This window comes from Nocardioides sp. S-1144 (genome assembly GCF_005954645.2).
Taxonomy (GTDB): domain Bacteria; phylum Actinomycetota; class Actinomycetes; order Propionibacteriales; family Nocardioidaceae; genus Nocardioides; species Nocardioides dongxiaopingii.
Window position 1 is genome coordinate 740001 of record NZ_CP040695.2, and the last position, 226185, is coordinate 966185.

Below are 226185 nucleotides of genomic sequence, written 5' to 3' on the forward strand. Positions count from 1 at the left end.
GCTGGCCGAGGATCTTGGCGAGCAGCGGCACGCGGAACCGGTAGGCGGCGACGCCGAGGACGACCACGAGCAGCAGGATCCAGAACATGCCCAGACCCTACGCCGCTCAGGTGAGCAGCAGCGGGACGGCGACGAGCGCGGCCCACGCCAGCTCGCCGATGCCGGTCGACTGCAGCACCGGGATCAGCCGCGGTCCGGTGGCACCGCCGAGCACGGTCCGGACGCCGCGGCCGGCCACGGCGAGGAATCCGAGGCCGAGCAGCGCCCACCACGAGGTGAGGGCGGCGACCGCGACGACGGCCACGGCCGCGGCCGCGACGAGCCCGACGTAGAGGCGCCGGGTGGCGGCGTCGCCGAGCCGGACGGCGAGGGTCCGCTTGCCGGCGTCGGTGTCGGTCGGGATGTCGCGCAGGTTGTTGACGACGAGGATCGCGCAGGCCAGCGCGCCGATCCCGCAGGCGGCGGCCAGCGCCGCCCACGACCACGCCTCGGTCTGCACGTACGTCGTGCCGACGACGGCCACGAGGCCGAAGAAGACGAAGACCATCACCTCGCCGAGCCCGAGGTAGCCGTACGGCGTCGAGCCGCCGGTGTAGTACCAGGCGGCCACCACGCTCACCAGCCCGACGGCGACCAGCCACCAGGCCGTCGTCGCGGCGAGCACCAGCCCGGCGGCGCCGGCGACGCCGAAGGCCAGGAACGCCGCCCGCTTCACCGCACCCGGCGTCGCGACCCCGGAGCCGACCAGGCGCATCGGCCCGACCCGGACGTCGTCGGTGCCGCGGATGCCGTCGGAGTAGTCGTTGGCGTAGTTGACGGCGACCTGGAGGGCCAGGCTGACCAGGAGCGCCAGCAGCGCCTTCCACCACACCGCGCCGCCGTCGTACGACGCGACGCCGGTGCCGGCCAGGACCGGGGACACCGCGGCGGGCAGGGTGCGCGGACGAGCGCCCTGCACCCACTCAGCCGCCGTCGCCACCCAGGGATTCAACCAGGACGGGGCCGGGCGGGGATCGGCGGCCCGATCGGCGGCCCGGACGAGGGCCCGGTGGTCGCGCCACTACATTCGGGGGATGGACGTCCCCCGGCTGCGCGCGTGGCTCGCCGCCCCCGGCGAGCCGGAGCCGCTGGTGGTCGAGACGTCCGGCTCCTCCGGCACCCCCAAGCGCGTGGTGCTGTCGCGCCGAGCCGTGCTCGCCTCGGTCGCGGCCAGCGCCGACCGGCTCGGCGGCACCGGCCCGTGGGCCCTCCGGCTGCCCCTCGGCTACGTCGCCGGCCTCCAGGTGGTGTGCCGGTCGCTGGTCGCCGGTCACGAGCCGCTCACCGACCCCACCCGCTGGCCGGACGGCGAGGGCTGGTTCACCAGCCTGGTGCCCACGCAGCTGCACCGCATCCTCGAGGACGCCGACCCCACCGACCGCTCAGCCCTCGCCCGCGCCCACACCGTGCTCCTGGGCGGCGGACCGGTCGACCCCGCGCTCCGGGCCGGTGCCGCGGCGGCCGGCGTCCGCGTCGTGGCGACCTACGGCGCGGCCGAGACCGCGGGCGGCTGCGTCTACGACGGCGTCCCGCTCGACGGCGTGGCCGTCGACGTCGACGTCTCCGGCCGGATCCGGCTGGGCGGGCCCACCCTCTTCGACCGCTACGACGGCGACCCCGACCTCACCGCGCAGACGCTCGTCGACGGCTGGTTCCTCACCGCCGACGCCGGCCGGCTCGGCCCGGACGGGCGGCTGGAGGTGCTGGGTCGCGTGGACGACGTCGTCGTCAGCGGCGGCGTGAACGTGCCCGGCCCGGCGGTGGCGGCCCGGCTGCGGGCCCACCCGGGCGTGGCCGCGGCCGAGGTGCTCGGCGTCCCCGACGAGGAGTGGGGCAACCGGCTCGTGGCCTTCGTCGCCCTCGCGGACGCCGCCCGCGACGTCGACGCGACCGCGCTCCGGGCCTGGGTCGCCGCCGCCCACCCCCGGGCCTGGGCGCCGCGCCAGGTCGTCGTCCTCGACGCGATCCCGCTGCTGGCCAACGGCAAGGCCGACCGGCTGCGGCTGCGGGAGCTGGCCCGGTGAACGCGCCGGGCGGTGACCTGCGGGTGCTCTCCATCCCGATGCGGACCCGGTTCCGCGGCATCACTGTGCGCGAGGTCGCGCTGGTCGAGGGCGCCGGCGGCTGGGGCGAGTGGAGCCCCTTCCTGGAGTACGACGCCGCGACGGCGTGGCCCTGGCTGGCCTGCGCCCGCGAGGCGGCCGCCGGCGACTGGCCCGCGCCGCTGCGGAGCGAGGTCGCGGTCAACGTCACCGTGCCGGCCGTCGACCCCGAGCGCGCCCACCGGATCGTCCTCGACGGCGGCTGCCGCACCGCGAAGGTGAAGGTGGCCGAGCCCGGCCAGTCGCTGGCCGACGACGAGGAGCGGGTCGCGGCCGTCCGTGCCGCGCTCGGGCCCGGCGGCGCGGTCCGGGTCGACGCCAACGGCGGCTGGTCGGTCGAGGCGGCCGTCACCGCGATCCGGCGCCTCGACGCCGCGGCCGGCGGCCTCGAGTACGCCGAGCAGCCGGTCGCGACCGTGGAGGACCTGGCGCTCGTGCGCCGCCGCGTCGACGTGCCGATCGCCGCTGACGAGTCGATCCGCCGCGCGGCCGACCCCTACCGCGTCCGCGACCTGGAGGCCGCCGACATCGCGGTGCTCAAGGTGCAGCCCCTGGGCGGGGTGCGGGCCTGCCTGCGGATCGCCGAGGACATCGGGCTGCCGGTCGTCGTCTCCTCGGCGCTGGAGACCTCGGTCGGGATCGCCGCCGGCCTGGCCCTCGCGGCGGCCCTGCCCGAGCTGCCCCACGCCTGCGGGCTGGCCACCGTCCAGCTCCTCACCGACGACGTGGCGGTGACGCCGCTGCTGCCCGTCGACGGCGTCCTGCCGGTCCCGGTCGCCGGGGCCCCCCTCGTCGACCTCGCCGCGCTCGACCGGCTCGCCGCCCCGCCCGACCGGGTCGCGCACTGGACGGCCCGGCTCGCCGCCGTCACCCGAGGAGGGCGTCCATGACCGCCAGCGCCACCGAGCTCGCCCGCGACGTCGTCCGGCAGCTGCTCGACGCCGGCATCTCGGAGGTCGTGATCGCCCCGGGCAGCCGCAACGCGCCGCTGTCGTTCGCCTTCTTCGACGCAGCGCGCGACGGCCTGGTCCGGCTGCACACCCGCATCGACGAGCGCACCGCCGGCTTCCTGGCCCTCGGCCTGACCCGCAGCCACGCCCGGGCCGCCGTCGTCTGCACCTCCGGCACGGCCGTGGCCAACCTGCACCCGGCCGTGCTCGAGGCCGTGCACGCCGGCGTCCCGGTCGTCGTGGTCACCGCCGACCGGCCGGCCCGGATGCGCGGCACGGACGCCAACCAGACCACCGACCAGGTCGGCGTCTTCGGTCCGCTGGTGCCGACCGTCGACCTGGCGTCGCCGCAGCCCCTCGAGCTGGAGGGCCACGGCCCGGTGCACCTCAACGTGCAGCTCGACGACCCGCTGCTCCCCGGCTCCCGGTGGGAGGCCGCCGCCGACGGCGCCGGTGCCGACCGGACGTCGAGGTCCTGGTCCGACCCGCCGCCGGTCGAGCTGCCGCTCGGCCCGCGCACCGTCGTCGTCGCCGGTGACGACGCCGGACCCCCGGCCCGCCGACTCGCCGAGGCGGCCGGGTGGCCGCTGCTCGCCGAGCCGTCGTCGGGGTCGCGCACCGGCGAGAACGCGCTGCGCTGCTACCGCCTGCTGCTGGGGGAGGGCGGCGACCTGGCCGGACGCGTCGAGCGGGCCGTCGTCCACGGCAGCCCGACGCTCTCTCGCCCGGTGCAGTGGCTGCTGGCCCGGGCCGACGTCGAGGTGCTGTCGGTCCCCGGCCGCGGCGCCTGGGCCGAGCGCCCCTACCCGGTCGCCGGCACCGCCGCCGCCTACGCCGTCGCCGGTCCCGACGACCCGGCGTGGCTCCAGGAGTGGCGCGACGCCGACCGCGACGTCGCCCGCCGGCTCGACGCGCTGCTCGCCGGGCGACCCGGCCTGACGCCGTACGAGGTGGCCGGGGCGGTGCACCGCGCCCTGGGGCCCGGCATGCAGCTGGTCGTCGGGGCGTCCAGCCCGATCCGCGACCTCGACGTGATGGCCCGGCCGACCGGGGTGGGCGAGCGCCGCAAGGTGATCGCGAACCGCGGCCTCGCCGGCATCGACGGCACGATCTCGACCGCCGTCGGCGCCGCGCTCGGCCGCCGGCACGGGTCGACGATCGCCCTGATGGGCGACGTCACGTTCCTCCACGACAGCAACGGCCTGGTGCTCGGGCCGACCGAGCCGCGTCCCGACCTGGTCGTCGTCGTCGTCAACGACGACGGCGGCGCCATCTTCACCACGCTCGAGCAGGGTGCGCCCGAGCACGCCGACCGGTTCGAGGCGCTGTTCGGCACCCCGCACCACGTCGACCTGGCCGCGCTCTGCGCCGCCACCCGCACGCCGCACCTGGAGGTGGGGAGCCTCCCCGAGCTCGAGCAGGCCCTGGCCTCGCCGAACGGCGGCATCGAGGTCGTCGAGGTGCGCGTGCGTCGCGACGACCGTCGCGAGCTCGACCTCGCCATCCGGTCGCTGGCGGCCGCGTCGCCGCACTGAGGCACCCGGGGCGCGTTCGACCTACGATTCGTCCATGGAGCTCCACGACCGGCTGTACGCGCTCGGCCTGCAGAGCGGCCGGCACGTCTTCGACGACCCGGCCGCGTTCCGTGGGGTCCTCGACGACGCCGTCCGTCGCGGCGAGGTCTCGCGCGACGACGTCGACCTCCTGGCCGATGCGATCCGCTCCGGCGCCCTCGGCGCGATGCTCGCGGCGATGGACGCCGGCACCGACGCGCTGCCCGCCGCCGGCGAGGCCGGTGCCCGCGTCGTCGGCGGGCGTCGGAGCAAGACGCCGCCCGGACCCGCCGAGGTCGCGCGCGGGCAGTGGGCCTGCGCCGTCCTCGGCTTCGCGGTCGGCCGGGTCAGCGAGTCCGACGTCGTGCGGTTCCGCACCCTCGCGCAGGCCAGCCCCGGGTCGGGCACCGGGTCGGGCGGCGCGTCGGCGCCGACCTACGCGCCGGGCTACCCCGGGCAGCCCTACCAGCCGACCTACCAGCCCGCCTACCAGCAGGCCCAGGGCTACCCCGGCGGGCCGGTGTCGTGGACGCCGGCACCGGGCCGCCGCTCCCGGACCGGGCTGTACGTCGGGATCGGGGTGACCGCGGCCGCGGTCGTCATCGCCGTGGTGCTCGCCCTGGTGCTCACCGGGGGCGACGACGAGGACCCGGTCGCGAGCGACACCGGCTCGTCCGGCGCACCGAGCAGCGAAGTGACGTCCGACCCGACCAGCGACCCCACGAGCGACCCCACGAGCCCCGCGACCAGCGACCCGACGAGCGACCCGACGAGCCCGGCCACCAGCGCGGCGCCGTCGGGACGGGTCAGCGACGAGGCGGCGGCCGGCTACACGCTGGCGCTGCAGACCTTCTCCACCGACTTCGGCAAGGCCAGCGACGAGCTGAGCAGCGCCACCACCGACGACGACCTCGCGGGGGCGCTCGCGGGGTCGGCCGGCATGCGGGCGGCGGTCTACGACCTCGACCTCGCCGTCCGCGGCCTCGACTTGACCCCGATCCAGCCGACCGTCAACGAGTTCCTGGGCGTCAGCGGCGAGATGATCACCGGTTTCGACGAGACCGCGTCGTCGGCGACCTCCTCGCTCGACGTCAACCTGGGGTTCCTGGGGCTGCCGACGATCGAGTACACCGCGGCCTTCCAGGCCGTGGCCGAGGAGATCGACAAGAGCCGCCGCTGAGCCGGGACGCGAGCCTGGACGCGGTGCGGGCGCCGGCCCCGGGAGCGGGGAGAATGGTGTCGTGGAGATCGCCCTGCTTCTCGTCTCGCTCGCCGTCAGCGTCCTCGCGGTCACCGCGGTCGCCGACCGGATCGACATCCCTGCCCCGCTCGTCCTGATCGTCGCCGGCGTCGCGGTGTCCTACGTGCCCGGGGTGCTGGAGGTCCGCCTCGAGGCGGACGTCGTGCTCTTCGGGCTGCTGCCGCCGCTGCTGTACGCCACCGCGATCCAGACCTCGCTCGTCGACTTCCGGGCCAACCTGCGCACCATCCTCCTGCTCTCGGTCGGTCTGGTGGTCTTCACCGCGGCCGGCATCGCGGTGCTGCTGCACGCCCTCCTGCCCGGGCTCGGGTGGGGACTGGCCTTCGCCATCGGCGCGGTCGTCGCACCCCCGGACGCCGTCGCCGCCACCGCCGTCGGACGCCGGATCGGGCTGCCCCGGCGGATCACCACGATCCTGGAGGGGGAGTCGCTGCTCAACGACGCCACCGCGCTCGTCTCGCTGCGCACCGCGCTCGCCGCCGGCGGGCTGGCCGCGCACGGCCACGGCGGCGGTCACGTCGAGGAGGTCACCGCCCAGGGCGTGGCCCTCGACTTCGTGGTCGCGGCCGGTGGTGGCGTGCTGGTCGGACTGCTCGCCTTCCTCGTGGTGGCCTTCCTGCGCCGCAAGCTCACCGACCCGCTGATGGACACCGCGCTCTCGCTGATCGTGCCCTACGCCGCCTACGTCGGCGCCGAGGAGATCAGCGCCTCCGGCGTCATCGCCGTCGTGGTCGCCGGACTGCTGCTGGGCCACCGGGCCCCGATCCTCCAGACGGCGCAGTCCCGGATCGCCGAGCGCACCAACTGGCGCACGATCGCCTTCGTCCTCGAGAACGTCGTCTTCCTCCTCATCGGCCTCCAGGCGGCCAGCCTCATCGAGGCCGTCGAGGAGAGCGACCTGTCGGGCACCCGCGTCGCGCTGGCCTGCGGCCTGTCGCTGGTCGGCGTCATCGTGCTGCGGCTCGCGTGGGTCTTCCCGGCGCGCTACCTGCTCGCCCGCAACGTCGGCGACCACGAGGCGCGGGCGGTGCCGCCGGCGTCGTACACGTTCCTGCTCGGGTGGGCCGGGATGCGCGGCGTCGTCACCCTGGCCGCGGCGTTCGTGATCCCGGCCGAGGCCGAGTACCGCGAGGTGCTGCTCCTGGTGGCCTTCACCGTGGTGGCCGGCACCCTGCTCGTGCAGGGGCTGAGCCTGCCGTTCCTCGCGCGCCGCCTCGACGTGCCCCCACCGGACCCGATGGACGACGCCCTGGCCCGCGCCACCCTGCTCCAACAGGCCTCAAAGGCGGGCTTCAAGAAGCTCAAGTCGCTCGACGAGGACGACCTGCACGGCGTCGTCAGCCTCATCAAGCAGCGCATCGAGCAGCGCAATTTCGCCGCCTGGGAGCGGCTCGGCACCACCGCCGACGAGGAGACCCCGAGCGAGCTCTACGGCCGGCTGCGGCTCACGATGATCGAGGAGGAGCGCCGTCGCGTGCTCGCGATCCGCTCCGAGGGCACGACGCCGTCGGTCGTGGTGGCCGAGGTGCTGGCCATGCTCGACGTCGAGGAGTCGATGCTCGACCGGGCCACCCAGGCCCGCGCCGAGCTGCGGACCTCGGCCGTGCGGCGTCCGGGGGAGGAGTGCGACCACCTCGCCGAGCACCCCGTCGTGGAGACCGTCAGCGACGGCACCTGCCCGGCCTGCGTCGCCAACGGCAACCGGTGGGTGGCGCTGCGGCAGTGCCTCGACTGCGGCCACGTCGGCTGCTGCGACTCCTCACCCGACCGGCACGCGACCACGCACTTCCAGGAGACCGGCCACACGGTCATGCAGTCCGCCGAGGACGGCGAGGAGTGGCGTTGGTGCTACGTGCACCACATGACCGCCTGACGCCGCGCGGCGCCACGATGGCCGACCCAATCCGCGCGATCGCGCCGTTTGGGTCGGTTCTGGGGGCCGTGGTCGACCCGATCCGCGCGATCGCGCCGTTTGGGTCGGTTCTGGGGCCTGTGGTTGACCCGATCCGCGCGATCGCGCCGTTTGGGTCGGTTCTGGGGGCCGTGGTTGACCCGATCCGCGCGATCGCGCCGTTTGGGTCGGTTCTGGGGGCTGTGGGCGACCCAATCCGCGCGATCGCGCCGTTTGGGTCGGTTCTGGGGGCTGTGGGCGACCCAAACCGAGCGATCGCGCCGTTCGGGTCGGGTGGCCGCGGGCAGGGTCAGCCGGCGAGGGCCTGCTCGAGGGTGCGGGCGGGGTGCCCGGTCAGCCGCCGGACGTCGTCGGTGACTGCCGCGCAGGAGCCGTCGGCGATGGCGACGTAGGTGCTCACCCAGGCGTCGAGCTGCCACTCCCCGGCGTCGGGGTAGGCGGCCCGGCGGGCGGCGTAGGCCTCCTCGACCGACTCCGGCTCGTAGCGCAGCGGGCGTCCCAGGACGGCGCCGGCGCGGTCGGCGACCTCGTCGAGGGTCAGCGCCTCCGGACCGGTCAGGGTGTACGTCGCCCCGAGGTGCGCCCGCGGGTCGCGGAGCACCGCGACGGCGGCGTCGGCGACGTCGGCGCGGGCCACCGCGGCGACGCTGCCGTGCCCGGCCGGGCCGCGGATCGCGCCGGAGGCGTCCGCGAACAGCGGCAGCACGTCGGCGTAGAAGGCGTCGCGCAGGATCGTGAAGTCCATCCCGCTCTCGCGGATGGCGACCTCGGTGTCGTGGTGGTCGCGGCCGAGCGTGAACGTCGCGTCGGCGGCTGCGCCGGAGAACGACGTGTAGACGACGTGCCGCACCCCGGCCCGGGCCGCGGCCTCCACGAACGTGCGGTGCTCGCGGCGCCGGTGCTCCGACTCGGCGGCCGAGACCATGAACAGCAGGTCGACGCCCTCGAGCGCCGCCGTCGCGGCCGCGGCGTCGTCGTAGGGGGTGACGTGGACCCCGCCCGACTGCTCCCCGAGCTGCGGGGCGCGGGCCGGGTCGCGGACCAGCAGCCGGGGACGGAGGTCTGCGAGCGCGTGGGCCACGGGGCCGCCGAGGGCCCCGGTGGAGCCGGTGAGGGCGAGCATGGGCCCGATCCTGCCACCCCCGCCCGTGCCGGGTCGGCGCGATGCTGCGGCGACCAGCGGGGCGCCGACCCGCTCCTCGTCCGTGGCGCGAGCCCGGGACGGCTGGCACCATCGACGGATGACCGCGCCGGTACCCGCGCCCGAGGAGGGGGAGGCCCACGACGGGCGGCCCTACGTGCACCCCGAGACGCTCGAGCAGTGGCGGGCCTGGCTCGCCGCGCACCACGCCCGCGGCTCCGGCGTGTGGGTCTACCAGTGGCGCAGGGCCACGGGACGCCCGGCGCTCGGCTACGAGGAGCAGGTCGTCGAGGCGCTCGCGTGGGGCTGGATCGACAGCACCGCCGGCACGGTCGACGAGCAGCGGGCGCGGATGTGGTTCGCCCCGCGCCGACCGACCAGCGGGTGGTCGCGGCCCAACAAGCAGCGCGTCGAGCGCCTGCACGCCGAGGGCCGGATGCAGCCGGCCGGCCGGGCCGCCCTCGACCTCGCGCACGCCAACGGGTCCTGGACGCTGCTCGACGACGTCGAGGACCTCGTCGTCCCGCCCGACCTCGCGGCCGCCCTCGCCGCGCATCCGGGCGCCCGCGCGCACTGGGACTCGTTCCCGCCGTCGACCCGCAAGCAGATGCTCACCCAGGTGGTCACGGCCAAGAAGCCCGAGACCCGGACGGCCCGGATCGCGAGGTTCGCCGACGCCGCCGCCCGCGGGGAGCGGGGCGCCTGAGCGGCTCCGACGGGCGTCGTCCGCGGGCTAGGTTGGGCCCATGAGGCTCACCAAGTTCGGCCACGCCTGCGTCCGGGTCGAGCACGACGGCGTCGTGGTGGTCATCGACCCCGGCTCGTTCACGCAGCGCGAGGCTGTCGACGGTGCGGACGTCGTCCTGGTCACCCACCAGCACCCCGACCACCTCGACGTCGAGCACCTGCGCGCGGCCGGCTCCGGCGGCGCGGCGATCCACACGATCGGCGCCGTGGCCGACGAGATCCGTGCCCAGGCGCCGGACGTCGCCGAGCGGGTCGCCGTGGTCGCGCCGGGCGACGTCCTCGACGTCGGGGTCCCGGTGCGCGTGGTGGGCGAGAAGCACGCCGTCATCCACGCCGACTACCCGCGCATCGACAACTCCGGCTTCCTGCTCACCCTCGGCGACCAGCGGGTCTACCACCCCGGCGACGCGCTCGTCGGTCCCGGCGAGCCGGTCGACGTGCTGCTCGCGCCGGTCTCCGCGCCGTGGCTCAAGATCGGCGAGGCGATCGACTTCGTGCGCGACGTCGCCGCCCCGCGCACCCTCGCCGTCCACGACCGCGTCTACAGCGAGGTCGGTCTCGGCATGGTCGCCATGCACATGGACAACCTCGCCCTCGGCGGCCCCGACAGCGGCCGCACGTTCGTCCGGCTCGCCGACGGCGCCGACCTGGGCTGAACCTGCCACCAGCGTGCAATTGCCGAGCATGGCTCGGTCGCCGAGCCCGGAACCGAGCCAGGCTCGGCAATTGCACGCCCAGGGACGTCGACGACGGCGCGAGCGCCCCGGACGCCCGGGCGCCGAGCGCAGCGTCAGCTCAGCCCAGGGCGTCGCGGACCGGGACGAGCTTGGCCTGCGACTCGACCAGCTCGGCGGCGGGGTCGGAGTCGGCGACGATGCCGCAGCCGGCGAAGAGCCGGACCGTGGTCCGGGAGGGGCCCTCGATCTCGGCCGAGCGCAGCGCGATGCCCCACTCGCCGTCGCCGGTGGCGTCCATCCAGCCGACCGGCCCGGCGTAGCGGCCGCGTCGCATGCCCTCGATCTCGGCGATCAGGTCGGTCGCGACCCGGGTCGGGGTGCCGCCGACGGCGGCCGAGGGGTGCAGCGCGGCGGCCAGGGCCAGCGAGGAGACCGCCACGGCGTCGCCGACGACCCCGACCACCCCGGCCACGTCGGTGGCCAGGTGCATGACGTTGGGCAGGTGCAGCACGAACGGCGCCTCGGGCACGTTCATCGACGAGCAGTGCGGGCCGAGGGCATCGGCGACCGAGCGGACGGCGTACTCGTGCTCCTCGAGGTCCTTCGACGAGCGGGCCAGGGTGGCGGCCAGGGCCAGGTCGCGCTCGTCGTCGCCGGTGCGGCGGATGGTGCCGGCCAGCACGCGGGAGGTGACCAGGCCGCGCTCGCGGCGCACGAGCAGCTCGGGCGTCGCGCCGAACAGGCCGTCGACGTGGAAGGTCCAGCAGGTGGGGTAGGCCTCGGCCAGCCGGCGCACCGGGTAGCGGACGTCGACCGGCTCGTCGGAGGTGGCGATCAGGTCACGCGCGAGCACCACCTTCTCCAGGTCGCCGGCGCCGATCCGGGCGACGGCGTCGGCGACGACGCCCATCCACTCCTCGCCGCTGCGCGCGCCGTCGGCGAAGCGGAGGTTGACCGGGCCGGGCGGGGCCGGCTGCGGCTCGAGCGGGACGTCGTGCAGGCGCAGCTCGCCGCGGGCGACGGTGGTGACCCAGGTGACGCCGTCGCGGCGGCCGACGACGACCTCCGGGACGACGAGCACCGACTCCTCGGCGACCCCGTCGGTGAAGGCGAAGGAGCCGAAGCAGACCAAACCGCTGCCGGGCAGGTCGACGTCGTCGCGGACGACGGCGTGCGCGGCCTGCTCGGCCCACCAGGCGTCGGCGTCCTCGAAGCGGCGCGGGCCGCCGGTGCGCACGGACGCGGCGACGCCCCACCCCACGACGCCGTCGCCGCGGCGCAGCCAGGCGACCGGGTCGCCGGCGGGGAGCAGGTCGACGAGGGAGGCGACGGCGTCGGCGTCGAGGGCCGCGGTCCGGACGACCAGCGGCAGGGCGTGGGGCGCCGCGCCGCCCGCCGGAGCACCTTGGGTCACCCCGGAAGGGTACTCACCGGCCGACAACCCCTTCGGAGGTGGCTGCCATGATCGGACCCATGTCTGCCTCGTCCCGGTCCACGCTCGTCGCTGCCGTCGTCGGGCTCCTGCTGCTCGGCGGGCTGGTCGTCTTCGCCACCTCCCTGCCCGACGGCGACGCGGCGTCGTCCGAGCAGGACGCCGCCGCCGGGCCGATCGACCTGCCCGACGAGCTGCCCGGCGGCCTGCTGGCGCTCGACGGCGACGACCTCCCCGAGGAGCTGACCGCGCAGCTGACCGACCTCGACCAGCTCCAGGGCCAGGAGGACTCCGCGGGCGCCCGGCTCACCGAGGTCTTCGGCGTCCCGTCGGCCTTCCGCATCTACGCCGCCGTCGACCAGTCCTCGGTCGCGCAGGTCACCGCGGTCGACAAGGCGCCGGGGGTGTTCCTGCCCGACTTCCCGCCGATCGACCCCGAGCTGATCGAGCTCACCCGCCCGGCCGTCGAGCTCGTCGACGCCGGCGACGCCCTGTGCGTCGTCACCTGGGGCCAGGCGGTGCCCGCCGGCCAGGAGGTCGACGAGACGGCGCCCCCGCAGTCCCTGCGCTGCCAGCAGGGCGCCGGCGAGCGCACCTACGAGATCTTCGGCCAGGGCATGACCGTCGACGCGGCCGTCGAGGCGCTCGACGCGCTCGTCAGCGCCTGACCCCGAGGTCGGGCGGCGGCTCGGCGGCCAGCGGCGCGAGCCCGGCCCGGACGTCGTCCAGGCGCGGCCGGGCGGCCGGGTCGACGGCCACGCACGCGACCAGCAGGTCGCGCAGGTCGGCGGGGAGCCCGTCCGGCACCGCGGGGGCCACCGGCAGCCGCCGGTGCACCACCGGCCAGCGCCGCCGGGTGTCCCAGGTGGCCTCGTCGCCGTAGGGGAGCTCGCCGCTGAGGCACTCCAGCAGCGTGATCCCGAGCCCCCAGACGTCGGCCGCCGCGGTCAGGCCGTGGCCGCGGGCCTGCTCGGGCGCGAGGTACCCGCGGGTCCCGGCACCGGGCCGGGCGCTGCCGGGCCGACCGGCCAGGCTCAGGTCGATGAGCACCGCCTTGCCGTGCTCGACGACGACGTTGGCCGGCTTGACGTCGAGGTGCAGCCAGTCGTGGCGGTGGAGGTATCCGAGCACCGAGGCCAGCTGGAGGCCGAGCTCGGCGACGTCCGGCACGCCGAGGGGTCCCTCGTCGACCACGGCGGCCAGGGTCGCCCCGCGCAGCGTCTCCACCACCAGCGCCGGCGGCTCGTCGAAGGCAGCGAGGCCCCGCACCAGGTGCGGGTGCGCGAGGCTGGTGACGATCAGTCCCTCCTGACGGGTGGCGGCGCGCACGCGCTCGTCGTCGCGGCGGTCCGCGCGCAGGACCTTGACCACGCAGCGGGTCCGGCGCTCCTCGTCCCAGGCGTCCCAGGTGTCGAGCCGGCGACCGTGGGCGAGACGGGTGAGGCCGAGGTAGCCCGGCAGCAGCCGGACGGCGTCGTCGAGCCCCGGGCCGGTCACGACGGCACCGCCACGGGCCGGGCGTCGAGCCGGACCACCCGGTCGGCGTACTCGAGGACGACGGGATCGTGGGTCAGCAGCACCAGCGTGCGGCCGCGGCTCGCCGCGGCGACGGCGTCGAGCAGCCGCCGGCTCGACTCGTGGTCGAGGCCCGTCGTGGGCTCGTCGAGGACCAGCACCCGGCTCTCGCGCAGCAGCGCCCGGGCCAGGGCGAGCCGCTGGCGCTGCCCGCCGGACAGGCTGCGGCCGCGCTGGCCGATGCGGGTGTCGTAGCCGGCGGGCAGCCGGGTGACGAACCCGTGGGCGTCGGCCGTCCGGGCCGCCGCCTCGACCTCGGCGCGGGTGGCCCCGGGGCGGGCGAAGGCGATGTTGTCGTGCACGCTGGCGTCGAGCAGCAGCTGCTCCTGCAGCACGGCGGTGACGGCGGCCCGCACCGAGCGGGCGGTGTGCCCGGCGAGGTCGTGACCGTCGACGGCGACCACGCCCGCCTCGGGGTCCAGCTGTCGGGTGAGCAGGCGGGCCAGCGTCGACTTGCCGGAGCCGCTGTCGCCGACCACGGCGACGCGCTCGCCCGCGGCCACGTCGAGGGTGAGGCCGTCGAGGGCCGGGCCGGCCGCGCCGGGGTAGGTGACCCGGACGTCGCGGAGCGCGATCGCGCCCGGCCCGGCGGGCAGCGGTCGCGCGTCCGCGCGGTCCTCGGCGGCCGGCTCGTCGAGGAGCTCCACGATGCGCTCGACGCCGGCGGTGGCGGAGTACAGCGCGGGCACCAGGTTGCTGAGGTCGCGCACCGGGCCGTAGCACTGGAGCAGCAGGGTGAGGAACGCGAGCAGGCCGCCCAGGGTGAGCCGGTCGGTCGAGAGGGCCCAGACGCCGAGCGTGACGACGACCAGGATGCCGACCAGCTCGGCCAGGTCGACCAGGGGGAGGAACACCGCGCGGACGCGGCTGCCGGCCAGCTCGGCGGCGGCGATGCCGCGGTTCTGCTCGTGGTAGGCCTCGACCGCGGCCTCCTCGCGACCGTAGGTCTGCACGAGGGCGGCGTTGGCGAGGCTCTCCTCGGTGAGCGAGCCGAGCGAGCCGCCGCGCCGGCGCCGCTCGCGCGAGACGTCGCGGGTCAGCCGTGCGAAGCGGGTCGAGACCCACCAGAACACCGGGACGACGACCAGCGAGGCGGCGGCGAGCTCCCACTGCAGGAGGAACAGGGCACCCACGAAGAAGACCAGTCGCAGCACCGCGCCGACGCCCAGCGTGAGCTGGCCGACCATGAAGCTCTCGACCGCCGCGACGTCGGAGGTCAGCCGGGTGAGGGTGTCGCCGAGGCGCCGGCGGTCCTGGACGACGGCCGGCTGGGCGAGCACGTGCTCGAAGGAGTCGCGGCGCAGGCCGACGAGGAAGCGCTGGGAGATCCAGGTCGAGAGGTAGTCGTCGGCCCCCGACACGACGGCGCTGAGCAGGTTGAGGCCCACGTAGAGCGCGGCGATCAGCAGCAGCGGCTCGAACGTCGCCGGCACCAGGACGTCGTCGACGAGGCGCTGGAAGAGGAGGATCTCGACGACCGAGATCGCCGGGGCCGCGGCGAGCAGCACGAGCCCGAGGGCCAGCCACCCGCGCAGCGGCCGCAGCCGCGGCCAGAACCGGCGGACGACGTCGGCGACGCCGAGGTGGGCCGCGGCGGCCACGACGGGGGCGGCGTCCGGGGCGGGGCGGAGCGACGCGGCGAGGCGTTGCCAGAGTCTGCGCATGTCAGGATCCTGGGGACCGGACGGGCGGGCGCCTGTGGTGACCAGGCGCCCGCCCGTTCCGTCCGTGGGTCGGCGTCAGCTGCTGCGCGAACGCGAGCGGCTGCGGTTGCGACGACGGCGCCGACGACGCCGGCGGCGCCTCCGGTCGTCGCTGCTGTCGTTGCCTCCGCCGCGGGCGACGGTGGCCGGTCGCAGGGCGCTGAAGATGCCCGAACGTGCCATGGTGCTGCCTCCTCCTCGTGGGTGTCGTGCCCCGGTCGAGGCCACGGGAAGAAGCCTGGCGGCGCCGCGTGATGCGGGCGTGAGCCGCCGATGAGACCGTTCTCATCCGGCCCACCGGCGGCGCCGCGGGAGGTCAGGACCAGTAGACGACGACCTTGTCGCCGACCTGCACCTGGTCGAAGAGCCAGGTGATCGCGCCCAGGTCGCGCACGTTGACGCAGCCGTGGGAGGCGCCGTTGTAGCCGGTCGCGGCGAAGTCGGGCGAGTAGTGGACGGCCTGGCCGCCGGAGAAGAACATCGCGAACGGCATCGGGGTGTCGTAGAGCGACGACACGTGGTCGCGGTTCTTGAAGGCCACCGAGAAGGCGCCCTCGCGGGTCGGCAGCTCGTCGGAGCCGAACCGGACGTCGACCGTCTTGAGCACCTGGCCGTCGACCACCCAGCGCAGCGTGCGGCTCGACTTGTCGACGCACAGGGCGCGCCCGGTGGTGCAGCGGGGGTCCAGCGCCCCAGGCACGTTCGCGCCGAGCTGGTTGGCCAGCTCGGCCGCGGTCGGCTCGCTGGTCATCGCGAGCAGCCGGTCCATGGTGCGCTGGTCGACCTCGCCGGTCACCGGGATCTCGCGCTTGGCCTGGAACCCCTCGACCGCGGCGCGGGTGACGTCGCCGTAGGTGCCGGTCACGTCCTGCTGGAACCAGTCGATCTGGCGCAACCGGGCCTGCAGCTCGCGCACCTCGTCGCTGTCGTCGCCGGGCCCCATCAGGGCCGGGCCGGGCTGCAGCTCGGGTGCCCGCGGCTCCTCGCTGGGCTCCTCGCTCGGGGCCTGGCTCGGGGCCTGGCTCGGGGAGGGAGTCCCGCCCTGGTCGGTGCCCGGGGCGCCGGGCTCCTCGCTCGGGCCGGCCGGGTCGCCCGCGCCGCCGGGCGCCGCGGGAGCGGTCGGGTCGGCGGGGTCGTCGCCCGGGGTCGTGGGGGAGGTGTCCGGGTCGGCGCCGTCGGGGGCCGCCTGGCTGCTCGACGGGTCGCGCGGGGACGTCGACGCGGCTGCGTCGTCGTCCGAGCCGAGCTGCGGGGTCCAGCCGGCCCCGTGGGCGGCGAGCGCGAGGAGGGCGCAGACCAGGGCGGTCAGGACGAGGCGTCGGGCGATCTTCATGGCGGGTGCTCTCTGTGACAGGAGTGACGGATGTGATTATGCGGTGTGGTGCTGCCTGGGAGACGCACCGCAGGGCCGTTTGGTTGCACCTGGTGTGTCGTCCCTAGGCTTCGGACGTGACCCGCGCCGACCTCGACAAGCAGCCCACCGACGTCCGTCGCATGTTCGACGCCGTCGCGAAGCGGTACGACGTCACCAACGACGTCCTCTCGCTCGGGCAGGACCGGCGGTGGCGGCACGAGGTCATCCGGGCCGTCGACCCCCAGCGCGGCGAGCGGGTCCTCGACCTCGCCGCCGGCACCGGCACCTCGAGCCAGCCGTTCGCCGACCGGGGCGCGCACGTCGTCCCGTGCGACTTCAGCCTCGGGATGCTCCAGGTCGGCAAGACCGCCCGCCCGCACCTGCCGTTCACCGCGGGCGACGGCACCCGGCTGCCGTTCGCCGACGCCACCTTCGACGCCGTCACCATCTCGTTCGGGCTGCGCAACATCGTCGACCCGCTCGCGGGCCTGCGCGAGCTGCGCCGCGTCACCCGCCCCGGCGGCCGCCTCGTCGTCTGCGAGTTCAGCCACCCCACCTGGGCGCCGTTCCGCACCGTGTACGTCGAGTACCTGATGAAGGCGCTCCCGCCGGTCGCCCGCGCGGTCTCCTCGGCCCCGGACGCCTACGTCTACCTCGCCGAGTCGATCCGCGCCTGGCCCGACCAGCCCGCCCTCGCCGCCCTGGTCGCGGACGCCGGCTGGCAGGCCCCCGAGTGGCGCAACCTCTCCGGCGGGATCGTCGCGCTGCACCGCGCGACCGCGTAGCCGCGCAGTCGCGCCGGGGTGCGCGACCGGCCGGCGTCACAACCAACCGGGCCCGCCGTGCGTCCAGGGTGTGAGTCGCCGCACCCGCGGCCGCGCGCACCTACCCCCGGGAGTCCCCGTGCCACACGACCGAACCACGCCGTCGCCCCGCTCGCTGCCCCACCTGCTCCTCGCACTCCTCCCGCTGGTCGTCGCGGCCGGGCTCCTCGTCGGGGCCGCGCCGGCGTCGCAGGCCGAGACGTGGCACCACCACGACGAGACCAGCGACCAGCCGCGCTTCGGCGACATCGCCACGGTCGCCGTCGACGCCCGCGAGAGGCGGGTCCACCTGCGGGCCGAGATCAACGGCACCTTCCCCGAGGAGCTGGTGTTCCACCTCGACGTCGACGGCGCGCAGCGGCGCCCCGAGCTCGCGATCTCCTACGGCCCGTACCCCGGCCGCGTCGTCGTCAGCCGGGTCGACTCGTGGCGCGGCGTCGCGCTGCGGGAGCGTTGCCGTCCGCGGACGGCGCGGGTGCGCGGCGACGTCCTGACCGCGCACGTCGCCCTGCGGTGCCTGAGCCTGGCCGGCGTCCGCCCGGAGCGGCTGCGGGTCAGCGTCACGAGCCGTTACGAGCTCGGCTCCGACTACGACCACGCGCCCCGCCGGCACCACTTCGGGCGCTGGTTCGACGTCGGCTGACGGCGCGGACCGCCCCTGGCCGCTACTGCTGCTGGGACCGCATGACCAGCCGCTGCCCGAGCGAGCCGGCCGACTGGGCGTCGAGCAGGTTCGTCTGCGACTCGACCAGCCGCACCAGCGCGCCGTCGGCGCGCATCTGCTCCGACGACTGCATCAGGATCGTGCCGGCGCCGGTGAAGTCGTACTGGCGCTCCTCGCCGGACTCGCGGCCGAACATGCCCTGGATGCCGGCCATGAAGGACTGCGCCATCCAGTTGTGGTCGTAGTGCACCGAGGGCGAGGGGCAGTCGGCCCACCCGAGGAGGGCGTCGGGGTCGGCGCGGAAGGGCGGCTCGACGAAGATCACCGGGCCGGACGACGAGGCGAGGAACTTGCCGGTGCCGATGAGGGTCAGGAACCCGGGCACGATCGACTGCTTGAGCTCGAGCCCGGTCTCGAAGGCCAGCAGGTTCGAGGCCTTGATCGTCAGGTTGCCGGCGTCGAGGTCGTAGGAGTTGATGTCGAAGCCCCGGTCGCCGATCACGAGCTTGCCCTGGCCGGCGGCGATGACCCAGTCCTGGGTGTAGATCGGCGAGGAGAACCGGGAGGCGACCCACGCGGCGCGGGAGGCGAAGGCGGCGACGCCGGCGAAGTCGATGTTGCCGTAGTAGGCGATCATCGCGCCCTTGGACGTGAACCACTCGCCGTTGAGGTCGATGCAGAACGAGTAGGAGTTGATGTTGTCGTTCGAGGGGAGCGACTGGGCGTCGTGGACGGTCGAGCCGCCGGTCATCTGGATCACTGGAACTTCTCCTCGGAGGCCTGGATGTAGACACGTCCGTGTCCGGTGCAGTGCAGCTGGGTCGCCTCGCCCGAGCCGCGGCCGACGACGTCGCGGATGCCGCCGCTGACCTTGAAGTCGATCTGCAGCGCCCCGACGTGCCCGACGTAGGCCTGCGGGTCGACGCCGACCATCTCCCCGTTGACCGGGATCTCGAAGGTGCCGCCGTGGGACAGCAGGGCCACCGACCCGGACCCGCTGACCTTCGTGGTGAACAGGCCCTGGCCCGACACCGCGCCGCGGACCGCCTGGCGGATGCCGCCCTGCCCGATCATCTCCACCGACGTCGACAGGTTGGCGTGGTGGGCCAGCAGCCGGTCGGCCTCGACGGTGAGGGTCTCGTTGTTCAGCTGCACGAGGGTCACGTAGTGCCCGCGGAAGCCGTAGAGCGCGTTGCCCTGGCCCTCGGCGACCATCATCGGGACCGACTCGCCGGCCATCGCGCGCCCGACCATGCCGCCCACGCCCCCGCCGCCGCTGATCGGGCGGAAGGTGACGCCGCCGGAGTAGCCGAGCATCGCGCCGCGGCGGGCGATGACCTCGCCGCCGGGGGAGACGTCGGTCCGGATGACCTTCTTGTTCACCTGCTCGAACGTCATCGGCCGGTCACCTCTCCGCGGGCTGGATGTAGACGGTGCCCTGGCCCTCGAAGCGCAGGCTGAACGGCTCGCCGCCGCCCTCGCCGACGAGGCTGCGCCAGGTGACGCCGGAGACCAGGCTCATCTGGATCTGGCCGGTGCCGGCGACGTAGGCGTCGGGGTCGACGACGAGCGGCATCCCGGGCGCGACGGCCAGCGGGATCATCGGCCCGTCGGAGGTGATCGCGCACTGGCCCGACCCGGTGACCGTGGTCGTGGCCAGGCCCTGCCCGCTGGTCATCCCCCGGAGCCCGGCGAACTGGACGTCGAGCTTGAGGCCCTCGGTGACGGCGAGGATGTGCTCGGACTCGACCGTGAGCCGGTCGTTGTCGAGCACCACGACGGTGACGTCGAGGGCGTCCTTGGCGAGGTAGGCCCGGCCGTGGCCCTGGCACTCCATCAGCGTGATGCTCTCGCCGGCCACGCGCTGGCGGACCGCGGCGCGCAGCCCGCCGCCGCCGCCCATGCCCGCGTGCTTGAAGGTGACGTTGCCGGTGTAGGCGACCATCGCCCCCTGGGCGGCTCGGACGCTGTCGCCGGTGAGGTCGGCGTGCAGCACTTTCTTGTCGGCGGTCAGGGTCGCCATCGGGCCTCCGGTGCAAGGGGGGAGCGGTCGAGCCGCCGATCTGGAGGCACCCTAACGAGGGATGGTGTCCGCGAGGGAGACCCGCGGCGACCAGGGTGTCGCCGTGGCCGACCACGCCCCCAATTACGCAACGCTCGCGTGCGTTAAATGCGCAGGTCAGAACCGGTTTTCCCGAACCCCGCCCCGGTGTGACGTGCGCGACTCGGAGTGGCAGTATGAGCGCGATCGCTCCTCGTGATTCAGTTCACAAAGTCACAAGTGACACCGCAGCGCGAGGAACCTTGTCGTCGTGGAAGGGAAGGCCGGATGGACTTCTACACACCCGTCCTGGTCCTCGCGGCCCTCGCCCTGATCTTCGCGGTCGGCTCCATCGTGACCAGCGCGTTCGTCGTGGGCCCCCGCCGCTACAACCGGGCGAAGCTCGACAGCTACGAGTGCGGCATCGAGCCCACGCCGCAGGCCGTCGGCGGCGGCCGGTTCCCGGTGAAGTACTACATCATCGCGATGCTCTTCATCGTCTTCGACATCGAGATCATCTTCCTCTACCCGTGGGCCGTGCACTTCGACGCGATGGCGCTCTTCGGGCTGGTCGAGATGGTCATCTTCATCGCCACCGTCTTCGTCGCCTACGCCTACGTGTGGCGCCGGGGCGGGCTCGAGTGGGACTGAGGACCGAGATGGCGACGAGCACGGCACCGGCACCGCTAACGGCAATGGCATCGGGAAGGCACTGACACCGTGGGTATCGAGGACAAGCTCCCCAGCGGCGTGCTGCTCAGCACGATCGAGGGTCTCTCGGGCTACATGCGCAAGGCCAGCTTCTGGCCCGCGACGTTCGGGCTGGCCTGCTGCGCCATCGAGATGATGACGTCCGGCGGCCCGAAGTACGACCTGGCGCGCTTCGGCATGGAGGTCTTCCGGGCCAGCCCGCGCCAGGCCGACCTGATGATCGTGGCCGGCCGGGTGAGTCAGAAGATGGCCCCCGTCCTGCGCCAGATCTACGACCAGATGGCCGAGCCCAAGTACGTGCTCGCGATGGGCGTGTGCGCCAGCAGCGGCGGCATGTTCAACAACTACGCCATCGTCCAAGGCGTCGACCACGTCGTCCCGGTCGACATGTACCTGCCGGGCTGCCCGCCGCGCCCGGAGATGCTCATCGACGCCATCCTCAAGCTGCACGACCAGGTGCAGCAGGCCAAGCTCGGCGCCAACCGGATCGCCCAGATCGAGGAGCGCGAGTCCGTGGCCCTCACGGCGCTGCCGACCTCGGAGATGAAGGGGCTGCTGCGCTGATGGCCGCCGAGGACAGGACCACCGGTCCCGACCAGTCGTCGGCCGGCGAGGGCAAGACCCCGGCGACGACCGGGCACGAGGGCGACGAGGTCCGCGCGGTCGGCCAGCGCACCGGCATGTTCGGCGTCCGCGGCACCGGCGACACCAGCGGGTACGGCGGCCTGGTGGCCCCGATCGTGTTCCCGGGCGCCACGCAGCGGCCCTTCGGCGGCTGGTTCGACGAGGTCGCCGACGCGCTCGAGTCGACCACGAGCCTGGGCCGCGTCGTGGTCCACCGCGGCGAGATCACCTTCCACGTCCGTCGCGAGGAGCTCCTCGCGACCGCGCAGCACCTGCGCGACGACCCGCGGCTGCGCTTCGAGTTCTGCGCCGGCGTCAGCGGGGTGCACTACCCCGACGACACCGGTGCCGAGCTGCACGCGGTCTACCACCTGCTGTCGATGTCGTTCAACCGCCGGATCCGGCTCGAGGTCAGCGTCCCCGACAGCGACCCGCACATCCCCTCGATCGTGGCCGTCTACCCGACCAACGACTGGCACGAGCGCGAGACCTGGGACATGTTCGGCATCGTCTTCGACGGCCACCCCGCGCTCACCCGGATCCTCATGCCCGACGACTGGCCGGGCCACCCCCAGCGCAAGGACTACCCCCTCGGCGGCATCCCCGTCGAGTACAAGGGCGGCACGATCCCGCCGCCCGACCAGCGGAGGTCGTACAGCTAATGACTACTCAGGACGACATCTACGCCGGCTCCTCGGAGACGACGGAGGGCAAGGTCTTCACGGTCAGCGGCCGTGACTGGGACGACATCGTGGCCGGGCTGGCCGACAACGAGGGCGTCGAGGAGCGCGTCGTGGTCAACATGGGCCCGCAGCACCCCTCGACCCACGGCGTGCTGCGGCTGATCCTCGAGATCGACGGCGAGACGGTCACCGAGGCCCGCTGCGGCATCGGCTACCTGCACACCGGCATCGAGAAGAACATGGAGTTCCGCTCCTGGGTGCAGGGCACCACCTTCTGCACCCGGATGGACTACCTCTCCCCGTTCTACAACGAGGCGACCTACTGCCTGGGCGTGGAGCGGCTGCTCGACATCGAGGACCAGATCCCCGAGAAGGCCAGCGTCATGCGGGTGCTGATGATGGAGCTGAACCGGCTCTCCTCGCACCTGGTCTGCATCGCCACCGGCGGCATGGAGATCGGCGCGCTGACGGTGATGACCATCGGGTTCCGCGAGCGCGAGCTCGTCCTCGACCTGTTCGAGCTGATCACCGGCCTGCGGATGAACCACGCCTTCATCCGTCCCGGCGGCGTCGCCCAGGACCTGCCCCCGGGTGCGCTGGAGGAGATCCGCGGGTTCATCGCGCTGATGAAGAAGCGCCTGCCCGAGTACGCCGCCCTCTGCAACGCCAACCCCATCTTCAAGGGCCGCCTCGAGGGCGTCGGCCACCTCGAGCTCGACGGCTGCCTGGCCCTCGGCCTCAGCGGCCCGCCGATCCGCGCGGCCGGCTACGCCTGGGACCTGCGCAAGAGCGAGCCGTACTGCGGCTACGAGGACTACGAGTTCGACGTCCAGACCTGGGACACCGCCGACGCCTACGGTCGTTTCCGCGTGCGCCTGAACGAGATGTGGGAGTCGCTCAAGATCATCGAGCAGGCCGCCGACCGGCTCGCCGGCCTCGAGGGCGCCCCCGTCATGGTCGGCGACAAGAAGATCGCCTGGCCCAGCCAGCTCGCGATCGGCAGCGACGGCATGGGCAACTCCCTCGACCACATCCGCCACATCATGGGCGAGTCGATGGAGGCCCTGATCCACCACTTCAAGCTCGTCACCGAGGGCTTCCGGGTGCCGCCCGGCCAGGCCTACGTGCCGATCGAGTCGCCCCGCGGCGAGCTCGGCGCCCACGTCGTCTCCGACGGCGGGACGCGTCCGTTCCGTGCGCACTTCCGCGACCCGTCCTTCACCAACCTGCAGGCAACGAGCGTGATGAGCGAGGGGGGCCAGGTCGCCGACGTCATCGTCGCCATCGCCTCCATCGACCCCGTCATGGGAGGGGTCGACCGCTGATGGCCACCTCCCCTCCCTCCCGCCCGCGCTGCGCCCCCGCGTCGAACAACCCCGAGGTAGCCCCGCGATGACGATCGAGCAGACGACGTACGGCGAGCTCGAGGCGATCGCCGCGCGCTACCCCGAGAAGCGCTCGGGCCTGCTGCCGATGCTGCACCTGGTGCAGTCGGCCGAGGGCCGGATCACGCCCGAGGGCATCGAGGTCTGCGCCGAGATCCTCGGGATCTCCGCGGCCGAGGTCAGCGGCGTGGCGACGTTCTACACGATGTACAAGCGTCGTCCCGTGGGCGACTACCACGTCGGGGTGTGCACCAACACGCTGTGCGCGGTGATGGGCGGCGACGAGATCTTCGCCCGGCTCAAGGACCACCTCGACGTCGGCAACGACGAGACCACCGACGACGGCAAGATCACCCTCGAGCACGTCGAGTGCAACGCGGCCTGCGACTACGCCCCGGTGATGATGGTCAACTGGGAGTTCATGGACAACATGACCCCGCAGAAGGCCACCGACCTGGTCGACGACCTGCGCGCGGGCGCCGAGGTCACCTCCACCCGCGGCCCGCGGCTGTGCACCTGGCGCGAGGCCGAGCGGGTGCTGGCCGGGTTCCCCGACGGCCGCGCCGACGAGGGCCCCTCGGCCGGACCGGCCTCGCTGGTCGGCCTGGGCATCGCCCGCGACCGCGGCTGGAGCGCGCCGGAGTCCGAGGAGTCGGAGCGGCAGCTCGCCGGCGGTGACGACGCGCCCGCCGTGCCGTCGGAGCCGGCGGAGAAGGAGCAGGCGGCCGCCGAGGCCGGCGACCAGGGCGACACGGTCGACGAGGCCGCGACCGTCGAGGAGCAGAGCCCGACCGACGAGACGGCAGCCGAGAAGAAGGAGGCCGACTGACATGGCCATCGACACCCTCACCCCCGTCCTCACCGACGACTGGGACGCCGAGCGCAGCTGGACGCTGGCGACCTACGAGTCGCGGGGCGGCTACGGCGCGCTGCGCAAGGCGCTCGCGATGCCGCAGGACGACATCATCACCGCCGTCAAGGACTCCGGCCTGCGCGGACGCGGCGGCGCCGGCTTCCCGACCGGCATGAAGTGGTCCTTCATCCCGCAGGACAACCCGAAGCCGAAGTACCTCGTCGTCAACGCCGACGAGTCGGAGCCGGGCACCTGCAAGGACATCCCGCTCATGATGGCCACGCCCCACACGCTGGTCGAGGGCGTCATCATCAGCTCCTTCGCCATCCGCGCCAACCACGCCTTCATCTACATCCGCGGCGAGGTCCTGCACGTGATCCGCCGGGTCCAGGCCGCGGTCGCCGAGGCCTACGCCGCCGGCCACCTCGGCAAGGACATCCACGGCAGCGGCTACGACCTCGACATCGTCGTCCACGCCGGCGCCGGCGCCTACATCTGCGGCGAGGAGACCGCCCTCCTCGAGGGCCTCGAGGGCCGTCGCGGCCAGCCCCGCCTGCGCCCGCCGTTCCCGGCCGTCGCCGGTCTCTACGCCAGCCCGACGGTCATCAACAACGTCGAGTCGATCGCCTCGGTGCCCAGCATCATCGGCAACGGCCCGGCCTGGTTCGCCTCGATGGGCACCGAGAAGTCGAAGGGCTTCGGCATCTTCTCCCTCTCGGGCCACGTCACGAACCCCGGTCAGTACGAGGCGCCGCTCGGCATCACCCTGCGCGAGCTGATCGAGCTCGCCGGCGGCATCCGCGAGGGCCACCAGCTGAAGTTCTGGACGCCGGGTGGCTCGAGCACCCCGCTCCTGACCGACCAGCACCTCGACCTGCCCCTCGACTTCGAGGGCATGGCCGGGGCCGGCACCATGCTGGGCACCCGGGCACTGCAGCTCTTCGACGAGACCACGTGCGTCGTGCGGGCCGTGCTGCGCTGGACCGAGTTCTACAAGCACGAGTCGTGCGGCAAGTGCACCCCGTGCCGCGAGGGCACGTGGTGGCTGGTGCAGACGCTGGCCGCGCTCGAGCGGGGCGAGGGCAGCGAGAGCGACCTCGACCTCCTGCTCGACCAGTGCGAGAACATCCTCGGCCGCTCGTTCTGCGCGCTCGGCGACGGCGCCACCAGCCCGATCTCGAGCTCGATCAAGTTCTTCCGCGACGAGTACCTCGCCCACCTCACCCACGGCGGCTGCCCGTTCGACGCCGCCGCCTCCACCGTGTGGGCCGGATCCCTGACGGGAGCAGAAGCATGACCACCACCCCCGAGAAGTCCGCGGGAGCCGCACCGCAGCAGGCCGACCTGGTGTCGGTCACGATCGACGGCATCCAGGTCGACGTGCCCAAGGACACCCTCGTCATCCGCGCCGCCGAGCAGGTCGGCGTCCAGATCCCGCGGTTCTGCGACCACCCACTCCTCGCGCCGGTCGGCGCGTGCCGCCAGTGCCTCGTCGAGGTCCCCGACGCCGGCAACGGCCGCGGGTTCCCAAAGCCCCAGGCCGCGTGCACGCTGCCGGTGGCCCCCGGGATGGTCGTGAGCACGCAGATCACCAGCGAGGTGGCCGACAAGGCGCAGCAGGGCGTCATGGAGTTCCTGCTCATCAACCACCCGCTCGACTGCCCGGTCTGCGACAAGGGCGGCGAGTGCCCCCTGCAGAACCAGGCGATGAGCAACGGCCAGGGGGAGTCGCGCTTCGTCGCGTCGGGCTCCGGCGGGGTCAAGCGGACCTTCCCGAAGCCGATCAACCTCTCGCCCCAGGTGCTGCTCGACCGGGAGCGCTGCATCGTGTGCCAGCGCTGCACCCGCTTCGCCGAGGAGATCCCCGGCGACCCGTTCATCGCGCTGGTCGAGCGCGGCGCCATGCAGCAGATCGGCATCGCCGAGAACGCCCCGTTCCTGTCCTACTTCGCCGGCAACACGATCCAGATCTGCCCCGTCGGGGCGCTGACGTCGGAGTCCTACCGGTTCCGCTCGCGCCCCTTCGACCTCGTCTCCAGCCCCTCGGTCGCCGAGCACGACGCGTGCGGCTCCGCGATCCGCGTCGACCACCGCCGCGGCAAGGTGGTGCGCCGCCTCGCCGGCAACGACCCCGAGGTCAACGAGGAGTGGATCACCGACAAGGACCGCTTCGCCTTCTCCTACGCCGCCCAGGACGACCGGCTCACGTACCCGCAGGTCCGCGACACCGACGGGTCGCTGCGCCCGGCGTCCTGGCCCGAGGCCTTCGCGGTCGCGGCCCGGGGCCTGGCGGCGGCGCGCCAGCAGGGCGGCGTCGGTGTGCTGACCGGTGGCCGGCTCACCGGCGAGGACGCCTACGCCTACAGCAAGTTCGCCCGCGTCTCGCTCGGCACGAACGACATCGACTTCCGGGCCCGGCCGCACTCGGCCGAGGAGGCCTCGTTCCTGGCCGCGCACGTCGTCGCGACCGGACCCGAGGGCGGCGCGGTCACCTTCGGCGACCTCGAGACCGCCTCGACCGTCGTCCTGGTGGGTCTCGAGCCCGAGGACGAGGCCGGCGCCGTCTTCCTGCGCCTGCGCAAGGCGGCGCTGCACCACCGCACCCGCGTGCTCGCCGTCGCGCCGTTCACCACGCGTGGCCTGAGCAAGATGAACGGCACCCTGCTGCCGACCGCGCCCGGCGACGAGCCGGCCACGCTGGCCTCGCTGCTCGGGCACGCCGACCACGGCGTCGACAGCACCGCGGTGATCCTGGTGGGCGAGCGGCTCGCGACCGTCCCGGGGGGTCTCAGCGCCGCCGCCGACCTGGCCGCCAAGAGCGGTGCCCGCCTCGCCTGGGTGCCGCGCCGCGCCGGCGACCGCGGCGCCGTCGAGGCCGGCTGCCTGCCGAACCTGCTGCCCGGTGGCCGACCCGTCGCCGACGCCGCCGCCCGCGTCGACGCCGCCACCGCCTGGGGCGTCGACTCGCTGCCCGAGGCGCCCGGCCGCGACGGCGACGCGATCGTCGCGGCGCTGCTCGCCGGCGACCTCGGGGGCGTGGTCGTCGCCGGTGTGGAGCCGGCCGACACCACCGACCCGGCCGCCACCACCGCCGCCCTCGCCGGGGCCTCGTTCGTCGTGGCCCTGGGGCTGCGGGCCAACGACGTCACCCGCGCCGCCGACGTCGTCCTGCCGGTCGCCCCGGTGACCGACAAGGCCGGCACCTTCGTCAACTGGGAGGGCCGGGTCCGCGGGTTCGACGCCGTCCTGTCCAACCCGGCCTCGCTGCCCGACCTCCGCGTCCTCGCCGGCATCGCCGAGGAGCTCGCCGCGCTGGGCCACGGCGCCCCGCTCGGCTTCCGCACCGTCGAGGAGGTCTGGTCGGAGATGGCGCAGATCGGCCCCTGGGACGGCGCCCGCGCCGCCCTCGAGCCGGTCGCCCCGGCGACGTCCGGTGGCCGGGACGCCCACGGCCTGGTCCTGTCGAGCTGGAAGCTGATGCTCGACCACGGCTCCATGCAGGACGGCGACAAGCACCTGGCCGCCACCGCGCGCCCGCCCGTGGCCCGTGTCGGCCGCGCCGTCCACGATGCCTGTGGCCCCACCATCACCGTCACCGGTGACCGTGGCTCGGTCACCCTGCCGGCCGAGGTCGCCGCCGACGTCGTCGACGGCGTCGTCTGGCTCCCCGCCAGCTCCACCGGTCGTGGCCTGCTCGCAGACCTGGCCTCGCCCGGCACCCGCGTCACCGTCACCGGAGGCACCGCATGAGCGGCCTGACCAGCATGATCGGCTCCGTCACCGGCAGCCTCCCGCTCGTCGTCGACGAGGGCCTGCAGGCCTTCGGCCGCGACACGTGGTGGGTGATCCTGCTCAAGGTCGTCCTGATCTTCGTCGTCCTGGTGCTGCTCACCCTCTTCAACATCTGGCTCGAGCGCCGCGTGGTGGCCCGGATGCAGCACCGCATCGGCCCCAACGTGCACGGCCCCTTCGGCCTCCTGCAGTCGCTCGCCGACGGCGTGAAGCTGATGTTCAAGGAGGACATCCTCCCGACCGCCGCCGACAAGGTCGTCTTCGTCCTGGCGCCGATCCTGGCCGTCGTCCCGGCCTTCGTGACCTTCAGCGTCATCCCGTTCGGCCCCGAGGTGAACTTCTTCGGCCAGCAGACCCCGCTGCAGCTCACCGACATGCCGGTCGCGGTGCTCTTCGTGATGGCCATCGCCTCGATCGGCATCTACGGCATCGTGCTCGGCGGCTGGTCCAGCGGCTCGACCTACTCGCTGCTCGGCGGCCTGCGATCGAGCGCCCAGATGATCTCCTACGAGGTCGCGATGGGCCTCGCGCTCGTCGCGGTGTTCCTCTACGCCGGCTCCATGTCGACCTCGGAGATCGTCGCCGCCCAGGACGACCTCTGGTTCGGGCTGATCCTGGTCCCGTCGTTCGTCATCTACACGATCTCGATGGTCGGCGAGACCAACCGGGCGCCGTTCGACCTCCCCGAGGCCGAGGGCGAGCTGGTCGGCGGGTTCCACACCGAGTACTCCTCGATCAAGTTCGCGCTGTTCTTCCTCGCCGAGTACATCAACATGGCGACGGTCTCGGCGCTCGCGACGACGCTCTTCCTCGGCGGCTGGCACGCGCCGTTCTGGATCGACGAGCTCTACGCCGGCTTCAACGAGGGCTACTGGCCCGTGCTGTGGTTCTTCGGCAAGATGTTCGTCTTCATCTTCATGTTCATCTGGCTGCGCGGCTCGCTGCCCCGGATGCGCTACGACCAGTTCATGGCACTCGGCTGGAAGATCCTCATCCCCGGTGCCCTGGCCTGGATCGTGGCCGTCGCGACGCTCCGCGTCGCCAGGCTCGAGGGGTGGCTCAGCAGCGACCGGCTGCCGATCATCCTCGGCATCGCCCTCGTCGGGCTCCTCGCGCTGTTCTTCATCGGCGGCCGCGACGACGAGGACGTCACCGTGGCCGAGCCCGACGACAAGACCGTCGTCGGCGGCTTCCCGACCCCGCCCATGCCGGTCGGGGGCGCCGTCCGTGGCGCCGCCGCCCCGCTCGTCTTCGACAGCCCCGCCCGGTCCAGCACCGTGGCGGGGGAGGAGGTCTGATGACCGACAAGAGCTCGGAATCGAAGTCCTTCAAGGAGCAGTTCATCGACCCGGTCGCCGGGTTCGGGGTCACGTTCCGCACGATGTTCCGCAAGGTCGTCACGGAGCAGTACCCCTTCGAGAAGCAGCCCACCGCGCCCCGCTTCCACGGCCGTCACCAGCTCAACCGCTGGCCCGACGGGCTGGAGAAGTGCATCGGCTGCGAGCTGTGCGCCTGGGCCTGCCCGGCCGACGCGATCTACGTCGAGGGCGCGTCCAACAGCGACGACGTCGCCAACGGCGGCGAGCGCTTCAGCCCCGGTGAGCGCTACGGCCGCGTCTACCAGATCAACTACCTGCGCTGCATCCTGTGCGGGCTGTGCATCGAGGCCTGCCCGACCCGGGCGCTGACGATGACCAACGAGTACGAGCTGGCCGACGACAACCGCACCGACCTGATCTACGAGAAGTCCGACCTGCTGGCGCCGCTGCTGCCCGGCATGGAGCAGCCGCCGCACCCGATGGCCGACGGCCTCGACGAGGGCGACTACTACCGGGGGATCTTCGCGGGCAACACCACCCCCGCCGGCACCGCAGGGGAGCCGAGGTGATCGCGTTCTGGGTCCTCGCCCCGCTGATGGTGGTCGCCGCGCTCGGGCTGCTGTTCGTGCGCAAGGCCGTGCACGCCGCGCTGCTGCTGGCCGTGGTGATGATCAGCCTCGCCGTTCTGTACGCCGCCCTCGAGGCGCCGTTCCTCTTCGCGGTGCAGATCATCGTCTACACCGGCGCCATCTTGATGCTCTTCCTGTTCGTGCTGATGCTCGTCGGCGTCGACTCCTCCGACTCGGTGGTCGAGACGATCAAGGGCCAGCGGGTGCTGGCCACCGTCGCCGGGCTGCTGCTCGGCTCGATCCTGGTGATCGGCCTGGCGCAGGTCACCCTCGGCTCCGCGATCGGGCTCGGCTCGGCCAACGAGGGCGGCAACGTGCCGGCCCTGGCGAACCTGATCTTCTCGCGCTACGTCTTCGCCTTCGAGGTGACCAGCTCGCTGCTCATCACCGCCGCGGTCGGCGCGATGGTCCTGGCCCACCGCGAGCGGCTGACGCCCAAGCCGGGTCAGGCCGAGCTCGCCGCGCAGCGGATGCGCGACTACGCCGACAAGGGCGCCCACCTCGGTCCGCTGCCCGCGCCCGGCGTCTACGCGCGCCACAACGCGGTCGACACCCCGGCGCTGCTGCCCGACGGCACCGCCGCGGAGTCGTCGGTCTCGCGCGTGCTCGCGGCCCGCGGCACCGTGCGCTCGGCGCCGGCGATGGCCGACGACATCGAGGACCTGAAGCGCCAGCTCGGCATCGACCCGACGACCCGTCCGGGCACGTCGGGTCGCTCCGGGGCCACCGCCTCGAGCGAGGAAGACGTCGCCACCCCGGCGGAGAAGGACGGTCACGATGACTGAGTACGTGATCCTCTCGGCGATCCTCTTCACCATCGGCGCGGTCGGCGTCCTGGTGCGGCGCAACGCCATCGTGGTGTTCATGTGCGTCGAGCTGATGCTCAACGCCTGCAACCTCGCGCTGGTCGCCTTCGCCAAGCAGCACGGCAACCTCGAGGGGCAGGTGGCCGCCTTCTTCGTGATGGTGGTCGCGGCCGCCGAGGTCGTGGTCGGACTGGCCATCATCATGACCATCTTCCGCACTCGTCGCTCGGCCTCGGTCGACGACGCGAGCCTGCTGAAGTTCTGAAAGGTTCGGGCACACGCAGATGTTCGTCACAACTCTGGCCACGTCCCTGGCCGCCGAGACGGGTCACGAGATCCCGGTCGTCGACCCGGGCAGCGCCGACGGCGTCCTCGGGCTGGTCTGGCTGGTCATCGCGCTGCCGCTGCTCGGTGCCGCGATCCTGCTGCTGGGTGGCCGGCGCACCGACCGGTGGGGCCACCTGCTCGGCACCGCGATGCCGATCGGCTCGTTCGTCGTCAGCCTGGTGATGTTCCTGTCGCTGCTGGGACGCGACGAGGAGGACCGCCAGGTCGTCCAGCACCTCTACGACTGGATCCACGTCGGCGGCCTGCAGGTCGGCATGGACCTGCTCTACGACCCGCTGGCCGCGCTGTTCCTGATGCTCATCACCGGCGTCGGCTCGCTGATCCACGTCTACTCCATCGGCTACATGGCCCACGACCCGCGGCGCCGCCGGTTCTTCGGCTACCTCAACCTCTTCGTCGCCGCGATGCTGATGCTGATCCTGGCCGAGAACTACGTCGGGCTCTTCCTCGGCTGGGAGGGCGTCGGCCTGGCGTCGTACCTGCTGATCGGCTTCTGGCAGCACAAGCCCTCGGCGGCCAAGGCCGCGAAGAAGGCCTTCGTCATCAACCGGGTCGGCGACATGGGCATGGCCACCGCCATCTTCCTGGCGTTCGTCACGTTCGGCTCCACGTCGTTCACCGAGATCAGCCACCTCGCCGGCGAGGCGAGCGAGGGCACGATGACCGCGCTCGGGATCCTGCTGCTCGTCGGTGCGTGCGGCAAGTCCGCGCAGGTGCCGCTGCAGGCCTGGCTGCTCGACGCGATGGAGGGCCCGACCCCGGTCTCCGCCCTCATCCACGCCGCGACCATGGTCACCGCCGGCGTCTACCTCGTCGTCCGCTCCAACTTCGTCTTCGAGAACGCCCCCGACGCGCAGACCGCCGTCATCGTCGTGGCCGTCGTCACCATCCTCTGGGGCGCGGTCATCGGGTGCGCCAAGGACGACATCAAGAAGGCGCTGGCCGGCTCCACGATGAGCCAGATCGGCTACATGATGCTGGCCGCCGGGCTCGGCACGGCCGGGTACGCGTTCGCGATCCTGCACCTGCTGACCCACGGCTTCTTCAAGGCCAACATGTTCCTCGGTGCCGGCTCGGTGATGCACGGCATGGACGACGACGTCGACATGCGTCACTACGGCGCGCTCAACAAGGCGATGCCGGTCACCTTCATCACCTTCGCGATGGGCTACCTCGCGATCATCGGCTTCCCCGGGTTCTCCGGCTTCTGGTCGAAGGACAAGATCATCGAGGTCGCGATCGGCGAGAGCTGGATCATCGGCCTCTGCGCGCTGCTCGGTGCCGGCATCACGGCGTTCTACATGACCCGCCTGATGCTGATGACGTTCTTCTCCTCCAAGCGCTGGGAGAAGGACGTGCACCCGCACGAGTCGCCCGCCGTGATGACCGTCCCGCTGGTCGTGCTCGCCGCGCTGTCGGTGCTCGGCGGCGTGCTCCTGCTCGGCGGCTGGATCGTGCACTGGCTCGAGCCGGTCACCGGCCCCGAGGAGCACCACGACCTGCCGATCCCGGTGCTGGCCATCACCGGCCTCACCGTCGCCGTGGTCGCTGTCGGGGTCGCGATCGCCTTCCTGCTCTTCCAGAAGCGCGACGTCCCCCGCACCGCGCCCTCCGACGTCTCCTTCGTCACCACGGCCGCGCGCCACGACCTGTACGGCGACGCCATCAACGAGGGCGTCGTCGTCAACCCCGGACGCCGTCTGGTCGCGGGTCTCTTCGTCCTCGACCGCAGCGGCGTCGACGGCACCTTCACCGGCGGTGGCGCGGCGGTCCGGGCGATCGGCGCCCAGCTGCGCCGGGTCCAGACCGGCTACGTGCGCTCCTATGCCCTCTCGGTCCTCCTCGGCGTCATCATCGTCGCCCTCGCGATGCTGGCGGTTAACCTCTGATGCTCACGATCCTGATCCTGGTGCCGCTCGTCGGCGCCCTCGCGATCCCGTTCCTCCCGGCCGCCAGCGCCAAGTCGATCGCCATCGGCACCGCCGCCGGCACCCTCGGCCTGGCCGTCGCCGTCGCCGTCCTCTTCAAGACCGACGAGGGCATGCAGATGACCGAGCAGGTCGACTGGATCGGTGCCTTCGGCGTGCACTACGCCGTCGGTGTCGACGGACTCGGCCTGCTGATGGTGCTGCTGACCGCCGTCATCGTCCCGGTCGTGCTCGTGGCCGGGTGGCACGAGGGCGACGAGGCCCCGCGCTCCTACTACGCCTGGGTGCTGGCGATGGAGGCGCTCTCGCTGGCGGTCTTCCTGGCCACCGACGTCTTCCTGTTCTACGTCGTCTTCGAGGCCACCCTCATCCCGGCCTACTTCCTCATCGGCGGCTTCGGCCGCGAGGGCCGCAGCGCCGCCGCGGTGAAGTTCCTGATGTTCCAGCTCGCCGGTGGCCTGGTCCTGCTGGCCTCCGTGATCGGCCTGTACGTCGTCTCCGCCGAGCAGGGCCGGGCGTCGTACCTGCTCTCCGACCTCGAGCAGCTCGACATCTCCACCGAGGCCGGCCGCTGGCTCTTCCTCGGGTTCTTCATCGCCTTCGCGATCAAGGCGCCGCTGTTCCCGGTGCACACCTGGCTGGCCGACACCGCCGAGAAGGCGACCCCCGGCACCAGCGTGCTGCTGGTCTGCGTGCTCGACAAGATCGGCACCTTCGGGATGCTCCGGTTCTGTCTCGGGCTGTTCCCGGAGGCCTCGCAGTGGGCGACGCCGGTCGTGGTCACCCTCGCGCTGATCTCGATCGTCTACGGCGCGCTGCTGGCGATCGCCCAGGACGACCTCCTGCGGCTGATCGGCCTGACGTCGCTGAGCCACTTCGGCTTCATCACGCTGGGCATCTTCGTCTTCAGCACGCAGGGCGGTTCCGGCGCGATCCTCTACATGGTCAACCACGGCATCGGCACCGCCGCGCTGTTCCTCGTCGCGGGCTACATCATCCGCCGCCGGGGCACGGCCCTGATCAGCGAGATGGGCGGCCTCGAGAAGGCGACACCGGTCCTGGCCGGCCTGCTGCTGGTCGCCGGCCTCGCGACGCTCGGCCTGCCCGGCCTGAGCCCGTTCATCTCCGAGTTCCTCGTCCTGCTGGCGGCCTTCGACTACGCCTGGTGGGTGGGGGCGGTCGCCGTCCTCGGCATCGTGCTGGCCGCCATCTACGTGCTGTGGATGTACCAGCGCGTGATGACCGGGCCCACGCCGGCGACCGTCGAGGACACCCCCGACGCCCTGCCGCGCGAGATCCTCGCCGTCGCCCCGCTCATGGTCGCGCTGGTCGCCTTCGGGTTCTTCCCGCAGCCGCTGCTCGACATCAGCAACCCCTACGCCGAGGACCTGCTCTCGCACGTCGGCGTCCAGGACGACCCACCCACGGTCGCGCGACTCGGAGCCCATGTGTTCGACCAGGAAGGCGGTGAGTGACGTGGAGTTCGTGAAGCCCACCATCGAGTACGCGGAGCTCTCCCCGCTGCTGATCGTCCTCGGCGTCGCCGCGCTCGGCGTGGTCGTCGAGGCCTTCGTCGCCCGCGAGCGCCGCCACGTCGTCCAGGTCTCGCTGGCCTTCGCCGGCGTCCTCGCGGCGCTGGTCGCGACCGTGCTGGTCGGGCTCGACCTCGCCGACGTCGGCGCGGGCCAGGGTCTCGTCGGTGCCGAGGGGTCGGTCGTCGTCGACGGCCCGACCGTCTACCTGTGGGGCCTCGTGCTCGTCTTCGCCCTCGGCGGCGTCGCGCTGTTCGCCGAGCGCCGGCTCGAGGCCGGGGTCTCGGTCTTCGCCGGCCAGGCCGCCGCGCTCCCCGGCACCGAGGCCGAGCGCCGCTCGTCCGGGCTCGCGCACACCGAGGTCTACCCGCTCGTCATGTTCGCCATCGCGGGCATGATGCTCTTCCCCGCGGCCGGCGACCTGCTCACGATGTTCGTGGCCCTCGAGGTGCTCTCGCTCCCGCTGTACCTGCTCTGCGGGCTGGCCCGGCGCCGGCGCCTGCTGAGCCAGGAGGCCGCGCTCAAGTACTTCCTGCTCGGGGCGTTCTCCTCCGGCTTCTTCCTGTACGGCGTCGCGCTGGTCTACGGCTACGCCGGCTCGATGGACCTCGACGTCATCCACTCCTCGGTGCTCAACCGCACCGACGACCGCACCCTGCTGCTGCTCGGCATCGCGATGCTCTCGGTCGGCCTGCTCTTCAAGGTCGGCGCCGTGCCGTTCCAGGCCTGGACCCCCGACGTCTACCAGGGCGCCCCGACCGCGGTCACCGCGTTCATGTCGGCGGCCACCAAGGTCGCGGCCTTCGGTGCGCTCCTGCGGCTGTACTACGTCGGCTTCGGTGCCAACCGCTGGGACTGGCAGCCGATGCTGTGGGTCGTCGCGATCCTCACCATGCTGGTCGGTGCGGTGCTGGCCGTCGTCCAGAGCGACGTCAAGCGGATGCTCGCCTACTCCTCGGTCGCCCACACCGGGTTCCTGCTGACCGGCGTCCTCGGCCTCCAGGCGAGCGGTGCGCTGGGCGAGGACGAGGTCACCTCGCTGCAGGCCGTGCTGTTCTACCTGACCACCTACGGCTTCGCCACGGTCGGCGCCTTCGCCCTGGTCACCCTGGTGCGCGACGCCAACGGCGAGGCGACGTCGTCGGCGAAGTGGGCCGGGCTCGGGCGGCGCTCGCCGGTGGTGGCCGGGGTCTTCGCCCTGTTCCTGCTGTCGATGGCCGGGATCCCGCTCACGGCCGGCTTCGTCGGCAAGTGGGCGGTCTTCACCGTCGCCATGTCGGCCGGTGCCTGGCCGGTCGTGCTGGTCGCGATCGCGTCGAGCATCATCGCGATCTTCTTCTACATCAAGTTCGTGCGGCTGATGTTCTTCGTCGACGCCGAGGGCGACGTCGCCGAGGTGACCGTGCCCTCGCCGCTGACCAGCGTCACCATCGGTGTGTGCGCCCTCGCGACCATCGGCCTGGGACTCGTGCCGGGCCCGGTGCTCGATCTGGTCGCGCATGCGGGAGACTTCATCAGGTGAGTCCCACCCAGCCCGCCACCGCCGAGCTCGCCCTGCCCATCGGCGACGAGGCGCTGGCCGTCCGGCTGCGCGGCCGGCTGGCCGAGGTCGAGGCCGCCCTGGTCGGGCACGCCACCAGCAGCTTCGCGCCCTACGTCACCGAGGCCGCCCAGCACCTGCTGGCCGCCGGCGGCAAGCGGTTCCGGCCGCTGCTGGTGCTGCTGGCCGCCGAGGCGGGCGAGCACCCCGACGCCCCGGAGGTCCTCACCGCGGCCTGCGTCGTGGAGGTCACCCACCTCGGGTCGCTCTACCACGACGACGTCATGGACGAGGCCGCCCTGCGGCGCGGCGCCGACTCCGCCAACGCGCGGTGGGGCAACCACGTCGCGATCCTCACCGGCGACTTCCTCTTCGCGAAGTCCTCCGAGCTGACCTCGCTGCTGGGGGCCGAGGCGGTCCGGATCCAAGCCGAGACCTTCACCCGGCTCGTCGAGGGCCAGATCATGGAGACCGTCGAGCCCGGCCCCGACGACGACGCGCTGCAGCACTACCTCGAGGTCGTGGCCGGCAAGACCGGCTCGCTGATCGCGACGTCGGCCCGGTACGGCGCCCGCTTCGGCGGCGCCTCGGCCCAGGTCGAGGAGGCGCTGACGGCGTACGGCGAGATCGTCGGCGCGGCCTTCCAGCTCTCCGACGACATCCTCGACGTCGCCTCCGAGTCCGCGGAGTCCGGCAAGACCCCCGGCACCGACTTGCGCGAGGGCGTCCCGACCCTGCCGGTGCTGATGGCGCTCGCCTCCACCGACCCGGCCGACGCCCGCCTGCACGAGCTGCTGCGCGCCGACCTCTCCGACGACGTCCTGCACGCCGAGGCGCTCGACCTGCTCCGCAAGCACCCCGCCATCGACGAGGCCCGCGCCTACGTCGTGGGCCGCGCCCAGGAGGCCAAGGCCCTGCTCCACGTCCTGCCCGAGGGCTCGGTGCGCTCGGCCCTCGAGGCCTTCGCCGACGTCGTCGCGCTCCGCTCGGCGTAACCACCCACCCCCCGCCCCTGGCTGGTGGGTCGTCGCGACGACCGCGCCGACCCGGCGGTGCCGGGTGGTGCCCGGCGGTGTCAGGCGGCGGCGGTGGCCCGGGCGGCGAGGGCCAGCTGGCGGCGTCGGTGCCGCAGCGCCTCGACGGTGAAGACCACCAGCGCGCTCCACACGAGCGTGAAGCCGATCCACCGGACGCCGGTCATGGACTCGTCGAAGACGACGAGGCCGAGCACGAACTGGATCGTCGGCGCGAGGTACTGCAGCAGGCCGAGGGAGACCATCGAGACCCGCGTCGCGGCGGCGCCGAAGCAGATGAGCGGGATCGCGGTGACCACCCCGGTCGTCGTCAGCAGCAGTGCGTGACCGGTGCCCTCGGCGCCGAAGTGGGCGGTGCCCTGGGCCGCGAGCAGGAGCAGGTAGCCGAGCGCGAACGGCGCCAGCACGACGGTCTCGAAGGTGAGGCTCTCGACCGCGCCCACGTCGGCCGACTTCTTGGCCAGGCCGTAGGTGCCGAACGAGAACGCCAGGATCAGCGCGATCCAGGGCGGCCTGCCGTAGTCCCACGCGAGCACGCAGACCGCGGCGAAGCCGACCCCGAGCGCGCACCACTGCAGCGGGCGCAGCCGCTCGCGCAGGATCAGCACCCCCATCAGGACCGTCACCAACGGGTTGATGAAGTAGCCCAACGACGTCTCGACGACGCGGCCGTTCGTGACGCCGTAGATGTAGGTCGCCCAGTTCGAGGTGATCGTCACCGCGGCGACGACGAGCAGCAGGCTCACCCGGCGGTCGGCCAGCAACGCGCGGAACGCCGCCCGCTTGCGGAGCACCACGACCAGCACGCCCATCACCAGTGCCGACCAGACGATCCGGTGGGCGAGGATCTCCACCGCCCCGGCTGGCTCGAGGAGCGGCCAGTAGAGCGGGAACATCCCCCAGAGCACGTACGCCGCGACGCCGAACGCCAGCCCGCGCCGTTGGTCACCCACAGTCCCACCCTAGGGTGGGACTGTGGGTTTGGCTCCGGCGCCACCAGGGCACGGGACGACCGACCCACTGTCTCCGAGGGAGTCCCCCCATGCGCTGTTCCCGTCTCGTCACGGTGTTGCTCGCCCTCGTCCTCGCGGCGCTCCTGCCGACCGCCGCGCCCGCCGGCGCCACGACCGCGGGCGGGCCGGCCGCCGCGCGGGTCGCCGCCGCGGACGACCCCATCACGATCACCTCGAAGGTGGTCTCCCGCGACGGTCGCCGCAAGAAGGGCCTCTTCCTCGTCGGCAAGGTGACGCCGAGTGAGGGGCCGGTCTACATCCAGCGCGCCACGAGGTGCAGCCGGGAGACCAACAGCTGCAACTTCCGGCTCTACCGGAAGAAGTACCTGAAGCAGGGGCGCTACGAGGCGAAGATCGCCGCCCCGCCCACGCGGCGCGGGTGGATGTGGCGCGCCCGTGTCGGCACGAGCTACAGCGACGCGTGGGTCACCTGCACCAAGACCCCGCGCCAGGCGGAGGCCGGGAAGGACTGCAAGATCCCCTTCTAGGGCGCACGAGCACCGGCTCGGCGTCGGTGAGGCCTCAGACGACCGTCCAGGTGTCGCCACCGTTGACGAGGCCCGTGAGCCGGCTCGTCTGGTCGGTGCCCTCGCCGAGGGCGACCTGCTGGGCCGAGGTGATCTGGGCCCGGGACTGGTCGTCGTACGTCGGGCGCGCGACCTGGCGGAAGATGCCGATGGGCGTCTGGTTGAGGTAGCCCATCTCGGTCAGCCGCGAGATCGCGAACGCCGTCGACGGGTCGGCCTGGTGGGCGTCGTGCACGAGCAGCGCGGCGTCGTCGACGTCGGCGACCGACACGATCTCCACCCCGCCGCTGCGGGCGTCGCGGACCAGGCCCCTGGAGCCGAGGCCGTCCTCGAGGGTCGCGCCGAACCGGATCTGCTCGCCGTGCACGAGCGGGATGATCGCGTCCTGCTTGGTGTCGCGGTCCTTGATCGCGTCGAACGCGCCGTCGTTGAAGATCGGGCAGTTCTGGTAGATCTCGACCAGCGACGTCCCCCGGTGCGCGGCCGCGGCGGACAGCACGGCGGTGAGGTGCTTGCGGTCGGAGTCGATGGTGCGGGCGACGAACGTCGCCTCGGCACCGAGGGCGAGGGAGACCGGGTTGAACGGGTGGTCGACCGAGCCCATCGGGGTCGACTTGGTGACCTTGCCGGCCTCCGAGGTGGGGGAGTACTGGCCCTTGGTGAGCCCGTAGATCCGGTTGTTGAACAGCAGGATCGTCATGTTGACGTTGCGGCGCAGGGCGTGGATGAGGTGGTTGCCGCCGATCGAGAGCGCGTCGCCGTCGCCGGTGACGACCCAGACCGACAGGTCCTCGCGCGCGGTGGCGAGCCCGGTGGCGATCGACGGCGCCCGACCGTGGATCGAGTGCATCCCGTAGGTGTCGAGGTAGTAGGGGAACCGCGAGGAGCAGCCGATGCCGGAGATGAACACGATGTTCTCGCGACGCAGCCCCAGGTCGGGCAGGAACGACTGCACCGCCTTGAGGACGGCGTAGTCGCCGCAGCCGGGGCACCAGCGCACCTCCTGGTCGGAGGTGAAGTCCTTGCCGGTCTGGGGCCGTTCGCCCTCGCCCGGCTCGAACCGGGGGACCGACTCGGTGCCGGTGCGCAGGTCGGGCGTGGGCAGGTCGGTGGTCGTCATCAGACCTCCTGGTCGGTCGAGGTGACGGTGGCGGGGGCACCGGACGGGTCGGCGGACAGGTCGACGGTGATGCCCTCGGCCTCGCCCACCAGGGTGCCGATCGCCTCGGCCAGCTCGGCGGCCTTGAGCGGCAGGCCGCGGACGTGGTTGTAGCCGATCGCGTCGACGAGGTAGGTGCCGCGCAGCAGCAGCGAGAGCTGGCCCAGGTTCATCTCGGGCACCAGGACCTTGTCGTAGCGCCGCAGGATGTCGCCGAGGTCGCGAGGGAACGGGTTCAGGTGGCGCAGGTGGACCTGGGCCACGGCGTACCCGGCCTTGCGCACGCGGCGGCAGCCGGCGCCGATCGGGCCGTAGGTGGAGCCCCACCCGATGACCAGGACCTTGGCGCGACCCGAGGGGTCGTCGACCTCCAGCGGCGGCAGCGAGTCGGCGATCCGGTCGATCTTCGCCTGGCGGGTGCGGACCATGAAGTCGTGGTTGGCGGGGTCGTAGGAGATGTTGCCGTGACCCTCGCCCTTCTCGAGCCCGCCGATGCGGTGCTCGAGACCGGGGGTGCCGGGCACGGCCCACGGACGCGCCAGGGTCTCCTCGTCGCGCAGGTAGGGCCAGAAGTCCTTGACCGCCGGCGTGACCGAGCCGTCCTCGGCGGTCCTCTCGGGCTCCACCACGTGGTTGGGCTCGGTGGCGAAGGCCGGGTCGATGAGGGGGAGGTCGTCGACGTCGGGGATCCGCCACGGCTCCGAGCCGTTGGCGAGGTAGCCGTCGGAGAGCAGCATCACCGGCGTCCGGTAGGTGACGGCGATCCGGACCGCCTCGACGGCCGCGGAGAAGCAGTCGCCGGGCGACTGCGGCGCCACGATCGGCACCGGCGCCTCGCCGTTGCGGCCGAACATCGCCTGCAGCAGGTCGGCCTGCTCGGTCTTGGTCGGCAGCCCGGTCGACGGGCCACCGCGCTGGACGTCGACGACGACGAGCGGCAGCTCGGTCATCACCGCGAGGCCGATCGCCTCCGACTTCAGCGCGACGCCGGGGCCCGAGGTGGTCGTGACGCCGAGCGCCCCGCCGAACGACGCCCCGATCGCCATGCCGATGCCGGCGATCTCGTCCTCGGCCTGCAGCGTGGTGACGCCGAACGCCTTGTGCTTCGACAGCTCGTGGAGGATGTCGGAGGCCGGGGTGATCGGGTAGGAGCCGAGCAGCAGCGGGAGCCCGGATCGCACCCCGCCGGCGACCAGGCCGTAGGACAGGGCGAGGTTGCCGGTGATGTTGCGGTACGTGCCGGCAGGCATGGTGGCCGGCTTGATCTCGTACTGGACGACGAAGGTCTCGGTCGTCTCGCCGAAGTTCCAGCCGGTCCTGAACGCCGTGATGTTGGCGTCGCGGATGTCGGGGACCTTGGCGAAGCGGCGGGAGAGGAACTCGATCGTCGACTCGGTCGGGCGCCCGTACATCCACGACAGCAGCCCGAGGGCGAACATGTTCTTGGCGCGGGAGGCGTCCTTGCGCGACAGCCCGTGCTGCTTGACCGCCTCGACGGTCATGCCGGTGAGGTCGACGGTGTGGACGGCGAAGGCGCCGAGCGGGTCGTTGGCATCGCCCAGGGCGTCGAGCGGGTTGCTGGCGTAGCCGGCCTTGTCGAGGTTGCGCTTGGTGAAGTCGTGGGTGTCGACGATGATCGTCGCGCCGGCCGGCAGGTCGCCGAGGTTGGCCTTGAGGGCCGCCGGGTTCATCGCGACGAGGACGTCGGGCGCGTCGCCGGCGGTCAGGATGTCGTGGTCGGCGAAGTGCACCTGGAACGACGAGACCCCGGGCAGCGTGCCCTGGGGCGCGCGGATCTCGGCCGGGAAGTTCGGCAGGGTCACCAGGTCGTTGCCGAAGACGGCCGACTCCTGGGTGAACCGGTCCCCGGTCAGCTGCATGCCGTCACCGGAGTCGCCCGCGAACCGGATCACCACCCGGTCGAGCTGCTTGACCTGCTTCGACACCTGTCCCACTTTCGTCGACCTCGACACCTCCTCCCACGATAGTCCGCCGCGACGGCCAGCCCAGCGGGCGCGTGTCCGTGAGACGTGACCCTCGCCACGTCCGTGGCCGGTACCGAGCGCGCGGCGCGGGTGTGGCGGGGGCGCGGCCCGGACCTGGTCCAGACAAGTCGTCCACCACCAGCGCGCCTGATTCGCGCGAGTTTCATATCTCGCTTAGTCTTGTCGAGTTACATGGACTGCGCCGGTTCGGCGCCTCTGAGAGAGCAGGACACAATGAAGAAGACGTTCAAGGTTGCGGCGGTCGCGGCTGCCGGGGTGCTGACCTTGGCCGGGTGCTCGGGCGATTCGGACAACGAGGACAACGTGACCGTGGTCGGCTACTCCGTGCTGGAGAGCGCGAACGAGAACCTGTTCAAGGCCTTCGAGGGCACCGACGCCGGCGACGGCGTCACCTTCGACGGGCCGTCCTACGGCGCGTCCGGCGAGCAGAGCCGCGGCGTCGCCGACGGTCAGGACGCCGACCTGGTCCACTTCTCCCTCGAGCCCGACATGACCCGGCTGGTCGACGCCGGCATCGTGGCCGAGGACTGGAAGGACAACGACACCAAGGGCATCTGCACGCAGTCGGTCGTGGTGATGGTGGTCCAGAAGGGCAACCCGAAGGGCATCCAGGACTGGAGTGACCTGGTCCGTGACGACGTCTCCGTCGTCACGCCCAACCCGGCGTCCTCCGGCTCGGCGAAGTGGAACCTGCTCGCTGCCTACGGTGACGTGATCGCCGGGGGCGGCTCCGAGGAGGAGGCCGCGGCGTACATGACCGAGCTGTTCGACCACGTCGCCGCGCTGCCCGACTCCGGTCGCGACGCCACCACGGCGTTCACCTCCGGCACCGGGGACGTCCTGCTGTCCTACGAGAACGAGGCGATCCTGGCCCGTCAGAACGGCGAGGACTTCGACTACGTGATCCCGCCGACCACGCTGCTCATCGAGAACCCGTGCGCGGCCACCGAGGACGCACCCGAGGCTGCCTCGGCGTTCCTCGACTTCCAGAAGAGCGCCGAGGGTCAGAAGCTGTACGCCGAGACCGGCTTCCGTCCGCTCGTCGACGAGGGTGACCTCGAGGTCGAGGGTGCCAACGACCCGGCCGACCCGTTCCCCGCGCCCACCACGATGCTGACGATCGACGGCGACTTCGACGGCTGGGGCAGCGCCAACTCGCTGTACTTCGGTGACGGCCAGGACGGCAACCCGCTGGGGATCCTCACCGACATCCAGCAGTCCTCCGGGGCAGGTAGCTGACCCATGACCTCCACCGTCATGAGGCCCGGTCGACCGGCGCGCAAGCGCCGGTCGACCCGGCCGGGTGCCATGACGCCAGGATCCTCGCTCGGTCTCGGCATCGGTCTGCTGTGGTTCAGCCTCCTCGTGATGATCCCGCTCGCGGCGATCGTCGTCGAGGCCTCCGGTGGGGGTCTCGACACCTACAAGGAGACGCTGTCCAACCCCCAGACGTTCAACGCGCTGAAGCTGACCGTCGGGGTCTCCTTCGTGGTGACGCTGGTCAACATGGTGATGGGCACGATCATCGCCTGGGTGCTGGTCCGTGACCGGTTCCGCGGCAAGGCGATCCTCGACCTGATCATCGACATCCCGTTCGCGATGCCGACGATCGTGGCGGGTCTGGTCCTGCTGGCGCTCTACGGCAGCCAGGGTCCGCTCGGCACGTCCTTCGAGAACACCCAGAAGGCCGTGGTGCTCGCCATCGCCTTCGTCACCCTGCCGTTCATCGTCCGCACGGTGCAGCCGGTGCTCGAGGAGATGGAGACCGACGTCGAGGACGCCGCGGCATCGCTCGGTGCGACCCGGTTCACCACCTTCCGCCGCATCGTGCTCCCGACCCTGATCCCCGCGATCTTCGCCGGCGCGGCCCTGTCCTTCGCCCGCGGCATCAGCGAGTACGGCTCGCTGGTGCTGCTCTCGGGCAACCTCCCGAACAAGACCGAGGTGACGTCGTTCCGGGTCGCCTCGATCCTCGAGGGGGGCAACCGTCCGGCGGCCGCCGCTCTCGCCACGGTGATGCTCGCCGTCGCGCTGGTGGCGATCGTCGCCCTCGACGTGACCCAGCGAAGGTTGGCCCGCCGTGGCTAACACGAGCTCAGCCGTCGGCACCCGTTCCGCCGGCCTGACCTGGTTCCTCCGCATCCTGGTCGTGGTCTACCTCTTCATGCTGGTGGCCTGGCCGACCGGTCTGGTCGCCCAGAACACCTTCAGCAACGGGCTGGAGGGCATGCGGACCGCCCTCAGCGACCCCGACGTGACGCACTCGCTGCGGCTCACGGTGCAGGTCGCGATCATCGCCGTCGCCATCAACCTGGTCTTCGGTGTCGGCATGTCGCTGCTCCTGGTCCGCTTCGAGTTCCCCGGCAAGCGGGTCCTGTCGGCCCTGATCGACCTGCCGCTGTCGGTGTCGCCGATCGTGGTGGGCCTGGCGCTGGTGCTGGTCTACAACCCGCGGTACGGATGGTTCGGCGAGACGTTGTCCGACAACGGCATCGACGTCGTCTTCGCCACCCCCGGCATCGTGATGGCCACCTGCTTCGTGGCCCTGCCCCTGATCATCCGCGAGGTCGTCCCGGTCCTCGAGGAGATGGGGGACGAGCAGGAGCAGGCGGCCCGCAGCCTGGGTGCCAACAGCCTCCAGACCTTCCGGCGGATCACCCTGCCGGGCATCAAGTGGGCGATCGTGTACGGAGTCGTGCTGAGCCTGGCGCGCTCCCTGGGTGAGTTCGGCGCGGTCAAGATCGTCGCCGGCAAGTCGATCGGCGACAAGGAGACCGCGACCCTCCTGGTCCAGCGTGAGTACCAGAACTTCCACCAGGACGTCGCCTACTCGGTGTCGTTCCTCCTGGTGGTCGCCGCCGTGCTCTGTCTCGTCGTCGTCGCCCTGCTCCGCCCGAAGCCCGAGTCGCACCGCCAGCTTGCCAAGGAGAAGAAGTGAGTATCGAAGTCAGGAACCTCAGCAAGCGCTTCGGCGACTTCGTCGCCCTCGACGACGTCACCGTGTCGCTGCCGACCGGTCAGCTCACCGCCCTGCTCGGTCCCTCCGGCGGCGGGAAGTCGACGCTGTTGCGCATCATCGCCGGCCTCGACTCGGCCGACGAGGGTTCGGTCAACATCGAGGGGACCGAGGCCACCCACCTACCACCGCAGAAGCGCAACGTCGGCTTCGTGTTCCAGCACTACGCGGTGTTCAAGCACATGACCGTGGCCAAGAACGTCGCCTTCGGGCTCGAGATCCGCAAGCGCCCCAAGGACGAGGTGGCCCAGCGGGTCCAGGAGCTCCTCAAGCTCGTGCACCTCGACCAGTTCGCCCACCGCCTGCCCTCGCAGCTCTCGGGCGGGCAGCGCCAGCGGATGGCCCTCGCCCGGGCGCTCGCCGTCGAGCCCAAGGTGCTGCTGCTCGACGAGCCGTTCGGCGCGCTCGACGCGAAGGTGCGCAAGGAGCTGCGCGAGTGGCTGCGCCGCCTGCACGACGAGGTGCACGTGACGACCGTGTTCGTGACCCACGACCAGGAGGAGGCCCTCGAGGTCGCCGACGAGATCGTCGTGATCAACGAGGGTCGTGTCGAGCAGATCGGCACGCCCGACCAGCTCTACGACGCTCCGGCGAACCCGTTCGTCATGGGCTTCCTGGGCGAGGTCACGCTGCTGGGCGGGCGCGCGCTGCGTCCGCACGACATCGAGATCGCGCTGGACCCGCGCGGCGACGCCGTCGGCGGCCGGATCACGCGGCTGCTGAGGGTGGGCTTCGAGGTGCGGGTCACGGTCACCACCGACGACGGCAGCGACGTGCTCGTCGTCCTGACCCGGACGCACGCCCGCTCGCTCGACCTCGCCGAGGGAGCCACGGTGTGGCTCACCGCGGCCTCCGGCGCCGTCACCGTGGAGTCCGGGCGGCTCGCGAAGGTCTGACCCTCCCCGCCGAGTCGGCGCGGAGGTGAAGTCGAGGTCCGCCGAGTCGGCGTTCGCGCTCAACGCGAGCGCCGACTCGGCGGGGTGGTCAGCGGTAGTTGGTGAACTGCACCGCGAACTCGTAGTCCTGGCCCTTGACGAGCTGCTGGACGGCCTGGAGGTCGTCGCGCTTCTTCGAGGAGACGCGGAGCTCGTCACCCTGGATCTGGGCCTTGACGCCCTTGGGGCCCTCGTCGCGGATCAGCTTCGAGATCTTCTTGGCGTCCTCGGAGGTGATGCCCTCCTTGAGGGCGATGCCGATCTTGCTCTGCTGCCCCGACGGGCGGGGCTCGGAGGCGTCGAGGATCTTCAGGCTCTGCTGGCGCTTGATGAGCTTGTCCTTGAAGACGTCGAGGACGGCGCTGGCCCGGTCGTCGGCGGAGGCGGTGATCTCGATCGCCGCCTCGCCCTGCCACTCGATGGTGGCCCCGGTGCCCTTGAAGTCGAAGCGCGTGGCGATCTCCCGGGCGGTCTGCCCGAGTGCGTTGTCGACCTCCTGGCGGTCGATCTTGCTGACGATGTCGAACGACGAGTCGGCCATGGTGGTCGTGTGCTCCCAGCTGTGGGTTCGTGTGTCGGTCGTGCAGTCCGGTGCGATTCCGTCATCGGGATCGCGCTGCGCTATTCTCTTCCCTCGTCGCCGACCGGCCAAGCCGGAGGTGACTTTCCCGGCAGGTTGCCCGAGCGGCCAAAGGGAGCTGACTGTAAATCAGCCGGCACAGCCTACGCTGGTTCGAATCCAGCACCTGCCACAGCCGAGGGCCCGGACACCACGTCCGGGCCCTCCGTTGATTTGTTCCCGAAACCCCCTCGACGGGCAATCCGATGCGCCCGCCGCACCGGATACCCCACCACAGGTCCCGGCACCGGCCGGCACGCGACGAAGGGTTTCGACACATGCGCAACATCCTGGGCGGCAAGCGCCCGAGCGGTTCGATGGTGGTCTCCGTGGCAGCCCTGGTGGTCGCCCTCGGTGGCACCTCCTACGCGGCCGTCTCGATCGGGACCAAGGACCTCAAGGAGGGGGCCGTCACCTCGCCGAAGATCCGCGACGGCGCCATCCGCATGGTCGACCTCGCGCCGGGCGTGCGCCAGGGCACCCGGGGCCCGGCGGGTGCCGACGGTCAGGACGGCGCGGACGCCGCCGCCCGCTGGCTGCTCGTGGACCGCTCCGGCACGATCGTGGCCCAGTCCGGCGGCTTCGCGATCCGCACGGCCTACGACCTCGTCAACAACTCGGGTGCTCCCGTGCCGGCCGGCGCGCTCGGCAACGTCTACATCGACGCCAACGAGGACCTGTCCGACAACGCGATCACCGTGTCGGTCGCCCTGCAGAACAAGTACGACCAGAACGCCGACGGCACCGTCAACGGCCGCGCGCCGCTCGGGGACGCCAACCCCGAGTTCTCCGGCGAGGTCACCGCCACCGTGTGCGGGATCACCGACATCGTGGCCTGCGCCCCCACCGGTGCCGACACCCGGAAGACCTTCGTCGTCAGCCCCCGGCTCAGCGACGGCACGCTGACGGTCTCCGGCGCCGACGTCGCCGGTGGCTCCGGCCCGAACACCCACAAGCGGTTCTACGTGTCGATCAGCGGCGACTCCTCCGACTACGTCGAGCCGACCCCGGCCGTCCCGGCGGTCGCGCTTCCCTGAGCCGGGCGGGTGCCGAGCCACGGGTGGCCCAGGAATGACGCCGGCCCGGCACCCGCTCGCCCCGACCCGCGCGGAATGCGCGGGTCCGGTCGGGGGTTGAGCACGGTGATGACCACGCTGTCCGTGCTCGACCTCGTCCCCGTCCGCTCCGACCAGACCTCGGCGGACGCCGTCCGCGCCGGGCTGTCACTGGCCCGCGCGGCCGACGCCCTCGGCTACGAGCGCTTCTGGGTCGCCGAGCACCACAACATGCCGGCCGTGGCCGCGACCAACCCTCCGGTGCTGATCGCCATGATCGCCGCCGCCACCGAGCGGATCCGCGTCGGCAGCGGCGGCGTCATGCTGCCCAACCACGCGCCGCTCGTGGTCGCCGAGCAGTTCGCCCTGCTCGAGGCCGCCCACCCGGGTCGCATCGACCTCGGGATCGGCCGGGCCCCCGGCACCGACCCCGTCACCAGCTGGGCGCTGCGGCACGGCGCCGGGGGAGTGAGCGACGACGCGGTCACCCAGTTCCCGCAGTACGTCGACGACATCGTCGCCATGATGGACACCCAGGGCGTCGGCCTGAGCCTGCGCGGCCGCACCCACCTGCTGCGCGCGACGCCGCGCGCGGTCGGCGTCCCCACGCTCTGGCTGCTGGGCAGCAGCGACTACTCGGCCACCCTCGCCGCCGAGAAGGGCCTGCCGTACGTCTTCGCGCACCACTTCTCCGGCCAGGGCACCGCCGAGGCGCTGCGGCTGTACCGCAGCCGCTTCCAGCCCTCGCCCGAGCTGGCCGAGCCCCGGACCTTCCTCACCGTCAACGCCTCCGTCGCCGCGACCGCCGAGGAGGCGCTGCGCCTGGCGCAGCCGCAGCTGCACATGATGCTCGCGCTGCGCACCGGCCAGCCGCTCGAGGCGCAGGTGCTGGTCGAGGAGGCCGAGAAGCGCGAGCTGCGGGTCGACGAGCAGCAGCTGGTCGACTCGATGGCCGAGCGCTGGGTCATCGGCGACGCCGCCACCGGCCGGGCCCGGATCGAGGAGCTCGCCACGACGTACGGCGTCGACGAGGTCATGGTCAATGCCGTCGGCGGCGCCTACCTCGGCACCGACCCGGCCGCCTCGCCGGCCCGCGAGGAGACGCTCCGCCTCCTGGCGGGGTGAGGGCCCAGCAGATTCGTGTTTCGGGGCCGACAGGTCCTAAACTGGTGTGTCGGCCCAACATGGGTCTGTTTCGTGACGCCTCGCGGCTGCTCGAGCCAGTGGTGACCACTCCAGCCAGAACCTTGGCAGAGCTGATCGGCGCTGCGCCCGGGAGTGGCGTCCCGAGACGGCTGCATGAGGTCCACGGCTCCGCCGGAGTCGAGGTTCCCGGGTCGAACGGTAGACACCACGAAGCGATCGGATAGTGAGGACATGCCGAAGAAAGAAGGCGTGATCGAAATGGAGGGCTCCATCACGGAGGCCCTCCCCAACGCGATGTTCCGGGTCGAGCTCAGCAACGGCCACAAGGTGCTCGCACACATCAGCGGCAAGATGCGCCAGCACTACATCCGGATCCTCCCCGAGGACCGCGTCGTGGTGGAGCTCTCGCCGTACGACCTCACGCGAGGTCGCATCGTCTACCGCTACAAGTAGCCAACAGCCGAGATCAGAAGGTCCTGACACATGAAGGTCAACCCGAGCGTCAAGAAGATCTGTGACAAGTGCAAGACGATCCGTCGTCACGGCGTCGTCATGGTCATCTGCGAGAACCCGCGCCACAAGCAGCGTCAGGGCTGATCCAGCCCCCGCTCCTGCGGTGCACCACAACTGAACACACCCACCAACGCGATCGCTAGGCCTCTCCCGGGAGGCTGAAGCACCTCCGGAGCAGAAGGCCGGAGCCGGATCCCTCGAGGACGTCCCGGACGCATCGCGCACGAAACCTCTGCAGGAATCGAAAGGCCATCACATGGCACGCCTCGTCGGCGTCGACCTCCCGCGCGACAAGCGCGTCGAGATCGCGCTCACCTACATCTACGGCATCGGCCGTACCCGTTCCCAGAAGCTCCTCGAGCTCACCGGTGTCGACCCCAACATGCGGGTGCACCAGCTGGGCGACGACGAGCTGGTCAAGCTCCGTGACGAGATCGAGGCCCAGGAGTTCAAGATCGAGGGCGACCTCCGTCGTGAAGTCCAGGCCGACATCCGTCGCAAGATCGAGATCGGCAGCTACCAGGGACGCCGCCACCGCCAGGGCCTCCCGGTCCGCGGTCAGCGCACCAAGACCAACGCGCGTACCCGCAAGGGCCCCAAGCGCACGGTTGCCGGCAAGAAGAAGGCCAAGTGACCGCTCGCTGCCTGCTCACGCAGACGGCGCGCACCCAGCCTTCGACCACAGACCAGCTCACAAGGAGATAACCGATGCCTCCCAAGGCTCGCGCGGCAGCCAAGAAGGTGCGCCGCAAGGAGAAGAAGAACGTCGCTCAGGGCGAGGCCCACATCAAGAGCACGTTCAACAACACGATCGTCACCATCACCGACCCCACCGGGGCCGTGATCTCGTGGGCCTCGGCCGGCACCGTCGGCTTCAAGGGCTCGCGCAAGTCGACCCCGTACGCCGCGCAGATGGCCGCCGAGGCCGCCGGACGCCGGGCGATGGAGCACGGCATGAAGAAGATCGACGTCTTCGTCAAGGGCCCCGGCTCCGGGCGCGAGACCGCGATCCGTTCGCTGGGTGCGATCGGCCTCGAGGTCGGCACCATCCAGGACGTCACCCCCGCCCCCCACAACGGCTGCCGCCCGCCCAAGCGCCGGCGCGTCTGACCCGAGACAGAACAGGAGACTGACCCATGGCCCGTTACACCGGACCCATGACCCGGAAGTCGCGCCGTCTCGGTGTCGACCTCGTCGGTGGAGACGCTGCGTTCGAGAAGCGTCCCTACCCTCCCGGCCAGCACGGCCGCGCCCGCATCAAGGAGAGCGAGTACCGCACCCAGCTGCAGGAGAAGCAGAAGGCCCGCTTCACCTACGGCGTGATGGAGCGCCAGTTCCACAACTACTACGTCGAGGCCTCGCGTCGCACCGGCAAGACCGGTGAGAACATCCTCCAGCTCCTGGAGTGCCGCCTCGACAACGTCGTCTACCGCGCCGGCTTCGCGCGCTCGCGTCGTCACGCCCGGCAGCTGGTCGTCCACGGCCACTTCCTGGTCAACGGCCGCAAGGTCGACATCCCGTCGTTCCAGGTGACCCAGTACGACATCATCGACGTGCGCGAGAAGTCGCTCGAGATGACGCCGTTCATCATCGCCCGCGAGACCCAGGGCGAGCGGGTCGTCCCGGCCTGGCTGCAGGTCGTCCCGGGCCGCATGCGGGCCCTGGTGCACTCCGTGCCGGTGCGCGCGCAGATCGACATGCCGATCCAGGAGCAGCTGATCGTGGAGTACTACTCCAAGAAGTGATCCTCATGTGGTCGGGGGACTTCCGTCCCCCGACCACCGCTCCATCTTCCTTTTCACCTCTGCAGTTCGGGTCCGTCAAATAGCGGGTGGGCCCGGAAAGGAAAACACCAGTGCTCATCGCACAGCGCCCCACCCTCTCGGAAGAGACCGTCGGCGACTTCCGCAGCCGCTTCGTCATCGAGCCCCTCGAGCCCGGCTTCGGCTACACGCTCGGCAACTCGCTGCGTCGCACCCTGCTCTCGTCGATCCCCGGTGCCTCCGTCACCAGCATCAAGGTCGACACCGTGCTCCACGAGTTCTCGACGATCGAGGGCGTCAAGGAGGACGTCACCGAGATCATCCTGAACCTGAAGGGCCTCGTCGTCTCCTCCGAGCACGACGAGCCCGTCACGATGTACCTGCGCAAGTCCGGTGCCGGCGACGTCACCGGTGCCGACATCGCGCCGCCGGCCGGCGTCGAGGTCCACAACCCCGACCTGAAGATCGCCACCCTGTCCGACAAGGGCAAGCTGGAGATGGAGCTGGTCGTCGAGCGCGGTCGCGGCTACGTGTCCGCCGTCCAGAACAAGGGCAACGACAACGAGATCGGCCGGATGCCGGTCGACTCGATCTACAGCCCGGTCCTCAAGGTGACCTACAAGGTCGAGGCCACCCGTGTCGAGCAGCGCACCGACTTCGACAAGCTCGTCATCGACGTCGAGACCAAGCCGTCCATCCTGCCCCGCGACGCCATCGCGTCGGCCGGCAAGACGCTGGTCGAGCTCTTCGGCCTGGCCCGTGAGCTCAACGTCGAGGCCGAGGGCATCGACATCGGCCCCTCGCCCGTCGACGAGCAGCTCGCCGCCGACCTCGCCCTCCCGGTCGAGGACCTGCAGCTGACGGTCCGGTCCTACAACTGCCTCAAGCGCGAGGGCATCCACACCGTGGGTGAGCTCATCAGCCGCTCGGAGCAGGACCTGCTCGACATCCGCAACTTCGGTGCGAAGTCGATCGACGAGGTCAAGGCCAAGCTGGTCGAGATGGGCCTGTCCCTCAAGGACAGCGCGCCCGGCTTCGACCCGCACGCGGCGCTGGCCGCCTACGGCGACGACGACGACGACGCCTTCGTCGAGGACGAGCAGTACTAGAGCACCCGCGCGCGGTGCCGGCCCCGGCCCACCGAACGGCTCGACCTGTGACCAGGTCGGGCCGACGGTGGCCGGGGCCGGCACCCGCACCGGCTCGACCGCACCACCCACCATCACCTCTAACCCGGGTACCTGACACGGCCCGGGAGAATCGAGAAGGACCATGCCCGCACCGAAGAAGGGTGCCCGCCTCGGCGGTAGCCCGGCCCACCAGCGCCTCATCCTGGCGAACCTGTCGACGCAGCTCTTCGAGCACGGCCGGATCACCACCACCGAGGCGAAGGCGCGCACGCTGCGTCCGCACGCCGAGAAGCTGATCACCAAGGCCGTCAAGGCCCACAACGGTCAGAACCCGCTGCACCAGCGTCGCGAGGTCCTCAAGACCATCCGCGACAAGGGTGTCGTGCACCTCCTCTTCACCGAGATCGCGCCGACCTTCGCCGAGCGTCCCGGTGGCTACACCCGGATCACCAAGATCGGTCCCCGCAAGGGCGACAACGCCCCCATGGCCGTGATCGAGCTCGTCACCGAGGCCTACCAGCCGAAGGCGAAGACCTCGAAGGCCAAGGCCGAGCCGGCCGCCCCGGTGCTCGACAAGGCCGAGGAGACCCCGGCCGAGGAGACCGAGGCCGAGGCGACCGAGTCGGAGGCGCCCGAGTCGGAGTCGACCGAGTCCGAGGCCACCGAGATGAAGGCCACCAAGGACGAGGCCGTCGAGGACGCCGACGCCGAGGCGCCGGCCGCGGACGAGAAGGCCTGATCCGCAGCAGAAACCCCGCTCGAGGGCCCCGTCACCGATGGTGACGGGGCCCTCGTCGTTTTCGGTCACGACCGCAGGCAACCATCCGGGCAGGCAGGATGGTCCCTCCTGACATGACCACCGACCAGACGCTCGCGGAGGCGTCCCGGAGCGAGAGGCAGCGGATGGCGCCCGACCGGGTCGACTTCGACCAGTTCGTGGCCGCCCGCTCGACGGCGCTGCTGCGCACCGCCTACCTCCTGACCCGCGACCACGCCCTCGCCGAGGACCTCCTCCAGACCGCGCTCGCCAAGGCGTGGTTCTCCTGGTCCCGGGTGACCGGACACCCCGAGCCCTACGTCCGCAAGATCCTCCTCAACACCTACAACTCGTGGTGGCGGCGCCGGTGGAACGGCGAGCACGCCACCGACGAGCTGCCGGAGTCGGGCGTCCCCGACGGCACCGACGCCGTCGACGCGGGCAACGACCTGTGGGACGCGATGGGCCGGCTGCCGCGCCGGCAGCGGGCGGTCGTCGTCCTGCGCTACTTCGAGGACCTCACCGAGGCCCAGACCGCCGACCTCCTCGGGTGCAGCGTCGGCACCGTCAAGAGCCAGACCAGCAAGGCCCTCGCGAAGCTGCGGATCGACCCCGCGCTCGCCGAGGACACCCACGAGACGACGGAGGAGCGGGCATGAACGGCATCGACGACCTGCGCAGGACGCTGGAGACCCACGCCGACGACGTCCTCGACGTGACCGCGGCCGACCGGGGGGCCGGCATCCAGCGCCGGATCCGGACGACGCGGCGCCGCCGCACCGCGGTCGCCGGGGCCACCGCCGCCGTCGTCGCCGCGACCGCGCTCGTGGCGTTCCTGCCCGGCGACCGCGACTCCGGCCCCGACGCCGCCGGCCCCACCGTCTTCGGGATCGACCTCCCGGCCACCATCGACTCGCTTGGCTTCACCTACGACTACGACGAGCACGTCCGCGGGGAGGAGCGGGCCGTGCTGCGGCTCGAGGCGTCCGACGAGCCGCGCCTGGTGTCGTGGGGCACCTCGACCGACGACGACCGGGTGACGGTCGAGGTCGGTGCCGGCGGCGAGAGGCGGACCTTCGACGGCGCCGACTTCACCGACTGGACCTACGTCGCGCCGGGGGAGGCGGTGCGGGTGTCGGCCCGGGTCGGCACCGGGGACGTCTCGCTCGCGGCGTACACGCTGGGCGAGCCCCGCCCCGAGGGCGTGAGCGCCGACGGCGTGACCTACCGCGACGCCATCGCCGGGGGGACCCTGCTCGGTGCCGCCGTCGGGGAGCCCGGGCAGGCCGAGGTCGTCGTCGAGCCGGTGGCCGCCCTCGACGGCCGCACCGACGTCTTCTACGCCTCCTACTGCGCCGGGGCCCCGGCCGGTGCCTTCCTCCACGTCGCGACCGCCGACGGCGAGGTCGTCTCCGGTGGCGGCTGCGACGACTCGCGCGTGCCGGTCGACCCCGCCGTGGTGGGCGGGATGACCCAGGCGGTGGGCCCGCGCCAGGACCTCGCCACGCGGTTCTACGTCACCGACGGCGAGGACGGACCGCTCGTCGAGGACGACGACCTCCGCGTCGGCCTCGGTCTCTACGCCCAGGACGCGCCCCGCGACCTCGGTGACGGCATCGAGCTGCCCGAGCGGGTCGAGCACGACGGCCACGCCTGGCAGCTGGTCGAGACGGCGTCGCCCGACCTCGGACCCGACGGCGCCGCCGTGGCGGTGCCCGACCTGGACGGGCGGACGCTGGCCCTCATCGCCTACACCCGCGCCGACGACTCGCGGATCACCTACGAGGTCGACGGCGACGACAGCAGCAGCGTGTCCTACGTCGGGGGCGGCACCTTCACCGCCGACCTGCCGGCCGGCGCGGCGGAGGTCGCGCTCGTGAGGCTCGGGGGCGCTCCCGTCCCCGCGGAGGCCGCGGTCGGGTTCGGGTTCTACGTCCTGGCCGACTGAGCGTCCAGCTCGTCGAGGAGCCCCGCCGCAGGAACGGTCTGCGGCGGGGCTCCTCGCCGGACGACGTCGTGCAGGGTGCGGCGGACCAGCTCGTTGGCCGGCGTCGGGACGCCGTGCAGGCGGCCCAGCAGGACGATCTCGCCGTTGAGGTGGTCGACCTCGACGTCGCCGGTGCCGCGACGCACGCTCTGCCAGGTCGAGGAGCCGACGCCGTCGCGGTCGACGAGCGGGCGGAGCAGCTCGCCGCGCCGCTCGGTGTCGGCCGCCTCGCTCACCACCTCGATGCCGGCCGCGGCCAGGACGTCGTCCGCCTCGGCGTGGAGCAGGCCGACCAGCGCGTCGGCGTCCTCCCCGGGCGGGCAGGCCGCGTTGACCGCGTTGCCGAGGTTGGTCAGGAGCTTGCGGTGCTTCCACGCCATGACGTCGGGGCGCGGGAGGCTCTCGAACCCGGCGGCGGTGAGGTCGGCGGCGACCCGGCGGGTGGTGTCGTCGACGCCGGTCGGGTAGCGGCCGACGTCGAGCAGCCCGGGGCGGCCGGCGGAGTGCAGCCGCACCCGCCCCGGCTCGAGGTGGCTCGACGGCATCATCACCGTCACCGCCTGGACGTGCTCGACGTGGCGCAGCAGGGTGCGCTCGTTGGAGACGCCGTTCTGCAGCGAGACCACCGGTGTGGCCGGGAGCAGGTGCGGCACCAGGTCGGCGAGCGCGGCCGCGGTCTGCTGCGACTTCACCGCGAGCAGCACGACGGTGTCGTCGGTGATCGCCGCCTCGGCCGGGGTGCCGACCACGGGCACGGCGAGCACCCGCTCGGCCTCGTGGCCCACCCGCAGCCGGAGGCCGTCGTCGCGGAGCGCGGCGAGGTGCGCGCCGCGCGCCACGAGGGTGACGTCGATCCCGGCGGCGTGGAGCAACCCGCCCACACCACCGCCGATGGCTCCGGCCCCGACCACGAGAAACCTCACGGATGTCTGTCTACCAGGAGCCCGCTCGTAGACTGGCGGCATGACCACCGACGTCGGGATGCCCTCCGTCCTCTCCCCGGACGAGGCCGAGCGCGCCGTGCTGCTGGCCGCGCCGCGCGGCTACTGCGCCGGCGTCGACCGTGCGGTCGTGACCGTCGAGAAGGCGCTCGACCTGTACGGGTCACCGGTCTACGTGCGCAAGCAGATCGTGCACAACAAGCACGTCGTCGCCGACCTGGAGTCGCGGGGCGCGGTGTTCGTCGAGGAGCTGCAGGAGGTGCCGGCCGGTGCCACGGTCGTGTTCTCCGCCCACGGCGTCTCGCCCGAGGTGCACCGCCAGGCCGAGGAGCGCGACCTCAAGACGATCGACGCGACCTGTCCGCTGGTGACCAAGGTCCACCACGAGGCCAAGCGCTTCGCTGCCGACGACTACGACATCCTGCTCATCGGCCACGAGGGGCACGAGGAGGTCGAGGGCACCGCCGGCGAGGCGCCCGACCACATCCAGCTCGTGCAGAGCCCGGCCGACGTGCCCGGCATCGTGGTCCGCGACCCCGCCCGCGTCGCCTGGCTCTCCCAGACCACGCTCTCGGTCGACGAGACGCTCGAGACCGTCGCCGCGATCCGCGAGCGCTTCCCGCTGCTGCTCGACCCGCCCAGCGACGACATCTGCTACGCCACCCAGAACCGGCAGCTCGCGGTCAAGGAGATCTCGCCGGAGGCCGACCTCGTCATCGTCGTGGGCTCGGCGAACTCCTCGAACTCGGTGCGCCTGGTCGAGGTCGCCCTCGAGGCCGGTGCGAAGGCGTCGTACCGGATCGACGACGTCTCCGAGCTCGACGACGCCTGGCTCGACGGCGTCCGCACCGTCTCGGTCACCTCGGGTGCCTCGGTCCCCGAGACCCTGGTCGACGGCGTCCTGGCCCACCTCTCCGAGCGTGGCTACCCCGACGCCCGCGCCGTGCACTCGGCCGAGGAGTCGCTCATCTTCTCGCTCCCCAAGGAGCTCCGCCGCGACCTCAAGGCCGCCGGGCGGTCCTGACCCCACCGCTCAGGGGGTCGCGCCGGCCTCCGTCGTGGGCCACACGACGTAGCGGTAGGCCACGAAGTTGGCCACGAACGAGACGCCGATCGAGAGCACCTTCACCACCGGCAGCGGTTCGACGACGTCGACCAGCAGGTGGATGACGAGGGGCTGGAAGAGCCACATCACCGTGCCGGTCGAGGCGAGGAAGAGCAGCGCGTGCCGCAGGGTCAGGCGGCCGGCGGAGAAGGTGAACAGCCCGTTGACCACGAAGCTGAACGTCATCCCAGCGCTGGTCGAGACGAAGTTGGCCAGCACGATGCCGAACCGGTCGTGCAGCAGCAGGAACAGGCCGAGGTCGAGCGCGGTGTTGACGACGCCGACGCCGGCGAACCGGACCAGGGTCGGCGAGAGGACGGGCTTCAGGAGGCACCGGGCCGGGAGCCGCGGGCGGTCAGGGCCAGGGAGTAGAGCGGGCGGTCCTGGGCCTCGGTGTAGACGCGGCCCAGGTAGGTGCCGATGACGCCCATCATGATCAGCTGCAGGCCGCTGAGCAGGAACATGCCGACACCGAGGAACGCCCAGCCGGGGACCGACTCCTCCGGCACGAGGATCCGGACGCCGGCCACGTAGATCGCCAGCAGCACCGAGAACGCCGAGATGGCGAACCCGAGCCGGGAGATCCAGCGCAGCGGCGCCGTCGAGAAGCCGACCAGGCCGCTCGCGGCGAACCGGATCATCTTGCGCAGCGGGTAGCCGGTCTCGCCGGCGTGGCGCGGGTCGCGGTCGAAGAGCAGCGCCTCCTGCCGGAAGCCGACGTGGGCCACGATGCCCCGCAGGAAGCGGTCCTGCTCGCGGTAGCGCGACACCTCGGCCACGACCTTGCGGTCCATCAACCGGAAGTCGCCGACGTTGCGCGGGATCTCGATGTCGGCCATCCGGTCGAGCACCCAGTAGAAGCCGTACGCAGTGGCCCGCTTGAACGGCGAGTCCTGGCGGCTGCGGCGCTGGGCGAAGACGACGTCGACGCCGCTCTCCCACAGCCCGAGCATCTCGATGCTGACCGCCGGCGGGTCCTGGAGGTCGGTGTCCATGATGATCACCGCGTCGGCGTTCGCACAGGCGTCGATGCCGGCGGTCACCGCCACCTGGTGGCCGCAGTTGCGCGACAGGCCCAGGACGGCGACCCGGTCGTCGTCCGCGCGCAGCTCGAGCAGCCGGTCGAGGGAGTCGTCGCGGCTGCCGTCGTCGACGTAGACGAACTCGAAGTCGAGGTCGGGTCGCGCCGTCGTCGCCTCGACGAGGGCGGCGTGGAACACCGCGACGTTCTCGGACTCGTTGAACACCGGCAGCACGTAGGCGACGCGACGTCGCCCGGCGTCGGCACCCGGGGCGGCGGGCTGCTCGTCGGTCTCGGGCAGGGGCATCGTGGTCGGTCCTTCGTCGGTGCTGCTCGGATCCTCTGTCTACCGGGCCGAACGCCACCAACACTGTGCCTGACCCGGGTGTCCGCCACGAAATCCATCTCCCGTCGTCCCCCACCCCCCGCTGACCCGTCAGTGATCAGCGACGGGTCAGTGGGGAATCCACGCCGACCCGTCGCTGATCAGCGACGGGTCAGCGGGGTGGGGTGGAGAATGGGGAGCATGGCCCGCTTCGTCGACATCCACCCCGACAACCCGCAGCCCCGGCTCGTGCAGCAGGTGGTCGACGCGCTGCTCGACGACCAGCTGATCGCCTACCCGACCGACTCGGGGTACGCGCTCGGGTCGCGGATCGGGAACCGGGCCGGGCGCGACCGGATCCTCCGGATCCGCGGCCTCGACGACCGGCACCACTTCACGCTCGTGTGCAAGGACTTCTCGCAGCTCGGCCAGCTGGTGCACGTGAACAACGCGGCGTTCCGGGCGATCCGGTCGGCGACGCCGGGGCCGTACACGTTCATCCTCCCCGCGATGCCCGAGGTGCCGAAGCGGCTGCTGCACCCGAAGAAGAAGACCGTCGGGGTGCGCATCCCCGACCACCGGTTCGTGCAGCAGCTGCTGGAGGCGCTGGGGGAGCCGCTGCTGAGCAGCTCGCTGATCCTGCCGGGCGAGTCCGGGCCCCGCACCATGGGCTGGGAGATCAAGGAGGACCTCGACCACGAGGTCGACGTCGTCGTGGAGGCCGGGGAGACCCCGGCGGAGTCGACGACGGTGGTCGACTGGTCGAGCGGTGAGCCCGAGGTGATCAGGCGGGGAGCCGGGGACCCGGACCGCTTCGCCTGAGCGGGGCCTCGGCGCCGGCGGGGACGTCGGCGGCGTCGCCGTCGAGGGCGTGGCGGGCCGCCGCGACCCGCTGCCGGACGACGAGGACGACGAGCGCGAGCCCGTAGCCGAGGGCCAGTGCCACGGCGTGGTGCGACAGCCCGGAGATGACGGCCTGGACGACGCCGTCGTCGGCGCGGGCGATCGCCTCGGAACGCGACATCGCGAGCAGCAGGAACGTCGACAGCATCAGCAGCGGTGGCAGGACGCCGACGGTGAAGAAGTCGGGCAGCCGGACCGCGAGCGCGAGCCCGACGCAGAGGACGACGAAGCCGAGGTCGAAGAGCAGCCCGACCTGGGCGGTGAGCAGCAGGTCGACGGCGGCCGCGGTGAGGGCGAGGGCCACCCCGAGCGCGGCCATCTCGCGGCCGGGCTCGTGACCTTCCTCCCACACCGTGCGGGACCCGGGCAGGTTCACAGCTCCAAACTACGGCGCGGCGCGTCCTCCTCGGTGTCGGCGCGCCGGGCGGGCTGCACCGCTCTGAGCGGGACGGCGCGGGGCGTGGGCAGCTCGTCGGAGGTGACGCCGAGGTCCCCGAAGCGGCGCGCCTGCACCAGGACGCGCGAGTCGAGGGAGGCGACGGCACTGTTGTAGTGCTCGACGGCGCCGTTGAGCGAGCGGCCCACCCGGTCGAGGTGCGCGCCGAACGTGCCCAGCCGGCCGTGCAGCTCGCGCCCGAGCCGGTGGATCTCGCCGGCCTGGGTGGTGAGGGCCTCGTGGGTCCAGCCGTGGGCCACCGTGCGCAGCAGCGCGATCAGCGTGGTCGGCGTCGCGAGCACGACGCCGCGACCGGCGGCGTGCTCGAGGAGCGTGCCGTCCTCCTCCAGCGCCGCGGAGAGGAACGACTCCGCCGGCACGAAGAGGACGACGAACTCCGGCGACTCCGCCAGCGACCTCCAGTACCCCTTCGAGCCGAGCTGGTCGACGTGGGTGCGGAGCTGGCGCGCGTGGCGGGCCAGGTGGTGGGCGCGGACGTCGTCGTCGTCGGACCCGGTGGCGTCGAGGAAGGCGTCGAGCGGGACCTTGGAGTCGACGACGACCGACCGGCCGCCGGCCAGGTGGACGACGAGGTCGGGCCGGCGCACGCCGTCGTCGAGGCGGACCTGCTCGGAGAAGTCGCAGCGGTCGACCATGCCGGCGAGCTCGACGGCGCGCCGCAGGTGCAGCTCGCCCCACTGCCCGCGCACCTGCGGCTTGCGCAGCGCGGTGGACAGCGTCTGGGTCTCGCGACGCAACGAGTCGGTGGAGGAGCGCATGTCGCTGACCTGCTGGTGCAGCTGGCTCTGCCAGGAGATCCGGTTGTGCTCGAGGTCGCGCATCTGGTCGTGCAGCCGCTCCAGGCTCTCGCGGACGACGGCCTGCTGGTCGAGCGCCGCGTCGAGCCGGCGCTCGGCCGCGGTGTCGACCGGCGCCGCGGCCGGCTCCACCCGCGCGCGCAGCAGGCCGGTGGCGTACCCCAGCGCCCCACCGGCCACGAGGCCGAGCAGCAGGCCGAGGGCGAGCGTGGCGGCGGTCCCGGTGTCCATGGCGTCAGTGTGGCTGGCACCGCCGACAGTCCGGCTCGCGTCCGGCGCCACGTCCGGCCCCACGTCCGGCCCCTGGCGCGCAATTGCCGAGGTTGGCTCGGTTGCGGCGGTCAGAAGTGAGCCGATCTCGGCAATTGCACCGGGTGGGCCCACGGTGCGGCCTCAGGTGCGCAATTGCCGACTTTCGCTCGGTTGGGGCGGTCAGAATCGAGCGAACCTCGGCAATTGCGCCGGATGGGCACCCTCGCCTCGCCCCGGCCGGACTGCCAGCCCACGCCACCAACCGGCCGCAGCATCGGACGGACGAGGGTCGGGCTACTCCGGGGCTGGCCCGGTGGGCATCTGGAGGCCGAGGGCGGAGACGGAGGCGAGTGCGGCCTCGGCGGGGGCGGGTGGGGCGAAGTAGGTGCCCTGGGCGAGGGTGATGCCGAGCGCGCGGGCGGCGGCGGCCTCGGCGGCGGTCTCGATGCCCTCGGCGACGGCGACCTGGTCGAGCTCGCCGATCATCCGGCTGACGTTGCCGAGCACCGTGCGTCCGCCGCTGCCCTCGGTGTCGGCGATGAGGGCGCGGTCGATCTTGACCCACTCCCAGTCCCAGCTGGTGAGCAGCCCGAGGGCGGAGTAGCCGGCGCCGAAGTCGTCGACGGCGAGGCCGATGCCGCCGGCGGCCAGCTCGGCCGCGATCGCGCGCTGCGACGGCGTCCACCGGGTCACGTGCCGCTCGGAGATCTCCAGCACGAGGTGGACGTCGAGGTCGGCCATCCGCCCGGGCAGCGACCGGAGCAGCCGACTGTCCTCGTGCAGCTGCTCGAACTCGATGTTGACGCCGAGGGTCAGGGGCTGCCCGGCACGCGCGGCGATCGAGCCCATCGTCTCGAGCCCGTGGTCGAGGACGACGGCGGTCAGCTCGTCGAGCATGCGGAGCTGGGCGGCGGCGCCGATCAGCATCATCGGCGAGACCGGGCCGAACTCGAGCTGGCGGGCGCGCACCAGCGCCTCGTAGCCGACGATCTCCTCGGCGCCCAGGTCGACGACGGGCTGGTAGGCCACCTCGACCCGGCCCTGGTCGATCATGTCGCGGAGCACGGTGCGGTCGTCGTACCACCGGGGCGGGAGCATCGCCGGGGTGCGGGCCCGCTTGCGCTGGCGCATCTGCCGCTCGGCGCGGCGCAGCAGCGCGTCGGGGTCGTCGGTGCCCGACAGCGACAGCGCCTCGCCGATGCTGACCTCGACCTGCAGGACGGCCTCGCCGACGAGGATCGGGCCCCGCAGCGTCTCGTGCAGGTGGGCGACCAGGCGCTCGAGGTCGGCGGCGTCCTCGAGGTGCCGGACGACGGCGGCGAACTCGTCGCCCCCCATCCGCGCGGCGAAGGAGCCGGGCGGCAGCACGTCGCTGCGCAGCCGGACGCCGATCTCCTGCAGCACCACGTCGGCGTCGAGGTGCCCGAGGGTCTCGTTGAGCCGCTTCATGCCGTCGATGTCGAGGAACAGCACGGCCAGCGTCTCGTCGCTGCGGGAGCTCATCGTCTGGTCGAGCAGCTCGCGGAAGTGGCCCTGCTGCCACAGCCCGGTGAGCTCGTCGGTGAGCGCCTGGCGGCGCAGCCGGGCGTCGCGGCGGGCGGCGTGCCGCGACGCGGTCGCCATCGTGACCAACGCGTTGAGCAGCCGACGGTCGAGCTCGGAGAACGGCAGGCCGCCGGGGGGCCGACGGGCGACCAGGAACCGCTGCTCGCCGAGGTCCAGGCTGACGTCGGGGGGCGGCGTGGCGAAGTCCTGGAGCAGGACGTCGCCCGGCACCGCCCGTCGCGACCAGCCGAGCAGCCACTCCTCGATCCGCTCCTCGGGCCACGGCATCTCGGTGGCCGCCTCCGCGAGGACGTCGATGAGGACGCGATCGTCCCCGCTCATGCCCACACCATGGGGAGGAGCGTAGAGATGCCCGGGCCTCCGCGGGGCAGATCCCGCGATTGCCGCCGACCCGCGAGACGACCCGGGCCCTCCACGTCAGGTGCGCCGCGTCTCGCGCCGACGCAGCGGCCGGGGCGCGTGGTCGCCGGCTGGAAGGATCACCGGGTGAGGAACCGCCTGGCCGCCGTGCCGTCCGACCGCGTGCACCTGTGGCTGATGCTGCTGCTGACCTTCGGGACGGGGGTCGTCGACGCCGTGGGCTACCTCGGCCTCGACCGGGTGTTCACCGGCAACATGACCGGCAACGTCGTCATCCTCGGCATGGCCCTGGTCGGGGCCGACGACCTCCCGGTGCTCGGCCCGGTGCTCGCGCTGGGTGGGTTCATGGCCGGCGCCGCGCTCGGTGGCCGGGTGCTGAGGCGCGCCGCCGGCGCGTGGACCGGCCTGACGACGGCGCTGTTCGCGGTGGTGGCCGTGCTGGTGCTGGCCCTGGCGGTCGTGCTGTTCGCCGTCGGTGACCACCCCGGTCGCTGGGTCGAGATCACGGTGACCACGGTGCTCGGTGCCGCCATGGGCGTCCAGGCCGCGACCGCGCGGTTCATCGCCGTCAAGGACGTCACCACCGTCGTGGTCACCTCGACCATCACCGGCCTGGCCGCCGACTCCACGCTCGGCTCCGGCAAGGGCGGTGGCTCCGGACGCCGGGTGCTCGCCGTCCTGCTCATCCTCGCCGGCGCCGCCGCTGGCGCCGCGCTCCTGCGCTGGCACCTCGGCGCCGGGCTGGTCCTGTCCGGCGCCGTCGTCGCGGTGGCGACCGTGGTGGGCGCGGTGCACACCACGGTCGCGGCGGCGACCCCCGCGCCGGGCTAGGCCCCCGGCGCCGACCGGGACAGCGGCCGGAATGCTGACCGGGACGTCGGCCGGTCAGTCGGCGAGGTCGACCACGACGGGGGCGTGGTCGCTGGCCCCGGTGCCGGCACGCTCGTCGCGGTCGACGAACGCGCCGGTCACGGCGGAGGCGAACGCCGGCGAGCCGAGCACGAAGTCGATGCGCATGCCGCGGTTGCGCTCGAAGCGCTGCCGGTAGTAGTCCCAGTACGTGTAGCCGCCCGGTCCGGGGCTGTGCGGCCGGACCACGTCGGCGTACCCGTCGTCGAGGAAGGCCTGGAACGCCGCCCGCTCCGGCGCGGTGACGTGGGTGGACCTGGCGAACGCGGCGATGTCGAAGACGTCCTCGTCGAGCGGGGCGATGTTCCAGTCGCCGACCAGCGCGGTCGGGCCGTCGAGCCACGGCTGGGCGGCGGCGCGGAGTCGGGCCAGCCAGTCGAGCTTGTAGACGTAGTGGGGGTCGTCGACCTTGCGCCCGTTGGGCACGTACAGCGACCACACCCGGACGCCGCCGCAGGTGACGCCGATCGCCCGGGCCTCGCCGGCGACGGGGTCGCCCCAGCCGGGCATCCCGGGGAAGCCGACCTCGACGTCGTCGAGGCCGACCCGGCTGATGACCGCGACGCCGTTCCACTGGTTGACGCCGGCGGAGGCGACCTCGTAGCCCATCGACTGCAGGCCCATCAGCGGCAGCTGGTCGTCGCGGGCCTTCGTCTCCTGCAGCGCCAGGACGTCGACGTCGTGGCGCTCGAGGAACGCCTCGACCCGGCCGATGCGCGAGCGCAGGGAGTTGACGTTCCAGGTGGCCAGGCGCACGCCGGTCAGCCTAGGTGTAGGGCGTCAGCAGGTCGGCGAGCGGCGTGATGGGAGCGCCGATCTGCTTCATCCGGGTGCTGTAGCCGCGGTAGGCCCGCCGGGCCTCGCCGTGCCGGCGCGCCTGGTGCAGGGTCGTGATGAGGTGGTGGTGGGACGGCTCGTCGTAGGGGTCGTCGGCGATCAGCCCGACCAGCCACGGGATGGCGCGCTGCTGCTCGCCGCGCCCGAGCAGCGCCAGGGCGAGCTCGCGCTTGACCTCCAGGGCGCTCGACAGCAGCTCGTCGCGGACGTCGACGGTCCAGTCGCTGTAGGGGTCGTCCTCGAGGTAGTGGCCGGTGTACATCGCGGCGGCCCGCTCGAGCTCCTCCACGACGGCGAGGTCGGTGCGCTCGCCGGAGCGCAGCGCCCGGAGGGCACCGGTGGCGGTCTGGGTGAACACCACGGCGTCGATCTCGACGTGCTCGGTGTCGAGGCGGACGGCCTCGCGGTCGGCGCGCAGGTAGTGGTCGGAGGGGTGCTCCTTCCCCGGGTCGAGCACCCCGCGCAGCGTCGACAGGACGACGGAGAGGCGGTTGCCGCTGCCGGGGGAGTCGGGCCACAGGTGCTCCGAGAGCGCCTCGCGGGTGATCGGCCGCCCGCGGCGCCCGGCGAGGATCTTGAGGGCGTCGCGGGACTTGCGCGACTGCCAGGCCGACGCCGGCACCGTCTCGCCGTCGCACAGGACGGCGAACGCGCCGAGCGTGCGGATCGCGACCCGGGCGCGGTCGGCGCCTCCGAGGGCCTGCAGCGGTCCGGCGATCCGGGTGGCGTCGTCGCGGACGCCGAGCGCGCGCAGCCGCCGACGGGCGGCCTGCTCCTCGACGTGGTCGGTGGTCGCCCGGGCCCGCAGGGCCTGGTTGGTCGCCAGGCCGATGGAGTTGGCGGTGCTGCGCCACAGCGTGCCGGCCTCGTCGAGGAGGTCGACGGCGCGCGGACCGGACATCAGCAGCGACTGGAGCTCGAGGGACTCGGCCAGCCCCCGGGAGTCGTGGCGGCGTCCGGCCTCGCGGACGGCGAGGCGGGAGTACTCCCCGGCGGCCGCCTTGTCGCCCGTTGCGAGGCAGACCCACCCGGCGGCGAGCAGCGGCTCGACCTGGCCGACGGCGGCCGGCTGGTCGAGGGCCTGCTTCACCAGGCCCTGGGCCTCGTCGAGGTCGTCGACGACGAGCACGCGGGCCAGGCCGGAGGTCGCCGGCACGATGATCTGGGCGTTGTTGGTGCGCTCGGCGATCGCCAGGGCCTCGCGGTAGGCCAGCGCGGCCTGGGTGGCGTTGCCGCAGAGCCGGTTGGCGTCGCCGATGCCGACCACGGCCAGGCCGAGCAGCGGCGACTCCGACGTCCGCGTGATGGTGCGGGCCAGGTGCAGCTCGGCCAGGCACTCCTCGAGCCGGCCGAGGCCGAGGAGCGAGTCGGAGCGGGTGATGAGGCTGAGCGCGCGGACCGGGCCGGGGGCGGCCACCGACTCGGCGAGGGCGATCGCCCGGTCGAGGTGGGTCAGCGCCTCGGTGTAGCGGCCCTCGGAGTTGCAGCGCGAGCCGAGGTTGTTGTGGATGCGGGCCTGGGTGAGGACGTCGCCCGCGCGCTCGGCGGCCGTGAGGGCCTTCTCGTAGGCCACGAGGTTGGCGTCGAGGTCGCCCTCGAGCACGCACACGAGGGCCTGGCTGATCCAGGCGGCGGCGACCGCGGAGTCGTTGCCGCAGGCCAGCGCCTCCTGCACTGCCTGGTCGGACAGGCGACGGCTGGCGACGGCGTCGCCGGTGGCCCACAGCGTGGAGGCGTGGCTGGCGTGGAGGAACGCGACGTCGACCGGGTCGGTCGGGGTGCCCGGCTGGTCGCCCGCCTCGTCGCCGGCGCGGGCGTAGACGAGGAGCGCCTCGGCGAACCGACCGGCCTGGTGCAGCGCGTAGCCGTGGCGCCAGGCGAGCGCGACCGGCAGGGCGCCGCCGTCGGGGGCGACGACGGCCACGGCGCGCTCGAGCAGCGGGACGCCGGCGAGCAGCAGCGTGTCGTGCGCCGGGCTGCCCACAGCGGCCAGGACCGCCGCGCGGTCCTGGGCGCCGATCGCGCGCTCGAGAGCCTCAGCCGTCATGTCCCCGTCCCTGGGACCCCTCGTGCGTGCAGGTCCGCAGCCCCCAGGATAGGCGCTGGCGGCCGGATCGCCGCCGAGTTGTCCGTGCCGATCCTCGGTTGGGCGACGCCGCCCGTAGACTCGCCGCCCGTGGCACTCACCATCGGGATCGTCGGCCTTCCCAACGCCGGCAAGTCGACCCTCTTCAACGCGCTCACCAAGAACGACGTCCTCGCGGCGAACTACCCGTTCGCGACCATCGAGCCGAACGTCGGCGTCGTCGGCGTCCCCGACGAGCGGCTGCCGAAGCTGGCGGAGGTCTTCGGCAGCGCCAAGATCCTCCCCGCGACGGTCGAGTTCGTCGACATCGCGGGCATCGTCAAGGGCGCCTCGGAGGGGGAGGGGCTGGGCAACAAGTTCCTCGCCCACATCCGGGAGTCGGCCGCGATCTGCCAGGTGACCCGGGTCTTCCGCGACGAGGACGTCACCCACGTCGACGGCGAGGTGAACCCCTCCAGCGACATCTCGACGATCCAGACCGAGCTGATCCTGGCCGACCTGCAGACGGTCGAGAAGGCGATCCCGCGGCTGGAGAAGGAGGCGCGCGGCCGCAAGGAGCTCGCCGCCAACCTCGCCGCCGCCAAGGAGGCGCTGGCCGCGCTCGAGTCCGGCACCCCGATCATCGACACCACGATCGACCGCGACCTGATCCGCGAGCTGTCCCTGCTGACGGCCAAGCCGTTCATCTACGTCTTCAACTGCGACGCCGACGAGCTCTCCGACGAGGCGCTCAAGGACCAGATGCGGGCCCTGGTCGCGCCCGCCGAGGCGATCTTCCTCGACGCCAAGTTCGAGGCCGAGCTCGTCGAGCTCGGCGACGACGACGAGGCCCGCGAGATGCTCGCCGAGATGGGCATCACCGAGCCCGGCCTCGACGGCCTGGCCCGCGTCGGCTTCGACACCCTCGGCCTGCAGACCTACCTCACCGCCGGCCCCAAGGAGTCGCGCGCCTGGACGGTCCGGAAGGGCGCCACCGCCCCCGAGGCCGCCGGCGTCATCCACACCGACTTCCAGCGCGGCTTCATCAAGGCCGAGATCGTCTCCTTCGACGACCTGGTCGAGCTCGGCTCGATGCAGAAGGCCAAGGAGGCCGGCAAGGTCCGCATGGAGGGCAAGGACTACGTGATGGCCGACGGCGACGTGGTGGAATTCCGCTTCAACGTCTGACTATTGACCGTTTGCCCAGGTCAGAGGGGGTGTGCGGGTTCTTCAGGGCCCCTCTGCCCTCACAGCGCCCTCAGTAGAACGGTTGACTTCGGCAACCAGTGCCGCCGCAGCGTCCCTCACGCGGTCCTCTGCGGTGGGCCAGAGGTGGGCGTACGTCGTCAGTGTCGTCGTCGACTTGGCGTGCCCCAGAGCGCGCTGGACGGCCACCACGTCACAACCCGAAGCGATCAGACCTGACGCGAAGAAGTGACGTAGGTCGTGCAGCCGGACGCCCTGGACGCCGGCCCGCTTGAGCGTCGTGCGCCAGCGGTGACCGACGGTGTTCTGGTGAGGCGGGACGTCCTCGACACCGGAGAACAACCACTCGTTGGCGAGGCCGAGCCCGACGTGCTCGGCGAGGATCTCGAGCAGCGCGTCCGGGACGGCGACGGTCCGCTCGGAGTTGTACTTCGGCAGCCGGATCTCTATCTCGCCGTCGCCAAGGCGCTGCACCTGGCGACGGACGTGCACCTGGCGGCGCAAGAAGTCGACGTCGCCGACCTTGAATGCAGCTGCCTCGCCGAGCCGGAGGCCGGCGAAGGCGCACAGGGCGACGAACGCACGGAACCGGAGGTCGGAGGCGTCGAGGATGCGCCGGACCACGTCGGGCGGGGGGATCTCCATCGACGCCTCGCGCCTGCGCTGGCGGGGGAGCCGGACGGTGACGGTCGGGTCTGCGGCGATCATCCCGTCGCGCACGGCGGCGCGGAAGACCGTCCGGACGTTGACGAACCGGGTCTTGATGGTGCCGGGCGCCAACGGTCGCTTGCGGTCCTTGGTCGCCACCGTCATCGACTTCACCCAGGCCTCGACGTGGCTGACCTTGATCTGGCGCAGGTCGATGCCACCGAAGGTGGCCGACCGGGCGGCCAGGTGCATGGCCTTACGGGTGCCGTCGGTCCAGACCTGGTTCTGCTCCCATGCCTGGAAGTAGTGCAGGAACGACACCTTGCCGGCCTGGGGGTCGACCCATCGGCCGCGGTCGAAGGCGTCGAGCTGCTGACGGCGCCACCGGACGGCGTCGGCCTGCTTGGCGAAGGACTGCTCGTGCTGGCGTCCGGTCTCGGGATGGCGGTAGCGAGCCCGCCAGGAGCCGCCCCGACGTGTGATCCCCTCGGCCATGGCCTACTCCTCGTCGCTCGCCGTCGTCGCACCGTCCACGGTAGGCGCTGGCGAGGACACCTGGCCCGGTTGCTCTGCTTGCTTCGCGAGGCCGCGAAGCCGGGCCGCCTCGCGGACACTGATCCCGCAGGCCGCTGCTGCTTCGCGCGCGGGCGCCCACCGCAGCGCCGTTATCTCGGTGAGCAGACGACCGGCGCGGAGGTCGAGGGCGTCGACCGCGGCGTCGCGCTGGGCGAGCGCGTCACGGACGCGGGCGATCAGCACCTCTGCCTGGCGGTTCCGATCGCGCCGGGCTCGCGCCGGTCCGGTCCGGTCCGGCCCTCCCCGTGGTCGCGTCGGGCGCGCTGGAGATCCTGTTGCCGGCTCACCGGTGTCCCCACCTCAGCTGTGGCCGGGGCTTGGGCTGGAGTCGCTCGATCTCCGACTGGACGCTGTTCCACCTCGAGTCCTGGAGCAGCCCGGCCTCGGACCGCTCGCGGATGTCGCGCAGCACCCGCCGGCAGGCGGCGGGGGAGTCCAGGACTGCGCGCACGTGCTCCTCGAGCGTGACCGCCACCGGGACGTGCTCGACCGCGATGGCCCCGTTCGCGGCGGCTCGGCGTTCCTCGGATGCTGCCCGGCGGCACGCCTGCGAGCACCACCGCCGTGGTCGCCCCGGCTTGCGCGGGTGCGGCTCGTGGAACGTCGTGCCGCACCGCGGGCAGGTCTCCTCGAGGATCATGTCTCGTTCGCCAGCCCGAGTGTCCACTGGATGACGGTCGCCGCGTGCCAGCGCAGGTGCTTTCCGACGCGGAACCCACGGGGGCCGTAGCCGGTGGTGCGCCACCCGTAGATGGTCTGCTTGGGCACGCCGAGGTAGGTGGCGACCTGGTCGATGTCCCAGAGCTCCTGGAACTCCATTGGCCGACTCGGCCGATCTGCAGGCAGAGGCGGCGGGGTCCGTCGTGCCTGCTCCCGCTTCGGCGGAGCCGGACGCTGCGGCAGGTCGGGGAACAGGGCCTCTTGGTCGTGTCGTCCGTGCTGGGTCATGTCATCGCATCCTCGGTCGCGTCGTCGTCCCGTGGTCGCCGAAAGCCGGCAACTCAGCGGCCTGGGGATCCAGGGCCGCTGAGCGCCGAGAACCGGTCGCCCAGGACGCTTCTGTTGTGGTCCGTGGGCATGGCCCACTCATTTGGGACAAGGCGCCGACGGGGTTCCTGGCGATCACTGATTGGCAGAAACTTTCGATGCCTCCGGTCACCTAGGTGACGACGTTGCCCGGGAACGATCAGTGCACGGCGAACTCACGAGATCCGAGGGCTCTCCGTTGCGGACGGCGTGGCTGCGGCCGACCGAGGTCCCCCCCCCAGCCGGCGACGAACGACTCCGGTGGGGGACAGGCAGTTACGTCCGACGAATCAGGACCGAGAATGCAAGAGGTGTGTGGGTCATCGGGTTTGTGCGTTCCTGGCCGGCTGGTTTGGGATCGGCAGCAGCGAGCTCGAGTCGGTGGGCAGCTAGCGTGGCGAGGTGATCAAGGACCTAGAGGTCGTGGCTCAGATCCTGATGCGAGACGTCCACGTGACGACTCCGGTACGACTCGCCTTCGCTGCGGCGCCTTGGTTCGCCGACGACGGCGACGGGTCGACGCCCGACGGCGTGATTCACCTGGCTGACATGACGCCGAGCCGAGATCCGGATGCGCCGTTCGGGGCCGCTGCCGACTTCAACCAGACCGTCTTCACCTGGCAGCGCGATCGCGGTGCTTCGCTTGAGGACGCGCTGGTCGAGGCCGCATGGGGCGGACTCGAGGCCGTCGTGCAGGTCGCGCTGTGGAGTCGTGGACTCGACCCGACCTGGCCGCCGTGCCTTGAGCACGCCGGTCATCATCCGCTCCGCGCAGTCGCAGAGGACCTTGAGATCCGCCAATCCGCCGATCATGTGGTCGCGCAGTCAGCGACGTGGCGTTGCCATCAGCCGGTCGAGAATCAAGTCGCTTGGGGCGAGACCGCTATCCCGATTGGCCGACTCGGCCTGCGCAACGGCCTGGCCATCGAGGCGAATGGCGCTCCGTAGCATGCGTGCCGCTGCCTGCCGCTGCCTGGTGGGTTGTCGCGGACGAAATGCCATCGACGATCGGGGTACAGACTCGGTTCGTCTCTGCCGGGTCGCTGTCGGACCGCATCTCGATCGATCCCGAGGTCGTGCACAGTCGTCCCGTGATGCCGGGCAGCCGGATGCAGTTCTCGGAAGTGCTGTCTCTGCTCGTCGCCGCCCGGCGCGCGACGAGGTCGAGAGACCCCTCGCGGCCTACCCGTACCGTTTGACCGCCTGTCCTACTTCGTCGTCACACGAGCTGGGCAGGCCGTCTCGGTAACGCGCCGCGAGCCAACCCGGGCTCCCGGCAGGCGACCCGAGCTCGGTGGCGCCGTACCGGCCCGAGTTGGCGTACCTATGGGGTGCTGCACAGCGCCCAGATAGACGCGCCGATTAGGACGCAGCGTTCGCGTCCCTACCTGCGGCACGTAGGGCGCGCCTAAGCCGTGATCCAAAACGCCTCGATGCTGTGTCGGTTGGCCGCGATCGGTTGATGCCAGCCAGAAGGGTTGTTCGTTGCTGCGGCGAGTCCGTATCCAGAGCAACCACACCCAGCCGTACTCATCTGCCGTTCCATACTTGCTCGGCGCGGTGAGTCAACGAGGCTCATCGCCGAAGAGGCTCTGGATCGGCCGGAGGATTTCTCGACCGCCTTGCTCAGGCACGATTGCGCCTATTGCGATGCCGAATCCGGAACACTGCACCTATGGACACGCGCGACTACGAGAACCAGAGGTTCCGTGACAGCATCCGTCGGCTGCGCGGGACTGTTCGACGCATGCGGTACGACTGGCCGCTCGACGCCGACACAGCGAAGGACTTTGAGGATCTCACTCGTGAGCTAGAGCGTTACTTCCTCCGAGCCGCATCGCGGGTTGACGACCCGTACTTCGACGGCCAGTGGTCAGATTGGCAGGAGCGGTGGCGCTCGGTGGCTCGTGAAGGTGTCCGACCTGACCTCCGTCTGATTGCTGCTGCTGCAGCTGGCTCGGCTCTGGATTTTGAGGTTAGGCCGATCTCGGATTTGCTGGCCGAAATAACGATCTATCTCGATGTCTTCGACAGCAATGCCGTGGTGAGGGTCGAAGGGGCCTGCTTCGCCCTGAGCGGTCTGCTGGGTTACGACGGCTTCGAGTTGATCGAATACCAGCGTGCATCTATCTGGGAGCGACTGCGAGGCAAGACTAACGAAGCTGCAAGCTCTGACGTCGTGAGGCGTCACGCCTCCGAGATCGATCAGGCTCTCTCCAATCTGATTGTGGGGAAGCAGCAGGTCGAGGTCGACGGCAAAGCCGCTGAGGTGATCGCCACTCTGACGGCGAGCGTCAGCGACGTCGCCAATGCCTGCATCCGAGCTGGTTCGGTCATGCTCGTGAAGTTCACGCCGCCGGGTTCAGATCAGGCGAGCTTGTTGATTCGTTCATTGAGTCCGCTCGAGCTTCGAGCGCTGGAACAGAACCCCGGGATTCAGCGTGACCCCGCAAGCGCGATAGAGATGCTCGCGGTCACGGTACAAGCGCTCGAAGGAGGACAGGCGGACTAGCGGCGCCCATTTGAACCGTTGGACGTTGGACCGCTAAGCGGAAGGCTCTGTCTGCGACTTTCGACAGAACTGGCAGGGACCCGGTCCGGCACCATGGCAACCCTGCGATGGTGCGCGTCGGTCGCCGTCTGACTGTGCGATGCCGAGATGGTCCGCCTACGCGCGGACCCGCCGCCGTCGAACCCGTTCCGGCCGCGCGTCCTTTCACCGCCTGACAGCGCGCCTTCTCAATTGCACTCTTCCGCCGAGATCCGGACGTTCGGCAAGGCGGGCACCCCGCCCACAAAGACGCGCCTGAACCCGCTGCAATCCGAGTAATCCGCCCTCGTCGCCATTCGCTCGATAGTGTGCGTGCACTTGAGATACGCAGGCGCCCAGGTCGCGGCGCACAGATGAGGATGAAGATGGCACTCGCTCAGCACTGGCCCATCGAAGAGGTCCCCCTCGACGACCTCGATCTGGACCTTCGCAACGTCCGCATTCCGAGTGGTCACGCCGACGAGATGGCGATCGCGGCCTACTTGGTAGAGGCAGCGGACCTGCTCACCCTGGTGCGCGACATCTTGCGCGACGGCTACCTCGATAACGAGCTACCGCTGATCACCGCCTCCGGTGTCCGTCACGTCGTCCTGGAGGGCAACCGTCGAATCACGGCGTTGAAGGCAATCAAGGACCCGAGCGTGGTTGGTAAGGCAGCACCCCAGGTCGAACGGTTGAAGACCCGATATCCGCACGGCGAGACGCCGACCGTCGTTCGCGTCATGATCGCCCCGTCTCGAGAGGCGGCACTGCCACTTCTTGCGCGGCTGCACACGAGCAACCCGAAGAAGAGTTGGGTACGCGAGCAGCAAGCGATCTTCTATCACTCCCAACTCACGCCGAGCGTGACAGTCGACGACCTGCGCACGACCTACATCGGCGAGACGCAGATGATGGACTACATCCGCATGGGAGAGATGCGCGAGTTGATCCGCGGGCTCCGCTATGCAGATACCGCTCTGCGCGAGTTCGTGTTCTCGGGAAACCTGAAGATGACGGCGTTTGAGTACGTCTACGAGAAGCGCCAGGTACAGGACGCTCTTGGCATCAGCTTCAACAAGGACGGCATGCTCGCCTCGAAGAAGATGAACAAGAAGCAGCAGAACGCCTTCATCTACGTCCTACAGCGGCTTAAGGAAGGCACTCTCAACACCCGCTCGCCGGAACTGAAGGTTCGCGGGCGGGAACACAAGCCGTTCGTTGACCTACTGGCTCAGATTGTGTCCGGCATCGCCCCATCCCCGGGCACCCCGGACACCGGGGCCTCCGATGATGCAGGAACAGGCAATAGTCACGAGGACAATCACACTGACGCCTCGGAGCACGGCGACGGCGGTAACGGCACCGGTGACGTTGGCATCGGCGGGCGGGCTGGTACTGGCAGCACAGGGGCCGGCGGTACAGGTGGCGACGCTGGTGATGTCGACAGTGGATCGGGAACCCGTGGTCCGAACCGTGGTGACACCCTCTCGCGCCTCAATATGGACGGCTTCGCCTACACGGGCACCTCGCCGGCCATGAGGCGGCGCTTCGAGGAGTTGCGACGCATCGACGTCCGCGACTTCGCAAACGCGACTCACGATCTGTTGCGGACTGTCCTGGAGTGCTCGATCAAGGAGTACATGAGAGTCCAGGGGAACCCGATCAAGCCGAACAGCACCATCGGCTACTGCGTTGAAGAGGTGGCGAAGGCGTTCGCCAAGGATCGACGCATGACCGTCCTGATCAACACGATCAACCGCAAGGGCAGGATGAGCACGTCACAGTTCGTAGGCACGACGGAGGCGCTGAACAGCAGCAACCACGAGCCCGACCACTTCGTCGAAGGTCGCGAGGTCCACGAGGCCTGGGACCGCCTCAAGCCGATCCTCAACACGCTCGTCGGTTCCTAACGCACGCTTTTCGCGAGGCAAGGACTACTGGCAACCTCAGGCGCCGTGAGCCTACTCAACGTCGCTCAGCATCGCGGCAATCGGGCGCGACGCGATCAGGAGTTCACTAGCCTTTCCAGTTCGTCGCGCGCTGTAGCTGAGCTCGTACTCACGGACCTCGAACTGGCGGTAGAGACGTCTGATGAAATCGGAAGGATCGTAGGTGAGCACCCAGTTGGCCCCGCTTGCTGCGCTCAGCGTCTCGGCCAGGTCGGCGTGGTCGCGATGCGTGAAGGCGTTCAGATAGAGGCTGCCGCCCATGTCGACGTAGGGCGGGTCTACGTAGATGAACGAGTTTGGCTCGTGAGCATATCGCTCAACGACGGCCTGACCGTCGATGCTTGACACCTCAATGCGATCGCTGAGCCGTCCGATCTCCTCAAGCCGCTCGACGAGTTGCGCCCGGTTGAAGCGAGCGTCGATCTTGTAGTTGCCGTTCTGGTTGACCCCACCGATCGGACCAGCGTTGAGAATTCCGGAGCGGTTGGTCCTATTGAGATAGAAGAACGCGAATCCCAACTCGAGGGGAATCGACTCGTCAGCGGCTTTGTAGAGGGCCTTTTGCTCTCGCCAGTACTCGACCGTGAGGGGAGCCGACTCGACGAGATCGACAAGGTCTGCTGAGTGCTCGGTGACGGCCTTCCAAAAGCAGTAGACCGCCGGGTCGATGTCATTGACGACGAGTCGCTCGACCACGCCCTGGCGCAGGAGCGCGATGCCGGCGCCAACGCCGCCTGCATACGGTTCCACGTACAGTGCACCGGTGAGACCGCGGCGGCTGATGACGTCGGCGAAGAAGCCTGCCAAGGCTGCCTTGCCCCCGGGATAGCGCAGCGGGCTGAACGCGACGCTGCGCCCGGCCGCCCTAATCTGAAGCGGCGCGAGATCTGCGTCGGTCAGAGCCACAGGCTCAGTGTCGACCCTGACTGCTGTGACCGGAGCGGTACTCACTGAGCACGTCTCGCTTCCCCGGCTCGCGAGCCGCCAGTCGTCGACGCCGGACGAGGCGACTCCTCAGTGCGCGTCCGATTGCGGAACGCGGCTACGCGGCACTTACCGGAGCAGTACAGCGCATCGGCACGTGCGAAGAACCCGGAACCGCACAGAACGCACGTGCGCTTGGTGCTGGTACGTCGCAGGTGTTCTTGGCGCAGCGCGAAGCGGCGCTCGTCGAGCTCTCTGTCCGAGAGGGAACGAACTCGCATGTAACTACTCTAATCGTTACACCGCGAGGACGCCGATTCCTCACCAAGTGCGCCGCAACCGGCGAGCCACGGGCGGCTCGTTGGCCGTCAGAACTGGGGCCGTAGCCGGCGACAGCCGTACGGTCGCGGGCAACCGAGACGGGGGCTCGTCGGAATGGCAACGCCAGCTACCGCCGGTGGCTCGCGCACACGTGCGTCACACCACGGCGACGGAACTCGCGATAGCCCGAGGGTGGTGGATGGTCCCCATCGGTCTGGTGCGAGTGTTCGTACATGAGCGAGGCGGAGGAAGCTTGTGTCACTTTCGTTCGGGCCTGGGCGGAGTCAACACTGCGGCAGGTGGAGCGTGTGCGCGAGGTCAGACAGCAAGCCGCGCAGCTGAACCGGCAACTCGACCGAGACTGGGATCGAGATCTGGCGAAAGAGCTCGAGCCGCTGTGGCGTCAGAACTGGACGGAGGAGCACAGCCTCGTTTGGTCCCTCCATCAGTTGGAGCGCTGGGCAAGCCGACTGGCGCGCGAGCGCGGGTTGGAGCCCCTTGAGCCCGATGTTGAACTTCGCGATCTCAGGAACGCGCTGGAGCACCTGGATGACGCGGTGCTTGAGCACGGTCACCTCGCAGAAGCTGGTGAGGACCCCAAGAAGAATCGCTCATTGCGTCGGCTGCCCGGTGAGAACATCGCGATCGCAACAGGCGGGAGGCTGTTCGGCACGTTGGACCTTCGGGACCTTGAGGTGATCGCTCGCGAGCACTTCGAGCGTATGGAAGATGAGGAATTCGAACGTGAAGAGGCTGAAATCGAGGCCGCGATCGACTCCTATTTCGACGACGTAGTCGCAGCACGCCGCGAGCTGCGCTGAGTCATCGCGACCGATCCGACTCCCTAGTCGAAGGTGCGAGCGCGACAGCGTCTTATCGCCGCCTCTGGGACAGCCCATGCGCCACACATGCCAAGGACCGGGCGGCTGACTCAGGTCAGCAGCGGCGCGGTCATTGACCCCGAGTGCGACCATGGGTCATGCGACTCATCGGGCGCATCGCTCTTGTCGGCTGCGGGCTGCTCTTCGGCGCTTCCGCACTTCTTGGGTGCAGTTCCGACGAGACCTCGACGCCCGCTGCTGCACAGGTTGTCGATGCCAAGCCCGTCATCGCCCTGAACTCCGAGAGCAACGGCTGGCCTGCGGCTCTCATCAGTGGCTCCCTGGTGGAGCGCGAGGGGTGCCTGCTTATCGGTAATCAGGTGGCGGTGTTCCCGTTCGGTACGACCCGCGACGCCTCAGGTACCGAGTTCCCGGACGGCACGAGGGTGGCCGTGCCCTCCGAGGTGCGCATGACGGGGGGCCACTACGACGACCTCACCCTTATCCAGAGCGACCTGCCCGTCGTCCCGATGGCTGAGGTTAAGACCTGCGCGGGCGCGACTGGCGCGACTGGCTTCGTGTGGGCAATGCCGTCGTAGGTCCCGCTCGACCATGTCGCGATGAGTGCGCGCTTATGCCGAGAGTCGGGCGTCCGCTCGCGCAGCAAGATTGTGCGTAACGACGCTCGAGACAACTGATCTGGCTTTCAGGCTGACCTGAGCGGGCGTGCTCGGTTCGTCAAGGCACGTTCTGGTGCGAGGACCAGGCCGCCCGGCCTCTGCTGTGAGCCGGCCGGCCGCGCCCGGTTAGTTGTCCGTCCAGCAGCCTGACGGCCAACTTCGCGTTCTCCAGCGCCGAGCGGACCGACGGCCATAGGTTTCCCGCATGATCGTTAGCCGTCGCACCATCGTTTGGCTCGTTGTCCTGGTGGTCAGCGTCTCAACGCTGACTCCGTCGGCGGCCTTTGCCGACCACGAACGCGTTCTCGACGAGACCAGCGACGTCACCCGCACCTGGTGGACGGGATGCGGGCCGACCCAGGACTGCGCCGAACACCATGAGACGGCTCGCCATCGCAAAGTCGCAGACATTGTCTGGTCGCAGCACAAGTACACCGAGAAGCGACTGATCCTCCGCATGAAGCTGCGTGGCACCACAGTTCGTCGACAGGTCGGCACCTACGTGTACTGGGACATCGAAGGGCCTCGTGGGACAGGACTGAGCACCCAGATCCTCTACAGCGAGGGCGACCCCTTCACGAACTTGGGGAGCTACGACACCGACGGGTACAGGTGCCCGGCGGCGCGAACAACGATCCGCTCTCGGCGCGGGGTCTTCGCGCTGACGATCCCTAAGAACTGCCTCGAAGGGATGCCGTGGGTTCGCGTTGCTGCCGGAGTGATGGTTCAGGACTTCCGCCAGGGCGGCGGCGTCTGGCACGACGACGCACGCTTCGGTCCCGGGTTGGAGGTCCGTGACGGGGTCGCCCAGCGACACTTCGGGCCCCGGCTCTACATCGGCTGAGCCCGCGGCCCTCCCAGGGGTTGGACGCGCGAAGGTACAGCGAACGACCATCCGCCCGCTCATGTCGCGCTGCGGGCTCCGCCCGACCATGCCGCGCTGCGGGCTCCGCCCGACCATGCCGCGCTGCGGGCTCCGCCCGACCATGCCGCGCTGCGGGCTCCGCCCGACCATGCCGCGCTGCGGGCTCCGCCCTGCCGCCCGCCGGGCTACGAGGTCGACGAGTCAGGAACCGAGCCGAGCTTCGGTCTCTAGAGCGTGAAGGAGGTCTCGTCGCCGCCGGGTCCATGCATGGCCCTCTCGCTGGGACCCGGAGGACCCCGAGGGGGACGACGCAGTAGCGCTCGCACGCTTCGCGGACGTTGAGCCCGACTCCCTTGGCAGCTTGAGTCCCGACGAGCCGCGGTCACCCGGTCGCTGGTGTGGTCACGCCACCTCGGTGCGCCCGAGGGGGCTCGCGGTGAGGTGGTCTGAGCGGCTCGAAATCGTCGCCGGAGACGCCCCTCTGCCCTCAATCTGCCCTCACCAGGACCGTCAGAGACCACCATCGGCGCCAGACGACGAGTGGCGTCCGAGTCCTGTTTGCGCAGGTCAGAGGCTATTTTCGGTCGACGACGCCCAGCGTCCGAAACCCCCATCAACGTTCCGCTTCAACGTCTGAGGGAACCGGGCGGCCGTCGTCGGCGCCGCCGCCTCAGCGCGAGGGATCGACGATGGTGATGCCGGCGCTCTCGGCCCGGTCGAAGCGTGGCAGCAGGGCCGCGGCCTCCTCCAGGCCGATGGTGCGCCCGACGAGCCGGTGCGGCTGCAGCGTCCCGGCCTCGATGAGCGCCATCATGGCCGGGTAGTCGGCCGCCGCCATGCCGTGGCTGCCCAGGACGTCGATCTCCCACCCGATCACCCGCTCCATGGGCACCCGGGGGTGCCCGCCGACCGGCGGGAGCAGCCCGACCTGCACCAGGCGGCCCTGGCGGCGCAGGCTCAGGACGGCGTCGGCGCAGGTCTGCTCGCTCCCGACGGCATCGATCGCGACGTCGGTGCCGCCGGCCACGAGGTCCCGGACGGCCGCGGGGACGTCGGTCCCGTCGGCCAGGACGGTGTGCTCGGCGCCGAGCTCGGCGGCCAGGGCGAGTGCGCGGGGGTTGCGGTCGACGACGACCACGTGGGCGCCGTGGGCGCGGGCGACCATCACGGCACTGAGGCCGACCCCGCCGGCGCCGACGACCGTGACCCACTGCCCCGGGGTGATCCGTGCTCGCCCGACGAGCGCGCGGTAGGCCGTGGCGAACCGGCAGCCGAGGCTGGCCGCCGTCGCGTAGGTGACCTGGTCCGGTATGGCGACCAGGTTGGTGTCCGCCGCGTGCAGCGCGACGTGCTCGGCGAACGAACCCCAGTGCGTGAACCCGGGCTGTTGCTGGTCGGGGCAGACCTGGGCGTTCCCGCCGCGGCACCACTCGCAGCGCCCGCAGCCGCACACGAACGGGACGGTGACCCGGTCGCCGACCGACCACCGGGCGACGCCGGCGGCGACCTCGGCGACCTCGCCGGCGAGCTCGTGGCCGGGCACGTGCGGAAAGGCGATCTCGTCGTGGCCGGCCCAGGCGTGCCAGTCGCTGCGGCACATGCCCGTCGCGACGACACGGACCACGACGCCACCGGCGGGGGCCGAGGGGCGCGGGACGTCACGGACCCACGGCCGGGAACCGGCCGCGTCGACCACGACGGCGCGCATGCCCCCATCCTCGCGACCGTGCTCGGCTCGCTCGGTGCCGGGGGCCGGTCACCTCACCCGGCTCGTCGGGTCCCGGCCGCCGGGCTGCTCGCCGCGTCCTCGAGGACGACCCGTCCTCGGTCCAGGTGCAGGACGCGGTCGGCGAGGTCGATGACGACGGGATCGTGGCTGACGCACACGACCGCGGCCCCCGCGGCGACCTGGTGGGCGACGGCCTCGCGGATGTGGCGCGAGCTGAGGGCGTCGAGCCCGGTGGTGGGTTCGTCGAGCAGGAGCAGCCCCGCGCCCCGCGCGAGGCCCTGGGCCAGCAGGGCGCGCTGCCGCTCACCCCCGGAGAGGGTGGCGAACGGCCGGCGCGCCAGGGGGGTCATCCCCAGGAGGTCCACGGCCTCGCGGGCGCGCTCCCGGCCGCGGGGTCCGACGCGACGCCAGAGGCCGGCCTCGCCCCAGGTACCCATGGCGACGACCTCCCGCACGGTCACCGGCAGTCGGTCCGGCACGGCGGAGCGCTGGGGGACGAACGCCACCGACCCCGCCTCGACCACCACCTGCCCGGACGTCGGCGGGAGCACCCGGGCCAGCACCTCGACCAGGGTGGACTTGCCGGCGCCGTTCGGTCCCGCGAGCACGGTGAGCTCACCGCGGGCCACGTCGAGGTCGACGTCGAGGAGGGCGTCGTGCCCGCCCCGGGTGACGCGGACGCCCACCAACCGAGCGGCGGGGGTGCCCGGTGGGCGAGCAGGTTCCGGGGCGGTGGGGGCGGTCACGGGGGAGAGGCTAACCCCGTCTCATCTGATTTTGAGAATCACTCTCATTTCGTTTAGCGTCCTGATCCATGCCCGACCTCCTCGAACCGTTCCAGCTGGAGTTCTTCCAGCGTGCCGCCGTGGGCGGTGCCCTCGTGGCGGTGCTGTGCGGCGTCGTCGGCACCTGGGTGGTCATCCGCAGCATGGCCTTCCTGGGCGAGGCGCTCGCGCACGGCATGCTCCCCGGCGTGGCCGTCGCCACCGTCGCGGGCCTGCCGGTCGTGCTGGGCGCGGCGGTGAGCGCGGGCCTGATGAGCCTGGCGGTCAGCCTGCTCCAGCGCCGCGGGCGCCTGTCGTACGACACGAGCATCGCGCTGCTGTTCGTGGCCATGCTCGCGCTCGGGGTGATCGTCATCTCGCACTCGGGCAGCTTCGCCACCGACGCGACCGCGATCCTGTTCGGCGACATCCTGGCCATCTCGGACGCGGACGTCCGGTTCCTCGCCGGCGCCGCGCTCGGCACCGTCCTGGCCGCCGCGCTGGCCCACCGGGCGCTGCTCGCGCTGGCCTTCGACCCCCGGGTCGCCGCCGTCCTCGGCCTGCGACCCGCCCTCGCCCAGGGTCTGCTGGTGGGCCTGGTGACCCTGGCGGTGGTGGTGTCGTACCAGGCCGTCGGCTCGCTGCTCGTCGTCGGCCTGCTGGTCGCGCCCGCGGTGGCGGCGTCGCAGTGGACCCAGCGGATCCCCACCACGATGGTGCTGGCGGCCGTGCTCGGCGTCGTCGCCGTGCTGGTCGGCCTCCTCGTGTCCTGGTTCGGCGCCACCGCCGCCGGATCCTCCATCGCCCTGTCCGCCATCGGTCTCGCCGCCCTGTCCTGGGTGGTGCGGGTGGTCGGCGACGCCGTGCTGTCCGCCGCCCGCACGCGGGCGACCCCCGCCGCATGACCCCGTCCCCCACCCCAGGAGCCCGCGTGTCACCCCGCCTGATCGTCCTGGCTGCGCTCGCAGTCCTCCCGCTCGTCGCGTGCAGCGGCGAGCCGGACCCGTCCCCCCGCGACTCCTCCGCCGGGGGCGACGAGAACCACGGCGAGTTCGCCGGGGCCGTCGAGCTGGCCGAGCCGGCCCTCGGCCTGACCACGGTGGACGCGGCCGGTGTCGTGCGCCACCTCGACCTGCTCGACGAGAGCGTGAGCGAGCTCGCGGGCGTCGGGGACGCCAGCGGGGTGCACACCGATGGCCGGTTCGCCTTCGTGCAGACCTCGGGTGGCGTCGACGTCGTCGACAGCGGGGTGTGGACCTGGGACCACGTGGACCACTTCCACTACTACCGCGCCGAGCCGCGCGAGGTCGGGACCGTGCCGGGGACCGGCCCCGCCACCGTCGCCACGACGAACTCGTCGACGAGCGGGGGCAGCGGCGTGTTCTTCGGCGAGTCCGGCGAGGCGGTGCTGCTCGACACCGAGGCCCTCGCCGACGGCGAGCTGGTCGAGCGGTACCGGGTGTCGACCACCCCGCACGACGGCCTGCTGGTGCCGGTCGGCGACCTCGCGCTGGTCACCGAGCCCGACGCCTCGGGCACCGCGGCCCGGGTGCTCACCCTCGACGGCGACGGTCGCCCCGTGCCGGGCGGGGCGCACCCGTGCCCCGACGCCCAGGGCACCATCACCACCAGGGTGGCGGCCGTGATCGGCTGCGCCGACGGCGCGCTGCTGGCCAGCGTGGTCGACGACGAGCTGCAGGTCGAGCGCATCCCCTACCCGCCCGGCACCTCGGCACCGGCGGCGACGTCGTTCGCGGGGCGGGACGGCCGCCCGACGGTGGCGGCGCTCGCCGGCGAGGACCGGGTCTGGCTGCTGGACACGCGGGCGGAGTCCTGGACGCTGCTGGAATCGCCCGTGCCGCTGGCCCAGGTGACCGCGGTCGACGACGACGACGAGCACGTCGTCGGGCTCTCCACCGACGGCCGGGTCGTCGTCCTCGACGGTGGTTCGGGGGAGCTCCTGGGCACCTCGGGTCGCCTGGTCGCCGCGTCGCTCCGGTCCGGCGTCGGGGTCCCGACGATGGTGGCCGACCAGCAGCGGGTCTACCTCAGCGCGCCGGCGGAGAAGCGCCTCTACGAGGTCGACTTCGCCGACGACGCCCGGGTCGCCCGGACGTTCGAGACGCCGACCCGGCCCCTCTACGTCGCCGGGACCGGCCGGTGAGCGCCGTCCGCGTCGTGGGCGCCGTGCTGGCCGCTGCCCTGCTCGGCCCCGCGCTGGTGGCCTGCTCGACCAGTGACGACGACGACCGTCCGGTGGTCGTGGTGTCGACCAACATCCTGGGCGACGTCGTCGAGGAGGTCGTCGGCGACCAGGCGCAGGTCGTCACCCTCATGCGCCCGAACGCGGACCCGCACTCGTTCGAGATCTCGGCCCAGGAGGCGGGCCGGATGCGCTCGGCCGACCTCGTGGTCTCCAACGGGCTCGGCCTGGAGGAGGGCCTGCAGCAGCACCTGGACGCCGCCGCCGACGACGGCGTGCGCGCGTTCGTGGCCGGCGACGCGATCGAGGTCCTGGACTACGCCGACGGTGACGCGAGCGGGTCCCCCGACCCCCACTTCTGGACCGACCCCGCCCGCATGGTCGACGTCGTCGAGGGGCTCGAGGCCGCCCTCGTCGAGGTCGACGGCGTGGACGCGGAGGTCGTGTCGGCCCAGGCCGACGCCTACCTGGAGGAGCTCGGTGCGGTCGACGCCGAGATGACCGAGACCTTCGCCGCCATCCCCGCCGGACAGCGGGCGCTGGTGACCAACCACCACGTCTTCGGCTACCTCGCCGACCGCTTCGACTTCGAGATCGTGGGGGCCGTCATCCCGGGCGGCACGACCCTGGCCGCGCCCAGCGCCTCCGACCTCGCCGACCTCGTCACCGCGATCGAGGAGACCGGCGTCCGCGCCGTCTTCGCCGAGTCGTCCTCCCCCGACCGGCTGGTGCAGGCCCTCGCCCAGGAGGCCGGCGTCGACGTCGAGGTGCTCGAGCTCTACACCGAGTCGCTCACCGAGCCCGGGGAGGGCGCCGAGGACTACCTCACGATGCTGCGCGCCAACGCCGAGCGCATCGCCGCGGGCCTGGCCTGACCCGCCACGCCCGGCCACGCACCTCAGCTGAACCACCACACACAGAGAAGAGACAACGATGCACACACCCCTGTCCCGGCGAGTCCGCCTCGCGGCGATCTCGTCGACCGCCCTGCTGGTCCTGGCCGGCTGCTCGTCGGAGGACGAGGACGAGTCCGCCGGCGACGGCGAGCCGGGAGGCTCGTCGAGCCAGTCGCCGGGCTCGACGCCCGCGCCCACCTCACCCCGCGTCGCGGTCAGCTACGAGGGCGGCATCGTCGTCCTCGACGGTGCGACGATGGAGGTCGTCGCGGACGTGGACTCCGAGGAGTTCACCCGCCTCAACCCGGCCGGCGACGACCGCCACGTCATGGTGACGGTGGCCGACGGCTTCCAGCTCCTCGACACCGGTGCCGGCACCGAGAGCGGGGAGGCGGAGCTCACCGACGTCGTCTTCGAGGCCGACACTCCCGGTCACGTCGTCACGCACGCGGGCCGGACCGTGCTGTACGCCGACGGCACCAGCGACACCACCGTCATCGACACCGCGAGCCTCGCGACCGCGTCCGAGGAGGCGCCGGAGACCACGACCGTGCCGGGCGTCGAGGCCCACCACGGCGTCTCGATCGTCCTCGAGGACGGCACCCTGCTCACCACCGTCGGTGACGCCGAGTCGCGCTCCGGCGCCGTCGCGCAGGACGAGGACGGCACGGTGATCGCCGAGAACGACCAGTGCCCCGGCATCCACGGCGAGGGCACCGCGGCCGACGAGGCGGTCGTGTTCGGCTGCGACGACGGCGCACTGCTCTACGTCGACGGCGCCTTCCAGAAGCTGGCCGCCCCGGACCAGCCCTACGGCCGGATGGGCAACGCCTACGTCAGCGAGACCAGCCCGCTGGTCGTCGGCGACTACAAGACCGACCCCGACGCGGAGGGCTACCTGCTCGACGAGGTCGCCGTCATCGACACCGCCGCGGCCACCCACGAGGTCGTCGAGCTGCCCGAGGGCGTCGAGTACACCTTCCGCGACGTGGCTCGTGGCCCGGACGACCTGGCCTACATCCTGGCCACCGACGGAGCGATCCACGTGATGGACCCGGAGACCCGCGAGCTGACCGATGCGTTCCCGGTCGTCGACGCCTGGGAGGGCCCGGCCGAGTGGCAGGACCCGCACCCGGCCATCAAGGTGGCCGGCACCGTCGCCTACGTGACCGATCCCGCCGACAGCGAGGTGCACGCGGTCGACCTCACCACCGGTGAGGTGCTCGCGACGGCGACCCTCGACGTCGCCCCCAACGAGATCGCCGTCGCCGGCTAGGCACCACGGCCAACGGCACGACCCGAGTCCCCGACCCGTCCTGGACGGGCCGAAGGCTCGGGTCGTCGTCTCGAGATGGACACCAGCCGGACCACAACAATCGATATCGGTGTTCAATACCGATATCAGTTGGTGCGCGCCAGGCGATCGGGAGGAACACGATGACGAGTCCACCTCAGTCCGAGGTCACCAGACCGCGGTCCTACCTCGGGCAGACCGAGGTGGTGGCGCTGGTGGTCCTCGCGGTCCTCCTCGGCGGACGCTGGCTGGTGCCGCTGCTCGACCACCCCTCGCTCGCGACGTGGAGCACGATCTTCGTCGCGATCGTGATCCAGTCGACGCCGTTCCTGGTGATCGGGGTGATCCTGTCGGCCGTGATCTCCGCGCTGCTCTCGGAGAAGGTGCTCGACCGCGTCGTGCCCAAGAACCCGGCCCTGGGGGTCCCGGTGGCGGGGGTGGCCGGGATCGGGCTGCCCGGCTGCGAGTGCGCGGCCGTGCCGATCGCGGGCAGCCTCATCCGCCGCGGCATCGCGCCCGCCGTCGCCCTGACCTTCCTCCTGGCCGCCCCGGCGATCAACCCGGCGGTGATGGTGTCGACCGCCGTGGCGTTCCCCGGTCAGCCCAGCATGGTCGTCGCCCGGTTCGTCGCCTCGCTGCTGACCGCCGTCCTCGTCGGCTGGTGGGTCCTGTCGCGAGGGGCGAGGCTGCCGATCACCAAGCGCCTCGAGGCGTTCGGTGAGGACATGTCGAAGCGCGAGAAGTTCGTCGAGACGGTGCGCCACGACTTCCTGCACGCGGCGGGGTTCCTCGTCATCGGCGCCATCCTGGCCGCCGGCATCAACACCTTCGTGCCGCGCTCGATCGTCGAGACCGTGGCCGGCCAGGCCGTGCTCGGCGTGCTGACGCTCGCGTTGTTCGCCTTCCTGGTGGCCCTGTGCTCGGAGTCCGACGCGTTCGTCGCGGCCAGCTTCACCGCCTTCTCCGACACCGCGAAGCTCGTCTTCCTCGTGGTCGGGCCGGCCATGGACGTCAAGCTCGCCGCGATGGAGGCCGGCACCTTCGGCGGCCCCTTCGCCCGGCAGTTCGTGCCCGTGGTGGTGGCGACGGCGATCCTCTCGGCCGTCGGGGTGGGATGGTGGCTGCTGTGAGCACGCACCCGACGTCCCCGAGGTCGAGCCTGCGAGCGCGGCTCGCTGCCGGGACGATGTCCCGGCCCACCCAGGGCCTGCTGATGGCGTTCCTCGGCGCCGTCCTGGTCCGCCTCTCGCTCACCGACGCCTACCTGCGCTACGTCACACCGTGGATGAAGTGGCCGATCCTGCTCAGCGGCGTGCTGCTCCTCGGACTCGCGATCGGCCTCGTCGCCTCGGACCGGACCGGCTCGCGGAGCGACGACCACGACCACGACCACGGTGACGACGGCGACGACGGCCACGGGCACGGGCCGATCCCGCTGGTCACCTGGCTCCTCGTCCTGCCCGGCCTGGTGACCTTCGTGATCAGCCCGCCGCAGCTCGGCTCCTACCTCGCGGAACGACGTGCCGGGGAGACCCAGTCGGTCGTCGAGCCGGCCTCCCTGACCACCCTGAGCTCGGACGAGGTGGTGCCGGTCGACGTCACGGAGTTCATCTGGCGGGCCCAGGACGGGGGTACCACCCTCGAGGGCCAGCCGGTCGAGCTCACCGGTTTCGTGTCCTACGACAAGGACGACAACTGGTACGTCACGCGACTGACCATCGGTTGCTGCGCGGCCGACGCGGCGGGTTTCCAGGTCGAGGTCGACGCCGCCGACGACGGGGCCGCACGACCGCCGCGCGACCAGTGGGTCACCGTGACCGGCACCTACGTCCCCGGCTCCGGTACCGACGGCCGCACGCCGCCCGTGCTCACCGCCACCGACGTCGAGCAGATCGCGACGCCGAAGCAGACCTACGAGTGAGCCCGCGCCCACGCCGGCTGGCGGCGCCGGTCGCGGTGCTGGCGGTCGTCGGTGCGGCGTTCGTGGTGGGTGACCGCGAACCCGTGACGAACCCCGACCCGGGAGCCGGCTCCCCGAGCAGCGCCTCGAGCGGCACCCCGGCCCCGCCCATCGTCTCGGGCGAGGAGTTCTGCGCCGGCTTCGGCTCCCTGGTCGCGGCGCGGGAGAAGCACCTGGCGGCTCCTGCGCCCGAGACCGTCCAAGGGATCCGGGCCGCGGTCCGCGAGCTCGACGAGCTCAGCGCGGGTGCCGCCCTGTCCGAGTCCGCGCGCGGCGGCGTCGAGTTCCTGGTCGAGGTCATGGGAGGGCTCCCCGACGACGCGACCGCGCAGGACGTCGTCGAGGCGGACGACATCGTCGACCGCCAGGACGGCGTGGAGGCCGAGGCGCTGGCGATCCACATCGGTGAGACGTGCAACCGGCCCCCGATCTCGAACGCGAGGTGAGGCGCGGGACGGCGCTCACCGCCGGCGACCCTGGCACGATGGACCTCCTCGACGAGGGCCGGGCCGGCGCCGCTGCCCCGGCGGAGAGGGACGGGGACGCCGGGTGACCGACCGCCACGACGATCGGGCCACGGACGTGTCCCGCGCCCGACGACCGCGTCGCAGCTGGGCGTTCTGGCTCGGCCTCGGTCTCGTGCTCAGCGGCCTCTCCCTGCTCGGCTGGGTGGGCTGGCAGCTGTACGGCACCAACATCGTGTCGCAGCAGCGGCACCAGGAGACCGTCGAGCAGCTCCACCGGACCTGGGACGACCCCGCCGGCGGCACCGACGTCGAGACCGACCAGGGCAGGGCCGACGCCGTCCTGCGGGTGCCGGCCCTCGGTGACGACTACGCCGTCCCGATCCTCCAGGGCGTCGAGGACGACGCGCTCGCCTCCGGCCTGGGCCACTTCGAGGACTCCGCGCAGCCCGGGGAGGTCGGCAACTACGCCCTGGCCGGCCACCGGGTCACGCACGGCGAGCCGCTGCGCGACATGCCCGAGCTCGAGGCGGGCGACGAGCTGGTGGTCGAGACCCGGGACGCGGTGTACACCTACGTCCTCGACACCGGCGGCGAGGACCTCCGCGTCCCGTTCACCGCCGGCTGGGTCGTCGCCCCGGCTCCCGTCAACCCGGACGGCGGCGTCGGCCCCGACCCGGGGGCCGAGCGGCTCATCACCCTCACCACCTGCGCCGAGCTGTTCCACACCGACGACCGCCTGGTCGCCTTCGGACACCTCGCCTCCGTCGAGCGGCGCTGACCCGACCCATGGCCCCGCCGTGGGCGGTGCAGGCAGCGTCGCGCCGAGTCGCGCCGGTCGCCGTCGCGGCGCCGGTCAGCGGGCGTTCCAGTGCGCGACGACGCGCTGGGCGCTCAGCGCGGTGGAGTAGATCGCGAGCTGGTCCACGCTGGCCGACCAGGAGGCGGGCGGAGCCCCGACGCCGGTGGGCAGGGACCCGTAGCCGACGCGCCACCACCCGGAGAAGGCGCCCGGCACGCTGGTCGCACCCGAGTCGACGGCGACCCCGTCGAGGTACATGACCGCCCGCGAGGACGAGAACAGGCCGGTCCCGTTGCCGGTCACGGAGACGACCAGGTGGTGCCACTGGTTGTCGTTGTAGGCCGTCGGCGACTCGACGACCGAGCCGCCGAGGAAGCCCCACCGCCCGTAGGTGATCCGGCCGTTGGCGCGCATGTAGACGTGACGGTCGTACTGGCTCGACGTGTTGTCCCGCGTCGACTCGAAGCCGACCATCTTGCCGCCGGCGGTGGTCGCCGTCCTGAACCACAGCTCGATGCTGAAGTTCACCGGACCACCGGTGGCCCCGCCGCCGGTGACCATGCGGTCGGTGCCGCCGTTGATGCTCACCGCGGTGCCGGGGTTGCGGGGGAGCGCGCCGGGGACGCGGTAGGCGCTCAGGCCGGTGTAGGTGCCCGTGCGCGACGCGCCGGAGCGGTCGGCGGCCAGGGCGCCGCCGACCTCGTCGAGGAGGTAGAAGGACTGGGGTGCGTCGGCCATCACCGCGGCGGTGTAGCGCTGGTACAGCGTGCTCGAGGCCTTCCAGCGGTTGGAGGCGGTGCTCGTGGTGTCGGTGAAGGCAGCCGTGGCCACCGTGGTCGACCCGAGGACGACCAGCAGGGCCAGGGGAGCGGTCGCGAGGGAGAGCAGTCGCCGCGTGCCGGGGGAGCGCAGCGACCGGCGCCGAGCCGGGGGCGATGCGGTCGCCCGTGCGTCGGAGCCGTCCTGGTCCTGGTCCTCCTCGTCGCCCTCGTCGTCGGGTGGCGCGTTCCTGGTGCGCGGCACCACCCGCAGCGAGGCCACCGCGAAGGCGAGCATCGTGAGGGCGACCCAGAACACCAGGGGCGCCAGGTCGCGCTCGGCGACCCAGGTGACGGGCAGGCCGACGTAGGGCACGAGCAGGATGGCGCGGTCGTGGAACAGGGAGCGCTCGACCGGGGTGGCGTCGGTGACCTCGTTGGCGTCGCCCGCGGTGATGTAGCGGCCGTCGTCCAGGCGCTCGTTGATGCGGTGGACCAGCTGCTCGTCCGCCCCGGTGGCGGGGTTGGTGAAGATCATCACGCGGCCGACCGGCAGGGGACCGGTCTCGGGCAGGGGCTGGGCGACGACGACGTCGCCGACCTGGATGTTCGGCTCCATGGAGCCGCTGCGGATCACGTGCGAGGACATGCTCAGCACGCACGGGACCACCGCGATGGCGATCAGGGTGAGGACGCCGCCGCGGTAGGCGCGCGCCAGGCAGATGGTGGTCAGCCTGGCCCATCCCCACCAGGGGCTGGGACGGGCGGGAGCGGCGGGTCGGCCCCCGTCGACCCGACCGGGGGCCGCCGCGTTGGCCGACGTCATCGATGACCCCTCGGTCGAGTCGGGTGCATGACCTGGTGCGTCTCGGTCCGGCAGGACCTCAGCTGCTTTGGAGCTCCCACTGGAAGTCGATGCCGGTCAGCGAACCCTGGAGCGCGTCGACCTGGGTCTGGGTCATGCCGGTGGCGTCGAAGTCCCAGGTGACCTTGTAGGTCTTGGACTGGGTGCCCTTGTCGACGTCCCAGCCGCCGACGCCGTCGGCGTAGTCGTCGTAGCCGGCCAGGGTCGACAGCGGCATGCGGGGGATGATGGTGCCCTCGGCCACGAACCCGGTGCAGCTGGCGAAGGTGCCGCCGTTGCCGGACTGGACGGTCACGAAGACGCGGTCCTCCAGGCCCTTGCCGGAGATGATCGGGTTCACGGCGTAGCCGCGCACGGTGCCGGGCACCGTGGCGTTCGCGGTGACCTTGATGCAGGCGTTGTCGGTGTCACCGGGCTGCATGTCGGCGACCTGGAACCGGGCCGAGCCGGCGTCGTCGTCGGTCAGCGCGACCGAGCCGGTGGCCCAGGAGTTCCCCGAGTTGCGGGTGGTGCCGGTGAACGCGGCGTAGGAGGACTGCCAGACCATGAGTCCGACGACGAGCAGGGCGATCGGGGTCGAGATGATCCCGGCGATCTTGGCGATGCGGGTGCTGGGGGTCTTCATGGAGACGTGTTCCTTCGATGGCGCGCCGGTGCGGCGCTGATGTGGGGGGAACAGGGGGCTGCGCTGGTCCTGGCTCGCCGCCGCGGACCGCGCCGCCCGGCGAGCGGACAGCTGGACCTCGGCAGCCATGCGGTGACTCCCTGCTGCGAGAAGTCTGCGTGCCGGCGTGCGTGCCCGCAGGAGAATCCGCGGGAAACTGGTGTGTGGCGCCCGTCACTGGCCCACGACGGCCCGAACGGACTAGTCCACACGGGCGCCGGGGTGGCCGGTCGGCCACCTCGGCGGCCACGTGGACCAGTGCCACCCGGCTCCCGACGGGGCGGGCGAGCCTGGCGCCTGCCGTCACGCCGGGTTGCCGTCCTGGCAGAGCCGGTGACCCCGGGGAGAGGTAGTGCCCGATGACTCGGCTCGGCAAGCTCGTGGTGGCGGCGTGTGCCGCAGCCCTCCTGGTGGCGGGTCTCCCGCTCCTCACCCCCGCGCCCGCGCAGGCCGCGACCGACCGGTGGGCGTCGTGGTCGCCGATCACCGGCACGTCCAACGCCTACGCGACGTCCGTGCAGCAGCGCTCCGCGGGCTTCCCCGCCGCCGCCGTCGCCACCGACTCCCGCGCCAACGTGCAGCTGCCCTCGGGGGCCTCGACGTTCCTGGGGGCCACCACGCCGCCGGGCCAGAAGTACGGCAGCAGCGTCGGCTCGCCGTACCTCGCGCTGCGCCCCAAGGTCGACAACGCCAGCGGTCCGTCGACCACCACATACACCTTCGACCGCCCGACACCCGACACCGGCTGGGCGTTCGTCCTCGGCGACATCGACGCCGACCAGGTGCGCGTCACGGCGCTGGACGCCGCCGGCGAGCCGGTGCCGGCCGCGGAGGTCGACTCGTGGTTCAAGGGCGGGTTCAACTACGCCGGCGGCGCCGACCAGCCGACCTGGAACGCCGGCACCTCGACGCTCGTCGGCAACCCGACCGCCACCGACACCGACGGGGCCACCGGCTGGTTCGAGCCCGACGTCCGCCTGCGCAGCCTGACCCTCGTCTTCACCCGCCGCGCCGGCTTCCCGGTCTACCAGACCTGGTTCGTGAGCCGCGCACGCCCGATCGGCGGCGCCGTCGCCGTGGCTTCCGGCACCTGCGCGGTCGAGGACACCGTGCTGACCCTGGTCTCGCCGTCGGGCGATCCGCTCGGCTCGGTGAGCCCGGACGCTGCCGGCGACTACGACCTGGGAGAGTTCGCCACCCAGAGCGGCTACACGGTGCGCGTGACCGCCCCGCCCGGGTGCGCCGTCGTGGGAGCCTCCGCCAGGGCCGTCGACAACCGCGGCAACGACGGCTCCCCGGCCTCGCGCGCCGACTTCACCGTGCGCCAGGTCGTCCCGCAGCCGATCAGCGGGACCGTCACCGACCCCAGCGGCGCGCCGGTCGCGGGCGTCAGCGTCACGCTCACCCGGCCCGACGCCTCCGTCGTGACGCTGACGACCGGTCCGGACGGCGGCTACCTCTTCGACGACAACCCCGTCGACGCCGGCTACTCGATCGCGATCGCCGTCCCCGACGGCTACGTGCCGGGCCCCGGAGGCACCGTCATCGGCGGCCTGGCCGTCGGCGCAACCCCGATCACCGGCCAGGACTTCACGATCCGGTCCCTTCCGGACGTCTCGGGCCGGGGCACCGGCGGCGGCGACGGGCTCGGCAGCGTCCCGGTCAGGCTCACGCCCACCGGTGGTGGTCCCGTGGTCACGACCGTCACCGACGGCGACGGCCGCTACACGTTCCCGCGCGTCGACGCCGACAGCTACACGATCAGCATCGAACCGCCCGAGGGCTACACCGGCACCACGACCAGGGACGCCGTCGTCGGCTCGGTCGACGTCACCGGCCAGGACTTCGCCCTCGTCCGTCCCGGCGCCGCGTCGGGACAGGTGAGCGACGACGACGGTCCGGTCGCGGGCGTGACGGTGACCGTCGACGGGCCGGGCGCTCCCGTCGCCGTCGACACCGACGCCGCGGGCGGCTACTTCGTCGACGACCTCGACCCGGGCGCCCACACCGCCACCGTCACCGCCCCGACGGCTACGACGTGCGGGGAGCCGCCACCCTGCCCTTCACGACCACCGCGGCCGGGGAGATCCGTGGGGGCCTGGACTTCCTCCTGCAGCCGGCCACGACCGAGCCCACGGCCACCCCGTCGACCACGACCACGGGTTCACCCACGGCCACCACGTCGCCCACGGCCACCGCGTCGCCGACGTCGGACGGGCCCACGCCGACGTCCTCGACCTCACCCTCCGACGGGGGTGCGGGCTCGGGAGACGGCACCGGTCTCCCCGACACCGGGGGCCCCCCGGTGCTGCTGCTGGTCCTGGCCGGCGCGCTGATCGTCGGCGGCGGCGCCGTCGTGCTGGTGCTGTCGCGCCGGCCGCGCCGGCTTCACTGACGGGCCGGACGCCGGTCCCACCACCGGGCGGCCAGGGACAGGGCCGTGACGAGGGCCAGGACGCCCACCAGCACCACGACGACGCCCGGCCAGCCCTCCTCGTCGGGATCGAGGAACGGGTACGGGTACCAGCCGTCGAGCTGGCCGAACGCGAGGGTCCAGGCGGTCCAGCCCAGCAGCAGCGCCAGGGCGGACCAGATGGTCGCCGACGACACGCGGGGGCGCGGTCCGTACCGGAGCCACCCGAGGATCGCGACGGCGGGGACCGCCATGTGGAGCACCTTGTCGGCGACGTAGTCCCAGCCCTCCAGGTCGAGCAGCGGCCGCAGGAGGAGGAAGTGGACCAGCGCGGTGACCGTGATCGCCACGATGCCGGCCAGCCGGACCACCCGCCACCGGGGTCCGTCCCGCAGCGGGTCGCGCGCCAGGGTCAGGGCCGCGTAGGCGACGAGAGCGTTGCTCTCGACCGTGAAGTAGGCAGCGAACCGGTACAGGCGCAGGCCGAGCCCGGGCGGCTCGACCTCGGCCAGGACGGGGTTCCCGATGATCACCAGCACGAGCTGCAGCGTCAGCCCGCCGACGGCCAGCGCCGCGGTGGCGACGTGCCACCTCCGCGCAGCGCCCATGGCGTCACCCTAGGGTCCGGCCGGCCGCTCCGTCAGGACGAGCGCCGCGGCGGCTGGTCAGGACCCGGTGGCGCTGCCGCCGACGGGGGCACCGGCGGCCGCCCAGGTCCAGTAGCGGTCGCGGGGGGCGACCGGGACGTCGACGACGCGGAGTAGCCGGCCCTCGTCCGGTCGCCAGGCCAGGACGCCGTCGTCGGTGCCGACGAGCAGGGTCCGCGGGTCGAGCCAGGACCACTCGCGGACGGTGTAGCCGCGGTTGTCGAGCCGCAGCACGTGCTCGACCCGCTGGCTCTCGGTGTCGACGACGACGATCTCGACCCTGCGGAAGTCGAGCGGCCGCGGCTGGTGGCCCACCGCGAAGCGTCCCTCGGTGGGGACGACGGCCCGGAGCCGGGTGACGCCGCGACCCAGTCCCGGGATCGACAGGCGCCCGCGCACGACCACGTCGCCGCCGACGTGCTCGACCAGCTCGGCGGTGCCGGCCTCGACCCGGCGCAGCGACAGCACGGTGCCGTCGGGCTCGGTGCCGACCTGCCACAGTCGGTAGGGGAGCTCGGTGACCTCGAGGCTCGGCACCGTGACCCGCTGGCTGCGGCCCCGGACGCCGTCGACGACGTCGTACCCGCTGCTGTCGGCCAGCCAGCGCACCTCGGAGACCCAGTCGGTGCCGGTGTCGACGACGCGGTGCTCGCCCGTGCGCAGGTCCAGCAGCACGACGCCGGCGCGCGACCGACCGGCCCACCACCGCCCGTCCGGCGACAGGTTGCCCGCGCCGTAGGTGTCCGGCCCGGGGTGGGCGGCCTCCGCGAGCCCGAGGTCGCCCAGGTCGAGGCGCCGCCAGCGGCGGTCGGCGCCGAGGAGCAGCACGGTCTCGCCCGACCAGCCCGGCGTGTCGCCGCGACCCTCGGGCGGGTGGTGGGCGAACAGCGCCCGACCGGGCGGGTCCGACAGCAGCGAGGGCAGCGCGGCGGGGTCGCTCGGCACGGCTCGTGGGAGCCGGGTGCGCAGCCGTGGGAGGTCGGAGAGGTCGCGCGGCAGGCGCACGACGTCGCCGGGGTAGCCGCTCGGGTCCGGCGACGCCGGTCGAGTGGTGACAGCCGCGTGTGTCGGCGTCGTCGACCCGAGCCCCTCCTGCGGCTCGGCCCTCCCAGGACTGCACGCGCCGAGGATCAGCAGCAGGGCCAGCGCCACCACCGTCCTCATCGCCGAGCCAGCAGGTCGGTGGCGAAGGATGTGGAGTACTCCGTGGGCCAACAGGCCACCCGCGACAGGTCGCCGCTCTCGACGTCCCAGGCGATGAGGTACTCCTTGGCGGCGTCCCTCGGGAGCACGGTGAACAACACGGTGTCGTCGTCGAGCCAGGACGTCGGGACGAGGTGGCCGCCGTCGGCGTAGTAGCCGGCGCGGTCCTCGACGGGGAGCAGCGCCCGGGTCGCGAGGGTGGCCCGGTCGAGGGCGATCAGCCCGTCGACGTCGTGCGCCGCGGGGCGGCCGCCGACGACGGCGCCGTTGGCGCGCGCCGCGGCCAGCGACGAGTCCGACAGCGCGTAGCGCTGGATGCTCTCCAGGGGCCCCGGGAAGGCCTCCGCCGTGCCGCCGTCGCCGTCCTCGCTGACGAGGGCGGCGCCGGCGGTGCTCGGCTCGTCGGCGCGCCGCTGGTAGGTCAGGCGACCCTCGGGGTCCGCGGCCCACGACACGTACTCGGCGAGGTGCGGCAGGAGCCGGGTGGCACCGGTGGCGAGGTCGACCCGGACGCCGGGACCGTAGCCCTGGAGCACCACGACGGCGCTTCCGGGGAGCCAGCCCACGGAGCCCTCGCGGGCGTGGGCGGGAACCTCGACCCGCTCCCAGCCGCCCCCATCGGGGTCGCCGTCGAGGCCGCCGTCGAGGTCGCGCCAGAAGAAGCCGCTCGACCCGACGGCGGCGACCCGGCGCCCGTCGGGCGAGAGCCGCACCGAGCGTCGGGTGCCGAGCCCGTCGGGCAGGTCGAGTGCGGCCTGGGTGCCGTCGGCGCCGACGAGCAGGGTCTCGCCGTCACCGTCGAGCAGCGCGACGGCGGTGCCCACCGCGCCCGTGCCACCGTCGATGACCGGGAGCACCCGCGGGACGCCGAGGTCGAGCACCGGGAGGCTCTCGGCACCGCGGGGGTCCCACCGGTCCTGGATGCGGTCGAGGGGGATGTCGGGGGCGACCAGCGGCTCGGCCGGTGTCGGCGGCGCGGTGGTCGTGGTGGCCGGCGCCGCCGGCGGCTCGGCCGTGGGACCGCCCGCGCCCTGGACGGCGACCACCACGCCGGCCACGGCGGCCGCCGAGGCGAGACCCGCCGCGATGCCGCGGCGCCGGGTGCGGCGACGGCGCGCGTTGCTGAGGGCCCGCGCCGCCATCCCGACCGGCGCGACGGCGTCCGTGGCGCGGTCGAGGACGTCGTGCAGGTCGTCGGCGTCGAGTGTCATCGTGGTCCTCCGATCAGGTCGAGCAGCTCGGGTGCGCCGTCGCGGAGGCGCGCGAGGGCGACCCGGTTCTGGCTCTTGACGGTGCCGACGGCGATGCCGAGGACCTCGGCGGTCTCGTGCTCGGTGAGGTCGTCGAAGTAGCGCAGCACCACGACGGCGCGCTGCCGCGGGGTGAGCCGGGCCAGCGCCCGGCGCACGACGAGGCCGGCCTCGGCGTCGGTGGTGACCGACGGGTGGCCGCTGCCGGCCGCGGTGGCGGGGTCGACGACGACCTCGTGGCGGCGGCGTCGCCACCAGGAGACGTTGTCGCGCGCGACGATCGTGCGGGCGTACGCCGTCGGCTGCTCCTCACGCAGGCGGGGCCACCGCATCGCGACCTTCACCATCGCCTCCTGCACCAGGTCCTGGGCGCGGTGGAGGTCGCCGGTGAGCAGGACGGCCGAGCGGAGCAGCTGGCGCTCGGCGCCTGCTGCCCACGCGGTGAACCCGTCGCTGTCGTCGTCCCTCATCCACACCTCCGTCGCCAGGAGAACGCTCACACGGATGCCTTTGGTGGGGGCGGATTCCCGGCCGTCGGGATTCTCGGGGACGGGGACGATGACGACCGCGGATCTGGGTACCGGTCGTTGCCTCGAACCCCGGGGAGCTGAGTCCCGACCCGGTGAGCGACCCCCGATGACCACCACCACCCCGAGGCCCGCCGGCCCCCAGAGGGCCGAGGCGCCGGCCCGGACGCCGCTCGGCCAGCAGCTGGTCAGGACGCTGACCACCACCGACCACAAGCTCATCGGCAAGCTCTACCTCGTCACCTCCTTCGCCTGGTTCGCCCTCGGCGGGCTGATGGCGATGGTGATCCGCTCCGAGCTGGCGATGCCGGGCCAGCAGGTGGTCAACGAGGAGCTCTACAACCAGCTCTTCACGATGCACGGCACCGTGATGCTGCTGCTCTTCGCGACGCCCCTCTTCTTCGGGTTCGCGAACGCGATCATGCCGCTGCAGATCGGCGCTCCGGACGTCGCGTTCCCCCGGCTGAACATGTTCAGCTACTGGTGCTTCCTGTTCGGTGGACTGATCGTGGCCGCGGGCTTCCTGACGCCGGGGGGTGCCGCCGACTTCGGGTGGACGGCGTACACGCCGCTGTCGGACGACAGCCGGAGCCCGGGGGTGGGCGCGGACCTGTGGGTGATGGGGCTGTGGCTCGCCGGGCTGGGGACGATCCTCGGCGCGGTCAACCTGATCACCACCATCATCTGCATGCGCGCCCCCGGGATGACGATGTTCCGGATGCCGATCTTCACGTGGAACACCTTCGTGACCAGCCTGCTGGTCCTCATCGCCTTCCCCGTGCTCGCCGGTGGCCTGCTGATGCTGGAGGCCGACCGACAGCTCGACGCCCACGTCTTCGACCCCAGCACGGGCGGGGCGATCCTGTGGCAGCACCTGTTCTGGTTCTTCGGGCACCCGGAGGTCTACATCATCGCGCTGCCGTTCTTCGGCATCGTCAGCGAGGTCCTCCCGGTGTTCTCCCGCAAGCCGATCTTCGGCTACGTCGGCCTGGTGGGGGCCACGGTGGCGATCGCGCTCTACAGCATCGCGGTGTGGGCGCACCACATGTTCGTCACCGGCGCCGTCAACGTGCAGTTCTTCTCCGCGATGACCTTCGTGATCGCCGTCCCCACCGGGGTGAAGTTCTTCAACTGGGCCGGCACGATGTGGGGCGGCTCCCTGTCGTTCGACACCCCCATGCTCTGGTCGTGCGGCTTCCTCGTCACGTTCCTGTTCGGAGGCCTCACCGGCGTCATCCTGGCCAGCCCGCCGCTCGACTACCACGTCACCGACAGCTACTTCGTCGTCGCGCACTTCCACTACGTCGTCTTCGGCACCGTCGTCTTCGCGATGTTCGCGGGGTTCTACTTCTGGTGGCCCAAGCTGACCGGTCGGATGCTCGACGAGCGTCTCGGCCGGCTGCACTTCTGGCTGCTCTTCGTCGGGTTCCACACGACGTTCCTGGTGCAGCACTGGCTGGGCGTGGAGGGGATGCCCCGCCGCTACGCCGACTACCTGTCCGAGGACGGGTTCACCCTGCTCAACCAGGTCTCCACGATCGGGTCCTTCCTCCTCGGCGCCTCCACCCTGCCGTTCCTCTGGAACGTCTACGTCAGCAGGCGGGCCCCGCTCGTCGGCGTCGACGACCCCTGGGGCTGGGGCCGCTCCCTGGAGTGGGCCACGTCGTGCCCCCCGCCCCGCCACAACTTCACCGGCATCCCCCGGATCAGGTCTGAGTCGCCGGCCTTCGACGTCCACCACCCCGAGGTGGCGATGACCGAGGTCGAGGAGAACCCGCGGGCCACCGACGGTGACGGCGGCACCCTGGTCGACGCCCCGGACGAGACCGGCCGCGCCGAGCACCTGGGGGCGCAGGTCGGCGCGGGCGGCACCGCGGGTCGCGACGCCGGGGACGGCGAGGACACCGGGCGCAGCGCCGGCGCGGACGACCCGGGCGGCGACGGCCGCGGTCAGCGCCGGCGCTGGCTGACCGCGCTGTTCGTGCTGACCGGCGTGGGGTGCGCCCTGGGCGCCATGCTGCTGATCGCCCTGCTGCGCTGACGCCGGCCGGCGCGGGTCAGGCCGGGTCGTCCAGCTCCGGCTCGGGGGCGAGGACGGCGTCGACGGCCAGCACGTCGTCGAGGGTGAGGACGTCGTCGACCACGGGGCTCACCACGGGGTCCAGGACGTGCATCGCCGCCTCCTCCGCGCCGGCACCGGCCCCGTCGATCCCGACGTCGGCGGCCACCTCGTCCCGGTCGGTGACCTCGTGGACGCCCTCGTCCGGGGCCACGAGCCGGCCGGCCCGTCGCCCACCGGCGGTGCTCAGGGCGTCGGTGTCGTCGTCGACGTCGAGCCGCTCGATGGGGATCGCCTCGGCCTCGACGTACGGGTCGGGCTCGGGCTCCTCCTGGGCGACCCGCTGCGCGAGGTCCTCGCCCTGCGCCTCCTCCCAGGGCGTGTTGCCGAAGCGCTGGGCCGCGGACCACTTCTCCGGCGGCGAGTACCCCTCGTCGAGCGGGTCGGGGCCCACGCGGTCGTCGTCAACCAGGCTGTCACCGGTCGACTGCGCCTGGTCCTCGTCGTCGACGCTGTAGCCGTGGTAGCTCTCGCCGGGGTTGCCGTCGTCGCCCGCACCGTCGATGGCGGGGTCGATCCCCGTCGGGTCGGTCTGGCCTGGGTCCGTCGTCATCGGTCGCTCCGTGTGTCCTCGGGTTCGTCGGGGTGGTTCCGCCCGGTGCCCTGGCGCGCCGCCGGCAAACCACGCCACGGCGCTGCGAGGACGAGGCGCCCGACCTGAGTGCCGGCGGGCTCGGGTGGGCACCGCGGGGTTGCCCGTGGACGCCGGCCGGGAGCCGGCAGCGTGCGGGACCGGACGGGTGGACGCCGGCGCGCGACGCCGTGAGATCGAGGAGAGCACGCGATGGCCGAGGCAGCGCTGGGCATGTGGATCGTGACCGCCCTGGGCGGCACCTACCTGTTCCTGTTCACCACCGACGCGCACCGACCCGAGGCCGGCTCGCCGACGACCGCGCTGTCGCCGTTCCTGCTGTTCGTCCACCCCCTGGTCGCGCTGGTCGGGATCGCGATGTGGATCGCCCACCTGCAGCTGCGCGACGACGTGCTGCCGTGGCTCGGGCTCGCCGACCTGCTCGTGGGCGCGGCCCTGGGCGAGGTGCTCCTGGCCCGCACCCTGAGGGGCGCGCGCCAGGGACCGGTCCGCTCGGAGGACCGCATGCCGCGCCCGGCCATCGCGCTGCACGGGGTGCTGGCCGCCGTCACGATCCTGCTGGTGCTCCTCGTCGCGCTCGGGGTCGACTAGCGCGACCGACGCCGGTGGCGTCGGTCGGCCCGTGCGATCAGGTGCGGGGCTGGGCCGGGTTGGTCGGGTCGCCGTGCGAGGGCGGGTTCACGGCCGGGCCCTCGCGCCGCGACGCGCTCCCCAGGGAGTCGCTGGCCTCCCCGAGCGGGGCCTCCGGCGCGACGGCCGTCGGGTCGCCGCCGCTGGTCGGTGCCCCGTCCTCGAGCTCGGTGAGCCGGTGCTGGAGCACCTGCACGACCGGCAACCGGTCGCCGTGGGCGCGCTCGTAGTCCAGGAGGGCCGTCACGCCGTCGGCGTCGAGGCTGCGGATCCGGTGGCCCAGCGAGCCGACCGGCAGGTGGTCGTAGTCGGGCAGGGGGAGCTCGTCGTGGTGGGGGACGTCGTTCACGGTGGTCTCCTTCGAGGGACGTCGAGCGGTGGGCTGGCTCAGGTGTTGACGGGGTTGCCGCCGGTGACGGCCACGACCTCGCCGGAGATGTAGCTGGCGTCGTCGGAGGCCAGGAAGACGTAGGTCGGCGCGAGCTCGGCCGGCTGGCCGGCGCGGCCCAGCGGGGTGGACTCGCCGAAGACCTCGACCTTCTCCTCCGGCATGGTGGCGGGGATGAGCGGCGTCCAGATCGGTCCCGGGGCGACGGCGTTGACGCGGATGCCGTCGCCACCGAGCTGCCCGGCCAGGCCGCGGGTGAAGTTCACGATGCCGGCCTTGGTGACGGCGTAGTCGAGCAGCTCCGGTGACGGCGAGGAGGACTGCACCGAGGAGGTGTTGATGATGCTCGACCCGGCCGAGAGGTGGGGCAGGGCGAACTTGCTGAGCCAGAACATCGCGTAGAGGTTGGTCCGCACGACCCGGTCGAGCTGCTCGGTGCTGATGTCTGTGAGGCCGCCGGGTTGCGCCATCTGGTGGGCCGCGTTGTTGACCAGGACGTCGAGGCGCCCGAGCTCGTCGACCGTCCGGGCCACCGCGTCGCGGCAGAACTCCTCGTCGCGGACGTCGCCGGGCAGCTGGAGGGCGCGGCGACCGGCATCGACGACCCAGTCGGCGGTGCGCTGCGCGTCCTCCTCCTCCCCGGGCAGGTGCACCAGGGCGACGTCGGCGCCCTCGCGGGCGAACGCGATGGCCACCGCCCGACCGATGCCGGAGTCGCCGCCGGTCACGAGGGCGACCTTGCCGTCGAGCCGGCCGTGACCCACGTAGCTGTTCTCGCCGTGGTCGGGCTGCTCGCCCATCTGGTCGGTGACGGAGTCGGGGTCGCCCGGGGGCGGGAGGTGCTCGTCGTCGCCGGAGGGCTGGTCGTGGCGGGTCCGGGGGTCGGGGGTCGGGTTGGAGTCGTCCATCGGCACCGGTGCCCACGAAGGGCGGCGCCCACTCGTGCGACCCGGTCGGCTCGCGGTCAGCTCGCGGTCGGCTCGCGGTCAGGGTCGCCCGGGCAGGAAGGCGTCGGCGGTGACCGGCAGGTCCCGCACCCGGACGCCGGTCGCGTGCGAGGCGGCGTTCGCGATCGCCGCGGCGGTGCCGACGATCCCGATCTCCCCGATGCCGCGGCCGCCGAACGGCGTCGCGAGCGTGTCGGCCCCGTCGAGCCAGCGCGCGTCGAGGTCCGGTGGGACGTCGGCGTGCGAGGCGACGTGGTAGGTCGCGAGGTCCTGGGTGACGACGTGGCCGAACCGCGGGTCGCGGACGCCGTCCTCGTGCAGCGCGGCCGACAGCCCCATGAGCAGGCCGCCGAGCAGCTGGGACCTCGCGGTGGTCGGGTTCACGACCCGGCCGACCGAGTAGGTGCCGTGCAGGCGGGAGACCCGGACCTCGCCGGTCCAGCGGTCGACGCGGACCTCCGCGAACACCGCCCCGAAGGAGTGCAGCGCGTGCTTCTCCGGCTCGGGGTAGGACTCGGCCTCGGTCCGGCTGTGCAGCCCGGGCAGGGGGTCGTGACCGTGGTCGGCGCGGAACTGCTGCGCGGTCTGCACGATGGCGGTGCCCCACGACGCGGTCCCCGAGGAGCCGCCGGCGACGGTGGCCGTGGGCAGCGAGGTGTCACCGATGGCCAGGTCGATCGCGGCGACGTCGACCTCGAGCGCGTCGGCGGCGATCTGCTGCAGGACGGTGCGGGCCCCGGTGCCGAGGTCGACGGCGCCGATGCCGACGGCGTACCGCCCGCCGGCGCGCGACTCGACGCGGGCGACGTTGCCCGCCATCCACAGGGCCGGGTACGTCGCCGCGGCGACGCCGGTGCCGACGTGCCAGTCACCCTCGGTCCGCGACGCGGCCCGCGGGTCGCGGCCGGTCCAGCCGAACCGCTCCGCCCCCGTCCGCAGGCACTCCACCAGCCGCCGGTCGCTCCACGGGTTGCCGGTCTCGGGATCGGTCGCCGGCTCGTTGCGCACCCGCAGCTCGACCGGGTCGACGTCGCAGGCGACCGCGAGCTCGTCCATCGCGACCTCCAGGGCGAAGGCGCCCGGCATCTCACCGGGCGCCCGCATCCAGGAGGGCACCGCGACGTCGAGGGCCGCCACCCGGTGCGTGGTGCGGCGGGCCGGGGCGGCGTACATCATCCGCGAGATGGTCGCGGTCTGCTCGGCGAACTCCTTGAGCCGCGAGGTCTGGCTGACGGCGTCGTGCTCGACGGCCAGCAGGCGGCCGTCGGGCTCGGCCGAGAGCCGGATCCGCGAGCGGGTCTCGGTGCGGTAGCCGGTCAGGGCGAACATCTGCTGCCGGGTCACCGCGAGCCGGACCCAGCGGCCCGGCACCGACATCGCCGCGAGCGCGGCCGCCATCTCGGGGGAGTGCGGCAGGCCCTTGCTGCCGAACCCGCCGCCGACGTACGGCGCCCGCACCCGCACCCGGTCGACCTCGAGGCCGAGCATCGGGGCCAGGGTCTGCGCGACGCCGTGCACGGACTGGGTGGAGTCCCACAGGGTCAGCCGGTCCTCGTCCCAGAACGCCGACACGGCGTGCGGCTCCAGCGGGCTGTTGTGCTCCTGCGGGGTGGAGTACTCCTGGTCGACGACCACGGAGGCGTCGGCGCGGGCGGCGTCGACGTCGCCGTCGGCCCAGTCGGTCTCGTGGCCGGCGTTGACCTCCTCGGGGGCGTAGAGGTCACCCTCGTCGAGGTCGGCGACGTGCTCCCGGGCCTCGACGTGCACCTCCACGAGGCGGGCGCCCTCGCGCGCCGCCTCGGCGCTCTCGGCGAGGACGACCGCCACGACCTGGCCACGGTGGTGGATGCGGTCGTCCTGCAGGATCGCCAGCTCGCCGTCCTCGGTGTCGGCGAGGCGGCGCGCGCTCGTGTGGTCGAGGACCGACACGACGCCGGCGGTGGACAGCGCCCGCGTCGCGTCGACGCGCAGCACGCGGCCGCGGGCCACCGGTGCGCCGACGATCCAGGCCGTGAGGTGGTCGCGCACGCCCTCGTCGGAGCCGTGCTCGACGGCGTACGGGGCGCGGCCGGTGACCTTGAGCGGACCGTCGACCCGGTCGAGGTGGGCGCCGACGGCACGGACGGCGATCGGGCGCGCCGTCATCGGGTCGCCCCCGCGAGCCGGAGCACGGCGCGAGCGGTGATGCCGGTGAGCATGGGGACCTTGAAGGCGGTGTCGAGGCCGGTCTCGGACGCCCGCAGCTCCTCGGCGACGGCGTCGCGGACCCGTTGCTCGTCGAGGCCACCGCCGCGCAGCAGGCTCTCGGCGGTGCGGGCCCGCCAGGGTTTGTGGGCGACGCCGCCCCAGGCGATCCGCACGTCGGCGACCTCGCCGTCGACGACGTCGAGGGCCACCGCGACCGACACCAGGGCGAAGGCGTACGACGCCCGGTCGCGTGCCTTCTCGTAGGTCGAGGTGCGCGTGGCCGGCGACCGGGTGAGCTCGACGGCGGTGATGAGCTCGCCGTGGGCGAGGGTGGTGTCGCGCTCGGGGTGGGCACCGGGCAGCCGGTGCAGGTCGTCGAGGGCGACCCGCCGCTCGCCGTCGGGACCGAGGACGACGACGTCGGCGTCGAGGGCGCTCATCGCGACGGCCATGTCGGAGGGGTGCGTGGTCACGCAGGACTCGCTCGCGCCGAGCACGGCGTTGTAGCGCCCGTAGCCCTCCAGGGCCGAGCACCCGCTGCCGGGCTCACGCTTGTTGCACGGCGTCGACGCGTCCTGGAAGTAGACGCACCGCGTGCGCTGGAGCAGGTTGCCGGCGGTGGTGGCCTGGTTGCGGATCTGGCCGGAGGCGCCGGACAGCAGGGCCCGGCTGAGGGCCGGGAAGTCGGTGCGGACGAGCGGGTGGGCGGCCAGGTCGCTGTTGCGGACCGCGGCGCCGATGCGCAGCCCGCGCTCGGTCTCCTCCACGGCGTCGAGCGGCAGGCGGCTGACGTCGACCAGCACCTCGGGCGAGGCGATGCCGAGCTTGAGGTGGTCGACGAGGTTGGTGCCGCCCCCGAGGTAGCGGGCGTGCGGGTCGGCGGTGACGGCGGCGACGGCCTCGGCCGCGCTCGTCGCCCGGACGTAGGTGAGCTCCCTCACCGCGCACCCACCGACTGGCGCACGGCGTCGAGGATGCCGGCGTAGGCCCCGCAGCGGCACAGGTTGCCGCTCATCCGCTCACGCACCTCCGCGTCGTCGAGGTCGACGCCGGCGTCGGGATCCAGGTCGGCGGTCACGTGGCTCGGGTGCCCCAGCGCGGCCTCCTCGAGCATGCCGACGACCGAGCAGACCTGGCCCGGCGTGCAGTAGCCGCACTGGTAGCCGTCGTGGTCGAGGAACGCCTGCTGCACCGGGTGCGGCTCGTCGGCGGTGCCCAGCCCGGCCGCGGTCACGACCTCGGCGCCGTCGTGGGCCACCGCGAGGGCGAGGCAGGCCAGGCTGCGCCGTCCGTCGAGCAGCACGGTGCACGACCCGCACTGGCCGTGGTCGCAGCCCTTCTTGGGGGCGGTCACCTCCAGCCGCTCGCGCAGGGCGTCGAGCAGGCTGGTCCGGGTGTCGACGTCGACCTCGCGGGGCGAGCCGTCGACGGTGAGGCGGAGGAGGGGCATGGCACTCACCGTCGCAAGCGATCGCTCCCCGCACATCGTCCCTGCGGGGGAGCCTTCCCCGACCGGGCCGGACCGGTGCCTCCGGATCGAGTCCCTCGGGGTCAGGTCACCGGGGGCTGGTGACCCGGACGCCGTCGACGACGCCGGTGCCGTACATCCGCACGTGGTCGACCGCCATGGTGGCCGGGAACCTCGTCGCACGGCCCGGCCGACCGGGCCAGTCGCCGCCGACGGCGACGTTGAGCAGCAGGTGCATGTCCTGCTCGAAGACCCAGGCGCGCCCGGCCGGGAGGTCCTGGGGGGTGAGGGTGAAGTAGGGCTCGTCGTCGACCAGCCAGGTGATCCGCCGGGGCTCCTTGACCACCGAGTAGAGGTGGAACCTCGCGCTCGCGCGGCCGCCGAGACCGACGGTGCCGCCGAGCCCGTCCTCGTTGGCGTAGCCCGGGCCGTGGGCGGTGCCGTAGGCGGTGCGGGGCTCGCCGCCGACGACCTCGACGACGTCGATCTCGCCCTGCCGCGGCCACGTGCGGCCGTTGTCGCCCAGCATCCAGATCGCCGGGAGCAGGCCCCTGCCGGTGGGGAGCCGGGCACGGACGTCGACGCGGGTGTAGTACTGGAGCTCGTTGTTCCACCAGCCCTGCTGGCGCCGGTTCCCGACCTCGCTGGTCCACACCCGCGCGTCCGGCCGGCGACCCGACCGTCCGGAGAACTCCTCGGCCCAGAACGGCTCGACCGCGGCCTCCCGGGCCGTCGGCGCGGAGGCGGGCGCGGCGGCCGCCACGGGAGCGGGACGCGGGCCCGGTCCGGCAGCGGCACCGACCGCCGTCACGGCGAGGACCGCGCCGACGGCGAGGGCCGCGCCGACCTGGAGGCGGGTGCGGGGGACGAGGCGTCGGGTCGGGTGCTGCACGGCGCCAGGCTAGGGCCGGACGGCGCGATCCCCGTCCTCGTCACCGGGCGCAGGTCGGTCCGCCGGCCTCACAGCACCTCGCCCGAGGGGCCGGGCACGGCCGACGGCGTCGCGTCGGGGCTCCGCCGTTCCCGACGGCCGGGGCCGCGGACCAGGCGCACGGCCCCGCCGCCGAGGAGCAGACCGAGCACGGCGAGCTCGCCGGCGTGGGCCACGCGCTCGGTCCGCATCCGCCCGCACGCGTCGGACACCCGGGTCAGGTCGACGCCCTCGACCCGGTCGAGGGTCCAGCGGTCGTCCTCCGCGACCTCGTCGTCGTCCGAGGCGCCGACGTCGACCGTGGTCCCGGAGTCGCTCAGCCGCGACCCCCCGGTCGCGGAGACGCACTCGACGCGGACCAGGGTGCTCTCGGCCGGGGCGTCCGGGGCGTCGGGTTCGGTCCTGGAACCCGCCAGGGTCTCGTGGCCCGGGGCGTGGAGGAGGACCAGGGCGGTCGCGAGGGACAGCAGGCTGGCGAGCACGAGCAGGACGACGAACCGGCGGCGGGTCACGGCAGCACCGCTACCCGCGCGCGGGTCGGGTCAACCCCGCCAGGTCCTGCCCGGGTCGTGCACGCGCACCGTCGAGGGTGGGTTCGCCGCGACCGCGGACGCCGGACGGACCGGCCGCCGGGTCAGGTCGCCGTCGCAGTTGGGGCAGGCCATCCGCAGCACCGCGCGGGCGCAGTCTCCGCACCACGTGCACTCGAAGGAGCAGATCCAGGCGTCGGTGCTGTCGACGGGGAGGTCGCGGTCGCAGCACTCGCAGCCCGGTCGCATCTCCAGCACGGGAGCGAGGGTAGCGCCGCAGGACCGCGGGCTTCCCGGTCCGGCTGCACGATGAACCACACCCGTGTAATCTCCGTGGTGGTCGGCCGGTCCGTCGACGCACCAGCAACCAGGTCGGAGGTCGTGCCGTGCGAGAGCTCTTCCTGCTCCTCGACGACGCCGACGCGGCGGGTTGGCAGGAGCGTGCGCTGTGCGCGCAGACCGACCCCGAGGCGTTCTTCCCCGAGAAGGGCGGCTCGACGCGGGAGGCCAAGAAGGTCTGCCAGACGTGCGAGGTGCGCACCGAGTGCCTCGAGGCCGCGCTCGAGAACGACGAGCGGTTCGGGATCTGGGGCGGCTACTCCGAGCGCGAGCGCCGCAGGATCAAGAAGGAAGCCGGCTGAGCTCCTCGCCCGAGGAAGTGCTGCTCAGCCGGACGCCCCGGCGTCCAGCTGCTCGAGCAGGATGTCGCCGTGGCCCGCGTGCCGGGCGAGCTCGGCGATCACGTGGCCGTAGATCCACCGCAGGCTGACCGGGCCCTGGTGCCACTCGACCGTCGTGTCCAGGTCGTGACCGGCGGCCACCGCCCGCGAGTGCTCGCAGGCCGCGACGTAGGCGGCCCGCACCGACCCCACGGTGTCGTCGGCCTCCAGCGTGAAGCTCTCCTCGACGGTGTCGGGGAGCCCGACCTCCGCGCGGGTGCGACCCGCGAGGCGCGCGTGGAACCACACCTGCTCGACGAACGTGGCGTGCTTGACCAGACCCAGGACCGTGGTGAGGGAGGGCACCAGCCGCGCGCGGGCGCCGTCCTCGTCGACGTCCGCCAGCAGGCCGGCGATCTCGGTCCGCTGGAGGTCCAACCGTTCCTCGAGCGTGGCCCGCTCCCCGGCGACGAAGGTGTTCACGGTGCCCAACCTAGGGCCGCTCAGCCGATCGGCTGGAAGCCCCCGTCGACGAGGTCGACGGAGTCGAGGACGTCGCGCACGAGGTCGCGGTCCTCGCCGCTGACGCTGACGACGACGTCACCGGTGTGCACGTACCCGGACCAGGCGGGGTCCGCAGCACCGATGCCCGCCGCCACGACGCCGTCCTCGTGCCGGGGGTCGAAGGTTGTCGGCTCGGGGAACGACACGCCCTCGTCGGAGCAGGAGGTCGCCCCGGCCGGACCCCACGTCTCGTCCTCGCCGGCCCGGCAGCCGTCGGTCGGCAGCCGGCGCCAGCTCTCCGGCACGTCGACCCGGACGCCGTCGCGCTCCAGCGTCCTCCACCCCGTGCGGGCCGCGTCGCCGGTCACCCGGGTTCCGGCGTCGGCCTCGCGAGAGGGACCGACGACGCCGCCGAGCCACAGCACCAGGCCGAGGAGCGCCACGACCGCGACGAACACCACCTCGGGTCGCGCGGTGCGCCGGCTGCTGGTCACGTCACCTCGGACGCCCGGCCGGTCAGGTGGGTTCCCGCGGCGCCTGCGGGCGAGGCACCCCCGGGTCAGGACGACGCCGTGAGTGAGCGGGTCACCTCGACCTGGCGCACCAGGAAGACGCCCTCGTCGAGCTTCTTGCGCCGCATCCACGAGGTGACCTCGAGGTTGCACTTGCTGGCGTTGCACGAGCCGCAGGCCGGCACGACGTTCTCGAGCGTGTACCGGCCGCCGCGCGAGATCGGCAGCAGGCAGTCCTTCTGGAGCGCCCGGTCGGTCGCCCCGCAGTAGCCGCACCCGCCCCAGGCGGCCTGGAGCGCGGCCCACTGGGCGTCGGTGAGGTCGTGCTCGACCCTCGCCATCCGCCGTTGGCGGCGCCGGGCGTGGGTGGCGGAGCGGCTGCGGGACGGCACGGCGCGAGGCTACGACGTGCGGCGGGTCCGGCGGGGGACGCCGCGCCCGCGGACGGGGAGCCCAGCGGGGGCGCCGGTCGGTAGCGTCCGGGCCGTGCCTCCCCGTCGCCGCGTCACCACCGAGCCCCCGCGGATCGCCGCCGTCGTCCTCACCGACCTGACCGACGCCCCGGCCGACGAGCTCGGCGCGGGTGCCGACCTCGACGGTCTCGCCTTCGACGACGTCCAGGTGTCGACCCTGATGCTCTCCTCGGCCGTCGTCCGCGAGTGCCGCTTCCGGGGCGTCGTGGCGCGCGAGGCCGACTGGCGCTCGGCCCGCCTCCACGACACCACGTTCGACCGGCTCGACGTCCCCGTCGTGCGGGCCTCGCGCAGCCAGTGGCGCGACGTGCGCGTCGAGGGCTCGCGGCTCGGCTCGGTCGAGGCGTACGAGACGTCGTGGCGCTCGGTGCACCTCGTCGGCTGCAAGCTCGGCTACCTCAACCTGCGCGGCGCGGAGCTGCTCGACGTCGCCCTCACCGACTGCGTCGTCGAGGAGCTCGACCTCGGCCAGGCCGACGTGCGCCGCGTCCGGCTCGACGGCACCCGGGTCGCCACCCTCGACGTGCAGGGGGCGACCCTGCAGCACCTCGACCTCCGCGGCGCCGACCTGGAGGAGCTCCGCGGGCTCGAGGGCCTGCGCGGGGCGACCGTGACCCCGGCCCAGCTGAGCCTGCTCGCGCCGCTGCTGGCCGGCGCCTGGGGCATCAAGGTCGAGGACTGAGTCCCGCCCGGCCACCCGGCCGACGGGGGCTCAGTGCGCGAGCTTCAGCCCGACGATGCAGCCCACCAGGCCGACCAGGAGCAGCACGCGGACCACCGACACCGGCTCGTCGCCGGTCGCCATGCTCACCGCCACCGTCAGGGTGGCGCCGATGCCGACCCAGACGGCGTAGGCCGTGCCGATGGGCAGCGTGCGCATGGCCACGGCGAGCCCGCCCATGCTCGCGGCGAGCGCGACGCCGAAGACGACCGTCGGCCCGACCCGGGTGAAGCCCTCGCTGCGGCCGAGGGCCAGCGCCCAGACCGCCTCGAGCACCCCGGAGACCACCAGCACGATCCACGCCACGACAGATCACTCCTCGTGGCCGTCTTGTCGCGGTCCGGGTACGGCTCCCTCGTCCGGCGGCCGCACGTGGGCCGACGCGGCGAGACTACCCCGCCGGCCGCACGGTGAGGAGCTGGGCGAGCGTGCCGACCGGCCCGTGCTCGTCGTGCAGCACGCTGCTCGTGATCCCGAGGCCGCCGGGGCCGAAGGTCACCGAGGTGTCGAGGCCGACCCACTCGCCGCGGGGCGACCTCGCCAGGTGGGCGGTGAGGTCGACGTTGGGGAAGGCGACCCGGGCCGGGTCGGCCCGCACGGTCAACCCGTTGGCGATGTCGAGGAGCCGCGCCGCCGAGGCGAGGTCGCTGACCGGCTCGCCCGCGAGGAGCGGGAGGTCGCTGCGCACCCAGGACGTCGCCCGGCCCGGCGCGACCTCCACCCGCCGGACCTCGACCGACTCGATGAAGCCGCCGGGCCACACCGCCGTGGCGTCCCACGCGGGGTGCGCGTCGGGCGGCGCGATGGGCGCGAGCGGGGTCGCCGCGAGCTCGTGGGTGTCGCCGGGCTGCAGCAGCCAGGCCCGCAGCCGGACCACGACGCGCCCGCCGTGCGCCAGGGTCGCCTCCACGAGCTCGATCGTCCGACCGGGCCGGACGACGTCCACCGCGACCTCGACCTCGGCCACCGGGACGGTGCCGAGGATGTCGTAGGCCAGCCGGCCGATCACCAGGCCGTCGTCTCGGCGCCGGTCGCGGTCGACCTCGACGGCGTGCGCCAGCAGCCCGAGCGCGGCGGCGACGTGCTGGGCGCCCGGGTCCCAGGCGCCGCCGACGTGCCGGGTCGCGAGGAACGTCGTGGCGCCGGTCCGGCGGAAGTAGGCCATGACCCCAGCCTCACCCAGCCGCCGTCCCGGGCCCGCGGGCGGGGCGGGTTCAGCGCCGCATCGACTCGATCTCGCGCGCCCGGTCGGTGGCGTCGAGGTAGGCGGTGTCGGAGCCGGGGCCGCCGACCAGGATGTCGGCACCCGCGTCGCCCCACAGGGTGTCGTTGCCGAGGAGGCCGCCGAGGCGGTCGTCGCCGTCGCCGCCGTGGATGCGGTCGTCGTGGTCGCCGCCGACGAGCCGGTCGCTGCCGGCGTCGCCGTAGATCTCGTTGGCGCCGGTGCCGACCCGGATCCAGTCGTCACCCGCACCGCCCCAGGCGCGGTCGGCCATGAAGGCGGTGTTGATGAAGTCGTTGCCCGCGCCGCCGCGCACGGTGTCGCTGCCGTCGTCGGTCAGGGCCCACAGCCGGAAGCGGGCCGAGAGGGTGCTGGCGTCGACGGAGTCGTTGCCGAGCTTCGGCCACGTCTCGATGAACATGCCGCCCGCGAACGCCGACGGGATCGGGCACTGCGCGGCAGCCGCGCGCCCGATCTTCAGCCGCGTGCAGGTGCGGGGCAGCTTGGCCCACGAGCGGGCAGCGGTGTCGACGAAGCGCAGCCCGCCGTCGACCTCGGTGATCGTGAGCCGGTTGTTGGCCATGCCGGCCTGGTAGCGGTAGCCCCACCTCGACAGGCTCAGGTGCACCTCGGTCGCCCCGAGCTTCGGGAGCGGGAACTGCCCGACCAGCTCGGTCACCGGGAAGCTCGCCGGGTTCGCGATCGCGACGTCGGACCAGTGCGTCGCGGCGCGCTGGGCCGGTGCCGACGCCTGGCCGGAGGAGGCCGTGAGCGCGAGGGACGACGCGGCGGCCACGACGACCGCGGTGACCGCGGTGACGGCGCCGGCGAGCCGGCGGGCGGGGCGGCGGGCGGGGGAGGGGGTGGTGCTGGAGGTGCGGAGAGGCACGGGGAGCTCCTGGAGGTGCGGCCGGGGGGACGCTCGGGGGACGGGCGACCGGCGACGTCCCCATGTCCGCAACCGGTCTCACTTCGGTTCTCGGCACCTCGGGGGAGCGACTTGAGAGCGCCGGGCAGGCGCCGCACCAACCCGGGAGGCCGGGGCGAGTATGCCCGGTGTCCGCCCGGCCCACACCTCGGCACCGCCTTCCTGGCACTGGTGTAACTTGAGAGACTCGGTTCTGATCGAGGGTCGAGACCCGTCCGGGAGTGCGTCGAGAGGATCCGCCGGTGCGCGCACGAGACCGCACGACAGGCCTGCTGGCCGTGTTGTTCGCCCTGCTGCTCGCCGCCCTGGTGCCCGCGGCGACGCCGGCCCACGCCGACGGCGAAGCCGATCGTCCGGTGGTCCGCGTCGGCACGGAGGGCACCTACCCGCCGTTCTCCTACAAGCCCTCGGGGTCGGGCGACCTCACCGGCTACGACATCGACGTCATCGAGGCGGTCGCCGAGGAGGCCGGCTGGGACCTGCGGTTCGAGGAGGGCACGTTCGACGCGCTCTTCCCGGCCCTGGACTCCAACCGCATCGACGTCATCGCCAACCAGGTGACGATCAACCCCGAGCGCGAGGCGCGCTACCTCTTCACCGAGCCGTACACTTACTCGCGCGGCGTCATCGTCACCGCTGCGGACAACGACGACATCACCTCCCTCGACGACCTCGACGGCCAGGTCGCGGCGCAGTCGGAGACCAGCAACTGGGCGCAGGTCGCGCGCGACGCCGGCGCCGAGGTGCAGTCGGTCGAGGGGTTCGCCCAGGCCGCCGAGCTGCTCGTGCAGGGCCGGGTCGACGTCATCGTCAACGACAACATCGCCGTCCTCGACTACCTCGCGTCCACCGGGTCCGACGACATCAAGATCGTGGGCGAGACCGACGACGAGGTCAGCCGGCAGGCCTTCGTCTTCCGGCAGTCCGACCCCGACCTCCAGCGCGCGGCCGACGAGGCGCTGGCCACCCTCGCCGAGGACGGCACCCTCGCCGAGATCTCCGAGGGCTACTTCACCACCGACGTCTCCGTGGAGGAGCAGGACGGCGAGATCGCCGTCGAGGGCTCCAACAGCGGCCGCAGCACGCGCGAGGTGATCGCCGACGAGGTCGGGCCGATGCTGCTCGAGCTGGTCCGCACCAACATCCCGCTCACCCTCATCAGCTTCGCGGTCGGCCTGCTCATCGCGCTCGCGGTGGCGATGGCGCGGATGTCGTCGCTGCTCGTGCTCAGCCTCCCGGCCCGGATCTACATCTCGATCATCCGCGGGACGCCGCTGCTGGTGCAGCTGTTCATCGTCTTCTACGGGCTGCCCCAGGTGGGGATCAAGCTCCCAGGGTTCCTCGCGGCCTGTCTCGCACTGAGCCTCAACGTCGGAGGCTACGCCGCCGAGATCATCCGCGGCTCGATCCTCTCGGTGCCCCGTGGCCAGTTCGAGGCGGCCACCACGATCGGCATGCGGTACCCGCAGCTGATGCGGCGCATCGTGCTGCCCCAGGCGTCCCGCATCGCGGTCCCGCCGCTGTCGAACACGCTGCTGTCGCTGGTCAAGGACACCTCGCTCGTCTCCGTCGTCCTGGTCACCGACATGTTCCGCGTCGCCCAGAACGCGGCATCGGTGAGCGGGCAGTTCCTGCCGCTCTACGTGATCGCGGCGCTCTACTTCTGGGTGGTCTGCTTCCTGCTGTCGCTCGGCCAGGAACGCCTCGAGAAGAAGCTGGGGAGGTACGTGGCATGAACACCGACGACCAGGGTGGGAACGAGCTGATCGAGGTCCGCGGGCTGCGCAAGGCCTTCGGTGACCGCGAGGTGCTGCGCGACGTCGGGTTCACCGTCGGTGCCGGCACCAGCACCGTGCTGCTCGGTCCGTCGGGATCGGGCAAGACGACGGTGCTGCGCTCGCTCAACGTGCTCGAGACACCCGACGCCGGGCTGGTGCGGATCAGCGACGCCGCGGTCGACTTCGACGTGCTGCCCGCCGACCGGGCCCTGCGGCGCCGCGAGATCCGTGAGCTGCGCGCCCGCAGCGGGATGGTCTTCCAGTCCCACCACCTGTTCCCGCACAAGACCGTGCTCGGCAACCTCGTCGAGGGTCCGGTGCAGGTGCAGGGCCGCTCGCGCGAGGAGGCCGTGGACGCCGCCCGGGCGCTGCTGGAGCAGGTGGGGCTCGCCGGTCGCGAGGACGCCTACCCCGCGCAGCTCTCGGGTGGGCAGCAGCAGCGCGTCGGGATCGCCCGGGCGCTGGCGCTCCGGCCGGAGGTGGTGCTGCTCGACGAGCCGACGTCCGCGCTGGACCCCGAGCTCGTCGGCGAGGTGCTCGCGGTCATCCGCGACCTGGCCGAGCAGGGCTGGACGATGGTCATCGTCACCCACGAGGTGCGCTTCGCCCGCGACGTCGCCGACCAGGTCCTCTTCCTCGACGAGGGCGTGGTCGCCGAGAGCGGTGGCGCCGAGGTGCTCACCGACCCGCAGCACGAGCGGACCCGCCAGTTCCTCGGCCGGGTGCTCGAGGCCGGCTGACCCCGCCGGGCGACCACGAGGGCTCCGCGCGTCAGCGCGGCTCCCTGGCGCCGGCCGCGAGCGCGAGCGCGGCGGCCAGCGCCCGGGGCTGGATCGGCTTGTCGACGACGGCGACCAGCCCGGCGGCCCGGGCCCGCTCGCGGACGGCGTCGTCGACGCCGGTGGCGATGCCGATCGTCGGGGTGTCACCCAGGTCGAGCTCGCCCAGCCGGCCCAGGTCGGCCAGCACGAGGTCGACGTCGGCCGGGTCGGCGTCGGTGACCACGTCGTGGTCGAGGTGGACCAGGATCCCCTCCGCGACGAGACGGTTGACCTCGCCGTCCTCCACGAGCAGGACCCGGCGGTGCGGCGGCGCGAGCCGCAGGGGGAGGGTGAACCAGAACCGGCTGCCGCGTCCCGGCGTGCTCTCGGCCCGGAGGACGCCGCCCATCGCCTCGACCAGGCGCAGGCTGATGCTCAGCCCGAGGCCGGTGCCGCCGAACTCCCGGGTCGTCGAGGCGTCGGCCTGCGCGAACGGCTCGAAGATCCGCTGCAGGTCGCCCGCGGCGACGCCGATGCCGGTGTCGGTGACGTCGAAGCGGACCTCGACCCGGTCCTCGTGCTGCCCGGTGACCTCGGCGCGGATCCGGACCTCGCCGGCCGGGGTGAACTTCACGGCGTTCGCGGCCAGGTTGAGCAGCACCTGGCGCAGCCGCGACGGGTCCCCGACCAGCCGCGGGACGTCGCCCTCGACGACCAGGCGCACGCTGCCCGCGCGCGCCGGGTCGGCCGCGAGGTCGGCGACCTCGTCGAGGAGGCGGCGGGCGTCGAAGCCGACCTCCTCGACCACGACCCGGCCGGCCTCGATCTTCGAGAAGTCGAGGAGGTCGTTGATGATCGTCATCAGCGCCCGACCCGCCCCGGCGACGCCGTCGGCGTAGCGGCGCTGACGGTCGTCGAGGTCGCCGGCCAGCAGCAGGTCGGTCAGCCCGAGGACGCCGTTCATCGGCGTCCGGATCTCGTGGCTCATGGTGGCGAGGAACTCCGACTTCGCCCGTGACGCCGCCAGGGCCTGGTCGCGCGCGACCTCGAGGTCGGCCCGGGCCTGGGCCTCGGAGCGGAGCAGCCGGACCGTCCGCACCACCGCCAGCGCCCCCAGGGCGACCGTGGCGAGGAACAGGGCCACGGGGGAGGTGCCGACCCCGTCGCGGGGCAGGAGCAGCAGCGCCGTGGGGACGACCAGCGGCAGGATCGCGACGAGGACCCGGCCGGCCGGCGGACCGGCGGCCTCGGCCCCGGCGTCGCCGGGCGCCACCCGGCGCGGCGCCCACGGGGCGATCGACATCGCGAGGCCGCCGAGCATCCAGCCGAGGTTGAGCAGCGGGTTGTCGGGGTCGGGGAGCCGCTCCAGGAGCATCAGGATGTCGGAGGCGAGCCAGCACCCGATCCCGGCGATCAGCCAGGCGCCGCCCCACGCGCGGCGGTGCCGGCCCAGCGCGACCCGCACCAGCAGCCCGAACAGGACCGCGTCGGAGACCGGGTAGGCGGTCAGCACGCCGAGCGCCAGGAGCGACCGGTCGTCGTCGACCTCGACGAGACGGGTGCGCAGGTCCCACAGCACGAGGACCGACACCACCACGATCGTGAGCGCGTCGATGACGGCGTCCACCTCGACCCGCCGGCCGCGACCGCCCCACGCGATCGCGACGAGCAGGGCACAGATCAGCAGCGTGATCGCGCCGAGGTAGAGGGCGTCGGCCGGGGCCGGGTTCGACACGCCGCGGTGCGCGTCGTCGATCGCGTACGCGACGTCGCCGGCGGCGTAGACCGCCAGCCCCGCGGCCACGAGCATCGCGACCCGGCGCTGGGCGCCCTGGTGGCGTCGGGCGCCGGCGAGCGCCAGCGCGGCCGCGCCGCCGTTCACCACGATGTAGAGGGCGTTGGTGAGGTCGGGCGGGAGCGCGCCGTGCAGGAGGGTCGTCGCCACCGCGAGGACCACGAGGACGGATGCTGCCCCGAGCACCCGCGGCACCGGGTGCCTGAGCATGGGCTGCCTTCCCCTGGTCAGGGTCGGAGCCGGACCGCGACCGCGTGGTAGACCTCGTCGTCGACGGCACCCGCGATCCGGTCGACCGCGATCCGGCGCGGCACGCCGTTGCGGTAGCGCACCACGACCTCGTCGGCGGTGGCGTAGAACTCGCGGAGCAGCTGGTAGACGGCGTCCATCTCGTAGCCGTGGCGGGCGAGCTCGCGGCTCCGGCCGGCGTGGGTCACCGAGGTGACGCGCCGCCCCCGGACGACGGTCACGACGTCCTTGATCGGGTCGGGCCCGCAGAAGCAGGCGGTCCGGAGGACGGTCGTGTAGCGCTCGTGGTCGTCGCGGGACGCCCAGGTGCGCCAGGCCCGGACCAGTCGCCGGTCGTCGTCGGCGGTCGGGCGGAACGGGGTGATCCGGTACGGCGCGCGCGCCCGCGGGTCCGACCCAGCGGCGGTGGATGTCCCGGCGGTGTCTGCTCCGGCGGGGCCCGCTCCGGTGGGCTCTGCGCCGGCTGGGACGACGAGCGCGAGGGTCGCCACGGCGGTGGTCGCCGCCACGGTCAGGGTCGTGATGACGTGCCTCAGCATGCTGCTGCTTCCTGTCGGGGGGACTGTGGCCCATCGTCCACGACGCGGCGCCGGCGGGCGGGCGCCGCGCCCAACTCGGTACGGTCCGATCGTGAGCGTCTTCGACACCGCGACCGCCGTGACCGCCGCCGGCCCGGGTCGCTGGACCGCCGACCTGAGCGAGGGGTGGGCGATCGGCGGTGGCCTCAACGGCGGCTACCTGCTGGCCACCGTCGGTCGCGCGGTCGCCGCGGCCCTGCCCGCGAAGCCGGACCCGCTCGCGGTCGGCGCGCACTACCTGTCGGCCACCCGGCCCGGCCCGGCCGAGATCGACGTCGCCGTGCTGCGCGACGGCGGCAGCGTGGGCACCGCCCGCGCCGAGCTGCGTCAGGGCGACACCGCACGGATCGCCGTGCTGGCGACGTACGGCGACCTCGACCGCGGCCGCGACGACGTCCGCACCACCGCCACCCCGCCCGCCCTCCCGCCGCCGGAGGACTGCGTCGCGAACGAGCCACCGCCCGCGCTGGGCGACGCGGTGTCGCTGCTCGGCCGGTTCGAGATGCGCTTCCACCCCGACCACGTCGGCTGGGCCCGGGGGAGGCCGGACGGCAGCGGCGTCCTGACCGCCTGGTTCCGCCTCGAGGACGGCCGCGAGCCCGACCCGCTCTCGCTGCTGCTCGTCGTCGACGCGCTGCCGCCGGTGACGTTCACCCACGGCCTGATGGGCTGGGCCCCGACCCTCGAGCTCACCGCCCACGTCCGCGCCCGGCCCGCGCCCGGCTGGCTCCGCGTCACCCACGCCACCCGCAACATCGCCGGCGGCATGTTCGAGGAGGACTGCGAGGTCTGGGACTCCGCCGACCGGCTCGTGGCCCAGTCGCGACAGCTGGCGCGACTGCCCCGCTGAGGCCCGGTGCGGGAGGCTGCCCGGTCGCGGTGCCGCGCCGGCGTCAGTCGAACCAGGACCGTCGCATCGTGAACAGCCACCGCACCGAGGGGTGCTCGGAGACGGAGTAGAGCAGGTCCTCGTCGGGGGAGTAGGCGACGTCCTCGTTGCCCATCGGCGTGGCGTGGCGGTGCTCGCGCAGGCGGGACGGGTCGCCGGCCGGACCGGCGAAGACCGAGCCACGCACGAAGCGGCCCTGCGAGACCGTGACGTAGACGTGGTCGCGGCCCGCGGCGACACCCTGCATCCGGCGGGGACCGCTGCCGAACGGCTCGATGTCGGCGCGGTCGACGGCACCCTCGCCCAGGGAGAGACGGGCCAGCCGGCGGGTGCGGGCCGGGTCGTTCGTGTACTCGCCGGCGAGCAGGTCCGGGCCGGAGGGCCCGCTGCGTCCGGCGTGGTCGAGGGAGAGGAACGAGAAGCGGAACTTCTCCACGCCCTCGTCGGCGTGGGCCCGGTACTGCCAGCGCACCGGCAGCACGTAGCGGTAGCCGTGCGCCGCCGCGCGGTCCGGCACCCGCACGAGGTCGTCGAGCAGGCAGGTGAACAGCCCGCGGCCGGTGCCGGCGACGTGGATCCGCGAGCCCTGCCACACGAGGCCGCCGGCGTGCACGTGCAGCGGCTCCACGGTGCCGTCGTCGCGGGGGCGCACGAGGAGCACGTGCCGGTAGCGGCCGCGGTCGAGGTCCATCACGCTCAGCCGGGAGCCCTGGTTGGCGTCCTCGTGGGGGAGCTTCTTGGCGTACCAGGTGGTCATCGCCAGGCGGCGGCCGTGGTGGGTGCCCGCGTCGGCGTTCGTCGTCACGCCCTGGGGCCACCAGCGCAGGTCCACCTGGTCGCGGACGTCGTACCGGAACGCCTCGTGGACGGCCCGGCCCGGGGCGCGCGTCGTCCGCAGCCGGCGCGGGAGGTCGTCGAGGAGCGCGTCGAACGGCACCCGGCCGCCCGACCTGGCCACCACCGCCGCCACGGCGTCGGTGCGGTCGTCGACCCGGTCGAGGCGCAGTCCGCTCGTCGTCACCCGACTAGTCTCGCCCCCGTGTGGTCGCGATGAGGAAACCGGTGGTCGGCGCAGCGGTCGTCCGCGACGGACGCGTGCTCGCGTGCCGGCGCACCTCGCCGCCGGCCGCGGCCGGTCGGTGGGAGCTGCCGGGCGGCAAGGTCGAGCCCGGTGAGACGCCAGGGGCAGCCCTGGTCCGCGAGCTCCGCGAGGAGCTCGGGGTCGACGTCGTCGTCACCGGCTGGCTCGCGGGCTCGGCCGAGATCGCCGGGACCCACGAGCTGACCGTCGCGCTCGCCACCGTCGCCGTCTGGACGCCGTACCCGCTCGAGCACGACCGGCTCCGGTGGCTGCGCGCCGGCGAGCTGGACGACGTCGACTGGCTCGAGCCCGACCGGCCGTTCCTCGCCGAGCTGCGCGGGGTGCTCGCCCCGTGAGCGCCCGCGGCATCTTCTTCGACGAGGACGACGCGCGCGCCGTCCTCGCCCGTCTCGCCGGCGACGGCTACGACGCCACCCTCGTGCGCGAGCGGCTCGCCGGGGAGGACGACGACGAGGACCACCCGTGGGCGGTCGTGACCGACGCCCCGGACGTCGTCCTCGAGCTGCTGGTCGACCAGCACGACGGCTGGTTCGACGTCGAGGAGCCGGCCCCGCCGGCCCTGCCGCCGCTGGACCTCCCGGCCGCCCCCAAGCGGGTCAAGCGGCCGCCGACGGCCTGATCCGGCCCGGGGTCCGCCCTCGGCGGGGCACCGGCTCGCCCGGCTCACTACGCTCTCCCCATGAGCGAGACCACTGAGCACCGGCTGCTGCTGGTGCACGCCCACCCCGACGACGAGACCATCGGCCAGGGCGCCACCATGGCCCGGTACGTCGCGGAGGGGCGCGGCGTCACGCTCGTCACCTGCACCGCCGGTGAGATGGGCGAGATCCTCGTGCCCGAGCTCGAGCACCTCGCCGCCGACCGCGACGACGGCCTCGGCGAGCACCGCCGCGGCGAGCTCGCCACGGCGATGGCCGCCCTGGGCGTCACCGACCACCGCTTCCTCGGCGGCTTCGGCCGCTACCGCGACTCCGGGATGGCCTGGCACGCCGACGGCTACGCCATCGCCGCCGACCTGCCCGCGGACGAGGGGGGCCACGACAACGCCTTCTCCCGCGCCGACCTCACCGAGGCCGCCAACCACCTCGTCGAGATCATCCGCGAGGTGCGCCCGCAGGTGCTGGTGACCTACGACGAGTTCGGCGGCTACGGCCACCCCGACCACGTGCAGGCCCACCGGGTCGCGACGTACGCCGCGGCGCTGGCCGCCGTGCCCTCGTACCGGATCGGCGACGACGGCCTCGGCGAGCCGTGGGACATCCCGAAGATCTACTGGGGCGCCATGTCGGAGAGCCGGATGCGGCAGGGCCTGCGGATGATGCGCGAGGCCGGCGACACCACGTCGTTCGAGGGCATGGACCCCGACGGGCCGCTGCCGCACTTCGTCACGCCCGACGAGAACCTCTCGGCGGCCGTCGACGCCCAGGACTTCGTCGAGGCCAAGATGACCGCCCTCGCCGCCCATGCCACCCAGATCACCACCGACGGCCCGTTCTTCGCACTGTCCAACAACGTCGGCGCGACCGCCTGGGGCATCGAGTACTACCGCATCGCCAAGGGCGAGCGCGGTCCGGTCGGCGACGACGGCCTCGAGGCCGACCTGTTCGCGGGGATCTGACGCTGAGCGTGCTCCGGGCCGCGGGGCTGGTCCTGCTCGGTGCGGTCGTCGGCGCGGCCTCGGTGCTGGTCCACGGCCGGCCGGTCGGGCTGACCCTGGCCGTCGTCGCGTCGGCGTCCGCGGCGTGGGCGTTGCCCGGCGGCTGGAGCACGCGGTTCGCGTTCGTCGCCGGCTGGGTCGCCGTCCTCGGGGCCGCGCTGGTGCCCCGCTCCGGCGGGGGCTACCTCGTCGGCGCGAACGCCGAGGGCTACGTGCTGCTGGGCCTGGGCCTGGGCCTGCTGCTGCTCGGGATCGTGACCGTGCGCCCGCTGCGCCCGAGCGATCCTTAGGATGGCCCGGTGAAGAGACCTGACGAGCGCGGCCTCGCCGGCGGCAGGGTCACGCTCGTCGTGGTCCTGGTGCTCGCCCTCCTGCTCGGCGGCGGGTACGCCGCGGCGTACGCCGTCGCCGGCGACAAGACCCCCCGCGACACCGTCGTCTCCGGGGTCGACATCGGCGGGATGACGCCCGCCGCCGCGCGCGAGGCGCTGGTCGAGGGTCTCGCCGACCGGACGGCCGCGCCGCTGCGGGTGTCGCTCGGCGACCGCAGCGACGAGATCGACCCCGCCGAGGCGGGCCTGTCGATCGACTACGACGCCACGGTCGCGGCCGCCGGGACCGAGCGGTCCTGGAGCCCGAGCCGGCTGTGGGACTACTTCACCGGCGGTGACGACGTCGAGGCCGTCGTCGCGGTCGACGAGCAGGCCCTGGACGCCGCCCTCACCGAGCTCGAGGCCGGGCTCGGCGAGGACCCCGTCGACGCCCGCGTCGTCTTCGCCGACGGCGAGGTCTCCACCACCCCGGCCGAGCCCGGCCGTGGGCTGGAGCCCGGCTCCACGCGCGCGGCCCTCACGGCCGCCTACCTCTCCGGCGACCCGGTCGACCTCGACATCACCTCGCTCGAGCCCGACGTCACCGACGCCGAGGCCGCCGAGGCCGTCAGGACCTTCGCGGAGCCGGCCCTGGCGGGCCCGGTGAACCTGCGCTTCGGCTCGGCCGGGGTCCGCCTCGCACCGGACGACTTCGCCGACGCCCTCTCCCTCGAGCCGGGCGACGACGGCGCCCTCGTGCCGGCGGTCGACGCCGACCTGCTCGTCCCGCTGGTCGAGGACGCCACCGCCGGCGACGGCGACCCCGTCGACGCCAGCATCCGGCTCGTCGACGGCCGGCCGCGGGTGGTCAAGGCCAAGCCCGGCATCTCCTTCGAGCCCGCCGACGTGGCCGCCGCCTTCCTCGAGGTCGTGGCCCGCCCGAGGGGCGAGCGCAGCGTCGACGTCGAGGGCACCGTCGAGCAGCCCGCGTTCACCACCGCCGACGCCCGCGCCCTCGGCGTGAAGCGCAAGGTCTCCGAGTTCACGACCTACTTCCCGTACGCCGAGTACCGCAACACCAACATCGGCCGGGCCGCCGAGCTCGTCGACGGCACCCTGCTCAAGCCCGGCGAGACGTTCTCGCTCAACGACATCGTCGGCGAGCGCACCCGCGAGAACGGCTTCACCGAGGGCTACATCATCAGCAACGGCATCCTCAAGCTCGACCTCGGGGGCGGCGTCTCCCAGATGGCGACGACGCTGTTCAACGGGATGTTCTTCGCGGGTCTCGAGGACGTCGAGCACAAGCCGCACTCCTTCTACATCGACCGCTACCCGGTCGGCCGCGAGGCCACCGTGGCCTGGGGCTCGGTCGACCTGCGGTTCCGCAACAACACCGAGCACGGCGTCCTGGTCAACGCCGAGGTGAAGCCGAGCACGCCGTCCACCCAGGGCGAGGCGACGGTCCGGATGTTCTCGACGAAGGTCTGGGACATCGACACGACCACCGGCGAGCGCTACGCCTACGTCGGCCCCGCCACCCGCGTCCTCGACACCCCCGACTGCGAGCCCAACACCGGCTACTCGGGCTTCCAGATCGACGTCACGCGGATCTTCCGGGAGCCGGGCTCTGACGAGGTCGTGCGGACCGAGAAGTTCCACACCGACTACACCCCCAGCGACACCGTCGTCTGCCGGCCGCCCGGGTCCATCAAGAACCCCTGAGCGGTCGCCCTCCCACACGCCGGCCGGGGATGCCCCCGGCGAGGGGACCCCGACCGGCATGGGTACCTACGGCGCGAGCCGGTGCAGGTCGCGCGGGAAGAGCGTGACCTCGCGGACGTTGGCCGCGCCGACCAGCCGCGACACCCAGCGCTCCAGCCCGATCGCGAACCCGCCGTGCGGTGGGATGCCGTGGCGGAACGCCTCGACGTAGGACGCGAACGGCTCGGCCGGGTAGCCGCGCTCGGCGAGCACCCGCACGTAGTCGGCGTGCCGGTGCAGCCGCTGGGCCCCGCTGACCAGCTCGACGCCGCGGAAGAGCAGGTCGAAGGAGCGCGACCAGCGCGGGTCCTCGGGGTCGGGGTGGCTGTAGAAGGCCCGCGAGGCGGTGGGGTAGCCCTCGACGACGAGGAAGTCCGAGCCGTGGGTCTCGCGCGCCCACGCGCCCAGCGCCCGCTCGTGGGCCGGAGCGAGGTCCGGCTCGTCGTCCGGGGCGCCGACGAGGCGGAGGGCGTCGCGGAAGTGCAGCACCGGCACCTCCTCCGGCACGACCGGGACGTCGACCTCGAGCCGCTCCACGGCCGCCGCGGCCCGCTCGTGCACCGCCGCGACCATCCCGGCGACGACGTCGCGCAGGCACGCGACGACCTCGCGGTGGGACTCGACGAAGCCGAGCTCGACGTCGAGCGAGACGTACTGCGCCAAGTGCCGCACCGTGTCGTGCGGCTCGGCGCGGAAGACCGGCCCGACCTCGTAGACCCGCTCGAAGACCCCGACCAGCACCTGCTTGTAGAGCTGCGGGCTCTGCGCGAGGAAGGCCGGGCGGCCGAAGTAGTCGACCTCGAAGACGCTCGCCCCGGACTCCGTGGCCGACTCCACCAGCTTCGGCGAGTGCACCTCGGTGAACCCCGAGGCGTCGAGGGTCGCCCGGAAGCCGTGCAGGCTGGCGGCGGCGACCTCCCAGCGGGCCCGCTGGCGCGGGTGGCGCCAGGTGGTCGCCGCGTGGTCGAGCAGGGTCGGCAGCGCGGCGTCCAGCGTCGGGCGCCACAGCTCGACGACGGGGGTGGCGGCGGGCTCGCCGAGTGCGGTCACCGAGGCCGCGGTGACCTCCACGCCCCCGGGGGCCCGGGCGCTGGTGGTGGCGGTGCCGACCACCTCGACCGGGGTCTCCTCCGGCGGCACGGCACCCCACGCGGGGTCGTCCTCACGGACGACGACCTGCGCGAGGCCGGTGCGGTCGCGCACGACCAGGAAGGTCAGCGCCGCGAGCTCGCGGCGCCGGTGCACCCAGCCCTGCAGTCGCACGGTCTCGCCCGGGACGGCGTGGGTCAGGTCGGTCGTGTGGGTACGTCTCATGGTCACCTCCAGCAGGGGAAACCCTGGAGGTGTGGGCGGGGGTCAGGTCGCGGTGCCACCACACCTTCGCCGCTGTCTCCGCACCCACGGGGGAGGGAGGGCGGCCTCTCGTCGGTGACGCCGCACGCGCGGCCCGGGCCGTGTGCGGGGATCGTCACTCCCCACCCGGGCAGCACCAGGCTAGGTCGTAGCCTGCGTGCGTGCTCGCCCATTTCCGGCTGACCGTGCCGGCGTCCCTCGCCGACGACGTCCGCGACCTCCTCGTCGCGCACGACCACGTCACCAACGTGACCGTGCAGCCGGGCGCCGTCGTCCAGCCGGCCGGCGACCTGGTCGAGGCCGACGTGGCGCAGGAGTCCTCCGGCGCGCTGATGGGCGAGCTGCGCCGCCTCGGGGTGCACCGGAGCGGCGGGATCGTCATCACCACCCCGACCGGGACGCCGTTCGCCGCCGCCGACGCCCTCGAGGACCTCGCGCCGGGGCATCCGGACGACGCGGTGATCTGGGACGCCGTCGAGGACGGCGCCGAGGCGGGCGCGGCGCCGACGCTGTCGTACCACCTGTTCCTCGTCATCGCCGTCGCGCTCGCCGCGATCGCCGTGCTGACCGACTCCGCGGTGCTCGTGGTGGGTGCGATGGTCGTGGGCCCGGAGTTCGGCCCGATCACCGCGATCAGCGCCGGCATCGTGCTCGGGCGACCCGGGCTGCTGCTGCGGAGCCTGCGGCTGGTCGTGCTCTCGTTCGCCTTCGCGGTGCTGGCCGTCACGCTGCTCTCGCTCGCCGGCGTCGCGGTCGGCTGGGTCGACCAGGAGCTCGTCACCCGCGAGCGGCCCAACACCGGCTTCATCTTCAACCCCGACCACTGGTCGTTCGTGGTCGGCGTCCTCGCGGGCGCCGCCGGTGCGCTCGCGGTGGCCCTGCAGCGGGCCGCCACCATGGTCGGGGTCTTCATCTCGGTCACCACGGTGCCTGCCCTGGGCAACCTCGCCCTCGGCGTCGCGGTGTGGGAGCGTGAGGAGGTGCTCGGTTCCCTCGCGCAGCTCGGCCTCAACGTGGCCGGGATGGTGTTCTCCGGCGTCGTCGTGCTGCTCCTGGTGCGGACGGCGTGGCCGTGGCTGGCCGCCCGCTCCGACCGGATCTTCGGGGTCGTGACGTGAGCGCCGCCGAGCCCGAGGAGGAGCAGGGCGACTCGCTGCTGACCGTGCTGGTCGCGCTCGCGGCCAACGCGCTGATCGCCGGCGCCAAGTCGGTCGCGGCCGTGCTCACCGGGTCGGCGTCCATGGTCGCCGAGGCGGCGCACTCGTGGTCCGACACCGGCAACGAGGTCTTCCTGCTCGTCGCCGAGCGTCGCGGCCGGCGTCCGCGCGACGTGGAGCACCCGCGTGGCTACGGCCGGTCGACCTACATCTGGTCGCTGGTCGCGGCGTTCGGGCTCTTCTCGGCCGGTGCGGTCGTGTCGATCTGGCACGGCGTCACCGAGCTCGGCGCCGAGGAGGGCGAGGCCAGCTTCACGATCAACTACGTCGTGCTGGCGATCGCCTTCGTGCTGGAGGGGACCTCGTTCCTGCAGGCGACCCGCCAGGTGCGCGGGGGAGCGGTCCGCTTCGGGCTGCGGCCGTGGCGCTACGTCACCCGCACCTCGAACCCGACCCTGCGCGCGGTGTTCTTCGAGGACGCCTCCGCGCTGCTCGGCATCCTGATCGCCGTCACCGGCATCGCGCTGCACCAGCTCACCGGGAACGCCGTCTGGGACGCCGCCGGCTCGATCGGCGTCGGCGTGCTGCTCGCCGTGGTCGCGGTCTTCCTGATGCGTCGCAACATGGACTACCTGCTCGGCCAGGGCGTCGACCCCGGCACCCGCCGCCAGGTGCTGGTGCGGCTGCTCGCGCACCCCGAGATCGACCGGATCACCTACCTCCACCTCGAGTACGTCGGCCCCCAGCGGGTCTTCGTGGTCGCCGCCGTCGACCTGGTCGGCGACGACACCGAGGGGCACCTCGCGCTGCGCTTCCGGCGCGTCGAGGCCGAGATCGAGGAGGCGTCGTTCATCGAGGACGCCGTGCTCACCCTCGCCCCGCCCGACGAGCCGGCCCTGACGCCGGGGCGCGACGCAGGCTGACCGGGCGCGCCGGCCCGGCGTCAGCGCGGCGTGAGGTAGCGGTAGCGGTGGTGGGTGCGGAAGCCGAGCCGCTCGTAGAGCGCGAGCGCGGGGGCGTTGTCCCCGAGCACCTGCAGGAAGACCGTCGACGCGCCGCGCTCCCCGCCCCACCCGACGCAGGCCGCCAGCGCGGCGAGCCCGAGCCCGCGGCGCCGCTGCGCCGGGTCGACGGCGAGGCCGCCGAGGCCGAGCCAGTCGCCGTCGGGTGCCGGGTCGAGCGCGGCGAACGCCGTCGCGTGGTCGCCGACCGTGACCCGCACCCAGGCCTCGTCGCCGGTCCCGCCGGGGGCGGTGGTCCCGTGCACCGCGGCGTCGGGGTGCGCCGCGCCGCGCAGCGCCCGGCTCACCTGCGCGAGCGCGGCGACCTGGAACAGCGTGTCGGACTCGTTGCTCTCCGGCACCCACCCGAGCGCGGTGAGGCGGGTGTGCTCGGGGGAGCCGGTCAGCACGGCCGCGACCGGGCGGTCGTAGTGCGCGAGCACCCGCTCGACGTCGGTGTCGCCGTCGAGGCCGGACGGGCCGAAGGCGAGCACCGAGTTGGCGCGGCGGGCGGTCGCGGTGGCGGAGTCGCGCAGGACCCACCCGCCCAGCGGCTCGGTGACGAGGTCGGGGAAGAGCGCGAACCCGTGCTCCTGGGCCACGCGGGCGGGCACCCGGTCGCGCACCGACGGGCGCGGCGGCACCGGCTTGCCGGAGACGACGTCGCGCAGGGCGATCGTGACCGGGACGCCGTCCGCGGGCCGGACGACGCAGACGCCCCCGCCCCACGCCTCGCAGACGCCGAGCACGTCGGTCATCGCCGGTCCGCCGCTCGGGCCGGTCTCGCCGGGCACCAGCCGGCGCACCACGACGCGGGAGCCCACGACGTGCGGGCCGAGCGTGTGCTGGCCCGGCGTCTGCTGACCCGGCGTGGGCTGGCCCACACCGGTGTCCAGGGGTCGGGGTTCGTCGTTCACCGGCACTGTCGGGATACTAGGCTGCAGAAGGCTCTCGCACCGTCCGGGCCCCGGCCCGGACGCCGCAGCATCAATTGGAGGAACTGATGACCTACGTCATCGCGCAGCCCTGCGTCGACCTGAAGGACCGTGCCTGCGTCGACGAGTGCCCGGTCGACTGCATCTACGAGGGCAAGCGGATGCTCTACATCCACCCCGACGAGTGCGTCGACTGCGGTGCGTGCGAGCCCGTCTGCCCGGTGGAGGCCATCTTCTACGAGGACGACACCCCGGAGGAGTGGAAGGAGTACTACACCGCCAACGTGGGCTTCTTCGAGGAGCTCGGCTCCCCGGGCGGTGCCGCCAAGATGGGCGAGATCGACCACGACCACCCGTTCGTCGCGGCCCTCGAGCCGCAGGAGCACGACCACTGAGCGGTCCCGTCTCGGCGCGGCTGCCCGCCGCCGTCCAGACCGGTCTGGTGGCCGTGCGCCGACGTGCCGAGGCCTACCCCGGCCCGGTCGTCGACCTCTCGATCGGCGCTCCGACCGACCCCACCCCGGACGTCGTCCGCGCGGCCCTGGCCGCGCACGCCGACGCCCCCGGCTACCCGCTGACGGCCGGCCGCCCCGCCCTGCGCGAGGCGGTCGTCCGCTGGCTGGAGCGCGTCCACGACGTGACCGGCCTCGACCCGGCGCACGTGCTGCCCGCGGTCGGCACCAAGGAGCTGATCGGCTCGCTCCCGCTGCACCTGGGCCTCGGCGCCGGTGACGTCGTCGCCCAGCCGACGCCGGCCTACCCCACCTACGCGGTCGGCACCGCGCTGGTCGGCGCCACCACGGCCCACGCCGACTCAGTGGCCGACCTCGAGGCGCTCGCGGCGCGGGGGAGCGTGCCGCGGCTGGTGTGGGTGAACTCCCCGGCCAACCCGACCGGCCGGGTGCTCCCGCCCGACGCGCTGCGCGCGATCCTCGCCTGGTGCCGCGACCACGGGGCGCTGCTGGCCTCCGACGAGTGCTACCTCGACCTCGGCTGGGACGTCGACCCGGTCAGCGTCCTGCACCCCGACGTCTGCGGCGGCAGCCACGACGGCGTCGTCGCCCTGCACTCGCTGAGCAAGCGCTCCAACCTCGCCGGCTACCGGATCGGCTTCCTCTCCGGTGACCCCGCCGTCGTCGCCGAGCTCGTCTCGGTGCGTCGCAACCTCGGCCTCGGCCTTCCGAACCCGCAGCAGGGTGCGGCCGTCGCCGCGCTCGACGACGACGAGCACGTCGCCGTCCAGCGGGCGCGGTACGCCGGACGCCGCTCCGTCCTGCGCCCCGCGCTCGAGGCCGCCGGGTTCCGCGTCGACCACAGCGAGGCCGGGCTGTACCTGTGGGTGACCCGCGACGAGCCGGGCCCCGCCGAGCGCCGGGGCGTCGACCTGGTCGGCCGGCTCGCCGACCTCGGCCTGGTCACCGTCGCCGGGGCCGAGTACGGCGCCGCCGGCCACGCCCACGTCCGTCTCGCCCTCACCGCCCCCGACGACGCGGTCGCCCTCGCGGCCGACCGCCTGATCCAGGAGTTCCGTCCGTGACGCCCACCACCCTCTCGCTCGCGCACCCGAGCGTCGACCCGCCGACGCTGATCGACCGCACCCGGCAGGCGCTGGGCTGGTCGGGCAGCGAGTTCCTCGTCGGCCTGCGCGGCTACGACGAGCTGATGGAGACCCTCGAGGTCGCCTCCGACGTCGAGGGCCTGGCGCGCATCGGCGACCCGACGTCGCCGCCGGTGCGGCTGCTCCGGGCGCTGAACGCCTCCGGTGCCGGCCTCAGCGTCGGGCGCGTCGCCACGCTCGACGCGCCGTGGCGCTGGGCCCGGATCGGCGAGGGCACCGCCGAGATCACCGGTGTCGCGCTGCGCCAGCAGGCCTACGCCGACGTCGTCGGCGCCCTCGGCCGGGCCGGCGTCTCGTTCCGCGTGCTGCCCGACGACACCACCACCGAGGCGCTCCTCGACCTCGGGCGGACGCTCGGCTCCGCCGTCCTCGACGTCGACGAGGTGCCCGCGGACGCCGTCCTGGTGCCGGGCTACCTCGACGACCAGCCGCCGCTCACCTACGGTCTGCTCACCCGCCGTGCCCCCGAGCTCGCCGAGGACGTCGTCGTCTGGCTCTCGATGCAGCCCGAGCGCGAGTCGGCCGGCACGCTGATGGCGGCGCTCCAGCGCTTCAGCGACCTCGGCCTCAACCTCGACTTCCTGCACAGCGACCCGCTGGGGCCCGACGTCCACAGCTTCTACCTCGGCTTCCGCACCGACCCGGCCCGCGTCGACGACCTCCAGGCCTCGCTGCGCGAGGGCGGGTTCACCAGCCGCGTCCTCGCCGCCTTCGCCCTCTGAACCGGACCCGACAGCAGCGCGCCGGCGCGACGGCGCGCCGCGTCGGCGGGCCACTAGGCTCGCGGGCGTGAGCGTCACCTACCTGGGCCCCTCGGGCACCTTCACCCACCAGGCGGCCGTGGCGCTGCGTCCCGACCTCCGCGTCGACGCCGGCGCCGGCGACCTGGTGCCGGCGACGTCGGCGGCCGACGCGCTGGCCGCGGTCGAGTCGGGCGCGGCCACCTACGCGGTGCTGCCGATCGACAACTCGGTCAACGGCGTGGTCGTGCCGACCCTCGACGGGCTCCTGCTGCGCCCGGCGCTGTCGATCGTCGACAGCGTCGTGCTGCCGATCTCCTTCGACGCCTACACCCGCGACCCGACCATCGAGCCCCACGTCGTGGTGAGCCACCCGCACGGCCTCGCCCAGTGCCGCACCTGGATCGAGGCCCGGGGCCTCCCCACCCGCGAGGCCTCCTCGACGGCGGCGGCGTGCCGCGATCTCGGGCCCGGCGAGATCGGCATCGGCCCGCGGATCTGCGGCAGCCTCTACGACCTGCACGCCGTCGCCGAGGCGGTCGAGGACAACGCCGCCGCCTACACCCAGTTCGCGCTGGTGTCGGCGGGCCCGGTGCCGGACGCCGGACCCGGTCCCGGCGCCGGCGACGACGGGTTGCTGGTCGGGCTGTTCCCCGACGCCAACGTGCCCGGCCTGCTGCGCCGCCTGCTCGGCGTCCTGGAGGACCGGGGCGTCAACATGACCAACCTGGTGACGCGGCCGGTGCCGGCGACCCCGGGCATCTTCGTGTTCCTGCTGTTCCTGTCGGGCTCGTTCAGCGCCGACGACGTCGAGGAGATGCGGGCCGAGTGGGCCCACCTCGGGGCCTCGGCCCGGCCGCTGGGCCGGATCTCGCCGCTGGCCCGGATGGCCGCGCGGCCGTGACCGTGTTCGAGCGGGTCGCCGTCGTCGGGGCCGGGCTGATCGGCGGGTCCGTGGCGCGCCGGCTGCACGCCCGCGGGGTCGACGTCGTCGTCGTCGACCCGGACGCCGGCACCCGTGCGGCGGCGTCCGCGGCCGGGCTCGCGGTGGCCGACGCGCTGCCGGCCGACCGCGACCTGGTCGTGCTGGCCACCCCGCTCGACGCGCTGGCGACGGTGCTCGCCGACGCCGCGGTCGCCGCCCCCGACGCCGTCGTGGTCGACGTCGGCAGCGTGAAGGTCGCCGCCGCGCGGGCCGCCGCCGCGGCCGGCCTCGCCGGTCGCTACGTCGGGGCGCACCCGATGGCCGGCACCGAGCAGTCCGGTTTCGAGCACTCCTACCCCGACCTGCTCGTCGGCGTGCGGTGGGCCGTCGCCCGCGGCGACGGCCCGGTCGCGGACGTCGTCCGCCTCGTCGTCGAGGCCTTCGGCGCGACCGCGGTGGTGCTCGACGCCGAGGAGCACGACCGCGCCGTCGGCCTGGTCAGCCACGCACCGCACGTGCTGGCCAACGCCCTGCTCGAGCTGGCCGAGCGCGCCGCCGAGCCGACGGCGTCCCACCTGGCCGCCGGCAGCTTCCGCGACGGCACCCGCGTCGCCGGCCGCAACGCCGAGCGCACCCGCAACATGCTCGCCGACAACGCCGGCGCCCTGGCCGGCGTCCTCGACGACCTGGTGGCCCTGCTGGCCCACTACCGCCGCGAGCTCGCCGACCCCGACGCCCTCGGCGCGCGGCTGCAGGCGGTCGTCGACGGCGCCGCCGCGGTCCGCCGCCCCGACGCCGACTGGCGGGCCTGCCCCGACCTCGACCTCGTGCTCAGCGCCCCCGGCCCGGTGCTGGTCCGCGCGGGCGCGGGCGGGCTCGAGTGGGCTCCGGCCCAGCCGTGAGCGCCGACGAGGTCGTCGCCCTCTACGACCGGACGGGCCGGCCGTGCGGGTCGGCGCCGCGGTCCCGCGTCCGCGCCGAGAACCTGCGGCACGCGGCGACCAACGTCGTCGTCCGCGACCCCGCCGGGCGGATCTTCGTGCACCGCCGCACCGACACCAAGGACGTCTACCCCGGCTACTGGGACTTCACCGCGGGCGGCGTCCTGCTGGCCGGCGAGGAGCCCGACGACGCCGCGCGCCGCGAGGTCGAGGAGGAGCTCGGCGTCACCTCGGGGCTGGTGTCGCTGGGCGCGGCCGACTACGCCGACGACCGCACGACGTACCGCGCGTTCCGCTACGAGACCGTCTGGGACGGCCCGCTCCGGCTGCAGCCGGAGGAGGTCGCCGAGGGGCGCTGGATGACCCCCGCCGAGGTGGTCGCCATGATCGACGACGACGCCCTGCGCGTCATGCCCGACGCCGTCAGCGTCCTCGGGGCCTGGCTGCGCGCCCTGATCCTCTGACCCGAACCGCGCGATCGCGCGGTTTGGGTTGGTGGTGGGGGTGTGGGGCGACCCGTTCGGCGCGATCGCGCGGTTTGGGTTGGTGGTGGGGGTGTGGGGCGACCCGTTCGGCGCGATCGCGCGGTTTGGGTTGGTGGTGGGGTGTGGGGCGACCCGTTCGGCGCGATCGCGCGGTTTGGGTCGGTGGTGGGGGTATGGAGCGACCCGAACGGCGCGATCGCGCGGTTTGGGTCGGGGGGCCAGGTGGGATCGGCGCGGCGGACGCTAGGCGAACACGTCGACGTGGACGTGGTCGCGGTGCTCGAGGATCGCCTGGGTGGCGGGGTCGTCGTTGGTGGGGGCGTCGTAGTCGCGCCAGGTCTGGTCGCGGCCGGCGACCCAGATCTTGTCGTCGAAGATGACGGTGCGGACGTCGAGCCGGGCGGCGTGGGCCACGAGGTACTGCGCGACAGCCCAGCCGCGCTGCCGGTGGGGTGCGTCCACCGGGCGGAAGAAGAGGTCGACGGCGCGGCCGTCGTAGTGCGCGGAGCCCTCCATGTGACCGGTGCTGACGCCGCCCGGCGCGAAGCCACCGGTCGGGAGCTCGCCGAAGGCCTGCTGGACGTCGTCGCGGACCGCGTCGGCGCGCGCGGTCAGTCCGCGGCGGTTGAGGTCGGGGCTGTCCTCGTCGACGTCGCCGTCGACCTCGCAGGCGAACGACGACCCGCTCTGGCCGGTCAGCGCGGAGGCGAGCACGCGGGCGTCGTCCTCGTGGTCGGCGTAGGCGCCGGGGAACGCGGAGCGCTGCACGGCCTGCGCCGCGACGGTGATCTCGAGGTCGCGGTAGTCGCCGACGTCCTCGAGGGCGTCGTAGAAGGCGTTGGTGGAGTAGACCGGGTCGAGGATCTCCTCGACCGAGCCCCAGCCCTGGGAGGGCCGCTGCTGGAAGAGGCCCACGGAGTCGCGGTCGCCGTGGTCGATGTTGACCAGGTCCGACTCCTGGTAGGCCGTGGCCAGCGCGATCGACGCCGCCCGGGCGGGCAGCCCGCGCCGCACCGAGATCGCGGCGATCAGCGAGGCGTTCTCGGCCTGCTCGACGCTGACGTCGACGCTGCGGCCGTCGACCGTCGCGGTGCACCCCTCGGCGCCCTGGAGGAACGGCACGCGCACGTTGCGCAGCACGCCGACCGCCACCGCGGTCACCACGACCAGCGCGGCGACGGCGACCAGCGCCGGCGCGGCCCCCCTCCTCACCTGGCGGTCCTCATGGCGCCAAGTGTGGACGACGGCCGGTTGAGAGGAGGCTGAGCGTCAGTTCGCGTGCAGCGCCTCGTTGAGGGCGATGCCGCTGCCCCGCCACGGGATCGCCTCGACGGCGCCGGTGACCGAGTTGCGGCGGAACAGCACGTTGTCGCGTCCGGAGAGCTCGATCGCCTTGAGGTGGGTGGGCTTGCCGTCGCGGTCGAGGACGGTCAGCTTGGTCCCGGCGGTGACGTAGCAGCCGGCCTCGACCACGCAGTCGTCGCCGAGGGAGATGCCGATGCCGGAGTTGGCGCCGAGCAGGCAGCGCTCGCCGAGCGAGATGACCTGCTGGCCGCCGCCCGACAGCGTCCCCATGATCGACGCGCCGCCACCGACGTCCGAGCCGTCGCCGACGACGACGCCGGCCGAGATCCGGCCCTCGACCATCGAGGTGCCGAGGGTGCCGGCGTTGAAGTTCACGAAGCCCTCGTGCATCACGGTGGTGCCCTCGGCGAGGTGGGCGCCGAGACGCACGCGGTCGGCGTCCGCGACCCGCACGCCGGTCGGGACCACGTAGTCGGTCATCCGCGGGAACTTGTCGACGCCGTAGACGCTCACGTGGCCGACGGCGGCCCGCAACCGGGCCCGGGTCAGCTCGAAGCCGGCCACGGCGCACGGCCCGGCGGAGGTCCAGACGACGTTCGCCAGGAGCCCGAAGACCCCCTCCATCGAGCAGCCGTGCGGGCGGACCAACCGGTGCGAGAGCAGGTGCAGGCGCAGCCAGACGTCCTCGGTGGACGCCGGCGCCGCGGCCAGGTCGGCCGTCACCAGGCGGACCTCCCGGGTCACCCGCCGGGCCTCGTCCGGGACGGCGAGCGCGGCGAGCTCCGCGGGCGCCCCACCGTCGGTCGCGCCCAGCACGGGCGTGGGGAACCAGGCGTCGAGCACGCCGCCGTCCGCGTCGAGGGTGACCAGGGCCCAGCCGGAGGCAGCGGTGTCGCTCATGCGACCAAGCCTAGGAGGCGCGACGGTCGGGGGGTCGGCCCGGTCTCAGAGCCCGGTGCTGCCGTCGATGCACTCGCGCAGGAGGTCGGCGTGGCCGCAGTGCCGCGCGTACTCCTCGACCAGGTGCACCAGGACGTCGCGCAGCTCGACCTCGTCGTCGCCGAGCGTGCCGAGCACGTCGAGGGACGGCGCGCCGGCGTACCACTGCTCGGCGTGCGCGACCTCGGTGCGCCAGGCCGTCCAGGCCTCGTCGACCACCGCGGGGTCGGCGACCGCGCCGTCGAAGTCGGCGTCGCGGTGCTCGTCCTTGCCGTACAGCTTGGGGCGGTCGAGGCGGCGCTCCATGACGCGGCGGCACCACGAGTACTCGACGGCGGCCAGGTGTCGGAGCAGGCCGAGCAACGACAGCGACGACGGCGGCACCGACCGCCGGGCGAGCTGCTCGGCGTCCAGACCCTGGCAGGTGCGCTCGAACGTCGCCCGGTAGTGGCGCAGGTAGTCGAGCACCACGGCGCGCTCGCCGCGCAGCATGTCGGTCATCCCCGCACGATGCCACGGCCACGGACCGGTCCCCGGACCGGCGCGGCAGCGTCGTCGTCGGCCGGGCCCGGCGCGACCAGCCGGCGGTCGTCGCGCAGGATGGGACGATGCGACGTCCGGTCTTCGTGCTGCACGACCACCGCAAGCCGCGCCCGCACTTCGACCTGCGGCTCGAGGAGGACGGCGTCCTGCGGTCGTGGGCGGTGCCGAAGGGGCTGCCCGTCGACAGCGCGCACGACCGGCTCGCGGTGGCCGTCGCCGACCACGACCTGGCGCACGCCACCTACACCGACGAGCACAAGACCATCGCGGACCACGGCACCTGGACGCTGGTCGACCGCAACGACCGGCGGTTCGTCTTCGACCTGTGCGGGGTCGACGGCGTGCGGCGCTACGCCCTGGTCGACACCGGGCGCGACTGGCTGCTCCACCTGCTCAAGGAGCAACCGTGAGGCGCCTCACCGGGCGGTGATGAACCCGGACACGCTGCACGGGTCGGTCGCGGAGCCCGTGACGTCGGCCATCAGGGTGCCCTGGACGACGGCGCCCGACGGGTCGCCGTAGGTGAAGGTCAGCTGGGCGAGGTCACCGTCGTCGCCGACGAGGAGGTCGAACTCGCCGGCGAGGGGCCCGAAGTCGCCGTTCTCGACGTCGTCCTCGAGCGGGGTGGCGCCGGGGGTGTCGCTGAGCACCACCGAGGCGATCCGCGAACCCGCGCGGGACGAGGTCGCGAGGAGCCCGACGCGGGTCCCGCCGCCGATGACGGTGCAGCGCAGCTCGACGTCGAGGCCGGCGCTGCTGTAGAGGAAGCGGGGCCGCCCGGGACCCGTGCCCAGGGTGTCGTCCACCGCCTTGACCGTGAGACCGGCGACCGTGCCGGCGTCGCTGGCGTACCTGGAGGTGTCGGCGTTGCGGACCACGCCCAGGGTGTCCTCCTTCACGTCGGCCCCGGTGACGGCGCCGTTCTTGATCTTGGCGCCGGTGACCGCGTCCTTCTTGAGGTCGGCGGTGCCGACCTTGACGGCGGCGTACGACGTGCCGCCGAGGGCGACGAGGAGGGCGAGGGTGCTGGCGGTCGCGCTGTAGCGCGCGGTCATCGAGGGGGGCATGCGCCGATCCTGCGCGGCGACCTTCCGGGAACCTGCGGGAATCGTGTGGGGCGCTCACCGCACGGCTCAGCGGCGGGCCTGCCACACCCGGTCGACCTCGGGGTGGCGCCGGTGCAGGACCGCGAGCATGGTGACCAGCACCGCGAACACGGCCACCAGCAGCCGCGCCACCCACAGCTGCAGGTCGCTCGAGCCGGCCGACGGCTCCTGCACGCCGAGCACGGTGAGCAGGAGGTCCAGCAGGCTGGCGCGCCGCCGGGAGCCGGAGTCGACCACGAGGGCGAGCGCGACCGCCATCGCGACGACGTCGACCAGCACGAGGCTGAGCAGCACCGAGGCACGCGCCTCGACGTCGCCGCGGACGGCGGCGGGGGAGTCGAGCACGATCCGGATCACGGGGGCCAGCACCATCAGGTGCGCCAGCATCGCGAGCAGCAGCGCGCCGCCCCCGACCAGCCAGACGACGAGCGGGACGACGCCGAACCAGCTGCGGTCGGGCTCGACGCCGTCCTCCAGGGTCACCGGGAAGAGCAGGAAGCCGACCAGGGTCTCCAGGAGGAGGGCGCTGACGACGGGGGCGACCGTCGCCGACATCGCCCGGCCGATCGAGCGCGGGTCGAGCGAGTCGCGCGAGACCAGGAAGGCCAGGCCGAGGACGACGTCGGCGGCGGCCACCACGGCGATCGGGCCACCGACCCGGTCGGCGTCGGCGGCCATCCACCACAGGCCGACCCCGGCCGCGGTGACGGCGAGCACCCAGACGGTCCAGCGGACCCGGCGGGTCCACGAGCGGCGTCCGGGCACGCGTCACCGTACGACGGGTGGGGTCAGTCGTCGCGCTCGACCCGGATGACCTCGCCGGTGACGGCGTCGAGGGTCACGGTCTGCTCGTCGGCGGTGTCCTCGTCGAGCTGGACGTCCCACGTCGCGCGGTTGCCGCTGTCGTCGTCGAGGTCCAGGTCGATCGAGGTGACGGTGCCGCCGGGCACCTCGCCCAGCGCGGCCTCGACGGCGGCGGGCAGGTCGACGGTCGCGTCCCGGAGCAGCTGCGTGCGCTCGGCGAGGTCGTCGTCCCCGTCCCTGTCCCTGTCGTTGTCCCCGTCGTCGTCGCGGTCCTCGACCGGCTCGCGGGTCACGGTGGCGCCGTCGGCGCTGACCGTCAGGTCGAACTCGGCGCCGTCGGCGGTGACGACCGTCGCGTCCCACCCGTCGCGCTCGCGGTCGACGGAGAAGACGACGGCGCCGTCGAGGGCGCCGAGCGCGGTCCGGGCGGCGGCGAGGACGTCGCCGGCCGGCGCGGCCTGGCCCTCCTGGCCACCCTCCTCGCCCGGGGCCTCGGCGGGCGCGCTCGAGGAGTCGGTCGCGGCCGGGGCGTCGTCGGCGGACGAGGAGGACGAGGAGGACGCGGCCGGCGTGGTGTCGTCGGCGGCGTCGCCCCCGTCGTCACCGCAGGCGACGAGCGTGAACGCGAGCGGCGCGACGGCGACCACGGCGAGACGGCGGCCGGACAGCGCGGACAGGAAGGACGGGCGGTTCATGGGTATCTCCTCGACAGGGGGTGCGATCGGTACTCCCCGACCATCTCGCCGCGGCGGTCAAGGGGGCGCGAACCGGAGGTCAAGGGCACGCTAAGACCGGGCGGACACCGCGCGGGGGAACCGATTGGTCAGCGTCCCCGGCGCCGCCCTACCCTGGGAGCACAGGCGTTCGAGCCGTCATCAGCGGCGAGCCTCCGGAAGAACGGCCCCGCCCGCGAGGGCGGGGCCCACTAGAACCGGACGGGTGGCCCGTCACAGCCGACAACGAAGTGGTCCCGCAGCAGGTGGGCGGGGCAATCGAGGTGGTACCGCGGCAGCCCGTCGTCCTCGTCGTGACATGCACGTGACGTCCGACGAAGCGCCAGGAGCCCCCGATGCCGTACCCCAAGAACGCCCCCGAGCAGGGTGTCCCCTCGAGCCCGCGGTTCCCGGAGATCGAGGAGCGGATCCTCGCGTTCTGGCAGGCCGACGGCACCTTCCAGGCGAGCATCGACCAGCGCGACGCCGGTGCCGACGGCGCGAACGAGTTCGTCTTCTACGACGGCCCGCCGTTCGCCAACGGCCTGCCGCACTACGGCCACCTGCTCACCGGCTACGTCAAGGACCTCATCCCGCGGTTCCAGACGATGCGTGGGCGCCGGGTCGAGCGCCGCTTCGGCTGGGACACCCACGGGCTGCCGGCCGAGCTGGAGGCGATGCGGCTCAACGGCATCAAGACCACCGACGAGATCCTCGAGCTCGGCATCGAGAAGTTCAACGACGCCTGCCGCGAGTCGGTGATGAAGTACACCGGCGAGTGGCGCGACTACGTCACGCGCCAGGCCCGCTGGGTCGACTTCGACAACGACTACCGCACCATGAACCCCGACTACATGGAGTCGGTCATGTGGGCGTTCAAGCAGCTGCACGACAAGGGCTACGTCTACGAGGGCTTCCGCGTGCTGCCCTACTGCTGGAACGACGAGACGCCGCTGTCGAACCACGAGCTGCGGATGGACGACGACGTCTACCAGATGCGGCAGGACCCCGCCGTCACCGTCGGCTTCGAGATCACCACCGACGGCCCGCTCCAGGGCGCCAAGCTGCTCATCTGGACCACGACCCCGTGGACCCTGCCGAGCAACCTGGCCGTGATGGTCGGCTCCGACATCGACTACGTCGTCGTCGAGCACGCCACCGACCGCGGGACGGACCGGCTGGTCATCGCCGAGGCCCGGCTGGCGGCGTACGCCCGCGAGCTCGGCGACGAGCCGACCGTGGTCTCGCGCCACACCGGCCGGGAGCTGCTCGGCCTGGTCTACCGCCCGCCGTTCGGCTACTTCGAGGGCCACGAGAACGCCTTCCGCGTCGTCGCCGCCGACGACGCCGTCACCACCACCGACGGCACCGGGCTGGTGCACAGCGCCGGCGCGTTCGGTGAGGTCGACAAGGAGGTCACCGACCGCGAGGGCATCGAGGCCGTGATGCCGGTCGGCAAGGACGGCCGGTTCACCGCGCCGGTCACCGAGTACGCCGGCATGCTCGTCTTCGACGCGAACCCGCACATCATCGACGACCTCCGGTCCGTGACGGGCGGCGAGCCGGCCGGTGCGGTGACGGCCGGCACGGTGCTGCTGCGTCGCGAGACCTACGACCACTCCTACCCGCACTGCTGGCGCTGCCGCGAGCCCCTCATCTACAAGGGCGTCTCGTCGTGGTTCGTGCAGGTGACGGCGTTCAAGCAGCGGATGCTCGAGCTCAACCGCGAGATCAACTGGGTGCCCGACCACATCCAGGACGGCCAGTTCGGCCGGTGGCTGGAGAACGCGCGCGACTGGTCGATCACCCGCAACCGCTTCTGGGGCAGCCCGGTGCCGGTGTGGGTGAGCGACGACGACGCCTACCCGCGCACCGACGTCTACGGCTCGTTCGCCGAGATCGAGCGCGACTTCGGCCGGGTGCCGACCAACGCCGCCGGCGAGCGCGACCTGCACCGGCCGTTCGTGGACGACCTGACCCGGCCCAACCCCGACGACCCCCGCCCCGAGGGGGAGCGCTCGACGATGCGCCGCGTCCCCGACGTCCTCGACGTGTGGTTCGACTCGGGCTCGATGAGCTACGCCCAGGTGCACTACCCGTTCGAGAACAAGGAGTGGTTCGACGGCAGCGCCGAGAGGAAGGGCCACTTCCCGGCCGACTTCATCGTCGAGTACATCGGCCAGACCCGCGGCTGGTTCTACACCCTGCACATCCTGGCGACGGCGATCTTCGACAAGCCGGCCTTCGAGAACTGCATCAGCCACGGCATCGTGCTGGGCTCCGACGGCAACAAGATGTCGAAGTCGCTGCGCAACTACCCCGACGTCCGCGAGGTCTTCGACCGCGACGGCGCCGACGCGATGCGCTGGTTCCTCATGTCGAGCCCGATCCTGCGCGGCGGCAACCTCGTCGTCACCGAGCAGGGCATCCGCGACTCGGTGCGCCAGGTGCTGATCCCGCTGTGGAACAGCTGGTACTTCTTCCAGCTCTACGCCAACGCCGCGAACGGCGGGGCCGGCCACGACGCGACCGCCGGGGCGTCGGAGCGCTCCTCGGTCCCGCTCGACCGCTACCTGCTGGCCAAGTGCCGCGAGTACGTCGAGGAGATGACCACCGCCCTCGACGCCTACGCCGTCGCCGAGGCCTGCGACGCGACGCGCTCGTTCCTCGACGTCCTCACCAACTGGTACATCCGGCGCTCGCGCGACCGGTTCTTCGACGAGGAGCCGGCCGCGTTCGACACCCTCGGCACCGTGCTCGAGACCGTCTGCCGGGCGACCGCGCCGCTGCTCCCGCTGACCACCGAGGAGATCTGGCGCGGGCTGACCGGCGAGCGGTCGGTGCACCTCACCGACTGGCCGCGGGCCGAGGAGCTGCCCGCCGACGCCGCCCTGGTCGCCGCCATGGACCAGGTGCGCGAGATCTGCTCGGCCGCCTCCGCGCTGCGCAAGGCCGCCTCGCTGCGCAACCGGCTGCCGCTGGCCCGCCTGACCGTCGTCGTGGCCGACCCCGACGCGCTCGCGGCCGAGGGCCTCGAGGGCCTGGTCGCCGACGAGGTCAACGTCAAGGAGGTGCGGCTGCTCGCCGCCGACAGCCCGGAGGCGGCCGCCCACGGCGTGGAGCAGAAGCTCACCGTCAACGCCCGCGCCGCCGGCCCGCGGCTGGGCCGCGAGGTCCAGCTGGCCATCAGGGGCTCGAAGTCCGGCGACTGGCAGGCCGAGGTCGGCGACGACGGCCAGGTCCGGGTCACCGCCGGCGGGCTCGCGCTCGTCGAGGGCGAGTACACCCTCGAGACGGTCGCCGGCTCCGCCGACGCCGACACCGCGACCGGGGTGCTGCCGGGCGGCGGGTTCGTCGTCCTCGACACCGCGGTCACCGCCGAGCTGGCCGCCGAGGGCCTGGCCCGCGACCTGGTCCGCGCCGTCCAGCAGGCCCGCCGCGACGCCGGCCTCGACGTCTCCGACCGGATCGTGCTGACCCTCACCGGCGGTGAGGCCGTCGTCGCGGCGGCCCGCACCCACGAGGCCCTGGTCGCCGGCGAGACCCTCACGACGTCCTACGAGGTGGTGCTCGGCGACGGGACCACCGGCACGCCCGTGGGCGACGGCGAGCGGGTCGCGATCACCCTCGCCAAGGCCTGACCCCCACGCCGACCCGTCAGTGATCAGCGACGGGTCGGCGCGGGAACGGGGTCGTCTCACTCGCTCGGGCGGTGGACGTCGTCCCGGCGCCCCGGCACAGTCGTGCCCATGACCGCCTCCTGGCTCGAGCTCTGCCTCGACGTGCACGACCCGGCGTCGTACGACGCGATGGCGTCGTTCTGGTCCACCGCGGCCGGGTTGACGCGCCAGCCGTGGTCGGGCCCGGGGAACGAGCCCGACGACCTGGTCGGCGCGCCCGGGCAGGGCATCGCGCTGTGTCCCGTCCCCGAGCCGAGGACCGTCAAGCACCGGGTGCACCTCGACGTGCACGTGCGCGCGGTCGACGACCTCGTCGCCGCCGGCGCCACCGTCGTCCAGGAGCTGCCGCACTGGACCGTGCTGACCGACCCCGAGGGCGGCGAGCTCTGCGCGTTCGTGCGCGCAGCGGACCAGGACCTGCCCGACTACCGCGTCCACGAGGTCGTGGTCGACGCCGCGGACCCGGAGCGGATCGCCCGCTGGTGGGCCGCGCGGTTCGGTGTCGGCGTCGAGAACGACGGCGAGCCGTGGTGGCGGATCCAGGACGTGCCCGGCATGGCGTTCGACTCGCTCGTCTTCCAGCCGGTGCCCGAGCCCAAGACCGTCAAGAACCGCATCCACTGGGACGTGCGCGGCAGCGTCGAGGAGTTCCTCACCGCCGGCGCCACCCGGCTCTGGGACCAGCCGCGCTGGAGCGTGCTCGCCGACCCCGAGGGCAACGAGTTCTGCGTGTTCGCTCCGCGTTGACCGGCCGGTTCCGGGGGGCTGATTGACTGGGCCCGTGGAACTGGACCTCACCCTGGACGCCGTCACCCTCACCCGCGCCCTCGTCGACATCGAGTCGGTGAGCAGGAACGAGCAGGCGATCGCCGACGCCGTCGAGCGCGCGCTGACGACGCTGCCGCACCTCACCGTCGTCCGGCGCGGCAACACCGTGGTGGCCCGCACCGACCTCGGCCGCGACGAGCGCGTCGTCATCGCCGGTCACCTCGACACCGTGCCGCTCAACGACAACCTGCCGAGCCGGCTCGACGAGGAGACCGGCCTGCTGCACGGCCTCGGCACCTGCGACATGAAGGGCGGCGACGCCGTCATCCTGCGGCTGGCCGCGACCGTGCCCGAGCCGGTGCGCGACGTCACCTACATCCTCTACGAGGCCGAGGAGATCGACTCCGAGTTCAACGGCCTCAACAAGCTCTCGCAGTCCGACCCCGACCTGATGCAGGCCGACTTCGCGATCCTGATGGAGCCCTCGGACGCCGTGGTCGAGGCCGGCTGCCAGGGCACCCTGCGCGTCGAGGTCCGCACGACGGGGGAGCGGGCGCACTCGGCCCGGTCGTGGCGGGGCGTCAACGCCATCCACGGCGCGGCCGGCGTCCTGGCGCGGCTCAACGACTACGAGGCGCGGCGGCCGGTGATCGACGGGCTGGAGTACCACGAGGGCCTCAACGCCGTGTTCATCCGCGGCGGCGTCGCCGGCAACGTGCTGCCCGACGAGTGCGTCGTCGAGGTGAACTTCCGCTTCGCCCCCGATCGCAGCGAGGCCGACGCCGAGGCGTTCGTCCGCGACTTCTTCGAGGGCTACGACGTCCGCCTCACCGACACCGCGCCCGGCGCCCTCCCGGGCCTGGACCGCCCCGCCGCCCGCGACTTCATCGCCGCCGTCGGTGGCGTGGTGAACCCCAAGTTCGGCTGGACCGACGTCGCCCGCTTCACCGTCCTCGGCGTCCCGGCGGTGAACTTCGGACCCGGCGACCCGATGCTCGCCCACAAGCAGGAGGAGTTCGTGCCGGTCGAGCACATCGAGCGCTGCGAGCAGCAGCTGCGCGGCTGGCTGGGCGGCCTCTGATGGTCAAGGCGCGGATCAAGGGCCCGATCGTCGAGCGGCGCGCCCAGCGCGAGGGCACCACCGCCGACCAGCGGCTGCTCGACCACCGGGCCCGGCTCGACACCAGCACCGACTACTGGCGGGTGCTGCGCATCCAGGCCGAGTTCGTCGAGGGCTTCGGTGCCCTGGCCGACCTCGGACCGGCCGTGTGCGTGTTCGGCTCGGCGCGCACCCCGGCCACCGACCCGGCCTACGCCCAGGGCGAGCAGGTCGCCCGCCGGCTCGTCGAGGAGGGCTTCGCCGTCGTCACCGGCGGCGGGCCCGGGGCGATGGAGGCGGCCAACAAGGGCGCCACCGAGGCCGGCGGCGTCAGCGTCGGGCTCGGCATCGAGCTGCCCTTCGAGTCCGGGCTCAACGAGTGGGTCGACCTCGGCATCAACTTCCGCTACTTCTTCGTGCGCAAGACGATGTTCGTCAAGTACAGCCAGGGCTTCGTCGTGCTGCCGGGCGGGATCGGCACCCTCGACGAGCTGTTCGAGGCGCTCACCCTGGCCCAGACCCAGAAGGTCACCGCCTTCCCGGTGGTGCTGCTCGGCACGGCGTACTGGTCGGGGCTGGTCGACTGGCTGCGCGACACCGTCCTGGCCGACGGCAAGATCTCGCCGTCCGACCTCGACCGGTTCGTCGTCACCGACGACGTCGACGAGGCGGTCGCGCTGATGGTCGCGGCCCGGGACGCGTCGTGACCTGGGTCTTCGTCGTCGTGGTCGTCCTCGTGATGGGCGCGATCGCCCTGGTCGCGGCCGGGCGCGGTGCCCCGATGAGCGTCGAGCACGACGACAGCCCCGACCTCTTCGTGCCGGCGCACGGTGACCTCACGGGCCGCGACCTGCGCCGGGTGCGGTTCCCCGCGGCGCTGCGCGGCTACCGGATGGCCGAGGTCGACGAGCTCCTGTCGCGACTGGCCTCGCAGCTCGAGGCGCCCGCCCCCGACAACGGGTCGCCCGACCCGGTGCACCGGTCGGCCGACGCGAGGGCCGACGGGTCGACCGACGGGGCGACCGGCGCCAAGCTCGACGAGCACGGCTTCGCGCCGGAGCGCCGGGAGGACGCCCCGCCGGCCGGGTGAGACACTGCGACCCGTGTCCCCGCTCGTCGTCTACGTGCTCACCGGCCTCGCCGCCGTCGCGGTGGCGCTCACCCGGCTGAGGCTCGGGCGCTCGCGCGGGGGAGCCGGCCGCGTCGACGTCGCCCGCGCACCGCTCGGCGTCCACACGGTCGCCGGCGCCCTCGCGCTGGTGGCCTGGCTGACCTTCCTCGCGGGCGCCGACGCGCTCGGCGAGGACGCCGTCACCCTGCTCGGCCTGGTCGCCCTCGTGCTCTGGTGGATCGTCGCGCTCGCCGGCCTGCTGATCCTCGCGCGCTGGCTCCCGGCCCGGGGACGGCACGCGGCGGGCAGCCTCGAGGACTCCTGGTCGAGCGGGCCCGGGCTGTCGGTGCTGGCCCACGTCGGCATGTTGGTGACCGTCGGCGTCTTCACCTACGCCTACCTGGTCAAGGCGGTCTGACCCGCCCGCCGACGCCGTTCGGCGGGTCGCCGGGTCGGGCTCAGCGGCCCTCGAAGACCGGCTTCTCCTTGGCGAGGAAGGACGCGACGGCGGCCTGGTGGTCGGCGGTCGCGCCGGTGCGGTTCATCATCGTGGCCTCGAAGGCGAGCGCCTCCTCGAACGAGTGGCCGGCGGCGTGGGCGACCGCGGCACGCATCGCGCCGAAGGCGACCGTCGGGCCGGCGGCGAGCCGGGTGGCCAGCGAGGCGACCTCGGCGTCGAGCCCGTCGGCCGGGACGACGGACGTCGCGAGCCCCAGGGCCAGGGCCTCCTCGGCGCCCACGGTGCGCGGGAAGTAGAGCAGCTCCATCGCCCGGGCGCGCCCGACGAGCAGGGGCAGGTGGTACGAGGCCCCCGTGTCGCAGGAGAGCGCGACCCCGGCGAAGGCGAGGTTGAAGCCGGCGGTGTCGGCGACCACCCGCAGGTCGCAGGCGAAGGCGAGGGACGCGCCGGCGCCGGCCGCGACGCCGTTCACGGCGGCGATGACGGGCTTCTCCATGCCCGCGAGTGCCGTGACGATCGGGTTGTAGTGCGCCTCGACGGTGTCGAAGAGCTGCGCGCTGTCGCCCGACCGGAGGATCCGGACGTGCTCCTTGAGGTCCTGGCCGGTGCAGAAGGCGCGGCCGGTGCCGGTGAGCACGACGCACCGGGCGGCCGGGTCGGCCGCGACCCGGCGCACCGTCTCCAGCAGCAGCTCCTTGGTCGCCACGTCGAGGCTGTTCATCGCCCCGGGACGGTTGATCGTGATGGTGGCGACCCCGTCGGTGAGGTCGAGGAGCACGGGTGCATCGGCGGTGTCGGCGGGCATGCAGGGGAGTCTGCCACCGCCAACCTGCAGGTCGGGGCTGCGGCCGGTGCCACTCATGGGGGATAATGAGCGAGCACGTGAGCGGCAGTGTCGGACTGCGCTCCTCGTTCGACAGGAAGAGGTGCCGCATGGCGGCCATGAAGCCCCGCACCGGTGACGGTCCACTCGAGGTCACCAAGGAGGGGCGCGGCATCGTGATGCGGGTCCCCCTCGAGGGCGGTGGCCGGCTCGTCGTCGAGCTCAACGCCGAGGAGGCCGGCGCCCTCGGGGACGCCCTCAAGAACGTCGTCGGGTGAGTCGGGCGTCTCGGGTCCCGACCGTTCCGAGCCTGCCGCCCCAGGTCTCGCCGCCGCAGGTCGCGCTCACCCACGTGCCGCTGCACGCGCTGGTCGGCGTCGACGTCGTGGCGCTGCCGGTGCTGCCGGCCGACGGTGCGGACGGGGGTGCGGACGGGGCCGACGGCGCTGATGCGCCGCTGCTCGGTCCCGGCGCGGCCGAGCTGGCCGAGCTGCTCGACCTCGACCTGGTGGCGATCGCCGAGGCCGCCGGGCTCACCGGCGCCGTCGGGGAGTCCCTCGTCGTCCCGGTGCCGCTCGGCGCGCCCGAGAACGCCGACCTGCGCGCCGTCGTCCTGCTCGGCGTGGGTGGGCAGAGCCCCACCGACCTGCGGCGCGCCGCGGCCACGCTGGCGCGCGTCGTCCGCGACCGCGACGCCGTGGCGACCACGATCGCCGCGCTCGACGCCGAGCACGGCATCGAGGCCGCCGTCGTCGGGCTGATGCTCGGCTCGTTCTCCTTCAGCTGGCGCTCGCGCCCGCCCGAGCACGTGCCGGTGCGCAGCGTCGTCCTGGCCGGCCTGCCCGAGCACGCCGCCGACGTCGACGCCGCGGCCCTCGACCGGGCCCTCGCCCTCGGCGGCGCCGCCTGGCGGGCCCGCACCCTGGCGACCGTGCCGTCCAACCTCAAGAACCCCGCCTGGCTCGCCGCGCGGGCCGAGGAGATCGCCGAGGAGGCCGGGCTCACCTGCCGGGTCTGGGACGACGAGCAGCTGCGCGCCGAGGGCTTCGGCGGCATCATCGGCGTCGGCCAGGGCTCCGCGACCCCGCCGCGGCTGATCCGGCTCGACTACAGCCCGCCCGGCGCCACGAGGAAGACCCCCACCGTCGTCCTGGTCGGCAAGGGCATCACCTTCGACACCGGCGGCATCTCCATCAAGCCCGCCCAGGGCATGGTCGCGATGAAGCGCGACATGACCGGCGGCGCCGTCGTGCTGTCCGCGATGGCCGCGCTCGGCGCGGTCGGCTGCCCGGTCCGGGTGGTCGGTCTGGTGCCGGCCGCCGAGAACGCCGTCTCCGGCAGCGCCACCCGCCCCGGCGACGTCCTGCGTCACTACGGCGGTCGCACCTCCGAGGTCACCAACACCGACGCCGAGGGCCGCCTGGTGCTCGGCGACGCCCTCGCCTACGCCGTCGCCGAGCTCGACCCCGCGGTCGTGGTCGACGTCGCCACCCTCACCGGCGGCGCCAAGGTCGCGCTGGGGCAGCAGGTCGGCGCGCTCTTCGCCAACGACGACGCCCTCGCCGGCCACCTCCTCGACGCCGGCACCAGCGCCGGCGAGCCGTTCTGGCGGCTGCCGCTCTTCGCCGGCTACGAGGAGAAGCTCGCCTCCAAGGTCGCCGACGCCGACAACGGTCCCAGCGGGCCCGGTGCCGTGATGGCCGCGCTGTTCCTCCAGCACTTCGTGGGCGGGCTCCCGTGGGCGCACCTCGACATCGCCTCGGTCGGCGACGTGCCCGACGACCGCTACGAGTGGACCGAGGGCCCCTCCGGCTTCGGCGCCCGCGCGCTGCTGACCTGGCTCGGCGACCACGACCCGCTCGCCGGCGTCGGCGCCTGATGCGCTCCCTGACGATCCGCTGGTCGCTCGCCGACGCGCCCGTCGGCGTCGAGAGCGAGCTGGCGGCGTTCGTCGCCGGGACCTCCCACGCCCGCTTCACCGGGATGCCCGGCCTGCGCTACAAGGTCTGGCGGGTCCGTCCCGGCGAGTGGTTCGAGGGGTTCTACGTCTTCACCACCGACGCCGACCGCGCCGAGTTCCAGCAGGCCTTCGTCGACACCATGGCCGAGGCCCCCGGCACCCGGATGATCGGCAGCCTGCCGGTCACCGTCGAGGAGTCCGAGGTCGTCGCCGTCGCCGAGGGCTGGGACGGCTTCCAGCCCGCCGCCCGCGCCTGAGGTCGGCAACAGGCCGTCGCGGCGGAGGTTGAGCAAGCGAGCGCCGACGAAACTGCCGGAGGTTGAGCAAGCGAGCGCCAGCGAGCGCCGACGAAACCGGTCGAGTGCGTCGGAGGTTGAGCAAGCGAGCGCCAGCGAGCGCCGACGAAACCGGTCCCGATCCGCCAAGCGAGCGCCGACGAAACCGGTCGAGCACGTCGGAGGTTGAGCAAGCGAGCGCCAGCGAGCGCCGACGAAACCGGTCCCGATCCGCCGGAGGTTGAGCAAGCGAGCGCCACGAGCGCCGACGAAACCGCTCCGGATCCGCCGGAGGTTGAGCAAGCGAGCGCCAGCGAGCGCCGACGAAACCGCAGGCCTCGAAGACCCTGCCTCGGCGGGCCGGACGTCTCGACACACGGGCCGCGACCTCGTGCCCCGGTCGCGCCGCCTGCCCGACGGCCAACGAGCTGACCTGCCCTCGCAGGCTCGGGCGGTTAGCTCAGTCCTGCTCCTGGACCCACTCCTTCTTGGCGAGCAGCAGGCCATCGCCGACGGGCAGCAGGACCGGGACCAGGCTCTCGTGCTCGGCGACCAGGCGGGTCAGGTCGCGCACGGCGACGGTCTCCTCGTCGCGCCGCGACGGGTCGGCGACGCGGTCGTGCCACAGCGCGTTGTCGAAGACGACGACGCCGCCGGGACGCAGCAGGCGCAGCGCCTCGGTGAGGTAGCTGCCGTACTCGGTCTTGTCGCCGTCGGCGAAGACGATGTCGTAGTGGCCGTCGGTGAGCCGGGGGAGGACGTCGAGCGCCGCGCCCGGGATCGTGCGTACCCGCTGGCTGGCGAACCCGGCCGCAGTGAACGCCTCGCGGGCCAGGCGCTGGTGCTCGGCCTCGAGGTCGACCGTCGTCAGGACGCCGTCGGGGCGCATGCCGCGCAGCAGCCACAGCCCCGAGACGCCGGTGCCGGTGCCGATCTCGACCACCGAGCGAGCCTCCAGCACCGAGGCCAGGAAGCGCAGCGCGGCGCCGCCACCGGTGCCGATCGGCGTGACGCCGACCTCGGTGGCCCGCTCGCGGGCGGCGGCGAGCACGGCGTCCTCGGCGACGTAGTTCTCGGCGAAGGTCCAGCTGGCGGTCGAGAGGGGTGCGGTGCTCGGCATGGTCGAACGCTATCGCCACCGCGGGCCCGGAGCCGGGAACACCGGCCGTCGGTCGCTCGTTGGTTGCTCACAGGGAACGTTCAGCAGGGACCTCTAGCGTGTGAGGACAGATGGCCACCAGCCGCAGGGCACCACGGAAGACCAAGGATCGGGGCGCGACCATGAGCGAGGTCGTCGACACAGAGGTTCCCACCTGGGACGAGATCGTCGAGCGCCACTCCGACCGGGTCTACCGGCTGGCCTACCGCCTCACCGGCAACCGGCCCGACGCCGAGGACCTCACGCAGGAGGTCTTCGTCCGGGTCTTCCGGTCGCTGTCGACCTACACGCCCGGCACCTTCGAGGGCTGGCTGCACCGCATCACCACCAACCTCTTCCTCGACCAGGCTCGGCGCAAGCAGCGGATCCGCTTCGACGCGCTCTCCGACGAGCGGGTCGACCGCCTCACCAGCGCCTCGCCGGCGCCCGACACGGCCTACGCCGACCGCACCTTCGACGACGACGTCGAGCAGGCGCTCGCCACGCTGCCGCCCGACTTCCGCGTCGCCGTCGTCCTGTGCGACGTCGAGGGCCTCACCTACGAGGAGATCGCCTCCATCCTCGGCGCCAAGCTCGGCACGGTCCGCTCCCGCATCCACCGCGGTCGCGCGATGCTCCGCAAGGCCCTGGCGCACCGCGCCCCGGCGGCCGGGCGCGCCCGCTACTCCGGTCCGGCCGCGCCGGTGACCGCCCCGGTGGCGATCGGCGACGTCTCGTGAGCGCCCACCTCGGACGCCGCGTCAGCGACCTGCTCGACGGCCAGCTCTCGGCCGCCGAGACCGAGGCCGCCTGGTCGCACGTGCACACCTGTCACCAGTGCCGCGACGACGTCGAGCGCGAGGGCTGGGTCAAGACCCGTCTCTCCACGCTCGCCCTCGACGTCGACGACAACCGCTGCGCCCCCGACCGGTTGAAGGGTGCTCTGCTCGGGATGCCGCCGGGCGACTGCTACCTGCGCCCCTCCGGCCTCGGGATGTTCGCCCACCACGACGCGCTGTCCGACGGCGACCACCCGGGCGCCCACCGCCCGCGGGCCCGCCGCACGGTCGGGATGGCCGCGCTCGGCGGCGGCGCCGTGGGGGCCGCCGTGCTCGGCGTCCTGGCCCTCGGGACGGCGCCGGCCGACGCCCCGTCGTTCGACCGTCGCTACCAGCAGGTGCCGGCCAGCCCGGTCTCCTCGCCGAACCCGAGCCCCGCGCGGCTGCCGGTGAAGCTGCCGTCACGGCTGCCGGGCTGAACGACCTCCTTCCGAGTGAGGACCCCTCACCAGGCACAGGGGATGATGGTGCGGTGAACGACCACCAGCCGGGCCCGACGAGCGCCGACGACGGCCTCGACGCCGACACCGACCCCGGCACCGACCCCGGCGCTGACTCCGGCGCCGAGGCGACCCTGCCGTTGTCGCTCGACGCCGGGCGGCACGTCGCCGACCCCGCCGGCGACGCCGTCCCGGTGACGGACGCCGTGCCCGGACCCGTCCCCGGTCCGGTGCCGGGGCCCGCGCAGGGTCCCGTGCCGCAGTGGACGCCGCCGTCCGGACCGCTGCCCGCCGCCCCCGACCGGCCGTGGCACGACTACGCCGGCACGACGTACCCGATGCCGCTCGGCCCGGGCCCGATCCCCGCCCGCTCCTCGCGGCCCAGCGGCTGGATCTGGCCGGTGGTCGCGGTCATCGCTCTCGTCGTCGGGCTCCTCGGCGGCATCGCCGGGGCGGCCGTCCACGACCAGGCCGCCGACGACAGCGCGCCCGAGCGCTACGCCGGCCTCGACGACGACGCGATCGTCGAGCTGCCGCCGGTCGAGACCGGCGGCGTCACCGCGGTCGCCGAGGCGGTGTTGCCGAGCACGGTGCAGATCATCGCCGAGCTCGACGGGAACCCGCAGGGGGCCACGGGCTCCGGCTTCGTGATCGACGTCGACGGCCACATCGTCACCAACAACCACGTCGTCGAGTCGGCCGCCGAGAACGACGGCCCGGTCCAGGTCGTCGACCAGCAGGGCGACACCTACGACGCCGAGATCGTCGGCCGCAGCCCGGTCTACGACATCGCGGTGCTCCAGGTGCCCGACGACGCCGACCTCGAGCCGGCCGCGCTCGGCACCACCGAGGGGCTGCGCGTCGGCGACGGCGTCGTGGCCATCGGCTCGCCGCTCGGGCTCAGCGCCACCGTCACCGCCGGCATCGTCAGCGCCCTCAACCGCCCCGTCACCACCGGGACGCCGGGCGACGACTCCTCCTACATCAACGCCGTCCAGACCGATGCGGCCATCAACCCCGGCAACTCCGGCGGCCCGCTGGTCAACCTGCGCGGCCAGGTCGTCGGGGTGAACTCGGCCATCGCGACGTCGGGCGGCGCCACCAACGGCGAGGCCGGCAACATCGGCGTCGGGTTCGCGATCCCGGTCGAGCAGGTCCGGATCACCGCCGACCAGATCCTCCAGACCGGCGAGGCCCGCTACCCGGTCATCGGCGCCCAGGTCGGCGGCAACGGCGGCACCGGCGTCTCCGGCGCCTTCCTCTCCAAGGTGACCGACGGGACGCCGGCCGACGACGCCGGGCTCGAGGACGGCGACGTCGTCGTCGAGGTCGACGGCATGCGCGTCGTCGACGGGATCTCGCTGATCGTCAACATCCGCACCCACCAGCCCGGGGACACCGTCGACTTCGTCTTCGTCCGCGACGGCAAGGAGCGCACCGCGTCGATCACCCTCGACTCCGAGGTGGGTTGAGCCGGACCGAGGAACGAGGTCCGGGTCGACAACGGTGGTCGAGCAAGGAGTCACGCGCTGAGCCTGCGGAGCGCGTGAACCGACGCGTCGAGACCCGGTGGGAGAGCCCGGGAAGCCTCGCGAGGCCCGCGGTGGCGCCCGCCGGCGCCCGCCGGCGCTCGCCGGCGTTCGCCGGGTCAGCCCCCGAGGCGGGAGCCGTCCTCCTCGGCCTCGACGAACGGGTGCTCGGCGACGAACGTCGCGGTGTCGGTGTAGGCGCGGGCGATGTACTCCTCCAGCTTGGAGGCCTCGACGCGCCACTGGCCGCGTCCGCCGATCTTGATGGCCTCGAGCTCGCCGCGGCGCACCATCGCGTAGACCTGGGCGCTGGAGGTGCTGAGCACCTCGGCCACGTCGGCGAGGGTGAGGAAGCGCGGGGTGCCGGCCATGCGCCCATCGTCGCACCTCCCCGCTGCTCGTCGTCACCCTCCCGGCAGGGCTGTGGACGAGGGGCTGGTCGATCCGGCCGGGCGGGCTCACAATGTCGGCGTGTCCAGGAAACTCGGGAGTCCTGACGACCTCGGCGCGCGCGGCCCGGTGCCGCCCGCCGTCCGGTCGTCCTCACCAGGCTGGCGCGACCCGCGGCTGTGGGTCGGCGTCGCGATCGTCGCGGCCTCGGTCGTGGTCGGGGCGCGCGTGCTCGCCGACGCCGACGACACCGTCCAGGTGTGGGCGGTGGCCGAGGACGCCGGGGTCGGCGAGCGGCTCGATCCCGACGGGCTGGTGGCCCGGCGGGTGCGCTTCGCCGACGACGAGGACCTGACCCGCTACTTCACCGTCGACGACGAGCTGCCCGACGACCTCACCGTGCTCCGCGGCCTCGGCGGGGGCGAGCTGCTGCCGCGCTCGGCGATCGGCACGACCGACGACGCGGGCACCGTCACGGTGTCGCTGGCGGTCACGCCGCTGCTGGTGCCGAGCGGGGTCGGGCCGGGGGCCGTCGTCGACGTCTACGTCACCGGCGACGCCGCGCTCGACGCCCGGGTGCGGCGCGACGCGGGCGAGCCGGCGCTCGAGGGCGTGACGGTGGTCGCCGCCCCGCCCACCGAGGACGGCTTCGCGCCCAGCGGTGAGCGGCAGGTCGAGCTGGCCGTCCCCGACGACGAGGTGGGCGCCTTCTACGGGCTCCTCGGCTCGCTCGGCACGCCGGTCGTCTCCCTGGCCCAGGTCGGCTGATGATCGTCGTCCTCGTGGTCGCCGCCGGCGCCGCGTGGGAGTCACCGGCGCTGACGGCCCTGGGCGAGCACCCCCGCACCGTGGTGCTCAAGCGCTGCGTCGACGTCGACGACCTGCTGGCCGCGGCCTCGGCGGGCCAGGCGCAGGTCGCCGTCCTCGGCCTGGAGTCCCGCGGGCTCGACGCCGCCGCGGTCGCCCGCCTGCACGACCACGGCGTCCGGGCGGTCGCCGTCGTCCCCGACGACCAGCGCGACGCCGGGCGGGTGCGGGCGTCGCGGATCGGCATCGCCACCGTCGTGACCGTCTCGGCCGTCGCGACCCTGCCCGACGCCGTCCTGGCCGCCGACGCCCCCGCGACCCTCGGCCCGCCGCCGGCCGGCCCCCCGGACGCGGCCGGGCCGACGTCGTCGTCGCTGCCCGACACCGACCTCGTGCCGAGCGCCCCCGGCGGCCCCGCCGGACGGGTGGTCGTCGTGTGGGGACCGGCCGGGGCGCCGGGACGCAGCACGGTCGCCGCCGCCGTGGCCGCCGAGCTGGCCCGCCGCGGGCGGCGCACGATGCTCGTCGACGCCGACCCGTACGGCGGCACCGTCGGCCAGCAGCTGGGCATCATGGACGAGGTCTCGGGGCTGCTCTCGGCCGCACGGCTCGCGACCGCGGGCGAGCTGGGGGAGCGGTTCACGACCGTGCAGCGCGCGCTCGACCCGCGGTTGTCGGTGGTCACGGGCCTGCCCCGTCCCGACCGGTGGAGCGAGGTCCGCCCCGGCACCGTCGAGCACCTCCTCGAGCTCGGTCGCGGGCAGGGGGAGGTGGTCGTCGACACCGGGTTCAGCCTCGAGGGCGACGCGGCGCTCGACCTGGGCGCCCGTCCGTCCCGCAACCAGCTGACCCTCGGCGCGCTCGACGTCGCCGACGAGGTGCTGGTCGTCGGGGGCGCCGACCCGGTCGGGCTCTCCCGCCTGGCCCGCGCCCTGGTCGACCTGCGGGTCGTGCTCGACACCGGGCCGCCGCGGCCGGTGCGCGTCGTCGTCAACCGGATGCGTCCCTCGCTCGGCTGGTCGGAGAAGGACATCGCCGGGATGGTCGCGGGCTTCGGCCGCATCGCGGGCCTGCACTTCCTCCCCGACGACCGGGTCGCGGTCGACCGTGCCCTGGTCGCGGGGCGCACCCTGCTCGAGTCGGGCGAGTCGCCCCTGACCCGCGCGGTCGCCGTCCTCGTCGACTCCCTCAACCCCCGCTGACCCGTCGCTGATCACTGACGGGTCACCGCGAAGTCCTGGCTGACCCGTCGCTGATCACTGACGGGTCGCCGCGAGATTCCCGCTGACCCGTCGCTGATCAGCGACGGGTCAGCGTCAGCTGGAGAAGAGGAGGAAGAGTCCGCCGCTGGTGATGCCGACCATCGCGAAGAGCATCGGCAGCTGGCCGGTGAGCTGGTGGCGCGCGGGGAGCAGGCGCAGCGCGCGGTCGTGGGCGACGACGGCGGCGACGACGTGGCCGACGACGACGGCGCCGACCTTGAGGTTGGCCAGCAGGGTCGGGTGGTAGCCCAGCCAGACGATGCCGGTCCAGCCGCCGGTGCCGAGGATGTCGGCGCCGTTGCTGAGCGGGTCGCTGGCCAGCACGAGGTAGCGCGAGCCGACCTCGACGAAGTAGCTGAGGTAGTGCGCGACGACGTACCCGACGACGATCGGGATGATCGAGTGCGCGAAGAGGTTGGGCAGGTCGCTGCGCCGCTGGTCGGTGTGGACGCCGGTCAGCATGGACGCCACCGCGACGATGCCGGTCGCTGCCAGGCAGAAGCCGAGCAGCGCCAGGTTGTCGAGCAGGTAGCCGCTGACCTGGGTGCCCTGGAGGAAGCGGACCCAGGTCGGCGACTCGCCGAACGAGTCGAACCCGGTGCTGCCGACCAGCACGCCGACGACGGCGACGAGCCCGGGGGCCACGCGGACGCTGTCGACGTTCGCCAGCGGGCTGCGCACCAGCAGGACGCCGTCGCGCTCACCCCAGATCGAGAGCTTCCCGACGAGCGTGGAGTAGACCTCGAACGGGTCGGCGTTCTCGTAGAACCGGTTGCCGTACAGCGCCCCGCCGAGCAGCATCGCGGCGACGTACACGGCACACCAGAAGCGCACCGGGCTGAGGTCGGACATGTAGGGGTAGACGAGCTCGAACCACACGAACGCGTAGAGCCCCACGGCGGCCGGCCAGTAGCCGAGCCGGTCGGGGTAGCGGTGCAGGCCCTCGTCGGGGTCGCTGCCGACGACCCTGGCGAGGAGCAGGTTGATCGTGCGGACCGGGCTGATCGCCTTCCAGAACGGTCCGAGGAGGAGTGACATCGGCACGATGCCGACCCACAGCCACACGAAGAAGATGCCGAAGATGGGGTTGATGACCTTGTCGACGCCGAAGAGCGCGACGAAGGCGGTGTAGAGGAACAGCACCATGCCGAACACGCGCAGCGCGATCGCGAACGCCGGGTGCGCCACCAGCCGCTGGACGGCCTCGGGGGCGGGACGGCCGCTCGTCGCGGCGTCGTAGCGGGGCTTGCGCCAGGCCACGGCCAGGATGGTGAAGGAGACGACCAGCGCGGCGACCGCGCCCGCGATCGCCAGGCCCAGGGAGATGGGGAGGTCCTGCTGCCCCCCGATGCCGTGCGCCGACAGGTCGCCCCCGAGCTGGCCGGTGGGCGGGATCACGAGATCTGCAGCTCGAGCACGGGCAGGGACGCCGGCTCGTGCAGCTCGAGCTCGACCAGTCCCGGCCGGTCGAACTGCAGCTCGATGGGGGCGTTCTCGCCCGCCTCGAACTCGAAGGTCTGCTCGGGGGAGGAGTGCAGGTGCAGCTCGCCGGGCTCGTCGGCGGTGACGACGAGGTCGATCGGCTGGTTCACGTCGACGTCGATCCGGTCGCCGTCGGGGGTGACCGCGCCGGCCTCGAGGGTCACCTCGATGACCTTGACCTCGGTGCTGCCGCCCCCGTCGTCACCGCCGCAGGCGGAGGTGGTCAGGAGCAGGGCGAGGACGGCGGTCGCGGCTGCGCCTCGGCGGGTGGTGGAGCCGGTCAAGAGAACACCTTCGAGCGATGGGACGGCACGGTCTGCTGCCCCGCGGCGGGGGCCTCTCTGCCAGAATCCCACGAGGGACAAGCCCGGGAGCCGCCGGGCCGCCCGGGGGACCGGTCGGGAGAGGACGTGTCGTGGTCGAACGCCTGCGGGCCAGGGACCTGGCCTTCCTCACCGCCGAGACCGTCGTCGCGCCGCGCCACAACGCCACGGTCGAGGTCTTCGAGCCAGGCCCGGCAGGCTTCGACCACGCCCGCCTGCTCGAGATCGTCAGCGACCGCATCTCGTTCGTGCCGCGCTACCGCCAGCGCCTCGTCGAGGTGCCCGGGCGCCTGGCGACCCCGGTCTGGGTCGACGACGAGCACTTTGACCTCGGCTACCACGTGCGCCGCTCGGCCCTGCCGCGTCCCGGCTCCGACGACCAGCTGCGCGAGCTCGTCGCGCGGATCGTGTCGCGCCGGCTCGACCGCAGCCGACCCCTGTGGGAGATCTACGTCGTCGAGGGGCTCGCCGAGGGCCGGTTCGCGCTGCTGACGAAGTCGCACCAGGCGCTCGTCGACGGCGTCCACACCGTCGACCTCGGGCAGCTGCTGCTCGACGCCGTGGCCGAGCCGAGGCCGCTGGAGCCCGACGACTGGACGCCGCGCTCGGTCCCGTCGGCGCTGCGGCTGGTGGCGGGCGCCGTCCGCGACTCGGTCACCGCGCCGGCCACGTTCGTCGACACGGTCTCGGTGACCACCGGCTCGGTGCTGCGGACCGCCGAGCGCGCGTCGTCGCGCGCCAAGGTCGTCGCCGACGCGCTCACCGGACGCCGTCCGCGACGCCGCGCGATGGAGGGCCCGCTCTCGCAGCAGCGCCGCGTCGTCACCGTCGCCACCGAGCTGGCCGACCACCGCCGGATCCGCGACGCGCACGGCGGCACGGTCAACGACGTCGTGCTGGCCACCATCGCCGGCGGGCTGCGCGCCTGGCTGATGACGCGCGGGGAGCCGCTCGGCGGCGCCCGGCACATGCGCGCCCTGGTGCCGGTCTCGGTGGTCGACGAGGAGCTCGAGGCGACCTCGCTCGGCCAGATCGCCCCGCACTACGTGAACCTCCCCATCGGCGAGGCCAGCCCGCTGGTCCGGCTGCACCAGGTGTCCTACTCCTTCCAGGCCCACGCCGACACGGGCCGCGGCGTCGCCGCCAACCGGATCGCGGGCATCGCCGGCTTCGCCCCGACGACGTTCCACGCGATCGGCGCGCGGGTGGCGGCCACGGAGGTCCGCCGCGGCTACCAGCTCTGCGTCACCAACGTGCCCGGGCCGCAGACCCCGCTCTACCTCGCCGGCGCCCGGATGATCGCGACCTACCCGGTGCCGCCCCTGCTCGAGGACCACCCGCTCGCGATCGGCGTCACCTCCTACGACGGCCGGGTCTTCTACGGGATGAACGCCGACCGCGACCAGCTGCCGGACGCCGACCTGCTCGGCACCTGCCTGCGCGAGGCGCTCGACGAGCTGCTCTCGACCACGACCGCCACCCGGGCACCGCGCGGGCGCAGGCGCCCGTCGTCGCGGCGGCCCTCCGAGGGCGGCACGTCGTGACCCGGGTCTACCTCCCGACCACCCTCGACCGGCTGCGCGACGCGTGGTCGGCCGGCGCCGTCCCGGTGCCCGACGCCGACGCCGTCGTCGTCGCGGAGGGCGAGGACGAGGAGTCCGAGTACGCCGCCCTGATGACCGCCGCGGACGTCTCGGCCGAGCTGCTCGCCGGACCCGGACGTCGCGTGGTCGTGGTCGCCGAGGTGGCCGACCCGACCGCCGGGCACCCGGTGCCGCTCAAGCGCGTCCTCGCCGTCCACGCCGACGCCGCCGACCGCCCCGCCGACGCCGACCCCGACGACGACCTGGCCTGGTACGCGACCCAGGAGGTCCCCGACCTGCTGGGGTGACGCCGCGGTCCGAGGAACGAGGACCAGCGGCGTCGTCGGTCGTCGACCGAGCGGCACGACCGAGGGACGAGGTCGAGCGGTCCCGGCGCCGTCGGTCGTCGGTCGAGCCGGCGACTCGGCAGCGCGGCACGCGCTCAGTACAGTCGCGGGATGGACGCGATCACCACCCCTCCGGCTCCCACCAACGAGCCCAACCTGACCTACGCGCCGGGCAGCCCCGAACGGGCCGCCCTGGTCGTCGAGATCGAGAAGCTCGAGAGCCGCCAGCACACGTTCCCCGCCCACGTCGGCGGGCGCCGGCGCGACGGCGGCGGCGCCGAGGTCAACGTCGTGCAGCCCCACGACCACCAGCACGTGCTCGGCACGCTGAAGAACGCCACGACCAAGGACGCCGAGGAGGCGGTCGGGGCCGCGAAGGACGCCGCGCTGCCCTGGCAGCGGATGCCGTTCGACGAGCGCTGCGCGATCATCCTCAAGGCCGCCGACCTCCTGGCCGGGCCGTGGCGCCAGCGGATCAACGCCGCCACGATGCTCGGGCAGTCCAAGACCGCCTTCCAGGCCGAGATCGACGCCGCCTGCGAGCTCATCGACTTCTGGCGCTTCAACGTCCACTACGCCAAGCAGATCCTCGCCGAGCAGCCGATCGCCAACTCGCCGGGCATCTGGAACCGCACCGACCACCGTCCGCTCGAGGGCTTCGTCTACGCCATCACGCCGTTCAACTTCACCGCGATCGCCGGCAACCTGCCCACCGCGCCGGCCCTGATGGGCAACACCGTCGTGTGGAAGCCGAGCCCGACCCAGCAGCTGGCGGCGTCGCTGACGATGGAGCTGCTCGAGGAGGCCGGCATGCCGCCCGGCGTCATCAACATGCTGCCCGGCGACGGCCTCGACGTCTCCAAGGTCGCGCTCACCCACCCCGACCTGGCCGGCATCCACTTCACCGGCTCGACCCCGACCTTCCAGCACCTGTGGCGCACCGTCGGCGAGAACATCGCCTCCTACCGGTCCTACCCGCGGATCGTCGGCGAGACCGGTGGCAAGGACTTCATCCTCGCCCACCCCTCGGCCGACCCCGACGTGCTGCGCGTGGCGATGATCCGCGGCGCCTTCGAGTTCCAGGGCCAGAAGTGCTCGGCGGCCTCGCGTGCCTACGTCGCCCGCTCGGTGTGGGACAAGATGAAGGACCAGCTCCTCCACGACGTCGAGAGCCTCACGATGGGCGACGTCACCGACCTGTCGAACTTCATGGGCGCCGTCATCGACGACCGCGCCTTCGCCAAGCACCGCACGGCCATCGCGCGGGTCGCCGGCAACGACCACCTGACGACGCTGGCCGGGGGCCAGACCGACGACTCCGTCGGGTACTTCGTGCGCCCGACCGTCGTGGCCTCGACCGACCCGGCCGACGAGATGTTCTCGACCGAGTACTTCGGCCCGATCCTCGTCGTGCACGTCTACGAGGACCGGTCCTACGACCAGGTGCTCACCCAGCTCGAGAGCATCGCGTCCTACGCCCTGACCGGCGCGATCATCGCCCAGGACCGCCAGGCGATCGCCGACGCCCGGCGCGACCTGCGGTTCGCGGCCGGCAACTTCTACATCAACGACAAGCCGACCGGCGCCGTCGTGGGCCAGCAGCCGTTCGGCGGCGGCCGGGCCTCGGGCACCAACGACAAGGCCGGCGCGGCGAGCAACCTCCTGCGCTGGACCTCCCCGCGCTCGATCAAGGAGACGTTCGTGCCGCCGACCGACCACCGCTACCCGCACATGGACGCCGAGGGCTGAGCCCGAGCACGAGCGGCAGGCCCCGGGTGCGGCACAATCGTCGGTGATGACACCGCTGCACCTGGGGCCCCTGCACCCCGTCGAGCAGGCCCTGACGCTGGTCCTGGCGTTCGGGCCCTTCGTCGTCCTCGCGATCGTGGTCTGGCTGCGCCGACGCGCGGACGCCGCCGCGGACCCGGCCGAGGCCGGGACCGAGGCCGAGGTCCAGGGCGAGGACGGGACCGAGGGTGGTGCCGAGGGTGCGGCGGCGGAGCGACCTCAGCGCGACAGGTAGGCGATCCCGGTCCGGTGCTCGGCCTTGAGGGCCTTGAGCAGCAGGTCGGCGATCAGGCCCTCGAGCTTGCCGCCGACGAGCGGGATCGAGACCTTCACGGTCAGCTCGACGGTCTCGAGCGTGCCGGTGCCGGAGGGCACCAGGACCGCGGAACCCCTCATGTCGCCGGGCTTGCCGGGGATGGACACCTCGATGTCGCCGCGCGACGGGGTGTCCCACCGCTCGACCTGGACGATGTTGGTCTCGTCGCCGACGATCTTCCTCGCGAACGACGGGACGCCGGCCGTCGGCAGCCACTGGTCGATGGTGACCGTGGTGCCCTCGACGCTCACCTGGTGGCGCACCGCGCCCTGGGCCCGGCACACCTCCTCGCGGAAGGCCGGGTCGGTGAGCATCGCTGCCACCGCCTCGACCGGGGCGTCGTAGGGCATCTCGTGACGGATCGACTTGGCCATCACCCCATCATGCCGGGACGGCGGCGCCGCGGTCCGGGACACGCCTCAGGTGCGCGACTCGCAGGTGCGCACGGCGTCCTCCAGCGTGGGGACGTCACGGTCGAAGGGCACCTGCAGCCGCGCGGGCGGGGCGGTGAGGTCGACGGGCGAGCCGAGCTCGCTCAGGTTGACGACCAGCTGGGCGGCCCCGACCGAGTCGACGCCGTCGACGGGGGTGTTCCCGGCGGCGGTGGAGCTCGCGACCAGGTCGGCGAAGGTGGTGCGCCACCCGACCGGGACGCCGTCCTGGATCGCCACCTCGATCGGGGTCTCCCCGGACCCGCCGGCCCCGAGGCCGAGGATCTGCAGGAAGCGGGTGCCGAGCGAGCCGACGACGTCGTCGAGCGGCGCGGTGACCCGGTCGCCGTCGATCCTGGCCCCGAGGAGCGTGGTGACCTCGTTGGGCGGTGCCCCGCCCTCGTAGCCCGGGCTGAGCTCGCGCAGCGTCTCCTGGTCGTAGCGGATCCAGCACTGGTCGAAGGCGACGCCCTCGGGCTGGTCGACCTGGGTGTAGACGACGCCGTCGACGGCCAGGGTGCGGGTGGTGACGCTCTGGTCGGCGCGGATGACCACGGTGGTGCTGTAGGACGCTCCGTCGGTGAGCCGGTAGATGCCGTCCTTGGTCTGCAGCGTCTCGCCGGCGTTGTCGAGCGAGAGCCGGAAGCGACCGGTGTCGGCGGTCTCGAGGGCCTCGGTCGCCGCGCCGAGGTCGGCCTCCCCGGTGGACCCGCCCCCGGTGGGACCGCCCCCGGTGGGACCGCCCGTGGTCGCGTCGTCCGTGGGGGGCGCGTCGGTGCTGCTCGGGCCCGCGGACGGCGCGGGGGCGGGCTCGTCGTCGGCCTCGGAGCCGCAGGCGACCAGCACGGTCGCGAGGAGCGGGACGAGGATCGTGGCGACGGCCGGACGCCGGGGACGGGAGCGGGTGGGGGTGCGGTTCATGGCCCCCGGAGCATCCCACGGCGTCCGGGCCGGTCCGGCGACGAACCTCCGGGTGGACGTGGTTGGCTGCTCGGATGAGCGACGAGAACCGCGAGCAGTTCGTCTCCTTCGGCGAGCAGGGCGCGCAGCTGACCTACGGCAGCTACCTGCGGCTTCCCGTCCTGCTCGACGCCCAGCACCTCGAGTCCGACCCGCCGGCCCACGACGAGCTGCTCTTCATCACGATCCACCAGGTCTACGAGCTGTGGTTCAAGCAGCTCCTCCACGAGGTCGTCGCCGCGCGCGACACGATGCTCGCCGCGGCAGCCGAGGGTGACCCGGCCTCGGGCCTGTGGCGCGCCCAGCACCTGCTGGCCCGGGTCCACGTCATCGAGCGGGTGCTGGTGCACCAGGTCGACGTCCTGGAGACGATGACGCCGCAGGACTTCCTGGAGTTCCGGCAGCGGCTCGCGCCGGCCAGCGGGTTCCAGAGCGTGCAGTTCCGCGAGCTGGAGTTCCTCTCCGGCGCCAAGGACCCGGCCTACCTGCGGCGCTTCCGCGGGCTCACCGACGACGAGCAGGCGCGGCTGCGCGCGCGGCTCGACGAGCCGACGCTGTGGGACGCCTTCGTCGCCGTGCTGCGGGCCCGGGGCCTGCCCGCGGACGACGACGAGCAGGTCGCCGACGCGGTGCGCACCGCCGCCCACGACCGCGACCGGCACGCCGCGGTCTGGGCCCTGGCCGAGGCCCTGCTGCAGCACGACGAGCTCGCCGCCAGCTGGCGCGCCCGGCACGTGGTGATGGTCGAGCGGATGATCGGCGCGAAGTCCGGGACGGGCGGCTCGAGCGGCTCGGCGTACCTGCGCGGACGGCTCCCGCTGCAGTACTACCCGGTCCTCTGGGACGTCCGCAGCATGCTCTAGGAGCGCCCGGCGCGACACCCACCCCGGCGGTTGTGGCCCTCGTCGGCGGCCTCTAGGTTGGGCTGCGTGTCAACGACGACGCACGATGCAGACAAGGCCGAGCTCCTGGCGAAGGCCGCCGACCTGGCGAAGCACGGCAAGGGGAGCGGAGGGCCGCCGCACGACGACGTGCACGGTCTCCTGCAGGCCTACTTCCGGCACGTGGCGCCCGAGGACGTCCTCGACCGCTCCGACGCCGACGTGTACGGCACCCTCGCCTCGCACTACAAGCTCGCCGACGTCCGGGCCCAGGGCACCGCCCAGGTCCGCGTCGTCACGCCCGTCTCCGCCGAGCACGGCTGGAGCGCGGGGGGCCACTCGGTGGTCGAGGTCGTCGTCGACGACATGCCGTTCCTCGTCGACTCGCTGACCATGGAGCTGAGTCGCCAGCTGCGCGACGTGCACCTCGTCGTCCACCCCAACTTCGACGTCGAGCGCACCCTCACCGGCGAGCTGGTGTCGGTGACGCCGGTCGCCGACGGCGCCTCCGAGCCCGACGACGGCCGCATCCGCGAGTCGTGGATGCACGTCGAGATCGACCGCCTGCGCGAGGACGACGACCCGGCGACGATCGTCGAGGACGTCCAGCGGGTCCTGCGCGACGTCCGCGAGGCCGTCGAGGACTGGGCGAAGATGAACGAGCGGGTCGCGGCCATCACCGCCGAGCTGCGCGAGGACCCGCCGCCGCTCGACCCCGAGGAGCTGCGCCAGTCCGGCGAGCTGCTCACCTGGCTGGCCGAGGGCCACTTCACCTTCCTCGGCTACCGCGAGTACACCCTCGACCGGGCCGAGGTCGACGGCGTCGAGGACGACGTCCTGCGCGCCGTCCCCGGCAGCGGGCTCGGCATCCTGCGCTCCGACCAGCACCTCTCGGAGTCGTTCGGCCGGCTGCCCGACCCGGTCAAGGCCAAGGCCCGCGAGAAGACCCTGCTGGTGCTGGCCAAGGCCAACTCGCGCGCGACCGTGCACCGCCGCGCCTACCTCGACTACGTCGGCGTGAAGACCTTCGGCGACGACGGCGAGGTCACCGGCGAGCGCCGCTTCCTCGGTCTCTTCTCCAGCGCCGCCTACACCGAGTCGCTGCTGCGCATCCCGCTGGTGCGCGAGAAGGTGCAGGCGGTCCTGCACCGCAGCGGGTTCGACCCGCAGAGCCACGCCGGCAAGGCGCTGCTCGACACCCTCGAGACCTACCCGCGCGACGACCTCTTCCACACCCCGATCGAGGAGCTCGGGCCGCTGGCCGAGGCCGCCATGCAGGCGCGCGAGCGCCGCGCGGTGCGGATGTTCATCCGCAAGGACACCTACGGCCGCTACGTCTCGGTGCTCGTCTACCTCCCGCGCGACCGGTACAACACCGGCGTGCGCGAGCGGTTCGTGCAGATCCTCAAGGACCGCCTCGGCGCCGACGACGTCGAGTTCAACGTGCGGATCAACGAGTCCACGACCGCGCGGGTCCACTTCGTGGTCCACCAGCCGGCGGGGGAGTCCATCCCCGACATCGACACCGCCGACCTCGAGCGCCGCCTCGCCGAGGCCTCCCGGTCGTGGCGCGACGACTTCACCTCGGCCGTGATCGCCGAGTACGGCGAGGAGGTCGGCGCGATCCTCGGACGCCGCTACCTCGACTCCTTCCCCGAGGCCTACAAGGAGGACTTCCCGCCCCGGGTCGCCTCGGTCGACCTCGGCCGGCTCGAGGGCATCGACGGCGACGAGGGCATCGACCACTCGCTCTACCAGGACGTCGACGCCGGCCGCGGCGAGGCGCGCCTCAAGCTGTACCGGATCGGCTCGCCCCTGTCGTTGAGCCAGATCCTGCCGATGCTGAGCTCGATGGGCGTCGAGGTCGTCGACGAGCGTCCCTACACGCTGACCGGCGTCGAGCGGCCCTCGCACATCTACGAGTTCGGGCTGCGCTACCCCGGCACCCTCCCCGAGGAGGGCCGGGTCCTCTTCCAGGACGCGATCCGCGCCGTCTGGGACGGCTACACCGAGATCGACGGCTTCAACGCCCTCGTCCTCGGCGCCCGGCTCACCTGGCGCCAGGCGGCGCTGCTGCGCGCGTACGCGAAGTACATGAAGCAGGGCGGGACGCCGTTCGCCCTCGACTACATCGAGGACGCACTCTCCTCCAACGTCGACATCACCCGGATGCTGGTCGACCTGTTCGAGGCGCGCTTCGACCCCGACCGCGACCGGTCCGAGGAGGCCGGCGTCGAGCAGCAGATCCTCGCCGCGCTCGACGACGTCGCGAGCCTCGACCACGACCGGATCCTGCGGTCCTACCTGACCCACGTGCAGGCGACGCTGCGCACCAACTACTTCCAGCTCACCTCCGCCGGGGGGCCGCACACCTTCATCTCCCTCAAGCTGGAGCCGTCGGCGATCCCCGACCTCCCGGAGCCGCGGCCGGCCTACGAGATCTTCGTCTACTCGCCCCGGGTCGAGGGCGTGCACCTGCGCTTCGGCGCCGTCGCGCGCGGCGGGCTTCGCTGGAGCGACCGCCGCGACGACTTCCGCACCGAGGTGCTGGGGCTGGTCAAGGCCCAGATGGTCAAGAACACCGTGATCGTGCCGGTCGGCGCGAAGGGCGGCTTCTTCGCCAAGCACCTGCCCGACCCCTCGGTCGACCGCGACGCGTGGCTGGCCGAGGGCATCGCCTGCTACAAGACGTTCATCTCGGGACTGCTCGACGTCACCGACAACCTCGTCGACGGCGTGACCGTGCCGCCCGAGCGCGTGGTGCGCCACGACGGTGACGACTCCTACCTCGTCGTGGCCGCCGACAAGGGCACCGCGACGTTCAGCGACATCGCCAACGGCGTCGCGAAGTCCTACGGGTTCTGGCTCGGCGACGCGTTCGCCAGCGGCGGCTCGGTCGGCTACGACCACAAGGCGATGGGGATCACCGCCCGCGGCGCGTGGGTGTCGGTCCAGCGGCACTTCCGCGAGATGGGCGTCGACTGCCAGAGCGAGGACTTCACCTGCGCCGGCGTCGGCGACATGTCCGGCGACGTCTTCGGCAACGGGATGCTCTGCTCCGAGCACATCCGGCTGGTCGCCGCCTTCGACCACCGCGACATCTTCATCGACCCCGACCCCGACGCCGCGGCCTCCTTCGCCGAGCGCCGGCGCCTCTTCGAGCTGCCCCGCTCGAGCTGGCAGGACTACGACGCGTCGCTGATCTCCGCCGGCGGCGGCGTCTTCCCCCGCTCGGCGAAGTCGATCCGCCTCACCCCCGAGATCCGCGCGGCCCTGGGCATCGACGACGGCGTCGAGAAGATGACGCCGGCCGAGCTGATGCGCGCGATCCTGCTCTCGCCCGTCGACCTGCTGTGGAACGGCGGCATCGGCACCTACGTGAAGTCCGCCGAGGAGACCCACGGCGACGCCGGCGACAAGGCCAACGACCCGATCCGCGTCGACGGCGGCCAGCTCCGGGCCCGGTGCGTGGGAGAGGGCGGCAACCTCGGCATGACCCAGCTCGGGCGCATCGAGTACGCCCGCAACGGCGGCCGGGTCAACACCGACTTCATCGACAACTCCGCCGGCGTCGACACCTCCGACCACGAGGTGAACCTGAAGATCCTCCTCGACCGGGTCGTGGCCTCCGGCGACCTGACCGAGAAGCACCGCAACGCCGTGCTGGCCGAGATGACCGACGAGGTCGCCGGGCTGGTGCTGCGCGACAACTACGAGCAGAACCTGGCTCTCGCGAACGCCGACTCGAACGCCGTCCCGCTGCTGCACGTCCACGAGTCGTGGATGAAGCGGCTCGAGCGCGACGGCGTCCTCAACCGCGAGCTCGAGGCGCTCCCGACCAGCCGGCAGGTGCGCCGCCGCATCGAGCGCGGCGAGGGGCTCAGCGTCCCCGAGCTGTCGGTGCTGCTCGCCTGGACCAAGATCGTGCTGGCCACCGAGCTGATCGACTCCGACCTGCCTGACGACCCGTACCTCGACCTCGACCTGCGCAGCTACTTCCCGACGGCGGTCCGCGAGCGCTTCGCCGACCGCATCGTCGACCACCCGCTGCGCCGCGAGATCATCGTGACCCAGGTCGTCAACGACCTGGTCAACGGCGCCGGCATGACCTACTGGCCGCGGCTGGCCGGCGAGACCGGGGCCAGCGCCGCCGAGCTCACCCGCGCCAACTTCGTGGCCCGCGAGATCTTCGGCTCCCTGGCGCTGCGCGAGGAGATCGCGACCTACGACAACGACCTCGACGCCGCCGTGCAGACCCACATGCGCATCGAGATGCGCACGCTGGTCGAGCGCGGGTCGCGCTGGCTGATCACCAACCGGCGTCCCCCGCTCGACAGCCAGGGGCTGGTGGACACCTTCTCCGGCCCGATGCAGGCCGCGATGACCGAGCTCCCCGACCTCCTGGTCGGCAGCGAGCTGGCCTCCTACGAGCAGCGGCGCGCCGCCCTCGTCGAGCGCCAGGTGCCCGAGGACCTCGCCTCCCGCGTCGCGATGCTCCCGACCGCCTACCAGCTGCTCAACGTGATCGAGATCGCGAGCCGTGAGGGCCTCGAGCCGGCCGACGTCGCCCGGGTGCACTTCGCGCTCGCCGAGCGGCTGGGCCTCCCGCTGCTGGTGCAGCAGATCCTGACCCTGCCGCGCGACGACCAGTGGCAGACCATGGCGCGCGCGACCCTGCGCGACGACCTCCACTCGGTGCACGCCCAGCTCACCGCCCAGGTGCTCGCCGACAGCGCGGCCGACGACCCGGCCGCCGACCGGATCGCGGCCTGGGAGGACGGCGACGACGTCCGCGTCACCCGCGCCGCCGAGACCGTCGCCCAGATCTGCGCCGACGGCGAGGTCGACCTGGCCCGGATGTCGGTCGGCCTGCGCGTCGTCCGCAGCCTGCTCGCCTGACCTCCACGCCCTGGAGTCGGGTGCCCTGCCCGTGCAATTGCCGCGAATGGCTCGGTTCCGACGTCCGAACCTGAGCCGATCGCGGCAATTGCGCGCCCTTGGCCGCCCTGCCCACCCTGCCCGTGCAATTGCCGCGAATCGCTCGGCTCCGGCGCCCAAACCTGAGCCAATCGCTGCAATTGCAGGCGTCTGGCCACCCCGCCCGGGCCGACCCGAGGACGGAAGCGGTCTGAGGTACCTCAGAGGTTCGTGGGTTGTCGGAGGCCCGACCTAGAGTCGTTGTCGATGGCAACGACTTCTCACGACGTCGGTCTCGACCCCGACCCCGACCAGCCGCCCGCGGCCAGCGTCCGCTTTCTGTGGCGGCTGCGCGGCTACCTGCGCCCGCACCTCGGCTCGGTCGCGGTCATGCTGCTCACCTCGCTGGCGGTGGTGGGCACCTCGATCGGCATCCCGCTCGTCACCCGCGCGGTGATCGACGGCCCGATCGCCGACCACGAGCTGGGACCGGTGCTGCCGCTCGGCCTGCTCGCGCTGGCCCTCGGCGTCGTCGAGGCGGTGCTGATCTTCGTGCGCCGGTGGGTCCAGAGCACCGCGGTGCTCGCCATGGAGACCTCCATGCGCCACGACCTCTATACGCGGCTCCAGGAGCTGCCGATGTCGTTCCACAGCAGGTGGCCGGCGGGCCAGCTGCTGTCGCGCGCGATCCAGGACCTCAGCTCGATCCGCCGGTTCAGCGGGTTCGGGCTGATCTTCCTGGTCGTCAACATCGTGCAGGTCGTCGCGGTGACCATCGTGCTGCTCGGCATGTACTGGCCGCTCGGACTGGTCGTCGCGGCCACCGCCGCGCCCATCGTGTGGCTCTCGATGACCTTCGAGAAGAAGTACGTCGTGATGTCGCGCCGCGTGCAGGACCAGCAGGGCGACCTCGCCACCCTCGCCGAGGAGGGCGCGCTCGGGTTCCGGGTCATCAAGGCGTTCGGCCGCAGCGAGCACGTCGCCTCGGAGTACGAGCGCCAGGCCCGCTCGCTGCACGCCTCCAGCATGGACAAGGTGCACCTCTCGGCCCGGTTCTGGACCTTCCTGGAGGTCATCCCCAACCTCGCCGTGTGCGTCGTGCTGCTGCTCGGCGCGATCGGCGCCGGCCAGGGCGCGCTGACCACCGGCGAGCTGGTCGCCTTCATCACGCTGCTGCTCTCGCTGGTCTGGCCGGTCTCCTCCCTCGGCGTCATCCTGGCGATGGCCCAGGAGGCGATGTCGGCCTCTGCGCGGATCCTCGAGGTGCTCGACACCGAGCCCGCCATCGTCGGCGGCGACCGCACGATCGCCGAGCCGCGCGGCCACCTGCGTTTCGAGCACGTCGACTTCGCCTTCCCCGACGCCCCCGACGAGGTCGTGCTGCGCGACGTCTGCCTCGACGTGCCGCCCGGTGAGACGGTCGCGATCGTCGGCGGCACCGGCTCCGGCAAGACCGCGCTCACCGCCCTGGTGCCGCGGCTGCACGACGTCACGGCCGGGCGGATCACGATCGACGGCGTCGACGTCCGCGACCTCGAGCTCGGTCACCTGCGCTCGCTGGTCGCGACGGCCTTCGAGGAGCCGACCCTGTTCTCGATGAGCGCCCGCGAGAACCTCACCCTGGGCCGAGCCGAGGCCCCCGAGGCCGACGTCGAGGAGGCCATCGACGTCGCCCAGGCCGGGTTCGTCCGCGACCTGCCCTGGGGTCTCGACACCCGCATCGGCGAGCAGGGCATGGCGCTCTCCGGTGGCCAGCGGCAGCGGCTCGCGCTGGCCCGTGCCGTCGTCGCCCGGCCCCGCATCCTGGTGCTCGACGACACGCTCTCCGCGCTCGACGTCCACACCGAGCGGCTCGTCGAGGACGCCCTGCGCGCCGTGCTCGGCTCCACCACCGGCATCGTGGTGGCCCACCGCGCCTCGACCGTGCTGCTCGCCGACCGGGTCGCGCTGCTCCAGGACGGCACCATCACCCACGTCGGCCAGCACCGCACCCTGCTCGCCGAGGTCCCCGCCTACCGCGAGCTGCTCAGCGCCGACGCCGGCGACCGGGTGCCCGCATGAGCACTGACACCAGCACCGGCACCGGCACGAGCACCGGCACCGACGCCGACCAGTCCTGGCGCGGCATCGCCGCGGGCGAGGCCGACGCCATCGACAGCGCCGACCGGATCCGCTTCACCGGCGGGTCGGGCCAGCTGCTGCGCGAGCTGCTGCGCCCCTACCGGCGGGCGATCTGGATCCTCGTCGCCGTCGTGGTCGTCGAGAACGCCGCCCGCCTGGCCATCCCGTACCTGGTCAAGGTCGGCATCGACAGCGGCATCCCGCCGATCCGCGAGAGCGACGACCTCGGCCCGCTGGGCATCGTGGTCGCCCTCGTGCTCGGGGCGACGGTCGTGCAGGCCATCACCCGCCAGATCTTCCTGGTGCGCTCGGGCCGGATCGGCCAGGACCTCCTCTACCAGCTGCGCCGCCGCGTCTTCCGGCACTTCCAGCGGCTCAGCCCGGCCTTCCACGACGACTACACCTCGGGCCGGATCATCTCCCGGCAGACCTCCGACATCGACGCCATCTACGAGATGCTCGAGACCGGCTTCGACGGCCTGGTCACGGCGTTCCTGACCCTCGTCGGCACGGCCGTCATCCTGATGTTCCTCGACGTGAAGCTCGGCCTGCTGGCCCTGCTCTGCGGTCCGTTCCTGTTCTGGATCACCGCGTGGTTCCGCCGCGAGTCGGCCAAGAGCTACCGCGTCGCCCGCGAGCGGGTCGCGCTGCTGATCGTCCACTTCGTCGAGTCGATGGGTGGCATCCGCGCGGTGCAGGCGTTCCGCCGCGAACCGCGCGACCTGGAGATCTTCGACGTCCTCAACGACGACAACCGCCGCGCCAACCTGGTCGCCTTCCGGCTCGTCGCCTGGTTCATGCCGGGCGTGCGGCTGATCGGCAACATCACGATCGCCGCGGTCCTCGTCTACGGCGGCTACCTCGCCTACCAGGGCGAGGTCACCGTCGGCGTGCTCGCGGCGTTCCTGCTCTACCTGCGCCGGTTCTTCGAGCCGATGATGGAGATCTCGCAGTTCTTCAACACCTTCCAGTCCGCCTCGGCGGCCCTGGAGAAGCTGGCCGGGGTGCTCCGCGTGGAGCCGTCGGTGCCCGAGCCGGCCACGCCGGTCCCGCTCGCGCACCGCCGCGGCGGGCTCACCTTCGAGCAGGTCCGCTTCTCCTACGTCGACGGCCGCGACGTGCTGCCCGGCCTCGACCTCGACATCCCCGGTGGGCAGACGGTCGCGCTGGTCGGCACCACCGGCGCCGGCAAGACGACCCTGGCCAAGCTCGCGACCCGCTTCTACGACCCCACGTCGGGCCGGGTGCTCCTCGACGGCGTCGACCTGCGCGACCTGGCCTCCGACGACCTGCGCTCCTCGGTGGTCATGGTGACCCAGGAGAACTTCCTGTTCACCGGCTCCATCGCCGACAACATCCGCTTCGGTCGGCCGGGCGCCTCCGACGCCGACGTCGAGGCGGCCGCCCGCGCCCTCGGCGCGCACGACCTGATCATGGCGCTGCCCGACGGCTACGCCACCCAGGTCGCCAACCGCGGGGGCCGGCTCAGTGCCGGCCAGCGCCAGCTCGTCGCCTTCGCCCGCGCCTTCCTCGCCGACCCCGAGGTGCTCATCCTCGACGAGGCGACGTCGTCCCTCGACGTCCCCTCGGAGCGGCTGGTCCAGCACGCGCTGCGCACCGTGCTCGCCGGTCGGACGGCCGTGATCATCGCCCACCGCCTGTCCACGGTCGAGATCGCCGACCGGGTGCTGGTGATGGCGCACGGCGACGTCGTCGAGGACGGCACCCCCGCCGACCTCGTCGCCGGGGGAGAGGGGCACTTCTCCGACCTGCACCGGGCCTGGCTCGACTCGCTGGCCTGAGCGGCGCTCCGTTACATCCCGGTTTCGGCGACCCGATTCCCCCGCGCGTGGTCGGTGGCCGCCCCTAGGTTGAGCGGGTCCACCCACCAACCGAAGGACGAGGATGACCAAGCCCCGCCCCCGCTCCACGAGGATCTCGGCCCGACTCCTCACCCCGCTGGTCGCGATCGCGGCCGTCGCGCTGCCGGCCGCCGCACCGGCCCACGCCGAGGACCCGGTCGCCGGTGCCCAGACGTCGGGGGACTCGCTGTTCCCCCACGTCGGCAACGGCGGCTACGACGTGCAGCACTACGACCTCGACATCGCCTGGACGCCGGGCGCGACGCTGGCGCTCAGCACCATCGCCGCGACGACCTCGATCGAGGCGAGCACGACCGGGGCGCCGCTCTCGTCGTTCTCGCTCGACTTCGAGCGTGGCGGTCTCGCGGTGTCGTCGGTGACCGTGAACGGCGTGCCCGCGGCCTTCGCGCACGACGAGGTGCCGGCCGACATCAAGCACAAGCTGGTCGTCACCCCGGCCACCCCGGTCAGCGGTGCCTTCACCACGGTGGTCACCTACAGCGGCATCCCGACCCGTCACACCGACGCCGACGGCTCCTACGAGGGCTGGAACGTCACCGCCGACGGGGCCACGTTCGTCAACCAGCCGATCGGCTCGATGACCGGCTTCCCGAACAACAACACCCCCGCCGACAAGGCGACCTACACGATCGACGTCGACATCCCCACCACGATCACCAACGCCGCCGGCACCGGCGCTGCCGCCGCCGCGAGCAACGGTGAGCTGGTCGGCAAGGACGTCGCGGGCGACCGGACCACCTGGAGGTGGGTGCAGCAGGAGCCGATGGCCTCCGAGCTCGCGATCATCTCGATCGGCAAGTACGACGTCCTCGAGTCCGACGTCACCCTGGCCAGCGGCCGCACCCTGCACGAGTGGAGCTTCGTCGACTCGGCGAGCAGCGCGGCGAACAAGAACAGCGTCGGCGTGCAGCGCGCCCGCTTCAAGAGCGTCATCGACGGGCTCGAGTCGCGCTTCGGCCCCTACCCCGGCAACAGCATCGGCGTGGTCGTCGACCTCGTCCCGAGCGCGATCAGCTACGCGCTCGAGACCCAGGACCGCTCCTTCTTCCCGACCAGCATCAACGCCGGCACCTTCGTGCACGAGCTCGCCCACCAGTGGTACGGCAACAACGTCGCCCCCACGGTGTGGAACGACCTCTACATCAACGAGGGCATGGCCACCTGGATGCCGACGCACTTCGCCAACCAGCTCGCCGAGCCCGCGACCAGCGGCGCGAGCACCGAGTACACCTACTTCACCAGCTGGTCGGCCAGCGCCCCCGAGAGCGCGAACTGGCTCACCCCGCCGGCCGGCATCACCGACGCCGCCGGCCTGTACGGCTACCAGACCTACACCCGCAGCGCGCAGTTCTGGGAGGCGCTGCGCCTCTCGATCGGCGACGCCGACTTCTTCGCGCTCATCCGCGAGTGGCAGGTCCGCCACGCCGGCCAGAGCCGCGGCACCGCCGCGCTGCTCGCCCTCGCCGAGGAGGTCTCGGGTGCCGAGCTCGACGCGTTCTTCCAGGACTGGGTCCGCGACGCCGACAAGCCGGCCTGGCCGCAGCGCTACGACCTGGTCCTCGGCCAGGACACCGCCGACGGTGCCCTCGAGCCCGGCGACACCGTCACCTACACCGTCACCGCGGCCAACCGGGGCTACGTCCCGCTGACGTCGAGCGTGGCCGAGGTCGACCTGTCCGACGTGCTCGACGACGCCACCCTCGGTGCGCTTCCCGACGGGCTGACCCTCGCCGGCGACACCCTCACCTGGGCGCTGCCCACCACGCCGCGCCACGGCAGCCGCACGGCGTCCTTCGACGTCGTCGTCGACGGCGACGTCAGCGCCGCCTCGCTGCGCGCGAGCCTGTCCTCGCAGACCCTCGGTGGCTTCTGTGCTCCCGGTGCGTCCTGCACGACCCGCGCCGACGTCGCCGAGCAGGCCGTCGCCCCGGCGCCGCTGCCGACGATCACCGGCACCCCGAAGGTGGGCGCCGAGCTCACCGCCGACACCACGGGCTGGGCGCCCGGCACGACGTTCGCCTTCGGGTGGACCGTCGGCGGCGAGGACGTCGTGGACGCCACCGGCCCGACCCTGCTCCTGGGCCCGGACGACGCCGGCAAGGTGGTCCGCGTGACCGTCGCCGGCTCGAAGGCCGGCTACGGCGACGTCACCCGCACCAGCGCCGCGACCGCCGCGGTCGCCGCGGGCGACCTGACCACGACGCCGACCCCGACCGTCACCGGCACCGCCCGCGTCGGCGTCCCGCTCACCGCCGTCGCCGGCACCTGGGACGACGGCGTGACGCTGGCCTACCGGTGGACGCGGGACGGAGCGCCGATCACCGGCGCCACCGCCGCGACGTACACCGCCGTGGCGGCCGACGCCGGCCGGCGGCTCGGGGTGGTCGTCACCGGCACCAAGCCGGGCTTCGCGCCGACCGAGGTCGCCAGCGCCGACACCGCGCCGGTCGCGCTCGGCCAGCAGGTGCGGCGCCCGACGCCGACGGTGGCCGGCCGAGCGGCCGTCGGTCGCACGCTGCGCGCCGTCCCCGGCGCCCGAGACGCCGGCGTCACGCTGACCTACCGCTGGTTCGTCGGCGGCAAGGCGGTGGCCGGTGCGCGCGGCGCCGGTCGCACCTTCGCGGTGACGAGGGCCGCCCGCGGCAAGCGGGTCGTCGTGGTCGTCACCGCCACCAGGCCCGGCTACGTCACCGTGACCGGTCGCAGCCCGAGGACCGCCAAGGTCGTCTGACCCACCCCGCCACCCCGGCAGTCCGCACCACCCCGCGCGGCCCGTCGCACCCCGCGGCGGGCCGTGCGCGGTCCCCGGCCGCGAGACCCGGGCTGGCCCCCTCTCCCGGACGGACCCTAGGGTCCGGGCATGGCGGCGATCGAGGTGGACGGCCTGGTCAAGCGGTACGGCGACCTGCGGGCGGTCGACGGGGTGAGCCTCGAGGTCGCCGAGGGCGAGTTCGTCGGCATCCTCGGCCCCAACGGCGCGGGCAAGACGACGACCCTGGAGATGATCGAGGGGCTGCGGCAGCCCGACGAGGGCAGCGTGCGGGTCCTCGGCGAGGCGGTGTGGCCGCGCAACCCGAGGCTGCTGCCGCGGATGGGGGTGCAGCTCCAGGCCTCGGCGTTCTTCGAGCGACTCACCGCCCGCGAGCAGCTCCGAACCTTCGCCTCGCTGTACTCCGTGCCGGTGACCGCGGCCGAGGAGTGGCTCGAGCGGGTCGGACTGGTCGAGAAGGCCGACACCCGCGTGGAAGACCTCTCCGGCGGCCAGGCCCAGCGGCTCTCGATCGCCTGCGCGCTCGTGCACGACCCCGAGGTCGTCTTCCTCGACGAGCCCACCGCGGCGCTCGACCCGCAGGCCCGGCGCAACCTCTGGGACCTGCTCGCCGGGCTGAACGACTCGGGCCGCACCGTCGTGCTCACCACGCACTACATGGACGAGGCCGAGGTGCTCTGCGACCGGGTGGCGATCATGGACGCCGGCCGGGTCCTGGAGGTGGACACCCCCGCGGCCCTCGTGCGCGGGCTCGATGCGCCGACCCGCGTGAGCGTGGGTCCCGGCCAGGTGAGCCTCGACGAGGCCCGCGCGATCGACGGCGTCGACGAGGCCACCGAGTCGGTCGACGGCGTCGTCCTCACCACCCGGTCACCGGCCGCGGTGCTGACCCGGCTCGCCGAGCAGGACCGCCTCGACGGCGTCCAGATCAGGACCGCCACCCTCGAGGACGTCTTCCTCGACCTCACCGGGCGGGAGTACCGAGCCTGATGCCCGCGACGACGGCGACCTTCCGGGCGCTCTCCCTGGCCATCATCAAGGGCTTCCTGCGCGACAAGGCCTCGGTGTTCTTCGCGCTGATCTTCCCGCTGATGTTCCTGGTCCTGTTCGGCGGCATCTTCGGCGACCAGGGCCAGTCGAGGGTCGAGCTCGTGCAGGTCGGCGACGTGTCGCTGGTCGACGACCTGCCCGCGGGGGCGCGCGAGGTCTTCGACGACACCTTCGACGTCACCCGGAGCGACGACCTCGCCGCGGCGCTCGAGGAGGTCCGCCGGGGCGACGCCGACGTGGCGGTCGAGATGCGGGGCGACACCCTCGTCGCGCACTACACCCAGACCGACCAGGTCGGGGCCGCCATCACCCAGGGCACGCTGCGCTCGTTCGTCGACGGCGCGAACGTCGCGGCCACGGGGTCGCCGCCGACGTACACGCTGGAGACCGAGCGCGTCGAGGACGACTCGCTGACCACGATCCAGTTCGTGACCCCCGGGCTGCTCGGCTGGGCGGTGGCGATGAGCGCGGCGTTCGGGGCGGCCGCGACGATCCAGGGCTGGCGGCAGTCGAAGCTGCTGCGGCGGCTCCAGCTCGCGCCGGTCTCGACGCGCACCGTGGTCGGCGCGCGCGTCGCCGTCGCGATCGGGATCGCCTTCGTGCAGATGGCCATCTTCCTCGGGCTGGGCGCCGGCGCCTTCGGGCTGCAGCTCACCGGGTCGTGGTGGATGTCGATCCCGCTCCTCGTCGTCGGGACGCTCTGCTTCATGTCGGTCGGCCTGCTCGCCGGGGCGATCACCACGACCACGGAGGGCGCGGTGAACGCCGCCAACTTCATGGTGCTGCCGATGGCGTTCCTCAGCGGCTCGTTCTTCCCGCTCGACGCGGCGCCGGCCTGGCTGCGCGCGGTGTCGAACGTGCTCCCGCTCAAGCACCTCAACGAGGGCATGCTCGACGTGATGGTGCGCGGCCAGGGACCGGGCTCGGCGGTGCTGCCGATCGTGATCCTGGCGGGGTTCGCGCTCGTGGTCAGCCTGGTTGCCGCCAGACTGTTCCGGTGGGAGACGGCGTGAGCCGGACCCGACCCACGACCGGCTGAGGGGAAGCGATGGAGCTCCACGAACACCTGTACGACCTCGGGGTGCGACGCGGGGACGCCGTCTTCGACGACGCCGACGTGCTGCGCGGGGCCCTGGAGGGCTCCTTCGCCGACGTCTCGACGGCGGCCGAGCGCGGCCTGCTCGTCGACGCCGTCCGGTCCGGGGTCTTCGGCTTCCTGGTCGACCGGCTCGTCGCGGGCGTGCCCGTCGACGAAGCCGTCGGCGACGCCGGCGACCGGCTCGCCCGGGTGCCCGGCGGTGACCCCGCGGCCGCCCGCTGGGCGTGTGCCGCCCTGGCCTACGCGGTCGGCCGGGCCGACGACGCCGACGTCCGGCGGCACCCGCGGCCCGGCGCCGCTCCTGGTGCCGGACCTGGTGCCGGACCCGAGCCCCACCTCGCGCCCGACGACACCCGCGAGCGGATGCCGGCGGTACCCGCCCTGGCGCCGACGTCGATCCCGGTGCCGGTCCCAGCGCCGGTGCCGCTGGAGGGGCGCGAGGACGTCGTGTCGCGCGCCGGCTCGCGGGCCGAGCGCGGCGGGGCCCGTCGGCGCTGGCCGGTCGTCGCGGCTGCCGTGCTCGTGCTCGCGCTGGTCGCCGGCGTCGTGGCGGCGGTGGTGCTCGGTGGCGACGAGGAGCCGGCACCCACCGGGGGAGGCGTCACGACGCCGTCGGCGAGCCCGAGCGAGACCGAGACCGAGACGATCGACCCGGACGGGACGGACCCGGCCGCGGTGAACGCCAGGTACAGCGGGCTCGCGGAGGCCGTCGTCCCCGACGACGTGATGTGCACGACCGCCGGGCGCGCCCGTGCCCGGGGCGAGAGGCTGACCTGCGAGCTGCCGACCGGCACCCTCGAGCTCGTCACCTACCCCTCGGCCGCCGCGCTGGAGGCCGCCCGGGAGGAGCGGGTCGAGCACGACATCGGCACCGTCTACGAGGCGACGACCTCCGGCACCCTGATGGCCTTCGAGCGCGAGGACGACGCCGGCGCGCCCGTGCGGGCCGCCGTCTACTGGGACGACGCCGTCGCCCAGCAGTCCGCGACGCTCACCGGGCCCCGCGGCACCGACCTCGACGACCTCGTCGCCGAGGTGCGGGCGCGGGTCCCGTCGGTCGCCTACCCGACCGGCCCCTCCGCCCCCGGCCTCGTCGACTTCCTCGGCGGGTGGCTCGACGTCGAGAAGTGCCTCCGCATCGAGACCGCCGTCGACCTCGAGCTCGAGGAGAGCTTCTGCGACCCCACCGGCCCGGTCGAGGTCTTCGTGGGCCGCTTCGAGTCCGAGGAGGCCCTCGAGGCCTACCGCGCCTTGACCCTCGCCGTCGCGAAGGACAGCGAGCGTCCGCTGCGCACGTGGGAGGCCAGGCGGGGCAAGGACGACGGCGCCCTCTACGAGTACACGACCGCGGCCGGCCGCCCGGTCCGCTACTGGGACCTGCCCGGTTGCGCCTGCTACGCCGAGGCCACCCTCACCCGGGGCGACGCCGACAAGCTCGCCACCTGGTGGCGCCGCGGCCCCGGCGTCGAGGGCGACTGAGCCGCACGCGCGCCTTGCGACCCGAGACCGAGCGGCTGGCCTGGTGGTCGAGGAGGCCGTCTGCGGCCGTCTCGAGACCACGCAGAGGTCGGCGCGGGAACCCACTCGCAGATTGTCGAACACAGTAGCGATTGTCTGTCGGCCGGCGTATGATGGATCCATGGCCGCAGCCACCGCCCAGCTTGCCGACCCGGCGCTGGTGGCGGTGCGCACCCACCAGGCGGCGACCCGCCGGGCCGAGGTCGCGACCCTGGTCTCGGTCCTCGACTGGGCCCGCGAGCACACCACCGATGACGACCCCCACACCGTGACGTTCGGCGAGCGGCCGCTCCCGCTGGGTGGTGTCGGCTGCCCGGTCGTCGAGGAGTTCGCCGCCTACGACCTCGCCGCCGCGATGGGCATGAGCACCGACGCCGGGCTGGGCTACCTCGGCCGGGCCCTCGAGCTCCGCTACCGGCTTCCCCGGCTCTGGGCAGCGGTCCTCGACGGCCGGCTCCCCGTCTGGAAGGCCGGTCGGATCGCCGAGTCGACGATGCGCCTGCCCGTCGACGGCGCGGCGTACGTCGACGCCCGACTCGCCCAGGCCGTCTCCTCGATCACCTTCACCCAGCTCGACCGCCTCGTCACCGAGGCCCTCGCCCGCCACGCACCCCAGGACGTCGCCCCGCCCGCTGACGAGCGGTACGTCGCGATCGACCTCACCCACGCCACCCTCGACGGCAACGCCCGCCTCGAGGGCGTGCTGTCCGTGCCCGACGCGATGGACCTCGAGGACGCCCTGCGCACGGGCGCGGCGACCCTGGCCGAGGCCGGGTGCGAGGAGCCCCTCGACGTCCGCCGCTCGATCGCCCTCGGCGACCTCGCCCGCGGCGACCAGCCCCTCGACCTCACCAGCCAGCCCACCCGGCCGCTGGTCGTGCACCTGCACCAGGACTCACCCGACCTCGGACGCTCCGAGACCACCCGGAGTCCGGTCACCGTCGAGACCATCCAGACCTGGTGCGCCACCGCTACCCACGTCACCATCAAGCAAGTCATCGACCTCCACGACCACGTCCACGTCGAGGCCTACGAAGCCCCCGACCGCTTGCGCGAACAGATCGAGCTGCGCGACCTCACCTGCGCCTTCCCCCACTGCCGACGACCCGCCACCCGCTGCGACCTCGACCACATCACCCCCCACGACCTCGGCGGGCCGACCTCCACCGACAACCTCGCCCCCCTCTGCCGACGACACCACCGCGCCAAGACCCACGGCCGCTGGCGCTACACCACGACGACGCCCGGCACCTACCACTGGACCGCACCGTCGGGCCTCACCTACCGACGAGACCACCACGGCACCACACCACTCGACCCACCACCAGCCGAGCCGGCCGAACCCTGACCACCCCGCCCCACGCCCCGCCCACGGCTGGGCCGTCGGCACGCCCGGGTCCCCTGAGGTCAGCTCGCCTTCTTGGCGGCCGTCTTCCTCGTCGTGGTCTTCTTGGCCGCGGTCTTCTTGGCGGGGGCCTTCTTCGCCGCGGTCTTCCTGGCCGGCGCCTTCTTCGCGGGGGCCTTCTTCGCCGCGGTCTTCCTCGCCGGCTTCTCGTCGGTCCCGTCGTCGGAGTCGTCGTCGGCGTCGGTGGCCTCGCCGCGCGCGCTCTTCGCGTTCTGCACCGAGCGCTGCAGGGCGGCCAGGAGGTCGACGACCTCGCCCGAGGACTTCGTCGAGGTGGGGGTCCGCTTGATCTCGCCGCCCTCGATCTTGGTCCGCACCAGCTCCTGGACGGCGTCGGCGTAGTCGTCCTCGAAGTCGCCGGCGTCGAAGTCGCCGGCGAGGGTCTCGACCAGCATGTTGGCCATCTTGACCTCGGAGTCCTTGATCTCCCCGGTGTCGATGGTGAAGTCGGGCTGGCGGATCTCGTCGGGCCACATCATCGTCTGCAGCACGATCACGTCGTCGCGCACGCGCAGCACGGCGACGGTGGTGCGCTGGCGCAGCGCGACGGTGACGACCGCCATCCGGTCGGCGTCGATCAGCGCCTGGCGCAGCAGCGCGTACGGCTTGGCCCCGCTCTTCTCCGGCTCGAGGTAGTAGGACTTCTCGAAGAGCATGGGGTCGATCTGGTCGGTCGGGACGAACTTCTCCACCGCGATCTCGCGCGAGGACGTCGAGGGCAGCTGCGCCATGTCGTCGTCGCTGAGGATGACCATCTCGCCGTCCTCGGTCTCGTAGCCCTTGGCGATGTCGGCGTAGGCGATCTCCTCGCCGTCGATCGCGCAGACCCGCTGGTACTTGATCCGCCCGCCGTCGCTGGCGTGCACCTGCCGGAACGACACGTCGTGGCTCTCGGTCGCCGAGTAGAGCTTCACGGGCACGCTGACCAGTCCGAACGAGACCGCACCCTTCCAGATCGCGCGCATGCTGAGGCCTTTCGAGGTCGTGTGCTCCTACGAGTCGCACCAGTCTGACGGGTGCGGCGGGCGAAAGTCACCGCCCGCAGGCAGGATGGCCCCATGCGTCCCATGCTCGCCACCAAGGGCGACCACGTGCCCACGGGCGAGGAGTGGGCCCACGAGGTCAAGTGGGACGGCATGCGCATCCTCGCCGACACCCGCCCCGCCGGCCGGGCGGGCGGGAGCGGCACCCGGCTCACCAGCCGCAACGACAACGACGTCACCGCCGCCTGGCCCGACGTCGCCGACGCGCCGCTCGCCGACCGCGACCACCTCGTCGACGGCGAGGTGATCGCGCTCAACGAGCGCGGCCTGCCCGACTTCCGGGTCCTCCAGGAGCGGATGCACGTGCGGCGGGCCACCTCGGTGGCCCGGCTGGTGCACCAGGTGCCGGTCACGTTCATGATCTTCGACCTGCTCCGCCTCGACGGCCGCGACCTGCTCGCCGAGCCGCTCGCCACCCGCCGCGCACTGCTGGCCGAGACCTTCGAGGGCAGCGCCTGGCAGGTGCCGCCGTCCTACGACGACGGCCCGATGCTGCTCGACGCCACCCGCGAGCAGGGTCTCGAGGGCATCGTCAGCAAGCGGCTCTCCGCGCCGTACCGCCCGGCGGAGCGCTCGCCGCACTGGCTGAAGTTCGCCCACCGCCACCGGGAGTCCTTCGTCGTCGGCGGGTGGCGGCCGCAGGAGGGCACCACCGACCGCCTCGCCGCCCTGCTCGTCGGCGAGCCCACCCCCGACGGCCTGCGCTACCGGGGCCGGGTCGGCAGCGGCATCGCGGCCAGGCAGAGCCGGGTGCTGGCCGAGGCGGTGGCCGGGCTGGCCCGCGCCGACAGCCCGTTCGCCGACGAGGTTCCGCGCGTCGACGCGCTCGGCACCCGGTGGTGCGAGCCGGTGCTCGTCGTCGACGTCGACTCCCACGGGCGCGGGTACGACCGGCTGCGCCAGCCGTCGTTCCGCGGCCTGCGCACCGACCTGGGAGCAGCCGACCTGTGAGCCCGCGCGAGCGGCCCCAGCAGCGGGTCGAGAAGGAGGAGCTCCACGTCGACGTCGACGGTCGGACGCTCAAGATCAGCAACCTGGCCAAGGTGCTCTACCCGCGCACCGGCACGACCAAGGGCGAGGTCCTCGACTACTACGCGCGGATCTCCCCGACGATGCTCCCGCACCTGCGCGACCGCGCCGTGACCCGGATCCGGTGGCCGCACGGCGTCCAGGACGCGAGCTTCTTCGAGAAGAACGTCCCGCCCGGGACACCGTCGTGGGTGCGCACCGTCACCGTGCCGACCACCGGCTCGCGCGGCTCGAGCCGGCACGGCGACACCCTGGTGTTCCCGGTCGTCGACGACCTCGCCACGCTGACCTGGATGGCCAACCTCGCAGCGCTCGAGCTGCACGTGCACCAGTGGCGGGTCGGGCGCAACGGCCGCCCCCGCAACGCCGACCGGGTCGTCGTCGACCTCGACCCCGGCGAGCCCGCCGGGCTGCACGAGTGCTGCCAGGTCGCGCTGCTCGCGCGCGACAAGCTGGCCGAGCGCGACCTCGTCGCCAAGCCCGTGCTCAGCGGCAGCAAGGGCCTGCACCTCTACGCCGACCTGCCCCGGCGCCTCCCGCCCGACGAGTCGACGGCGCTGGCCAGGGAGATCGCCGAGGAGCTCCAGGGCGAGCACCCGAAGCTCGTCACCGCGACGATGACCAAGGCCAAGCGGGGCGGCAAGGTGTTCTTCGACTGGTCGCAGAACGCCGGGTCGAAGACCACCGTCGCGCCGTACTCGCTGCGCGGGCGGGAACGTCCCTACGTCGCCGCACCGGTCGCGTGGGACGAGGTCGAGGAGGGCGCCGAGGACCCCCTCGGCCTGGAGCAGCTGCGCCACGACGAGGTGCTCGACCGGGTCGCCGACCTCGGCGACCTCTTCGCCGGCTGACCCCGCCACGGCCTGTTACCGAACTTTGGGACCGGTGTGGGCTCGCGGTGGGCACGCCGTGGCTCCGGTCGGCCTAGCGTCGTAGACAGGTGAGGAGCAGCGCGTCGTGCAGGGCCGCGCGAGCCTCCGGAGTGGCCACATGTCGCACTTGGCTCCGGACACCGTGTCGCACCCCCTATGCTCCCCCCTATGGGCCACAGAGTGCTCGTCGTCGAGGACGAGGAGGACATCGCGTTCCCCCTTGTCCGGACGCTGGAGCGTGAGGGCTACGACGTCGGCTGGGTCGACAGTGGCCAGAAGGCCCTCGACGAGCTCTCCGGGCGCTCCGCCGACGTGGTGATCCTCGACCTCGGTCTGCCCGACATGGACGGCCTCGAGGTCTGCAAGGAGGCCCGCGCCGCCGGGTTCGAGGGCGCGATCATGATCGTCACCGCCCGCGCCGGAGAGCTCGACCGCGTCGTCGGCCTCGACTACGGCGCCGACGACTACCTCGCCAAGCCGTTCGGCCTCGCCGAGCTGCAGGCCCGCGTCCGCGCGCTGCTGCGCCGCACCGGCGCCGGCTCGGCCCACGACGAGCCCGACGACGGCCTGCGGATCGACGTCGACGCCCGGCGCGTGTACGCCGGCGACGTCGAGGTGCCGCTGACCGGCAAGGAGTTCGACGTGCTGTCGATCCTGGCCGCCAACAAGGACAAGGTCGTCTCCCGCGGCCGGCTGATGGCCGACGTCTGGGACGAGAACTGGTACGGCTCCACCAAGACCCTCGACGTGACGATCGGGCGGCTGCGGCAGAAGCTCGAGAGCGTCGGCGTGACCGAGCGGGTCGTCGCGGTGAGGGGCGTGGGCTTCCGCCTCGAGGCTCCCGCGCCCGATGCGTGAGCGACTCACCACCGCGTTCATCGCGATCACGCTCCTGCTGCTCGTCGGCGCGGGGCTGATCCGCAGCCACGCCAGCGACAGCGCGGTCCGCGCCCACGAGGCCGCGGACGTCGCCGCGACCGCCGAGGCGATGGGGGCGGTCATCTCCGACGCGGTCGCCGCCGGCGGCGTCCTGGACCGGGAGCTCCTCAGGCCGTTCCTCACCCCGCGCAGCCGGATCGTGATCAAGCGCGAGGACAGCACGCGTGTGGTGCTGACCGGCGCCGACTTCGACCCCGGTGCCCCGGCCGACCAGCTCGCGTCCGCGGTGATCCTCGGCGACGGCGAGGAGGTCGAGCTGACCAACGTGCACGACCAGACGCTCGAGGGCGTGTGGGGCGACCGGTTCGAGGTGCTCGCCGTGTTCGGGCTGCTGGCGATCCTGGCCGGCGTCACGGGCTACCTCGTCGCGCGGTCGCTCTCCGCCCCGTTCCGGCAGCTCGCCGTGGCGGCCGCGGCGCTGGGGCGCGGCCGGTTCGACCTCGACCTCCCGCGTGGCGGCGTGCCCGAGGCGCGGGCGATCGCCCTCGCGCTCGCGAGCAGCGCCACCCAGATGCGCGAGCGGATGGAGCGCGAGCGCGAGTTCGGGCAGCACGCGTCCCACGTGCTGCGCACGCCGCTGACCAGCCTGCGGTTCCGGCTCGAGGAGATCATCGAGGACCCCACGCTGTCCGGCGAGGCCCGCGACGCCACGATCGGCTGCCTCCGGGCCGTGGGCCGGCTCGACCAGGTGGCCGGCGAGCTCGTCGAGCTCGGCGGCCGCGGCGTCCTATTGGCCGGGGCGGCGCTGCCGCTGCGCGACCTCGCCACCCAGGTGGCGCAGCGCTGGGCCGACGTCCTCGACCTCGACCACCGCTCGCTCAGCGCCGCCGTCGAGGGCGACATCGAGCTGCGCTTCACCCCGGGCCCGGTCGAGCAGGTGCTGGACCTGCTGCTCGAGGACGTCCTCCAGCACGACACCGGTGCGGTCCGCCTGGTGTTCGAGGGTGCCGCCAGCCGCCTGCAGATCGACGTCAGCTGCGTCGACGCCAACGGCACGCGCCGCGCCCCGGCCCGGGCGGCCGAGGAGCGGATCCAGGTCGTGCTCGACTCCCTGGGCGGGCGGCTCGAGCGACCCGCCGACGGCTCCGCGCTGCGCCTGCACCTGCCCCGTCGCTGAGCGGGGCCCGCCGCTCAGGCGACGGTGGTGACCAGGCCGGCCGCCGTCAGCACGGAGGCGAGCGCCGCGCGGGTCCGGGCGTCGAGGACGCCGTCGGGGCGCAGGCCGTGGTCGGCCTGGAAGCGCCGGACGGCGTGCCGGCTGCGCGGGCCGTCGACGCCGCTCGGCAGGCCGGGGTCGAAGCCGAGCGAGACCAGCGCGCGCTGCACGCCGACCAGGCTCCCGACGTCGATCGCCCAGGCCTCGCGCAGGTCGGTGGGGCCGAGCGGGCCGCCGACCGGCACGGGCGGCGCGTCGGGGTGCTGGAAGAAGGTCACCGCGATCGTCGTCTGGGTCATGCTCAGCTCGAGGTAGGACGAGTACAGGTCGATCCCGGTCGTGCGGCCCGCGACCAGCTCGCCCAGGGCCAGGTGGAGGTGCGGGCGGACGCCGTCGACGCACAGCACCGCGCCCAGCGGCTCGCCCTGGGCGACCCGCGCCCCGACCTGGAGGCGCGCGGGCACGTCGGTGAGGAAGGTGTGGAAGGCCGAGACCCGCCCGCTCGGGTCGGCGACGGTCAGCCGGACGCCCCTGGCGGTGTCGTCGACGCGCTCGGTGACGCGGCCCTCCAGCGTGGCGCGGACCGTGCTGCCGGGCGCGGCACCGAGACGCATCGCGGCGCTGTCGTGCCAGTCGAGGTGGGCGTGGGTGCCCGCACCGGGCCCGCCGAGACCGCCGGTGAAGGCCGGCCCGAGCGGGCCGGCGAGGGTGAGGTCGAACGCGGTCACGGGTGCTCCTCCTCCTCGGCTGGGTGCCCGAGGACCTGGCGCCCCCCGGCACCCTCGACGGTAGGCGCGACACGGAGCCGTGCGTATGCCCCGAGCGGGCCTTGACCGGGTGCCGTCCGGGGGGTACGCGGCTAGTCAGTGCCCGCGCCGGCGCCTGGTCAGGCGGCGTCGTCCGATCCACAGCGGGTCCACCGTTCGGTGACGATCCGGCCGCCCCCTTCAGCGGGGTCCGGCGCCGGTCGACAAGGGAGGTAGCGGCACCCGCCGCTCCCCCCGACCCACGACGCGCACCCGCGACCCACGAGCCAGGACCGAGCGATGACGAGCCACCGAGCGCCGACCCGACGGCGGTACGCCCTGCGCGACCTGCCGGTCGTGCCGGTGCGCCGGATCCTGTTCCTCGGCACGTGCAGCCTGCTCACCGCCGCGGGCATCGCGACCGGGCTGGTGGCCTCGGCCACCGCCGGACCGGGTGAGTCCGCCGTCCGGGTCGACGTCGAGCCGGTGTCCCTGCCGGCGCGGGTCGCCCCGCCCCCACCCGAGCCCGCCCCCGTCGTCGGGGCCCTCGACCCGCCCGCCGTGCTGGACGAGCGGGACGTGCCGACCCCGGTCGTCGCGACCCCGGGCCGCGTCGGCGACCAGGACGTCGCCGAGGTGCCCTCAGCGGCGGTCGCGGCCTACCAGCGGGCCGCCACGGTGGTGGCCGACCCCCGGGTCGGCTGCCAGGTCAGGTGGACGACGCTCGCCGCGGTCGCGCGGGTGGAGTCCGACCACGGCCGCCGCGGCGGGGGAGACCTCGACGAGGTGGGCCGCGCGACGCCGGCCGTGCACGGCGTCCCGCTCGACGGCGAGGACGGCCGCGACCGGCTCCGCGACACCGACCGCGGTCGGGTCGACGGCCTGCGCCGCTGGGACCGGACGTCCGGACCGGTCGGCCTCCTGCCCGCCGAGTGGGCGGTCTACGGCGTCGACGCCGACGACGACGGTCGCCGCGACGTCCAGGACGTCGACGACGCCGCGCTCGCGCTCGCCGTCCGGCTGTGCGGGACCGCGCTCGACCTCGACGAGCACGCGGAGCTGCAGGCGGCGCTGACCGCGCACCGGCCCTCCCGCGGCTACGTGCACCAGGTGCTCCGTGTGGCCCGGGCCTACGCCGCCGACGTCCGGGAGCAGGACGCGTCGCCGTCGGCCGAGCTGCCCGTCGTCGTGGCGCACGAGCCCGTCGTCGAGGAGGAGCCGGAGGAGCCGACGGAGGAGCCGACCGGGGAGCCCACGGAGGAGCCGACCGAGGAGCCGACCGAGGAGCCCGTGGGGTCGTGGGGCGACCGGCGGCCGGGTCCGCGACGATAGCCCGGTGATCACGGTCGAGTGGTGCGAGCCGGTCGACGGCCCGGCGCTGCGCGACCTGCTGGACGCCGACGAGGTGGCCCGGGTGCAGCGGCTGGTCCGGCCCGAGGACCGGGCCCGCTTCGTGACCGGGCGCGCGCTGCTGCGGACGGCGGCGGCCGCGGTCGTCGGCGGCGAGCCGCGCGCGGTCGTCGTCCGGGTGCGGTGCGCGCGGTGCGGCGGCCCGCACGGCAAGCCGGCCGTCGACGGGCTCGAGGCCTCGATCGCGCACTCCGGTGACCGCGTGGTGCTGGCCTGGCGCGAGCGCGGGGCGGTCGGCGTCGACGTGGAGGAGCGGCGCCCGGGCCGGGTCCTGGCGAACCTCGCCGACCAGGTGCACGCCCCGGGGGAGCGCAGCGACAACCTGCTGCTCACCTGGGCCCGCAAGGAGGCGGTGCTGAAGCTGCGCGGGGTCGGCCTGACCGAGCCGATGACCGGCGTCCGGCTCGACGGCCCGGGGGTCCGGGTCACCGACCTCGACCTCGGCGCGGGCCACGTCGCCGCGGTGGCGGCGCACGACACGGCGGCCGTGACGGTGCGACGATCACGGCCATGAGCCGCGCGCCGTCCGTGACCGACCTCCGTGCCCTGCCCGCGTCGTACACGACCGAGGTCACCGCCGACCTCGTCGACGCCAACGGGCACCTCAACGTGCGGCACCACGTGGCGCTGCACGACGAGGCCGGCTGGGCGTTCTTCGCCGACCTCGGGTTCACCCCGGAGCGGATCGAGGAGGGGCGGCACAACTTCTTCGACCTCGAGCACCACGTGCGCTACCTGGCGGAGGCACGCCTGGGCGAGCGGCTCTCGGTGCGGCACCGGCTGGTCGCGCGCACCAGCAAGGCGCTGCACCTGGTCTCCTACCTGGTCAACGACTCGACCGACGCAGTCGCCAGCACCCTGGAGGTCGTCACGCTGATGGTCGACCTCGACACCCGTCGTCCGGTCGACCACACCGCCGAGGAGGCCGCCGTCCTCGACGCCCGCCTGGCCGCCGACCGGGCCCTCGGCTGGGACGCCGGGCTGAGCGGCGTCCTGGGACTGCGACCCGCCCGCCCCTGACGCAGCCGGACGAGTCGGGTCCTCCCGACCGGAGGATCAGCGGCGGCGGAACCACCGGGGGCGCGAGCTCGCCCTGCCCCGGTGCGCGGCGACCAGGGCCGCCTTCTCGCGGTCGTGGGCGACGCCCAGGTCCCGGGCTGACTGGTCGTCACCCGAGTCGATGGCGGAGTTGATGGCACGGACGTAGGAGGTGTGCAGGGACTGGAGCTCCTCGGCGAGGACGATCTCGGTGGTGGTGGTCATGTCCATCTCAGCAACGACGGCTCTTGGATCGTTCCAAGAACGGCTCCGTTGTGACTCGACGAACACCGGGGCGGTGCTGCGTCGGCGTCCTCGTGGCGCTGGTTGAGGGCAGCGGGTGGGGTGGGTGGTGCTGGGGAGGTCTCGTGGTGCGCACTGCGCGGGGTCCTGTCCACAGGCCTGACATTGCCTCTGTTCGCGGAGGGTTTCGAGGCTTACATTCGTTCGATCGCAGGCTTTCTCACTCGGGAGGGGGATGCCTGATGTCGGTGCAGACCCCTGACGACCTCCGGTCGGTCGTCGAGCAGCTCGACCTGCACGTGCGCGAGCTGGTGCGGCGCGAGGGCGTCGATCCGCAGCAGGACTCGGCGGTGGTGCGTCGGATCGCGGAGTCGGTGGTGCGCGCGCACGACGAGCGGAGCCTGACCGGACGGGTCGCGCCGGTCGGCGACGTCGGGGCGCTGGTCGGTGAGCTGGTGGCGCGGGTCTCGGGGTTCGGTGCGTTGCAGGTGTTCCTCGACGACCCAACGGTCGAGGAGGTGTGGATCAACGACCCGTCGCGGGTCTTCGTGGCGCGCAACGGTCGGCACGAGCTGACCAACCTGGTGCTGACGCAGGCGCAGGTGACCGAGCTGGTGGAGCGGATGTTGAAGAGCAGCGGGCGGCGCCTCGACGTCTCGACGCCGTTCGTGGACGCGATGCTGCCGCAGGGGCACCGGCTGCACGTGGTCCTGGAGGGGATCAGCCGGGGGTTCAGCGCGGTCAACATCCGCAAGTTCGTGCTGCGGGCGGGCCAGCTCGACGACCTGGTCGAGCTGGGGAGCCTGAGCCAGCGGGCGGCGGCGTTCCTGGAGGCGAGCGTGCGGGCCGGCCTGAACATCCTGGTCGCCGGCGGCACCCAGGCCGGCAAGACCACGCTCCTGAACTGCCTGGCCGCCGCCGTGCCCGGCGGCGAGCGGGTGGTCTCGGCCGAGGAGGTCTTCGAGCTGCGCTTCCCACACCCCGACTGGGTGCCGCTGCAGACCCGGCAGTCCGGCCTGGAGGGGACCGGCGAGATCCGGTTGCGCCACCTGGTCAAGGAGGCGCTGCGGATGCGGCCGAGCCGGATCATCGTCGGCGAGGTGCGGGCCGAGGAGTGCCTCGACCTGCTGCTCGCGCTGAACGCCGGCCTGCCGGGCATGTGCACCCTGCACGCCAACAGCGCGCGGGAGGCGCTGGTGAAGATGTGCACGCTGCCCCTGCTGGCCGGGGAGAACATCTCGGCCCGCTTCGTCGTGCCGACCGTGGCCTCGTCGGTCGACCTCGTCGTCCACCTCGGCATCGACCACCGCGGCGTGCGCCGGGTCAACGAGATCGTCGCCGTGCCCGGCCGGGTGGAGAACGACGTCATCGAGGCCGAGCCCCTCTTCGTGCGGCACGGGCAGGAGCTGCGCCGCACCCACGGCATGCCGTCGCGGCTCGAGCTCTACGAACGCGTCGGGATCGACGTTCACCGGCTCCTGAACGACGGGCGCTGAACATGGGCGCCGTGGTGGGTCTCGGGGTCGGTGTCGGGCTGCTGCTCGTCTGGTCGGCCTTCGCCCTGCCGCGCCGCCCGGGGAGGACCGTCCGGGAGCCCGGTCGCACCGCCCGGCTCCTCGCCGCCGCGGGGATGGGCGAGGTGTCGCCGACCGGTTTCGTCGCCCTGTGCCTGGGCTGCGGCGCCGTGGTCACCGTCGTGATCCAGGCCGTGTCGTCGACGCCGCCGGTCGCCGTCGCGTTCGGCGTGATCGGGGCCTACCTGCCGGTCGCCGTGGTCGCCGGCCGGGCCCGGCGGCGGCAGCGCGAGTTCGCCGAGGTCTGGCCGGAGGCCATCGACAACCTCGCCTCCGCGGTCCGGGCCGGGCTCTCCCTGCCCGACGCGCTCGCCGGGCTCGCGGTCCGCGGCCCGGAGCCGCTGCGGCCGGCCTTCGACGCCTTCGCGCTCGACTACCAGGTCAGCGGTCGGTTCGGCGACTGCCTCGACCGGCTCAAGGACCGGCTCGCCGACCCCGTCGGGGACCGCGTCGTGGAGGGTCTGCGCATCGCCCGCGAGGTCGGTGGCGGCGAGCTCGGCCGGCTGCTGCGCAACCTGTCGGGCTACCTGCGCGACGACCAGCGCACCCGGTCCGAGCTCGAGTCCCGCCAGGCCTGGGCGGTCAACGGGGCCCGCCTGGCCGTCGCCGCACCGTGGGCGGTGCTGCTGTTCATGTCGACCCAGTCCGAGGTGATCGAGCGGTACCGCTCACCGGCGGGCGCCGTCATCCTGGGCATCGGTGCCGGCACCTGCCTGCTCGCCTACCGCGTGATGATGCGGATCGGGCGGTTGCCCGCGGAACGACGGATCCTGTCGTGACCGCGGCGACCTGGGGCGCGGTGCTCGGCGGCACGTCCGCCCTCGGGTTGCTCCTCGTCGCGCGCCGGGTGCTGGTGATCCGTCGACCGCAGCTCGCGGTCCGGGTCCTGCCCTACGTCCGCGACCTTCCGCAGACCGGGGGCCTGGCGCGTGCCGTGCGACCACCGACCTCGGCCGCGGTCGGGGTCTTCGGGCCACCGCTGCGGGCGGCCGCCGACGGCGTCGAGCGGGTCCTCGGCGGCGCGGCGTCGGTCGAGCGCCGGCTGCGCCGGGCCGGCATCGACAAGACCGTGCACGAGCTCCGCGTCGAGCAGGTCCTCTGGGGCCTGGTCGGCTTCGCCGTCGTCGCGGCCTACTCCGTCCTGCGGGCCCTGGCCGGTCCGACCCCGTCGCTCGGCCCGCTGGTGCTGTGCGCGGTGGCCTTCGCCGCCGGGGTGCTGGCCCGTGACAGCTGGCTCACGAGCCAGGTCAAGGCCCGCGAGCGCCGGATCCTCGCCGAGTTCCCCACCCTGGCCGAGCTGCTCGCCCTCGCGGTCGCGGCCGGTGAGGGGCCGGTCGCGGCCCTCGACCGCGTCGTCCGCCGCAGCGGCGGCGAGCTCTCCCACGACCTCGGCCGGGTGCTGGCCGCGGTCCGCACCGGCGAGCCGGTCGGAACGGCCTTCGACGCGATGGCCGCGGCGACCGGGCTGCCCCTGGTGTCCCGGTTCGCCCAGGGCATCGCCATCGCCATCGAGCGCGGGACGCCGCTCGCCGACGTCCTGCACGCCCAGGCCGGCGACGTCCGCGAGGCCGGCCGCCGCGAGCTGATCGAGGTCGCCGCCCGGCGCGAGGTGCTGATGATGGTGCCGGTGGTGTTCCTCGTGCTGCCGGTGACCGTCGTCTTCGCGTTCTGGCCCGGCCTGATCGGACTGTCCCTCACGATCTCCTGAGTCCCTGGTATCTCGGAAAGGAACCACCATGGGAAAGCTCCTCGACCACCTGCTCCGCCTCCAGGTCGCGCTCCTGGTCCACCTCGTGCCGCGCCTGGTGCCTCGCTCGGGACGACGGCGTCGGGACGACCGCGGCGACGTCCCGGGCTGGGTGCTCGTCACGGTGATGAGCGCGGCCATCGTGATGGGCATCTGGGGCATCGCGAAGCCGCAGCTGGAGCAGATGCTGCAGGCCGCGCTCAACAAGGTGAAGTAGTGGCCGCCCCTGGCCGGCGTGGTCGGTGCGCACGGCGTCGGCGGGGCGAGCGGGGTGCCGCGGTCGTCGACTTCGTGCTGGTGCTCATCGTGCTGGTCCCGCTCCTGCTCGGGATCATCCAGCTCGCGCTCGTGCTGCACGTGCGCAACACCCTGGCCTCGGCGGCCGCCGAGGGCGCCCGGTATGCCGCCACCCAGGACCGCGGTCCCGGCGCGGGGGAGGCGCGCACCCGTGACCAGGTCGACGGCGCGATCTCGGGCCGGTTCGCCGACGACGTCACCGTGCGCCGGGTGACGGTGGGCGGCGTGGCGATGGTCGAGGTCGTCGTCCGGGCGAGCGTGCCGGCGCTCGGGATCGGCGGCCCGGCCGTGCAGGTCGAGGTCCGGGGGCACGCGGTGGAGGAGCCGCCGTGAGGCCGCTCTTCTCCCGGGGGCCCCGCGACGAGCGCGGCAGCGCGATCGTCGAGCTGGTCTGGCTCGGCGTCCTGCTGCTGGTGCCGATGGTGTGGGTGGTGATCACGCTCTTCCAGGTGCAGGGCGGCGCGTTCGCCGCGACCACGGCGGCCCGCTCGGCCGGACGGGCGTTCGCGCTCGCCCCGACCGACGCCCAGGGCGAGGTCGCCGCGCGGCAGGCCGCCCGCCAGGCGCTCGACGACCAGGGCCTCGACGGGATTCCGGTCACCGTGCACGTCTCGTGCACCCCGTTCCCCGACCAGTGCCACAGCGGGACGTCGGTCATCACGGTTCGCGTCGAGACCGCCGTGACGCTGCCGCTCCTGCCCGACGTCCTCGGCAGCGGCCGCCCGCGGTTCGCCCTCGACGCCACCCACACCGTGCCGATCGGGCAGTACCAGGAGATCACCGGTGCGGCGCAGGAGTAGCCAGCGCGGCTCGGTCAGCCCGCTGGTCGTCGGCTTCGCCGTGGTGCTGCTGATGCTGGTCGCGGTGGTCGTCGACGCCAGCCAGGCGTTCCTCCGGCGCCAGTCGCTGGCCACCCTCGCCGAGGGTGCGGCCCTGCGCGCCGCCGACCTGGGCGCCGAGGGCCGCGAGGTCTACACCGGCGGCCTCGGCGACGACCCGCTCGCCCTCACCCCGGGCCGGGCCCGCGCCGCCGTCGGCGACTACCTCGCCGACGTCGGCGCGTACGGCGAGCACCCCGGCCTGCGCTACGACGTCCGCGTCGCCGGCAACCGGGTCGAGGTCAGCCTGACCGCCCGCGTCGAGCTGCCGCTCACCTTCCCCGGCACCGACGGGCACGCCAGCGTCACCGTCACCGGGGCGGCGATCGCCGACCCCGAGTGACCTCACCCGCTCGTGAGGACGACGAGTCGCTGGGTCGCGCGGGTCATCGCGACGTACCGGTCGACCGCGCCCGCGATGCCCTCGCCGAAGGAGTCCGGGTCGAGGAGCACCACGAGGTCGAACTCGAGGCCCTTCGCCAGCGCCGGGGTCAGCACCCGCACCCGCGAGGACGCCGCCACGACAACGCTGTCCAGGACGCCCTCGACGGTGCCGGAGGCGGTGATCACGCAGGCCGTGCCCTCGGCGTGCGCGGCCAGCCACCCGTCGAGGACGTCGTCGAGGTCGGCACGCGGACGGTGCTCGACGGGGGCGCCGCCACTGCGCACCGACGTCGGCACGTTGGCGTCGGGCAGCACCGCCCGGATCACCGGCTCCGCCTCGGCCATCACCTCCTCCGGCGTGCGGTAGTTGATGCTCAGCGACGCCACGGTGACGTGGTCGAGACCGACCCGGGCCAGCCGCTCCTCCCACGTCCCGGCGAACCCGTGCCGGGCCTGCGCGCGGTCACCGACGATCGTCAGGCTGCGCGAGGGGCAGCGGCGCAGCAGCATCCGCCACTCCGCGTCGGTCAGCTCCTGCGCCTCGTCGACGACGACGTGCACGAACGGGCCCCCGAGCACGTCCGGGTCGGCGGAGGGGACGGCGTCCACGTCGACCAGCCGCTCGTGCAGGTCCACCTGGTGCAGCATCGACAGCGCGTCGACGTCGTCGCCGGCCTCGAGGATCCGGTCGACGGCCTCGCCGATCTGCACGCGCTGCGCCGCGGCGGAGGCCTCCTGACGCCGCCGCCGGCGCGAGGCCGTGGGGTCGCCGAGACGCTGGCGGGCGGCGTCCAGCAGCGGCAGGTCGGCCGTGGTGAAGGCCTGCGGGTCGGCGCGCTGCAGGGCTCGGACCTCGTCGGGCGCGAGCCACGGTGCGCACCGCCGCAGGTAGGCCGGCACCGACCACAGGTCGCCGACGACGTCGGCCGCCTCGAGCAGGGGCCAGGCCCGGGTGAGGGTCTCCACCAGGTCGGCGTCGGCCCGCAGCGCGCGGGCCAGCTGCTCGGGCGGCACGTCGGCGTCGTCGACCCTGTCGGTGAGGATCTCGACCAGCGCCTCCCAGACCTGGTCGCGGGCCTCGTTGTGCGGGGTGCCGGGCTCCGGTGCGGCGAACGCCTCGGCCCAGTCGGCCGTGCTGACCCACAGGTCGGCCCACGGGGTGTCGACGGCGAGCCCCTCCGACGGCGGCTCCTCGTGCAGCGCGACCGCCGGCTCGATCGCCCCGACCATCGCGGCGGTGGCCTTGAGCCGGGCGACCTCCGGGTCGGTCTCGACCGTCGCGGTCGCACCCTCGGTGACGAGGTCGAGCAGGGTGCAGGTCCGCACCCCCTCCTCGCCCAGGCTCGGCAGCACGTCGTCGACGTAGGACAGGTAGGGCTGGTGCGGTCCCACGAAGAGGACGCCGCCGCGCCGGTGCCCGAGCCGGGGGTCGGCGTGGAGGAGGTAGGCGGTGCGGTGCAGCGCCACGACGGTCTTGCCGGTGCCCGGGCCGCCGTCGACGACCAGCGCGCCCCGCGAGCCGGCCCGGATGATCGCGTCCTGGTCGGCCTGGATGGTGCCGAGGACGTCGCGCATCCGGGCCGAGCGGCTGGCGCCGAGGCTGGCGACGAACGCCGACTGGTCGTCGAGCGCGGCGGCGTGGCCGGCCAGCCCGGCGTCGGTGAAGACCTCGTCCCAGTAGTCGCTGACCCGGCCGGCGGTCCAGCGGTAGCGGCGCCGGCTGGTCAGCCCCATGGGTCGTGCGTGCGTCGCGCCGAAGAACGGCTCGGCCGCCGGGGAGCGCCAGTCGAGCAGCAGCCGGTCGCCGGCGCGGTCGGTGAGGCCGAGACGACCGACGTGGACGTGCTCGCCGTCGTCGAGAACCATGTGGCCCAGGCACAGGTCGAGCCCGAAGCGCTGCAGCGTGCGGAGCCGGGCGGTGAGCCGGTGCACCTCCAGGTCGCGGTCCAGGGCGGCCTGGCCGATGCCGCCGGCCTGCCTGCGGGCGGCGGCGATCCGTTCGGTGAGGTCGGCGACCGACGCCTCCAACGCGGCGCGGACGGCGGCGAGGTGCGCCTCGTCGGCGGCGACCAGGGACGGGTCGGCCTTGGCCGCGAGCCGGTCGGGCAGGGCGAACGCGGACGGTGCCGCGGGGGTGGGGGAGGAGGTCACGGCCGGTGATTCTGGGCGTGGTCGGGGGTCTTGCCGCAAGCCCCGGGGTCGGCTATACCTTGGGAGTGGAAGGGAGCCGGTCTCCCTTCCTTCACGTTTTTCCACCCTCGTGAACGGGTGGCCGGCGAGCACCGACGGGGACGACGTGCCCACCGGCGAGTAGCCTTGCTCCTTGTGGCAGGCCCCGACTTCGACACCGAGATCAAGCAGCTCCAAGCGACGATGCACACGATCGGCCAGGTCCTCGACCTCGACGGCATGCGCGTCGAGATCGACGACCTCGGCGAGCAGGTCGCGGCACCCGACCTGTGGGACGACGTCGACCGCGCCACCAGCATCACCGGCCGGCTCTCCGCGCTGCAGGGCACCCTCGACCGCTTCCACGAGCTCGAGACCCGCATCGAGGACGCCGGCCTGATGCACGAGATGGGCCAGGAGGAGGGCGACCCCGACACCATCGCCGAGGCCGACCGCGAGCTGGAGAAGGTCCGGAAGGCCGTCGAGTCGCTCGAGGTCCGCACCCTGCTCAACGGCGAGTACGACGCCCGCGAGGCCCTCGTCTCGATCCGCTCCGGCGCTGGTGGCGTCGACGCCGCCGACTTCGCCGAGATGCTGATGCGGATGTACGTGCGCTGGGCCGAGCAGCACGACTACAAGGTCGAGGTCTTCGAGACCTCCTACGCCGAGGAGGCCGGGCTCAAGTCCGCCACCTTCGCCATCCACGCGCCGTACACCTACGGCACGCTCAGCGTCGAGGCCGGGACCCACCGCCTGGTGCGGATCAGCCCGTTCGACAACCAGGGCCGGCGCCAGACCAGCTTCGCCGCGGTCGAGGTCGTGCCGGTGCTCGAGCAGACCGACGAGATCGACATCCCCGACGAGGAGATCCGCGTCGACGTCTACCGCTCCGGCGGCCCCGGCGGCCAGAGCGTCAACACCACCGACTCCGCCGTCCGGCTCACCCACCTCCCGACCGGCACCGTCGTCTCCTGCCAGAACGAGAAGAGCCAGCTGCAGAACAAGGCCAGCGCGATGGTCGTGCTCAAGGCCAAGCTGCTCGCGCGCAAGAAGGCCGAGGAGAAGGCGCACCTCGACTCCATGCGCGGCGACGTGCAGGCCAGCTGGGGCGACCAGATGCGCAACTACGTGCTGAACCCGTACCAGATCGTCAAGGACCTCCGCACCGGCTACGAGGAGGGCAACCCCTCCACCGTCTTCGACGGCGACCTCGACGGGTTCCTCGAGGCCGGCATCCGCTGGCGCCGCGGCTCCGAGAAGGCCGAGTCCAACTAGCCCGGGCGCGGGGGCGCGCCACTACGGTGGCCGCGTGAGCACACCCGACGCCGTCCGGTCCGCCGCCGAGGCGCTCCTGACGGGTCTCGACGACCGCCGCCGCACGACCTTCCTGCTGCGGCTGGACCGGTGGTGGCCCGACCTGCTGGCCGGGGTCGCCGCCGTCCACGCCGACGCCGAGCGGGTCGCCACCCGGCTGGTCGAGGTGGCCGCGCGGGGCTACGTCGACCGGCCCGACGACCTGCACCGCCTCGACGAGCGGCGCCTGCTGCGGCCCGACTGGATCCAGCAGCCGGACGCCGTGGGCTACGCCTGCTACACCGAGCGGTTCGCCGAGGGCGGCACCCTGGTGGGGCCGGGCGGGCTCACCGAGCGGCTGGACCACCTGCGCGACCTCGGCGTCACCTACCTGCACCTGATGCCGCTGCTGATGCCGCGCGAGGGCGACAACGACGGCGGGTACGCGGTGGCCGACTACCGCGCCGTCCGGCCCGACCTCGGCACCGTCGACGACCTGCGCGACCTCGCCACGGTGCTGCGCGCGAACGGGATCAGCCTCGTCGTCGACCTGGTGCTCAACCACGTCGCCCGCGAGCACGCGTGGGCGCGGGCCGCCCGGGCCGGCGACGCGACCTACCGGGACTACTTCCACGTCTTCCCCGACCGCGCCGCCGCGGGCGGCCCCGACGACCTCGAGCGCACCCTGCCCGAGGTCTTCCCGGACTTCGCGCCCGGCAGCTTCACCCACGACCCCGACCTCGACGCGTGGGTCTGGACGACGTTCAACTCCTTCCAGTGGGACCTCGACTGGTCCAACCCCGCGGTGCTGGTCGAGTACGCCGACATCGTCGTCGACCTGGCCAACCTCGGCGTCGAGGTGCTCCGCCTCGACGCCATCGCGTTCCTGTGGAAGCGGCTCGGCACCAGCTGCCAGAACCAGCCCGAGGTGCACGCGCTCACCCAGGCGCTGCGCGCCACCGCGCGGATGGCGGCACCCGCCCTGCTGTTCAAGGCCGAGGCGATCGTGGGCCCGCGCGACCTCATGCCCTACCTCGGCGTGGGGGAGCACACCGGCCGGGTCAGCGACCTGGCCTACCACAACAGCCTCATGGTGCAGGTCTGGTCGATGCTCGCGACCGGCGACACGGTGCTGGCTCGCGAGGCCCTCGCCGGGCTTCCGCCGACGCCCCCGAGCGGCACGTGGATCACCTACCTGCGCTGCCACGACGACATCGGCTGGGCGATCGACGACGCGGACGCCGGCGCGGTCGGCCTCACCGGTGCCGGCCACCGGCACTTCCTGGCCGACTTCTACGCCGGCGACCACCCCGGCTCCTGGGCCGAGGGGCTGGTCTTCCAGCACAACCCCGAGACCGGTGACCGCCGCATCAGCGGCACCGCCGCGTCACTGGCCGGGCTCGGCGCGCACCGCCGCGACCCCGACGGCGCCTTCGCCCGGCTCTACCTCGGCCACGCGATCATCGCCGGGTGGGGCGGGGTCCCGGTGATCTGGAGCGGCGACGAGCTCGGCCTGCCCAACGACCCCGACTGGGCCGCCGAGCCGGGCCACGGCGACGACAACCGCTGGGCGCACCGGCCGCGGGTCACCGGGGCGGCGCTCGCGCGCCGCCACGACCCCGCCACCGACGAGGCCCGGGTGCACTCCGGGATCGCGCACCTGATGCGGACCCGCCGCACGCTCCCGCAACTGCACGCCGGCGCCCCGGTCGAGGTGCTCACCGACACCGACCCCGGCGTGCTCGCCGTGGTGCGCCGGCACCCGAGCGGCGTCCTGGTCGGGCTCTACAACGTCACGACGTCGCCCCGGCCGTTCCCGCTCGCCCGGCTGCACGACGTCGGGCTGGCCCGGCCGCTCGACGCGCTCGGCGGCCACGCCGTCACGGCCGGCGCCGACGGCGTGGTCTGGGTGCCGCCGTACGCCGCGTGGTGGGTCGTGGAGGGCTAGTCCTCCGGGTCGGGGACGACGCTCGCGGCGCCCTGCGCCACCGCGACGCACCACTCGCCGGCGCGCTCGAGCGCCTCGGTGCCGGACAGGGCGGGGGTGCGCCCCTCGAGCGAGCACGACAGCCAGGCGTCGCCGAAGAGCCCGCGGAACGTGGTCACGGTGCGTCGGCCCCGCTCGCAGGTGAGCGCGACGCTCGGCCGGCCAAACGCGGCCGCCCCCCGGACCGGGGTGCAGCCGTCCTCGCCGCGGGCCGCCGCGACCAGGCGGCGTCCCTCGGCGACGGTCACGGCGGGGGCGAAGACCCAGGCCCGCGCGGTCACCGCGCCGCTCGTCCAGCTGCACCCGAACTCGTGCGCGACGTCGCGGACGCCGGGCACGACCACGGCGGGCTGCCCGTCGCCGTAGGAGCCCTCGTCGGTCGCCGGCGCACCGAGCGCGCGCTCGACGGCCTCGGGGGGAAGGGCGCCGCAGAACTCGGCCCGCGGGATCGCGACGGTCAGCGTGTCGTAGTCGGCGAGCGGCGTCGGGGGCACGGTCGTCGGGGTGCTCGGCGCCGGCGGGGCCGGGGTGTCGTCGTCGCCGCCGAGGGTCGCGGTGAGGCCGACGGCGACCACCACGGCCGTCGCCAGGAGGGCCAGGAGGAGGACGCGGACGGCGGACGACACCCCGCCACGATACGGAGGAGGTCCGCTGCGTGCCTGGACCGGTCGCGTACCGTCGGGTCAGTGATTCGCTTCGAGAAGACCACGGTGTCCTATCCGGGACCCGGGAAACCAGCCCTCAACCAGGCGTCCATCAACGTCGACAAGGGCGAGTTCGTCTTCCTGGTCGGCGCGTCCGGGTCGGGCAAGTCGACCGCGCTCAAGCTCGTCCTGCGCGAGATGCGGCCGACCTCGGGCCGGGTCTACGTGGCCGGCAAGGAGATCAACCGGCTCGCAGCGTGGAAGGTCCCGCGGCTGCGCCGCCAGATCGGCACGGTGTTCCAGGACTTCCGTCTCCTCCAGGGCAAGACCGTCTCGGAGAACGTCGCCTTCGCCATGCAGGTGATCGGCCGCCCGGGCCGCGAGATCCGCAAGACCGTCCCCGAGACCCTCGAGCTGGTCGGGCTCTCCGACAAGGGCAACCGGATGCCCGACGAGCTCTCTGGCGGCGAGCAGCAGCGCGTCGCCATCGCCCGGGCCATGGTCAACAAGCCGATGATCCTGGTCGCCGACGAGCCCACCGGCAACCTCGACCCCACGACGTCGGCCGGGATCCTCACCCTCTTCGACCAGATCAACGAGACCGGCACCACGGTGCTCATGGCCACCCACGACCACGGCGTCGTCGACCGGATGCGCAAGCGGGTGGTCGAGCTCGACCACGGCGTCGTGATCCGCGACGAGGCCGACGGCGGCTACGGGTTCGAGCACTGACCGGCTGACCCAGCCAGCACCCGACTTCCCACGGGGCGCCGCACCTCGACGCCCCGCACACCACAGGAGTACCCGGCTTCATGCAGCTGCGCCACGTCAGCACCAACCTCCGCCAGGGCCTGCGACGCAACCTGTCGATGCACGCCGCCGTCATCCTCACGCTCTTCGTGTCGCTGAGCCTCGCCGGCATCGGCGTCATGCTCAGCAAGCAGGCCGACCTGACCGCCGAGGCGATCGGCAACGAGCTGCAGATCTCGGTCACCCTCTGCGTGCCCAACGAGTCCGACTTCCCGCAGTGCGTCGCCGAGGTGACGCCCGAGCAGGAGGCCGCGATCAAGGCCGCGATCGACGAGAACCCCGAGGCCCGCAGCTACGAGGAGATCTCCAAGGCCGAGGGCCTGCAGAAGATCAAGGACCTCGGCGTCATCGACGAGAAGCAGCTCGAGGGCGACAACCCGATCTTCACCGAGGCCGACGTGCCGAAGACGATCCGGGTCACCCTCGAGGACCCCGAGGAGTACGAGGGTCTCGTCAGCGCCCTGCAGAACCTCGACGGCGTCCGCGACATCACCACCGCCCGCGAGCTCGTCGGGCCGGTCTTCGCGACCATCGACGCGATCAAGTGGGCCGCCTGGGGCGCCGCGGCGATCCTGGTGCTCGCCGCGGTCATGCTGGTGGCCAACACGATCCGGCTGGCCGCGCTCGCGCGCCGCAAGGAGATCGAGATCATGCGCCTGGTCGGCGCCTCGCGGATCTTCATCTCGCTGCCCTTCGTGCTCGAGGCGCTGTTCAACGCGGTGATGGGCGTGGCGCTGTCCGCCGGTGCGCTCGCGGCGTTCACGCGCTGGGGGATCATCAAGGGCATCGACCCGAAGTTCGACGGGTTCCCGTTCGTCGGCTGGCCGGAGTACGGCTTCACCGTGGTCGTGCTCGCGATCGCCGGTCCGGTGCTCACCGTGCTCCCGACACTCCTGCTGACCCGCAAATACCTCAGATTCTGAGTCGCGTCACCTACGGTCGAGACGTTCACTTCCCCGAACGAACGGCAGTCCCTGTGCGCTCCTTCCCCGGCGCCGCGCGACAGCGAGTGGCCGCGACAGCAGTCGCGCTCGTCTCGCTCGCGGCTCTCACCCTTCCCCTGGCCGTCCCCCTGGCCCACGCCGACGAGGACGACCTCAAGAACCGCAAGCGCGACGTCCAGGGCCAGATCGACGACGCGGCCGACGACCTCCACGAGGCGAGCCGGCAGGCCTCGCGGGCCAACGCGGCGCTCGTCTCGGCCCGCGAGCGGCTCACCGCCGCCCGCGCCGACCTGGCCGCGGCGCGCGCGCGACTGGCCGAGGCCCGTGAGCGCGACGCCGAGCTGCAGTCCGAGCTCGACGCGGCCGAGGCCGCGCTGGTGGCCGCCGACGCGGCCTACGCCACCGGTGTCGCCGAGGTCGAGGAGCAGCGCGGCGTCGTCCGCGACAACGTCATCGGCATCTACACCGACGGCGACCCGCGGCTCCAGGCGCTGAGCAGCCTGCTCGACAGCACCTCGCTGAGCGACATCAACGACCGCCGGCTGGCCGACCAGGTGATCACCGGCGCCCAGACCTACGCCTTCGACCGGCTCGAGGAGGTCGAGGCGCAGCTGGCCGACGAGGCCGCCGCCGTCGAGCGGACCAAGCTGGCCGTCGAGACCAAGCGCGAGGAGGCCGCCGACCACCTCGCCGCGATGCGGACGCTGGTCGAGGAGACCGACGCCGCCAAGGTCGCCGTCCAGGGCTACCTGGGTGAGGCGCGCACCGCCCGCCAGCAGGCCCTCGCCGCGCGGTCCCGCGACCGCGCCACCCTCCAGGCGCTGAAGCAGCGCGAGGCCCGCATCCAGGAGCAGCTCGAGGCGCTCGCCCGCCGCCAGGCCGGCCGGACCGGCTACACCGGCGACGCCGGCAACTTCCTCGCCTCCCCGGTCTCCGGGGGCTACGTGACGTCGCCGTTCGGCTACCGCACCCACCCGATCTACGGCTACTACAGCCTGCACAACGGCACCGACTTCGGCGCCTCGGGCGGCTGCGGCACCCCGCTGGTGGCCTCGGCCGCCGGCCGGGTCATCGACACCTACTACGACTCGGTCTACGGCAACCGGCTGTTCCTCTCGGTCGGCAACGTCAACGGCAAGAACCTGGTGCTCATCTACAACCACATGACGTCGTACAAGGCGTCCGAGGGCGACCGGGTCGGCCGCGGCGAGGTCGTCGGGACGATGGGCACCACCGGCTGGTCGACCGGCTGCCACCTGCACTTCACGGTGATGGCCGACGGCACCGCCGTGGACCCGATGCCCTACCTCTGAGGCCCGATGGGGCGGAGCTGCGGCGTTCGTCCTCGCGGGGTCACCGGACCTGACAGCCTGGGTCCATGAGCTTCGTCAAGGCCTGTGCCGGGGCCACCGACCGGCGGGCCGGGAGCGGGTGGGGCCAGGAGGCCGCCGCCGCCTCGGCCCTGGCGGTGCTCGAGTCGGACGGACCCGACGCGGCGGCGACCGCGCGGATGGGGGCCCTGGCCGCCCGGTTCGGGCTCTCCGAGGTCGAGACCGCGCTGCTCGAGGCGGCCGCGGCCGCCGAGGAGAGCGTCGCCGGCCACCTGCTGCTCGGCCTGCTCTCGGGGGACGACCGGCCGGGCCGGCCGACCGTGGCGCTCGCCCTCGAGCTGGGCGGCGCCGCGCCGGGCGCCCGAGCGGCGCACCGGCACCTCGGTCCCCGCACCGCGCTCTCGCGGTACGGGCTGGTGCGGATCGTCGGGACCGACGTCCTGCTCAGCCGCCGGCTGGTGCTGGGGGACCGGGTGGCCGCCTACCTCGCCGGCGACGACGTCCCCTCGCAGACGACGCTGTCGATGCTGCTCGACCCGGTCCCGGTGGCCGTCGAGGGCACCGACGAGGTGGTCGCCGCCCTGCGCTCCGACCACGCCCTGGTCTGGGTGCACGCGCCGGGCGGGGGCGCCGGGGCCGCCATGGCGGCCGCGGCCTGCGAGCGGCTGGGCGTGTCCTGCCTGGTCGCCGACCTCGGCCGGCTGGACCCGTCGGTCCCCGTCGAGGACGGCGTCGCCGGGCTGGTGCTCGAGGCGGGCCTGAGCGGCAGCGTGCTCGTCGTCCTCGGGGCCGAGCGGGCGCGCCCCGAGTGGCTCTGGCACTCCGCCGTCCCGGTGTGCGCGGTCAGCAGGGACCCGTGGGACCCCGAGTGGTCCGGCGACCTGCCCGTCACCGTGCTCGCCCCGCGGCTCTCGGTCGCGCAGCGCCAGGAGCTCTGGCGCCCCCTGCTGGGCGAGGCGTCCACGAGCCGCGAGATCACCACCATGCCGCTCTCGCCCGAGCAGATCGTCACCGTCGGGCGGCACGCCGCCGCCACCGCGGCCGTCAACGGCGAGGACGGCGTCTCGGCCCAGCGCGTGCGGCAGTCCGCCCGCACCCTGAGCCGCGGTCGCTCCGTGCGCGCCAACGCCGCCTCGGCGGCCACCCTCGACGACCTCGTCCTGCCGCGGGCCGCGCTCGGTGAGGTGCGCCGGCTGCTCGACTGGGCCCGCTACCGCGACGAGGTCGTGGCGCTCGGGCCGCTGCACGGCAAGGGCGGCAAGGGCATCGGCATCTGCGCGCTGTTCTCGGGTCCGCCCGGCACCGGCAAGACCCTCGCCGCGCACGTCATCGCCGACTCCCTGGGGATGGACCTCTACCAGGTCGACCTCTCCAGCATCGTCGACAAGTACATCGGGGAGACCGAGAAGAACCTGGAGAAGGTCTTCGTCGAGGCCGAGGCCACCAACGCGGTGCTCTTCTTCGACGAGGCCGACGCCCTGTTCGGGTCGCGGTCGGCGGTCACCGACGCCAAGGACCGCTACGCCAACCAGGAGATCGCCTACCTGCTGCAGCGGATGGAGCAGTTCGACGGCATCACGGTGCTGGCGAGCAACCTGCGCGGCAACCTCGACCCGGCGTTCGCGCGGCGGCTGCACTTCATGGTCGCCTTCCCCGACCCCGACGTGGAGACGCGCCGGCGGCTCTGGGAGCACCACCTCGCCGGCCTCGCCCTCGACGCCGACGACCCCGTCGACGTCGACTGGCTGTGCTCGACCGTCGAGATGGCCGGCGGCGACATCCGCAACATGGTCCTGGCCGCCGTGTACGCCGCGGTGGCGGAGTCCGCCTCGCTCGGCATGCGCCACGTCGACGATGCCGTGCGTCGCGAGCACCTCAAGCTCGGACGCCGTCCCCCGGCCGGGCGCACCAGCCCGGCCGTTCGGGGGACTGCGTGAGCGCGAAGGTGGACAATCGGCCAGGGGCCGTCGGGTCCCCCGAGGAGGTGGCACGGTGGACGTGACGCACGACAGTGCCCGCAAGGTCGAGCCGACCACGGCTCCCGCCCCCGTCGTCGAGGCGCCAGCGCCGGCCGGCCCGGTTCCGGTCGCCGTCGGCACCATGGTCGTCGGCCACGCCGAGGACCACGCCGAGAAGGACGCCGACCGGCGCGCCGACAGCGCGCTCGGGCGCCTGCGGGGTCTCGAGCCCGACCGGCACCAGCACGGACCGGGCTGCGAGCACGCCGTGCGCCGCGCGGCGGCACCGGTCGGCGGCGCCCCGGAGGTGGGCCTCGAGGGAGGCGCGCTCGGCACGGACACCAGCGCGGCCATCGCCGAGCGACGCGGTCGCGGACGCAGGCTCGAGGAGCCGGTGCTGCGCCGCATGCAGACCGCCTTCGACACCGACCTGTCCGCCGTCCGCATCCACGACGACGCGGCCGCGGCGACCCTGAACCGTCAGGTGAGCGCGCGCGCCTTCACCACCGGCAAGGACATCTTCTTCGGCGCCCGGCAGTACGCCCCCGACACCACCGAGGGCGAGCGGGTGCTGGCCCACGAGCTGGCCCACACGCTGCAGCCCGCCTCACCGGTCCGGCGCACCGCCACCGAGGCCAAGGAGGTGATCCCGACCGGTGCCGTGAAGGACCGGGTCAGCGCGATCGACACCCCGACGGCGGCCACGGAGTCGACGCGAGGAGCCGCCGAGGTCGAGGCGGCACCCGACCTGGACACGACGGTCGCCGACCAGCTCCCGGCGGCCTACGCGGCCATGCCCGACCTGCTCAGGCTGACGGGCCCCGAGGTGCGCAGGCTGGCCCAGGACGTGTCGATGACCGGTCCGCTGATGGACGTGGTCAAGGGCGCGTTCGAGGCGAACTGGTTCAAGGCCAAGGAGTGCCTGGTCTTCGGCAAGTGGCCCGGCGCGAAGCCGGCCTTCTCCCACGAGGCCGGCCTGAGGCTGATGAAGGCGTTGACCGAGCTGCGCGGCAACGTGCACACCGAGATCAAGAAGGAGGTTCCCGAGCGGGTTCGGAAGAGGATCAGGACCGCGCTCGAGGCCGCCAAGGCTGCCGAGGGCGCCGCGTCGGAGGCCGACAAGCCCCGGTTCGCCGACCGGGTGCGGCAGCTCGAGGTCGACGCCAACCTCCCCGCCGACGACCTGATCTTCTTCATCGGCTCGGTCGGCGCCGACAGCGTCACCTCCGACGTCGACGTCTCCACGGCGGGCTCCTACACCGAGTGGGGCGTCGTGGCCTACAACCAGTACTTCCGCGAGAAGCTCGGGGTCTCCTACGACGCCGGCACCGTCTTCGACCTGAACGTCTACGCGAAGGACTTCATCTTCAAGGCCAAGGACACCGAGACGGTGACCCGGTCGGCCGGGTCGACCAAGGTCACGACGGACGTCGTGCCCGGCACCGAGAACCCGGCCGAGGAGGGGAAGCTGTCGGCCGAGGAGCGCAAGGCCCAGGACGACGACCAGGAGACGTGGGCCCTGACCCACGTGGCGCGCTTCCTCGACCCCACCGGGTGGGCCACCCACACCGCGACGATCCTGCTGGCGATCGAGGACCCGGACCGGCGCACGCAGCAGCGGGAACGCTTCGAGGAGGCCTGGGCCAGGGCCTCGGCGTTCCGGGACCGCCTCGAGGCGACCATGGAGGACCTGGCCGAGGTCGTCGAGCCCGGTGCGGCGTCGGCGTGGGGCCAGGGCGACCAGCAGCACCACGCCGAGGGAGCGCTGCTGATGCGCGCCGCCAACCAGATCTACGAGGCCGAGCTCCTCAAGCTCAAGGCGGCGCGCGAGGAGATCGCCGTGCTGCGGGGCAAGGACCTCGCCGCCGACGACCCGGGCCGGGAGCGGCTGATGGCCCTCGTCGCGGAGATCCCGAAGCTGGTGTCGCAGGCCTCGCTCTACGCCAACGAGGTCTACGGGTCGGGCGGCGCGACCGTCCACGCCGTGGTCGGGATGCAGGGCCGCAACAAGCGGCTCGAGAACGGTCCCTCCGAGAAGGCGAAGGACGACGCGGCCGGCACGACGCTCGAGCACGACGTCGTCGTCCACATCCCGGTCGCCCAGTGGTTCCAGACGTTCAACGACAACCTCGGCGACGTGCTCAAGGACTTCCAGCACTTCGGCGTCAAGCACGGTGACCACGAGCCCGACTACTGGTACGCGGCGTTCAAGATGGGCAAGTACGTCGACCGGATGCTCGACGCGATCCCGCACCTCTCCCAGGGTGCCGACGCCATGGTCACCCCGAAGCAGACGGCGGCGACGCTCGCCCTCCCGGCGTACCAGGCGTTGAAGAAGCTCGCGAAGCAGCACGTCGACAAGAAGGCGGGCGTGGCGAAGACCGACCCCAAGAAGCTCGCGAAGGACGACTTCTTCAAGGAGTTCGGCGCGGCCCAGGTCGCCGAGGTCCGCAACCAGGCACTCGCGCTGTGGGCGAAGGTCCGTGGCGACGTCACCAGCGCCCCGCCGAAGGCGCCGGCCGGCAAGGCCGGGTCTTCCGGCGGGGGCGCCACGAAGCCCGGCTCGGGCGGCTCGGCCGCGCCCGGCGACGACCGGGCCGTGCTCGAGTCCCTCCAGGGCCGGGTCAAGAAGCTCGCCGAGGCGTTCTCGTCGTGACGGCCCTGACCCAGCAGCAGCTCGAGGCGCTCGTCAGCGTCGGTGCGGTCGACTTCACCGGCAAGGAGCTCGACGGTCTCGACCTGCGCAACCTCCTGCTCGGGGCCGCCCGGCTGGACGGGCAGCGGCTCGGCCGGTGCCGCCTCGACGACGCGTCGTTGCGCGGCGCGAGCCTCGTCGGCGCCGACCTGGGCGACGTCGTCGTCCGGGGCGCGGGGCTCGAGGAGACCCGCCTCGACGACGCGACCTTCGACCGTGGGGACCTGTCGCACTGCGACCTCGAGCGCGCGACGGCGCCGGACGTCTCGTTCCGCGACGCCCGGATCACCGGCGGGGTGTGGAAGCTCCTCGACGCGCCCCGAGCCTGCTTCGACGGCGCCCACCTCGACGGGGTGGTGCTGCACCAGGCCGAGCTGGTCGAGGCGACGTTCCGCGGCGCCGTCCTCACCGGCTGCCGGTTCAGCCGGGCCGTGCTCGACGGCGCCGACTTCACCGGCGCCACCCTCACCGACTGTGACTTCGAGGGCGCCACCAGCAGCACCCCGCAGCCCTGGCAGTAGCCGCCGGTCGAAACGACCTTGCCACCGCCTGGGATGATGGACGGATGGCCAGGGAGCAGGGGCGCAAGCTGATCGCGCAGAACAAGAAGGCGCGGCACGACTACGCCATCGACGACGTCTTCGAGGCCGGCCTGGTGCTGCAGGGCACCGAGGTGAAGTCGCTGCGCCAGGGCCGGGCCTCGCTGGTCGACGGGTTCGTCGACATCGACCGCGGGGAGGCGTGGCTGCACGGCGTCCACATCCCCGAGTACTCGCAGGGCACCTGGACCAACCACGCCGCCCGCCGCAAGCGCAAGCTGCTGCTGAACCGGGTCGAGATCGACAAGATCGAGCGCCGGGTCAGCGAGAAGGGGCTGAGCGTCGTCCCGCTGTCGCTGTACTTCCTCGACGGCCGCGCCAAGATCGAGATCGGCGTCGGCAAGGGCAAGAAGTCGTGGGACAAGCGGCAGTCGATGGCCAAGCGCGACGCCCAGAACGAGATCCAGCAGGAGGTCGGGCGCCGCCTCAAGGGCATGCGTGACTGAGGAGCACCCCGACGCTCCCGCGGTCCGGGAGTTCTGGACGACGCTGGGACTGCCCGGGCTCTTCGACGTCCACGTGCACTTCCTGCCGCCCAACATCCAGCGCGCCGTGTGGGCGGTCTTCGACCAGGCCGGCCCGAAGATCGGCCGCCCCTGGCCGATCCGCTACCGGACCTCGCACGAGGAGCGGCTGCTCACCCTCGAACAGATGGGCGTGCGCCACTTCTCGACGCTGCCGTACGCCCACAAGCCGGGCGTCGCGACCTACCTCAACGGCTGGTCGGCCGAGTTCGCCGCCGGCCGGTCGCAGGTGCTCCGGTCGGCGACGTTCTACCCCGAGCCGGACGCCGCGGCCTACGTCGCCGCGGAGGTCGCGGGCGGCGTCGACATCTTCAAGATCCACCTCCAGGTGGGGGAGTTCCACCTCGACGACCCGTTGCTCGACGAGGTCTGGGGCCTCCTCGAGGACGCCGGCACCCCGGTCGTCGTGCACGCCGGCTCGGGGCCGGTCGGCAACGACTTCACCGGGCCGGCGTCGATGCAGCGCCTGCTGCGCCGCTTCCCGCGGCTCGCGGTCATCGTGGCCCACCTCGGTGCACCGGAGTGCGAGGCCTTCCTGGCCCTGGCCGAGAGGCACGAGCGGGTGCACCTCGACACCACGATGGTCTTCACCGACTTCTTCGGCGTCGACTACCCCGCCGACCTGCTGCCGCGGCTGCGCGACCTGCAGCCGAAGGTGCTGCTGGGCTCGGACTTCCCGACCATCCCGTACCCCTACGTGGAGCAGCTGTCCGGGCTGGCCGCGCTCGACCTGGGCGACGACTGGCTGCGCGACGTGTGCTGGCACAACGGCGTCCGGCTCCTCCTGTCCAACGGGGGCTGAGCGGTCCACACTGGCCGGGTGACCGGTCGGCGGCGTGAGGGCGAGGAGCGGCACTGGGCGACGATCGCCCTGGAGCGCCGGGCCCTCGCCGACCTGGTCGCCACCCTCACCCCGCAGCAGTGGGCGACGCCGAGCCTGTGCCCGGCCTGGACGGTCCACGGCGTCGTCGCCCACCTGGTGAGCGTGCAGGAGGCCGACCGCCGGCAGCTGGCCGGAGCCGTCGTCCGGGGGCGGGCCCTGCCGCCGCGCGTCGTCCTCGCCCTGGCCGCCGACCTCGACGGCTGGTCGGGCGCCGACCTCGCCGACGGGCTGCGCCGGCACGCCGGGAGCCGGTTCCACCCGCCGGGGCTCGGCGCGCGCTCGGCCCTGACCGACGTGATGGTGCACCGCGTGGACGTCGCCGTGCCCCTCGGGCTCCCGGTCGACCGGCCCGCCGCGCACTGGACCCCGGTGCTCGACTTCCTGCTCTCCGGCCTGCCGATGCTGGGGTCGATCCGCGGCGGTCGGCCGCGGCTGCGCTACCGCGCCACCGACGTGGACTGGCACGGCGGGCGGAGTGGGCGGGGTGGGCCGGGCACCGAGGTGTCCGGCACCGCCGCCGCGCTGGCGACCACGATCGCGGGCCGCCCGGCCCTGGTGCACGAGCTCGACGGACCCGGCGTCGCAGCGCTGCGGGCCTGGGTCGGTGCCGGCGCGGCGTCCTAGGCGCCCGCCCGACACCGGTCGCCGCCCGGCCGGTCCGGGAAGTGAGGTGCTCCAGTGGGACCGGCCCGCTAGGATGGGGGAGCACGACAACTCAAGAGGGGCTGATCGGTTTCGACTTGGGACGTTAGTTCCAGGGGAAGCGGGTCGAGGAGCCAGCGTCATCTCGTAAACGATCGCTGGAAACCAATAACTGCCAACGCTAAGCGCAGTTCCTTCGCTCTCGCCGCCTGAGCGGTGATCGAAGCGTCAGACCGGGCATCCGTCTCCGTCCCGGACCCTGGCGTCATCTAGGAGACTTGCTGTTCACCTCTCGTCAGGAGGGGTGACCGGGACTCAAACCTGACTGGGCCTGTCGGCGACGCGTCTGCGCGAGCGCCGGGGCCGAGAAATCGTCATCGCAGACTGCACCCGGAGAAGACCTGGTTCGACGCTCGAGGACGCGGGTTCGATTCCCGCCAGCTCCACACCCAGAGGTCCCCGCAGCACGAGCGCGGAGGCGTCGCACACTGCCGGTCCCGGCGGCCCAGCCGCCGAGACGCAGCCCTCTTGAACGTGAGCCGCTCCGACACCGTCGGAGCGGCTCACGTGTCTGTCCTGCGCAGCCCGTCTCCGGCTGGGCGCCGGCAGCAAGCCGCCTGCCGCAATCCGTCCGCGGCGACCTCACGCGGCGGGCGGGGCGACGGTCGCGTCGCGTCGACCCGACCGGAGGAGCGCCGCGGCGACGAAGCCGGTGGCCTTCAGGTCCTCGACGAAGGTGTGCAGGAACCCGACCGCCTCCGGGCTGCGGGTCCGCGCGGTGCCGACCGCCTGCTGGATCTCCATGAAGCGCGGCTCGAGCAGCCGCGTGCCGGGGTGGGTCGCGACGAAGTCGACGACCGGCTGCCTGATGCCGGCGGCGACCTCCAGCCGCTGCTCGGAGAACACCGAGGTGCCCTCGCTGCCCCGGACCACCTCGGCGTGCGCCAGGGTGCGGGTGAGGAACAGGTCGTAGGCCGACCCCTCCTTGACCCCGACCCGGACGCCCGGGCGGTCGACGTCGTCGGCCGAGGTGAGGGGTGAGCCGTCGGGGACCGCGTAGACCCCCTCGATGACCGCGTACGGCGCGGTGAACGCGACCGTCTCCTCGCGGGCGGGGTCGACGGCGAGGAAGCAGATGTCGGCCCGGCCCGTGGTCATCGCCGTGAACGAGTCGCGCGCGGCGTCGAAGCAGACCAGCTCGACCGGGACGCCGAGCAGAGAGCCGAGCTCGCGGGCGATGTCGACGGTGACGCCGCCCGGAGCATCTGGGGTGCCCTGGGCGAGCACCGGGTTGCCGAGGTTGATCGACGCACGCAGGGTGCCGGTCGGAGCGAGCTCGTCGGTGATGTCCACGAGCCGCATGGTGCCAGCCCTGTGGCTCGTGGCTCAGATCCAGCCCATCCGCCGCGCGATCGCGACCGCGTCGTGCCGGTTGGCGGCGTCGAGCTTGGTCATCGCGTTGGACAGGTAGTTGCGCACCGTGCCGGGGGAGAGGGAGGCCCGCTGGGCGATCTCGTCGATCGGGGCGCCGGTCGCGGCGAGCTCGAGGACGTCGGACTCGCGCGGGGTGAGCGGGCTGTCGCCGGCGGTGATGGCCTCGGCCGCGAGCTGGGGGTCGACGTGGCGGCCCCCGGCGTGCACCGTGCGGACGACGGCCGCGAGCGTGGCCGCCGACGTCGTCTTCGGCAGGAACCCGCGGACGCCGGCCGCGAGCGCCCGCTTGAGGTGACCGGGACGGCCGTGGCTGGTGACGATGATGCAGCGGCAGCCGGGCAGCCGCGTGGCCAGCTGCTCGGCCACCGCCGTGCCGTCGAGCCCGGGCATCTGCAGGTCGAGCACGGCGACGTCGACCCCGTGCTTGACGGCCATCGCGACCGCCTCGTCGCCGGTGGCGGCCTCGGCGACCACGTCGACGTCGTCCTCGAGGTTGAGCATCTGCACCAGCGCGGTGCGGATGAGGTGCTCGTCGTCGGCCAGGAGGACCCGGATGACGCCGGTGGTTTCGGTGCTGGTCACGCGGGGCTCCTGGTGGTGGTGGCGCTCAGCGGCCCGGACCCGGGCAGGTGGGCCACGACGGTCCAGGAGCCGGGCGAGGCGGTCGTGGTGAGGGAGGCGCCGAGCGGGCTGAGTCGTTCCCGCAGGCCGTCGAGGCCGGCGCCGCCGCCGGACGCCGGGGGGCCGGCTCGGACGCCGTCGTTCGAGACCCGCAGCTCGTCGCCCGCGAGCTCGATGCGCACGCGGGTGGCCGCCGAGTGGCGCAGCACGTTGGTGACGCTCTCGCGGACCACCCACCCGGCCGCCTCGTGCCAGGCCCGGGGGACGACGTCCACGGCGAGCTCGACGTCGATCCCGGCCGAGCGGAGCAGCGACCGGGCGCCCTCGAGCTCGGTCGCCAGGTCGGTGGGGCGGTAGCCGCGGGCCAGCTCGCGGGCCTCGGCGAGCGCCTCGTGCGCGACGGCACGCACCTCCAGCATCTTCTCCGCCGACCGCTCGTCGCCGCGGGCGGCGAGGGTCGCGGCGAGCTCGGCCTGGACGGCGATCGTCGACAGGCGCCTCCCGAGCACGTCGTGGACGTCGCGGGAGAACCGCAGGCGCTCCTCGGCGACCGCCAGCCGGGCGACGGCGTTCCGGGCGGCGTCGAGCTCGCTCACGACGTCGAGCACCCAGAGCGAGGCGCGGACCGCGAACACGAGGAAGGCCGCGAGGACAGCCCCTGACACCACCCCCGAGGCCTCGCCCCGCAGCCCGCCGAGGACGGCGCCGCCGGCCACCACCGCGGCCGAGACCCGGTGGTCGGGGATGCCGCCGAGGGCGGCGGCGACGTTGCCGATCACCATCGCGGTCACCGTGGCCTGCACGGTGTCGACCGACGACGTGCCGGGCACGAGCAGGTACCCCACGCTGCCCAGCAGCAGCACCGCCACCCACGGCCAGGGCAGCGGACCGCGGGCGGGGTGGTTGTCGACCACCGCGCGCAGCACGACCGTCGCGGCGACGAGCACGACGACCCCGCCCGCGACGATGGCGCCCCGCTCGCCCGCGTCGGCGGCGGCGGTCGCCGCGGCGAGCAGGAGCGAGAAGGCGAAGCCGGCGAGCATCACGTACAGCGAGGCGCGGGTGTAGAGGTCGACGCGCTCGACCCGGCTCAGGGCCGACCAGCGGCGGGGTCTGCGCAGGGTCATGGCCACGGCCCCACCCTAGGGACGGGCGGGGCCGTGGTGAGGGTGGGACGCGTCAGGAGCGGGGCTCCCAGCGCATCGAGCGGGAGGCGAGCGAGAGGGCGACGCCGGTCCAGGCGACCATCACGGCGAGGGGGCCGACGCTCTGCCCCCACGTCTCCGAGAGCGACAGGGTCGACTCGGTCGCGCCGGTGCCGTCGAGCCCGAACCAGCCGACCCGCACGAGCTCGCCGATGGCGGCGCCCGGGGTGTAGGAGACGACGTCGCGCACCGCCTCGGGCAGGCTGGTGAGCGAGGCCATGACCGGTCCGGCGATGGCCAGGATGATCACCGGCATGCTGGTCAGCTGCGCCGCCTCGGCGCTGCGGGTCCAGGCCGCCGTCCAGTAGGCCAGGCCCGCGAACATGACCGCCGAGACCACGGCACCGACGGCGAACACGGCCGGGTTCAGGGGGAGCGGCTGGCCCAGCGCGGCGGCGGCCGGGACGGTGACGGCGCTGACCGCGAGGGCGCACAGGACGCCGGGCAGCGCGACGCCGACGAGCAGCTCGGAGTCGCGGACCTCACCGGTGCGCATCCGCTTGAGCACCAGCTCGTCGCGGCGGTTCACGAACTGCGACAGCACGTTGTAGAACACCGGGAACAGCCCGGCGGTGAGCACGACGCCGCCGATGCCGGAGGCGCCGAGGGCGATGTCGCCCCGCTCCCCGGGCAGCAGCAGGGCCAACCCGGCGAGCGGCAGCACCGTGCCGTAGACCAGCGCGAGCCGGTTGCGCGCCAGGAGGACGAGGTTCCACCGGGTCAGGTGGGCCAGCCGGCGCAGGGAGAAGCGGTCGGCGGGGGTGGGGGCGGTGGTCGTGGCGGTGGTGGCGCTCATCGGAGGCTCCCTTCCAGGGGGACGGCGGGGGTGGCGTGCTCGGCGGGGCGGTCGGCGGGCCGGCCGGGCGTGCCGGCGTCCGGGTCGCGACCGTCGGCGATCGCGAGGAAGACGGTCTCGAGGCTGGGGCTGCGGGCGTCGAGCCCGGCGAGCCGGACGCCGTACTGGTCGGCCCAGTCGAGGAGGTCGCCGAGCGAGGCCTGCAGGTCGCTGGTCTCCAGCGTCGTGCGGCTGTGCTCGTGGTGCACGCGGGTGACGCCGGAGAGCGGGTCCGGGAGCGTGTCGAGGCGGTCGAAGGAGATCATCGAGGGGTGCCCGGCGGCGATCTCGGTGGGTGTGCCGGACCGGACGATCTCGCCGCGGTGCATGATCTCGAGGCGGTCCGCGAGGGTCTCGGCCTCCTCGAGGTAGTGGGTGGTGACGAGGACCGTGGAGCCCGCGTCGCGGAGGCCGGCGACGAGGGTCCAGACCTGGCGGCGGCTCTCGGGGTCCAGGCCGGTGGTCGGCTCGTCGAGGATGACCAGCTCGGGGTCGCCCATCAGCGTGGCGGCGAGGTCGACGCGGCGGCTCTCCCCGCCCGAGAGCGACAGCATCCGGGTGTCGGCGCGCCCGCCGAGCGAGAGCAGGTCGAGCATGTCGTCGACCGGGCGCGGCGCGGTGAGCGTCCCGCTCCACAGCCGCAGCGTCTCGCGCACGGTCAGGTCGCCGGAGAAGCCGCTGCGCTGCAGCAGCACCCCGGTCCGACGCCGGACGGCGGCGCGGTCGGCGATCGGGTCGAGCCCGAGCACGCGGATCTCGCCCGCGGTGGCGGTGGCCAGCCCCTCGATCACCTCCAGCGTGGAGGTCTTGCCGGCGCCGTTGGTGCCGAGGAGGGCGGTGATGGAGCCGGCGGCGACGTCGAGGTCGATGCCGCGGACGGCCTCGAACGCGGTGGCGCCGTGTCCGAAGGTGCGTCGCAGGCCGCGGACCCGGATCGCAGGCTGCCCCGGGGATCGGGTGGTGGTGTTCGTGTCCATGTCCCCAGCCTCGCCGCGTCCGGGCCGGTTCCTCAGTCGCGTTCCTCACCGGTCGTCGATGACAAATGTCATCGCGGGCCATGATGGTGCCGTGACCCACGGCATCTCCTTCCCCGCCCGACCCGACGGCCGCCGCAGCACCACCGAGGTGGGCCGCGAGGTCGTGGCCGCCGCGCTGCGTGCCGTCGACCCGGCCGGCGCGCTCGGCGTCGAGCAGGAGACCGCGTGGCGCAGCGGGTACGTCGTGCACTTCCGGCGCCTGGTCGAGGCCGGTCTGGCGACGCCCGAGGCGTGGGTGCGGATCGCCCGCGACGGGCTGGACGCCGTCCACCAGCGGATGGTGGTCGCCGACGACGGCGACGGGCGCGACACCGCGGCGGCCGACCGACCGCTCGCCTCGCTGCTCGACGCGGCGCCCACCCGGGTGCTGCACACCGAGGAGGTCCGCGGGGAGGGCGCCGCGGCCACCGAGCTCGTCGTGCCCTACCGCGGCCGTGAGCTGCGCGGCGACGCGCTGCGCGACCAGCTGGCCGACTGGGTGGTGCGCGGCGTGATGGAGCCCTCGGCCGCCGAGGCCGTCGCCGAGGTCGCGGCGCACCCCGGGTGGCTGCGGGCCGAGGGCCACACGGTCGTCGTCCTCGGTGCGGGGGCGGAGATGGGTCCCCTCGCCCCGCTGCTGCGCTGGGGCGCCACCGTCGCCGCGGTCGACCTGCCCCGCGAGGCCGTCTGGGAGCGGGTGCGGGCGACCGCGACCCGGGCGGCCGGGCGGCTGCTGGTGCCGGTCGACGACGCCGGCGTCACCGGGGCCGACCTGCTGGCCGAGGTGCCGGAGGTCGCGACCTGGGTCGAGGGACTCGACGGCCGGCTCGTCGTGGGCAACTACCTCTACGCCGACGGGGCCACCCACGTGCGGGTGACGGTGGCCGCCGACGTCCTGGGGGCCCGGCTGGTGCGGAACCGCCCCGACACCGCGCTGGCCTTCCTCGCCACCCCGACCGACGTGTTCGCCGTCCCGCGCGCGGCCGTCGAGGCCTCGACCGACGCCTACGTCGAGCGCGGCCGCACCGCCAAGGTGGTCGGCCGTCCGCTGCGCTGGGTCTCGCGCGGCCGGCTCCTGCACCGCGCCTACCCACCGGCCGCCGACCCCGGCATCGGCGACAGCCTGGTGCCGGTCCAGGGCCCCAACTACGCCCTCGCCAAGCGGATCCAGCGCTGGCGGGCCACGACCGCGCTCGCCGACGGGGGACTGGTGTCGTTCCACGTCGCGCCGTCGACCCGCACCCGCTCGGTCCTCAAGAACCGCGCGCTCGCCGCCGCCTTCGCGGGCGCGCACCGCTTCGGCGTCGAGGTCTTCGAGCCGGCCACCGCCAACACGCTGATGGCGGCCCTGCTCGTGCGCGACCTCGCCCGGCCGCCGGCACCGCGGGCCCACCCGTGGCAGGACGAGGCCGCGGCCGCCGTGCACGGCGGGCTGTGGCGCGCGGCCTACGAGCCCCGCAGCGCGCTCGGACTCGCGGCCGTCCTCGGCTACGGCAGCGCCCGCGGCTGAGCACCGGCGCGCGGCCCGCGACGGCACGATCGGGGTGACGGTGGCGCGACCCGCCGCGCGGGTGACGCCGTCCGGGGCGGCTCTCCGTCATCATCCGGTCATGGCGTTCGGACGGCTGCTGGTCATCGTGTCCCTCCTCCTGCTCGGCGCGACGCTCCCGGCGGCCGCCGCCGAGCCGGCGTCGCTGGTGCTGACCGCCACCGCGGGGCCCGCGGACGCGGACGCCCCGCTGGCGGTGACGCTCACCGGGGACGACGGCGCCCCGCTGGCCGGTGCGGCCGTCGTCCTCGAACGACGGCGGGACGGCGCGTGGGCGGCGGTGGCGACGGTCGTCACCGACACCTCCGGGCGGGGCACCGCCGTCGTCCGGCGGGCCCGCGACGCCGGCGACAACGTCTTCCGAGCCCGGTACGACGGCGACGGGGTGCACGACCCGGCCCGCACCGCGCCGGTCCCCAGCCGCCTGGTGCGCCAGCCGAGCGTCGTCACCGTCGGCGGCCGCGACCGCGTCGTCGACGAGCGTGCCGTCACCCTGCGCGTGCGGTGGCGCACGACCGCCGGTACGGGGGTGCCGGGACCCGTGCGGCTCCAGCGCCGGCTGGCCGGTGAGCGCTGGGAGACCCTCCGCACGCTGCGCACCGACGGGCGCGGCCGCGCCACGCTCCGGGTCTGGCCCCGGGTCGACAGCCGGTGGCGGGTCGTCGCCCCCGCGCTCGACTGGGTGCGCGGCGACCGCAGCCCGGTGCACGGCGTCGACAACCTGCCGCCCGGCGTCCCGGTGCGGCTGCCGGCGGCGGCGCCCGAGCCGCGCGTCGACCTGCCCCGGCAGCCGCGGGCGACCTCGCCGGGTGCGGACCCCGTCGTCACCGCGATCCCCGACGGCGTCTGGGACGACATGACCGGCCGCAGCTGGCACGAGGGCTGCCCCGTCGGCCGCTCCGGCCTGCGGCTGCTCCGCATCAACTACTGGGGCTACGACGGCTACCGCTACCGGGGCGAGCTGGTCGCCGCCGCCGGCGCGGTCGACAACATGGCCCGCGCCCTCGCCGCGATGTACGCCGGCCGCTACCCGATCCGGTCGATGGTCCGCGTCGACCGGTTCGGCTGGTCCGAGCGCGTCCAGGGTGCCGACGACCACCGCTCGATGGCGGCCGGCAACACCTCCGCGTTCAACTGCCGCTGGGTGGTCAACCGCCCCGGCGTGCGCTCGCCGCACTCCTACGGGCGCTCCCTCGACGTGAACACCTGGGAGAACCCCTACCGCTCCGCCACCGGACTGGTGCCGAACAGCTGGTGGCAGGCGCACCGCCACCCGCGTGTCGCGTGGCGCTCGCGCGACCACGGCGTGGTCCGGATCATGCTGCGGCACGGGTTCCGCTGGACCTACGGCACCGGCGACAGCCAGCACTTCGACGTGCCGTCCGGCTCCGGTCGGGTCGTCGGGCCGGCGCCGCGCGCCTGCGGCGGTCACGCCTGCCACTGAGCCAACCACCGGGCCCGCCGCCGGCCACGACGTCACCCGCCCGCCCGAAGGTGTTGGTGCGCTCGTCACCGATGAGTGGTTCAGTCGACCCATGACATCTCGGAGATCTCGGACCATCCCCGTCGGCCGCGTCCTCGCGCCCGCCCTCGCCGCCCTCACCATGACGCTCGTGGCCCCGCTCGCGCCGGCCACCGCCGACCGCACGACGGTCGAGCAGGAGCGCTCCGCCGCGCCGTCGAGCGTGCGCGTCCAGCAGCTCGACGTCCCCCTCGTCTTCGGCCACCGCGGCGCCTCGGGCTACCGGCCCGAGCACACGCTGGCCTCCTACGAGCTCGCCATCCGGCTCGGGGCCGACTACATCGAGCCCGACCTCGTCTCCACCAAGGACGGCGTCCTGGTCACCCGCCACGAGAACGAGATCGGCACGACGACCGACGTCGCCGACCACCCGGAGTTCGCGTCGCGGCGCACCACCAAGACCATCGACGGCGTCGCGGTCACCGGCTGGTTCACCGAGGACTTCACGCTGCGCGAGCTCAAGACGCTGCGGGCCAAGGAGCGGCTGCCGCTGGTGCGGACCGGCAACACCCGCTACGACGGCCGGTTCCAGGTGCCGACCTTCACCGAGGTGCTCGCCCTGGTGGCGAGGTGGGAGAAGCGGCTCGGTCACAAGATCGGCGTCGCCCCGGAGACCAAGCACCCGACCTACTTCGACTCCATCGGGCTGTCGCTCGAGGAGCCGCTGCTGCGGAGCCTCAAGCAGGCCGGCAAGAACAAGGCGCGGAGCAAGGTCGTCATCCAGTCCTTCGAGGTCGGCAACCTGCGCGAGCTCGACCACGCCACCGACGTCCCGCTGGTGCAGCTGGCCGACGCGCGGGGCGGGCCCTACGACCTCGCCGACGAGGGCACCACCTACGCCGAGCTGACCAGCCGCGGCGGGCTCCGCAAGGTCGCGCGCTACGCCGACTGGGTCGGCCCGGAGAAGAGCCTGGTGCTGCCCCGCGACCCCGCCGGCGCCACGGGCGCACCGAGCGCCCTGGTCGGCAACGCCCACCGCGTCGGCCTCCGGGTCGTCGTCTTCACGGTGCGCGACGAGAACCAGTTCCTGCCCACGAACTTCCGGGTCGGCACCGACCCGAACGCCAAGGGCGACGTGTTCGGTGAGATCACCGCGCTGCTCGACGCCGGCGTCGACGGGATCTTCGCCGACTTCCCCGACTCCGGGGTCTTCGCCCGCGACGAGTGGGTCGGCTGACGGGCTAACCTCGACGGCGTGCCCGCCTGCGTCTTCTGCGCCATCGTCGCGGGGGAGGCGCAGGCGTCCGTCGTCCTCGACGAGCCGGACTTCCTGGCCTTCCTCGACGTCCGCCCGCTGTTCCACGGCCACGTGCTCCTGGTGCCGCGCGAGCACGTCGAGACGCTGCCCGACCTGCCGGCCGGGCTCCGCGACGGGTTCCTGGAGGCCGCCCAGCGGATCGCGGTCGCGGTCAAGGACGCGCTGGGTGCCCAGGGCAGCTTCGTGGCGATGAACAACACCGTCAGCCAGTCGGTGCCGCACCTGCACCTGCACGTCGTCCCGCGCACCAAGGGCGACGGGCTGCGCGGCTTCTTCTGGCCGCGCACCACCTACGCCGACGGGGAGGCCGACCGCGTCGCCGCCTCGCTGCGGGGGGCGCTCGATTCCTGAGGGCTGGGCTGGCCGGTGACCGGGTCGGGTCGCAGGCAACCGAACGGCGTCCCAGCGCGTCTACCAGGACATGAAGCTGGACGGCCTCGGCAGGACGGTGCTCGGCACCGTCGGGATCCTCGCGATGACGCTGGTCGCGTTCGCGCTGCAGACCCCGCTCGGGGGTCGCTGAGGGTTCCTCTACGGTGGGGAGGTCCGCCAACTAGTTTGGCCACCAACCACAGAGGAGTCACCGGGATGGGTCGCTACGACGGACGGGTCGCCGTCATCACCGGGTCGGCGCGCGGCATCGGGTTCGCCATCGCCACCCGCCTGGCCGAGGAGGGCGCGTCGGTCGCCGTCGTCGACCTCGACGAGGCCGCGGCCACCGAGGCCGCCGGCCGGCTGCCCCTGACCGAGGGCGCCAGGGCCGTCGGCATCGGGGCCGACGTCAGCCGGAGCGCGGACGTCGACGCCGCGATCGCCCGCGCCGTCGAGGAGCTCGGCGGCATCCACGTGCTGGTCAACAACGCCGGCATCACCCGCGACAACCTGCTGTTCAAGATGACCGAGGACGACTGGGACCTGGTCATGGGGGTGCACCTCAAGGGCGCCTTCCTGATGACCAAGGCCGCCCAGGCGCACTTCGTGGCCCAGAAGTACGGCAAGATCCTCAACCTCTCGAGCGTCTCCGCCCTCGGCAACCGCGGCCAGGCGAACTACTCGGCCGCCAAGATGGGCGTGCAGGGCTTCACCCGCACCCTCGGCATCGAGCTCGGCCCCTACGGCGTCAACGCCAACGCGATCGCGCCCGGCTTCATCGCCACCGAGATGACCGACGCCACCGCCGCCCGCCTCAAGATGGACGTCGAGGAGTTCCGCCGCCTCAGCGGCGAGGCCAACCCGGTCCGGCGGGTCGGGTTCCCCGAGGACATCGCCGCGACGGCCGCGTTCCTGTGCAGCGACGAGGCCTCCTACATCACCGGCCAGACGCTGTACGTCGACGGCGGCGCCACGCTCGTCTGACGCACCACCCCGCCCGCCCCGCCGCCCGTCCGGGCGCTCGTCCGGCCGGACGTCGTCCGACACGCCCGCCCGCCTCCCGGGCGGCGTGTGGGTCGGCGCGCACACTTGACCCCGATAGTCGACCGATCGACTAGACCAACGAACCCCCTCGAAGGGACGTCTCCCGTGCGTCGCACCCGCACCGCTCTCGCCACCGCCACCACGCTGTCCCTCTGCCTCGCGCTGAGCGCCTGCGGCGGCGAGGAGGACGCGCCGGAGAAGGCGGCGTCCACGCCGTCCCCGACCGCGGAGGTCTCCGGCGACCCCGACACCTGGCCGATGACCGGGCTGCCGGTCGCCGAGGGCAGCGAGTCGATCCAGAAGCACCCCGTGCTGGTCCTGAAGATGGACAACACCCCCGCGAGCGCGCCCCAGGAGGGCCTCGGGTCGGCCGACCTCGTCGTCGAGGAGCTCGTCGAGGGCGGCGTGACCCGCCTGGCGGCGTTCTACTACTCGAAGATCCCCGGCGACGTCGGCCCGGTGCGCTCGATGCGCGCCTCCGACATCGGAATCGTCGCGCCGGTCGACGGCGCCATGGTCACCAGCGGCGCGGCGGGCGTGACGATCTCGCGGATCAAGAAGGCCGGCATCGAGTTCTTCGCCGAGGGCGCCGGCGGCTTCTACCGCGAGGAGTCCCGCAGCGCGCCGTACAACCTGTTCACCAACCTCGAGGACGTGGCCGAGGAGGCCGCGACCAAGCCCGCGCGCCCGGTCGACTACCTGCCCTTCGGTCCGGCCGAGGACCTCCCGGCGGGGCAGGAGGCCACCTCGATCGCGGCGTCGTTCTCCGCGGGGCACACCACCGAGTGGACCTTCCGCAAGGGCACCTACGTCAACGAGAACACCTTCGCCGCCGACGGCGACGAGTTCCCGGCCGACACCGTGCTCGTGCTCAAGGTGAAGGTCGGCGACGCCGGCTACCTCGACCCGGCCGGCAACCCGGTCCCGGAGACCAAGCTCGAGGGCAAGGGCGAGGCGCTGCTCTTCCACGACGGTCGCCTGGTCCGCGGCACCTGGTCCAAGGACGCCCTCGACGCGCCGCTCGAGCTGGCCACGAAGGCCGGACCGCTCACCGTGCCCGTCGGCCACACCTGGGTCGAGCTCGTGCCCGACGACGGCGGCGACGTCACCTTCGAGTAGTCGAGCCGGCGGCCGAGCCGGCGGTCGAGCCGGGCAGGGCGACGCCCGCCTCCGAGAGGGCCTGGAAGCCGGCGATGATGAAGGTCATGGCGACCTCGACGCGGTCGGCGGCCGCGACGCCGTCCTCGGCGCCGGCGACCGACTCACCCGCCGAGGCCATGGCGCCGAAGAAGATCCGCGCGAACGTCTGCACCATCTCCTCGTCGAGCTCCCAGTCGGCGGCGACCTGCACGGACCGCACGATGTCGACGACGTTGGCGTAGGTCGAGCGCTCCTCCTGCTCGCGGAAGCGCTCGTAGCCGAGCACGGCCGGGCCGTCCTGCACGACGATGCGCCGGTACCGCGGCTCCTGGACGACCTCGAGGAAGGCACGCAGGCCCGTGCGCGCCTTGTCCCACGGGTCGGTCCGGCCCTCCAGCGCCCGGCTGATCGTGTGGGCGGCGTCGGCCTCGACGCGCACGAAGACCGCCTCGAACAGGGCCTGCTTGCCGGAGAAGTGGTGGTAGAGCGCGCCCTTGGTCACCTCGGCGCCGGCGACGATGCTGTCGAGGGAGGCGCTGGCGTAGCCCTGCTCGGTGAAGAGGCGCTCGGCCACGTCGACCAGGCTGCGCTTGGTCGAGGCCGAGTACGCCGCCCGGCGGTTGCCCGCGACCTCGGGCTCGAGCGGGGCGCTCCTCGGCTTCGGCACCCCGCCAGCCTAGGGCCCGCCACGTCGTCGCCCGGAACGATCCGGGCGGCCCCCGCGCAGCGACCCGTCATGATGGTGGGGTGAGCGACGTGCGGGCGGGGATGCTGCTGGTGGCCACGCCTGCGCTGGCCGACCCGAACTTCGCCGAGACCGTGGTGCTGCTGCTCGACGTGAACGACGACGGCTCGGTCGGCGTCGTCCTCAACCGGCCGACCGCCCTCGCCGTCGCCGACGTGCTCGGCCCCTGGGGCGAGGTCGTGGCCGAGCCCGAGGTGCTGTTCCAGGGCGGCCCGGTGGAGACCGACGGTGCGCTGGCGGTGGCGCTGCGGCGCGGCGACGACACCGGCGTCCTGGGGCTGCGCGAGGTCGTCGACCGGCTCGCCCTGCTCGACCTCGACACGCCCGTGGAGCTGGTCGACGACGAGCTCGACGGGCTGCGGATCTTCGCCGGCTACTCCGGCTGGGGCGCCGGCCAGCTCGAGCAGGAGATCGAGGAGGGCAGCTGGTACGTCGTGCCGGGACTGGCCCCCGACGTCTTCCGCAGCGACACCACGACGCTGTGGCGCGACGTCCTGCGGCGCCAGCCGGGCGATCTCGCGATGCACTCGACCCGGCCGGCCGACCCCGGGCTCAACTGATCCCCAGCGGTTCTTCGGCGGGGCCCGACGGGTACTACCCTGGAGCCGTGACCTCCTCCCCGTTCGGCTTCGGAACCTCGACCGCCACCAAGGAGCGCGAGGACGAGCGCACGGTCCCGACCGACGAGGGCGACCACGAGCGGTTCTCGCACTACGTCGACAAGGACAAGCTCACCGAGGCGATGGTGATGGGCACCCCGGTGGTCGCGCTGTGCGGCAAGGTCTGGGTCCCCAGCCGGGCCCCGGAGAAGTTCCCGGTCTGCCCGGAGTGCAAGGAGACCTGGGAGAGCCTCAAGGGCGGCGGCGACTCGGGCTCCGGCGAGTGACGGGCGCTCCCCGACCTCACGACGACGCCCACCTCACCACCGCACTCACCCCGGCCTGGCCGGAGCGCGCGGCCTGGGGCACGGCGCCGTCCCTGCGCGCCTGGCAGACCGCCGCGATGAAGGACTACCTCGAGCGGTCGCCGCGCGACTTCCTCGCGGTGGCGACCCCGGGGGCCGGCAAGACGACGTTCGCGCTCTCGGTCGCCGCCGAGCTGATCGGGCGCCGGGTCATCGACCGGGTCACCGTCGTCGCGCCGACCGAGCACCTCAAGCTGCAGTGGGCCGAGGCGGCCGCCAAGGCCGGCATCCCGATCGACCCGACGTACTCCGCGGGCAAGGGCAAGATCTCCAGCGACTTCCTCGGGATCGCGGTCACCTACGCCGGCGTCGCGGTGAACCCGCTCGCGCTGCGGATCCGCACCGAGCGGTTCCGGACCCTGGTCATCCTCGACGAGGTGCACCACGCCGGCGACGCGCTGTCGTGGGGCGAGGGCGTCCGCGAGGCCTTCGAGCCCGCCGCCAAGCGGCTCGCGCTGACCGGGACGCCGTTCCGCTCCGACGTGAACCCGATCCCGTTCGTGACCTACGCGCCCGGCGACGACGGCATCCCGCGCTCGGTCTCCGACTACACCTACGGCTACGGCCACGCGCTGGCCGACCACGTCGTGCGTCCGGTGCTCTTCCTGGCCTACTCCGGCGAGATGTCGTGGCGCACCCGCGCCGGCGACGAGGTCGCCGCCCGGCTCGGCGAGCCGCTCACCAAGGACATGACCAACCAGGCGCTGCGCACCGCGCTCGACCCCGCGGGCTCGTGGATCCCCTCGGTGCTGGCCGCGGCCGACAAGCGGCTCACCGAGGTGCGCCGCCACGTGCCGGACGCCGGCGGGCTGGTCATCGCCACCGACCAGGACTCGGCGCGTGCCTACGCCAAGACGCTGCGGGCGATCACCGGCGAGGCCCCGACCGTGGTGCTGTCCGACGAGAAGGCGGCCTCGAAGAAGATCACCGCGTTCACCTCCAGCGACGCGCGGTGGATGGTCGCGGTGCGGATGGTCTCGGAGGGCGTCGACGTCCCGCGGCTCGCCGTCGGGGTCTTCGCCACCACCATCGCCACCCCACTGTTCTTCGCCCAGGCGATCGGCCGGTTCGTCCGGGCCCGCAACCGGGGCGAGACGGCGTCGATCTTCCTGCCCTCGGTGCCGGTGCTCCTGGGCCACGCTGCCGAGATGGAGGTCGAGCGCGACCACGTGCTCGGTCGCCGGATCACCGACGAGGACGACATCTTCGCCGCCGAGAACGACCTGCTCGCGCAGGCCGAGGCCGGCGAGGGCGCCTCCGACGAGCTCGACGGAGCGTCGTTCGAGGCGCTCGGCTCCGAGGCGACGTTCGACCACGTGCTCTTCGACGGCGACCAGTACGGCTCGGAGGAGGAGATGGACTTCCTCGGCATCCCGGGCCTGCTCGAGCCGCAGCAGATGCGCGAGCTGCTGCAGCAGCGCCAGGCCGACGGCGCCCGGGCGCAGAAGGCGCGCGAGGCCCTGGCCCAGGCGCGCCGCGGCGCCGCGGGCGAGCCCGACACCGTCGCCGAGGTGAGCACCCACGAGCAGCTCGCCGTCCTGCGCCGCGAGCTGAACGGGCTCGTCGGCGCGTGGCACCACCGCACCGGCCAGGCGCACGGCATCACCCACGCCGCACTGCGCAAGGAGTGCGGCGGCCCGGCCGCCGCCGTCGCCAACGCCGAGCAGCTGCGGGCCCGGATCGACCGGGTGCGCGAGTGGGCGGTCAAGAAGTCCGGCTGAGCCCCCTCAGGCGTCGACGGGGCGCGCGCCCGGGCCCGGTCTCGGTGCCGCCGCGCGGGGGTCGTCGAGCCGGTGCCCGGCCTCGCAGGTGAGCGTGGCGTGGACGGCGGCGCCGCAGTCGCGGTGGGAGATCTCGACCGGCGGCCCCTCTTTGTCGGCGTAGTAGCGCGCCCCCCAGTCGGCGAGGGCGGCCAGGACGGGGTAGAGGTCGAGCCCCTTCTGGGTCAGCCGGTACTCGTGACGCTCGCGACCGTGCTCGGGGCGGTAGGGCACTCGGCGCAGCACGTCGTGCTCGACGAGGAGCGCGAGCCGGTTGCTGAGCACCTGGCGCGGCACCCCCGAGTGCCGCTGGACGTCGTCGAAGCGGCGGACGCCGTTGAACACCTCGCGCAGCACGACCACCGTGGACTTCTCGCCGAGCACCGCCATCGCCCGGGCGACCTGGCAGTTCGCGGTCGACCACGCCAGGGCCGGGGGAGCGGCGTGGGAGGCGTCGGGGTCCATCGCGCCAGTCTAGGTCTTCTTGACAGACTCAGCCAGCCTGCTCCAGGCTCGGTCCATGACCGAGACCCAGGGTGTGCCGGACCTCGCGGCGATGGACGGCTACCAGCAGCTCCAGGCGATCTTCGACTCCGAGCTGCCGCCCCCGCCGATCAGCGCGACGGTGGGGATGGACGGCTTCGAGCTCGAGCGGGGCGCGGTCGCGGTCCACCTCGACGTCGACCCGGCGCGGCACTACAACCCGATCGGCACGGTGCACGGCGGCGTGCTGTCGACCCTGCTCGACACCGCCGCGGGCTGCTCGGTGCACTCCACGCTCGCGGTGGGGGAGGCCTACACCTCCCTCGACCTGACCGTGAAGTTCCTGCGTCCGGTCACCGGCGCCTCCGGCCGACTGCGCTGCACCGGGCGGGTGATCCAGCGCGGACGCCGGACCGCGCTCGCCGAGGCGCAGCTCTTCGACGGCGCCGGCAAGCTGGTCGCGCACGCGACGTCGTCCTGCATGATCTTCGCCTGACGGCTGGTCCGACGGCTGGTCCGTGGGCTGGTCCGTCGGCCGGCCCGTTCCGTGGCCCGTGCCCCGGTCAGGCCTGGCACACCGCACACCAGTAGACCGTGCGCGCCGCCATCTCCTCGCGGTGCACGGGCGTGCCGCACCGCCGGCACGGCAGCCCCGCGCGGCCGTAGACGTAGTGCGCGTCGGCGCGGCGCGGGCGCCCGTGCGGTCGGGCACGGTCGTCGGGCTCGGTGGTGACGATGCGCCCGGCGCGGACGCCGGCGCCCATCAGCACCACCAGGTCGTCCCACATCGCGGCCCACTCGACGACGTCGAGGTCGCGGCCCGGGCGGTGCGGGTCGACCCCGTGGCGGTACAGCACCTCGGCGCGGTAGACGTTGCCGATCCCGGCCACCACCGACTGGTCCATCAGCAGCGCCCCGACGGCGCGCCGGGACCGCGTGATCCGGGCGAGCGCGGGCGAGGGGTCGGCGTCGGGTCGGAGGGGGTCGGGTCCGAGGCGGGCCAGCAGCAGGTCGCGCTCGGCGTCGGCCATCAGCTCGCAGGCGGTCGGCCCGCGCAGGTCGGCCCACGCGGGCCCCGGCCCGCCGGCGACGAGCCGCAGCCGCAGGGCGCCGCGGGGGTCGGGCGGGTCACCGTGCCCGTCGCGCCAGCGGCCGAAGAGCCCGAGGTGCACGTGCAGCCACGGCTCGGCGTCGAGGAGCGGGTCGCCGGCGACGGTGTCGCGGCTGGCGTAGCGGTGGAAGAGGTGCTTGCCCCACGCGTCGGTCTCCAACAGCCGCCGGCCGTCCAGCCGCGCGGCGCCGCCCGCGAAGCGGCCCTGCGGGCTGGACGCCGACACCGTGCGGCCGGCGAGGAGCGTGGCGTGGCGGCGGGCCAGGCGGTGGATCGAGTGGCCTTCGGGCACGGGTCGCGACGCTAGTGCGCACCGTGGTCGCGGGTGCTCACCCTCGTGGCGTGCGGGCGCGCGGCGTCCTCACACCCGGTCGAGGACGTCGGGGGCCAGGGTCAGGGTGCCGACCCCCAGCCCGGCCAGGTTCGCGGCCAGCAGGAGCAGGCACCACACGAGCGCCGGCACCCGCGTGAGCCGGGCGAGCTGGTCGGGGTCGGAGGTGCGGCTGCGGCGGCGTCCGGCCGTGATCAGCTCGAGGACCGGCCGCGGCGCGGCGAGGAGCAGGAGCCAGGCGACCAGGTACGCGGCCACCGACTGGGTCTGTGGTCCGGCGTACCAGGTCAGCAGGCCGACGCCGACACCCGCGACGACCAGGACGGCCACGCCGTAGGCGTTGCGGACCCAGACGAGCAGGGCCAGCAGGAGCAGCAGCAGGAGCCACAGCATCGCCACGCCCCGCCCCGCGGCCAGCAGCAGCGCCGCGCCGACCCCGACCGCCGCGGGGGCCAGGTAGCCCGCCGCCACGGTGGCGACCATCCCGGGCCCGCTCGGGCGGCCGCGGGAGACGGTGACGCCGGAGGTGTCGGCGTGCAGCCGGATGCCCTGGAGCCGGCGGCCGACGAGGACGGCGACGACCGCGTGACCGGCCTCGTGGACCACCGTGACGCCGAGCCGCACGTGCGGCCAGGTCGCCGGCAGCAGCACCAGGGCCAGCGCCACGACGCCGGTCAGCAGCACCAGGCCGGGCTCGGGCACCGGTTGCACGGCCGAGGCACGGTCCCAGATCTCCATGCCGGCCAGTGTGGCGGGCCTCCGGTCAGGCCTCGGTGAGCAGGGGCAGGACGCGGTAGGGCACCTGCGTCGCGAGCGCCATCACCGTCGAGGCGCGCTGCACGCCCTCGACCGCGACCACCCGGTCGATGACCCGCTGGAGGTCGGAGTTCGACCGGGAGACCACGCGGCACCAGAGGTCGCCGACGCCGGTGAT

Annotated in this window: 226 protein-coding genes, 1 tRNA gene, 1 other RNA gene and 1 riboswitch (2 of these 229 running past the window's edge); of the genes, 145 read left to right on the forward strand and 83 right to left on the reverse strand. The window is 73.2% G+C overall.

The annotated features are described in order from the left end of the window. Both FE634_RS21545 and FE634_RS03490 read right to left on the reverse strand, forming a co-directional pair. Positions 1-88 carry the 5' portion of a hypothetical protein gene (locus FE634_RS21545; protein ID WP_262347567.1) on the reverse strand. The gene continues 47 nt to the left of window position 1, outside the view, so the window shows 88 of its 135 coding nt (coding positions 1-88); it begins with the start codon at positions 86-88; the stop codon falls past the left edge of the window. Positions 89-106: 18 nt separating this feature from the next. After that, positions 107-979 (reverse strand): 1,4-dihydroxy-2-naphthoate polyprenyltransferase, encoded by an 873-nt coding sequence (locus FE634_RS03490; RefSeq protein ID WP_138875093.1) that lies wholly within the window; start codon positions 977-979, stop codon positions 107-109. Positions 980-1073: 94 nt separating this feature from the next. Here FE634_RS03490 and FE634_RS03495 point away from each other — a divergent pair, with 94 nt between their 5' ends. The 5 genes from FE634_RS03495 (at position 1074) to FE634_RS03515 (ending at position 7778) form a co-directional block, all read left to right on the forward strand. Then, positions 1074-2063, forward strand: coding sequence for an AMP-binding protein (locus tag FE634_RS03495; protein ID WP_138875094.1), 990 nt, complete (start codon positions 1074-1076; stop codon positions 2061-2063). A 38-nt stretch (positions 2064-2101) separates the two neighbouring features. Next, positions 2102-3031, forward strand: a complete 930-nt coding sequence (locus FE634_RS03500) for an o-succinylbenzoate synthase (protein WP_262347653.1) — start codon at positions 2102-2104, stop codon at positions 3029-3031. Then, a complete protein-coding gene (menD, locus tag FE634_RS03505; protein ID WP_138875095.1) occupies positions 3028-4626 on the forward strand; it encodes a 2-succinyl-5-enolpyruvyl-6-hydroxy-3-cyclohexene-1-carboxylic-acid synthase in 1599 nt (532 codons plus the stop codon). Before FE634_RS03500 ends, menD begins: the two co-directional genes overlap by 4 nt. Positions 4627-4660: 34 nt before the next feature. Beyond that, a complete protein-coding gene (locus FE634_RS03510; RefSeq protein ID WP_148240355.1) occupies positions 4661-5824 on the forward strand; it encodes a hypothetical protein in 1164 nt (387 codons plus the stop codon). Between the two features lie 61 nt (positions 5825-5885). Then, positions 5886-7778, forward strand: a complete 1893-nt coding sequence (locus FE634_RS03515) for a Na+/H+ antiporter (RefSeq protein ID WP_137292328.1) — start codon at positions 5886-5888, stop codon at positions 7776-7778. Between the two features lie 328 nt (positions 7779-8106). Here the strand turns inward: FE634_RS03515 and FE634_RS03520 are convergent, their stop codons facing one another. Beyond that, entirely contained in the window at positions 8107-8940 is an 834-nt protein-coding gene (locus FE634_RS03520) for an NAD(P)H-binding protein (protein WP_138875098.1), read from the reverse strand. A gap of 118 nt (positions 8941-9058) precedes the next feature. On the opposite strand from FE634_RS03520, the gene FE634_RS03525 reads away from it, so the two are divergent. Together FE634_RS03525 and FE634_RS03530 are read left to right on the forward strand one after the other, a co-directional pair. Beyond that, positions 9059-9664, forward strand: coding sequence for a YdeI/OmpD-associated family protein (locus FE634_RS03525; RefSeq protein WP_148240356.1), 606 nt, complete (start codon positions 9059-9061; stop codon positions 9662-9664). A 40-nt stretch (positions 9665-9704) separates the two neighbouring features. Beyond that, a complete protein-coding gene (locus tag FE634_RS03530) occupies positions 9705-10361 on the forward strand; it encodes an MBL fold metallo-hydrolase (RefSeq protein WP_138875099.1) in 657 nt (218 codons plus the stop codon). Between the two features lie 139 nt (positions 10362-10500). Here the strand turns inward: FE634_RS03530 and FE634_RS03535 are convergent, their stop codons facing one another. Continuing rightward, positions 10501-11796, reverse strand: a complete 1296-nt coding sequence (locus FE634_RS03535; protein ID WP_138875100.1) for an isochorismate synthase — start codon at positions 11794-11796, stop codon at positions 10501-10503. 59 nt (positions 11797-11855) lie between these two features. Here FE634_RS03535 and FE634_RS03540 point away from each other — a divergent pair, with 59 nt between their 5' ends. Further along, a complete protein-coding gene (locus FE634_RS03540; protein ID WP_138875101.1) occupies positions 11856-12482 on the forward strand; it encodes a hypothetical protein in 627 nt (208 codons plus the stop codon). Here the strand turns inward: FE634_RS03540 and FE634_RS03545 are convergent. The 3 genes from FE634_RS03545 to FE634_RS03555 form a co-directional block, all read right to left on the reverse strand. Then, positions 12472-13311, reverse strand: a complete 840-nt coding sequence (locus FE634_RS03545; protein WP_138875102.1) for a serine/threonine-protein kinase — start codon at positions 13309-13311, stop codon at positions 12472-12474. The two genes, FE634_RS03540 and FE634_RS03545, sit on opposite strands and share 11 nt — an antisense overlap. Continuing rightward, positions 13308-15053 (reverse strand): ABC transporter ATP-binding protein, encoded by a 1746-nt coding sequence (locus FE634_RS03550; protein ID WP_138875103.1) that lies wholly within the window; start codon positions 15051-15053, stop codon positions 13308-13310. The genes FE634_RS03545 and FE634_RS03550 overlap by 4 nt, the downstream gene beginning before the upstream one ends. Positions 15054-15408: 355 nt before the next feature. Further along, complete coding sequence (locus FE634_RS03555; RefSeq protein ID WP_138875104.1) at positions 15409-16425, reverse strand: L,D-transpeptidase family protein; 1017 nt, start codon at positions 16423-16425, stop codon at positions 15409-15411. A gap of 116 nt (positions 16426-16541) precedes the next feature. Between FE634_RS03555 and FE634_RS03560 the strand changes: the two genes are divergently transcribed. Both FE634_RS03560 and FE634_RS03565 read left to right on the forward strand, forming a co-directional pair. After that, positions 16542-17231, forward strand: a complete 690-nt coding sequence (locus FE634_RS03560) for a demethylmenaquinone methyltransferase (protein ID WP_148240357.1) — start codon at positions 16542-16544, stop codon at positions 17229-17231. Between the two features lie 118 nt (positions 17232-17349). Then, a complete protein-coding gene (locus FE634_RS03565; RefSeq protein WP_138875106.1) occupies positions 17350-17913 on the forward strand; it encodes a hypothetical protein in 564 nt (187 codons plus the stop codon). Positions 17914-17935: 22 nt separating this feature from the next. Here FE634_RS03565 and FE634_RS03570 read toward each other — a convergent pair whose 3' ends face one another. Genes FE634_RS03570 through FE634_RS03580 form a run of 3 tightly spaced genes read right to left on the reverse strand, consistent with a single transcriptional unit; the run spans position 17936 to position 19957 of the window. After that, positions 17936-18685 carry an AIM24 family protein gene (locus FE634_RS03570; RefSeq protein ID WP_137292581.1) on the reverse strand — a complete coding sequence of 250 codons (750 nt, stop codon included), beginning with the start codon at positions 18683-18685 and terminating at the stop codon, positions 17936-17938. A 5-nt stretch (positions 18686-18690) separates the two neighbouring features. Further along, the gene (locus tag FE634_RS03575) at positions 18691-19332 is read right to left on the reverse strand and encodes an AIM24 family protein (RefSeq protein WP_137292339.1); all 642 of its coding nucleotides are present in this window, start codon (positions 19330-19332) and stop codon (positions 18691-18693) included. A gap of 7 nt (positions 19333-19339) precedes the next feature. After that, on the reverse strand, positions 19340-19957 hold the full coding sequence (locus FE634_RS03580) for an AIM24 family protein (protein WP_137292340.1): 618 nt from the start codon (positions 19955-19957) through the stop codon (positions 19340-19342). 306 nt (positions 19958-20263) lie between these two features. Here FE634_RS03580 and FE634_RS03585 point away from each other — a divergent pair, with 306 nt between their 5' ends. The 15 genes from FE634_RS03585 (at position 20264) to FE634_RS03655 (ending at position 37120) form a co-directional block, all read left to right on the forward strand. Further along, entirely contained in the window at positions 20264-20626 is a 363-nt protein-coding gene (locus FE634_RS03585; RefSeq protein WP_137292341.1) for an NADH-quinone oxidoreductase subunit A, read from the forward strand. A 69-nt stretch (positions 20627-20695) separates the two neighbouring features. Beyond that, positions 20696-21250 (forward strand): NuoB/complex I 20 kDa subunit family protein, encoded by a 555-nt coding sequence (locus tag FE634_RS03590; protein ID WP_137292342.1) that lies wholly within the window; start codon positions 20696-20698, stop codon positions 21248-21250. After that, positions 21250-21972, forward strand: coding sequence for an NADH-quinone oxidoreductase subunit C (locus FE634_RS03595; protein WP_137292343.1), 723 nt, complete (start codon positions 21250-21252; stop codon positions 21970-21972). Before FE634_RS03590 ends, FE634_RS03595 begins: the two co-directional genes overlap by 1 nt. Next, positions 21972-23318, forward strand: a complete 1347-nt coding sequence (locus FE634_RS03600) for an NADH-quinone oxidoreductase subunit D (RefSeq protein ID WP_137292344.1) — start codon at positions 21972-21974, stop codon at positions 23316-23318. Before FE634_RS03595 ends, FE634_RS03600 begins: the two co-directional genes overlap by 1 nt. Before the next feature lie 67 nt (positions 23319-23385). Further along, positions 23386-24207 carry an NADH-quinone oxidoreductase subunit NuoE gene (nuoE, locus tag FE634_RS03605; protein WP_138875107.1) on the forward strand — a complete coding sequence of 274 codons (822 nt, stop codon included), beginning with the start codon at positions 23386-23388 and terminating at the stop codon, positions 24205-24207. A gap of 1 nt (position 24208) precedes the next feature. Further along, complete coding sequence (gene nuoF, locus FE634_RS03610) at positions 24209-25528, forward strand: NADH-quinone oxidoreductase subunit NuoF (RefSeq protein ID WP_187366813.1); 1320 nt, start codon at positions 24209-24211, stop codon at positions 25526-25528. Further along, positions 25525-27981 carry an NADH-quinone oxidoreductase subunit G gene (locus tag FE634_RS03615; RefSeq protein WP_148240358.1) on the forward strand — a complete coding sequence of 819 codons (2457 nt, stop codon included), beginning with the start codon at positions 25525-25527 and terminating at the stop codon, positions 27979-27981. Before nuoF ends, FE634_RS03615 begins: the two co-directional genes overlap by 4 nt. 14 nt (positions 27982-27995) lie before the next feature. After that, entirely contained in the window at positions 27996-29321 is a 1326-nt protein-coding gene (nuoH, locus tag FE634_RS03620; RefSeq protein ID WP_222847714.1) for an NADH-quinone oxidoreductase subunit NuoH, read from the forward strand. Further along, entirely contained in the window at positions 29321-29911 is a 591-nt protein-coding gene (nuoI, locus tag FE634_RS03625) for an NADH-quinone oxidoreductase subunit NuoI (RefSeq protein WP_137292348.1), read from the forward strand. Before nuoH ends, nuoI begins: the two co-directional genes overlap by 1 nt. Continuing rightward, positions 29908-30756, forward strand: a complete 849-nt coding sequence (locus FE634_RS03630; protein WP_137292349.1) for an NADH-quinone oxidoreductase subunit J — start codon at positions 29908-29910, stop codon at positions 30754-30756. The genes nuoI and FE634_RS03630 overlap by 4 nt, the downstream gene beginning before the upstream one ends. Next, positions 30749-31042, forward strand: coding sequence for an NADH-quinone oxidoreductase subunit NuoK (gene nuoK, locus FE634_RS03635; protein WP_137292350.1), 294 nt, complete (start codon positions 30749-30751; stop codon positions 31040-31042). Before FE634_RS03630 ends, nuoK begins: the two co-directional genes overlap by 8 nt. Before the next feature lie 19 nt (positions 31043-31061). Further along, on the forward strand, positions 31062-33014 hold the full coding sequence (nuoL, locus tag FE634_RS03640) for an NADH-quinone oxidoreductase subunit L (protein WP_138875110.1): 1953 nt from the start codon (positions 31062-31064) through the stop codon (positions 33012-33014). Beyond that, the gene (locus tag FE634_RS03645) at positions 33014-34528 is read left to right on the forward strand and encodes an NADH-quinone oxidoreductase subunit M (RefSeq protein ID WP_137292352.1); all 1515 of its coding nucleotides are present in this window, start codon (positions 33014-33016) and stop codon (positions 34526-34528) included. The genes nuoL and FE634_RS03645 overlap by 1 nt, the downstream gene beginning before the upstream one ends. Then, a complete protein-coding gene (nuoN, locus tag FE634_RS03650; protein WP_137292353.1) occupies positions 34500-36107 on the forward strand; it encodes an NADH-quinone oxidoreductase subunit NuoN in 1608 nt (535 codons plus the stop codon). Before FE634_RS03645 ends, nuoN begins: the two co-directional genes overlap by 29 nt. Further along, positions 36104-37120, forward strand: a complete 1017-nt coding sequence (locus FE634_RS03655) for a polyprenyl synthetase family protein (protein ID WP_138875111.1) — start codon at positions 36104-36106, stop codon at positions 37118-37120. Before nuoN ends, FE634_RS03655 begins: the two co-directional genes overlap by 4 nt. Before the next feature lie 80 nt (positions 37121-37200). On the opposite strand, the gene rarD is transcribed toward FE634_RS03655, so the two are convergent. Next, a complete protein-coding gene (gene rarD, locus FE634_RS03660; protein WP_138875112.1) occupies positions 37201-38112 on the reverse strand; it encodes an EamA family transporter RarD in 912 nt (303 codons plus the stop codon). Positions 38113-38201: 89 nt separating this feature from the next. On the opposite strand from rarD, the gene FE634_RS03665 reads away from it, so the two are divergent. Beyond that, the gene (locus FE634_RS03665; protein WP_137292356.1) at positions 38202-38660 is read left to right on the forward strand and encodes a hypothetical protein; all 459 of its coding nucleotides are present in this window, start codon (positions 38202-38204) and stop codon (positions 38658-38660) included. 34 nt (positions 38661-38694) lie between these two features. Here the strand turns inward: FE634_RS03665 and FE634_RS03670 are convergent, their stop codons facing one another. Both FE634_RS03670 and FE634_RS03675 read right to left on the reverse strand, forming a co-directional pair. Further along, on the reverse strand, positions 38695-39819 hold the full coding sequence (locus FE634_RS03670; RefSeq protein ID WP_138875113.1) for a 2-oxoacid:ferredoxin oxidoreductase subunit beta: 1125 nt from the start codon (positions 39817-39819) through the stop codon (positions 38695-38697). Beyond that, positions 39819-41804 (reverse strand): 2-oxoacid:acceptor oxidoreductase subunit alpha, encoded by a 1986-nt coding sequence (locus tag FE634_RS03675; RefSeq protein WP_137292358.1) that lies wholly within the window; start codon positions 41802-41804, stop codon positions 39819-39821. The genes FE634_RS03670 and FE634_RS03675 overlap by 1 nt, the downstream gene beginning before the upstream one ends. A gap of 273 nt (positions 41805-42077) precedes the next feature. Here FE634_RS03675 and FE634_RS03680 point away from each other — a divergent pair, with 273 nt between their 5' ends. Genes FE634_RS03680 through FE634_RS03695 form a run of 4 tightly spaced genes read left to right on the forward strand, consistent with a single transcriptional unit; the run spans position 42078 to position 45776 of the window. Continuing rightward, positions 42078-43103 carry a sulfate ABC transporter substrate-binding protein gene (locus tag FE634_RS03680; RefSeq protein ID WP_137292359.1) on the forward strand — a complete coding sequence of 342 codons (1026 nt, stop codon included), beginning with the start codon at positions 42078-42080 and terminating at the stop codon, positions 43101-43103. A 3-nt stretch (positions 43104-43106) separates the two neighbouring features. After that, positions 43107-43952 carry a sulfate ABC transporter permease subunit CysT gene (gene cysT, locus FE634_RS03685; protein ID WP_134765459.1) on the forward strand — a complete coding sequence of 282 codons (846 nt, stop codon included), beginning with the start codon at positions 43107-43109 and terminating at the stop codon, positions 43950-43952. Continuing rightward, complete coding sequence (locus tag FE634_RS03690; protein WP_246060524.1) at positions 43945-44802, forward strand: sulfate ABC transporter permease; 858 nt, start codon at positions 43945-43947, stop codon at positions 44800-44802. Before cysT ends, FE634_RS03690 begins: the two co-directional genes overlap by 8 nt. Beyond that, the gene (locus tag FE634_RS03695) at positions 44799-45776 is read left to right on the forward strand and encodes a sulfate/molybdate ABC transporter ATP-binding protein (RefSeq protein WP_137292361.1); all 978 of its coding nucleotides are present in this window, start codon (positions 44799-44801) and stop codon (positions 45774-45776) included. The genes FE634_RS03690 and FE634_RS03695 overlap by 4 nt, the downstream gene beginning before the upstream one ends. Before the next feature lie 88 nt (positions 45777-45864). On the opposite strand, the gene FE634_RS03700 is transcribed toward FE634_RS03695, so the two are convergent. Continuing rightward, positions 45865-46356: a YajQ family cyclic di-GMP-binding protein gene (locus FE634_RS03700; protein ID WP_137292362.1), complete on the reverse strand. Its 492-nt coding sequence runs from the start codon at positions 46354-46356 to the stop codon at positions 45865-45867. 129 nt (positions 46357-46485) lie between these two features. Between FE634_RS03700 and FE634_RS03705 the strand changes: the two genes are divergently transcribed. The 12 genes from FE634_RS03705 to FE634_RS03760 all read left to right on the forward strand — a co-directional run bounded on the left by FE634_RS03705 (position 46486) and on the right by FE634_RS03760 (position 54746). Next, positions 46486-46567 (forward strand) — tRNA-Tyr (locus tag FE634_RS03705). Positions 46568-46712: 145 nt separating this feature from the next. Further along, positions 46713-47471 (forward strand): hypothetical protein, encoded by a 759-nt coding sequence (locus FE634_RS03710; protein ID WP_138875114.1) that lies wholly within the window; start codon positions 46713-46715, stop codon positions 47469-47471. A 108-nt stretch (positions 47472-47579) separates the two neighbouring features. Continuing rightward, on the forward strand, positions 47580-48614 hold the full coding sequence (locus FE634_RS03715) for an LLM class flavin-dependent oxidoreductase (protein ID WP_138875115.1): 1035 nt from the start codon (positions 47580-47582) through the stop codon (positions 48612-48614). Positions 48615-48866: 252 nt separating this feature from the next. Continuing rightward, complete coding sequence (gene infA / locus FE634_RS03720) at positions 48867-49088, forward strand: translation initiation factor IF-1 (protein ID WP_134765350.1); 222 nt, start codon at positions 48867-48869, stop codon at positions 49086-49088. A gap of 30 nt (positions 49089-49118) precedes the next feature. Further along, complete coding sequence (rpmJ, locus tag FE634_RS03725; protein WP_091025735.1) at positions 49119-49232, forward strand: 50S ribosomal protein L36; 114 nt, start codon at positions 49119-49121, stop codon at positions 49230-49232. 172 nt (positions 49233-49404) lie between these two features. Next, positions 49405-49782: a 30S ribosomal protein S13 gene (rpsM, locus tag FE634_RS03730; protein WP_137292365.1), complete on the forward strand. Its 378-nt coding sequence runs from the start codon at positions 49405-49407 to the stop codon at positions 49780-49782. Between the two features lie 74 nt (positions 49783-49856). Further along, positions 49857-50258, forward strand: coding sequence for a 30S ribosomal protein S11 (gene rpsK, locus FE634_RS03735; protein WP_134765348.1), 402 nt, complete (start codon positions 49857-49859; stop codon positions 50256-50258). Positions 50259-50284: 26 nt separating this feature from the next. Beyond that, a complete protein-coding gene (gene rpsD, locus FE634_RS03740; RefSeq protein ID WP_137292366.1) occupies positions 50285-50893 on the forward strand; it encodes a 30S ribosomal protein S4 in 609 nt (202 codons plus the stop codon). A gap of 110 nt (positions 50894-51003) precedes the next feature. After that, positions 51004-52020: a DNA-directed RNA polymerase subunit alpha gene (locus FE634_RS03745; protein WP_134765346.1), complete on the forward strand. Its 1017-nt coding sequence runs from the start codon at positions 51004-51006 to the stop codon at positions 52018-52020. Between the two features lie 163 nt (positions 52021-52183). Further along, on the forward strand, positions 52184-52780 hold the full coding sequence (rplQ, locus tag FE634_RS03750) for a 50S ribosomal protein L17 (protein ID WP_138875116.1): 597 nt from the start codon (positions 52184-52186) through the stop codon (positions 52778-52780). A gap of 113 nt (positions 52781-52893) precedes the next feature. Then, complete coding sequence (locus tag FE634_RS03755; protein WP_316043822.1) at positions 52894-53457, forward strand: SigE family RNA polymerase sigma factor; 564 nt, start codon at positions 52894-52896, stop codon at positions 53455-53457. After that, the gene (locus tag FE634_RS03760; RefSeq protein ID WP_148240359.1) at positions 53454-54746 is read left to right on the forward strand and encodes a hypothetical protein; all 1293 of its coding nucleotides are present in this window, start codon (positions 53454-53456) and stop codon (positions 54744-54746) included. The genes FE634_RS03755 and FE634_RS03760 overlap by 4 nt, the downstream gene beginning before the upstream one ends. Here the strand turns inward: FE634_RS03760 and FE634_RS03765 are convergent. Then, positions 54728-55708, reverse strand: a complete 981-nt coding sequence (locus FE634_RS03765) for a ketopantoate reductase family protein (RefSeq protein WP_138875118.1) — start codon at positions 55706-55708, stop codon at positions 54728-54730. The two genes, FE634_RS03760 and FE634_RS03765, sit on opposite strands and share 19 nt — an antisense overlap. 40 nt (positions 55709-55748) lie before the next feature. On the opposite strand from FE634_RS03765, the gene FE634_RS03770 reads away from it, so the two are divergent. Beyond that, a complete protein-coding gene (locus FE634_RS03770; RefSeq protein WP_137292370.1) occupies positions 55749-56750 on the forward strand; it encodes a 4-hydroxy-3-methylbut-2-enyl diphosphate reductase in 1002 nt (333 codons plus the stop codon). Positions 56751-56759: 9 nt separating this feature from the next. On the opposite strand, the gene FE634_RS03775 is transcribed toward FE634_RS03770, so the two are convergent. After that, complete coding sequence (locus FE634_RS03775) at positions 56760-57158, reverse strand: GtrA family protein (protein ID WP_138877046.1); 399 nt, start codon at positions 57156-57158, stop codon at positions 56760-56762. Beyond that, positions 57155-58159 (reverse strand): glycosyltransferase family 2 protein, encoded by a 1005-nt coding sequence (locus FE634_RS03780; protein WP_138875119.1) that lies wholly within the window; start codon positions 58157-58159, stop codon positions 57155-57157. The genes FE634_RS03775 and FE634_RS03780 overlap by 4 nt, the downstream gene beginning before the upstream one ends. A 219-nt stretch (positions 58160-58378) precedes the next feature. Here FE634_RS03780 and FE634_RS03785 point away from each other — a divergent pair, with 219 nt between their 5' ends. Further along, positions 58379-58999: an L-threonylcarbamoyladenylate synthase gene (locus tag FE634_RS03785; protein WP_138875120.1), complete on the forward strand. Its 621-nt coding sequence runs from the start codon at positions 58379-58381 to the stop codon at positions 58997-58999. Here FE634_RS03785 and FE634_RS03790 read toward each other — a convergent pair. From FE634_RS03790 to FE634_RS03800, 3 genes are all read right to left on the reverse strand, one after another. Continuing rightward, positions 58962-59456 carry a DUF6542 domain-containing protein gene (locus tag FE634_RS03790; RefSeq protein ID WP_187366814.1) on the reverse strand — a complete coding sequence of 165 codons (495 nt, stop codon included), beginning with the start codon at positions 59454-59456 and terminating at the stop codon, positions 58962-58964. The genes FE634_RS03785 and FE634_RS03790 overlap by 38 nt on opposite strands. Beyond that, positions 59453-60565 carry a DNA recombination protein RmuC gene (locus FE634_RS03795; protein WP_138875121.1) on the reverse strand — a complete coding sequence of 371 codons (1113 nt, stop codon included), beginning with the start codon at positions 60563-60565 and terminating at the stop codon, positions 59453-59455. Before FE634_RS03795 ends, FE634_RS03790 begins: the two co-directional genes overlap by 4 nt. Positions 60566-60880: 315 nt before the next feature. Beyond that, a complete protein-coding gene (locus FE634_RS03800) occupies positions 60881-62473 on the reverse strand; it encodes an EAL domain-containing protein (RefSeq protein ID WP_138875122.1) in 1593 nt (530 codons plus the stop codon). A gap of 165 nt (positions 62474-62638) precedes the next feature. Here FE634_RS03800 and FE634_RS03805 point away from each other — a divergent pair, with 165 nt between their 5' ends. Continuing rightward, the gene (locus FE634_RS03805) at positions 62639-63343 is read left to right on the forward strand and encodes a DUF1275 family protein (protein WP_262347568.1); all 705 of its coding nucleotides are present in this window, start codon (positions 62639-62641) and stop codon (positions 63341-63343) included. A 54-nt stretch (positions 63344-63397) separates the two neighbouring features. On the opposite strand, the gene FE634_RS03810 is transcribed toward FE634_RS03805, so the two are convergent. Both FE634_RS03810 and FE634_RS03815 read right to left on the reverse strand, forming a co-directional pair. Next, on the reverse strand, positions 63398-64177 hold the full coding sequence (locus FE634_RS03810) for an exodeoxyribonuclease III (protein ID WP_148240360.1): 780 nt from the start codon (positions 64175-64177) through the stop codon (positions 63398-63400). 10 nt (positions 64178-64187) lie between these two features. Continuing rightward, positions 64188-66305, reverse strand: a complete 2118-nt coding sequence (locus tag FE634_RS03815; protein ID WP_138875123.1) for a BTAD domain-containing putative transcriptional regulator — start codon at positions 66303-66305, stop codon at positions 64188-64190. A gap of 129 nt (positions 66306-66434) precedes the next feature. Between FE634_RS03815 and ychF the strand changes: the two genes are divergently transcribed. Further along, positions 66435-67511 carry a redox-regulated ATPase YchF gene (ychF, locus tag FE634_RS03820; RefSeq protein WP_137292377.1) on the forward strand — a complete coding sequence of 359 codons (1077 nt, stop codon included), beginning with the start codon at positions 66435-66437 and terminating at the stop codon, positions 67509-67511. Between the two features lie 42 nt (positions 67512-67553). Here ychF and FE634_RS03825 read toward each other — a convergent pair whose 3' ends face one another. The 4 genes from FE634_RS03825 to FE634_RS03840 form a co-directional block, all read right to left on the reverse strand. Continuing rightward, on the reverse strand, positions 67554-68672 hold the full coding sequence (locus FE634_RS03825; RefSeq protein ID WP_187366815.1) for a tyrosine-type recombinase/integrase: 1119 nt from the start codon (positions 68670-68672) through the stop codon (positions 67554-67556). A 3-nt stretch (positions 68673-68675) separates the two neighbouring features. After that, positions 68676-68936, reverse strand: coding sequence for a hypothetical protein (locus tag FE634_RS03830; RefSeq protein WP_138875124.1), 261 nt, complete (start codon positions 68934-68936; stop codon positions 68676-68678). A gap of 100 nt (positions 68937-69036) precedes the next feature. Further along, positions 69037-69393, reverse strand: a complete 357-nt coding sequence (locus FE634_RS03835; protein WP_138875125.1) for a hypothetical protein — start codon at positions 69391-69393, stop codon at positions 69037-69039. Further along, positions 69390-69572 carry a helix-turn-helix transcriptional regulator gene (locus FE634_RS03840; RefSeq protein WP_138875126.1) on the reverse strand — a complete coding sequence of 61 codons (183 nt, stop codon included), beginning with the start codon at positions 69570-69572 and terminating at the stop codon, positions 69390-69392. The genes FE634_RS03835 and FE634_RS03840 overlap by 4 nt, the downstream gene beginning before the upstream one ends. Positions 69573-70181: 609 nt before the next feature. On the opposite strand from FE634_RS03840, the gene FE634_RS03845 reads away from it, so the two are divergent. The 3 genes from FE634_RS03845 (at position 70182) to FE634_RS03855 (ending at position 74222) form a co-directional block, all read left to right on the forward strand. After that, positions 70182-70727, forward strand: coding sequence for a hypothetical protein (locus FE634_RS03845; protein WP_138875127.1), 546 nt, complete (start codon positions 70182-70184; stop codon positions 70725-70727). A 727-nt stretch (positions 70728-71454) separates the two neighbouring features. Beyond that, positions 71455-72291: a hypothetical protein gene (locus FE634_RS03850; RefSeq protein WP_148240361.1), complete on the forward strand. Its 837-nt coding sequence runs from the start codon at positions 71455-71457 to the stop codon at positions 72289-72291. Positions 72292-72695: 404 nt separating this feature from the next. Continuing rightward, positions 72696-74222, forward strand: coding sequence for a hypothetical protein (locus FE634_RS03855; RefSeq protein WP_138875130.1), 1527 nt, complete (start codon positions 72696-72698; stop codon positions 74220-74222). A gap of 51 nt (positions 74223-74273) precedes the next feature. On the opposite strand, the gene FE634_RS03860 is transcribed toward FE634_RS03855, so the two are convergent. Further along, positions 74274-75167 (reverse strand): DNA adenine methylase, encoded by an 894-nt coding sequence (locus tag FE634_RS03860; RefSeq protein WP_262347569.1) that lies wholly within the window; start codon positions 75165-75167, stop codon positions 74274-74276. A 572-nt stretch (positions 75168-75739) separates the two neighbouring features. On the opposite strand from FE634_RS03860, the gene FE634_RS03865 reads away from it, so the two are divergent. From FE634_RS03865 to FE634_RS03875, 3 genes are all read left to right on the forward strand, one after another. Then, entirely contained in the window at positions 75740-76327 is a 588-nt protein-coding gene (locus FE634_RS03865; protein WP_148240362.1) for a hypothetical protein, read from the forward strand. A gap of 158 nt (positions 76328-76485) precedes the next feature. Beyond that, positions 76486-76926, forward strand: a complete 441-nt coding sequence (locus FE634_RS03870) for a hypothetical protein (protein ID WP_138875132.1) — start codon at positions 76486-76488, stop codon at positions 76924-76926. A gap of 286 nt (positions 76927-77212) precedes the next feature. Beyond that, a complete protein-coding gene (locus tag FE634_RS03875; RefSeq protein WP_138875133.1) occupies positions 77213-77851 on the forward strand; it encodes a hypothetical protein in 639 nt (212 codons plus the stop codon). Between the two features lie 691 nt (positions 77852-78542). Here the strand turns inward: FE634_RS03875 and FE634_RS03880 are convergent. After that, positions 78543-79580, reverse strand: coding sequence for a zinc-binding dehydrogenase (locus tag FE634_RS03880; RefSeq protein ID WP_138875134.1), 1038 nt, complete (start codon positions 79578-79580; stop codon positions 78543-78545). Positions 79581-79633: 53 nt separating this feature from the next. Beyond that, on the reverse strand, positions 79634-80347 hold the full coding sequence (aztA, locus tag FE634_RS03885) for a zinc ABC transporter ATP-binding protein AztA (RefSeq protein ID WP_148240363.1): 714 nt from the start codon (positions 80345-80347) through the stop codon (positions 79634-79636). Between the two features lie 68 nt (positions 80348-80415). Between aztA and aztB the strand changes: the two genes are divergently transcribed. The 8 genes from aztB (at position 80416) to FE634_RS03925 (ending at position 87963) form a co-directional block, all read left to right on the forward strand. Then, a complete protein-coding gene (aztB, locus tag FE634_RS03890; protein WP_138875135.1) occupies positions 80416-81270 on the forward strand; it encodes a zinc ABC transporter permease AztB in 855 nt (284 codons plus the stop codon). A 26-nt stretch (positions 81271-81296) separates the two neighbouring features. Further along, on the forward strand, positions 81297-82529 hold the full coding sequence (locus tag FE634_RS03895; RefSeq protein WP_222847663.1) for an ABC transporter: 1233 nt from the start codon (positions 81297-81299) through the stop codon (positions 82527-82529). Next, complete coding sequence (aztC, locus tag FE634_RS03900; RefSeq protein WP_246060526.1) at positions 82526-83443, forward strand: zinc ABC transporter substrate-binding protein AztC; 918 nt, start codon at positions 82526-82528, stop codon at positions 83441-83443. Before FE634_RS03895 ends, aztC begins: the two co-directional genes overlap by 4 nt. A 58-nt stretch (positions 83444-83501) precedes the next feature. Continuing rightward, a complete protein-coding gene (aztD, locus tag FE634_RS03905) occupies positions 83502-84740 on the forward strand; it encodes a zinc metallochaperone AztD (RefSeq protein WP_187366816.1) in 1239 nt (412 codons plus the stop codon). A 161-nt stretch (positions 84741-84901) separates the two neighbouring features. Beyond that, positions 84902-85888 carry a permease gene (locus FE634_RS03910; protein WP_138875137.1) on the forward strand — a complete coding sequence of 329 codons (987 nt, stop codon included), beginning with the start codon at positions 84902-84904 and terminating at the stop codon, positions 85886-85888. A gap of 56 nt (positions 85889-85944) precedes the next feature. Next, complete coding sequence (locus FE634_RS03915) at positions 85945-86679, forward strand: TIGR03943 family putative permease subunit (protein ID WP_187366817.1); 735 nt, start codon at positions 85945-85947, stop codon at positions 86677-86679. Further along, a complete protein-coding gene (locus tag FE634_RS03920; protein ID WP_138875139.1) occupies positions 86676-87164 on the forward strand; it encodes a hypothetical protein in 489 nt (162 codons plus the stop codon). Before FE634_RS03915 ends, FE634_RS03920 begins: the two co-directional genes overlap by 4 nt. Positions 87165-87300: 136 nt before the next feature. Next, on the forward strand, positions 87301-87963 hold the full coding sequence (locus FE634_RS03925) for a class E sortase (protein WP_138875140.1): 663 nt from the start codon (positions 87301-87303) through the stop codon (positions 87961-87963). Positions 87964-88038: 75 nt separating this feature from the next. Here the strand turns inward: FE634_RS03925 and FE634_RS03930 are convergent, their stop codons facing one another. Both FE634_RS03930 and FE634_RS03935 read right to left on the reverse strand, forming a co-directional pair. Beyond that, entirely contained in the window at positions 88039-89568 is a 1530-nt protein-coding gene (locus FE634_RS03930; RefSeq protein WP_138875141.1) for a LamG-like jellyroll fold domain-containing protein, read from the reverse strand. Positions 89569-89626: 58 nt separating this feature from the next. Beyond that, on the reverse strand, positions 89627-90232 hold the full coding sequence (locus FE634_RS03935) for a hypothetical protein (RefSeq protein WP_138875142.1): 606 nt from the start codon (positions 90230-90232) through the stop codon (positions 89627-89629). A gap of 398 nt (positions 90233-90630) precedes the next feature. Between FE634_RS03935 and FE634_RS03940 the strand changes: the two genes are divergently transcribed. Continuing rightward, the gene (locus tag FE634_RS03940; protein WP_138875143.1) at positions 90631-92607 is read left to right on the forward strand and encodes an MSCRAMM family protein; all 1977 of its coding nucleotides are present in this window, start codon (positions 90631-90633) and stop codon (positions 92605-92607) included. Positions 92608-92659: 52 nt separating this feature from the next. On the opposite strand, the gene FE634_RS03945 is transcribed toward FE634_RS03940, so the two are convergent. From FE634_RS03945 to FE634_RS03960, 4 genes are read right to left on the reverse strand one after another with little or no spacing between them, the layout of a single operon-like run. Then, positions 92660-93292, reverse strand: a complete 633-nt coding sequence (locus FE634_RS03945; RefSeq protein WP_138875144.1) for a Pr6Pr family membrane protein — start codon at positions 93290-93292, stop codon at positions 92660-92662. A gap of 57 nt (positions 93293-93349) precedes the next feature. Continuing rightward, a complete protein-coding gene (locus tag FE634_RS03950; RefSeq protein WP_148240364.1) occupies positions 93350-94495 on the reverse strand; it encodes a hypothetical protein in 1146 nt (381 codons plus the stop codon). Beyond that, entirely contained in the window at positions 94492-95745 is a 1254-nt protein-coding gene (locus FE634_RS03955) for a hypothetical protein (protein ID WP_138875146.1), read from the reverse strand. The genes FE634_RS03950 and FE634_RS03955 overlap by 4 nt, the downstream gene beginning before the upstream one ends. Continuing rightward, on the reverse strand, positions 95742-96254 hold the full coding sequence (locus FE634_RS03960; RefSeq protein ID WP_138875147.1) for a SigE family RNA polymerase sigma factor: 513 nt from the start codon (positions 96252-96254) through the stop codon (positions 95742-95744). The genes FE634_RS03955 and FE634_RS03960 overlap by 4 nt, the downstream gene beginning before the upstream one ends. A gap of 166 nt (positions 96255-96420) precedes the next feature. Here FE634_RS03960 and ctaD point away from each other — a divergent pair, with 166 nt between their 5' ends. Then, positions 96421-98352 (forward strand): aa3-type cytochrome oxidase subunit I, encoded by a 1932-nt coding sequence (gene ctaD, locus FE634_RS03965; RefSeq protein WP_138875148.1) that lies wholly within the window; start codon positions 96421-96423, stop codon positions 98350-98352. 16 nt (positions 98353-98368) lie between these two features. Here ctaD and FE634_RS03970 read toward each other — a convergent pair whose 3' ends face one another. Continuing rightward, a complete protein-coding gene (locus FE634_RS03970; protein ID WP_222847664.1) occupies positions 98369-98983 on the reverse strand; it encodes a DUF5709 domain-containing protein in 615 nt (204 codons plus the stop codon). A gap of 231 nt (positions 98984-99214) precedes the next feature. Between FE634_RS03970 and FE634_RS03975 the strand changes: the two genes are divergently transcribed. Further along, positions 99215-99613: a hypothetical protein gene (locus FE634_RS03975; protein WP_138875149.1), complete on the forward strand. Its 399-nt coding sequence runs from the start codon at positions 99215-99217 to the stop codon at positions 99611-99613. A gap of 37 nt (positions 99614-99650) precedes the next feature. Here FE634_RS03975 and FE634_RS03980 read toward each other — a convergent pair whose 3' ends face one another. The 8 genes from FE634_RS03980 to FE634_RS04015 all read right to left on the reverse strand — a co-directional run bounded on the left by FE634_RS03980 (position 99651) and on the right by FE634_RS04015 (position 106352). Next, entirely contained in the window at positions 99651-100001 is a 351-nt protein-coding gene (locus tag FE634_RS03980) for a hypothetical protein (RefSeq protein ID WP_138875150.1), read from the reverse strand. A 38-nt stretch (positions 100002-100039) separates the two neighbouring features. Further along, the gene (locus tag FE634_RS03985; RefSeq protein ID WP_187366818.1) at positions 100040-100948 is read right to left on the reverse strand and encodes an SDR family oxidoreductase; all 909 of its coding nucleotides are present in this window, start codon (positions 100946-100948) and stop codon (positions 100040-100042) included. 78 nt (positions 100949-101026) lie between these two features. Next, positions 101027-103132 carry a xanthine dehydrogenase family protein molybdopterin-binding subunit gene (locus FE634_RS03990; protein ID WP_148240365.1) on the reverse strand — a complete coding sequence of 702 codons (2106 nt, stop codon included), beginning with the start codon at positions 103130-103132 and terminating at the stop codon, positions 101027-101029. After that, a complete protein-coding gene (locus tag FE634_RS03995) occupies positions 103129-104115 on the reverse strand; it encodes an FAD binding domain-containing protein (RefSeq protein ID WP_138875151.1) in 987 nt (328 codons plus the stop codon). The genes FE634_RS03990 and FE634_RS03995 overlap by 4 nt, the downstream gene beginning before the upstream one ends. Beyond that, the gene (locus FE634_RS04000) at positions 104112-104624 is read right to left on the reverse strand and encodes a 2Fe-2S iron-sulfur cluster-binding protein (RefSeq protein ID WP_222847665.1); all 513 of its coding nucleotides are present in this window, start codon (positions 104622-104624) and stop codon (positions 104112-104114) included. Before FE634_RS04000 ends, FE634_RS03995 begins: the two co-directional genes overlap by 4 nt. Before the next feature lie 106 nt (positions 104625-104730). Next, positions 104731-105534, reverse strand: coding sequence for a glycoside hydrolase family 16 protein (locus FE634_RS04005; RefSeq protein WP_222847666.1), 804 nt, complete (start codon positions 105532-105534; stop codon positions 104731-104733). A gap of 68 nt (positions 105535-105602) precedes the next feature. Next, positions 105603-106085 (reverse strand): hypothetical protein, encoded by a 483-nt coding sequence (locus FE634_RS04010; RefSeq protein ID WP_137292394.1) that lies wholly within the window; start codon positions 106083-106085, stop codon positions 105603-105605. A 30-nt stretch (positions 106086-106115) separates the two neighbouring features. Then, the gene (locus FE634_RS04015; protein WP_187366881.1) at positions 106116-106352 is read right to left on the reverse strand and encodes a DUF1272 domain-containing protein; all 237 of its coding nucleotides are present in this window, start codon (positions 106350-106352) and stop codon (positions 106116-106118) included. A gap of 137 nt (positions 106353-106489) precedes the next feature. On the opposite strand from FE634_RS04015, the gene FE634_RS04020 reads away from it, so the two are divergent. Beyond that, on the forward strand, positions 106490-106744 hold the full coding sequence (locus FE634_RS04020) for a WhiB family transcriptional regulator (RefSeq protein ID WP_137292396.1): 255 nt from the start codon (positions 106490-106492) through the stop codon (positions 106742-106744). Between the two features lie 24 nt (positions 106745-106768). On the opposite strand, the gene FE634_RS04025 is transcribed toward FE634_RS04020, so the two are convergent. The 3 genes from FE634_RS04025 to FE634_RS04035 all read right to left on the reverse strand — a co-directional run bounded on the left by FE634_RS04025 (position 106769) and on the right by FE634_RS04035 (position 108170). Then, positions 106769-107245, reverse strand: coding sequence for a DinB family protein (locus FE634_RS04025; RefSeq protein ID WP_138875154.1), 477 nt, complete (start codon positions 107243-107245; stop codon positions 106769-106771). Positions 107246-107265: 20 nt separating this feature from the next. Further along, the gene (locus tag FE634_RS04030) at positions 107266-107760 is read right to left on the reverse strand and encodes a hypothetical protein (RefSeq protein WP_138875155.1); all 495 of its coding nucleotides are present in this window, start codon (positions 107758-107760) and stop codon (positions 107266-107268) included. A gap of 65 nt (positions 107761-107825) precedes the next feature. Continuing rightward, a complete protein-coding gene (locus FE634_RS04035; protein WP_246060528.1) occupies positions 107826-108170 on the reverse strand; it encodes an HNH endonuclease in 345 nt (114 codons plus the stop codon). Positions 108171-108264: 94 nt separating this feature from the next. On the opposite strand from FE634_RS04035, the gene FE634_RS04040 reads away from it, so the two are divergent. Beyond that, positions 108265-108933 (forward strand): pentapeptide repeat-containing protein, encoded by a 669-nt coding sequence (locus tag FE634_RS04040; protein WP_138875156.1) that lies wholly within the window; start codon positions 108265-108267, stop codon positions 108931-108933. 30 nt (positions 108934-108963) lie between these two features. Here FE634_RS04040 and FE634_RS04045 read toward each other — a convergent pair whose 3' ends face one another. The 3 genes from FE634_RS04045 to FE634_RS04055 form a co-directional block, all read right to left on the reverse strand. Next, a complete protein-coding gene (locus FE634_RS04045) occupies positions 108964-109278 on the reverse strand; it encodes a DMT family transporter (RefSeq protein ID WP_137292400.1) in 315 nt (104 codons plus the stop codon). Between the two features lie 13 nt (positions 109279-109291). Further along, positions 109292-109356: riboswitch (guanidine-III (ykkC-III) riboswitch) on the reverse strand. A gap of 7 nt (positions 109357-109363) precedes the next feature. Continuing rightward, the gene (locus tag FE634_RS04050) at positions 109364-110137 is read right to left on the reverse strand and encodes a thioesterase family protein (RefSeq protein WP_138875157.1); all 774 of its coding nucleotides are present in this window, start codon (positions 110135-110137) and stop codon (positions 109364-109366) included. Positions 110138-110186: 49 nt separating this feature from the next. Next, positions 110187-111083 (reverse strand): calcium-binding protein, encoded by an 897-nt coding sequence (locus FE634_RS04055; RefSeq protein WP_137292402.1) that lies wholly within the window; start codon positions 111081-111083, stop codon positions 110187-110189. A 281-nt stretch (positions 111084-111364) separates the two neighbouring features. Between FE634_RS04055 and FE634_RS04060 the strand changes: the two genes are divergently transcribed. Together FE634_RS04060 and FE634_RS04065 are read left to right on the forward strand one after the other, a co-directional pair. After that, positions 111365-112858, forward strand: coding sequence for an ABC transporter substrate-binding protein/permease (locus FE634_RS04060; RefSeq protein WP_138875159.1), 1494 nt, complete (start codon positions 111365-111367; stop codon positions 112856-112858). Further along, positions 112855-113640, forward strand: coding sequence for an amino acid ABC transporter ATP-binding protein (locus FE634_RS04065; RefSeq protein WP_148240366.1), 786 nt, complete (start codon positions 112855-112857; stop codon positions 113638-113640). Before FE634_RS04060 ends, FE634_RS04065 begins: the two co-directional genes overlap by 4 nt. Positions 113641-113671: 31 nt before the next feature. On the opposite strand, the gene FE634_RS04070 is transcribed toward FE634_RS04065, so the two are convergent. Further along, positions 113672-115666 (reverse strand): ATP-binding protein, encoded by a 1995-nt coding sequence (locus FE634_RS04070; protein WP_148240367.1) that lies wholly within the window; start codon positions 115664-115666, stop codon positions 113672-113674. A gap of 17 nt (positions 115667-115683) precedes the next feature. Beyond that, the gene (locus FE634_RS04075; RefSeq protein WP_138875161.1) at positions 115684-116244 is read right to left on the reverse strand and encodes a DUF6174 domain-containing protein; all 561 of its coding nucleotides are present in this window, start codon (positions 116242-116244) and stop codon (positions 115684-115686) included. A 91-nt stretch (positions 116245-116335) separates the two neighbouring features. Here FE634_RS04075 and FE634_RS04080 point away from each other — a divergent pair, with 91 nt between their 5' ends. Beyond that, entirely contained in the window at positions 116336-117133 is a 798-nt protein-coding gene (locus FE634_RS04080; RefSeq protein ID WP_262347570.1) for a thioesterase family protein, read from the forward strand. Between the two features lie 43 nt (positions 117134-117176). On the opposite strand, the gene FE634_RS04085 is transcribed toward FE634_RS04080, so the two are convergent. Further along, complete coding sequence (locus FE634_RS04085; protein ID WP_138875163.1) at positions 117177-118193, reverse strand: hypothetical protein; 1017 nt, start codon at positions 118191-118193, stop codon at positions 117177-117179. A gap of 41 nt (positions 118194-118234) precedes the next feature. On the opposite strand from FE634_RS04085, the gene FE634_RS04090 reads away from it, so the two are divergent. From FE634_RS04090 to FE634_RS04110, 5 genes are read left to right on the forward strand one after another with little or no spacing between them, the layout of a single operon-like run. Further along, on the forward strand, positions 118235-118609 hold the full coding sequence (locus FE634_RS04090) for a (deoxy)nucleoside triphosphate pyrophosphohydrolase (RefSeq protein ID WP_138875164.1): 375 nt from the start codon (positions 118235-118237) through the stop codon (positions 118607-118609). Continuing rightward, the gene (locus tag FE634_RS04095) at positions 118606-118893 is read left to right on the forward strand and encodes a hypothetical protein (protein WP_137292410.1); all 288 of its coding nucleotides are present in this window, start codon (positions 118606-118608) and stop codon (positions 118891-118893) included. The genes FE634_RS04090 and FE634_RS04095 overlap by 4 nt, the downstream gene beginning before the upstream one ends. Positions 118894-118953: 60 nt before the next feature. Continuing rightward, a complete protein-coding gene (mshB, locus tag FE634_RS04100; protein ID WP_148240368.1) occupies positions 118954-119892 on the forward strand; it encodes an N-acetyl-1-D-myo-inositol-2-amino-2-deoxy-alpha-D-glucopyranoside deacetylase in 939 nt (312 codons plus the stop codon). A gap of 8 nt (positions 119893-119900) precedes the next feature. Further along, entirely contained in the window at positions 119901-120221 is a 321-nt protein-coding gene (locus tag FE634_RS04105; protein WP_138875165.1) for a hypothetical protein, read from the forward strand. Positions 120222-120230: 9 nt separating this feature from the next. Beyond that, entirely contained in the window at positions 120231-121967 is a 1737-nt protein-coding gene (locus FE634_RS04110; protein ID WP_148240369.1) for a VanW family protein, read from the forward strand. 66 nt (positions 121968-122033) lie between these two features. On the opposite strand, the gene aspS is transcribed toward FE634_RS04110, so the two are convergent. Next, complete coding sequence (gene aspS, locus FE634_RS04115; protein ID WP_138875168.1) at positions 122034-123320, reverse strand: aspartate--tRNA(Asn) ligase; 1287 nt, start codon at positions 123318-123320, stop codon at positions 122034-122036. A 200-nt stretch (positions 123321-123520) separates the two neighbouring features. On the opposite strand from aspS, the gene FE634_RS04120 reads away from it, so the two are divergent. Both FE634_RS04120 and FE634_RS04125 read left to right on the forward strand, forming a co-directional pair. Continuing rightward, a complete protein-coding gene (locus FE634_RS04120) occupies positions 123521-124477 on the forward strand; it encodes a DUF389 domain-containing protein (RefSeq protein WP_138875169.1) in 957 nt (318 codons plus the stop codon). After that, positions 124474-125439 carry a cation diffusion facilitator family transporter gene (locus FE634_RS04125; RefSeq protein WP_222847667.1) on the forward strand — a complete coding sequence of 322 codons (966 nt, stop codon included), beginning with the start codon at positions 124474-124476 and terminating at the stop codon, positions 125437-125439. Before FE634_RS04120 ends, FE634_RS04125 begins: the two co-directional genes overlap by 4 nt. A 20-nt stretch (positions 125440-125459) precedes the next feature. On the opposite strand, the gene FE634_RS04130 is transcribed toward FE634_RS04125, so the two are convergent. Continuing rightward, positions 125460-126434 (reverse strand): GNAT family N-acetyltransferase, encoded by a 975-nt coding sequence (locus FE634_RS04130; RefSeq protein WP_138875170.1) that lies wholly within the window; start codon positions 126432-126434, stop codon positions 125460-125462. Positions 126435-126520: 86 nt separating this feature from the next. On the opposite strand from FE634_RS04130, the gene fdxA reads away from it, so the two are divergent. From fdxA to FE634_RS04160, 6 genes are all read left to right on the forward strand, one after another. Continuing rightward, positions 126521-126847 (forward strand): ferredoxin, encoded by a 327-nt coding sequence (fdxA, locus tag FE634_RS21285; RefSeq protein ID WP_134765281.1) that lies wholly within the window; start codon positions 126521-126523, stop codon positions 126845-126847. Between the two features lie 47 nt (positions 126848-126894). Continuing rightward, positions 126895-127989, forward strand: coding sequence for a succinyldiaminopimelate transaminase (gene dapC, locus FE634_RS04140; protein ID WP_316043823.1), 1095 nt, complete (start codon positions 126895-126897; stop codon positions 127987-127989). Continuing rightward, on the forward strand, positions 127986-128792 hold the full coding sequence (locus tag FE634_RS04145) for a hypothetical protein (protein WP_138875172.1): 807 nt from the start codon (positions 127986-127988) through the stop codon (positions 128790-128792). Before dapC ends, FE634_RS04145 begins: the two co-directional genes overlap by 4 nt. A 67-nt stretch (positions 128793-128859) precedes the next feature. Beyond that, positions 128860-129714 carry a prephenate dehydratase gene (locus FE634_RS04150; RefSeq protein ID WP_138875173.1) on the forward strand — a complete coding sequence of 285 codons (855 nt, stop codon included), beginning with the start codon at positions 128860-128862 and terminating at the stop codon, positions 129712-129714. After that, entirely contained in the window at positions 129711-130637 is a 927-nt protein-coding gene (locus FE634_RS04155) for a prephenate dehydrogenase (protein ID WP_170981449.1), read from the forward strand. Before FE634_RS04150 ends, FE634_RS04155 begins: the two co-directional genes overlap by 4 nt. Further along, positions 130634-131140, forward strand: a complete 507-nt coding sequence (locus tag FE634_RS04160; protein ID WP_138877053.1) for an NUDIX hydrolase — start codon at positions 130634-130636, stop codon at positions 131138-131140. Before FE634_RS04155 ends, FE634_RS04160 begins: the two co-directional genes overlap by 4 nt. 264 nt (positions 131141-131404) lie before the next feature. On the opposite strand, the gene FE634_RS04165 is transcribed toward FE634_RS04160, so the two are convergent. The 3 genes from FE634_RS04165 to FE634_RS04175 are packed head-to-tail and all read right to left on the reverse strand — an operon-like array spanning position 131405 to position 133906. Then, complete coding sequence (locus FE634_RS04165) at positions 131405-132373, reverse strand: hypothetical protein (protein ID WP_222847668.1); 969 nt, start codon at positions 132371-132373, stop codon at positions 131405-131407. A 57-nt stretch (positions 132374-132430) separates the two neighbouring features. Next, positions 132431-133366 (reverse strand): 2,3,4,5-tetrahydropyridine-2,6-dicarboxylate N-succinyltransferase, encoded by a 936-nt coding sequence (dapD, locus tag FE634_RS04170; RefSeq protein WP_148240371.1) that lies wholly within the window; start codon positions 133364-133366, stop codon positions 132431-132433. 45 nt (positions 133367-133411) lie between these two features. After that, entirely contained in the window at positions 133412-133906 is a 495-nt protein-coding gene (locus FE634_RS04175) for a DinB family protein (protein WP_137292422.1), read from the reverse strand. Positions 133907-134013: 107 nt separating this feature from the next. On the opposite strand from FE634_RS04175, the gene FE634_RS04180 reads away from it, so the two are divergent. After that, positions 134014-134358, forward strand: a complete 345-nt coding sequence (locus tag FE634_RS04180) for a DNA polymerase ligase N-terminal domain-containing protein (protein ID WP_138875175.1) — start codon at positions 134014-134016, stop codon at positions 134356-134358. Positions 134359-134364: 6 nt separating this feature from the next. Here FE634_RS04180 and FE634_RS04185 read toward each other — a convergent pair whose 3' ends face one another. The 3 genes from FE634_RS04185 to FE634_RS04195 all read right to left on the reverse strand — a co-directional run bounded on the left by FE634_RS04185 (position 134365) and on the right by FE634_RS04195 (position 136553). Then, positions 134365-135015 carry a hypothetical protein gene (locus FE634_RS04185; protein WP_138875176.1) on the reverse strand — a complete coding sequence of 217 codons (651 nt, stop codon included), beginning with the start codon at positions 135013-135015 and terminating at the stop codon, positions 134365-134367. A 66-nt stretch (positions 135016-135081) separates the two neighbouring features. Then, entirely contained in the window at positions 135082-135819 is a 738-nt protein-coding gene (locus FE634_RS04190) for a hypothetical protein (RefSeq protein ID WP_138875177.1), read from the reverse strand. Between the two features lie 23 nt (positions 135820-135842). Beyond that, the gene (locus FE634_RS04195) at positions 135843-136553 is read right to left on the reverse strand and encodes a PepSY domain-containing protein (protein WP_138875178.1); all 711 of its coding nucleotides are present in this window, start codon (positions 136551-136553) and stop codon (positions 135843-135845) included. A 374-nt stretch (positions 136554-136927) separates the two neighbouring features. On the opposite strand from FE634_RS04195, the gene ileS reads away from it, so the two are divergent. The 6 genes from ileS to FE634_RS04225 all read left to right on the forward strand — a co-directional run bounded on the left by ileS (position 136928) and on the right by FE634_RS04225 (position 143647). Continuing rightward, positions 136928-140212, forward strand: coding sequence for an isoleucine--tRNA ligase (gene ileS, locus FE634_RS04200; RefSeq protein ID WP_148240372.1), 3285 nt, complete (start codon positions 136928-136930; stop codon positions 140210-140212). 108 nt (positions 140213-140320) lie between these two features. Next, positions 140321-140998 (forward strand): VOC family protein, encoded by a 678-nt coding sequence (locus FE634_RS04205; RefSeq protein ID WP_138875179.1) that lies wholly within the window; start codon positions 140321-140323, stop codon positions 140996-140998. Positions 140999-141032: 34 nt separating this feature from the next. Beyond that, on the forward strand, positions 141033-142100 hold the full coding sequence (gene dapE, locus FE634_RS04210) for a succinyl-diaminopimelate desuccinylase (protein WP_138875180.1): 1068 nt from the start codon (positions 141033-141035) through the stop codon (positions 142098-142100). Continuing rightward, positions 142100-142825: an LOG family protein gene (locus tag FE634_RS04215; RefSeq protein WP_137292594.1), complete on the forward strand. Its 726-nt coding sequence runs from the start codon at positions 142100-142102 to the stop codon at positions 142823-142825. The genes dapE and FE634_RS04215 overlap by 1 nt, the downstream gene beginning before the upstream one ends. After that, entirely contained in the window at positions 142822-143208 is a 387-nt protein-coding gene (locus FE634_RS04220) for a DivIVA domain-containing protein (protein ID WP_262347571.1), read from the forward strand. The genes FE634_RS04215 and FE634_RS04220 overlap by 4 nt, the downstream gene beginning before the upstream one ends. Positions 143209-143221: 13 nt before the next feature. Continuing rightward, a complete protein-coding gene (locus FE634_RS04225) occupies positions 143222-143647 on the forward strand; it encodes a hypothetical protein (protein WP_137292430.1) in 426 nt (141 codons plus the stop codon). Positions 143648-143687: 40 nt separating this feature from the next. On the opposite strand, the gene FE634_RS04230 is transcribed toward FE634_RS04225, so the two are convergent. Further along, on the reverse strand, positions 143688-144494 hold the full coding sequence (locus tag FE634_RS04230; protein ID WP_138875181.1) for an enoyl-CoA hydratase/isomerase family protein: 807 nt from the start codon (positions 144492-144494) through the stop codon (positions 143688-143690). A gap of 128 nt (positions 144495-144622) precedes the next feature. On the opposite strand from FE634_RS04230, the gene FE634_RS04235 reads away from it, so the two are divergent. From FE634_RS04235 to FE634_RS04245, 3 genes are read left to right on the forward strand one after another with little or no spacing between them, the layout of a single operon-like run. Then, positions 144623-144790 carry a DUF3117 domain-containing protein gene (locus FE634_RS04235; protein ID WP_091024313.1) on the forward strand — a complete coding sequence of 56 codons (168 nt, stop codon included), beginning with the start codon at positions 144623-144625 and terminating at the stop codon, positions 144788-144790. Then, positions 144787-146391: a leucyl aminopeptidase family protein gene (locus tag FE634_RS04240; protein WP_138875183.1), complete on the forward strand. Its 1605-nt coding sequence runs from the start codon at positions 144787-144789 to the stop codon at positions 146389-146391. The genes FE634_RS04235 and FE634_RS04240 overlap by 4 nt, the downstream gene beginning before the upstream one ends. Next, a complete protein-coding gene (locus tag FE634_RS04245; protein WP_138875184.1) occupies positions 146391-146729 on the forward strand; it encodes a hypothetical protein in 339 nt (112 codons plus the stop codon). Before FE634_RS04240 ends, FE634_RS04245 begins: the two co-directional genes overlap by 1 nt. 478 nt (positions 146730-147207) lie before the next feature. Here the strand turns inward: FE634_RS04245 and FE634_RS04250 are convergent, their stop codons facing one another. Continuing rightward, positions 147208-147867 (reverse strand): O-methyltransferase, encoded by a 660-nt coding sequence (locus FE634_RS04250; protein WP_138875185.1) that lies wholly within the window; start codon positions 147865-147867, stop codon positions 147208-147210. Between the two features lie 161 nt (positions 147868-148028). On the opposite strand from FE634_RS04250, the gene sigE reads away from it, so the two are divergent. Genes sigE through FE634_RS04265 form a run of 3 tightly spaced genes read left to right on the forward strand, consistent with a single transcriptional unit; the run spans position 148029 to position 150636 of the window. Continuing rightward, positions 148029-148625, forward strand: coding sequence for an RNA polymerase sigma factor SigE (sigE, locus tag FE634_RS04255; RefSeq protein ID WP_246060531.1), 597 nt, complete (start codon positions 148029-148031; stop codon positions 148623-148625). Continuing rightward, positions 148622-149143, forward strand: a complete 522-nt coding sequence (locus FE634_RS04260; RefSeq protein ID WP_138875186.1) for a hypothetical protein — start codon at positions 148622-148624, stop codon at positions 149141-149143. The genes sigE and FE634_RS04260 overlap by 4 nt, the downstream gene beginning before the upstream one ends. Positions 149144-149196: 53 nt before the next feature. Next, complete coding sequence (locus FE634_RS04265; protein WP_138875187.1) at positions 149197-150636, forward strand: S1C family serine protease; 1440 nt, start codon at positions 149197-149199, stop codon at positions 150634-150636. Between the two features lie 176 nt (positions 150637-150812). Here FE634_RS04265 and FE634_RS04270 read toward each other — a convergent pair whose 3' ends face one another. Next, on the reverse strand, positions 150813-151064 hold the full coding sequence (locus FE634_RS04270) for a helix-turn-helix domain-containing protein (RefSeq protein ID WP_137292437.1): 252 nt from the start codon (positions 151062-151064) through the stop codon (positions 150813-150815). A 100-nt stretch (positions 151065-151164) separates the two neighbouring features. Between FE634_RS04270 and FE634_RS04275 the strand changes: the two genes are divergently transcribed. Continuing rightward, entirely contained in the window at positions 151165-151851 is a 687-nt protein-coding gene (locus FE634_RS04275; protein WP_138875188.1) for a hypothetical protein, read from the forward strand. Next, complete coding sequence (locus FE634_RS04280; protein ID WP_138875189.1) at positions 151851-153092, forward strand: AAA family ATPase; 1242 nt, start codon at positions 151851-151853, stop codon at positions 153090-153092. Before FE634_RS04275 ends, FE634_RS04280 begins: the two co-directional genes overlap by 1 nt. A gap of 114 nt (positions 153093-153206) precedes the next feature. On the opposite strand, the gene FE634_RS04285 is transcribed toward FE634_RS04280, so the two are convergent. Together FE634_RS04285 and FE634_RS04290 are read right to left on the reverse strand one after the other, a co-directional pair. Next, positions 153207-154550 (reverse strand): hypothetical protein, encoded by a 1344-nt coding sequence (locus FE634_RS04285; protein WP_246060532.1) that lies wholly within the window; start codon positions 154548-154550, stop codon positions 153207-153209. Further along, positions 154547-154918, reverse strand: a complete 372-nt coding sequence (locus tag FE634_RS04290) for a hypothetical protein (RefSeq protein WP_137292440.1) — start codon at positions 154916-154918, stop codon at positions 154547-154549. The genes FE634_RS04285 and FE634_RS04290 overlap by 4 nt, the downstream gene beginning before the upstream one ends. A gap of 131 nt (positions 154919-155049) precedes the next feature. Between FE634_RS04290 and FE634_RS04295 the strand changes: the two genes are divergently transcribed. The 4 genes from FE634_RS04295 (at position 155050) to FE634_RS04310 (ending at position 158910) form a co-directional block, all read left to right on the forward strand. Then, positions 155050-156501, forward strand: a complete 1452-nt coding sequence (locus tag FE634_RS04295) for a WS/DGAT/MGAT family O-acyltransferase (protein WP_148240373.1) — start codon at positions 155050-155052, stop codon at positions 156499-156501. Continuing rightward, the gene (locus tag FE634_RS04300; protein WP_137292442.1) at positions 156498-156848 is read left to right on the forward strand and encodes a DUF6912 family protein; all 351 of its coding nucleotides are present in this window, start codon (positions 156498-156500) and stop codon (positions 156846-156848) included. The genes FE634_RS04295 and FE634_RS04300 overlap by 4 nt, the downstream gene beginning before the upstream one ends. Positions 156849-156998: 150 nt before the next feature. Next, positions 156999-158636: an L-glutamate gamma-semialdehyde dehydrogenase gene (gene pruA, locus FE634_RS04305; RefSeq protein WP_138875191.1), complete on the forward strand. Its 1638-nt coding sequence runs from the start codon at positions 156999-157001 to the stop codon at positions 158634-158636. A 46-nt stretch (positions 158637-158682) separates the two neighbouring features. Continuing rightward, positions 158683-158910, forward strand: a complete 228-nt coding sequence (locus FE634_RS04310) for a hypothetical protein (RefSeq protein WP_138875192.1) — start codon at positions 158683-158685, stop codon at positions 158908-158910. Here FE634_RS04310 and FE634_RS04315 read toward each other — a convergent pair. Beyond that, complete coding sequence (locus FE634_RS04315; RefSeq protein WP_138875193.1) at positions 158895-159365, reverse strand: DUF2505 domain-containing protein; 471 nt, start codon at positions 159363-159365, stop codon at positions 158895-158897. The genes FE634_RS04310 and FE634_RS04315 overlap by 16 nt on opposite strands. 45 nt (positions 159366-159410) lie before the next feature. Beyond that, on the reverse strand, positions 159411-160343 hold the full coding sequence (locus tag FE634_RS04320; RefSeq protein WP_148240374.1) for a hypothetical protein: 933 nt from the start codon (positions 160341-160343) through the stop codon (positions 159411-159413). Positions 160344-160417: 74 nt separating this feature from the next. Here FE634_RS04320 and FE634_RS04325 point away from each other — a divergent pair, with 74 nt between their 5' ends. The 9 genes from FE634_RS04325 to FE634_RS21550 all read left to right on the forward strand — a co-directional run bounded on the left by FE634_RS04325 (position 160418) and on the right by FE634_RS21550 (position 177969). Then, positions 160418-161245 carry a tryptophan 2,3-dioxygenase gene (locus FE634_RS04325; protein ID WP_137292447.1) on the forward strand — a complete coding sequence of 276 codons (828 nt, stop codon included), beginning with the start codon at positions 160418-160420 and terminating at the stop codon, positions 161243-161245. 66 nt (positions 161246-161311) lie between these two features. Beyond that, positions 161312-166162, forward strand: coding sequence for an NAD-glutamate dehydrogenase (locus tag FE634_RS04330; protein ID WP_148240375.1), 4851 nt, complete (start codon positions 161312-161314; stop codon positions 166160-166162). A gap of 285 nt (positions 166163-166447) precedes the next feature. Continuing rightward, positions 166448-168241, forward strand: a complete 1794-nt coding sequence (locus FE634_RS04335) for an ABC transporter ATP-binding protein (protein ID WP_138875195.1) — start codon at positions 166448-166450, stop codon at positions 168239-168241. Continuing rightward, positions 168238-170103, forward strand: a complete 1866-nt coding sequence (locus tag FE634_RS04340; protein WP_138875196.1) for an ABC transporter ATP-binding protein — start codon at positions 168238-168240, stop codon at positions 170101-170103. Before FE634_RS04335 ends, FE634_RS04340 begins: the two co-directional genes overlap by 4 nt. 103 nt (positions 170104-170206) lie before the next feature. Beyond that, the gene (locus tag FE634_RS04345; protein ID WP_138875197.1) at positions 170207-172915 is read left to right on the forward strand and encodes a M1 family metallopeptidase; all 2709 of its coding nucleotides are present in this window, start codon (positions 170207-170209) and stop codon (positions 172913-172915) included. A gap of 129 nt (positions 172916-173044) precedes the next feature. Continuing rightward, complete coding sequence (locus tag FE634_RS04350; RefSeq protein WP_137292452.1) at positions 173045-173944, forward strand: ABC transporter ATP-binding protein; 900 nt, start codon at positions 173045-173047, stop codon at positions 173942-173944. Next, complete coding sequence (locus FE634_RS04355) at positions 173944-175017, forward strand: ABC transporter permease (RefSeq protein WP_138875198.1); 1074 nt, start codon at positions 173944-173946, stop codon at positions 175015-175017. The genes FE634_RS04350 and FE634_RS04355 overlap by 1 nt, the downstream gene beginning before the upstream one ends. 35 nt (positions 175018-175052) lie before the next feature. Continuing rightward, positions 175053-176582 carry a hypothetical protein gene (locus FE634_RS04360; protein WP_138875199.1) on the forward strand — a complete coding sequence of 510 codons (1530 nt, stop codon included), beginning with the start codon at positions 175053-175055 and terminating at the stop codon, positions 176580-176582. A 160-nt stretch (positions 176583-176742) separates the two neighbouring features. Next, positions 176743-177969 carry an HNH endonuclease signature motif containing protein gene (locus tag FE634_RS21550; protein ID WP_148240376.1) on the forward strand — a complete coding sequence of 409 codons (1227 nt, stop codon included), beginning with the start codon at positions 176743-176745 and terminating at the stop codon, positions 177967-177969. A 59-nt stretch (positions 177970-178028) separates the two neighbouring features. On the opposite strand, the gene ku is transcribed toward FE634_RS21550, so the two are convergent. Further along, on the reverse strand, positions 178029-178991 hold the full coding sequence (gene ku, locus FE634_RS04370) for a non-homologous end joining protein Ku (RefSeq protein WP_148240377.1): 963 nt from the start codon (positions 178989-178991) through the stop codon (positions 178029-178031). 93 nt (positions 178992-179084) lie between these two features. Between ku and FE634_RS04375 the strand changes: the two genes are divergently transcribed. From FE634_RS04375 to FE634_RS04390, 4 genes are all read left to right on the forward strand, one after another. Further along, a complete protein-coding gene (locus tag FE634_RS04375; RefSeq protein WP_148240378.1) occupies positions 179085-180020 on the forward strand; it encodes an ATP-dependent DNA ligase in 936 nt (311 codons plus the stop codon). Next, on the forward strand, positions 180017-180949 hold the full coding sequence (gene ligD / locus FE634_RS04380; RefSeq protein ID WP_137292458.1) for a non-homologous end-joining DNA ligase: 933 nt from the start codon (positions 180017-180019) through the stop codon (positions 180947-180949). The genes FE634_RS04375 and ligD overlap by 4 nt, the downstream gene beginning before the upstream one ends. Positions 180950-181138: 189 nt before the next feature. After that, the gene (locus tag FE634_RS04385) at positions 181139-181828 is read left to right on the forward strand and encodes a response regulator transcription factor (protein ID WP_262347572.1); all 690 of its coding nucleotides are present in this window, start codon (positions 181139-181141) and stop codon (positions 181826-181828) included. Beyond that, positions 181821-183026: an ATP-binding protein gene (locus FE634_RS04390; RefSeq protein ID WP_138875202.1), complete on the forward strand. Its 1206-nt coding sequence runs from the start codon at positions 181821-181823 to the stop codon at positions 183024-183026. The genes FE634_RS04385 and FE634_RS04390 overlap by 8 nt, the downstream gene beginning before the upstream one ends. A 14-nt stretch (positions 183027-183040) precedes the next feature. Here FE634_RS04390 and FE634_RS04395 read toward each other — a convergent pair whose 3' ends face one another. Further along, complete coding sequence (locus FE634_RS04395; protein WP_138875203.1) at positions 183041-183793, reverse strand: peptidoglycan-binding protein; 753 nt, start codon at positions 183791-183793, stop codon at positions 183041-183043. A gap of 318 nt (positions 183794-184111) precedes the next feature. Between FE634_RS04395 and FE634_RS04400 the strand changes: the two genes are divergently transcribed. From FE634_RS04400 to FE634_RS04410, 3 genes are read left to right on the forward strand one after another with little or no spacing between them, the layout of a single operon-like run. Further along, positions 184112-185143 carry a lysozyme family protein gene (locus tag FE634_RS04400; RefSeq protein WP_138875204.1) on the forward strand — a complete coding sequence of 344 codons (1032 nt, stop codon included), beginning with the start codon at positions 184112-184114 and terminating at the stop codon, positions 185141-185143. Between the two features lie 4 nt (positions 185144-185147). Further along, positions 185148-185735, forward strand: coding sequence for a 4'-phosphopantetheinyl transferase family protein (locus FE634_RS04405; RefSeq protein ID WP_138875205.1), 588 nt, complete (start codon positions 185148-185150; stop codon positions 185733-185735). Further along, positions 185732-186241 (forward strand): acyl-CoA thioesterase, encoded by a 510-nt coding sequence (locus FE634_RS04410; RefSeq protein WP_138875206.1) that lies wholly within the window; start codon positions 185732-185734, stop codon positions 186239-186241. Before FE634_RS04405 ends, FE634_RS04410 begins: the two co-directional genes overlap by 4 nt. Positions 186242-186277: 36 nt before the next feature. Here FE634_RS04410 and FE634_RS04415 read toward each other — a convergent pair whose 3' ends face one another. After that, positions 186278-186484 carry a hypothetical protein gene (locus tag FE634_RS04415; protein WP_138875207.1) on the reverse strand — a complete coding sequence of 69 codons (207 nt, stop codon included), beginning with the start codon at positions 186482-186484 and terminating at the stop codon, positions 186278-186280. 260 nt (positions 186485-186744) lie between these two features. On the opposite strand from FE634_RS04415, the gene FE634_RS04420 reads away from it, so the two are divergent. From FE634_RS04420 to FE634_RS04450, 7 genes are all read left to right on the forward strand, one after another. Then, positions 186745-187998: a CpaF family protein gene (locus FE634_RS04420; RefSeq protein WP_138875208.1), complete on the forward strand. Its 1254-nt coding sequence runs from the start codon at positions 186745-186747 to the stop codon at positions 187996-187998. A gap of 2 nt (positions 187999-188000) precedes the next feature. Then, entirely contained in the window at positions 188001-188855 is an 855-nt protein-coding gene (locus FE634_RS04425; protein WP_138875209.1) for a type II secretion system F family protein, read from the forward strand. Then, entirely contained in the window at positions 188852-189784 is a 933-nt protein-coding gene (locus FE634_RS04430) for a type II secretion system F family protein (RefSeq protein WP_138875210.1), read from the forward strand. Before FE634_RS04425 ends, FE634_RS04430 begins: the two co-directional genes overlap by 4 nt. Positions 189785-189812: 28 nt before the next feature. Further along, positions 189813-190040 carry a hypothetical protein gene (locus FE634_RS04435; protein WP_222847669.1) on the forward strand — a complete coding sequence of 76 codons (228 nt, stop codon included), beginning with the start codon at positions 189813-189815 and terminating at the stop codon, positions 190038-190040. A gap of 80 nt (positions 190041-190120) precedes the next feature. Continuing rightward, positions 190121-190453 carry a TadE/TadG family type IV pilus assembly protein gene (locus FE634_RS04440; RefSeq protein ID WP_262347573.1) on the forward strand — a complete coding sequence of 111 codons (333 nt, stop codon included), beginning with the start codon at positions 190121-190123 and terminating at the stop codon, positions 190451-190453. After that, entirely contained in the window at positions 190450-190920 is a 471-nt protein-coding gene (locus tag FE634_RS04445; RefSeq protein WP_138875212.1) for a hypothetical protein, read from the forward strand. The genes FE634_RS04440 and FE634_RS04445 overlap by 4 nt, the downstream gene beginning before the upstream one ends. Further along, a complete protein-coding gene (locus FE634_RS04450; RefSeq protein ID WP_262347574.1) occupies positions 190904-191341 on the forward strand; it encodes a pilus assembly protein TadG-related protein in 438 nt (145 codons plus the stop codon). Before FE634_RS04445 ends, FE634_RS04450 begins: the two co-directional genes overlap by 17 nt. Before the next feature lie 2 nt (positions 191342-191343). On the opposite strand, the gene helR is transcribed toward FE634_RS04450, so the two are convergent. Then, positions 191344-193533 (reverse strand): RNA polymerase recycling motor ATPase HelR, encoded by a 2190-nt coding sequence (gene helR / locus FE634_RS04455; protein ID WP_138875213.1) that lies wholly within the window; start codon positions 193531-193533, stop codon positions 191344-191346. 174 nt (positions 193534-193707) lie between these two features. Here helR and prfB point away from each other — a divergent pair, with 174 nt between their 5' ends. Together prfB and FE634_RS04465 are read left to right on the forward strand one after the other, a co-directional pair. Next, positions 193708-194826, forward strand: a complete 1119-nt coding sequence (gene prfB, locus FE634_RS04460) for a peptide chain release factor 2 (protein ID WP_137292471.1) — start codon at positions 193708-193710, stop codon at positions 194824-194826. Between the two features lie 34 nt (positions 194827-194860). After that, on the forward strand, positions 194861-196792 hold the full coding sequence (locus FE634_RS04465) for an alpha-amylase family protein (protein ID WP_187366821.1): 1932 nt from the start codon (positions 194861-194863) through the stop codon (positions 196790-196792). Here the strand turns inward: FE634_RS04465 and FE634_RS04470 are convergent. After that, entirely contained in the window at positions 196789-197457 is a 669-nt protein-coding gene (locus FE634_RS04470; protein WP_138875214.1) for a hypothetical protein, read from the reverse strand. The two genes, FE634_RS04465 and FE634_RS04470, sit on opposite strands and share 4 nt — an antisense overlap. 60 nt (positions 197458-197517) lie before the next feature. Here FE634_RS04470 and ftsE point away from each other — a divergent pair, with 60 nt between their 5' ends. The 10 genes from ftsE (at position 197518) to ssrA (ending at position 208310) form a co-directional block, all read left to right on the forward strand. Beyond that, positions 197518-198207 (forward strand): cell division ATP-binding protein FtsE, encoded by a 690-nt coding sequence (gene ftsE, locus FE634_RS04475; protein WP_137292473.1) that lies wholly within the window; start codon positions 197518-197520, stop codon positions 198205-198207. Between the two features lie 80 nt (positions 198208-198287). Next, positions 198288-199208 (forward strand): permease-like cell division protein FtsX, encoded by a 921-nt coding sequence (ftsX, locus tag FE634_RS04480; protein WP_137292474.1) that lies wholly within the window; start codon positions 198288-198290, stop codon positions 199206-199208. Positions 199209-199294: 86 nt separating this feature from the next. Continuing rightward, positions 199295-200542 (forward strand): M23 family metallopeptidase, encoded by a 1248-nt coding sequence (locus FE634_RS04485; RefSeq protein ID WP_138875216.1) that lies wholly within the window; start codon positions 199295-199297, stop codon positions 200540-200542. A gap of 65 nt (positions 200543-200607) precedes the next feature. Continuing rightward, positions 200608-202497: an ATP-binding protein gene (locus FE634_RS04490; protein ID WP_148240379.1), complete on the forward strand. Its 1890-nt coding sequence runs from the start codon at positions 200608-200610 to the stop codon at positions 202495-202497. Positions 202498-202558: 61 nt separating this feature from the next. Beyond that, positions 202559-205174, forward strand: coding sequence for an eCIS core domain-containing protein (locus tag FE634_RS04495; RefSeq protein ID WP_187366822.1), 2616 nt, complete (start codon positions 202559-202561; stop codon positions 205172-205174). Further along, a complete protein-coding gene (locus tag FE634_RS04500) occupies positions 205171-205734 on the forward strand; it encodes a pentapeptide repeat-containing protein (RefSeq protein WP_138875219.1) in 564 nt (187 codons plus the stop codon). The genes FE634_RS04495 and FE634_RS04500 overlap by 4 nt, the downstream gene beginning before the upstream one ends. 44 nt (positions 205735-205778) lie before the next feature. Continuing rightward, the gene (gene smpB, locus FE634_RS04505; protein ID WP_137292479.1) at positions 205779-206258 is read left to right on the forward strand and encodes an SsrA-binding protein SmpB; all 480 of its coding nucleotides are present in this window, start codon (positions 205779-205781) and stop codon (positions 206256-206258) included. Beyond that, on the forward strand, positions 206251-207138 hold the full coding sequence (locus tag FE634_RS04510; protein ID WP_138875220.1) for an amidohydrolase family protein: 888 nt from the start codon (positions 206251-206253) through the stop codon (positions 207136-207138). The genes smpB and FE634_RS04510 overlap by 8 nt, the downstream gene beginning before the upstream one ends. Before the next feature lie 18 nt (positions 207139-207156). Further along, complete coding sequence (locus FE634_RS04515; RefSeq protein WP_138875221.1) at positions 207157-207843, forward strand: maleylpyruvate isomerase family mycothiol-dependent enzyme; 687 nt, start codon at positions 207157-207159, stop codon at positions 207841-207843. Positions 207844-207940: 97 nt separating this feature from the next. Further along, positions 207941-208310, forward strand: a transfer-messenger RNA (tmRNA) gene (ssrA, locus tag FE634_RS04520). A gap of 193 nt (positions 208311-208503) precedes the next feature. Here ssrA and FE634_RS04525 read toward each other — a convergent pair. From FE634_RS04525 to FE634_RS04545, 5 genes are all read right to left on the reverse strand, one after another. Further along, positions 208504-209223, reverse strand: coding sequence for a transporter substrate-binding domain-containing protein (locus FE634_RS04525; protein ID WP_138875222.1), 720 nt, complete (start codon positions 209221-209223; stop codon positions 208504-208506). 24 nt (positions 209224-209247) lie between these two features. After that, complete coding sequence (locus tag FE634_RS04530) at positions 209248-209796, reverse strand: response regulator transcription factor (RefSeq protein WP_262347655.1); 549 nt, start codon at positions 209794-209796, stop codon at positions 209248-209250. Positions 209797-209873: 77 nt separating this feature from the next. Continuing rightward, positions 209874-211043 carry a sensor histidine kinase gene (locus FE634_RS04535; protein WP_148240380.1) on the reverse strand — a complete coding sequence of 390 codons (1170 nt, stop codon included), beginning with the start codon at positions 211041-211043 and terminating at the stop codon, positions 209874-209876. A 52-nt stretch (positions 211044-211095) separates the two neighbouring features. Then, positions 211096-211917 (reverse strand): ABC transporter permease, encoded by an 822-nt coding sequence (locus tag FE634_RS04540; RefSeq protein ID WP_148240381.1) that lies wholly within the window; start codon positions 211915-211917, stop codon positions 211096-211098. After that, the gene (locus FE634_RS04545; protein ID WP_137292484.1) at positions 211914-212933 is read right to left on the reverse strand and encodes an ABC transporter ATP-binding protein; all 1020 of its coding nucleotides are present in this window, start codon (positions 212931-212933) and stop codon (positions 211914-211916) included. Before FE634_RS04545 ends, FE634_RS04540 begins: the two co-directional genes overlap by 4 nt. A 91-nt stretch (positions 212934-213024) precedes the next feature. Here FE634_RS04545 and FE634_RS04550 point away from each other — a divergent pair, with 91 nt between their 5' ends. From FE634_RS04550 to FE634_RS04575, 6 genes are all read left to right on the forward strand, one after another. Continuing rightward, positions 213025-214482: a hypothetical protein gene (locus FE634_RS04550; protein WP_148240382.1), complete on the forward strand. Its 1458-nt coding sequence runs from the start codon at positions 213025-213027 to the stop codon at positions 214480-214482. Between the two features lie 100 nt (positions 214483-214582). Then, positions 214583-215965 carry a M15 family metallopeptidase gene (locus FE634_RS04555; protein WP_138875225.1) on the forward strand — a complete coding sequence of 461 codons (1383 nt, stop codon included), beginning with the start codon at positions 214583-214585 and terminating at the stop codon, positions 215963-215965. Between the two features lie 91 nt (positions 215966-216056). Beyond that, positions 216057-217220 (forward strand): glycerophosphodiester phosphodiesterase, encoded by a 1164-nt coding sequence (locus tag FE634_RS04560; RefSeq protein WP_262347575.1) that lies wholly within the window; start codon positions 216057-216059, stop codon positions 217218-217220. Positions 217221-217238: 18 nt separating this feature from the next. Next, positions 217239-217652, forward strand: a complete 414-nt coding sequence (locus tag FE634_RS04565; protein WP_138875226.1) for an HIT family protein — start codon at positions 217239-217241, stop codon at positions 217650-217652. Between the two features lie 237 nt (positions 217653-217889). Next, on the forward strand, positions 217890-218657 hold the full coding sequence (locus tag FE634_RS04570; RefSeq protein WP_138875227.1) for an SDR family NAD(P)-dependent oxidoreductase: 768 nt from the start codon (positions 217890-217892) through the stop codon (positions 218655-218657). A 165-nt stretch (positions 218658-218822) separates the two neighbouring features. Beyond that, positions 218823-219836 carry a DUF3048 domain-containing protein gene (locus FE634_RS04575; protein ID WP_137292489.1) on the forward strand — a complete coding sequence of 338 codons (1014 nt, stop codon included), beginning with the start codon at positions 218823-218825 and terminating at the stop codon, positions 219834-219836. Here FE634_RS04575 and FE634_RS04580 read toward each other — a convergent pair. Then, the gene (locus FE634_RS04580) at positions 219823-220524 is read right to left on the reverse strand and encodes a TetR/AcrR family transcriptional regulator (RefSeq protein WP_137292490.1); all 702 of its coding nucleotides are present in this window, start codon (positions 220522-220524) and stop codon (positions 219823-219825) included. The two genes, FE634_RS04575 and FE634_RS04580, sit on opposite strands and share 14 nt — an antisense overlap. Positions 220525-220604: 80 nt before the next feature. Between FE634_RS04580 and FE634_RS04585 the strand changes: the two genes are divergently transcribed. The 3 genes from FE634_RS04585 to FE634_RS04595 are packed head-to-tail and all read left to right on the forward strand — an operon-like array spanning position 220605 to position 223287. Next, positions 220605-221162, forward strand: a complete 558-nt coding sequence (locus FE634_RS04585) for a YqgE/AlgH family protein (protein WP_138875228.1) — start codon at positions 220605-220607, stop codon at positions 221160-221162. Positions 221163-221209: 47 nt separating this feature from the next. Beyond that, complete coding sequence (locus FE634_RS04590; protein WP_134765028.1) at positions 221210-221488, forward strand: DUF3039 domain-containing protein; 279 nt, start codon at positions 221210-221212, stop codon at positions 221486-221488. Further along, positions 221485-223287 (forward strand): DEAD/DEAH box helicase, encoded by a 1803-nt coding sequence (locus FE634_RS04595; protein ID WP_137292493.1) that lies wholly within the window; start codon positions 221485-221487, stop codon positions 223285-223287. The genes FE634_RS04590 and FE634_RS04595 overlap by 4 nt, the downstream gene beginning before the upstream one ends. Before the next feature lie 6 nt (positions 223288-223293). Here FE634_RS04595 and FE634_RS04600 read toward each other — a convergent pair whose 3' ends face one another. Continuing rightward, positions 223294-223791 (reverse strand): winged helix-turn-helix transcriptional regulator, encoded by a 498-nt coding sequence (locus FE634_RS04600; RefSeq protein ID WP_148240383.1) that lies wholly within the window; start codon positions 223789-223791, stop codon positions 223294-223296. 55 nt (positions 223792-223846) lie between these two features. On the opposite strand from FE634_RS04600, the gene FE634_RS04605 reads away from it, so the two are divergent. Next, complete coding sequence (locus FE634_RS04605; RefSeq protein WP_137292495.1) at positions 223847-224305, forward strand: PaaI family thioesterase; 459 nt, start codon at positions 223847-223849, stop codon at positions 224303-224305. 67 nt (positions 224306-224372) lie between these two features. Here FE634_RS04605 and FE634_RS04615 read toward each other — a convergent pair whose 3' ends face one another. From FE634_RS04615 to FE634_RS04625, 3 genes are all read right to left on the reverse strand, one after another. Continuing rightward, positions 224373-225212, reverse strand: a complete 840-nt coding sequence (locus FE634_RS04615; protein WP_138875230.1) for an Fpg/Nei family DNA glycosylase — start codon at positions 225210-225212, stop codon at positions 224373-224375. Positions 225213-225281: 69 nt separating this feature from the next. Continuing rightward, positions 225282-225989, reverse strand: coding sequence for a M50 family metallopeptidase (locus FE634_RS04620; RefSeq protein ID WP_138875231.1), 708 nt, complete (start codon positions 225987-225989; stop codon positions 225282-225284). A 25-nt stretch (positions 225990-226014) separates the two neighbouring features. Beyond that, a protein-coding gene (locus tag FE634_RS04625) for an Lrp/AsnC family transcriptional regulator (protein ID WP_137292498.1) crosses the window boundary here: on the reverse strand, positions 226015-226185 show its final stretch. Its footprint extends 285 nt past the window's final position; the window shows 171 of its 456 coding nt (coding positions 286-456); the start codon falls outside the window, past its right edge; it ends in the stop codon at positions 226015-226017.

Bases quoted from the DNA above. Each gene is read 5' to 3' on its own strand.
- FE634_RS04530 (WP_262347655.1), bottom strand. From the start codon at position 209,796: ATGCTCAACCTCGAGGACGACGTCGACGTGGTCGCCGAGGCCGCCACC.
- FE634_RS04390 (WP_138875202.1), top strand. From the start codon at position 181,821: ATGCGTGAGCGACTCACCACCGCGTTCATCGCGATCACGCTCCTGCTG.
- FE634_RS03550 (WP_138875103.1), bottom strand. From the start codon at position 15,053: ATGCGCAGACTCTGGCAACGCCTCGCCGCGTCGCTCCGCCCCGCCCCG.
- FE634_RS03510 (WP_148240355.1), top strand. From the start codon at position 4,661: ATGGAGCTCCACGACCGGCTGTACGCGCTCGGCCTGCAGAGCGGCCGG.
- FE634_RS04280 (WP_138875189.1), top strand. From the start codon at position 151,851: ATGATCGTCGTCCTCGTGGTCGCCGCCGGCGCCGCGTGGGAGTCACCG.
- ctaD (WP_138875148.1), top strand. From the start codon at position 96,421: ATGACCACCACCACCCCGAGGCCCGCCGGCCCCCAGAGGGCCGAGGCG.
- FE634_RS04545 (WP_137292484.1), bottom strand. From the start codon at position 212,933: ATGGACACGAACACCACCACCCGATCCCCGGGGCAGCCTGCGATCCGG.
- FE634_RS04410 (WP_138875206.1), top strand. From the start codon at position 185,732: ATGAGCCGCGCGCCGTCCGTGACCGACCTCCGTGCCCTGCCCGCGTCG.
- FE634_RS03915 (WP_187366817.1), top strand. From the start codon at position 85,945: ATGTCCCGGCCCACCCAGGGCCTGCTGATGGCGTTCCTCGGCGCCGTC.
- FE634_RS03875 (WP_138875133.1), top strand. From the start codon at position 77,213: ATGATCGTTAGCCGTCGCACCATCGTTTGGCTCGTTGTCCTGGTGGTC.
- FE634_RS04270 (WP_137292437.1), bottom strand. From the start codon at position 151,064: ATGGCCGGCACCCCGCGCTTCCTCACCCTCGCCGACGTGGCCGAGGTG.
- FE634_RS03645 (WP_137292352.1), top strand. From the start codon at position 33,014: ATGCTCACGATCCTGATCCTGGTGCCGCTCGTCGGCGCCCTCGCGATC.
- rplQ (WP_138875116.1), top strand. From the start codon at position 52,184: ATGCCCGCACCGAAGAAGGGTGCCCGCCTCGGCGGTAGCCCGGCCCAC.
- FE634_RS03840 (WP_138875126.1), bottom strand. From the start codon at position 69,572: ATGGAGTTCCAGGAGCTCTGGGACATCGACCAGGTCGCCACCTACCTC.
- FE634_RS03540 (WP_138875101.1), top strand. From the start codon at position 11,856: ATGTCTGCCTCGTCCCGGTCCACGCTCGTCGCTGCCGTCGTCGGGCTC.
- FE634_RS03495 (WP_138875094.1), top strand. From the start codon at position 1,074: ATGGACGTCCCCCGGCTGCGCGCGTGGCTCGCCGCCCCCGGCGAGCCG.
- FE634_RS04345 (WP_138875197.1), top strand. From the start codon at position 170,207: ATGACCAAGCCCCGCCCCCGCTCCACGAGGATCTCGGCCCGACTCCTC.
- FE634_RS04245 (WP_138875184.1), top strand. From the start codon at position 146,391: ATGCGCTCCCTGACGATCCGCTGGTCGCTCGCCGACGCGCCCGTCGGC.
- FE634_RS03780 (WP_138875119.1), bottom strand. From the start codon at position 58,159: ATGCCCCTGCCCGAGACCGACGAGCAGCCCGCCGCCCCGGGTGCCGAC.
- FE634_RS04215 (WP_137292594.1), top strand. From the start codon at position 142,100: ATGGTCAAGGCGCGGATCAAGGGCCCGATCGTCGAGCGGCGCGCCCAG.
- FE634_RS03700 (WP_137292362.1), bottom strand. From the start codon at position 46,356: ATGGCCGACTCGTCGTTCGACATCGTCAGCAAGATCGACCGCCAGGAG.
- FE634_RS04425 (WP_138875209.1), top strand. From the start codon at position 188,001: ATGGGCGCCGTGGTGGGTCTCGGGGTCGGTGTCGGGCTGCTGCTCGTC.
- FE634_RS04540 (WP_148240381.1), bottom strand. From the start codon at position 211,917: ATGAGCGCCACCACCGCCACGACCACCGCCCCCACCCCCGCCGACCGC.
- FE634_RS03970 (WP_222847664.1), bottom strand. From the start codon at position 98,983: ATGACGACGGACCCAGGCCAGACCGACCCGACGGGGATCGACCCCGCC.
- ftsX (WP_137292474.1), top strand. From the start codon at position 198,288: ATGCAGCTGCGCCACGTCAGCACCAACCTCCGCCAGGGCCTGCGACGC.
- smpB (WP_137292479.1), top strand. From the start codon at position 205,779: ATGGCCAGGGAGCAGGGGCGCAAGCTGATCGCGCAGAACAAGAAGGCG.
- FE634_RS03755 (WP_316043822.1), top strand. From the start codon at position 52,894: ATGACCACCGACCAGACGCTCGCGGAGGCGTCCCGGAGCGAGAGGCAG.
- FE634_RS04185 (WP_138875176.1), bottom strand. From the start codon at position 135,015: ATGCCCCCCTCGATGACCGCGCGCTACAGCGCGACCGCCAGCACCCTC.
- sigE (WP_246060531.1), top strand. From the start codon at position 148,029: ATGAGCGAGGTCGTCGACACAGAGGTTCCCACCTGGGACGAGATCGTC.
- FE634_RS04235 (WP_091024313.1), top strand. From the start codon at position 144,623: ATGGCGGCCATGAAGCCCCGCACCGGTGACGGTCCACTCGAGGTCACC.
- rpsK (WP_134765348.1), top strand. From the start codon at position 49,857: ATGCCTCCCAAGGCTCGCGCGGCAGCCAAGAAGGTGCGCCGCAAGGAG.
- FE634_RS03825 (WP_187366815.1), bottom strand. From the start codon at position 68,672: ATGGCCGAGGGGATCACACGTCGGGGCGGCTCCTGGCGGGCTCGCTAC.
- FE634_RS04180 (WP_138875175.1), top strand. From the start codon at position 134,014: ATGCGACGTCCGGTCTTCGTGCTGCACGACCACCGCAAGCCGCGCCCG.
- FE634_RS03530 (WP_138875099.1), top strand. From the start codon at position 9,705: ATGAGGCTCACCAAGTTCGGCCACGCCTGCGTCCGGGTCGAGCACGAC.
- aztD (WP_187366816.1), top strand. From the start codon at position 83,502: ATGCACACACCCCTGTCCCGGCGAGTCCGCCTCGCGGCGATCTCGTCG.
- FE634_RS04600 (WP_148240383.1), bottom strand. From the start codon at position 223,791: ATGGACCCCGACGCCTCCCACGCCGCTCCCCCGGCCCTGGCGTGGTCG.
- FE634_RS04015 (WP_187366881.1), bottom strand. From the start codon at position 106,352: ATGCGACCGGGCTGCGAGTGCTGCGACCGCGACCTCCCCGTCGACAGC.
- FE634_RS04560 (WP_262347575.1), top strand. From the start codon at position 216,057: ATGACATCTCGGAGATCTCGGACCATCCCCGTCGGCCGCGTCCTCGCG.
- infA (WP_134765350.1), top strand. From the start codon at position 48,867: ATGCCGAAGAAAGAAGGCGTGATCGAAATGGAGGGCTCCATCACGGAG.
- FE634_RS04360 (WP_138875199.1), top strand. From the start codon at position 175,053: ATGGAGCTCCACGAACACCTGTACGACCTCGGGGTGCGACGCGGGGAC.
- FE634_RS03595 (WP_137292343.1), top strand. From the start codon at position 21,250: ATGGCCGCCGAGGACAGGACCACCGGTCCCGACCAGTCGTCGGCCGGC.
- FE634_RS04070 (WP_148240367.1), bottom strand. From the start codon at position 115,666: ATGCTCAGGCACCCGGTGCCGCGGGTGCTCGGGGCAGCATCCGTCCTC.
- fdxA (WP_134765281.1), top strand. From the start codon at position 126,521: ATGACCTACGTCATCGCGCAGCCCTGCGTCGACCTGAAGGACCGTGCC.
- FE634_RS03935 (WP_138875142.1), bottom strand. From the start codon at position 90,232: ATGAAGACCCCCAGCACCCGCATCGCCAAGATCGCCGGGATCATCTCG.
- FE634_RS21550 (WP_148240376.1), top strand. From the start codon at position 176,743: ATGGCCGCAGCCACCGCCCAGCTTGCCGACCCGGCGCTGGTGGCGGTG.
- FE634_RS03815 (WP_138875123.1), bottom strand. From the start codon at position 66,305: ATGACGGCTGAGGCTCTCGAGCGCGCGATCGGCGCCCAGGACCGCGCG.
- FE634_RS03520 (WP_138875098.1), bottom strand. From the start codon at position 8,940: ATGCTCGCCCTCACCGGCTCCACCGGGGCCCTCGGCGGCCCCGTGGCC.
- FE634_RS04350 (WP_137292452.1), top strand. From the start codon at position 173,045: ATGGCGGCGATCGAGGTGGACGGCCTGGTCAAGCGGTACGGCGACCTG.
- FE634_RS04375 (WP_148240378.1), top strand. From the start codon at position 179,085: ATGCGTCCCATGCTCGCCACCAAGGGCGACCACGTGCCCACGGGCGAG.
- nuoH (WP_222847714.1), top strand. From the start codon at position 27,996: ATGATCGGCTCCGTCACCGGCAGCCTCCCGCTCGTCGTCGACGAGGGC.
- FE634_RS03615 (WP_148240358.1), top strand. From the start codon at position 25,525: ATGACCACCACCCCCGAGAAGTCCGCGGGAGCCGCACCGCAGCAGGCC.
- FE634_RS04065 (WP_148240366.1), top strand. From the start codon at position 112,855: ATGAACACCGACGACCAGGGTGGGAACGAGCTGATCGAGGTCCGCGGG.
- nuoE (WP_138875107.1), top strand. From the start codon at position 23,386: ATGACGATCGAGCAGACGACGTACGGCGAGCTCGAGGCGATCGCCGCG.
- FE634_RS04355 (WP_138875198.1), top strand. From the start codon at position 173,944: ATGCCCGCGACGACGGCGACCTTCCGGGCGCTCTCCCTGGCCATCATC.
- FE634_RS04490 (WP_148240379.1), top strand. From the start codon at position 200,608: ATGAGCTTCGTCAAGGCCTGTGCCGGGGCCACCGACCGGCGGGCCGGG.
- FE634_RS03580 (WP_137292340.1), bottom strand. From the start codon at position 19,957: ATGGCGACCCTGACCGCCGACAAGAAAGTGCTGCACGCCGACCTCACC.
- nuoN (WP_137292353.1), top strand. From the start codon at position 34,500: ATGTGTTCGACCAGGAAGGCGGTGAGTGACGTGGAGTTCGTGAAGCCC.
- FE634_RS03785 (WP_138875120.1), top strand. From the start codon at position 58,379: ATGGCCCGCTTCGTCGACATCCACCCCGACAACCCGCAGCCCCGGCTC.
- rpsM (WP_137292365.1), top strand. From the start codon at position 49,405: ATGGCACGCCTCGTCGGCGTCGACCTCCCGCGCGACAAGCGCGTCGAG.
- FE634_RS03990 (WP_148240365.1), bottom strand. From the start codon at position 103,132: ATGACGGCGCGCCCGATCGCCGTCCGTGCCGTCGGCGCCCACCTCGAC.
- nuoF (WP_187366813.1), top strand. From the start codon at position 24,209: ATGGCCATCGACACCCTCACCCCCGTCCTCACCGACGACTGGGACGCC.
- FE634_RS04325 (WP_137292447.1), top strand. From the start codon at position 160,418: ATGAGCGACGAGAACCGCGAGCAGTTCGTCTCCTTCGGCGAGCAGGGC.
- FE634_RS04250 (WP_138875185.1), bottom strand. From the start codon at position 147,867: ATGCCGAGCACCGCACCCCTCTCGACCGCCAGCTGGACCTTCGCCGAG.
- aztB (WP_138875135.1), top strand. From the start codon at position 80,416: ATGCCCGACCTCCTCGAACCGTTCCAGCTGGAGTTCTTCCAGCGTGCC.
- rpsD (WP_137292366.1), top strand. From the start codon at position 50,285: ATGGCCCGTTACACCGGACCCATGACCCGGAAGTCGCGCCGTCTCGGT.
- nuoI (WP_137292348.1), top strand. From the start codon at position 29,321: ATGACCGACAAGAGCTCGGAATCGAAGTCCTTCAAGGAGCAGTTCATC.
- FE634_RS03940 (WP_138875143.1), top strand. From the start codon at position 90,631: ATGACTCGGCTCGGCAAGCTCGTGGTGGCGGCGTGTGCCGCAGCCCTC.
- FE634_RS04340 (WP_138875196.1), top strand. From the start codon at position 168,238: ATGAGCACTGACACCAGCACCGGCACCGGCACGAGCACCGGCACCGAC.
- FE634_RS03955 (WP_138875146.1), bottom strand. From the start codon at position 95,745: ATGACACTCGACGCCGACGACCTGCACGACGTCCTCGACCGCGCCACG.
- aspS (WP_138875168.1), bottom strand. From the start codon at position 123,320: ATGAGACGTACCCACACGACCGACCTGACCCACGCCGTCCCGGGCGAG.
- FE634_RS03800 (WP_138875122.1), bottom strand. From the start codon at position 62,473: ATGAGCGGGGACGATCGCGTCCTCATCGACGTCCTCGCGGAGGCGGCC.
- FE634_RS03680 (WP_137292359.1), top strand. From the start codon at position 42,078: ATGAAGAAGACGTTCAAGGTTGCGGCGGTCGCGGCTGCCGGGGTGCTG.
- FE634_RS04400 (WP_138875204.1), top strand. From the start codon at position 184,112: ATGACGAGCCACCGAGCGCCGACCCGACGGCGGTACGCCCTGCGCGAC.
- FE634_RS04420 (WP_138875208.1), top strand. From the start codon at position 186,745: ATGTCGGTGCAGACCCCTGACGACCTCCGGTCGGTCGTCGAGCAGCTC.
- nuoK (WP_137292350.1), top strand. From the start codon at position 30,749: ATGACTGAGTACGTGATCCTCTCGGCGATCCTCTTCACCATCGGCGCG.
- FE634_RS03570 (WP_137292581.1), bottom strand. From the start codon at position 18,685: ATGACCGGCGGCTCGACCGTCCACGACGCCCAGTCGCTCCCCTCGAAC.
- cysT (WP_134765459.1), top strand. From the start codon at position 43,107: ATGACCTCCACCGTCATGAGGCCCGGTCGACCGGCGCGCAAGCGCCGG.
- FE634_RS03665 (WP_137292356.1), top strand. From the start codon at position 38,202: ATGCGCTGTTCCCGTCTCGTCACGGTGTTGCTCGCCCTCGTCCTCGCG.
- FE634_RS03910 (WP_138875137.1), top strand. From the start codon at position 84,902: ATGACGAGTCCACCTCAGTCCGAGGTCACCAGACCGCGGTCCTACCTC.
- FE634_RS03715 (WP_138875115.1), top strand. From the start codon at position 47,580: ATGACCACGCTGTCCGTGCTCGACCTCGTCCCCGTCCGCTCCGACCAG.
- FE634_RS04050 (WP_138875157.1), bottom strand. From the start codon at position 110,137: ATGGCCTACTTCCGCCGGACCGGCGCCACGACGTTCCTCGCGACCCGG.
- FE634_RS03710 (WP_138875114.1), top strand. From the start codon at position 46,713: ATGCGCAACATCCTGGGCGGCAAGCGCCCGAGCGGTTCGATGGTGGTC.
- FE634_RS04195 (WP_138875178.1), bottom strand. From the start codon at position 136,553: ATGAACCGCCCGTCCTTCCTGTCCGCGCTGTCCGGCCGCCGTCTCGCC.
- FE634_RS03670 (WP_138875113.1), bottom strand. From the start codon at position 39,819: ATGACGACCACCGACCTGCCCACGCCCGACCTGCGCACCGGCACCGAG.
- FE634_RS03555 (WP_138875104.1), bottom strand. From the start codon at position 16,425: ATGAAGATCGCCCGACGCCTCGTCCTGACCGCCCTGGTCTGCGCCCTC.
- FE634_RS04230 (WP_138875181.1), bottom strand. From the start codon at position 144,494: ATGCCCGCCGACACCGCCGATGCACCCGTGCTCCTCGACCTCACCGAC.
- FE634_RS04415 (WP_138875207.1), bottom strand. From the start codon at position 186,484: ATGACCACCACCACCGAGATCGTCCTCGCCGAGGAGCTCCAGTCCCTG.
- FE634_RS03855 (WP_138875130.1), top strand. From the start codon at position 72,696: ATGGCACTCGCTCAGCACTGGCCCATCGAAGAGGTCCCCCTCGACGAC.
- pruA (WP_138875191.1), top strand. From the start codon at position 156,999: ATGGACGCGATCACCACCCCTCCGGCTCCCACCAACGAGCCCAACCTG.
- FE634_RS03835 (WP_138875125.1), bottom strand. From the start codon at position 69,393: ATGATCCTCGAGGAGACCTGCCCGCGGTGCGGCACGACGTTCCACGAG.
- FE634_RS04000 (WP_222847665.1), bottom strand. From the start codon at position 104,624: ATGCCCCTCCTCCGCCTCACCGTCGACGGCTCGCCCCGCGAGGTCGAC.
- FE634_RS03950 (WP_148240364.1), bottom strand. From the start codon at position 94,495: ATGAGGACGGTGGTGGCGCTGGCCCTGCTGCTGATCCTCGGCGCGTGC.
- FE634_RS04570 (WP_138875227.1), top strand. From the start codon at position 217,890: ATGGGTCGCTACGACGGACGGGTCGCCGTCATCACCGGGTCGGCGCGC.
- FE634_RS03930 (WP_138875141.1), bottom strand. From the start codon at position 89,568: ATGACGTCGGCCAACGCGGCGGCCCCCGGTCGGGTCGACGGGGGCCGA.
- nuoL (WP_138875110.1), top strand. From the start codon at position 31,062: ATGTTCGTCACAACTCTGGCCACGTCCCTGGCCGCCGAGACGGGTCAC.
- FE634_RS04385 (WP_262347572.1), top strand. From the start codon at position 181,139: ATGGGCCACAGAGTGCTCGTCGTCGAGGACGAGGAGGACATCGCGTTC.
- mshB (WP_148240368.1), top strand. From the start codon at position 118,954: ATGAGCGAGACCACTGAGCACCGGCTGCTGCTGGTGCACGCCCACCCC.
- FE634_RS03945 (WP_138875144.1), bottom strand. From the start codon at position 93,292: ATGGGCGCTGCGCGGAGGTGGCACGTCGCCACCGCGGCGCTGGCCGTC.
- FE634_RS03500 (WP_262347653.1), top strand. From the start codon at position 2,102: ATGCGGACCCGGTTCCGCGGCATCACTGTGCGCGAGGTCGCGCTGGTC.
- FE634_RS04315 (WP_138875193.1), bottom strand. From the start codon at position 159,365: ATGGCCAAGTCGATCCGTCACGAGATGCCCTACGACGCCCCGGTCGAG.
- FE634_RS04175 (WP_137292422.1), bottom strand. From the start codon at position 133,906: ATGACCGACATGCTGCGCGGCGAGCGCGCCGTGGTGCTCGACTACCTG.
- FE634_RS04310 (WP_138875192.1), top strand. From the start codon at position 158,683: ATGACACCGCTGCACCTGGGGCCCCTGCACCCCGTCGAGCAGGCCCTG.
- dapD (WP_148240371.1), bottom strand. From the start codon at position 133,366: ATGAGCGACACCGCTGCCTCCGGCTGGGCCCTGGTCACCCTCGACGCG.
- menD (WP_138875095.1), top strand. From the start codon at position 3,028: ATGACCGCCAGCGCCACCGAGCTCGCCCGCGACGTCGTCCGGCAGCTG.
- FE634_RS03960 (WP_138875147.1), bottom strand. From the start codon at position 96,254: ATGAGGGACGACGACAGCGACGGGTTCACCGCGTGGGCAGCAGGCGCC.
- FE634_RS04435 (WP_222847669.1), top strand. From the start codon at position 189,813: ATGGGAAAGCTCCTCGACCACCTGCTCCGCCTCCAGGTCGCGCTCCTG.
- FE634_RS04525 (WP_138875222.1), bottom strand. From the start codon at position 209,223: ATGCGGCTCGTGGACATCACCGACGAGCTCGCTCCGACCGGCACCCTG.
- FE634_RS03985 (WP_187366818.1), bottom strand. From the start codon at position 100,948: ATGGACGACTCCAACCCGACCCCCGACCCCCGGACCCGCCACGACCAG.
- ileS (WP_148240372.1), top strand. From the start codon at position 136,928: ATGCCGTACCCCAAGAACGCCCCCGAGCAGGGTGTCCCCTCGAGCCCG.
- FE634_RS03880 (WP_138875134.1), bottom strand. From the start codon at position 79,580: ATGCGCGCCGTCGTGGTCGACGCGGCCGGTTCCCGGCCGTGGGTCCGT.
- FE634_RS03770 (WP_137292370.1), top strand. From the start codon at position 55,749: ATGACCACCGACGTCGGGATGCCCTCCGTCCTCTCCCCGGACGAGGCC.
- FE634_RS03975 (WP_138875149.1), top strand. From the start codon at position 99,215: ATGGCCGAGGCAGCGCTGGGCATGTGGATCGTGACCGCCCTGGGCGGC.
- FE634_RS03525 (WP_148240356.1), top strand. From the start codon at position 9,059: ATGACCGCGCCGGTACCCGCGCCCGAGGAGGGGGAGGCCCACGACGGG.
- FE634_RS03850 (WP_148240361.1), top strand. From the start codon at position 71,455: ATGGACACGCGCGACTACGAGAACCAGAGGTTCCGTGACAGCATCCGT.
- rpmJ (WP_091025735.1), top strand. From the start codon at position 49,119: ATGAAGGTCAACCCGAGCGTCAAGAAGATCTGTGACAAGTGCAAGACG.
- FE634_RS04555 (WP_138875225.1), top strand. From the start codon at position 214,583: ATGGCGTTCGGACGGCTGCTGGTCATCGTGTCCCTCCTCCTGCTCGGC.
- FE634_RS04620 (WP_138875231.1), bottom strand. From the start codon at position 225,989: ATGGAGATCTGGGACCGTGCCTCGGCCGTGCAACCGGTGCCCGAGCCC.
- FE634_RS04605 (WP_137292495.1), top strand. From the start codon at position 223,847: ATGACCGAGACCCAGGGTGTGCCGGACCTCGCGGCGATGGACGGCTAC.
- FE634_RS03795 (WP_138875121.1), bottom strand. From the start codon at position 60,565: ATGGACACCGGGACCGCCGCCACGCTCGCCCTCGGCCTGCTGCTCGGC.
- FE634_RS03600 (WP_137292344.1), top strand. From the start codon at position 21,972: ATGACTACTCAGGACGACATCTACGCCGGCTCCTCGGAGACGACGGAG.
- FE634_RS04535 (WP_148240380.1), bottom strand. From the start codon at position 211,043: ATGACCCTGCGCAGACCCCGCCGCTGGTCGGCCCTGAGCCGGGTCGAG.
- FE634_RS03575 (WP_137292339.1), bottom strand. From the start codon at position 19,332: ATGACGTTCGAGCAGGTGAACAAGAAGGTCATCCGGACCGACGTCTCC.
- FE634_RS03760 (WP_148240359.1), top strand. From the start codon at position 53,454: ATGAACGGCATCGACGACCTGCGCAGGACGCTGGAGACCCACGCCGAC.
- FE634_RS03870 (WP_138875132.1), top strand. From the start codon at position 76,486: ATGCGACTCATCGGGCGCATCGCTCTTGTCGGCTGCGGGCTGCTCTTC.
- FE634_RS04320 (WP_148240374.1), bottom strand. From the start codon at position 160,343: ATGAACCGCACCCCCACCCGCTCCCGTCCCCGGCGTCCGGCCGTCGCC.
- FE634_RS04335 (WP_138875195.1), top strand. From the start codon at position 166,448: ATGGCAACGACTTCTCACGACGTCGGTCTCGACCCCGACCCCGACCAG.
- FE634_RS03865 (WP_148240362.1), top strand. From the start codon at position 75,740: ATGAGCGAGGCGGAGGAAGCTTGTGTCACTTTCGTTCGGGCCTGGGCG.
- FE634_RS03585 (WP_137292341.1), top strand. From the start codon at position 20,264: ATGGACTTCTACACACCCGTCCTGGTCCTCGCGGCCCTCGCCCTGATC.
- FE634_RS04075 (WP_138875161.1), bottom strand. From the start codon at position 116,244: ATGCTGAGGCACGTCATCACGACCCTGACCGTGGCGGCGACCACCGCC.
- ku (WP_148240377.1), bottom strand. From the start codon at position 178,991: ATGCGCGCGATCTGGAAGGGTGCGGTCTCGTTCGGACTGGTCAGCGTG.
- FE634_RS04205 (WP_138875179.1), top strand. From the start codon at position 140,321: ATGACCGCCTCCTGGCTCGAGCTCTGCCTCGACGTGCACGACCCGGCG.